This is a genomic window from Streptomyces sp. NBC_00358 (assembly GCF_036099295.1).
GTDB lineage: Bacteria > Actinomycetota > Actinomycetes > Streptomycetales > Streptomycetaceae > Streptomyces.
Genome location: NZ_CP107976.1, coordinates 8,562,381 through 8,791,391 on the forward strand (window position 1 = coordinate 8,562,381; position 229,011 = coordinate 8,791,391).

The window sequence follows — 229,011 nt, forward strand, 5'->3', positions numbered from 1 at the left end:
GACGAATCGGGTCGCCTGCGGGCCGGTGGCCGGGGGTGGATGACCGTCCGTACCCTCGCCGGCGATGTCGTCATCTCGAACCTGCGGGCCGGGGGCAAGCGCATCACGGCGGTGGTGCCTCTCGCGCCCGACACGCGCAACTGAGCGCGCGGGGCCGGGACTTCAGGCCGTCAGGGCATCCCGGGCGAGGATTTCCCGGTTCAGGGCGGCCCGGGTCAGGGAAACCCGCGGCGCGCTCGCGGCCGGTGCGGCGGCCCGTGCCGCGGCCTGGACCGGATACGTGGTCTTCGCGGGGTCGACCAGCGGGTCGCCGAGCACGATCCGGCCCGCCGCGTGCAGCGCGTCGCACTCGCCGGTGGACAGCGCCACATAGCAGCCTCCGCGTCCGGTCGCGGGGTCCAGCGGAAGCCAGTAGCCGTACCTGCGGCGGCCGCTCGCGTGCACCGTGAGGCGGACGGGGAACCGCCGCTGCGTGATCAGACGCAGGACCTCGGCACCTTCGGCACCGAGCGGGGCCTGTGTGCGGGGAAGCGGCCGCAGCATCGTCACCGGCCTCCCTTCGGGGCTCGTGGCACGGCGGTGCGAGGTCGACGTCATGTGTGTGGGGCCTTTCGACGGACGGGACGGATCACGCACAGCCGGGGCGGTGCCGTTGGGGCTGATCAGCATTGTTGCGCAGGGCACTGACAATGCGGGCAGGTTCGCGCTCAGCAGCGTGGCGCCGGTGCTCGGGCCGGGCCCGGTGAGCGGTGGGACCGGGCGGCGAGCCGGCCCTGGGCGAAGGGGTCCGCCGCGGGGTCGTATTCCCCGGCGTGGTCGGCCAGGGTGTCGGTGATCCGCTCCCACTCCTCCAGCTCCGCCTGTACGTAGGCGGGCGGACCGGTGGGTGAAGCGTCCTCGGCGGCCTTCCGCGCGTGTTCGAGGGCCGCCCTCGCCTCGTGGTGGTTCATGCCGGTGGCGGCGCGGCCGACCCGCTCCCACGCGGCATGCTCGCGCTCGGACGGTTCGTGTTCGGGACTCAATGCTCCACCTCGATCGTGCGACGGGACCGTTTGTCCGATCGGACCCGGGTGCCCACCGCGGGCGGAACGACACCTGTGCGTTCGGCACCCGTGCGTCCGACACCCGCCTCTCCGGAACCGGGGCGGGCGGTCACCAGGGCAGGAAGGCGTGGATGTCCTTGCCGTCGGGCCGCACGATCACACTCACCTGGTCGCAGAGCGCGTGGATGAGATGCCAGCCGATGCCGCCCCCGCCCTGGGAGGGGCGGAAGCGGCGTGGTGCGGGCCGGGTGGTGCTGCTGTCGCGAAGTGTCACGTGCACCCCGTCGAAGGTGGGACGCAACCGCAGCTCGAAGGGTCCGGGAGCGTACTGGACGGTGTTCGCCGCCAGTTCGGTGACCACCAGCAGGATGTCGTCCCAGTGCTCGGGCGCCGAGGGCGGTGACGTGCGCGCGAGGGCGCGCAGATAGCCGTCGGCGGCCAGCCGCGCGTCCGTCACGTCATGGAGTCGGCCGCCGAACGCGCTGGTGAGGGCCCCGACGTCCTCGTGCGAGGGCTTCTTGTTCCGACTCGGATCGATTTCCATCGCGCCCTTCGTTCGGATCTCGTCAGCGGAGTGGTTCCCGCCGTGCCGCGACCCGGTCACCTGGTCCGGACCCGGCCCCCCGGCGAGGGCCCGGTGCTGCCGGCCGTCCGGCCTAGGCCGGGGTGTCCTGGGAGCGCCGACGGGAGCGGCGGCGCGCCAGCGCACGCCGTTCGGCCTCGCCGGTCCCGCCCCAGACGCCGATGCTCTGGCCCGTGTCCAGGGCCCAGCCCAGGCACGCGTCGCGGACCGGGCAGCCCGCGCAGACGGCCTTCGCCTCCTGGATCTGCAGCAGGGCGGGGCCGGTGTTGCCGATCGGGAAGAACAGATCGGGGTCGACACTGCGGCACGCAGCGGATTCACGCCAGTCGTCCATACGATTCTCCTGTGATCGAAAGCGGATACGTTCTACGGTTCGGCTCCCCCTCGGGTCACCCTTGATCGACCGGATGAAACGGGCAAGGCATGCAAAGATCCCGTGGATTCCGGCTCGGCCGCACGGCACGCGCACGCCGGGTGGCGGGAAACACCTCCGGCCGCCGGACCGCTGCCGCCCGGTCGGCTCGGGCGGAGCACCGGAGTGGCAAGATGGAATCCCAGGTGAAGGCTGGTCGCGTTTCGAGGAATGAACGGGTGGCGCATGACGCAGGAGTCCGGCGAAGTCTGGGAGAAGTTCGCGGTCGCCTTGGCGGACATGGCACGGGACCTGCTGGCGCAGGACTCGGTGCAGGCCACGTTGGACCGGATCGTGGAGCACGCGACCGTACTGATCAACGGGTGCGACGAGGGCGGCATCCTCACGGTCCGCCGCGGTGAGGTCAGCGCCCTGGCGGCGACCAGCGACATCGTGCGGATGGCGGACCGGATCCAGCAGGATCTGCGGGAAGGACCGTGCTTCGACGCGGTGACCGAACGGCACCAGCTCTACGCCATCGAGGACCTGCGCCGGCCGCACGAGAAGTGGTCCCGCTTCGCCCCCGAACTGAGGAAACTCGGCATGGGCAGCATGATGGGCTTCCTGCTGTTCACCGACGACGACGAACTCGGCGCCCTCAACCTGTACTCGCGCCGCCCGAACATGTTCGACGAGTCGGCTCAGCGCGCCGGCTGGATCCTCGCCTCGCATGCCGCGGTCGCCCTCTCCTCGGCCCGTACCCACCAGCAGCTCGGCCTCGCCCTGGAGACCCGCCACGAGATCGGTGAGGCGATGGGCATCCTCATGGAGCGCCACGGCCTCAGCGAGGAGAACGCCTTCAACGTGCTGAAGAAGGCCTCCCAGGACCACAACATCAAACTGCGGGAGATCGCCCGCAAGGTCTGCGAGACCGGCGAGCGCCCCACCTGACCCGGCGGTGACGGGGGTGGTGGCCTCATCCGGAACCCGCCCGGAACCGGGGCCACCACCCCTCCCGCTCGACCGCTTCGGTCCCCGGGGTCGCCCGGCCCCTTCGTCCGTCGCGGGAGCGCCGCCGCGAGGACGTCCGAAGGCGTTCGCGACGCGGATTCTCGTGCCCCCGATCCGCCGCCGCAGTCCCCCGCGACACCGGCGATCCCCGCGATGGGCGCGGACTCGTCCTGCCGACGGGGCTCCTGTGACCGAGGTGTGAAGGTGACCGGCCCCCTGACATGGGCTCCGGCGGCTCGGGAACAAGGGGGACAACCTGCCCGACACTCCCGGTGGACACGGAGTGGCGCCGCCGCGCGGCGTACGAGCGGGAAGCGCGCCAAGGGAGGCAAGGGATGACCACCGTCGAACCGCACTGCGACTTCGGCCCCGTTCCCGGTGCGAGGCTGGAGAGGGATCCACAGGCGGCCGTGCGTGCCCGGGGGATGGTCCGGGCGTTTCTGGGCGGCCTGCCCCGCCCGGTGCCGCGTGAGGCCGCCGAGGCCGTCACCCTCGTGGTCTCGGAGCTGGTGACCAACGTGGTGCGCCACGCGCACGGCCGGCTCTGCAGCCTGGACCTGCGGGACATGGGCCACGGGGTGGGCATCGCCGTCTCCGACGACGATCCCGAGCCGCCCCGTCCCCGTCGGCTGGACCTGACCGGACAGGGTGGCTTCGGCTGGCCGCTGGTGCGCCGGCTGACCTCCGAACTGACCGTCCTGTCCCGCCCGGACGGCAAGACCGTTCGGGCCGTCGTCAGCTTCTGACGACTCCGCCGGGGAACGAGCGTCGTGCCCGCGCAGGCCGGCACCGCGGAGCTCGGCCGAGTCAGCCGTCCCCGGCGTGCGGCCCGCCGACGTGGCAGAGCAGCAGGCAGACGTCGTCGTCCCGCTGCGAGTCGCGGAGCATCGGATCCAGGATCCGGTCGGCGGCGCCCTCCAGATCGTGGTCCAGCTCGGCCGCGCGCTCACTCCGGAGCGCCTCGGCCAGCCGCCGGATGCCCGGGTCGATGCCCTGGGCGCGCCGCTCCACCAGTCCGTCCGTGTACAGCGCGAGCGTGGATCCCGCAGGAAGCCGCGCCGTGTGGTCGTGGATCTCCTGGTGCAGCGGGATGCCCAGCATGGCGCCGGGTCTGGCGTCCAGGACGCGCACGGCGCCGTCCGGAGTGCGCAGCACCGGTGGTGGGTGCCCGGCGGCGGCCCAGGTGACGGTGGTCTCGTCCGGATGGAAACGGGCGATGACCGCGGTGGCGTACAGATCGGGCTGGAGATGGTGCAGGAACCCGTGCAGGCGGGTCAGGAGCCGGCCCGGGGTGCCGCCGTCCACGGCGTACGCCCGCAGGGCGGTGCGCAGTTGGCTCATCATGACGGCCGCGTGCAGACCGTGGCCGGTGACGTCCCCCATGACGACGACCAGACCCCCGTCGGGCTGCCGGAACGCGTCGTACCAGTCACCGCCGATGTTCAGGCCGTGCGTGGCGGGCAGGTAGCGCGCGGCCAGGCTGAGCCCCGGTGTCGTGGGGAGGTCCGTGAGCAGGGCGCGTTGCAGGGTCTCGGCGATGTCGCGGTTGTGCTCGAAGCGCTGGGCGTGGTCGATCGCGATGCCGGACCTGCGGGCGAGTTCGACGAGCAGCACGGCGTCGTCCGCGCTCCACCCCTCGTCCGGCGGTGTCAGCGTGAGCACGCCGAGGGGTGTGTGCCGGCTCGGCAGCGGGATGCACAGCAGCGGCTCCTCCGGGTGCAGAGCGGAGGGAGGCTGGTCGTCGACGCCGGGCAGACCGCCCGCGTGGCGGGCGGAGTACTGCGGGCGTCCGGTGCGGGCGGCGGCGACGGCGGCCGCCGGACGGGCGGCGTGCCCGCGGGCCTTGGCGTCGTCGGCGAACAGCCATACGTCGGCGCTCCGGGCCCAGTCCGGCACGAGCAGCCGCGGCAGCCGGCTCAGGATCTCCTCGTGGTTGAGCGAGGCGGTCAGGGCCGCGCTGGCATCGGCGAGGAAGGTGAGTCTGCGCCTGGCGCTCTCGGCCTCGGTACGGGCCTTGCGCTCGGCGCCGTACAGTTCGCGCTGGACCCGCCCGGCCGCGTCGAGTTCCGCGTGCAGTGCGAGCACGCCCTGGTTGGTCTGGTGCAGTTCCTCCCGGTGGAAGGCGACCAGCCGCTCCTGCTCGGTGAGTTGGTCGAGCACCCGGGAGGTGTCCTCGTCGGCGCTGAGCAGGGCGTCCGCGAGGGCCGTACGGTCGCGCGGCATCCGGGCCGCGCCGCCGCCGTCCCCGTGGCCCGGTTCCGGAACGCCGACGCTCGCCTGCCAACTCGGTCCGTCTGCCGCCCGGTTGGATGCGGCGTCGCTGGACCCCGCTCCGTTCGTCCCCGCCCTGTCGGCTCGTGTCCCGTCGGTTCCCGCCCCGTTCACCCCCGTCCCGTCGGCCTTGGCTTCGAGGGTGACCGTGAGCCGGCCGGGGCACCCCGTTCTCGCGGGCGCGGCCGTCCGCAGGGTCAGCAGCCAGCCGCCCCCCTTGACCAGGCACTGGCGCAGTTGCGCGCTCAGCGCGGTGACCAGCCGGGTGCGCTCCACCGTGGCGACGCCGTGCGCCGCGGCGAGCCGGGCGGCCGCGATACGGGCACGGGCGGCGTCGTCGACCGTGGTGATCTGCCAGGTATGGGTCATGAGCGGTGATCCTGCGGGGTGGGGGTCAGTACGGCCACGGTGGTGTCGTCCCGCACCGGGCGGGCGGCGCTGCTGGAGTCCCGGACGATCACGGCGGCGGTGACCGCGGGGTCCCAGGAGGACGCGAGGTCGACGGGTGGGGGAGTCCAGCGGCTGGGCAGGCCGTCGCTGTGGAGCACGAGCAGGCTGTCGGGGGTCCAGGGCAGCCTGCACTGCGGCAGGCGTGCCGGACGGTGGGCGCCGACGATCCCGGGGCGGGACAGCAGCGGGCGCCAGCCCTCGGCCGACCGCAGCCGGGCCCCGATGTTGCCGATCCCGGCGAAGTCGAGGTGCTCGGTGGCGAGGTCGAGCCGGGCCACCGCGACAGCGGCTCCCCGGGTGTCGCGCAACGCCGTGTGCAGTGCTCCGAGCAGTTCCGGCGGCGGCAGATGCGCGAGCTGCCGCAGTTGCTCCACGGCCGCTCCGGACGCCATGGAGGCGGCCGGACCGTGGCCGAGGCCGTCGGCCAGCAGCAGTGTGATCCGGTCCCCGGAACGGACACAGGCCCAGGCGTCGCCCGAGTAGGCGGCGGCCGCGAGCGGGATGTTGATGCCTCCCGCACGCACCGGTGCGTGCGCCTCGGGCAGGCGGTGTCCGGCCCGGTCCCGGCGAGCCGCGTGGACCCGGGCCAGCGCGACGGTGCCCCGGCCCGGCACGGTGTGCACCTCGAAGTGGTCGGCGATACGGCGGCAGGTGCCGAGCCCCGCGCCGAGCGAGGACGACGTCGAGAACCCGTCGCGCAACGCGGTCGGGAGGTCGGCGATGCCGGGGCCGTGGTCGAGCGCCGCCATCTGGACGGCCGGGCCGCGTCCGGCGCCGGGCTCCGCGAGGTCCGCGTCCACGGTGTCGATCAGTATCTGCCCGCCGCCGCCGTGCTTGAGCAGGTTGGTGGCCAGCTCGGTGGCGACGAGCGCGGCGACGGCCGTACGGTCGCGGCCGAGTCCGATGTGGCCGGCGGCGTCCTCGGCCGCCACCCGGACGTCCCGGACACGGGTGGAGTCGTGGACGGGAACGTCCCAGACGCGCGTCATCGGCTCTCCTCGCGGGGTCGCGGAGCGCCGCCGGTCCAGCAGATCACGGTCACGGCCGTCCCCTCACCGGGACGGCTGTCGATCGAGAACTCGTGCACCAGACGCCGTGCTCCGCCCAGCCCGAGGCCCAGACCGCCGCCGGAGGTGTAACCGTCGCCGAGCGCCCGTTCGATGTCGGGGATGCCGGGGCCCTGGTCGGAGAAGGTCAGGCGCAGTCCGCGCGCCGCCCCCGCCTCCAGGACGGTCGACTCGACCTGCCCCCCTCCGCCGTGGACCAGGGTGTTGCGCGCGAGTTCACTGGCCGCGGTCACCAGCTTGGTCTGATCCACGAGTCCGAAACCGAGCTGGGCGGCCGCCTGGCGCACATGCTGGCGCACCCACGCGAGATCCATGTCGGTGCGGATCGGCAGGCAGGCGGTGACACGGCCGGAAGTGTCCGTCACGGGCTCTCCTGGCGTACGGGGCTGTGGTGAAGGGGCGTCGACGCCGGGGTGAGCAGGCGCATGGCCTCCTCGGCATTGAGCGCGGTGCGCAACCCGGGCAGGGTGAGGCCCAGTTCGACCAGGGTGATGGCGACGGCGGGGCGCATGCCCGCGACCACGGTCTGCGCGGCGAGCAGTTTCGCGTGCGCCGCGACCTCGGCGAACACGCGTCCCAGGAACGAGTCGACGATCTCCACCCCGGAGATGTCGATGACCACCCCGGTGACGGAACTGGCGGCGATGGCCTCACCGATGTCCCGCTGCAGCCGTTCGGCCGCATCGTCGTGCAGGTCGCCCTGCAGCGTGACCAGGAGGACGGTGCCGAGCTTGAGCACGGGCACCTGGGCGCCCGAGGGGCCGGCGATCGGGGCGCTCACCGCGCGCTCGGGCCGGAGTGGTCCTGGTCGACGATGGCGATGCCCTGCCGGTGCAGGGCGTACGCGAGGGCGTCGGCGAGGCTGGCCCGCGTGACCACCGATCCGAGGTCGATGCCGAGGTGGACGATGGTCTGCGCGATGGCGGGACGGATGCCCGAGACGACGCACTCCGCCCCCATCAGGCGCGCCGCGGCCACGGTCTTCATCAGGTGCTGGGCCACCAGGGAGTCGACGGTGGGCACCCCGGTGATGTCCAGGATGGCGAACCGGGCCTGCTGGGCGACGACGGCGTCGAGCAGGCTCTCCATCACCACCTGGCTGCGCGCGCTGTCGAGGGTGCCGATCAGCGGGACGGCGACCACACCGGTCCACAGTTTGATCACGGGGGTGGCCACTTCGAGCAGTTGGAGGCGCTGTCGGTCGATGAGTTCCTGTCCGGCGCTGAGCGCCGTCTCCAGGACGACGAGCCGGAGCGTTCCGAGCAGCGCGGTGAGCGTGACCGCGCACGCCTCGGCGTTCTCGCGGGGAGCGTCGGCCAGATCGGCGCGCAGCAGCTCGGAGGCAGCCGGGCGCAGTGCCGCCACCTCGTCGGCGATCCGGGCCGAGGTGGCACCGGTCCGTGCGCGGGAGGCGGCCATGCGCCCCAACTGATCGCGTACGGTGGCGAATCCTGCGGCTCCGAGGTCCTCGACCCGGCCGGTGGCCGCGACCGCAGCGAGCGCCTCCACGACCGCCCGGCCGGCCTCCACCGCCTCGTCCCGGGAGACGGTGAAGACGGTGCGGAACAGCGCCTCGTCGGCCCATCGCTGGGCGATCTGCTCACGGCGCCGACGCAGGAAGTCACCGACCTCCTGGGCCGACGACTCCTGCTGTACCGCTGCCTGGTGGTCCGCCACGTGTTCTTCTCCTTGGTCCGTGCGCCGTGCCGACATTCGCGATCCGCCGTCCGGCATGATCTCTTGTCGTACGACAACTGTAATCATGGTCCGAGCCCGCACGACCCCCGCTCAGGGGAACGGGGCCGCGGCCCGGCGCCCGCCCGGCCCGCCGGGGTCCGCGCGGAGCCCGGGGCCGGTGGGCGGGCTAGTGGGAGGCCGCCGGGGGCCCGTGCCAGTCGAGACACACCACGAGGGCGTCGTCCTCCGGCCCGGGACCGTCGCGGTGGCCGGACAACTCCCTGAGGACGGCGCGCGGCACCTCCGTCGCGGGCAGCAGCCGGGTCGAGGAGACCGCCTTGGCCAGCGCCCTCTCTCCGTACGGCTGCCCGCCGGGCCCGGCACCGCCGTGCACGCCGTCGCTGACGAAGAGCATCCGGTCGCCGGGCTGCGCCTGGATCTCCTGCACGAGGTAGTCGGTCTCCTCGAACATGCCGAGGGGCAACTGCGCCTCGAATCCGACGTGTTCGACGGTCCGGCCGCGCAGCCGCAGCATCCGGGGCGACCCGGCGTCGATCACCCGCATCCGCCCGGTGGACAGTTCGAGTTCGACCATGAGCACGGACAGGTGCGAGTCGCCGCGGTAGTGGGCGTGGATCGCCTGGTCGGCGAGGGCCGCCTGGTCCTGGAGCGAGATGCCGGCGCGGCGCGCGTTGCGCAGGGCGTTGATGCCCAGATGGGTCAGCAGTGAGGCCTCGATGCCCTCGCCCATCCCGTTGGTGATGTAGAGGGACAGCCGGTCGGCTCCGGCCGACCAGTCGAAGTTGTCGCCGAAGATCGCGTAGGCGGGCTCCAGTTGGGCGCCGAGTTCGTACTCGCGCCGGGAGCAGGAGCGGCCGGGCAGCAGTTGCCACTGCATCTCGGCGGCCAGCGTCAGCCGGTCCTTGCGGCGCGCCCGGAGATACAGGTCGGTGTCGCGTTCGGCCACGAGCACCTCGTGGCCGAGGACCTCCGCGATGTCGGCGAGCTCGGCGAGCGTCTCCTTGTCGCACGCCGCCGCCGGCAGGGCGACGGACAGTACGCCCAGCCGGTCGCCGCGTACCGTCACCGGCAGATGCGCTCGTACGTCCTCGCCCCCGCGTTCCTCGACGAAGGGCTCCTGCGCCCCGAACGCCCGGCCCTCCGGGCTGCTGTGCACCCGAACGGGCTGCGGGGTGTCCGGGAGCGCCGACACGGGCTGGAGCACGGTCAGCCCGTAGTCGGCCATCAGGAGTTCGACGGACCCGGCCGCGTAGTGATCGCACAGCACGTCACGCAGCGCGTCCGGCAACTGGTGGGGCGCCGCGGTGCGCAAGGTCCGCTCCGCGGCGAGGAATCTGTTCACGATGTCGGATACGCCATTCTTCGACTAGTACGATGCCGGGTCCGGGCTCCGGGGGAGCCGGCGCGGGACGCGAGGGCGCCGGTGCGCGTCGCTTCGCTCCTGTCGGTGCCCCGGCAGGCTGACAGTGCCCTGGAAGACTGGGAGAGTAAGACGGTGACTTCGTCCGGCCCGCGTCCGCAGCCCGGTGAGGTGGCTCGCGTGACCGCCGAGGCGGCCGAGCTGCTGGAGATCCTCTGGGGGCGCGCCTCGACGGCTCCCGTGTCCACGTCCCAGCTACGGGTGCTGTTCATCCTGGAGCACGACGAGGGCATCAACCTCAGGACGCTGGCCGAGGCACTCGGCTCGACGCCTCCCTCGACCAGCAGGCTGTGCGACCGGTTGCAGGCCGTGGGGTTCATCGAGCGGGCACCGAGCGCCACCAGCCGCCGGGAGCTGCGGCTGTTCCTGAGTGCCCGGGGCCGGACCTTCCTCACGGAGCTGCGCGCGCGACGCGAGAACGCCGTCGAAGCGGTCCTCGCGCAGATGCCCGCCGGTGACCGGACGGCGCTCGTGGACGGGCTGGCGGCCTTCTGCGCCGCCGCGGCGGCGCAGCTTCGCGAGGGCGCCGCGCTGGACGCCCGCTCGGCCTGACCGGCGTTCCGGCCCCGGTCGGTGACCGGCCGCCCCCGGTCCGCGAGGCGTGGTCGCTCCGCGGGGGCGGTCCCCCTCGCTCGCCGCGCCATGTCAGGCTCCCTCGCCGATGTGGGCGAGTGCGGCGTCGACGCCGTCCAGCGACGCGATCGTGAGGCTGACCCCCGTGAGATCCAGAATCCGCCGGACGACCGGCGCCGGGGACACCAGGCACACGCTCCCGCCGGCGCGTCCCGTCGCCTCACGCGCCTTGAGGAGGGCGTTGATGCCGGAGGAGTCCATGAAGGGGACCGCGGACAGGTCGAGGAGCAGGTGCCGACGGCCGCCGCGTATCTGGTCGGCGAGCCGGTCGCGCAGTTCGGGGGCCGTCTCGACGTCCAGTTCCCCGGCGACGGTGACCAGGGCGATGCCCTCGCCGCACAGGGTCACGTCGATGGACACAGGAGCTGGTTCGGCCGGCACGGTTACCTCCAAGGGGGTCCTGACCCGTCGGGTTCCATCCGGCGCTGGGCGCGCCGGCGGGCAGATCACCGGTTACCCGCCGAATCGAGACGCACACCTTGGGCTTCCGTCAGTGCTCGCTCGGCCCCGCCCGCGGGCGCGGTCCCGCGCACTGCTTGCGACCCCTTGACCCTCCCTTTTCCGTATTACCTCTGACACAGAGATATCTTGGATGTGTGGAGTCGGAACCGGAGAGCTTTCCCGAGGCGCTGGCGGACGCCCTTGCCGGTCTGCAGCGGCTGATCAGACGGCGGCTGCGCGGCGGCACGTCCGGACCGCGGCTGCGCGGTGCCGAGGTCGAGCTGCTGCGGCTCGTCGTCGAACGGCCCGGCATCGGTGTGTCGGAGGCCGCCAAGGAGCTCTATCTGGCGGGCAATTCGGTTTCGACCCTGGTCAACCGGCTGGCCCGGGACGGCTATCTGATCCGCGAGACGGACCCGGCCGACCGGCGTGCCGCACGGCTGCTGTCCACCCCCGCGGCCGACGCCCGGCTGCGGGACTGGCGGCACCGGCGCGCGGTGCTGGTACGCGGGCAGGTGGCCCGCCTCGACGGGGCCGACCGTGCCGCCCTGGCGGCCGCCCTGCCCGCGCTGCGCAAACTGGCGGCGAATCTGCACGAGGAGGCCGAGGACACATGACGCGGCACGAGAGCGAGAGGACGGGTCCCGCGCGGCGGGGGAGCCCGGCAGCCGACGACGGAGGCGGGACGACCGCCGGCGGCGACGCGGGGGAGGGGGAGGTGTCCGGGACGCAGGTCCCGGCCGCCAGGAGGAGCGCCGGCAGCACGGGCGGCCCGCTCCCGGCTCCGGGTGGCACCCCCGGCCCCGACACCATCGCGGCCCCGGCACTCCCGGAGCCCGAAGCCCCGCCGACCGATCGCGCCGCCCCGGACGTCGGTGATCCGTCGGGCCGGCGTGCCGCCCCGGGCGGCGACTGCCCGTCGGTCACAACTGCCGCCCCGGACCGCGGCGTTCCGTCGGTCGGACCTGCCGCCCCGGACGGCGGCGATCCGTCGGGCCGGCGTGCCGCCCCGGGCGGCGACTGCCCGTCGGTCACAACTGCCGCCCCGGACCGCGGCGTTCCGTCGGTCGGACCTGCCGCCCCGGACGCCGGCGTTCCGTCGCGCGCGTCCGGCGCCGTGGACGCCGTGTCGTGTGCCGGGCTCGTCTACGCCTTCGGTGACACCGTCGCCGTCGACGGTCTCGAACTCGGCGTCCGGGACGGCGAGGTGTTCGGACTGCTCGGGCCCAACGGCGCGGGCAAGACCACGGCGCTCCGGTGCATCACCACCCTGCTGCCGGTCCCGGCCGGGAAGGTCCGGGTGTTCGGGCACGACGCCACCCGTGAACGCATGGCCGTACGGCGCCTGTTGGGCTACGTGCCACAGCAACTGTCCGCCGACTCCGGACTCACCGGCCGGGAGAACGTGGCCCTGTTCGCCCGCGTCTTCGACGTGCCCCGGCGCGAGCGGGCGGCCCGTGTCGCGCAGGCGCTCGCCGCGGTCGACCTCACCGACGCGGCCGACCGGCTCGCCAAGACGTACTCCGGAGGCATGGTCCGCCGCCTGGAACTCGCCCAGGCGCTGGTCAGCGCGCCCCGGCTGCTGATCCTGGACGAGCCGACGATCGGCCTCGACCCGATCGCCCGTACCAGCGTGTGGGAACACATCAACGCCGTACGGGCCGCCACCGGCATGACCGTCCTGGTGACGACCCACTACATGGACGAGGCCGACCAGTACTGCGACCGGGTCGCGCTGATGCACCGCGGACGCGTCCGCGCGCTCGGCACACCGCTCAGTCTCAGGACGGCCCTCGGGGAGCGCCGCGGAACCACGGGCGACGGTGAACCGCCCACGCTGGAGGACGTCTTCCGGGACGTCGCCGGCAGTGGACTCGACGATCATTCAGGAGACTTCAGCGATGTCCGAAGCACCCGCCGTACCGCTTCCCGGGTCGGCTGAGCGCGTCCTGCCCGGGACCCTCGACCTGCTCGTGATCCCTCCGAGGGCCCGGACGGGCTGGCGTGTGCTGCCCGCCCGGGTCGCCGCGATGTGCGCGGTCGAGCTCCAGAAACTCCGCCACGACCGCACCGAGCTCTACACGCGGGCGGTCCAGCCGGCCCTGTGGCTGCTGATCTTCGGCGAGACGTTCACGCGGATCCACGCGATCCCCACCGGCGGCATCCCCTACCTCGACTATCTGGCGCCCGGCATCATCGCCCAGTCCGCGATGTTCATCGCCATCTTCTACGGCATCATGATCATCTGGGAGCGGGACGCCGGAATCCTCACCAAGCTCCTCGTCACCCCCACGCCCCGCTCCGCGCTCATCACCGGCAAGGCCTTCGCCGCCGGGGTGAAGGCACTGATCCAGGCCGTGGTGGTCGTCGTGATCGCCGCGTTGCTCGGGGTGGCGATGACCTGGAACCCGCTTCGGCTCCTCGGAGTGGCCGTGGCCGTCGTCCTCGGTTCGGCGTTCTTCTCCTGCCTGTCGATGACGATCGCGGGCATCGTGCTCACCCGGGACCGGCTGATGGGCATCGGCCAGGCCATCACCATGCCGCTGTTCTTCGGCTCCAACGCGCTCTACCCGGTGGCCATCATGCCGGGCTGGCTCCAGGCCGTCAGCCTGGTCAACCCACTCAGCTACCAAGTCGACGCCCTGCGGGGCCTGTTGCTCGGAACGCCGGCGCACCTGCCGCTCGACTACGGCGTCCTGCTGGTGGCCGCGGCCCTCGGCATCCTGTCCGCGTCCTCGCTGCTGGGCCGGCTGGCCAGGTGAGACGGCGACGGCGACCCGGCCCGGGACAGGGCGCGCTGCATGAGGCCGTCAGTAAACGTTCGTCCGTCTGCGGGTCCTGTCCCGGGCACGGTCGGCAGGGCCGCCAGTCCGTGAACTGACCGGCTCAAGCCCTGCGATCGGCACCTCGCGATCCGGGAGTTCGGTTGCCGCTCGACGATGCGGGCCAGTCGATCGAGTTCGTCTCGGGGTTCCTGCGTTCCTGGCCGCACGGGATGTGCTCATGGTTCGGCCGTGAGCGTTCCGGTGGCGGGGCTCGGATGTCCGGGAGCGTCTCGGGGCCGAAGGGTCGGGTGAATTCGTGCTCGTCGAGCACGGTGCGGCCCAGGTGCCCGGTTACTTCGTTGTACCGGCCGCCGATCTCGATTTCGGCGGAGTGGCTGATGCCGCCGATGTACCGGGGAAGCCATCCGGTGCGGTCCAGCAGCGGTCGCACCCGGTGCGTTGTTGCCGCGGAGTCGGCGAGGCAGGGCAGCACTGCGGCAGGCTTCTGGTCGGCGGCGGCGCTGAGTGCCGCGGTCGCGAGGCTCGTGAACCACCGCTCGCGCCGCGCCCGTCCGTACACGAGCACACGGACACAACCTGTCGGCTCCGCCGTCCGGCAGGGGATCGTCACGGTCGAGACCTGACATCCCTGGACCGCGGCAGCCCCCGGTGCCGGCACCGCCGCGCGCCGCCGCCCCGGGGATCGAGACCCCGGCTTGCGGGCGCCGGTGGGGGCGGTTCTCATGGTGTGGGGCGCGTTCCCAGCCCCGGGGAGCCGCGTCGGCGTGCGCCTCCCGCGGAACCTGGGAAGCGTGAGTTCTGGGCCATCAACTGTGCCACCGACTGCTGGAGGCGGAGATGGGCAGCGTGGAAGCGAGGTCTGCCGGGAGCACCGGAACGCCTCCGGTGCAGCCCGGTGAGATGCGACTCGAAGTCGTGATGCTGCCGGTCTCCGATGTCGACCGGGCCATGCGGTTCTACGGATCGCTTGGCTGGCGGCTGGATGCCGACCTGGCTGTCGAAGAGGGCTACCGGGTGGTGCAGTTCACCCCGCCGGGTTCCCTGTGTTCGATCATTTTCGGTGAGGGCATGACCTCGGCCCCGGCCGGCTCCGCACAAGGTCTGCAGCTCTCCGTTTACGACATCGACGCGGCCCGGGCGGATCTTGTCGAGCGCGGAGTGGATGTGAGCGAGGTGTTCCACGACATCACGGGCGTCTTCCACCACGCCGGGACCCAGGGACGCGTGGACGGGCCGGCTCCTGAGCACGCGGACTACGGTTCCTTCGTGTCGTTCAGTGACCCGGACGGCAACGGCTGGTTCCTCCAGGAAATCAAGACCCGCCTGGCCGGCCGCTGACAAGGACAGGCCGATGCCCACGGCGCGAGGCCGCGTGGACGATCTTCGTACGCCGCGCGCAGGGCGTCCGAAACCCACGGCGACATGACGGACGCATGGTGCAGGTCCTGGACCGGCCTGCGTGGCGCGCTCTTGGTCCGGGAGGGGTCGAAAAGGCTCCCGGTACGAGCGGCCACCCGACGGCGGGATGTAGTGGAGGAGTCGGCAGTGACAATCCCAGCGCGCACGCCCGAACTGCTCGGCCAGACCGTCGTTGTCATCGGCGGTAGCGCCGGCATCGGACTGGAGACGGCCAAGCGTGCCCGGACCGAAGGCGCCGAGCTCGTCCTTGTCGGCCGCGATCCCGGCCGGCTGAAGCGCGCGGCCGAAGAGCTCGGCGCGCAGCGCACCGAGGCGTTCGACGCAACCGATCCCGCGGCCTTGGCGACGTTCTTCCAGGACCTGCAGGGCCCGATCGACCACGTGATGGTGACGGCCGGCGGCCCGAGCTACGGGCCGCTGCTCGAAATGAGCGCCACAGAGGTACGGGACGCGATCAGCGATCACGCGGTGCTGGAGCTCGAGGTCGCGCGCAACGCCGTCGGCCGGGTGAGACCCGGAGGCAGCCTGGTGTTCATGGGCGGCACCGGAGCACGGCGCGTCAGCCGAGGTCTCGGGGCAGCCTCCGCCGCCACCAACGCATTGCCTTCGTTCACCGCATCCCTCGCACTCGAACTTGCACCGGTACGCGTCAACCTCATCGCGGCCGGCTTCGTCGACACCCCGCTCTCGGCCTCGCTGCTGGGCGACCGGATCGAGGAACGCCGCGCCGAGCTGCGCGCGACACTGCCGATCGGCCGCGTCGTCGGAGCCGCGGACGTTGCGGCGCTGGCCATCCATCTCATGGTCAACACGGCCTTGACCGGCGCGACATACGACATCGACGGGGGGCAGCAGTTCGTCTCATGACGGACACACCAAGACCGACGGAGTCGACATGACCGCAGAGCAGTTTCACGTCGTCGAAGTCTCCCCCTCCTATTGGCGGGTGACGTTCGACAACGGCCCGGTCAACCTGCTGGACCCTGACACGCTTGACCAACTCGGCGCGCTCATCGAGCGCATCGAGACCAGCCCGCACCTCACCGTGGTCGTGTTCCGCAGCGACACCCCTGGGTACTTCATGGCCCACTGGGACTTCAAGGCCGACAATGCCCGGGTGGCGGGGATGCGTCCCGGGCCGACCGGCCTGCACCCGTATCTGGACAACTTCGTACGGCTCAGCAAGCTTCCAGTGGCGACGATCTGCGAGATCCGCGGCCGTACCCGCGGCGCGGGCAGCGAGTTCGTGCTCGCCACCGACATCCGCTTCGCTTCCGAAAGGGCGGTCCTCGGCCAGTTCGAGGTCGGTGTCGGTACCGTCCCCGGCGGCGGACCCATGGCACGACTCGGACGGCTGGTCGGCCGGGGCCGCGCCCTGGAGATCCTGCTCGGCGGCGACGACATTCCCGCCGAGCTGGCCGCCCGGTACGGCTACGTCAACCGCCTCATTCCGGATGCCGGGATCGAGGACGTCACCGACGCGTTCGCGCGCCGCATCGCAGCCTTCGACAAGGTGGCCATCACCGGAATCAAGAAACTGGTCGATGTGGCCACGCTGCCCGAGGACAGCGAATTCGGGCCCGGGCTCCAGGCGTACTTCGCCACCGCCGGCCGCCCAGAACACCGGCCGTTCGTCCAGCGCCTGCTGGAGAACGGCCTGCAGCAGCCCGACGGCATCGAGACCGACCTCGGCACCGCGATCGGGCGTCTGCGGCAGCAGTGAAACCGCCCACCGGGGCGTGGCTGCCCCTACGCGCTGACACGGCGTGGCAGGCGCATATCGCGTTCGCGGCCCCTCGCAGGCCGGCTGGTGCGCGCTTGAGGAGCATCGGCCGCTTCGGTGGCCGGACGTCCGTCGACAGCGCGTACCTCTTGAACCGGCATCGGTCAGGCCATCACCATGCACTTGTTCTTCGGCTCCAACGCGCTCTACCCGGTGGCCGTCATGCCCGGCTGACTCCAGGCCGTCAGCCTGCTCAACCCGCTCAGCTACCAAGTCGACGCCCTGCGGGGTCTGTTGCTCGGAACGCCGGCGCACCTGCCGCTCGACTACGGCGTCCTGGCCGTGGCCGCGGCCACGGCGCCCTGGCACCCGATCGCATCTGGGCGCTCCAGTATTTCTCCCAACTGGTGCCGCCGGTGAACTTGAGGGTCGGTGTGGGTGCGTGGGCCGCCCGATCGCGTCGGCGCGGCAGCGATCCAAGCCGGCCGGCGAGTGGCGAGGCGCGCTCAGGCGGAGCGTGTGCGGCGGGAGTTGGCCCACAGGAGAAGTGCGGCGGCGAGGAGTACGCCGCCCGCGGCCCAGGCCACCGTGCCGGTACGGGATGTCCCGGCCGAGTGCTTTGCGGCTTGCTGAGAAGCACAGGCTTTTCCGGGTGCGGCGGGGGCGATACGCAGACGGGCCCATGGTTTGTCGGGGCCGGTCCGGTCGACGTCGTGCCGGTGGACGACGTAGATGCCGGGTGCGGAGTCGCAGGTCAGGGTGGTGGTGGCGGTCAGGACGGCTTTGGCGCCGCGCAGGACGGGGCGGTCGGTGAAGGCGCGGGAGGTGAGGGTGATGTCTCCGTCCGATCCCTCGTCGTCGTTGTCCGTGATCGTGATGCGGCTGCCGGCCCGGAAGGTCCGTACGTCCCATTCCGACTGGGGCCACGTCCTGTCCGGAGCCCAGCGCTCCTCCAGCCTGGGCGGAGGCAGTTTCCTGGCCCTGCTCCGGCAGGCGCGGCGTGCCGCCTCGTCGGCGGGTTCCACGCGCACCTGTGCCCATCTGAACGGATGCTCCTCCGGGCCCACGTCTCCGGCGCCGCGTTGCGTCACCGGGTAGGTGCCGGGCCGGGCGTCGCAGGCGATGGTGACGGTGGTGGTCAGCACCGGATCCATCATGCGCAGCTTCCCTGCCCCAACGAACGCGGGGGAGTTGATCGTTGCGAGGTAAGTGGCATCGCTGGCCGCGGTGTTGACCGTCAGTGTGTCGCCGGGATGCACCGAGCGGACACTTCCGAACGGGAGCGAGGGTCCGGGCGGCGAGGCCGAGGCCGGCCCGGCTGCCAGGAAGGGGAGCAGGAGAGGGAGTGCCGCCCACGCGGTCTTGCGGAGTCGGTCCATCGCTGCACCCTGTCCTCTTATTTGATGCCATGTCGGTTATCGCTCGCTAGTACACTACCGCCATCCCATTGAACATATGTGCGAGTTATGGGTAGTTCGGGCCCGCTCACTGTTCGGCCCTCTTCAAGACGGAAAGGCATCTTCTTGCGTTCCAGATGCAGATGGATTCAAGCCCTTGCGCTCGGACTGGGCGCAGGAGTTCTCGGCGCCGGGACGGCATGGGCCGGGACAGGTGATCCGTCATCACTGGTCTTCGTCCCACCGACGGCCTCCGCACCGCCGCATACTCCCGGCACCGGGCCGCAGGTCCTGCCGACGCTGTCCCCGCCGTCGTCGACGGTCGCGGGGGCCGTCGACCCGACCGACTCCGCCACCCCCTCGGACGCCTCGACGCAGCCCGCCGAGCCGTCCCCTTCGCAGTCTGCCGAGCCGACCATCTTTCCCTCTCCCTCGGACGGGCCGAGTCCGAGAGAGGAGGAGAGGTACTGGACGGCGGAGCGCATGGCCGACGCGGTCCCGGTCGACGGCCCGCCGGACCCCGCTCAGGCCGCCTCGAAGCACGGCATCGCGGCCGGCGCCGCGCACCGGCCGCCGCCGTCGGGCACCCCCACCCCGGAGCACTTCCCCGGCCATCCGATGGTGGGCACGTTCTTCTTCGACGGCAAGCCGCTCGGCGGCCCGAAGACGTACTGCACGGGCAGCGTCGTGCACACGGCCGCCAAGGACATCGTCCTGACCGCCGGACACTGCGGGCTCGGCCTGAAGTCAGCCACCCACCGCATCTTCGTGCCGCGCTACCGCGTCGGCCGGCCCGCCGCCGAGCAACCGGACGGCGTGTTCACGGTGTCCCAGCTCTACATAGACCCGCGCTACGAGAGGAACAGCAAGAAGGCGGTCTCCGACCTCGACCTGGCTTTCGCTCAGGTCGGCCCCAACGGCCGGGGCAAGGTGGAGGATGTCACGGGAGCCCTGACCTTCACGCCGACCAGCAGCTACCACCACAAGGTCACGGTCATCGGCTATCCCGACGACGCCGGTGTCAACCCCGGCCACGCGCCGGTCCGCTGCCCCGTCAGCACCTCCCAACTGCCAGGCTTCCGGCAGATGCGCATGACCTGCACCGGCTTCTACGGTGGTGTTTCCGGCGGCCCGTGGATCGAGGCTTACAACAGCACCAACGGCACCGGCAAGGTGATCGGCAACACCGGCGGGTACAACGGCGGTGGCAACGACGCCAACGACGACTGGGTGACCTACGCGCCGATCTACGGCAAGGACGCCCAGGACCTGTTCGCCGACGCCGCCGCGCATCGGAAAGTGGATGGCGACAAGCCGCCGTACCAGCCGTCCGGAGACCCCTGGCTGCCCGGCGCGGCGACCACCTGGCAGAAGGCCAACCTGATGGCCTCGGGCGACTTCCGCCGGACCGGCCACAGCGACATGATCGTGGTCTGGTCCGACGGCGAGGTCACGCTCTACCCCGGCAACGGACACGGCGGCTACGACCCCGAGCGGCGGCTGCTGCCCAAGAACTCCACGTGGAAGAACGCCAAGACCATCACGGCGGGCGACTTCACCGGGTCCAACCGGTTCGACCTGCTGGTCCGCTGGGTCGACGGCGAGGTGACACTGTACGGCGACGTCGGCTCCAAAGGACTGAACTGGGCCGGCACCCAGATGATCAAACCCAACGACCTCTGGAAGAACGCGACTCAGATCACCGCGGGCCGCTTCGCCGCCTCGACGCACGTCAGCGACCTCGTCGTGCGCTGGGTCGACGGCGAGCTGACCCTCTACACGAACGTCAGCGCCGGCACCTTCGGGCAGGAGCACCAGCTGAAGCCGAAGAACGACACCTGGCGGGACGCCACACTCCTGACGGCGGGTGAGTTCTCCGGCAACCAGAAATGGGACCTCATGGTGCGCTGGACCGACGGCGAGCTCGACGACTACGTCGGTACGACGACCTCGGGCCTCGGCGGCGAGCATCGCATCCTGGACCCCAACGGGCGCTGGAAGCACGACGCGGCCATGACGACCGGCGACTTCACCGGCAACGGCCGTACCGACGACCTCGTCATCCGCTGGTCCGACGGCGAGACCACGATGTACACCGTTACCCTCGCCGACCGGCTGGGAACCGAACGCACGCTCGTCGCCCCGACCTCGTGAGCCCGTCAGCGCGGAGGTCGTCCCGCGGCCGGCTGCCTGGTTCGGGTGGCACGGCGAAGCCCCGGGCCCACGGACCCGGGGCTTCGTGCGGCCGCCGGTCCTGGCGGCACCGCGCAGGCTCTTGCCGTCAACTGAGAGTCGTGTCTGCTCCACGTTCCATGCCCGCGTCAGGACAACCGCTCAACCCGTGACCATGCCGAAGCCCTGACAGGTTCAGATCGCGTTCGTGGTCCTCCTGGACAGGCGACGGCGACCCCGCCCGTTGATCGATTGGTGAGGCCGGGCGGTCAGGCTTAACGTCGATGGAGTGAACATCCACGTTCACCGCGACCCGAGATGCAGGGCCATCCCCCATGACGGCCGATCACGCGACATCCTCCGAGTCTGCCGAATCCCCGCACCGGGGACGGGGCAGCGGTATAGCGCTCCTCGTCATCGCCTCGTGTCAGCTGATGGTGGTCCTGGACATCACCATCGTGAACATCGCGCTGCCGCACATCCAGACCGCGCTCGGCTTCTCCACCGAGAACCTCTCCTGGGTGATCAACGCCTACACGCTGACCTTCGGCGGTCTGCTGCTGCTCGGCGGACGATCCGGGGACATCCTCGGCAGACGCCGGGTCTTCATGTTCGGCGTGCTGCTCTTCGCGTTCGCGTCACTGCTCGGCGGACTCTCCCAGGAATCCTGGCAGTTGCTCGCCGCACGCTCGCTGCAGGGCGTCGGCGGAGCCATCGCCTCGCCCACCGCGCTGGCCCTGATCACCACCACCTTCCGTGAAGGGCCGGAGCGCAACAGGGCGTTCGGCGTGTTCGCGGCCGTCTCCGCGGGCGGCAGCGCGATCGGGCTGCTGGCCGGCGGCATCCTCGTCGAATGGCTGGACTGGCGCTGGGTCTTCTTCGTCAACATCCCCATCGGCCTGCTGATCGTGCTCGCCACCCCCCGCTACATCAAGGAGTCCAAGCGCCACGCGGGCCACTTCGACTTCCTGGGCGCCCTCACCTCGACGCTCGGCATGGTGCTGCTCGTCTACGGCTTCATCCGGGCCTCGGAGAAGGGCTGGAGCAACCCCGTCACCCTCGCGGCCTTCGGGGCGGCGGTGGTGTTCCTGATCGCCTTCATCGCCGTCGAACGCCGGTCGAGACAGCCCATCACACCGCTGTGGATGTTCCGCGACCGCAACCGCTCGGGCGTCTACGCGATGATGCTGAGCCTGTCCGCCGCGATCTTCGGGATGTTCTTCTTCCTGACCCTGTTCGTGCAGAACATCCTGGGCTTCAGCCCGCTCAAGGCCGGCTTCGCCTTCCTGCCGATCAGCGCGATCATCGCGGTCGGCGCGGGATTCGCCTCGAACCTGCTGCCCAGGTGGGGGCCGAAACCCTTCATGGCCGTGGGCGCGGTCCTGTGCGCCCTCGGCCTCGGCTGGCTGACGCTGACCGACGTCGACAGCACGTATCTCGGCAGCATCCTCGGACCCACCCTGGTCTTCGGCTTCGGCATGGGGCTGCAGTTCGTGTCGCTGACGCTGATGGCCGTGTCCGGAGTCCAGCCCAAGGAGACGGGTGCCGCCTCCGGCATCCTCAACGCCACCCAGCAGGTCGGCGGTTCCCTCGGCCTCTCCGTGCTGGTGACGGTCTTCGGCACGGCGAGCCGCAACGAGGCCACGAGCCAGGTCGCGAACTTCATGTCGACGGCGACCCCGGCGCAACGGCTGCAGTTCCGCAGGACGGGACAGCTTCCGGCGCCCTGGAGCGAGCAGGTGCTGACGTCCGGCGTCTCGGGGGCGTTCGTCGCGGCCGCCGTCTTCGCCGTCTTCGCCGCGCTGGTCGCCCTGTTCGTCATCCAGGTGCGCCCCTCCGACCTGGAGCGGCTCCAGGGAGGCGCCGCCTCCCTCACCCCCGCCGACGGAAGCGGCGACGCGGCGGGCGCGTCGCCCCGCGGCCCCGACGGCGGAGCCTGACGTCCGCGCTGCCGTCGGCCCGGCCGTCCTGACGAGCGGCCGGCTCAGGGCAGCGGCTGCTCCGCCCAGATGACCTTGCCCTCGGGTGTGTAGCGGGTGCCCCACCGGTCGGTGAGCTGGGCGACCAGGAACAGGCCGCGCCCGCCCTCGTCCGTCGTCGCCGCGTACCGCAGATGCGGTGAGGTGCTGCTGCCGTCGAAGACCTCGCAGATCAGCGTGCGGTCCAGCAGCACGCGGACCCCGATGGGCCCGTTGCCGTAGCGGATCGCGTTGGTCACCAGCTCACTGAGGATCAGCTCCGTGGTGAACGCCATCTCCTCCAGCCCCCACCGCGCGAGCTGACGGCTGACCGAGGCACGCACCTCGCCGACGGCGGCCGGTTCGGACGGCACCTCCCACGTGGCGATCCGGTCGGCGCCGAGGGCGTGCGTACGGGCCACGATCAGGGCGATGTCGTCGCTCGGCCGGGCCGGCAGCAGGGCGTCCAGGACGGCCCGGCAGGTGTCCTCCGGTGAACGGTCGGCCCCGGCCAGCGCCGTGCGCAGCAGTTCGAGCCCCACGTCGATGTCCCGCCCCCGGTCCTCGACCAGGCCGTCCGTGTAGAGCACCAGCCGGCTGCCCTCCTCCAGTTCCAGTTCGGCCGTCTCGAACGGCAGACCGCCCAGTCCGAGCGGCGGACCGGCCGGCACGTCGGGGAAGTCGACACTGCCGTCGGGACGGATCACCGCGGGCGGCGGATGCCCGGCGCGGGCGACGGTGCAGCGCCGGGTCGTCGGATCGTAGACGGCGTAGACGCAGGTCGCGCCGGTGACGGCGGCTCCGCTGTCCTCCGGCATCTCGTCCTGGTCGATCCGGCCGACGAGCTCGTCCAGGAGGCCGAGCAGTTCGTCGGGCGGCAGATCGAGAGCCGAGAAGTTGTGGACGGCCGTACGCAGTCGCCCCATCGTCGCGGCGGCCAGCAGCCCATGGCCGACGACATCGCCCACCACGACCGCGACCCGGGCACCGGGCAGCGGCAGTACGTCGAACCAGTCGCCGCCGACCCCGGCCTGGGCCGGCAGATAGCGGTAGGCGAGGTCGAGGGCGCTCTGGTCGGGCAGGGTGCGCGGCAGCAGGCTGCGCTGGAGCGTCACGGCCATCGTGTGCTCACGGGTGTAGCGGCGCGCGTTGTCGATGGAGACCGCAGCGCGGGCGACAAGTTCCTCGGCGAGGGCCAGATCCTCCACGTCGAAGGGGTCCGGCTTCTCGGAGCGCCAGAAGTTGACCACTCCCATCACCAGGGGGCCGACCCGCAGCGGGACGGTGATCAGGGAGTGGATTCCGTAGTCCACGACCTGAGCCGTGCGTTGCAGGTCCTGGGCGAGCCAGCCCGGAGCGCCGCCGAGGTCGGGTTCGACGACGGCCTCGCCGGTGCGCAGGCTGTGGGCCTGCGGCGTGGAGGGCACGAACCCGATGTGCTCGCCGACCGGATAGAGCGGCGCGTCCTTGCGGATGCCGCCGGAGGCGGTGCGGCGCAGACCGGCACTCGCGTCCGGCTCCTGCCCGTTGAGTACGGCGTCGGCCAGGTCCACGGTGACGAAGTCCGCGAACCGGGGGACGGCGACCTCCGCCAGTTCCTCGGCCGTCCGCGTGACGTCCAGGCTCGTACCGATGCCCACACCGGCGTCGTACAGCAGTTTGAGCCGTTCGCGGGCGATCTCGGCCCGGCCGGAGAGCGCGCGCAGTTCGGTCGAGTCACGGAGCGTGGCGACGCTGCCGGCCGGTCCGCCCCGCAGGTCGGTGGGCCGCTGGTTGACGGCCAGGAGCTGGTCCCCGACCAGGTGCACCTCGTCGGTGGCGACACGCCCGGAGGTCAGCAGCTCCGCGGTGGCCGCGTCGAGGCCGAGCTCCTGGACGAGACGCCCCTCGGCGTCCGCGGGCAGGTCGAGCAGGCGGTTCGCCTCGTCGTTGGCCAGGAGCAGCCGCCCCTCCGCGCCGACGATGATCACTCCCTCCCGGACCGAGTGCAGTACGGCGTCGTGGTGTTCGTACATCCGGGTCATCTCGTACGGGCCCAGGCCGTGCGTCTGGTGCAGCAGGCGCCGGCTCACCAGTGCCGTGCTCGCGGTCGCGAGGGCGAGCGCGGCGGCGGCGGCGCCCAGCAGGAGCGGCAACTGGCGGTCGGCGGCGCCGCCCACGTTCGCCGTGGTGATCCCGGCCGACACCATGCCGACGACCTTGCCGTCGGGTGCCTTGATGGGGACCGTGGCCTGCACGAGCGGTCCGAGCGTGCCGTTGATCTGCTCGGTGATGGAGTGCCCGGCCAGCACCGGCGCGGTGGTCCCGACGAACTTCTTCCCGATCCGGTCGGGCTTGGGGTGGGTGTAGCGGATCGCGTCGGTGTTCAGCACGACGATGAAGTCCACGTCCGACGCCTTGCGGGCGGCTTCGGCGCTGGGCTGCAGCAGGGCCGTGGGGTGGGGGGCGCTGAGCGCCGCGCGCGTGCCGGGCGCGTTGGCGAAGGTCTCGGCGACGGCGAGCGAGCGGTTGCGGGCCTCCTGGGTGCTGTCGTGCCGCACCTGGAGAACCAGTGCGACCACCGCGGCGACGACCAGGAGCAGCACGATCACCACTTGCAGGACGAACACCTGTCCGGCGACAGTGCGCCCGCCGAGAGCGGAACGGAGCCCGTTGGACGGGCCTTGCCTGTGCTTGCCTTCGTGTGACCCACGCTGATGGTGCGCTTTGCTGGGGCGGCGGGTCGACTGAGCCCGGGTTCGACCCAATAGTCCGACCATGTGCTATGTCTACACTGCCCGGCGCCAGGTGGCGAGGGGCATCACGCACAGTGACCGGGCTTCCTCCCGTTCGGGAGCCCGTGCGCGGGCCGCCCCGGCGTGGGCGACGCTGCTCCCGCGGGCGTCCGGCCGCATGATGGAGACGTATCTCTTTCACCCCCATGTGTCGCTTCGGCGCGGGAGGCACTGATGAAGACCGTGGACCGCTACCGGCTGACCTTCACCCATCCCGGACCGGACGCGCGCATGGTGACGGACGAGGTGGTCGTCGAACGGACGAGCACCAACGGGCCGGGCGGGCATCCGGTGTACAGCGATCCCACCGGCATTCTCCGCGCCGAGATCAGCGCGGCGGGCGAGGTCCGCATGCTGGCCAGCGGCGCCTACCAGTCCCCGATCAACCCGTCCGCCGAACCGATCGCCTGAACGGCGGCGCGCGCCGCCGGGAGCGCCGCGTCCGCGGCCGTGAGGTCCCGTTCCAGGCGGAGGCCCGGACGGCCCCTCAGTTCGATGTCGCCGGTGACGCGGAATCCCGTGCGAGCCAGCACGGTCCGGGACGCCGCGTTGTCCGCGGTCGTCCTGGCCCGGAGGGTCCTGAGGCCGTACGCGGTCGCGGCCAGGGCGCAGATCTCCCGGACCGCTGCGGTGGCGAGCCCCCGTCCGGTGGCCCGCTCCGCGACGCGGTACCCGAGTTCCGCCGAACCGTGCGCCACGTCGACCAGGTTGAAGCGTCCCAGCACGGCGCCGGCGTCGTCCACCACGAGATGGAAGAGCTCCAGTCCCGTGGCCTGGCAGGCCACCAGTTCACGAAGGCGGGTGTCGAATTCGGCGAAGTAGGCGTCCCCGCGATCGGGGATCGTCGCGGCGAAATAGCCGCGGTTCTCCCGTTCGAACGCGAGCAGCGCGGCCGAGTGGTCGAGGCGGAGGCGTTCGAGTCGGGCCATCCGGCCATGCTAGGAACTCGGGCGGTCCCGGGCACCCGGGTTTTCCTCGGCCGCGGTGGAGGTGTCACCCGGTGGCCGGGGGGCCGGCGGGATCCGGGAGGACCGGGTCCTGCTCGCCCTCGGGGTCGATGTGCGGGAGGATCCGGTCCAGCCAGCGCGGTGTCCACCAGGCGTGTGGCCCGAGGAGGGTCATCACGGCCGGCACGAGCAGGAGCCGTACGACCGTCGCGTCGATCAGGACACTCACGGCGAGTCCGAGTCCGAGCATCTTGACCACGATGTTGTCGCTCAGGATGAACGCGGCGAACACGCTCACCATGATCAGGGCGGCGCAGGTGATCACCCGGGCGGTGATCTCCAGGGCGTGCGCGACACTCCCCTTGGCGTCCCCGGTGCGCAGCCAGAACTCGTGGACCCGCGACAACAGGAAGATCTCGTAGTCCATGCTGAGCCCGAAGATGATCGCGAACATCATCATCGGCACATAGCTCTCGATGGGCACCTTGCCCGACACCCCGAGCGCCGGTCCGCCCCAGCCCCATTGGAAGACGGCGACGACGACACCGTACGAAGCGGCGATGGACAGCACGTTCAGGACCGCGGCCTTCAACGCGACCAGCAGCCCGCGGAACACCATCAGGATGATGATGAAGGCGAGCGCGACCACCACGAGGATGATGAGGGGCAGTCGGCTCGCGACGATGTTGCGGAAGTCGACCTGGGCGGCCGTCGTGCCGGTGACATAACCCTTGGCCTTGGTGCCGGACACCGCCTGCGGCAGTGTGGTGTCGACCAGGCGGTTCGTCAGGTCGGTGGTGTACCGGTTCTGCGGGGACACCTTGGAGAAGACGGTGCCCACCAGTACGTCCCCGTCCTTGGTGGTCGTCAGCGGTGTGACCGCGGCGGCGCCCGACACACCGTTGATCGTCTTCTGCGCCTGCGAGGCGAGCGCGGACCGCTGGTCGGACGGAACGTCGGTCTGGTCGATGACCACGGTCAGCGGACCGTTGGAGCCGGGCCCGAAGGCGTCCGACATGATGTCGAACGCCCGCCGGTCCGTGAACGAGGTGGGATCGGCGCCGTCGCCGATGTGGCCGAGCTGGATGGTGAACAGCGGGATGGCCAGCACCAGCACGGTGAACAGGCCTCCGGTCAGGAACCGCCAGGGATGCCGCTGCACACGCAGGGCGTAGTTGTGCCAGGTGCCGTGAGCGGGCGTCCCGGGTTCGGCGTCCGTCTCCGCGACCGGCTTGCGTACGTGAAAGCGGTCGACGTTGTTGCCGACGAGCCCGAGCAGGGCGGGTACGAGGGTCAGCGCGCCGAGGACGGCCGAGACGACGGTCACGGCCGCCGCGAGGCCGAGTTTGCTGATGAAGGAGACACCGGAGACGGACAGCCCGGCCAGGGCGATGATCACGGTGCAGCCGGAGACGAGGACGGCGCGCCCGCTGGTGGTGGTGGCGCGGCCCGCCGCCCGAACCGGATCGACGCCGTCGAAGAGGTTCTGCCGGTGACGGGTGATCAGGAACAGGGCGTAGTCGATGCCGACGCCCAGGCCGATCATGGTCGCGAGCGTCGGTGACACGGTCGCGAAGGTGAACGCGGCGGCCAGCAGGCCCAGGCAGGCCAGACCGCCGATCACGCTGATCAGGGCGGTCACCAGCGGCAGACCGGCCGCGATGACACTGCCGAATCCGACGAGCAGGACGACGATCGCCACCGCGAAGCCGATGGCCTCGCTGATCCGGTCGTTCGCGGCGGGCCTGGCCAGTTCGCCCAGCGGGCCGCCGTACTCGACGTCGACGCCTGCCGAGCGCAGCGGCTTCACCGCACTGTCCACACCGTGGAGATAGTCGTCGCCGAGGGTCGAGGGCTGCACATCGAAGCGCACGGTGATGTAGGCGGTCTTCCCGTCGTCCGACAGGGGTCCGACGTTCGGCTGCTGGGACTGCCCCGAGGACGGCTGCGAGCCCGGCGGCGGCAGCGGATTCTGCACCGACAGGACGTGCGGCAGCTTCTGCAGATCGCCGACGGTCTGGTTCATCTGGGAACTCAGCGACGTCAGGGGCTTCTGCGTGTCGCGCAGCACGACCTGGCTGCTGTAGCCGCCGGCCGCCGGGTCGTGCTCCTTGAGAACGTCCAGCCCCTCCGTGGACTGCACTCCGGGGAGCGTGAAATTGTCCGAGTAGTCTCCGCCGAACGAGCGATTGAGCCCTTGCAGCACGGCGAGCGCGACCAGCCAGGCCACGATGACGATCACGAAATGGCGGGCACACCACTCACCCAGCCGCTGCAGTCTCCCGGGCCTGTTCTTTCCGCCCCGTGGACTGGCCTGCGTCGCCGACATGGGCTGCTCCTGCTGGAAGACGACACCTCCGACTCCGTCATTTAACGACGCGACGATCATCGCGGCCCGTCGAGAATCAGGAGCGGACGAGCCGCGCGACGCCCTCGGGTGACCGGCTCGCCGGTGGGGGACCGGTCGATCCGGCCGGTCCCCGTTCGTCCGGTAGGTGGGACACCGGCGCCGTGCCGGTGAGGAACGGAGGCTGTGATGAGAATGTACGAGGTAAGGACGCTGCTGGACGGACGCGGGCTGGTCGAGTCGCCGCGCTGGTACGGGGACCGGCTGTACTTCTCCGACTGGACCGCGGGCGAGGTCCTCGCCCTCGATCCGGCGGCCGGCCGCGGCGAGGTGGTCGCCCGGGTGGCGTCGCTGCCCCTGTGCACCGACCGGCTTCCCGACGGCCGCATGCTCATCGTCTCCTCCCCGGACGGTCTGCTGCTCCGCCGGGAACCCGACGGCTCCCTGGGCACGTACGCGGACCTGGGCAGGCCGGGCTGGAACGACATCGTGGTCGACGGCCGCGGGAACACCTACGTCAACCGGGCGGACTTCGACCCGATGACCGGCGAGGCGGCCAGACCGGGATCGGTCTCGCTGGTCACCCCGGACGGTTCGGTGCGCGAGGTGGCGGACGACATCGCGTTCCCGAACGGGATGGCCGTGACGCCCGACGGTTCCACCCTGATCGTCGCCGACTCCTACCGGCACGGCCTGGTCGCCTTCGACATCGGCGCGGACGGCACTCTGTCGGGCCGCCGTGTCTGGGCCGACCTGGGGGAGGGCACCCCGGACGGCATCTGCGTCGACGCGCACAACGCCGTCTGGTACGCCGATGTGCCGGGCCGGTGCTGTGTGCGCGTCGCCGAGGGCGGTGCCGTACTCGACCGGATCGACCTCGACCGAGGCGGCTTCGCCTGCGTCCTGGGCGGCCATGACCGCAGGACGCTGTTCATCGTGGCCGCGGTCTGGCGCGGAATGACGGAGTCCGCGATGGTGGCACCCGGCTCCGGTCAGGTGCTCGCCGCCCGGGTCGGGGTGCCGGGAGCGGGCCGGCCCTGAATCGGTTGCCCGGCTGGGTCCAACAGGAGGGCGGCTGAAGGCAGTTCGGGTCCGGTGAGACGGGGAGAGTCGCGCGAGGCAGGGTGTTTCGGCGCCCGGGCGTAGGGATAACCCTCGATTGGCGCCACACGGATGTCATGCCTAGGTCAAGAGTGCAATCCTTCCCCCATCTGTAGGGCAGGTTGAGCGTGACCTGTCCATGGTCGCGTTCCCGCACGCCCCTGCTCAGCTCTTCCCGGACAGAACATCCCGTCTGTCCGGTCTGTCACCGGCCGCCGACCGCGGCCGAAGCAGTAGGAGTACGAGTGAGACGTATCCCCCGTCAGGCGACCGCGGCCGGAGCCCTGGTGGCCACCGCCGCTTTCCTGGCCGTCGGCATACAGACGGTCCCGGCAGTCGCCAAGCCCGCCCCCCACACAAGCCCCCTGCGCACCGGGGGACTTGAGGCAAAGCTCACCCCGGCCCAGCATGTGGCGCTGCTGACGAAGGCGTCGAAGCAGACCACCGCGACCGCCGGCACCCTCGGCCTCGGTCCGAAGGAGAAGCTGGTCGTCAAGGACGTCGTCAAGGACAACGACGGCACCCTGCACACCCGTTACGAGCGCACCTACGCCGGCCTCCCGGTGCTCGGCGGCGACATCGTGGTCCACACCCCGCCGGCCTCGCAGGCCACCGGCACGGTGAGTACGACCTTCAACAACAAGCACGCCATCAAGGTAGCCTCCACCACCGCGACGTTCACCAAGACCGCCGCCGCGGCCAAGGCGCTCGGTGTGGCCAAGTCGCTCAAGGCGGAGAAGCCCGCCGCCGACAGTGCCCGCAAGGTCATCTGGGCCGGCACCGGCACCCCCAGGCTCGCCTGGGAGACCGTGGTCAGCGGATTCCAGGACGACGGCACGCCGAGCAAGCTGCACGTCGTCACGGACGCCACCACCGGCAAGGAACTGACCCGGTACGAGGGCATCGAGACCGGCACCGGCAACACCCAGTACAGCGGATCGGTCACGCTGAACACCACGCTGTCCGGCTCGACGTACCAGCTGACCGACTCCACCCGGGGCGGCCACAAGACGTACTCGCTGAACAACGGCACCTCCGGCACCGGCACCCTGATGACCGACTCCGACGACGTCTGGGGTACGGGCGCGGGCTCCAACACCCAGACCGCCGGCGCGGACGCCGCGTACGGCGCCCAGATGACCTGGGACTTCTACAAGAACACCTTCGGCCGCAGCGGCATCAAGAACGACGGCGTCGCCGCGTACTCGCGCGTCCACTACAGCTCGGCGTACGTCAACGCCTTCTGGGACGACAGCTGCTTCTGCATGACCTACGGCGACGGCACCAGCAGCACCCACGCGCTGACCTCGCTCGACGTCGCGGGCCACGAGATGAGCCACGGCGTCACCTCGAACACCGCGGGCCTGAACTACACCGGTGAGTCCGGCGGTCTGAACGAGGCGACCTCCGACATCTTCGGCACCGGCGTGGAGTTCTACGCCAACAACTCGACCGACGTGGGCGACTACCTCATCGGCGAGAAGATCGACATCAACGGCGACGGCTCGCCGCTGCGTTACATGGACAAGCCGAGCAAGGACGGCAGCTCCGCGGACAGTTGGTACTCCGGCGTCGGCAACCTCGACGTCCACTACTCCTCGGGCCCCGCGAACCACATGTTCTACCTGCTCTCCGAGGGCAGCGGCACCAAGGTCATCAACGGCACCACGTACACCAGCTCGACCTCGGACGGTGTGGCCGTCGCCGGTATCGGCCGGGCCGCGGCCCTGCAGATCTGGTACAAGGCGCTCACGACGTACATGACGTCGAGCACCAACTACGCGAGTGCGCGTACCGCGGCGCTCAATGCGGCGACGGCGCTGTACGGCGCCGGCTCCGCCCAGTACGCGGGCGTGGCGAACGCCTTCGCCGGCATCGCCGTCGGCAGCCACGTCACCCCGCCGACGAGCGGTGTGACCGTCACCAACCCGGGCAGCCAGTCCTCCACCGTCGGCACCGCGGTGAGCCTGCAGGTCTCGGCCAGCAGCACCAACAGCGGCTCCCTGACCTACGCGGCGTCCGGTCTGCCGACCGGTCTGTCGATCAGCAGCTCGACGGGCGCCATCACCGGCACGCCGACCACCGCGGGGACGTACAGCACGACCGTCACCGTCACGGACAGCACCGGCGCGACGGGCACGGCGTCCTTCACCTGGACGGTCAGCACCTCGGGCGGTGGCGGCACCTGCACCTCGGCCCAACTGCTCGGCAACCCCGGCTTCGAGTCGGGCAGCACCACCTGGACCGCGTCCAGCGGGGTCATCACCACGGACACCGGCGAAGCGGCCCACGGCGGCTCCTACAAGGCGTGGCTGGACGGCTACGGCTCGACCCACACCGACACGCTGTCCCAGTCGGTGGCCGTCCCCAGCGGCTGCAAGGCCACGCTGACGTTCTACCTGCACATCGACACCGCCGAGACGACCACCAGCTCCGCGTACGACAAGCTGACGGTCACGGCCGGATCGACCACGCTGGCGACCTACTCCAACCTCAACAAGGCCACCGGCTACACGCAGAAGACGTTCGACCTGTCCTCCTTCGCCGGATCGACCGTCGCGCTCAAGTTCAGCGGCGTCGAGGACTCCTCGCTCCAGACCAGCTTCGTCGTGGACGACACCGCCCTGACGACCAGCTGATCCGCGGCACCTGACACCCCCCACAACGGCCGCGGCGTGGGTCCTCCTCGCGGAGGACCCACGCCGCACGCCGCTGAGGCCCTACTCGAACCGGGACGGGTCACCCGCGCCGAGACGTACGAGCTCGGGTTCGGCGCCGGAGAAGTCGATGACGGTCGTCGGCTCGGTGCCGCAGTCGCCGGAGTCGATGACCGCGTCCACCACGTGGTCGAGGCGGTCCTTGATCTCCCAGCCCTGGGTCAGCGGTTTCTCCTCCTCCGGCAGGAGCAGGGTGCTCGACAGGAGCGGCTCGCCGAGTTCGGCGAGGATCGCCTGGGCGACGACATGGTCCGGGATCCGCACCCCGACGGTCTTCTTCTTCGGGTGCAGCAGCCTGCGCGGAGCCTCCTTCGTCGCCGGGAGGATGAAGGTGTAGCTGCCAGGAGTGGCCGCCTTCACCGTGCGGAAAACCGCGTTGTCGATCCGTACGAAGTGCCCCAGCTGCGCGAAGTCCTCGCACATCAGCGTGAAGTGGTGCCGTTCGTCGAGTTGGCGGATCGAGCGGATGCGGTCGATCCCGTCCCGGTTGCCGAGCGCGCAGCCGAGTGCGAAGCAGGAGTCCGTCGGGTAGACGATCAGCCCGCCGCTGCGGACGATCTCCACCACCTGGCTGATGATGCGCCGCTGCGGGTTCTCCGGGTGGACGTCGAAGTACTTGGCCATGCTGCGAGCTTAGGGGGTCGTCCATCATTTCCCCGGTCGCGGCTATAGGAACCTTGAGGCCGTCTCGCTACCCTCCGCCGCATGATTTCCACGGTGGTCTGGGGTACCGGCAATGTCGGCCGCGCGGCCATCCGCGCCGTCGAGGCCCATCCGAAGCTGAAACTCGCGGCCGTGCTCGTCCACGACCCCGGCAAGGTCGGCCGCGACGCGGGCGAGCTCGCCGGGCTCGACCACGGCCTCGGCGTCGCGGCGAGCGACGACATCGACGCGGTCCTGGCCGCGGGCCCCGGGGCCGTGGTCTACGCGGCCACCGGGGACATCCGCCCCGACGAGGCCCTCGCCGACATCGGCAGGGCGATCCGGGCCGGTGCGGTGGTCGTCACCCCCGCCCTGTACCCGCTCTACGACCAGCGCAGCGCCCCGCCGGAGTTCCGGGAACCCGTGCTCGCCGCCATCGCGGACGGCGGCGGCTCCCTGTTCGTCTCCGGAGTCGATCCCGGCTGGGGCAACGACGTCCTGCCCCTGCTGATCAGCGGGCTCGGCACCACCGTCGACGCCATCCGCTGCCAGGAGATCTTCGACTACTCCACGTACGAACAGGAGGAGTCCGTCCGGTACCTGGTCGGCATGGGGCAGCCGATGGACTACGAGCCGCTGATGCTCGCCCCGTCGATCCCGACCATGGTGTGGGGCGGCCAGATACGGCTCATGGCGCGGGCACTCGGTGTCGAACTCGACGACATCCGCGAGACGATGGAACGACGCGCGCTGACGGACACCGTGAGCACCCGCACCATGGGAGAGTTCGCGGCCGGTACCCAGGGCGCCGTGCGGTTCGAGGTGCAGGGAATCGTCGGGGGAGAGCCCCGGATCGTCATCGAGCACGTCACCCGCATCCACGCCTCCTGCGCGCCGGACTGGCCGACGCCGCCCGACGGGGACGGCGCCCACCGCGTGGTCATCGAGGGCCGTCCGCGCATCGAGGTCACCGTCACGGCCACCGACGAGGGCGACAACCGCTCCGCCGGCGGGAACGCCACCGCGGTCGGCCGTCTGGTCGGTGCCGTCGACTGGCTGGTGGACGCGGAACCAGGGCTCTACGACGCACTCGACGTCCCGCTGCGCCCCGCAGTCGGCCGACTCGGAAGGAAGTGACCCATGACCCTGCACATCGACATTCCCGAGGGACAGGAACCGATCGGATACGTGTGGGGCGAGATGGTGCCCGGCATCGGCATGGCCGCCGCGAACTTCTCCCTGTCGGTGTACGAGCACACGACCCTGGGGCTGCGCGAGTTCGAGGCCGCCCGGCTGCGCGTCGCGCAGATCAACGGGTGCCTGTTCTGCCTCGACTGGCGTACGGAGCGGGAGGGCCGCAAGGTCGAGGAGGAGTTCGCGGAGGCGGTGGCCCAGTGGCGTACCACCGACGCCTTCGACGACCGGACACGGCTGGCCGCGGAGTACGCCGAGCGCTACGCCCTGGATCACCATGGTCTGGACGAGGAGTTCTGGACCCGGATGACCGCGCTGTACAGCCAGCGGGAGATCGTGGAGCTGACCATGAGCATCGGCTCCTGGCTGGCGTTCGGCCGGCTCAACCATGTCCTCGGCCTGGACACCGTGTGCGTGCTGCCGACCCATTGAGCGGATCCGGGCCGCACGGCGCACGCGGCCCACTGAGCGGATCCGGGCCGCACGGGCGGCCCGGACTCGCTAGAGGTCGACGGCGATGATGTTCTCGATGTTCCGCTCGGCGAGGGCCGTGATCGTGACGAACGGGTTGACGCTGGTGTTGCCGGGAATAAGCGCGCCGTCGATGACGTACAGGCCCGAATAGCCCTTCAGGCGGCCGTAGTTGTCGGTCGCCTTGTTGAGCACGGCGCCGCCGAGCGGGTGGTAGGTGAGGTGGTCGCCCCAGATCTTGTACACGCCGAAGAGGTCGGTCCGGTAGATCGTGCCCTCCTTCGCGTTGATCTTGTCGAAGATCGACTTGGCCATGTCGATGGCGGGCTGCTTCCAGGCGGTCTGCCAGTTGAGGTCGACGGAGCCGGTGGCGGCGTTCCAGGTGAACTGGGCGCGGTTCGGGTTCTTGGTGATGGACAGATAGAACGAGGCCCAGGTCTCGATCCCGGTGGGCAGTGGTGCCACCTCGGCGAAGGCGCCGCCCGCCGTCCAGTTGTCGATGCCGCCGCAGGGGATGCTGGCCTGGAGCGAGCCGGTCGGATCCCAGATCTGGTTCGCCCGGCCGCACATGACGTTGCCGTTGTCTCCCCAGCCCTGGCCGATCTCGCCGTTGAGGCCGGGCAGTGCGCCGGTCGCCTTGAGCTTGACCAGGAGCTTGCTCGTTCCGACGCTTCCGGCCGCGAAGAACACCCGGTCCGCGGTCACCGTCTTGGAGGCCGTGGCGTCGCCGTTGGTGTTGAGCTGGTCGATCAGGACGGTGTAGCCGCCGCCGGCCGCGGGGGAGACCGAAGTGACCTTGTGCAGCGGTGAGATGGTGACCCTGCCGGTGGCCGTGGCCTGGGCGAGATAGGTCTTCTGGAGCGACTTCTTGCCGTAGTTGTTGCCGTAGAGGATCTCCCCGGCGAGCGCCGACTTGGTGGCGGTGCCCGCGGCCTCCTGCTTCATGTAGTCCCAGTCGTAGACGTCGGGCACGAAGACGAAGGGGAAACCGGAACGCTGGGCCTGCTTGCGGCCGACCCGCGCGTACTGGTAGCAGTCGGTGGTGTCGAACCAGGCCGGGTCGATGAGACCGGTGCCGAGCCCGGCGTTGGCGCGCGGATAGTAGGTCGCGTACATCTCGTCGGCGTTCACCGACGGGAGGATGGCGCCGAAGTTCTCCCGCTTGGGGGTGACCGCCATGCCTCCGTTGACGAGCGATCCGCCACCGACGCCGCGGCCCTGGTACACGATGATCTGGCCCATCTCCTCGGCGTCCAGGATCCCGGTGTAGCGGGGGATGTCCTTGTCGATGGGGAAGCCGAGGAAGTTGCTGAGAGGCTGCTTGGTCTTGGTCCGCAGCCAGTACGAACGCTGGTCCGGGCTGGTCGTGTTGGCGAAGATCTTGCCGTCGGAGCCCGGGGTGTCCCAGGCCATGCCCATCTCGACCATCTGCACGTCGACGCCCGCCTGGGCGAGGCGCAGGGCGGCGACGGAGCCGCCGTACCCGGTGCCGATCACCAGGACCGGGACATGTGCTCCGGAAGGGATCGACGAGGCCGCCGTGGCGATCCGAGCCGGGGCCGCGACGGCGCGGCCGGCGAGGCTCACCGCTCCAAGAATAGAACCTGTTCCAGCAATGAATCGTCGCCGCGAGACACCTCTGGAATCCGTGTTGTGCTGGTTGATGTCACCCATGTGGCACTCCTCACTCTCGATGAGTGGGAACAGGTTCTACTGTTACTGGCTTGTTAAGTCACTACATACCGGTTGGTAACTTCTGTCCGATCTTGGGGTGATCGGCGAGGTCTGATCCGCTTGCCCTTGACTTCACAAGACCCTCGCGCGACATTTCCTGACGCTGCATCAGAACCGGTACGGCGGGGGCCTGTCGGCTCCCGGAGCACGGAACGCCTCCCATTCCCTCGCCCTGCTGGAGCGCCCTGCCATGTCCCCGAACGCGGACCCCGCCAGACGTACCGACTCCTTCTCGGCCCCCGGCCCCTCACGCCGGCGGGTGCTCGGCGCGGCGACGGGCGCCTCGCTCGCGCTCGCCGCCGGCGTCGCCGGAGCGGGAGCCGGCGCCGCGGCCGACCTGCCCCTGCTCGGCACGTACGACGTCGTCGTGGTCGGCTCGGGAGCCGCCGGCATGACCGCGGCGCTGACCGCCGCGAAACAGGGCCTGAGCTGCGTGGTCCTGGAGAAGGCGGCCACCTTCGGAGGCTCGGCGGCACGCTCGGGCGCGGGGATCTGGATCCCCAACAACCCGGTGATCCTCGCCGCCGGAGTCCCCGACACCCCGGCGAAGGCCGCCGCCTACCTCGCGGCCGTGGTCGGCCCGGACGTCCCGGCCGAGCGGCGCCAGGCCTTCCTCGGCAACGGACCGGCCATGATCTCCTTCGTCATGGCCAACAGCCCGCTGCGCTTCCGCTGGATGGAGGGCTACAGCGACTACTACCCGGAGCTCCCCGGCGGCCTCCCGGGCGGCCGCTCCATGGAGCCCGACCAGCTCGACGGCAACATCCTCGGAGCCGAACTCGCCCACCTCAACCCGGCGTACCTGGCGGTCCCGGCCGGGATGGTCGTCTTCAGCGCCGACTACAAATGGCTCACCCTCGCCGCCGTGAGCGCGAAGGGCGCGGCCGTCGCCACCGAGTGCCTGGCCCGGGGCACCAGCGCGGCACTGCTCGGCCAGAAGCCGCTGACGATGGGCCAGTCGCTCGCGGCCGGGCTGCGCGCGGGCCTGCTCACCGCCCAGGTCCCGGTCCGGCTGAACACCCCGCTGTCCGACCTGTACATCGAGAACGGCGCCGTCACCGGCGCGGTGGTCACCCGCAACGGCGCGTCCGGCCTGGTCAGGGCCCGGCGCGGGGTCATCGTCGGCTCCGGCGGCTTCGAGCACAACGCCGCCATGCGCGCCGAGTTCCAGCGGCAGCCGATCGGGACCGCCTGGACGGTGGGCGCCAAGGAGAACACCGGCGACGGCATCCAGGCGGGCCGGCGGGCCGGAGCGGCGCTCGACCTGATGGACGACGCCTGGTGGGGCCCGGCCGTCCCGCTGCCCGACCAGCCCTACTTCTGCCTCGCCGAACGCACCCTGCCCGGCGGCCTGCTGGTCAACGCGGCCGGGGCGCGCTTCGTCAACGAGGCCGGGCCCTACAGCGACGTCGTGCACACGATGTACGACCGTAACCCGGGCGCTCCGGACATCCCGGCGTGGCTGGTGGTGGACCAGAACTACCGCAACCGCTACCTGTTCAAGGACGTCGCGCCGACCTTCACGTTCCCCGACTCCTGGTACACCTCGGGCGCCGTGTACAAGGCGTGGACCCTGGACGACCTCGCCGGCCGGATCGGCGTCCCCGCGGCCGCCCTGCGCACCACCGTCAGCCGCTTCAACAGCCTGGCGCTGAGCGGTACCGACTCGGACTTCCACCGCGGCGACAGCGTCTACGACCACTACTACACGGACCCCGCGGTCCTCCCCAATTCCTGTCTGGCCCCGCTCTGGCTCCCGCCGTTCTACGCCTTCAGGATCGTCCCGGGCGATCTGGGCACCAAGGGCGGCCTGCGTACGGACGGCCGGGCACGCGTACTGCGCCCGGACGGCACGGCCATCCCCGGCCTGTACGCGGCGGGCAACGCCAGCGCGGCCGTCATGGGCCACAGCTACGCGGGAGCGGGCTCGACGATCGGTCCCGCGATGACCTTCGGGTACATCGCGGCCCTCGACATCGCGGCGACCTGATGAGAGCTGCCCTCGACATCGCGGCGACCTGATGAGAGCTGCCCTCGGCATCACGGCGACCTGACGGAAAGGGAGTGCGAAGCCGTCAGCCGACGGCGGTCAGCCGTCGTCGTCGCCTCCCGCCCCGCCGACCCGCGGCGTCAGAACCAGGATGGACACGTCGTCCCGGATCGAGGGGCAGAACTGGACGAGGTCGTGCCACACACAGTCGATGAGCGCGTCCGGCGGCTCCTCGGCGAACGCGGCCAGCCGATCCGGCAGCGGGTAGAAGGCACCGGCCGGATCACGGCTTTCGCTCACGCCGTCCGACGCCAGGAAGAGCCGGTCGCCGGGCTCCAGATCGACGGTGCGCCCTTTCGGCGGGGACAGTTCGAAGAACCCCAGCCCCACCGGGGCTCCCGGCTCGGTGTCGAGCTCCAGGGCCTTCGTGCCGCGCAGCAGCAGCGGGTACGGGTGCCCGCACGACACCAGTCGCACCGTGGCCGCGTCGGGCGGGAACTCCAGGAGAAGCACGGTGGCGAACAGCTCGGCGTGATCGACCGCCGCGGAGTCCACCACCAGCCGGCGGTCGAGCCGGGCCGCGGCCTCCTCCAGATCGCGCTGGTCCAGCACCGTCTCCCGGAACGCCCCGAGCAGCGAGGCGACGGTTCCCACGGCGGACAGTCCGTGCCCCTGTACGTCACCCATCACGGCCCGGACTCCGAACGGTCCGCCGCGTACGTCGAAGAAGTCGCCCCCGACCAGCGTCTCGCGCTGCGCGGGCCGGTACAGCCCCGCGCAGCGGACCGGCCCGACGCGGTCGGGCAGCGGGGGCAGAACGGCGAGTTGAGCGGCCTCGGCCACCGACCGCACGGTGACCAGATGCGCGTCCCTGCGGCTGCGGACCAGGGACACGAACACGCTGAGCACGGCGATGAAGGTGATGGTGAGCAGGTCCGCGTTGCCCGGATGGTTGAGCTGCAGGGCGGGAACGTGCAGCAGGAGTACGACGACCGCGCCGAAGGCGGCCGTCGCGAGGGGCCCGTAGGAGAGGACGGCCAGGGAGGGGATGGCGCCCAGCAGAAAACCGATGTCCAGCGCGTGGCTGCTCGCGAGCTCACCGACGCAGACCCCCAGCAGCAGGATCGGCGGCAGGAGCCGTACCCACCGAGGAGGGGGCGAGCCGCGCAGCCATCCCCGGCGGTCGTCCCGCTGACCGGGCGCGGCCTTCGTGGCCATGGCACTCCTCCTTCCGCCCCCACGCTCCTCCATTCCGCGCCGCCGCGCATTCCGGTCCGCCCCGCACGGAGCCCCGCCACCACGGGGATGAGGTGACGGGGCTCCACAGGGCGGGTGCCCCGCCGACGGTGCTTCATCCCACCGGCGCCCCGCACCGGGGCGAGACGTCATCGGATCGGGTGAGGGACCAATCCGCCGGACGACCGGGATCGGATTCCGACCGTGAAGACAGGACAGAACGATGTGCACGCGCCGGCGCCCTGGGCAAGGATCGCGCTCGGCGCCCTGAGCGGGACGCTCGCCGGGTTCGCAGCCCTCGCCGTGGCCGAGGCGGTGTCGGCGTTCGTACGACCCGAGGCCGGCCCGGTCGTCGCGGTCGGGGGAGCCGCGATCGACCGCACACCGCCCGCCCTGAAGGACTGGGCGATCCGTCACTTCGGCACGCACGACAAGCTCGTCCTCCAGCTCGGGATCCTCGTCGTCCTCGCGCTGTTCGCCTGCGTGCTCGGCGCGCTCGCGGTACGCCGTCGGCGCACGGGAGCGCTGGGCGTGCTCCTGTTCGGAGTGATCGGCGGCGCCGCGGCGATCGACCGTCCCGACTCCACGAGCTGGACCGACGCCCTGCCGTCGGTGGCCGGAGCCCTGTGCGGCGCACTGGTCCTGTACGTCCTGGCGGGCCGGCTCTCCACCGCCCGCCCCGTACCCACGGCACCGGATTCCGAACCGGACCGCACACCGGATGCCGGTCTCGATCCCGCGCCGGACACGGCCTCGCGGCCAGGGCCGGATTCCGGACGGTACGCCGAGCCGCCCGGGAGCGGGGCGGGTACGGCCGACGGTGCCGCCGTACCCGCCACCCCGTCGAGCCAGGCCGGCTGGGACCGGCGCGGATTCATCGTCGTGGCCGCCGCGGCCGCCGCGGCCTCCGCCGGGGCCGGGGCACTGGGCAGGTCGCTGAACGGCTCCCGCGGCCGGAGCGCGGTCGCCTCGCGCGAGGGCCTCGTGCTGCCCGCCGCAGCCTCCCCGGCGGCGCCGATTCCCCAGGGGGCGCGGCTTCGCGTGCCCGGGGTCAGCCCGTTCGTGACGGCGAACGGCGACTTCTACCGCGTGGACACGGCTCTGGTGGTCCCCCGGGTGGACGCCACGGGCTGGCGGCTGAGGATCCACGGAAAGGGCGTGACCCGCCCGAGGACCCTGACCTTCGACGAGCTGCTGCGGCGCGAGCTGATCGAGCGGGACATCACGCTCACCTGTGTGTCCAACGAGGTCGGCGGCCCCTACGTGGGCAACGCCCGCTGGATCGGAGTGCGCCTGGCCGACCTGCTCGCCGAGTGCGGTGTGCGACCGCCGTCCCAGGGCGGTCCGGCCGATCAGCTCGTCGCCCGCTCGGTCGACGGGATGACGATCGGCAGTCCCGTGGACGACGTGATGGACGGCCGGGACGCACTGCTGGCCGTGGGGATGAACGGCCGGCCGCTCCCGTTCGAGCACGGCTTCCCGGTGCGGATGCTCGTACCGGGTCTGTACGGCTATGTGTCCGCGTGCAAGTGGATCAAGGACATCGAGCTGACCACCTTCGACGCCTACGACCCGTACTGGGTGAAGCGGAAGTGGGCGCGCAGGGCTCCGGTCAAGACCCAGTCCCGCATCGACACACCGAAGCCCTTCGCACGGCCCAGGGCGGGCACCGTCATGGTCGCGGGGGTCGCGTGGGCCCAGCACCGGGGGATCGACAAGGTCGAGGTGCGGGTCGACGACGGGCGCTGGCAGGAGGCCGAGCTGGCGGCCGAGGACACCGTCGACACCTGGCGGCAGTGGTCCTTCCCCTGGCGGGCCACCAGCGGCGGCCACACCCTCACGGTCCGGGCCACCGACCGTACGGGACAGGTGCAGACCGGGAGACGCACCCGGACCATTCCCGACGGTGCCTCCGGCCGGCACTCCGTGGTCGTCACCGTCGGCTGAACCGGGCCCGGACCCCGGTGCGACGCGTTCCGGGCGGCCGGAGACGGACTTCGGGTGCTCAGCGCTCCTCGGTCGCCGCCGTGTGCAGATGCGCCAGCGCGTCGAGTACGACGGTGTGCCGGTGCCAGGAGAGCCAGCGGCCCACCATGAGACCGGTGGCCTCCAGGGCGTGGAGCTGGGCGCGGGTGAACCCGGGCAGCGGCCGCTCGTGGTGGGAGGAGACCATGCCGACCGGTACACCGGCCCGGTTGACCAGGGGCACGCTGTGGCAGGCCCGGCTGCCCGCGCGCAGGATGACGTGCCGGGAGCCCTCGTCGAAGACCTCGGCGGTCGCCACGTCGCGGACGGTGACCTGGCGGCGGTCCTCGGCGGCCTGCGCGCACGCTCCGCAAGAGCTCCTGCCCGGATCCAGCCGGTATCAGGTTGAGGTCCTGCCGACGGGATCGACGACAGACGCGACCGCAGGCCCGACGCCGGACCGGCCCCGTGCGCGTCGTCCGGTCGGCGGGCCAGCGGAGGCCCGGTCCGCCGTCCCGGGGCATGGTGGAGGGGTGACCGGACTGGCCGTGCTGTTCGCGCTGCTCGGGGCCGCCAGCAACGCGATGGGCACGGCGTTCCAGCGCAAGGCGGCCGCCCGCGTCCCGGAGGGCGGCGGACTGCGGCTCATCCTCCGGCTCGCCCGGCAGCCCCCGTGGCTGATCGGCATCGGCGGAGTGATCGGGGCGGCGCTCCTCCAGGCACTCGCGCTGGCCAACGGGCCGCTGTCCCTGGTGCAGCCCCTGTTCATCCTGGAACTGCCCTTCGCCCTGATGATCGCCATCCCGTTGCTGCACCGCCGCCTGCCGGGCGCGGGCTGGTGGGCCGTCGCCGGTGTGGTGGCCGGCCTCGGTCTCGTCCTGCTGTCGGCCGCGCCCTCGGGGGCACGTTCCTCCGCCTCCATGGAGCGCTGGATCCCGGTACTGATCCTGTGTCTGGGAACCGTGGCGGTCGCGGTCGCCGTAGCCCGTCCGGGCCGGCCGCCGCTGTTCCGCGCGGCCGTCCTCGGGTCGGCGTCGGCCATCAGCAACGCGCTGACCGCCGCCCTCCTCAAATCGGCCGTGGGCACGCTCGACGACGACGGGTTCACCGCGTTCCTCAGTGTCTGGCAGACCTACGGTTTCGCCGTGACCGGGGTCGCCGCCGTACTGCTGCTGGAGAACGCCCTCCAGGCGGGCCCCCTGGTCGCCTCGCAGCCCGCGCTGACGATCGGGGACGCGACACTCAGCCTCTTCCTCGGTGTCACCCTCTTCGGCGAGACGATCCGCACCGGCTGGTGGCTGCTTCCCGAGCTGATCGGGGCCGGGCTGGTGCTGTGGGGCGTCCTCCGGTTGACCCGGGTGGTCCCGCATCTCGCGGCCATGGCCCACTGACAGGCCGTCGACGGGCCGAGTGGCCGACACTCGCTCGGTTGGTGACTGCCGTGACTGGACAGACCAAGGTGGTGACGAGTCGGATCGAGAACGTTCGGGAACTGGTCGCGCGGACACGGTATGTCGTCTTCGGCTTCGACGGCCCGATCTGTCAGCTCTTCTCCGGGGCCGAGGCGGCGGCTGTCGCACGGGCCGGGTCTGACTGGCTGACGGAACGGGGCCCGCGCACGGTGCTCACCGAGGAGGAGCGAGGCGGTCCGGACCCGTACGACGTGTGGACGGCGGTGGCCCGACGGCACCCCGGCAGCGACCCGGCCGCCGGACTCGAAGAGCGCCTCACCCGGTTCGAGCTGGAGGCGGTACGCACCGCGCTGCCGACCGCCTACGCGGATCCGCTGATCCACACATGGGTGGCGGTCGGGGCGAAACTGGCCGTGGCGACCGGCAACTCGGCCATGAGCGTCACCTCGTACCTGAACGCGCGGGGGCTCATGCCCTGCTTCGACCCGCACATATACGGCCGTACGCCGGACCTGGACCCGCTCACGCCCCATCCGCGGTTCCTGGAACGAGCGCTGAGCGCGATGGGAGCGGCGCCGGAGGCCTCGCTGATGATCGGCGGCACTCCCGCGGACCACACGGCGGCACTCCGGGCCGGTGTCCCCTTCCTCGGCTACGCCCGCCGCCCCGCCCGAGCGAGGGCCCTGCACGAGGCGGGGGTCCCCGCACATTGCGTCACGGACTCGCTGGAGCCGCTGCTGCGGGCCCTGCGGGAGCGTTCCTGAGCCGGTCACTCGGCCATACGGGGGGAATCCCGGCCGGAAACCTGTGTGCATGCATCTCCGGAACCGGGGCAGCAGCATCCTGAGACAGTTCGGGAAAGCTACCCCCCCTGGCGAACCCGAGCTGTACGGCCCCGCAGGCAGTCACTCCCCCCGGCTGCCCGCGGGGCCGCATCCGTTCGCCCCTACCGCACCTGGATGCCGACGATGCAGGTGTCGTCGTCGGTGTCGGACCTGCTGTACGTCAGGAGCCGGTCGAGCTGATGGTCCAGTGTCCTGGACGTCGTACGGGCCGCGTGGAGCAGTTGGCGCAGCGATACCTCCACCGAACGGTCCCGACGTTCGATCAGCCCGTCCGTGTACATCAACAGCGTGTCGTGGACGGCCAGTTGGACCTCGTCCTCCTCGAACGTCGCCTCGGGGACGGCGCCGAGCAGGATGCCCTTGAGCAGCGGAAGCGGGTCGGCGTCCGCGTCCCGGACCAGCACGGGCGGCAGATGCCCGGCCCTGGCCCAGCGCAGAACGCGGCGCCCGGGGTCGTAGATCCCGCAGACGGCGGTGGCGGTGACCCCGCCCGTCAGATGGTGCGCCACGATGTTGAGCCACGACAGGAGCTGGCCCGGCCCCGCGCCCGTCACGGCGAGTCCGCGCAGCGCGTTGCGCAGCACCACCATGCTGGTCGCCGCCTCGATCCCGTGACCGGCCACGTCACCGACACACAGCAGGACCAGGCCGGACGGCAGGACGACGGCGTCGTACCAGTCGCCTCCGACGAGGTGCTCGGTCTCCGCGGGACGGTAGCGCACCGCCACATCGAGCCCCGGCGCCCGCATCGGCGCGTGCGTCGGCGGCATGATCGCGTGCTGCAACTGGAGGGTCAGCCGGTTGCGCTCGTGCGCCTGCTGTTCGGTGTGCGCCAGTTGGTCACGCGTGACGGCCAGCGCGACCTCGGTCCAGTGCTGGGCCGAGATGTCCTGGTAGGCCCCGCGGACCACGAACAGCCGGTCGTCGGCGTCGAGCACCGGCTCGGCCACCACGCGGATGTGCCGGGTCACCCCGTCGGGACGCTGCAGCCGGAACGCGGCCGTGGCGGGCCGTCGATGGTGCAGGACGGTCCGCAGGAACCGGCCGATGGTGACGGCGTCGTCCGGATGGGCGTGCTCGGGCAGCTCCTCCAGCGGCACGCAGGCGCCCGAGGGGGAGCGTCCGTACAGGTCGAAGAGCGTCTCGTTCCAGATGATCTCGCCGGTCAGCAGGTTCTCCTCGAAACCGCCGACCCGGCCGAGCCGCTGGGCGTGCTGGAGCAGACTCGCCAGCCGCGCCGTCTCGTCCTCTATGCGCCAGATGAGCAGCACGGTACCGCCGTGCCGGCTGACGTTGATGTCGGCCACGGCGGACAGTGGCACCTGGTCGACCAGGGCCGTGAGATCCATGCGCCGGGCCCGGAACGGCTCCCCGGTGGCGTAGACCCGCTCGATGCACTGGAACAGGTCGCTGTCCCCGGCGGCCATCGGATAGGCCTCCAGCAGCAGCGCCCCGTGGACGGTGCCCCGGGGCCTGCCCGCCGGATCGAGGAAACGTCCGTTGACATGGCGGATGCGGAAGTCCGCGAGCCGTCCCTGCGCGTCGAGCTGGGGCACCAGGACGAGCGCGGGATCGTGCAACCCGTCCACCAGGTCGATCAGTTCGGAGACATCGGTCGTTCCCCGCACGTCGTTGCCGTCGTGCGGCAGGGTGTGGGTCTCCAGCGTGTGCGAGCACAGCTCGGCCAGCGCCTCGATCTGACGGACGACCTGCGGCGGCTGGGGTTCCAGGACGGACGGCCAGACGATCTCCAGGACGCCGTGGATACGGCCCCCGGAGCCGGCCGGCACCGCGACCCGTCCGCCGTCCGGATGGACCGCGTGCCCGATGGACGGCAGCCCGGTGCCCGCCAGCGAGCCCGCCCACTGCGTCGTACGGTCGGACAGCGCACGGCGCGCCATCGTCGCCACGCCCGGGGGAACATAACGCCAGCGCCTGGCCTCGGCCGCCGAGAATCCGGCGCTGCCCGCCAGTGAGAGCGAACCGTCGGCGCCCGCGGCCCAGATGGCCACGGCGACCGCCCCGAGCGGGGTGAGCGCGTGCTGGAGCAGCGAATCGGCCACCGCCTGCGTGTCGTCGGCGGCCAGCGCGCCGCTCTCGGCCGCGCGCAGCCGCACCGCGGGGGCTTCGTCCTCGGCCGCCCGCTCCGCCGTGGTGGCGAGGAAGGTCCGGGTCACCTCCGAAAGCCGGTCGTGCGCCGCCTGGTTGATGATCTCGACCGCGAGCTGGAGCTGCGGCACCTTGGACTGTTCGGCCAACTCGGCGAGCTGACGGGCCGCCTGCGAGGGTCCGCAGCCCAGCCGCTCGACCAGGATTCCCTTCGCCAGCTCGATCAGGGCCCGCCCTTCGGCCTCGGCCTGGGCGGCCCGCACCTCGCGGCGCAGCCGTTCGACCGTGGCCGCCAGCCGGCCCACCGGAGAGGTCCGGGCCGTGCCCGACAGCTCACCGGCCTCATCGCCGTCCGCGACGGGGTCCCCGGAACCGGCGACGTTCGCGTCGGTCGTCTCAGGAATGTTCACGGTGCGGCCGCTCCTCGGCGGGGACCCTGGGGAGGGTGGGGGAGGGGCGGCAGCGGCGGGTGTGCCGCGGGCCGGCCGGAGCGGTGGGTGCGGGGCGCCATGTCATTCACCCAGCCAGCGCCGGACGCAGGCGATGAGGTCGTCGGTGTCGACCGGCTTGGTGACATGGTCGCTGGCACCCGACAGCAGGCTCTTCTCCCGGTCGCCGGGCATGGCCTTCGCCGTCACCGCGATGATCGGCAGGTCGGCGTACCGGGGCATCTTGCGGATCTCGGCGGTCGCCGTGTACCCGTCCATCTCGGGCATCATCACGTCCATCAGGATCAGCGCGACCTCGGGGCGGCTCAGCAGCGTCTCGATGCCCTTCCTGCCGTTCTCCGCGTGCAGCACCTGGAATCCGTGCAGCTCCAGAATCCCGCTGAGCGCGAAGAGGTTGCGGGCGTCGTCGTCGACGACGAGCACGGTACGGCCCTGGAAGGCGCTGTCGATCAGCGGTGCGGGCCGGCGTGCCGCCTCCTCGGCGCGGACCAGCGGGACCACGTCGCCCGGCTGCTCCGCGGACAGGTGCAGCGCGATGCGCTCGCGCAACTCGTCCAGGCTGGACAAGAATTCAAGGGACCGGGCGCCGGAGCGGGACTGCAGCGCCTGTTCCTGCGCGAGGTCGACGCGGCTGCCGTTGTGGACCAGGACGGGAACGGTCGCCAGGGCCGAGTCGCCCTCCACCGCTTCGAGGAACCTGGCCGTCTCCCCTTCCGGCATGCCGAGTTCGAGGACGACGCAGTGCCACGGTTCCGCCGCCAGCGCGCTCGCCGCCTCCTGCGCCCCGACGACCGTGATGACGTCGACGCTCTCGCGCGCGTCGCCCTCGTCACGGCTGCGCGCGACGTCGCCGACCGCGCTCTCGGCCACGAGCGTCAGCAGGCCCCGCGGCCGTTCCTCGACGACCAGCAGCCGTCGTCGTCGCTGGCGGGGCAGGCTGATGGAGCCGGGAGCGGCGCGCCGCGGCTCGGTGCGGGCCGCGGCGCCCGCGTCCCCCTCGGACGCGAGGCCCCCGGCCAGCAGTTCTTCGAAGTCGGTCCGGGCGACCGGCAGGAAGAGCGTGAACGTACTGCCCTGCCCGGGAGTGCTGTCGACGGTGACCGCTCCGCCCAGCAGGTGGGCGATCTCCCGGGTGATCGACAGTCCCAGACCGGTGCCGCCGTACTTGCGGCTCGTGGTGCCGTCGGCCTGCTGGAAGGCGCCGAAGATCGTCTCCAACTGCTGCTCGGGGATGCCGATACCGGTGTCCTTGACCCGGAAGGCGGCGACCGTGCCGCCACGGCGCACGCCCGCGGGGATCTCCTGGTCGGCCGCCGGTTCGATCCGCAGTTCGACGCGTCCCCGCTCGGTGAACTTCACCGCGTTCGACAGCAGGTTGCGCAGCACCTGGCGCAGCCGGGAGTCGTCGGTGAGCAGGTCGACGGGGGCCCCGGGAGCGGTGCTGACCGTGAACTCCAGGCTCTTCTGCGAGGTCATCGGGCGGAAGGTGGCCTCGACGTACTCCAGGAGCTGGCGGAGCGGGACCCGCTCGGGGGTGACGTCCATCTTGCCGGCCTCGACCTTCGACAGGTCGAGGATGTCGTTGATGAGCTGGAGCAGGTCCGAGCCCGCGGAGTGGATGATGCCGGCGTACTCGACCTGCTTCGGCGTGAGATTGCGCGAGGGGTTCTGCGCCAGCAACTGGGCCAGGATGAGCAGGCTGTTGAGCGGGGTCCGCAGCTCGTGGCTCATGTTGGCGAGGAACTCGGACTTGTACTTGGACGCCAGCGACAACTGCTGGGCCCGTGCCTCCAGTTCCTGCCGGGCCTGTTCGATCTGGAGGTTCTTCGCCTCGATGTCGCGGTTCTGGGTCGCGAGCAGCGAGGCCTTGTCCTCCAGTTCGGCGTTGGAGCGCTGGAGTTCGTCCTGCTGGACCTGCAACTCCTCGGAACGCGCCTGGAGTTCGGCGGTCAGCCGCTGCGACTCGCCCAGCAGCTCATCGGTGCGCGCGTTGGCCACGATGGTGCTGACATTGACGCCGATGGTCTCCATCAGCTGTTCCAGGAAGGTCCGGTGGCCCTGCTTGAAGCGGGTGACCGAGGCGAGCTCGATGACGCCGAGCACCTGTTCCTCGACGACGATGGGCAGGACCACCAGCGCCGTCGGCGCCGTCTGCCCGAGTCCCGAGGAGATGGTGACGTAACCCGGCGGCACCTCGTCCACCGTGATGGCCCGCCTGCTGCGCGCGGCCTGCCCGACGAGCGAGCGGCCCAGCGGAATACGGGTGGGCCGTCCGTCCTCGTCGGGATAGCCGTACGACCCGACCAGCCTGAGCTCCGTGCCCTTCGCGGTCTCCTCGGCGAGGTAGAAGGCGCCGTACTGCGCGGTGACCAGCGGGGTGAGTTCGTCCATGATGAGGTCGGCCACCACGTCCAGGTCGCGGTAGCCCTGCATCAGCCCGGAGATACGGGCCAGGTTCGTCTTGAGCCAGTCCTGCTCCTGGTTGGCGCGTGTGGTCTCCCGCAGCGACTCCACCATGGAGTTGATGTTGTCCTTCAGGTCGGCGACCTCGCCCGAGGCCTCCACGGTGATGGACCGGGTCAGGTCGCCCTCGGCCACGGCGCTGGTGACCTCGGCGATGGCGCGGACCTGGCGCGTGAGGTTGCCGGCGAGTTCGTTCACGTTCTCGGTGAGGCGCTTCCAGGTGCCGGAGACGCCCTCCACCTCGGCCTGGCCGCCGAGCCTGCCCTCGCTGCCGACCTCGCGGGCCACGCGGGTGACCTCCGCGGCGAAGGCGGAGAGCTGGTCGACCATGGTGTTGATGGTCGTCTTGAGTTCGAGGATCTCGCCCCGGGCGTCCACGTCGATCTTCTTGGACAGGTCGCCCTTGGCCACGGCCGTCGTCACCAGGGCGATGTTGCGCACCTGCCCGGTGAGGTTGTTGGCCATCGAGTTGACGTTGTCGGTGAGGTCCTTCCAGGTGCCCGCCACGTTGGGCACGTGCGCCTGGCCGCCGAGGCGTCCCTCGGTGCCGACCTCGCGGGCGACTCGGGTGACCTCGTCGGCGAACGCGGACAGCGTGTCGACCATCGTGTTGATGACGTCGGCCAGGGCGGCGACCTCACCCTTCGCCTCGACGGTGATCTTCTGCGACAGGTCGCCGCGCGCGACGGCGGTGGCGACCTGAGCGATGGAGCGGACCTGGCCGGTCAGGTTCGACGCCATCACGTTGACGTTGTCGGTGAGGTCCTTCCACGTGCCGGAGACACCCCGTACCGTCGCCTGTCCGCCCAGGTTGCCCGCCGTGCCGACCTCGCGGGCCACCCGGGTCACCTCGTCGGCGAACGCCGAGAGCTGTTCGACCATCGTGTTGATGGTCTCCTTGAGCTCCAGGATCTCGCCGCGGGCGTCCACGGTGATCTTCTGCGACAGGTCGCCCTTGGCCACCGCGGTGGCCACCTGGGCGATCGAGCGGACCTGGGCGGTGAGGTTGCCCGCCATGAAGTTCACCGAGTCGGTGAGATCGCGCCAGGTGCCCTTGACGCCCTTGACGTCCGCCTGGCCGCCGAGGCGTCCGTCGGTGCCGACCTCGCGGGCGACGCGGGTGACCTCGTCGGCGAAGGCGGAGAGCTGGTCGACCATGGTGTTGATGGTGTTCTTGAGTTCGAGGATCTCGCCCCGGGCGTCCACCGTGATCTTCTGGGAGAGATCTCCCTGGGCCACCGCCGTCGTGACCTGGGCCACGTTGCGGACCTGGGCTGTGAGGTTGCCCGCCATGAAGTTCACCGAGTCGGTGAGATCGCGCCAGACCCCGCCCACGCCGGGGACCTGGGCCTGGCCGCCGAGGCGTCCGTCGGTGCCGACCTCGCGGGCGACGCGGGTCACCTCGTCGGCGAACGCGGAGAGCTGGTCGACCATCGTGTTGACGGTCTCCTTCAGCTGCAGGATCTCGCCGCGGGCGGGCACGTCGATCTTCTGCGAGAGGTCGCCCTTCGCGACGGCCGTGGCCACCTGCGCGATGTCACGGACCTGCGTGGTGAGGTTGCCCGCCATGGCGTTGACGGAGTCCGTGAGGTCGGCCCAGGTGCCCGAGACTCCCGGCACCTCCGCCTGGCCGCCCAGGGTCCCCTCCGTGCCCACCTCGCGCGCCACCCGGGTCACCTCGGAGGTGAACACCGACAACTGGTCGACCATGCCGTTGAACACGGTGGCGATGTCACCCAGCAGGCCCCCGGTCTCGTCGGGGAGCCGGGTGCCGAAGTCACCGTCGCGCACGGCGGTGAGGCCGGCCAGCAGTTGGCGCAACTCCTGCTCGCCCGGTGTCCGCACGGACGTCCCGCTCGCTGCCCTGGTCATGGCCACCCTCGTTCCGCTCCCCTGGAGTCCCGTGTGCCACGGAACTCGGAACCACGCCGGGTCCACGGACGGCCCCCGCCCGCCCGTGGAATTCCCGCAGATCACGGGTCGTCCCGCTAAGAAAATACGCCGCAGGCTAACCCAGAAGGCAGGGGCTGAACAAAGCGTGCGTGGAAACTCTCCAGCGGTTCAAAAATATTGCCGGTGACAGGAATAACCACGAGTGAAGGGGATACACAGAACTCTTTTGGTCCGAGGCCGTCCGGACCGCGCACACGAAGTCCCGCCGACCCGCTGCGGACGGGAGTCCGGGGCGGGGCGACGGGACCGTCGTACGGGCCGTGCCGTGCGGCTGGGTCAGGCGACCGAGGGGTCGAGCAGCCCTGTCCGCAGACGCTTGATGATGCGGGTGATCAGCCGGGAGACGTGCATCTGTGAGATACCGAGCTCCTCGCCGATCTGCGCCTGGGTGCGCTCCTCGACGAAGCGCAGGTGGATGATCCGGCGCTGGCGGTCGTCGAGTTCGGCGATCAGCGGGGCCAGCGAGTTGAAGTCCTCGACCAGTTCCAGCGAGGCGTCCTCCTCGCCGATGAAGTCCGCGAGGACGGCCTCGCCGTCCGCGCCGCCGTCGGCCGTGAGCGCGGCGTCGAGGGACGAGGAGTTGTAGCCGTTCGACGCCTTGCGGGCCTCGATGACCTCTTCCTCGGACAGGCACATCAGCTCGGACAGTTCACGGGTCGTGGGCGTACGGCCGAGGCGGGTGCGCAGTTCCTCCGTCGCCTTGGCGAGCTCGACACGGGCCTCCTGCAGCCTGCGCGGCACGTGGACGGCCCAGCTCGTGTCCCGGAAGAAGCGCTTGATCTCACCGACGATGTACGGAACGGCGAAGGAGGTGAACTCGACCTCGCGGCTCAGCTCGAAACGGTCGATGGCCTTGATCAGCCCGATCGTGCCGACCTGGACGATGTCCTCCATCTCACCCTGGCTGCGGCTGCGGAAGCGCGCCGCCGCGTACCGGACGAGGGAGAGATTCATCTCGATGAGGGTGTTGCGCGCGTACTGGTACTCGTGCGTGCCCTCCTCCAGAACCGAGAGGCGGTCGAAGAACTGACGCGACAGCTCGCGTGCGTCCTTCGGGCTGATCTTCAGCGGCTCGTCGATCTGCGGAAGGGAGCCCTCCCAGGTCGTAGCCGCCCGATGCGCCGTGTCCGTTGCCTTCGCTGCCGTCACGGCTGCCATGCCGTCCACCCCAAATCGTCCGAAGGAATTGATGACAGGGCCCGTCTGCCCTGCTTCACACCGCTCATGCCACCCATCGCCGAAATTCTGCGGAACGCGTACGTGCCGCCCGTCCCGGCGCCGGGTCAGGGGTACTTCCGCCCGGGGGCACCGTTCGGATGCGGGGCGGCGGCACCGATTTCCCGAGCGAACCGCCCATGGTTCACAGGGGGAACCCGGGGCAGGTGAGGATGGAGTGGGGCCGACGCGGCGGCGCCGCCGGGCCAGGGGGCCTGCCCCGGGAGCGCGGCGGCCGAGTAAAATGGTTTCGGGGTGAGTCCGTGGGCATCGAGCAGCGAGTGGACGGAGCGCAGACGCTCTTCCCGTCGGTGTGCCCCGACGCGGGACCGCCGGCGGGACGCGGGCCCCTGAGCGCGGTGATCGCGGCATGACGACGGCGACAGTCCCCGGTGAACCCTTCGTCCACCCCGCTCTCATCTATCACGGCGACCATGAGTACGTGGAAGCGACGACGCGCTTCGTGTCGGACGGCGTAGCCGCCGCCGAGCCGGTGGCGGTGGCCGTGCCCCCCGCGCGGCTGGAGCTCATCCGAGGCGCTCTGGGACCGCGGGCCGCCGACGTCCACTGGGTCGACATGACCGTCGCCGGCCGGAACCCGGGCCGGATCATCCCCTCCGTCCTGCGGGCGTTCGCCGACACCCATCAGGACGTGCGGGTCCGGATCATCGGCGAGCCGATCTGGGACGGCCGTACGGCGGTGGAGTACCCCGCCTGCGTCCAGCACGAAGCCCTGATCAACGCGGCCTTCGGCGGACGCGAGGTGACGATCCTCTGTCCCTACGACGCGCGAGCCCTCGACCACGAGGTGATCGCCGACGCCCACGCCACGCACCCCGTCGTGATCAGCGGCGGCCGGGAGAGCGTGAGCCCGGTCTACGACCCGGACGGTGTCCTGGCGCGCTGCAACCAGGCGCTGCGCCACCCACCGGGCGCGGGGTCGGTCCGCTTCGACGCGGAACTCCTGCCCGCCGCCCGTGACTTCGCGATGAGCGAGGCCCGGGAACGCGGGATGAGCCGGGCCCGTCTGCAGGACCTGAGTCTCGTCGTCGCGGAGCTGACGACCAACAGCGTGGTGCACGGCGGCGGTTCGGGAACCTTGAGGATCTGGGCGGAGAGCGATCAGATCGTGTGCGAGGTGCGGGACGACGGGCGGCTGAGCGACCCGCTGGCCGGCCGGCATCCCGTACGCCCCGATCAGATCGGCGGACGGGGCCTGTTCCTCGTGCACTTCGTCTCGGACCTCGTGCGTGTGCACACCGAGGACTCCGGCACGACGGTGCGCAGCTACATCGCCCGCGTCTGACGGTCCGGCAGCGTGGTGCCTCGTCAGGCCCTGTGCGCCGGTGGACGTGGAGGTGGGTGTGGGGCTCGAACCTGTACTGCCGGTTCGGGCCCCACACCCACCTGTACCGCCGTCTTCTCCCGCCGCTACGGCGCGGTGTCCGGCCCGGCCGATCGCGCCGCCTCGCGTTCCGTGCGGGCGCCGGCCTGTGACAGGGAACCGCCCGAACTCTCCAGGTGCGCCCGGACGAACCACTGGAACTGTTCGAGCGAGCGGAGCTGTTCGATGAGAAGGTCCTCGGTCACCGGGTCGATCTTGCCGACCTCGGCCACGGCCGCGCGGTGGTCCTCGACGATCCCCGTGCAGACGAGGTCGAGAGCGCCGAGGTGCGCAATCGCGTCGGCACGGCCGACGCTGTAGTCGTCCCAGGTCCGTTCGGCGACGAGGGCGCCCGGCGTGCCGTGCGGAACCCCGCCGAGGGCGGAGATCCGCTCGGCGGTGTCGTCGGCCATGTCCCGTACGCGGTCCACCTGGGGATCGAGCATTTCGTGCACGGCGATGAAGTGCGGGCCCACGACGTTCCAGTGAATGTGTTTCAGCGTGAGCGAAAGGTCGTTGAGAGCGTGCAGCCGGGTGCCCAGCACGTCGATGATCCGGCCGCCGTCATGCGTACTGACGCCGGGGACCGTGTAGTGGGGTGTCGTGGAATTCGCCATGTCCTTTTCCTTCGTACACAGATTGTCCTGCGGATGTCATCGGTCGCGGAATGTCCGTGGGTGGGACTACCAGCGGTACCAGCGGCCGCGACTGCCGCTGGACGCGCCCGGACGGGCCACGAATCCGACCAGCCAGACGACCAGCACGATGACCGCTATCCACCACAGCGCCTTGACGGCGAAGCCCGCACCGAAAAGGAGCAGGGCGAGCAGAAGAACGAGAAGCAGGGGAACCATCGGTATCGACCTCCAGTGCCTCCAAGTGCCCCTGCCCCTTTCCTTCACACCTCGGGTGCCGGCGTCGATCCGCGCCGGGCGCGGGGAAATACGTGAAGGGAAAGGCGGCCGGATTCGGCCGGGCGGTGGACGTTGGGCCAAATAGGTTGTCTGGGGCGGCTGTTGCGAATGAACCGTGGTGAACCGGGGCACACGGACGGAAACTCGAGAGAGGAGCCCTCGCCGTGCTCGTACCCGACCCGAAGGTTGTCCGGAGGCTGCTGACGCGTTACGCGGCCCTGAAGATCGCGTACGCCGAGAAGGAGACGCTGGAGACGGCCCGCGGGCTGGAGGACGTCACCTACACGCTCTGTGTCATGACCGGAACCACCACCGTGCACGACGCCGTCGTCGCCGCCGACGCCATGCTCGTCGCCGGAGGGAACCGGCAGGACCCGCAGCGAGGCGGTCTGCTGGGGAGGGGGATGTCATCGACGGTCGCTGTCTCGCCGAACGTGCTGCCCGCGGTCGTCGCACCGCCGGCGCAGCCGCACACCGAGGTGCGGGCTCTGAACTGCCGGGGTGTCGGCACTCCCGGCCCCCTCTTCTGACCGCCGGGCTCTTTCGCGCGGGGGCACCGCCCGGCCGGGTGGTGCCCCCGCTTGTTTCCTCCTGCCGACTTCTTCCCCTACTCGCCGCGATGTCGCCAGTACCAGACCAGAGCCGCGACGAAGGCACACAGGAAGACGAGGGGCAGGATCAGTCCTGGGATCCGGGCCGCTGTCACGACAGGGCTCCGACAGGAGAACAAGCCCATGGGGAACGGGTGTTGGCCATTGCTATCCGCTTTCGACGAGCTGCCGGCCACCGGGGCGCGCGGCGACGGGACCCGTCCCGGCAGCGCCCGCGCCCAGATGGCGAGGGCTCAATGATGGCCGGAAGATCGGGAAACCGTCCCCGGCAGGGAGCGGTTGGATGTGTGTGCGAGGTGACGGGGTGCCGCCGGGGAGGCCACCCTCGGAGGGTGCCCTCGGGCGGCGGCGGACGGAGGGGCATGACCCGGGTCGCCGGTCGTGTTCCTATCCATCGAACGGCTGAACTACCTAGTCGGCTCCCGCTCGTTCTCCTGCTGTGAGCATCGTCGAGGCGGAGATGAGGAATCGATGAGCCGACACAGCAAGGGCCGAAGGCACCGCAAGGTGAACATGACGCCGCGTCCGGTCGGACCGAGGAGATCACCGCGCGCAGTGCGGGAGCGGACGAGCGCGGGTGAGACGCCGCCGGCCAGGCCCATGTCCCCGATTCCCGGGCAGATCACGAACGGGGAAGGGGGCGGCGTCGTGTCCAGGAAGGTGAGCGAGAGCGGTCTGAGCCGCCATGCCGTGCGCACCTGGGAGCGGCTGGCGGAGGCCGGTTCGGACGGGGCCGAGGTCGCCGAACTCAGCGAGGCCGTGGGCTTCCGGCGCACCACCGTGCTCGGCCATCTGAAGGGCCTGGCCGAACTCGGGCTGGCCGAGGACCGCCAGAGCGTGTGGCGGGCGACCGGCCCGGTGGAGGGTGCGACGGCGTGTGAGGGCGTACGGGCTTCGGCCGGGACGGTTTCCTAGGACGTCGGCCTGACAGGGGGGCGCTTGCCGGGACGGACACCCCGGCGAGCGCCCCTCGCTCGTCCCTTCGTCCACGTGGCTGTTCGCCTGATTTCGGCATCCGGCGGGAGACCCCGTCTCGGACGCCCTCGAATTCCCGCGCCGGAACTGGGGAGCGGATGCCGTGGATTCATCAGGTGCCGCGGTGTCGGGCGGCTTTCTCGGGGCATCCGGACCCCATCGCTTCGGCCATCGTCATTTCACAAGGGAGTTCCCATGCTCGGCATCGCTGCCGCCGTACTGCTGTTCATCGCGTTCCTGATCAACGCCGGTGACGTCTCGACCAATCACGTGTTCACCTCGACCAATGTCATGCTCATAGGGCTCGCGTTGCTCGCTCTTCACCTCTCGGGTGTCGGCGGGGGCTGGACGACGCGCAGTCGCCGCCGCTGACGTACGGGCGGATCTCTCCGGCGGCGGACGCGGCGGCACCCGCCGGCCGGGACGGCCCCTTTCGTGTGATGCAGCGGGGTGACTTGCCGTGACGCACTCCGCCGCGAGATGGTTGTCGGACGGAAACAATCTGTCGTCCGGAAAGGTGGTGGGCCCGCGGACGCGGGTCCTTGCTCGTGGACACTTCCCAGCAGCCTCCCGCCGGCCCGCGCGGCGCCGTTCCGGGCGCCATGTGGGGCTTCGCCCCCTATCCCGTGGTGGTCGCCGACCCGTCCGGCGGGGTGGTCGGGACGAACCCCGCCGCCGCCGCCCTCTTCCCGGGCGCGATCACCGGTACATGGCTGCACGACGTGGTCCCCGCGTGGATCGCCGACGCGCACACGCGCCTGCGGGTCCACGTGCCCGGACCCCGGAGCCCGGGACCCGGCACGCCGGCGCACGGCCGGGTCGGCGACCGGACCTTCGAAGCGCATCCCACTCGCACGGACGACGGCGACGTCATGTGGTGGCTGGTCGACGACACCGACCGGCGGCTGGCGGAGGAAGCGCTCAGGACCGAGCGGGAACGCACCGCCTTCCTGGCCGACGCGTCGAGCGCCCTGCTGTCGTCACTGAACGTCGAACGGTGCATGGAGGTGACGGCCGCCCTGGCCGCCGAGCACCTCGCGGACGCCGCCGTGATCGTCGCCCCTCCGCACGGGCACAGGGTTCCGCTGACGTACTGCGGCCCCGACGGCGCCGTGGCGCACCGAACGGTGCACGACGACGTGGAGCAGTTGCCGGGTCTCAGCGACGCCCTGCGCGGATTCCCGCCCGTACCGTCCCGCTGGATCGACCCGGCGACCCTGCCCGGCTGGGTCCTGCCCGACGGATTCACGGAGCCGGTCGGCTCGGCGGTGGTGACCCCGCTGCCCGGCCACGGCGTACCGGCCGGCGCGTTGATCCTGCTCCGGTCGAGCCGTCGCGCCGCCTTCACGGAGAGCGAGGAGATCTTCGCCCGTCTCTTCGCCTCACGCGCCGGAGCGGCCCTGTCCGCGGCCCGCATGTACGCCGAACAGGCGGCCATCACCACGACGTTGATGCGCGAGCTGCTGCCGCCCCAACTGCACACCGTGCACGGGGTCGAGTTCGCCGGGAAGTACCGCCCGGCAGGCCGGACCGAACGCGTCGGCGGGGACTTCTACGACGTCCACCCCGGTACGGACGAAGGCCAGGAGTCCCTCGTCGTCCTCGGGGACGTCTGCGGCAAGGGACTCGAAGCCGCCGTGCTGACCGGCAAGATCCGCAACACCGTACAGGCGCTGCTGCCGCTCGTCGAGGACCACCAGCGGCTTCTGGGACTGCTCAACGGCGCCTTGATGAACTCCCATCACACCCGCTTCGCCACCCTCGCCATGGCCTCCGTCGTACGCCGCGCGGGCATCGTCCATCTGCGCGTCACCAGCGCGGGACACCCCCCTCCACTGATCGTGCGGGCCGACGGCGCCGTCGAGGAGGCCAGGACACGCGGGACGCTGATCGGCGCCTTCTGGGACATCAGCTCGACCACGGCCCTCGTCGAACTGGCGCCGGGAGAGACCTGCCTCTTCTTCACGGACGGCATCACCGAGGCCAGGGGAGGACCGCTGGGCGACGAACCCTTCGGCGTCGAACGCCTGGAGACCGCGCTCACCCAGTGCGCCGGCATGCCCGCCGAGGCCGTGGTGGAGCATGTCCAGATGCTCGCCGCGCAATGGGTCGGACGCGGCGGTCACGACGACATGGCGACCGTCGCGGTCACCGCGCCCCACCACGCGCACCTGAGCGCGGTGAACGGCCGCACCCGGGGCAGGTACACCGGATGAGCCGTACCTTCAGCCGGCACACCGACGCCCTGACGCTCGGCCCCGCCCGCGAACGTCTGTGGTCGGCGGTGCACCGGGGCGACGAGCACCGCGCCGCGGCCGTCGTCCTCGACGCACTGGAGTCGGCGGGCGATGCCGAGACCGTCCTGCTGGACCTGATCGCCCCGGTGCAGGCGAGAGTCGGCACGGAGTGGGCGGCGAACCGGCTCACCGTCGCGCAGGAACACACCGCGACCGCCATCCACGACCGGGTCATCGCCCTCCTGGCCCACCGCTCCGGGAACCGGAGCCAGACCCCGCGCGCTCCTCGTGTCACGGTGGCCTGCGTCGACGGCGAGTGGCACGCGCTGCCGGCCAGGCTCCTCGCGGAGGTACTGCGACTGCGGGGATGGCGGGTGGACTTCCTCGGCGCGCACGTGCCCACCCCCCCCATCTCATCGCGCATCTGCACCAGACGGGATCGCGGACGGTGGCGCTCTCCTCAAGTACCCGGCCACAGCCCTCTACGTGGCCGACGAGGAACCGTTCACGAGGTTCATCCTCTGGACCGCCGACATCCTCACCGCTCGCCGTGTCCCCGCGCACAGCCTCGACCCCGCTCTCGACCTGCTGGCCCAGCACCTCAAGGACTTCCCCCGCGCCTGCCGCACACTGGCCCACGCGCGGGAGGCGCTCGGAACCCGAACGCCACTGCCCGAGATCCCCGGCCCCGGAAAGCCCGCATGACCACTTCGCATCCCCCCACCTTCACGCTGACCGTCGAGGTCGAGCCCACGGCCCTCGTGATCCACGTCCACGGCGATCTCGACCACGAGACCTGCGACGAGCTGATGAGGGCCGTCGACCAGAACTTCGCCGACGGGCGCACACCCGAGGGACGTGTGCTCGAACTACGCGTGGACTTCGCCGGTCTCGGCAGCATCGACTCCATGGGACTGTCCGTCCTGTTGATGATCCGGCGTCGTACCGACGCGGCAGGCGTGGACCTCCGCCTCGACGAGCGACCCCCCGGCCTGGACCGCCTGTTGGAGATCACGGGCACGCTGGACCATCTCACCGCGCCCTGTGACGCGAACTCGCGGGAGCGGCGACCCGGTACCGGCTGACGGGCCGTACGACCTGTTCACCTCCACCGGTGCACGGCGCCAGGACCGGGGACGCGCGGGGCGATTCCCTCGCGTGCGGAGCGGATAGCGGGGTATCTGCAGCCCTGTGAGGCGACACGCGGGCGGATCACCGTCTGCGGGTCATCCCCCCGTCGCGTGCCCGCCCCGGGTGAGCCGTCGGCGGGGCGAACCGACGAACTGACGGAGGAACCATGACGGTCGACAGAATCTGGTCGTACGCACCGGAGTTCGACCACCCCGAAGTGCACGAACTGGCCGGCTACAGCGTCGAGGCGAGCGACGGGACCATAGGGCACGTCGACCGGCAGTCGGACGACTCGGGGATGCGGCACCTGGTCGTCGACACGGGCGTCTGGGTGTTCGGCAAGAGCGTGCTGGTCCCGGTGGGCGTCGTGGCCGGGATCGACACGGTGTCTCAGAAGGTCACCGTGACGTGCACCCGCGAGGAGATCAAATCGGCGCCCGTGTTCAAGACCGACCGCGAGACCCTCGACCCCGTGTACCTGTCCAGCGTGGGCAGTTACTACCGGAGCCTGCCGCCGAGGCAGCCGGCATGAGCCGTCGTGAGGGGACGTACGACGGTGTGCGAGCGGCAGCCGGCGCCCGTGTGTCCGCGACCGGATCCCCGCGCGGCGCAGGGGGGACACACGGTGTCCCCCCTGCCGGGCCGGCGGGGGGCTCCGGCCCGAGCGGACGGGGCGTGACAGAGACCGGGGGCCGCTTCGTCCCCGCCGACCGTGTCCGCACGGCGCTGGGAGTCCCGGGCCCGGCGACCGGACGATGAACCCGGCCGACCGCGCTCCCGCGGCGACGCGTCACGCGGTCACGAGCGCCGCGACCGCACGCCGTCATGTCGGGGCGTTGCTGCGCGAGCACGGCCGGGAGGGCGACACGAGCCCGGACGCGGTCATCGATCTGCTGCTGGTGGTCTCGGAACTGGTCACCAACGCGATCCGGCACGGCGGCGGGCTCGCCGGCTTCGACGCGACGGTGACCGACGCGGGCGTACGGCTCGCCGTGCGCGACAACAGCGACGTCGCCCCCGTACACGCCTACGGCACCGGAGAGATCCCGCGGACGCACCGGCTGAACGGATACGGCTGGCCCCTGATCATCCGTCTCTCCCGCGGTCTGACCATCGAGCGGTGTCCCGAGGGCGGCAAGACGATCCGGGTGTTCGTCCCCCTGATCTGAGCCGCGCCCCGCCTCGGGTGGCGTGTTCTCCGAAGCTGCGCGCTCCCCGGATTGGTCCCGGCCGGGATTTCCCACGAAACGGTGAATGCCCGTAGGCCGACCAATCCAGGACGGCTCCAGGACCGGATTCCCCCTGTGAGCCGAGATCCGAAGAGTCCGACGCGTTCCACCGAGCGCGCCACCGGCGCCTCGCGGAAGTCCGTCCTTTCGTTCTCCACGGTATTTCCGCTCGAAAACCACGGCATTTGCTGGTCCGCGCATCGAATGCCGCTTCGTTCCGACAGGAGAACCTCATGAACATGCGTATCCGTCGTGTCGCGATGGCCGTCGCCACCGCCGCTGTGCTGCCGATCGCGCTGACGGCCTGTTCCCAGGACAGCAAGGACACGGGCGCCTCGAATTCCGCGAAGGCGGCGGCCTCGGCCCCGGTCTCTGACGGGGAGTCGACCGGTTCGTCGGGGATGGCGGGGAGTTCCGGCGAACCGTTCGGTCCGGGCTGCGCGTCGGTGCCGAAGAACGGGGCGGGGTCCTTCGACGGCATGGCGAAGGACCCGGTGGCGACGGCGGCGTCCAACAACCCCGCGTTGTCCACCTTGGTGACGGCGGTGAAGAAGGCGGGTCTGGTGGACACACTGAACAACGCCGAGAACATCACCGTGTTCGCACCGACGAACGACGCGTTCGCGAAGATCCCGAAGGTGACGCTGGACAAGGTCCTGGCGGACAAGGCGCAGTTGACGAAGATCCTGACCTATCACGTCGTGGGCCAGAAGCTGACGCCGAAGCAGTTGGAGAACGGTTCGTTCGACACGCTGGAGAAGAGCAAGCTGACGACCAGCGGGTCGGGGGAGTCGTACACGGTGAACGACTCCGCCAAGGTCGTGTGCGGCAATGTGAAGACCGCCAACGCGAATGTGTACATCGTCGACACCGTCCTGATGCCCAAGAGCTGACGGCGCGACGCTCCGGCCCCGCGGCCGACAGCCGTGGGGCCGCCGTGGAGGACGGGGCCGCCGGGCAGGGACGACGTCCTCCGCGTCCGACCGAACCCCGGACGGCGACCGTGAACAGGCGTAGGGGGACCCGCGCGTGGAAGGAGAGCCCCGACCGACTCCGCCAGGAATGGAGCCGGGAACGCCGGCCGGACCGGCGCCGAGAGGTGAGGGATGAACAGACAGATCGCCGGAATGTTCCCGGAGGCGCGGGACGTCGCCGCCCCACGCCGGGACCCCGCCCATGACGTCGCCCGGGTTCCCGCCCGGTTCCCCGCCAGGGACCTCACCCGGGCACGGACCGCCGGCCACCCCCACCGGACCGCGCATGTCCGCTGAATCCCGGCCGAACGGCGCCATCGGCGCGGCCCGTCCGGCACGGCTGCGCCGGTACGGGCCACGGCTGCCCGCCCTCTGGTGGCCCGCGCTGCGCCGCACCCCTGTCTCGATGTGGAACGACGACGTCTCCGACTGGGCGGCCGCCCTGACGTACTACGCGATCCTGGCGGTGCTGCCGGCCATGCTCGTCACGGTCATCGCCTTCGGTCTGATCAGTCCGGACACCGCCGAGCAGTTCATCGCGCACGTCAGCGCCTACGCACCGGCGCAGTCGGGGGCTGAACTGCACCAGGCGCTCGGCGAGATGCTGCGGCAGCGATCCGCCGCCTGGACGCTGCTGGTCGCCGGTGCGGCGAGCGCGCTCTGGTCGGCGTCGAGCTACCTCGCGGTGTTCCGCCGAGCCCTGCACCGCATGCACGACGTGGCGGACCGCCGCTCGGTATGGCGCACGGCGCACCGCCTGGTGCTGACCGCGCTGGCACTGCTCGGGCTGCTCGTCGTGAGCGCGCTCGTGCTGCTGCTGACCGGCCCCGTGGCCGAGGCGGCCGGCCGTGTCTTCGGGCTGGACGGCACGGTGGCCGTGGCCTGGAACCTGCTCCGCTGGCCCCTGTTGATGTGCCTGGTGGCCCTGCTCGTACTCGTCGTGTTCCATACGGGTCCGCCCGCCGCCCGCCGTCGCCGGTACAGCCTGCCCGGGGGCATCCTGGCGGCCTTCCTCTGGATGGCCGTCTCAGCCGGATTCGCCCTGTACGCCTCCGGCTTCGGTGCCTACAGCAGGCTCTACGGCTCTCTCGCGGGCCCCGTCGTCTTCCTCGTGTGGCTGTGGCTCTCCAACCTCGCGCTGCTGGCCGGAGCGCAGTTCGCGGCCGAACTGAACGGGGCCGCGGCGGCACGGCATCGGGCAACTGTCTGAGGTTCACAGGTTTGTTCTGGCCCGGACGGCGCACACGGACTGAGGAAGTCACATCTTGTACGGACGGACGGTGGAGGAACTGTGGGCATCATCGCTTGGATTCTGATCGGGTTGCTTGCCGGTGCCATCGCCAAGCTGCTCCTGCCGGGCAAGGACCCGGGCGGGATCATCATCACCATGCTGATCGGCGTCGCGGGAGGCCTGCTGGGAGGCTGGCTGGGCAAGGTCGTCTTCGGCGTCGACTCGATCGACGGGTTCTTCGACGGGTCGACCTGGATCGCCGCCATCGCCGGATCGCTGATCCTGCTGATTCTGTACCGGGTGCTGACGGGCAACCGCCGGTCGCACCGCCACGCTTGAGGGGCCCAAGGCCCGCTCGACGCGTCATGACCCACGGCCTGGGGCCGGCACCGGAGCTTCCGGATGCCGGCCCCAGGCCGTACGTCGTCCACCGGAGGTCCGTCCGAGTGAACCCGGCGCGCATTTCGGAGTGCGCCCCCGGGCGAGGGGTACCGGTGGGCCAAGCCGCGGGTTGGGAGCAGCAGTCTCGCGGGCCAGCACTCCTGGGGCGTCCCGGGACACCTGGGAGTGCGCCCAGGACTCCGTGACGCCTTCCCACCGCTGCGGGCGTCCTGCCATGATCACCGCAGAACGTGTGCGTCCGCCCGATCACGGGCTCCCGCCCGCCGGAACCCGCTCCGGGCCGGCCGGCGCGGGCCGCGACGCCGCCCGTGAGGAGCCCGAGTGACGTACGACGTCGGCGCACTGCGCGCCGAGATCCCCGCCCTGCTGTCCGGAGTCGCGCACTTCGACGGTCCGGGCGGCACGCAGACTCCGGCCCGGGTCGCCGGGGCGATCGCGGACGTACTCACCGGCCCGTTGTCCATCCGGGGGAGCCTGACCCCGGGAGAGGTGAACGCGGAGGGCCTCGTCCAGGGTTTCCGGCAGGCCGTGGCCGACCTGGTGGGCGGTCATCCCTCCGGGGTCGTCTTCGGCCGCAGCGCCACCCAGCTCACGTACGACGTCTCCCGTACGCTCGCGAAGGACTGGGCCCCCGGTGACGAGGTCGTCGTCAGCCGCCTCGACCACGACGCGAACATCCGGCCCTGGATCCAGGCGGCGGAACGGGCCGGCGCCCAGGTGCGCTGGGCGGACTTCGACCCGGAGACGGGCGAACTCCCGCCCTCGGCGGTGGGCGACCTGCTGTCCGAGCGCACCCGGCTGGTCGCGGTCACGGCCGCCTCGAACCTGATCGGGACCGTGCCCGACGTCGCCGCGATCTCAGGCCTGGTCCACCGGTACCCGCGGGCACTGCTCCATGTGGACGGGGTGCACTACGCGGCGCACGCCTTCGTGGATCTCGGCCGGCTCGGTGCGGACTTCTTCGTGTGCTCGCCCTACAAGTTCCTCGGCCCGCACCACGGTGTTCTGACCGCCTCGCCGGAACTGCTGGAGCGGCTGCGGCCGGACAAACTGCTGCCGTCCACCGACGCGGTTCCCGAACGATTCGAACTGGGCACCCTGCCCTACGAGTTGCTCGCCGGCACCACCGCCGCGATCGACTTCCTCGCCGGACTCGGCGGTGACGGGACGGGCGGGCGCAGGGAGCGGCTGCGGTCGGCCTTCGCGGCGATCGAGCGGCACGAGGGCGCGCTGCGCGAGCGACTGGAGGAGGGCCTGGCCGCGTTGCCCGGTGTCACGGTCCGCTCGCGGGCGGCCGATCGCACGCCCACCCTGCTGCTGACGTTCGACGACCGTGACGCGGCCGCCGCCTGTGCGTTCCTGGCGGCCCGGGGCGTGCACGCTCCCGCCGGATCGTTCTACGCGCTGGAGGCGTCCCGGCATCTCGGCCTCGGTGACACCGGTGGTCTTCGCGTCGGCCTCTCGCCGTACAACGACGAGGGCGACGTGGAACGACTGCTGGAGGGCCTGGCGTCCTTCGTGCGCTCGTAGGCGTCGCGAGCCGGCGACGGCGAATCCAGGCCGTGTTCGTCCCGCCACCGGCCTGGAGTTCGCCGGTGCCGAACCGACAGGCGTGGCGTCAGTTGGACGCGCTGCCCGATACCCACTCGCTCCACGGCATGTTCCAGTCGCCGAGGCCGTTGTCCGGGGCCACCTTGGCCTTGTCCGTGGAGTTCTTGACGATCACGACGTCACCGACCAGCGAGTGGTCGAAGAACCACGCGGCGGGCTGCGTGCCGTCGCCGGCGTTCCTGACGTCCTTCAGACCCACGCAGCCGTGGCTGGTGTTGACCTTGCCGAAGACCGAGTTGCCGCCCCAGTAGTTGCCGTGGATGAACGTGCCCGAGTCGGTCAGGCGCATGGCGTGCGGTACGGCCTTGATGTCGTACGAGGGCTTGCCGTCCTTCTCCGTGAGGCCGACGGTCGACGCGTTCATGTGGACGTGCCTGAACTTCTCGGAGATGACCATCCGGCCGTTGTACGTCGGGTGCTCGGCGCTGCCCGACGAGATCGGGATGGTCTTGATCGTCTTGCCGTCCCGTACGACGGTCATCTGCTTCGTGCTCGCGTCGACGGTGCTGATCTGGCTCCGGCCGATCTTGAACGTGGCCGTCTTCCGGACACCGTCGAGGTCCATCTTGACGGTGACGGTGGAGCCGGGCTTCCAGTAGTGCTCGGGGCGGAAGTCCAGACGGCTGTTGTTGAGCCAGTGGCCGACCACCTGCTCGCCGCTGCTGGAGCTGACCTGGATCTTCGACGCCACCCCGGCCTTGTCGCCGATCGCCTTGTCGAAGGTGAAGCTCACCGGCATGCCCACACCGACGGTCGAGCCGTTCTCGGGGGAGAGGTGCCCGAGGAAGTCGTTGGCCGGGGAGACCGTGGAGATCGCGGCGTTCGTGGTGGCGGAGCGGCCCTGTGCGTCCTCGGCCTCCGCGGCGACCAGATATCGGGTGGCCTGCTTCAGCGGGGCGTTCGGTTTCCAGGACGTGCCGTCCGCCGACAGGGTGCCCGGAACCTCGGTACCGGTCGCGGTGGCGGTCATGGTCACCTTGGTGAGCACGCCGTTGCTGACGGTGACACGCACGGGGGCGTCGATCCCGACGCCGTGGACTCCTTGCCCGGTCGTGATCCTGATTCGGGCGTCCGAAGCGTCCTGGGCGGCCGTCTTAGGCGCCTGCGTCTGTGTCTGTGTCTGCGTCTGCGTTTCCGGGTGGGCCCCGGTGTCGTTGGTGGCGGCGTAACTGGTACCGCCCAGCGCCGTGAGTGCGAGTGCGCCGGCCGTAGCTATCAGCCCGGTGTGTCGCTTGCGTACGGTGATCAAACGCTTCTCCCATGCCGCTGGTTGCTGGATACCTGGAGCCCGTCACCGAAGGGGCGATCGGCTCCAAAGAAGCATTTTTACTCTTTAGTCCGTTTTGGGGGAGGGGTTTGTGGCGGGTTTCACGCGTATTGGCCTTGTCTGTCGGTGATCCCGTAGGGCCGTGTCGAGCCCTCCGGACCGGGCGCTTCGGGGCCGGGCGCCGGGCCCGGCATCGCGGGTCCCGGCGGCCGGGGTGACCGATCTCGTCGTCGGCGCCCATCGCGCGGGCTCTCCCGCCGCTGCTCCTCCTCCAGGGTGCCCCGCGTCCGCGTGTGTTTCCGTGACGTCAAACGTGATGTTGAATACGGAAACAATTTTGACATGAACACTTCCGTCAAGTGGTTGCCGGTTGTACTAAATGAGGGCCAGCTTTCCCGCTCAGGGAGGTCCTGTGAGACGCGTCAAATTGCGATCCACCCTTGTCGCCCTCGGTCTCGCGATGATGTTCGGCCTGGTGCTGACCGGCCCGGCGCACGCCGCCGGGCCGGCCTATGCCGCGCTGGGGGATTCGTACTCGGCCGGCAACGGCGCAGGGAACTACGACAGTTCGAGCGGAGACTGCCACCGCAGCCTCAGCGCCTATCCCTACCTGTGGAAGAACGCCCACGCACCGTCCTCGTTCGCCGACACTTCCTGCTCCGGCGCGGTCACCACGGATGTGACGAACAACCAGCTCGCCCCGCTGAACTCCTCCACCGGCCTCGTCTCCCTCACCATCGGCGGCAACGACGCCGGCTTCTCGGACGTCATGACCACCTGCGTGACCGGCTCGGACACCGACTGTGTCAATCGCGTGACCACGGCCGAGAACTACGCCCGGAACACACTCCCCGCTCGCCTGGACGCCACCTACGACGCCATCCGCGCCAAGGCGCCCAATGCCAAGGTGGTCGTTCTGGGCTACCCGCACATGTATACGCTCAACGTCTTCTGCGTCGGCCTCAGCGCCACCAAGCACAGCAAGATCGACGAGGCCTCGGACGTCATCGACAGCGTGATCGCCGGCCGTGCCGCCGCCCACGGCTTCGTCTTCGGAGACGTCCGCACCGCGTTCGGCGGTCATGAGCTGTGCTCCAGCGACGGCTGGCTGCACTCCCTGGTGGTCTCGCCGAGCTGGGAGTCCTACCACCCCACCGCCACCGGCCACGCCAGTGGCTACTACCCCGTCCTCAACGCCAACAGCTGACCTCCCCCGGGGGGTGAGCCGACCAGGCCGGCCCCCGGACCTCCCTCGTCAAACGCCGGGCCCGCCCCTGTCGGCCGCTTCGGCGGCCGGCCTCCGCGGAAAAGGCACTCGTCGTCACGCGGACGAGTACAGGCGGGGCGCGATCGAGATCGTGCGGTGGTCAGGCGAGCGCGGCCACCTGGTCCTGACCTGACGACCTCGTTCACGGCTCACCGTGCACGAGGTCGTCAGTCGTCCCGCGCGGTGAGCAGACGGAGTGCTTCGGCCAGGTTCCGCGGCTGGAGCAGCCCGGGACCCGGCGGGCCGCTCCAGCCGGGTCCGCCGAGAAGGACCCGGCTCCGGGTGCGTGCTCCCCGCACTCCCCAGCGCGTCTCGGCGATGTGCCGGGCGAGCGGAAGGTTCGCCGTCGACCGCGACTGCGACCACAGGACGACCGCCGGAGGGCCGAGGCGCCGCACCGCCGACATGAGCGCCTCGGACGGGACGGCTCCGCCGAGCGTCAGAGCGGGTACCCGCAGCTCGGCCAGCGCGGAGTTGAGCGCCTCCAGCGGCATGGTGTGCTGCTCGTCCGGAGCGCAGGCCAGCAGTACGGGCGAGGCGATGGCGTGCGGTCCGTTCTCCGCGGCGGCCGCGTAGACATGCCGCAGGGTGGCGGAGACGTGCCAGGACAGGAGGTGCTCGACCTCGACGTAACGGTCCCCCGAGGACTCCCATTTGCGGCCCACCGCCCGCAGAGCGGGCACCATCACGTCCTCCCAGGCCCTGGTGAGGCCGAGGGTCCGGACCGCGGCCGCCAGTTGTTCCTGCACGGCGAGGGCGTCCAGCCGGACGGCGGCCCGCGCGAGCCCCCGGCACTCCGGGCCCACGTCACCCAACGGCAGCCCGGTGCCCGACCGTGAACCCGGCGATCTCGGACCCGGAGCCGGAGCCGGAGCCGGAGCCGGAGCCGTCGGCGGCTCGGCGATCCGGACGTCGGCCGGAGTCCGGCCGACGAGGAGGGGCGACACCGCGACACTGCCGCGCGCCGCCTCCTTTGCGGCCCGGGCGGCCTCCGCGGGAGGCAGGCCGGCGGCGGTCAGCCGGCACATCTCCCCGACCATGGCCACGTCGTCGGGAGACCATCTGCGGTGGCGGCCGTCCGCCCGCACCGCGGGCCCCAGCCCGTACCGGCGGTCCCAGGAGCGCAGCGTCGTGGGCGACACCCCGAGCCTCCGTGCCAGGAAACCCGTGGTCACTCCCGCGTCGGCGGCCGGTGCGGTCTCGCGGGCGCTCACTTCCACGGGGCGGCCGGATCGCGAAGAGCGGGCGCTGTTCCGGCGGAAGGGGCCCGCCACCCGCGGGGGGACGGGTCAGGCGTACGGCTGCAGCGGTTCATGACGGGCCTCGCCTCGATTCCGGAGCCGTCAGGGACCGACCGGTCCGCCGGGCTCACCCCTGCTTCGGCGCGGGGCGGCACTCCGGATGCAAGAACCGCCCGTCCTGGCGACGGGACAGCCCGGCATCCCCTTGGGCGGCACCGCGCCGGGCCCGCCGAGGACTCACCTTCCGGGCGCTCCTGGTCGGGTCGAGCCGAACCCCGTCGAGCCGAAGCCGGGTCGAACCGAGCCGAAGCGGGTCGAGCCGAACCGGGTCGAGCTGGGTCGTTTCGAACCGAGGCCGGTCGGATCGGGGCCGGTCGGATCGGGGCGCCGAGGCCGGGGAGGCCGTCGCGCCATGGGCCGAGACCCTGTGCGGTCGGCCGCGTCCGTCACGCGACCGGCGTGACGCTTCGCGCGCGCTGAGGCGCCATCGCCCAGCGCACGGCCGATGTGAAGGCGGTGCCCAGCGGGCGTACGCACACGCTGTCCACCAACTGCATTCGGGGCAGCCGTAGTTCGGCGGCGGCCCAAGTGGGCAGCAGGGACACCGCGTTCGCGGCGAGCACGCCGTACGGGAGGCGGGCCACGAGCGGCACGGGCGGGTTCAGCAGCAGGAACCGCGCCGCGTCGCGAGCTTCCGGGGTCGCCCGGATCTCGCCGCGGTACGCGGACAGCCGATCGGCGAGCTCGGCACGGTTCGTCGGCGCGTCCAGGACACCCAGCGCGGCGGCGACGCGGGCCGTGTCCGCCACGTACGCGTCGCAGTCGGCACCGGACAGCGGACGGGCGCCGTACCGCTGATGCGCGCGCAGGAAGCTGTCGATCTCCGCGACGTGGACCCAGCCGAGGAGGTGCGGATCCGCCGCGTGATACGCCGTGCCCCGCGAGGTGACGCCACGCACCCGCTCATGGACCGCCCGAACCCGGTCGCAGGCCTCCTGGGCGCTCTCGGCCGTTCCGTACGTCGTCACCGCGAGGAAGGTGCTGGTGCGCTGGAGTCTTCCCCAGGGGTCCCCGCGGAAGCCCGAGTGCGCGGACACGGCGGCCATGGCGAGCGGGTGGAGCGACTGGAGCAACAGCGCGGAGAGCCCGCCGATGAACATCGACGCGTCTCCGTGCACCGTGCGGATGGGGCGGTCGGGGCCGAACCAGCGAGGTCCGGGCGTGCCGTGGATACGCGCGCGGTTCTTCGGTCCGTCCGGGCCCGCGACCCTGGTGAACAGGGCGCTGCCCAGCCGTTCCCGCACTCCGCCGCCGTCCGCTCCGGTCAGTCTCATCAAGACGATGGTCTCCCTTCGCGTCGAGTTCCCGCGGCCGCGCGACCTGTCGGGGACCGCCGGTCGATCGGCCGGCCGGCGCCACCCGGTGGACCGTCCCCGGCCGAGTCGGCGCGCCGGGTCCCGCGGATGCGGTCCGCGACCTCGGGTTCCGGGGCCGCGCACCGACGGAAGCACCTCCCAGCATGCCCGAACCCGGGGAGGAAGGTCCACGGGTACCCGGGGGCCACTGGACGACGCGCCCGACGAGGACGCTTGGCCGCGTACCGGTGGTGTCCTGTGGCCATCGCATCGGCACCGGGCATGTCGGGACACGGCTCACAGGGTGATGCGGGTGCCCCATTCCTCCGCTCGGGCGACCTCGTGGGCGACGTGCGCGGCGGCGACGTCGAGCGCCGCGTGCCCCGTCGACTTGAACAGGGTGAGTTCGCCGTCGTCGGCCCGGCCGGGGTGTTCGCCGCCCAGGACCGAACCGAGAAGGATCACCGACCGCTCGGGCGGGAGGTCCTGCAGCTCATGGGCGCCGGAGGGAGGCCGGGTCGTGGCGGCGCCGTGCCATTCGGCGAAGAGGGAGGAGTCCCGGACGGTGTCGGCGTCCAGTTCGGGCCCGTGGGAGCCGCCCACCGAGCTGATGTGCGTGCCGGGAGCCAGCCATGCGCGGCGGATCACCGGTCGCACGGCGCCGGTGCAGCAGAACACCGTGTCGGCCTCGCGCACCGCCGCCTCGATGCTGTCCGTGACCCGGCCTGCCGGGTGGAGCGCGGCGACGCTCCCGGCGCGCTCGGGATCGCGTCCCGCGACGGAGACGGGCGTCGCGGGATCGAGCGCCGCGAGCAGCGCGACCTGGGCACGGGCCTGGGCACCGGTTCCGACGACGGCGATCTGGGTGGCGTCCGGACGGGCCAGCGCCCTCGCGCTCAACGTGGCGGTCGCCGCGGTGCGGACCTCGGTGAGTGACTCGGCGTCCATCAGGGCCAACGGGCGGCCGTCCACCTCGTCGAACAGCGCGACGATGCCCCGGTGCGTGCTGCGTCCCGGCCGTGCCGGGTCGGCGAACACGGAGACGAGCTTGGCCGCGAGCCCGAGACCGGGCACATGGCCGGGCATGGCACCGAGCAGTCCGCCCGGGGCGTGGGCGGCGATCCGCGGCGGCACCGAGACCTCGTCACGGCCGACGGCGACGAGGGCCGTGGCCACGGCGTCCAGCACGCGCCGCGGGTCGAGTGCGGCGCGCGTCTGCGCCCCGCCGAGGAAGAGGAGCTCGCTCATACCGGACCTTCGGTGGAGATGGAGGTGGAGCTGGACGCGGGCGTGGACGGCGACGTGACCGTGGACGGGGACGAAGGCGCAGGGCCGGAGAGGATCCGCGTCAGCTCGTCCGTCGCGTTCCGCAGGTGCGCCCGCAGGTGCGGAAGCCGCTCCTCGTCGAACTCCGCGCCCAGTCCGACCAGGGTGAGGGCGCATACGGGCACTCCCGGACGGGTGAGCACGGCACGGGCCAGCGAGGCGACCGGCTGTTCGTTGCGCCCGTACTCGACGGCGAATCCCGTCCGTTCGGCGCGCTCGATGTCGGCGAGCAGTCCGTCGGGTCCGGCCAGCGGGTACCCGCCCTGCTCCGCCGCACGCAGATAGGGGACCCGGTCGGCCGACGGGAGGGACGCGACGAGGGCGAGCGGACCGGCGAACCGGTGAACGGGCAGGGCCTCGCCGGTCAGGCTGCTGATCATCGCCAGACGGTCGGGGCGTACGACATCGATCACGCGCGAGCGGTCGGCCTCCGGCACCTGGAGGTTGACCATCATGCCGGTGCGCTCGGACAGCGCGGTGAGAACCGGCCGGGCGAGCGCTCCGAGTGAGTTCCTGGCCGCCGAGGACGACAGTTGCAGGACCGCCGTGCCGGGCAGATAGCGGTCACCGGCGCGCAGCACCCAGCCACGCCGGACCAGGTCGACGAGAACGCGGTAGGCGGTCGCGCGATGCAGCCCGACCTCCTCGGCCAGGTCGGTCAGACGCGGGGGTTGGGACGCACGGGCCACGGCCTCGACCAGGTCCAGGGCCTTGTCCACGGCGGTACGGGGTGCTTCGGGCAATTCCGACCACTCCTTGTGGCGTCGTGAGATGCGAGCGTACGGTAGCGCATGTTGCAGGAGACGATACGTCTGTTACGTAGAGCGTAACAATGGCTCGACAGGGCCGATCCTGATCCGGACAGAGCGACTACTGAGGTGAAGATGACGGACGAGGCTTCGGGCGCACCGGCCCCCCACGCGCCCGCGGTGACAGGGGCTGTCGCGGTGTACCGCGGCGCGACGCTGTTCGACGGAACCGGGCGGCCGGCCAGGGGTTCGACGTCGATCGTGATCGACGGCCCCGTCATCCGCGCCGTCGGGGACGACGCGGAGATCGCCGGGAGCCTGCCCGCCGACGCCCAGGTCTTCGACCTCGACGGCCGCTTCGTCGTCCCCGGTCTGATCGACGCGCACCAGCACATCGCGACGCCGCCCGACCGGCCGGCCGCCGAGGTGGTGCTGCGACGGCTCGTCCACAGCGGGGTCACGGCGATCCGCGACATGGCCGACGACCTGCGCCAGGTGGGGGACCTGGCGAGGGCGACGCTCGTCGGCGAGATCCCCGGCCCCGACATCCGGTACGCCGCGCTGATGGCGGGTCCCGGCTTCTTCGTCGACCCGCGCACCCACCAGGTGTCCCAGGGCGAGACGCCCGGCGCGGTGCCGTGGATGCAGGCGATCACGAAGGACACCGATCTGCGGCTGGCCGTCGCGCTGGCGCGCGGAACGCACGCCTCCGCCATCAAGGTGTACGCGGACCTCGACCACACCACCGTCGCCGCGATCACCGCTGAGGCGCACCGCCAGGGCGTCCCCGTCTGGGCGCACGCCACCGTCTTCCCCGCCACGCCCGGCCAGATCGTCGCGGCCGGCGCGGACAGCGTCTCGCATGTCACCCTGCTCGCGTTCGAGGGCACGGACGGACCTCTGATCAGCTACAAGAACAAGCCGCCGGTCGAGTACGGGCGGTTCGCCGCCGGCGACGACCCCCGTATCGAGGAGCTCTTCGCCCTGATGCGGCGGAAGGGCACCGTCCTGGACGCCACCGCGGGCATGTGGGCGAGCGAGGCACTCGCGGGCGAGGGGTCCGAGGACGCCGCGCGGGCCGCGGCCAACACCGAACTCGCCGCGGTGCTCACCGCCCAGGCCCACCGCGCCGGTGTGGACATCGCCACCGGCACGGACTACGAGACCGATCCCGTTGACCCCTTCCCCGCCCTGTACGACGAGTTGGCGTTCCTCGTGAACCGCTGCGGGATGTCGCCCGCGCAGGTGCTGCGCTCGGCCACGCTGATCGGCGCCCGGAGCGCCGGTGCCGAGGACATCATGGGAAGCGTCGAGGCGGGCAAGCTCGCCAACTTCGTCGTCCTGGACGACGATCCGCTGCGGGACATCGAGCATCTGCGCAGCGTCACGCTGACCGTCAAGCGAGGGCGGCGCTTCGAGCGGCGCGACTTCGAGCGCGCCACCGGCGCCGGTCCGTCCGACCGCGTCCGGACCCCCGGGGCCGAGGAGCCCGCAGCGACCCACCCCGTCGAGGAGACCCGATGACCGCCCTGCCCATGATCATCAACGCGCTCGGGCAGCTCGACAACCCGAACGCGCCCCGGTCGGCCGAGGCCGCCGCCGAGCTCAACCCCTCCAGCGAGCAACTGACCATCGACGCACGGACGTTGGCCGACGCCAGCGCCTCCGGCCTCACCGCCGTCAACATCACGCTCGGCTACACGATGGGCGATCTGCCCCCGTACGAGCACACGTTGCACGAGATCGCGGTCTGGGACCGGATCATCCGGGACAACGCGGCCGACCTCCTCAAGGTCCGTACGGTCGCCGACCTCCACCGGGCCAGGGCGGAGGGCCGGACCGGTGTCATCTACGGCTTCCAGAACGCCGTCGCGATCGGCGAGGACACCGGGCGCGTCGCCACCTTCGCGGACCTCGGGGTGCGGGTCGTCCAGCTCACGTACAACCAGGCCAACCACATCGGCGACGGCTCGATGGCACCCGCGAACCGGGGGCTGAGCGACTTCGGCCGGAGCGTCGTCGAGGCCCTGGACGAGCACCGCCTCATGGTCGACCTCTCCCACAGCGGGGAGCGCACCTGTCTGGACGCCGCCAAGATGGCACGACGCCCGGTGTCGATCAACCACACCGGTTGCCGTGCGCTCGCCGACCTCCCCCGCAACAAGACGGACGAGGAACTGCGCCTGGTGGCCTCGCGCGGTGGCTTCGTGGGCATCTACTTCATGCCCTTCTTGAACGTGTCCGGTCACGCGACGGCCGCGGACGTGGTGGAGCACATCGTCCACGCGGTCGATGTGTGCGGCGAGGACCACGTCGGCATCGGCACCGACGGGCCCGTCACGTCCATCGACGACCTCGACACCTACCGCGCCCATCTCGCCGAGCACGTGGCCCTGCGCCGCGAGGCCGGCGTCGGCGCGGCGGGGGAGCGGGACGACACGCTCCCCTTCGTGCTCGACCTGCGCGGAGTGGACCAGTTCCGGGACCTCGTGCGCCTCCTGGAGCAGCGTGGCTTCGGATCGGAGCGCATCGAGAAGATCCTCGGCAGGAACTTCCTGGACTACGCCGACCGGGTGTGGGCCCCGGAGGTCTCCGGCTAGGTGATCGTGGCACCGGGGCGGCCGGGCCGGTGGCCGGGCCCGCGGACCGGGCGCGCGAGACCGACCCCGTTGCCGGTCACCCGAAAGCCGGCAGCCCGGTGACCCGTACACGGGCGAACGGGTTTCCCGCCGAGGCCGTCTCGGCGGTCGCCGGGCCGCTGGGGTCGGGCGACGGTGACGCCGTGGCCTCTCCGGGGGTGCCGCTCGGGGAGGCGGTCGGGGAGCCGGACGCCCCGGCGGCCGGGGTCGCGGGAGCGACGCCCGGAGGTGTCGCACTGGCCGTAGCGCTCGGCGGGACGGCCGAGGGGGAGGGTGCCGCGCTCGCGCCCGGCTGGGAGGGCCGAACCGCGGACCCGACCGCGCCGGCCCGCTGGGTGCCGGCCGGGCTGCCCGTCGGCGCGGGCACGCCGCCCCCGGACACCTCGCGCGGACTCGCGGACGCGTCCCCGGGTCCCACGGGTGACGGGGACGGGCTGCCCGTGGGCCCCTCCTGGACGCGCGACGCGTCGCCCTCGGCCGAGACGTCCTTGTGCTTGCGCACCCCGTGCGGCAGGGGCAGCCAGGGCGCGGCCGAGTCGCCCCCGCTCACCAGGGCGACCAGAGCCGTGCCGAAGCAGACGCAGGACACCGCGACGACCCAGCCCGCACTGCGGAGCCAGGAGCGCCGCCGCCCGCTCGCGTCGACGAAAACGGCTCCCTCGCCGGACGTGACGACTTCCGTCCGGCTCGGTCCGGCGCATGCCGACTCCCCCGTGATCCCTGCCATGCTCCGCTCCTTGACGATGCCTGTCGCCGGCCGCACGTGGGCGACTGCGCGCTGATGTTCGGATGGCGACTCCGCTCTGATCCAGGGATACGAAAGAGATCGCTGGTTGACTCATTCCGACCGGTTGTGATGGATCTGAGGCGGGTTCGGTTCGATAGGACGGCTGCCGAATCGTGCGTCAGGACAGTCGAATCGATTGTTTGTGCAGCAGAATCATTCGTCGGACCTTGCTTCGACGGCGTATGCGTTCGTACTCTTGCTGAATCCGCTCGTCGACCGGGTCCGCCTTCAGCGCTCACCCACAGAGGAGTCCCTCGATGGACCGCACTCGCCTGCAGCAGCTCCTGGCTCGTGAGAGCGCCGAGGCCGAACACCGCAATCCGCGGTCGAGGGCCGCGTACGAGCGAGCCGACCATCTCTTCGGCAGGGTGCCGATGACCTGGATGAACAAGACCGCGGGAGCCTTCCCGCGGTACCTGGACACCGCGCGCGGCGCCCGGATCACCGACATCGACGGCCACGAGTACATCGACTTCTGCCTCGGGGACACGGGTGCCATGGCCGGTCACTCCCCGGAGGTGGTGGCCGAAGCGGTACGGACCCGGTTCGCCGAGAGCGGCGGCGTGACCGCGATGCTGCCCACCGAGGACGCGGAATGGGTGGGAGCCGAACTGACCCGCCGCTTCGGGCTCGCGCGCTGGAGCTTCTCGCTCACCGCGACCGACGCCAACCGCTGGTCCATCCGGCTGGCACGCGCGGTCACCGGCCGCCCCAAGATCCTGGTGAACAGCTACAGCTACCACGGCAGCGTCGACGAGTCGCTGATCGTGGTCGGCCCGGACGGGCACGGCGCGGCCCGCCCCGGAAACGTCGGCGCCCCCTGCGACGTCACCCTCACCAGCCGCGTCGCCGAGTTCAACGACCTGGAGCAACTGGAGCGCGAACTCGCCCACGGCGACGTCGCCGCCGTGCTCATGGAACCCGCGCTCACCAACATCGGCATCGTGCTGCCCGAGCCGGGTTACCTGGAGGGCGTCCGCGCCCTCACACGCCGGTACGGGACCCTCCTCATCAACGACGAGACGCACACCTTCTCCGCCGGCCCCGGTGGCTGCACCGCCGCCTGGAACCTGGAGCCGGACATGCTCACGATCGGCAAGGCGATCGGCGGAGGGATCCCGGCCGGCGCCTACGGGCTCTCGGCCGAACTCGCGGACAAGCTGCTGGGCCGCGCCGACCTCGACCTGGTCGACATGGGCGGGGTGGGCGGCACCCTCGCCGGGAACGCCCTCTCCACCGCGGCGACGCGCGCGACCCTGGAACACGTCCTCACCGACGCCGCGTTCGACACGATGACCAAGCTCTCCGAACGCTTCGAGGCGGGTGTGCGGGCGGGAATCGACACCTGGGGCCTGCCGTGGTCGGTGAGCCGGCTCGGCGCCCGTACCGAATACCGGTTCGCCGACCCCGCGCCGCGCACCGGAACGGAATCCGCCGCGGCGGCCGACACCGAGCTGGAGGACTTCCTCCACCTGTACCTCGCCAACCGGGGCATCCTGCTGACCCCGTTCCACAACATGGCGCTCATGTGCCCTTCGACCACCGAGGAGGACGTGGACCGCCACACCGACGTCTTCGCCGCCGCCCTGGCCGAACTGGTGGGCTGAACGGCGCCGTTAACCTTGGACCGGGTCAGCCGGAGAGGAACAGCGTGGACGAGATCGACCGGGCCATCCTGCGCGAACTGCAGATCGACGGCCGTATCGCCTATGCCGAACTCGGCCCCAAGGTCGGGCTGTCGGCGTCGGCGGCCCGTCAGCGCCTGCAACGCCTGCTCGACTCGCAGGCCGTCCAGGTCGTCGGGGTCACCGACCCGATGGGCATGGGCGGTCAGGCGATGGCCCTGCTCGGCATCGCCGTCGACGGCGACCCCCGAGCGGTCGCCGACGCGCTGGCCGAACGGGCCGAGGTCGTCTACTCGGTGCTGACCTCGGGCGGCTTCGACCTGTTCGCCGAGGTCGTCTGCCCGGGACCGCGTGATCTGCTGGACTTCGTCAACGACGTCGTACGGCAGATCGAAGGCGTCCGGCAGGTGCAGTCGTTCCCCTACTTCGGGATCCACACCCACCGGTTCCTGTGGAACGTGGGCTGAGCGCTTCCCCCGCCACGGCTACCGTGCCACGCTCCGCGACACCTTCTTGCCGGGCTTGTCGGGCTTGTCGGGTGTGGAGATCGGCACCCCCAGCGGGCGGGCCAGCCCGATCACCCCTTCGTCCAGGCGCTGGAGATGCCGCAGGACCCGGCCCGTGACGCGGTCGTGGCGGGGCGCGTCCGGGGTCTGCGGCTCCAGCATGGCGGCGAGGCTCGCACCGGTCTCCGCGACTCCGTCACCCGCGTCGTCCTTGACCCGCGCGACGAGGACCTCGATGTTGTGGCCGATCCGACGGCCCGCCAGCTTGAGCCGGGGATCCGCGCCGACGGTCCTGCTGTAGGGGACGAGTTCGGCCGTGGCCGCCAGCGACCGCGCGTGATAGGCGCACGTCTCCAGCAGGGCGACGATGTAGCGGGCGGTCTGACGGCGATTCCGCCACGGAGTGATCGGATGGGTCAGCGGTTTGGTGGAGGCCCGCAGATCATCCAGCGCCGAGTCCAGGTCTCGGGCCTTGTCCAGCAGATCGAGCGCGATCCCGCCGCTGAGCTGCTCCACCGCCGCGCCACTGGCGTCACCGAGCCGGGTGAGCACGGTCGCGAGGAGTTCGTCCGTACGGCGGTCGGTCGGTACGGGGAGGACCAGTGCGGCCGCGATCACCCCGCAGACCGCGCCGAGCGCCGTCTCCTCGATCCGCAGGACGAGTACCGCGGGACTGTACGTGTTGAGCACCGTGTACAGCAGTCCCAGCATCGCCGTGACGAAGAAGGACTGCAGGGCGTACGACAGTGGGCCGGTGAAGTACATGGCGAAGATGAACAGCAGCACCAGCGCGAACGCGGTCCAGGTGTGGTCGCCCACCACACCCGCCATGCCCACACCCGCGATGACGCCGAGGACCGTGCCCAGCAGCCGGCGATAGCCCTTGACCAGGATCTCCCCGGTCGACGAGGTGTTCAGGAAGACGACCCAACAGGTCAGCACCGCCCAGTACCACCGCTGCGGGAAGAGCAGCTCACCGCCGATGATGGCGAGCGCCGAACCGACCGAGACCTGCACCGCCGCCCGGGTCGTGGGCCGGTCCAGCCCCGCGGGGCGCGGCTCGTCCCGCTCCTCCTCGGCGACGATGGCGACGTCCTCGGCGTCCAGCTCCTCACGGGAACGTGTCGTCTCGGGGGAGTCGTCGGACTCGTCCTCGGGTCCGTCGAGCGCCAGGCGCAGCCCCAGGGCGGCGCGCGCCGTCTCTCCGATACCGCGGAAGACATCCTGCACGACCGCCGGGACCCGGGGAAGATTCTCCTCCTCCCGGTATCCGAGCAGCCGGTTGCGCACCTGCGCCATCCCGGCGCCGTCCCCGGCGGAGGACGGACGGGTGACCAGCAGCCGCAGTGCGTCGAGATCACGGTGCAGGATCGCGGTCGTCTCGTCCTGCGCCCGGAGCCGGTCACCGGGTGCGGGCAGGGGCGCGTTCGGCAGGTGCAGGGCGAGCGTGTCGGCGCTCTCGGCGCTGCGCGCCGTGAGGATGAGCAGACCGAGCCGCTCGGCGGCGATCTCGGCATCGGCGATCCGCCGCTGGAGCAGCGAGGCGGTCGTGCTGTCGCTGGTTCCCTCCTCCAGACGGTTCTGGATCATCATGGCGCTCTCGTGCAGCCGCGCGGTGTGCACTCGTACGTCGTCCAGGGCATCCTCGACGTCGTCGGGATCGGCGTCGAGCAGCTCGGTCTGGGCGGACACCAACTGGCCCACGCGGGCCCGGAACGCCTTGCGTAGCCGTTGGAGGACGCGCTCGGGCGTCTCGACGACGAGGACGAAGCGGGCCAGCGCGCTGCAGGCGAAGGCGAGGGCGAGGGTGGCGTACAGCCCGGGAAGCTCGGTGCGGCCGGCTCCGAGGAACAGGGAGATGAAGTAGATCTGGAAGCCGATCAGCCCGAGAGCCGTACCGCGGTCACCGTACCGGCGGCAGTACACCGCCACGAAGATGAGCGCGATGAAACACACGTCGCCCGCGACCACATGGCTGCTCAGCAGCGCGCCCAGCGACATCGCGACGACCGCCACGGGCAGGCCGAGCGCCAGCGTGCGGGCCTGCTCCCGGCGCTGTTTCTCCTTGATGGCGAACGTCGCGACCATGGCGGTCGTGGCGCCGGGCACCATCTGGCCGACATCGGCTCCGAGCAGACCGAGAACGGCGAGCGCGAGGGCGACGGCACCGACGGTCCGCAGTCCGGCCATGAGCCGCAGCAGACCCGGATCGGATGCCGAGAACCGGTTCCAGATGCCCGCCCGACTCGGCCGTGCCACTGTCCTCACGCCGCCACTTGTCCCCGCTTCCGCGCCATGATCCGGAACTCCAGCATGGCACCGTGCGGCGCCGTGTGCCGAGTGTGCCCGCCCGGGAACGGCGGCGCACTCCTCAGGGGGCCGCACGGTGACGGGTCCGTCCGCGCGGAGGGCCACGGTGCACCCTCGGTCGGCCCACGCCCGCTCGCGGCGGCGCGCGGGGAACTCCGGGGGCCTCGGCGCATCCGGTGGCGATCGTCGTGCGGCAGTCGGGTCCGGCATCTTGTGGGAGCGCTCCCAAGGCGTCAGGATGCCGCACATGAACCCTTTGCCGATCATTCGCGCCTACCGGCCCGCCGACCGTGCCGCGGTCGCCGACGTATGTGTGAGCACCGCGGACGAGGGAGGGGACTCGCGGGCCCGGTTTCCCGACGAGGAGCTGATGCCCGCGATCTTCGCCGAGCCCTACTGCCGTCTGGAGCCCGAGCTGGCCTTCGTCCTGGACGACGGGAGGGGCCGGGCGGTCGGGTACGTGGTCGGGACCGGGGACACCGCGGAGTTCGTCGCGCGGTTCCGCGACACCTGGATCCCGCGGATCGCGCACCGCTATCCCGCCCCCACGACACCGCCCCGCACGCCGGCCGAGGAGATGGTCGGGCTGCTGCACACCCCCGAGCGCATGATCCTGCCCGAGCTCGCCGGCCATCCGGCGCACCTGCACATCGACCTGCTGCCGGACTTCCAGCGGCGCGGCCACGGACGAGCGCTGATGAACACCTTCCTCACCGCACTGCACGACCGCGGTGTGCCCGCCGTCCACCTGGGCATGGTCACCGCCAACACGCCCGCCCGCGCGTTCTACGACCGTCTCGGCTTCTACGAGATCCCCGTCGACGACCCCGGCCCGCTCACCTATCTGGGCAGGTCGACGGTGGTGGAGGCGGTTGCGCGCGTCGAAGGGGCGCGGGCCGTTCCCGTGGCGGGAGACGCCGGGCGCCCGTAGCCGCACGGCCGCCCGCCGTGGGACGCGTTCGTGCGGGGCGCCCCGTCGCGGCGCCGCGACGGGGTGGTGCCCGCCATCGCGGCCGGCGTGACGGGAGCCCGGCGCTACCGGCACGGGCCGCGCCGCCCCGGTTTCGGCGTCGGCGTCGGCCGGGCGTACTGGTGCGTCGGGTCCGTGCGAGGGGCAGGGCCGCCGGGTCCCGCGGGGGCGGGAGTGCCGGTTCCTGCGCGGGCGGGCGTGCCGCTTCCGGTGCGGGACGGGTGTGCGGGCCCTTCCCCTGGGTGTGCGCCGGTGCCGTCACATGGCAGCGCCGGTGTACCGGTTCCGGCGGTCGACGGGTCGCAGGGTCGCCGGAACCGGTACGGGGAGTACGCGAACCTCAGTGTGCGGCCGCGGCCGTTTCCGGGGTGGCGGCGGGGCCGGCCTTGTCGCCACCGACGGCGGCACGGGCTGCCGGGATCACGGCGGCGATGGCGGCGGCCACCAGGGCGACGCAGCCACCGACGATGAGGCCGGTGCGGAAACCGCCCTCGGAGGTGAAGGTGTAGCCGGCCGCGCTGGTCGTCATCTGGGCGAGGATGACGCCGACGACCGCCGCGCCGACCGAGGTCCCCAGGGAGCGCATCAGCGAGTTGAAGCCGTTGGCGGCGGCGGTCTCGGAGAGCGGGACCGAGCTCATGATCAGGGCCGGCATCGCACCGTAGGCGAGGCCCACGCCGCTGTTGATGACCATGCCGGTCAGCATCAGACCCCAGGCCGTACCCATGAGGGCCAGCGCCAGTCCGTAGCCGAGGGCGATGACGAGGACGCCGCAGATCAGCGTGAACTTGGGGCCGCGCGCGTCCGTCAGCTTCCCGCCGAACGGGGAGACGATCATCATCATGATGCCGCCGGGTGCCATCCACAGGCCTGCCGCGAGCATCGACTGGCCCAGGCCGTAGCCGGTGGCGTCGGGGAACTGGAGCAGCTGCGGGATGATCAGCATGCTGGCGTACATGCCGAATCCGACGAAGATCGAGGCGACGTTGGTGAGCAGGACCCGGGGGCGGGCCGTGGTGCGCAGGTCGACCAGCGGGTCCTTGGTGCGCAGCTCCCAGGCGCCCCAGGCGGCCAGGACCACCACGGCGGAGACGAACAGGCCGAGCGTCGTCGTGGAGCCCCAGCCCCAGTCGGCGCCCTTGGAGACGCCGAGGAGCAGGCAGACCAGGCCGACGCCGAGCCCGAGCGCGCCGAGGACGTCGAAGCGCTGACCCTTGGCGCTGGCCGGCACGTCCGGGATGAGGAACCAGATCAGCGCTCCGATCGCGACGGCGAGCACGGCGGAGCCCCAGAACAGCACGCGCCAGCTCGTGTACTGGGCGACCGCCGCGGAGATGGGCAGGCCGAGACCGCCGCCGATGCCCATGGAGGCGCTGACCAGCGCGATGGAGGAACTCAGCTTCTCGGCCGGCACCACGTCACGCAGCAGGGCTATGCCCAGCGGGATCATGCCCATGCCCATTCCCTGCAGACCCCGCCCGACGATCATCGGGACGACGGACGAGGAGAGCGCGCACACGACGGAGCCGACCACGAGCGGGACGGAGCAGGCGAGCAGCATCCGCCGCTTGCCCAGCAGGTCGCCCAGACGGCCGGAGACCGGGACGCAGACGGACGCGACCAGCAGGGTGACGGTGATCACCCAGGCGGAGTTCGCGGGCGTGGTGTGCAGAATCTGGGGCAGCTCGGCGATGAGCGGAGTGACCAGCGTCTGCATGATCGCCGCCACGGTGCCGGCGAAGGCGAGCGTGGCGACCACGCCGCTTGCTCGGGCGTTGGGCTGGGGGGCGTCCATGAGGGACTCCTCGGGTCTGTCTGCGGGCAACGGATGTGCATCGTACATGCCGTATGTATCGCGCATGTGGTGTGACTCATGCATGCGATGTGGCTCGTGCACGCGGGTGTGGGACCATGGAGCCGGGCCGTACCGACAGGCGCGGGACGCGCGGCTCAGGTGACAGCGGGAGGCGGCAGGCGGATGGTCAGGCCCACACACGAGGTCGAGTACGAGCAGATGCTGCTCAGCCGCCATGGACTGATGAACCACAAAGGCGGCCGGACCAAGGACGGTGTCCTGGAGCGCAGTGCCTACATCCTGCTCAGCCGGATCCGGGTCCAGGGGCCGATGTCGATCGGTGAACTGAGCGACGCCTTCGGGCTCGACGCCTCCACCCTCAACCGGCAGACGGCCGCGGCGAAGCGCGCCGGGCTCGTCGAGCGCATCCCCGACCCCGACGGCGGCATGGCCCGCAAGTTCCGCATCACGGACGAGGGGGTGCGGCTCCTCGACGAGGAACGGCAGGGGCTCATCGGTTCCCTGGACCGTGTCATGGCGGACTGGCCGGAGACGGACATCGCCGCCTTCGCCTCCTATCTGCGGCGCTTCAACACCGACATCGAGCGCATCGGCGGCCGTCCGTGGCCGCGTCCGTGAGCCGGCGGTCCGACTGCCGTCCGACCTCGGCCCCGTAGCGGAAAACCCGGTGCCCCGGCCGCGCGCCGCCACCTACGCTGGTCCGCGTGAACAGGGCCGGGGGACTGCTGAACGTCGTCGATGTCGAGGCGACCTGCTGGGAAGGCGCGCCGCCGCCCGGAGCCGTCAGCGAGATCATCGAGATCGGCCTGACGGTCGTCGATCTGGACAAGGGCGTACGAGTGGAGAAGCACCGCCTTCTCGTGCGGCCCGCGCGGTCCGAGGTCAGCGCGTTCTGCACCGAGTTGACCGGGCTGACTCCGGGCGAGGTCGCGGAGGGGCTCGAATTCGCCGGCGCCTGCCGCGAGTTGGCGTCGCGTCACCGTACGGGGGAGCGGCCGTGGGCGAGTTGGGGCGACTACGACCGGCATCAGTTCACCCGCCAGTGCGCCGCCACGGCGACCCCGTACCCCTTCGGGCACCGGCACACCAACGCCAAGGCGGTCTTCACCGCCGCGCACGGACTGCGGAAGCGGCCCGGTATGGCGCAGGCCCTGCGCATCGCGGACCTCCCCCTGGAAGGCAGACATCACCGCGGCGAGGACGACGCGTGGAACATCGCCGCCCTGATTCTCGGCCTCGCGGCGCACGGGACTTGGCCGCCCGAGGCTTCCGCGCCGCGGACCTGAGCGCCCGCACATCCTCCCGTACGTCTTCTCGCACGTGTTCGCGTCGCGCGTCTTCCCACCGCGCGTCTTCGTGCCGCCGCTCGCACCGGCCGGGAGACGCCAAGACCGGCACGTCATCGTTCCGTCGGGCCCGGCACCGGTCCCGAGGTGGCGGAATTCCCTTCCAGCGTGAACCAGGGCCCGCGGTCCAGGCGGTCCTGGACGACCTCGCGCGCGTCGCGATCGGCGATCCGATCGGTGAGGTACTGGGCGCGGGCCTTGAGTTCCCCGGCGTCCGGGGCGCCGCCGGCCGCGGCCGTCCGGGCCCGGATCTCGGCGGCGAAGGCGATGTCCCAGTCGGCGAATTCGCCGGGATGCGCCGCGATCAGTTCCGCGTAGCGCGGGGCGTGCCGGGCGGCGGTCTCGGGGCGGCCGATGGCCAGGGCGGTCTGTGCGATGGTGTATTCGGCGCGGCCGTGGTTGGCGGGGGTGCCCGCCTCCAGCCAGTGGTAGCACGCCGCGTAGGCCTGATAGAGAGCGCGGTCCTGCTCGGCGCGCGGGGTGCCGGGCGTGAGGTCGAAGAGCAGGTCCCCCAGCGCGTTGTTCAGCTCCACGGCGAACCAGCGGTGCAGGTCGCGTTCGCGTGGCCGGCGGCTGCCGAACGCGGAGACCACGTCCTGCCAGCGGGCGAAGCCGTGTTCGAGCGCGATGACCCGCTGCGCGTCGCCTATGGAGAACCGGCCGATGTCCACCGGTCCGGTCCTGGCCGCGCGCTCGGCGGCGCCGGGCTTGCCGAGCCGGACGGCCAGGCGCAGGTCCTTCGCCTGGGTGCGCAACTGCCCCAGGTCGGCCTGGGCCGGAAGGTTGGGGGTGGTGCTGGTCATGGTGGCGGTCCTTCAGGTCGGGTGGGTGTGGGGTTCTCGGACGGGTTCACCAGAAGCGCGGCTGGGCGGGGATGCCCTCCAGGTCGGTGAGGACCAGTTCGCGGTCGTCGTCCTCGGCGATGTTCTCGGCGGCGGCCAGGGCCTGCTCGGTCCAGGCACGGGCCTGCTCCTTGTCGCCGGCCACCGCGTGGGCGCGGGCCAGGGACTCGTAGGCGTAGGCCAGGTCCCAGTCGCCGATGCCGTGGGCCAGGCAGATCTCCAGGCCCCGCCGGGCGTGATGGAGGGCGGGCTCGGCCCGGCCCAGCACCGCGTAGACCCGTGAGCACTGCCATTCACCCCGGCTGAGGTTCACCGGGGTGCCCACCTGGCCCCAGTGGTGGCGCGAGGCGTGTGCCATGTGCAGCATCCGGTCGTCGTCCTCGACGCTGCGGTCCTCCTGCTCCAGCAGCCGCCAGACCCCGTTGAACAGGTCGACGGCCAGCCGCCGTTCGTCGCCCGCGGCACCCGTGTCCTGCGTGTCCTGGTCGGTCATCGCGGCGGTGACTCCGTCCTCGATCAGATGGTCGGTTCGGTGCAGGTCGGCCCGGACCCGGTCCAGGCGTGCCTGGAGCCGGCGCCGGTGCTGGACCAGGATCTGCCGGATGGCGGTCTCGTCGTCCGGCCGGGCCAGGCAGGCACGTACTTGGTCCAGCGGTACGTCGACCGAGCGCAGCAGCCGAACCAGCCGCGCGAGCGCGACCTGGTCGGTGCCGTAGAGCCGGTACCCCGAGTCGGAGTCGACGACGGCGGGCGCCAGCAGCCCCACCCGGTCGTAGTGCCGCAGCGCCTTGGCGGTCAGGCCGACACGGCGCGCCAGTTGGCCGATCGTGATCAGCTCAGGTCCATCCACCATGCCCCGAACCTAGAACCTTGCCCCGCGGGAACCTCAAACCCTGTACCGGGCCCGTGACCGTGCCCGACGGCCGACCCGCTCGATCTCACGTGCTGCCCCAGCAGATCCACCCGGCGTCAGGTGTCCCGGTCGGCCTCCCGGGCCGCGCGTTCCAGGCGGTCGCGGTAGTCCTCCCACCATGCCGAGTCGCCCGGCGCCATGCTGTCGTTGCCCCTGGTCATACCGACGGTCCCGTCCAGGAGTTCCCGGAGGATGTCGGCGTGTCCGGCGTGCCGTTGCGTATCGGAGATCACGCGCACGACGGCGTGATGCAACGTCACCTCGTCCTTCCCGGCGGGCCACCACGGCACCCTGCCCGTCGTCTCCAGCGCCAGGTCGTCGATCGTCGCGTCCGCGTGTGCCCAGGCACGGCGGTAGAGCGCCACGATGTGCTCGCGTGACTCGTCGGGGGTGACCCACATGTCCGCGTTCGGCTCGGCGCCCTCCTCGACCCAGGGCAGTGGCTCACCGGACGGCCGTCCGAAGGTGTCGCCGAGGTAGCCGAGTTCTACGGTCGCCACGTGTTTGACCAGGCCGAGAAGATTGGTGCCGGTCGGCGTGAGCGGGCGTCGGATGTCGTACTCCGAGAGACTTTCGAGCTTCCACAGCAGGGCGTCGCGAGCCGACTGGAGGTAGTGGTGGAGGTCGGCCTTGGGGTCCGGTGAGGTCATGGCAGCAGTCTGCCGCTCACGTGATCCGCGTCCACCGCGTTTCGGTGACTGGCGGCGAACCGGCCTGCCGGGACGGGGGGTTGGACATGACCGTACGACCTCAGGCCGGTCCGGGTCTCCGCGCCGGCCCGTACCTCTGCGCATGTTGTCGTGGCCGAGGTGATCCAGTAGGGTCCCTCGACGTGAACACCGGACCGGCGCTACGCCACACACGGATCGGCCATCCGGTGGAGGGCTGATCGCACAGCGGGTGCGCGGAAGGCACCCGCTCTGTTCGGCACGCGGACCTCCCGGTGCTTGTGCACCGAGAGTCCACTTTCCGTGTCGAACCCCATTGAGGTCAGCCGCATGACCGTCACGTTCAACCACACCATCATCGCTGCCAAGGACCGCCACGAGTCCGCGCGCTTCCTCCGGGAGCTGCTGGAACTGCCGGAGGCGCCCTCCTGGGGCCTGTTCGTCAACATCCAGCTCTCCGATGGCGTGCTGCTGCAGTTCGCCGAGCCGCCGGTGGAGATCCAGATGCAGCACTACGCGTTCCTCGTCGACGACGAGCTGTTCGATCGGGCGTACCGGCGGCTCTGCGACCACGGCGTCGAGCACTGGGCCGATCCCCAAATGCGACGCGCGGGCGAGATCAACAACGAGCACGGCGGACGAGGCGTGTACTTCAAGGACCCGTCCGGCCACGCCATCGAGTTGATCACCCGCCCGTACCTGTAAGGAGCGCGGACCCCGGTCGGGCACCCGGGACAGGGTGCCCGACCGGGCGATCAGCCGAGCCGAAACCACCAGGTGGACCGGAGTCGCGCCGACTTGCCGCCCCTGGGACGCGGAGGCCCGCCGGATCTGCCGGAGCTGCGCTGGACGGCGTACGGCTCAGCTCCGGCTCCGCTGCCGCAGGCGGGTCCGGGCCTGGTGGCGGATCCGCTTGGTGCGACCGCCGTCGGCGAGGATCTCCAGGGCCGTGCCGTTCGACTCCTCGGACATCTTGAGCTGGAGCCAGTTCGACGATTCGAGCAACTCGTCCGTCTGCCACGGCTGTTCCAGCGTGACGGCCCGGACGAGGGACCACTCGCGCAGGCGCTGGATCAGGAACGGATTCCCGAGGAGGCCCGCGCCATCACGCGGGCCTCCTCGATGACCGATACCGATGACCGATACCGAAGACCGATAGCGATGATCCGTGAAGGTACGCCCTTCACGCACTCTCCCGAAGCCGGTCGGCGGAGCCCGCGTACCCGCCGCCCGGTGCACAAGGGTCGGTACACAGGCGTGCGGTACGCCCGGATGCGGCCGTTTCACCCCGAAGGGTTGTTTTGTGGCGGGTCGTGGTGAACGGGGTGTGGGCGCGGGTGGCTCGGGGAGAACCTGTGCCGTACGCGAAACGCCGTCATCGAGGAGTGCCGCGTGTCCGATCTCGTCTTCACAGCGGATTTCGCCTCGGCCGGGCAATGGGTCGCGGGCCACTCCTGGGCCTATCCCGACGGCGGCCCGGTCAATCCGGGCGACGGCAAACTCGACCATCTGGTGACCGATCCCGCCTACAGCCGGACGGGTCGCTTCCGGGCCACCCGACGACCGGACGGCGGATGGGACGCGGGCCTTCTGACCACCGAGGGCAGCGCGGACGGTTTCATGGTCCGCGCGGGCGACGTGCTGGAGACCCGGGTCAGGCTGCCCACGGTGACCGGCGCCTGGCCGGCCATCTGGACCTGGCGGGACGGCGGTCAGGAGATCGACGTCTTCGAGTACCACCCGGACAACCCCGACCTGCTGGAACTCTCCAACCATGTACGGCGTACCCAGCACTACTACCGGGACCCGGCCATTCGTCCGGGCGCCTGGGTCGACCTCGTGGTCGAGTTCGGCGCCCAGCGTGTCGTGTGGTGGGTCAACGGAGTCCGTGCCTTCGACGACCGGCGCGGAGTGGGCAGAACCTGGCATGCCTGTCTCATCGTCAATCTGTCCGTGTGCGCCGGGCGTTACCACCCGCCGCCGCCCCCCACCGCCACCGAGATGGACTTCGAGGTGGCCCATCTGACCGTCCGCAGGCCCAGGTCCGACGGCCCGTTCCCCGCGGTGGCGGAGCAGGAGCTCGACCTCCTCGACTGATGCATTGCGGCGCTCGTCCTGCCTGCCGCCTCGACCGCCGCGGACAGGTCGCGCACCGCGAGCGGGAACAGGTCCTCCGCGGGTGCATCCGCCGGGGTCCCCGGCACGGAAGTACGGCATCAGAAGCGACGATGCGCTCGTGCACGTCGCGCCGACGGGTGCCGAGGACCATGACGAATCCGCAACCGGGGCAGGACGCCCCCGAGGCCGCGTACGTCAGCCACGTCGGCAACTGCCGTACGTGCCAACGGGAGTCGGGACGCTGCCCGCGGGCCGCCAGCCTGTGGCGTCTCTACCAGGAGTGGCGCAACGGCTACCGCGCCCGGCCCGAGGACCCGGCGTGAGCGCGGGACGACCGCCCGGGTGAGCGGCGGCGGACGAGTGCCCCGGTCTCGGGCGGACGAGTGGCCCTCCCCGGGCCCGGTCCTCCGCCTCGGTCACGCGCGCCGCGGTACGTGCGAGGTGTCACCAATCCGGGATCTCCTCGGTTACGGATAACCATTGCTCGGTGAGACGATCCCTCCTCCCGGTCGAGTGCGAGGCGTGGAGAAGCGCCCTGAAGGTGGAGAGGTGCCATGCGAGGCTCTGCTCGGATGTCGGCGGACGATGTGTCCGGGCCCGGAGTGGTTGACGCGCCCGCGGCACTGGTGCCGTTTCGCGTCGCCCGTCCGGGCTCGGGTCCGACGCGTGCCGCCGTACTGGTCCTGCACGGTGGCACCGCGGACAGTAGGGCGCCGGTACGGCCGTGGAACGTCGCCCGGTTGCGGATGCGGCCCTTCCTGCGCGCCGTGACGCGTGCTCTGCCGGACGAGGGCACGTTCGTCGGTGAGGTGCGCTACCGGCACAGGGGGTGGAACGGCGCGGACGCCGACCCGCTCGTCGATGTCCTGCGGGCGCTGGCCGAACTCGCCGACCTGGTGGGGGAGGTGCCGGTCGTGCTCGTGGGACATTCGATGGGCGGCCGTGCCGCACTGCGTGCCGCGACCGCGCCGCAGGTCAGGGCCGTGGTGGCGCTCGCGCCGTGGTGCCCGGAGGGTGAGCCGGTCGCCCACCTCCAAAACACGCGGGTGATCGTGCTGCACGGCGACCGGGACCGGGTCACCGATCCCAAGGAGTCGTTCGCTCTCGTCCGCCGGGCCGCGGAGGCGGGCTCCTCCGCGAGTGCCGTGCGGGTCGAGGGCGGTGACCACGCGATGCTCCGGCGCGCCCGGACCTGGCATCGGGCCACGGGTTCGGCGGTCGCCGACCTGGTGACCCGGGCCGTCGACGGGTCGGGAACCCTCCCCGTCGACGAGCCGGGCCGCGAACCCGGCGTTCTCTAGCGGCCGGGTCCGGCCGGCCGGTCGTCGAGGTCCGGACCGGGGGAGAAGGCGCGGCGGCTGCCGGACGCGAGTCGTGCGGCGGACGCGGGAAGCGGGACGCCCGTGGAGGGATCCCAGCTCAGGATCCACTCGAAGTCGCGTTGCAGCCGACGGGCTTCGCTCCGGACGAGCGTGGGTATGTCGCCGCGTTCGGAGATCAGTTGGGCATAGATCGGCGCATCGTGCACGTGGGGATCCTCGGCTCGCTCTCGTGGTCTTCCGTGCCTCGAAGGTAGGGCCGGGACGTGGCCGTAGCGGTCATCCGGCCAGCTCGGCCAGAACCGGTCAAGGTGTGACCATCGGGCGCCGTCGATGTTGAACGGGATGTCAGTGAACGTCAGTTGCGCGCACACTTCCGACAGGCGTGCGACCGCGGCGCGTTTGCGCCCCCGGTCGGGACAGGCTGGACCGGGTCGGCCCGACCGGGTTCGGGCCGGGGTCTGGAGTGGAGTCCGGACGGGACCGGGGTGCCGATCGCCTCAACGGACGTGGTCGGACGTCGTTTCGAGTACGCCGTGTGTCCTCGCCGTTGCGCTGCGAGGTGATGCGATGAAGGTCACGAAAATGTATCGGACATCTGGGACGTGGATCTTCACATCGGGTGCACATCATGGCTAAGTTGGCCAGCAGGCCGTCCGACTCCCTCCGGCGAAGTTCGCCGGGCGGTGCGGCCTCCGCCGAGTCCGGCCTGTTCTCGTGACAGCTGGAGCCGGGGACCCACCGAACTTGGGGTGAATCGACCCAACTGCCTTACGGGGCAGGGGTCGTAGGGCATACCTTCCGGAATCGTCCGCCCGAACCCGACAGCTAACCCGGTAGGCGGATGACGGAAGGAGCACCACTCCATGGCGCCGGAACACACCCCGCCCAGTGGCGAAGAAGTCCGCCGACGGCTTTCGTCCCTCTACGACCAGGCGGAGAGCGCCACCGGCAACTTCAACGCCACCCGCGCCTCGGCGAACCGCACCCGCAGGCCCAACCGGCGAGTCGTCGGCCAGGGACGGGCGGAGGTCGACCCCGCCCAGGAAGCTCTGATGCAGCAGTGGTTCGACGGGGCTCGTTCCCGGTACGGACCCTCGGCCCCGGCCATCCTGCCCGCCGACAGGCAACCGGACCGCGGCACGGGAGGCGCCCGTCCGACGGAGGGTGCGAGACGGCCGAAGGAGCTCCCGGCGGAGCTCCCGACGGTGTATCAACTGGAGCAGATCGGCCGACCCGTAGCCGAGTTGGCGGCGGCACCGGTGCGAGAGCTGACCGCGGGTCCGAGTCCGGAACCGGCCGCTCGCCCTGTCCTGGAACTGACGGCGGGCTCGGGTGCCGAGATGACGCCCGGGCGGGTCCCGGCTGTGCCGGGAGCCGAGGCGGCGGTCCTCGCGGCGCTCCCGGCGGCGTCCGCTCCGGCCGCCGCGCCGCAGAAGTCCTCGCTGCACATGAAGAAGGACAGCGCTCGGCGCAAACTGGCCGCCGCGCAGGAGCTGTTGTCGCGGCACGCGGCGCGCCAGAGCGGGCCGGTCGTCCAGGCCCAGGCGGTCGAGTACCGGCCGGTGGCGGAGCCCCAACTCCCTTCGTTCCAGCCGACACCCCAGGCTCCGGCGTTCCAGTCGACAGCTCAGGCTCCGGCGTTCCAGCAGGTGCCCCAGCCCGCAGCCTTCCAGTCGACACCCCAGGCTCCGGCGTTTCAGCCGACAGCTCAGGCTCCGACGTTCCAGCAAGCGCCCCAGCCTCCGGCCTTCCAGCAGGCGCCGCAGCCCGCGCCGTTCCAACCGGCGCCGCAGTCGGTGGCGTTCGAGCCGGCCCCCGTGCCCGCTGCCTACGCGTCGGCCCCCGCGGCCCCCGCGTTTCCTTCGGCCCCTCAGCCTCCTGAGTCCCGGTCGGTGCTGCTGCCTCTCGCGTACGAGGCGGCGGCCCAGCCCACTTCGTTCGAGGCGGCGCCGCAGCCACCCGAGTACCGGTCCGTGCTCTTGCCTCTCGCCTACGAGTCGGCGCCGCAGCCCGCCTCGTACGAGGCGCCCCAGCCTGCCGAGTCCCGGTCGGTGCTCCTGCCCCTCTCGTACGAGTCGGCGCCCACGCCCCCCTCATACGCACCGGCGCCGGCGCCCGCCTCGTACGAGTCGGCACCCACGCCCCCCTCGTACGCACCGGCGTCGGCGCCCGCCTCGTACCAGTCGGCCCCCATGCCTCCCGCGTACGAGGCGGCGGCCCGGCCCCCCTCGTACGATCCGGCGCCCCGGCCCGCCGACGAGGCCTGGCGGGAGCCGTTGCGGACCGCCAGGGAGCAGGTGTGGCCCGCCGCCCCCGGACCCGCCGACACGAGTTCCGGGTTCAGCATCGACAGCCTCGTCGCCGGCGCCGCCCCCCCCGTCGTCGGACATGACAGCAGGGCGGCGGAGGCGGTCGCCTTCGCCCGTGCGCAGATCGGCAGACCGTGCGTGTGGGGAGCGTCGGGACCCGGTTCGTACGACCCGTCCGGACTCACCCAGGCGGCCTGGAAGAGTGCCGGGGTCATGCTGCCCCGGGCGACGCACGACCAGGCGCAGGTCGGCCCGGCGATCGCCCTTCCCGGCATCCAGCCGGGTGACCTGGTCTTCTTCCACGCCAACCTGAGTCACGTCGGCCTGTACGTCGGCGACGGCATGATGGTCCACGCCCCGAGCCCCGGAGCGCGCATCGCCGAGGAGTCGATCGAGTACGCCGGACAGGCCGCGATCCACAGCGTCGTACGGCCGGTCTGAGATCCCGTCGTACGGCCGGTCCGGGACGTGGTGTACCGGTCCGGGGCGTGGTGTACGGCCGGTCCGAGGTCCGGCCCGGACGTCGCGCGGGCCTGGTCGTCCGTGAGGCCGGTCGGCCGCCGCGTCGTCAGAATTCCCGGTCGATCCCGGTGACGGCCGCGGGTCCCAGCGGAGCGTCGTCCTCGGACAGGCCGCTGTCACGGAGCGCGTCGGCGACCAGCCGCACGGCTTCGGCTTCGGCGCTCCTCTGGTTCGCCGCCTCGACTTCGAGCCGGACGGAGAACGTGTTGTTCTCGTCCACGGTCAGCAGGCTCAGCTCCTCGCTCTCGCCCAGGTCCGTGTTCTGCGGATCCTGAGGGCGAAGCCTGCGTTCCACGTCGGCACGGGAGCCGTCCGAGAGGCCGTGGACGAACGTTCCGGGAACGGTGATGACGTAGGTGGTCACAGGAACTCCTTGTGCGGGTGCCCGTCGGGCCTGACGTGCGGTCGGCTGTGTGATCGCCCGTCTACCCCGCATTGTGCCGGGCACCCGGAGCTTCTTCGCGTCGGGCGCCGGCCGCCGGGCGATCGTGCCGGGGCAACCGTGCGGGCGGTGCCCGCCACCCGGTGATCGCGTGGCGATACCGTCGCCCCATGGCTGACGCTCGGTTGACCACCGCCTCGTATCTCGTCCTCGGCATCATCGACAAGCTGGGCGAGGCCAGCGCCTACGACGTCAAGGTGGAGGCGGCGCGTACGGTCGCGCCCTTCTGGTCGGTTCCGCACGCGCAGGTGTACGCGCAGTGCGACCGTCTCCTCGACGCCGGGCTCCTGTCGCAGGTGCGACAGGAGAGCGGCCGCAACCGCCGGGTGCTCACGCTGACGGACCAGGGCAGGGCGGCTCTGCGGGGCTGGCTGGAGGACCCTGCCTTCGTCCCGGTCGAGGCGCGGGAACGCGGCATCCTCAAGCTGTGGTTCGGCGGCCGGCCCGAACTGCTCGGCCCCGTACAGCTCGACGAGCACCACCGGACCCTGGGTGACTACGAGGAACTCGCGGAGAGCGTCGGGGAGTTGCTGACGCGCGGGCAGCGGGACGCGCTGGAGTTCGGAATCCGGTACGAGCGGATGATGATCGATTTCTGGCGATGGGTCCAGCGCCGGGACGAGCACACGGAGGACAGGACGGAGGACGGCACGGAAGCGGAGGCGGACGAGGACACGACAGACCGTTGACCCGGACGGTGGACGGCCCTACCGTCTCGATAGTCCAAACGAGACTATCGATGGTCGGGCCGCGACCACGGGCAAGGAGTTGTCGTGCGTCGTTCAACCGGGAACACCTGGCGTCGCGTCGCCCTGACAGCCGTATCGGTCGTGTGCGTGGGCTACGCGCCGATCGCGATGACCGAGCTGTGGCCGTACGCGCGTCCCGGCGCGCCGGCGTTCGGCGAGTGGATCCTGGCGCACGCGGTCTCGCCGCGCTACGTGGCCGACGCGCTGGCCACCCGGATCGGGCCGTACCGCCACAGCCTCGTGCCGATGATCGTGCACTCCGTGCTCGGCGGGGTGCTGATGCTGCTCGGCCCCGCGCAGGTGCTCACCGCCGTAAGGCGACGTACGCGGCTGCACCGGGTTCTCGGAGTGGTCTTCGCGGTCACGGTGTACGCCTCGATGGCCGGCGCCGCGCTGTACCTGGCGCGCACGGCTCCCGGGGACGCCTTCAGCGGCGCCGCGTTCTGGATCGTGCTCGCGACCATACTGGTGGGCACCGTGATGAGCGTGACGTTCGGTGTGCTCGCCGCCGTCGGCGGGTTCCCCGACCTGCATCAGCGCTGGATGCTGCTCTGCTACGGCTTCCTGCTGACCGCTCCGCTGCTCCGGTTCGAGTGGGGTGGCCTGCCGCTGATCCTGCCCGGCCTGTCCATGGCCCAGATCAACCAGGTGGCCACCATGCATCTGGGTTCGGTCGTCGCGTTCGGGGCGCTGATCGCCTCGCGCTCCCTCGACCGGCGGCGGACGGTCGCCGGGGTGTCCGGCTCCTGGGCGCCTGTTCCCGTCCTGGCCGTCGCGCACCTGGCGGGAGCCGCCGCGTTGACCTGGATCGTGCGCGCCTCCCTGGACTTCGGCACACAGGGGCGCCGGCTCCTGCTCGCCTATCTCCTTCCGTACGCCGTCTCGTACGCGGTGATGGCGTTCCGCGCCCTGCGCGCCGGCCGGGAAGGCCGCCTCTGGGCGCGGGAGGAGTGGCGGCTGCACTGGGTGGCGCTGTGTCTGGCGCCGGTGCTGTCGGCCGGGGCCGCTCCGGTCCTCGAACGATCGCTGGGGCTCGACGGGCTCACGGCGCTGGCCGCCGGGGCGGCGATCGGCTGTGGGGTGCTGGCGTTCGCCGCGACCTTGATGGTGAGCCTGCGTGTCATGTACGCACGAGAGGTCCTCAAGCGGGCCGTACCCGCCCGCGACGCGGCCTCCCGCCTCACGACGCCGGTCTCCTGACCCCTCGTCCGTCCCGTCCTCGCCCCACCCATGCGCCTCTCGCGCTCTCACCCCGCACCCCTCCCGGCTCGTCCCCCGCGAGCGAGCCCTCGTGATCCCCGTCCGGAAACGGAATGCCCATGCCGAACGCGAACGCGTCAGACCTGCCCCGGCACGACGACCGCACGGGGCCCCCGCAGCCTCCACGCGAGGTTCGAGAGATTCGCGAGTCACCGGAGGCACCTGAGTCATCTGTGTCGCCTGAGCTGCATGAGGCCTGTGAGTCGCGCGATGTGCCGGTGGGCGCGGTGGGGCATGCTGCCGGGCGCCTCGCCGCAGGCGGACGGCCGCTGACGCCAGGGGTGGCGATGCTGGCCACCGCGGTCGCCGTGGTCAGCGTTCTCGTCGGCGGACTGCTGGCGGCCGTGGCCCTCACGGGGCACGTCTTCGGTGCTTGGCGCTCTCCCGAGTCGCTGACTCCGGGGCTGATCGGCGCGGCGATGCTCGGTACGGCTCCCGGCCTGTTCACGGTCGGCCGGGCCCGCGCCTGGCACGAGGTCCGCACCCTCGTCCTCCCGCTGGCCGTGGTGCTGTTGGGTCTGTTCTCGGTGAGCGTGCTCAACGCCGGGCACCTGTACGTCGCGCGGGGCGGCTCCGTCGTCCCGGTGCTGTTCAGTCTCGGCTGGCTGTTCACGCTCGGTGTGCTGTGCGTGTGCGCCCTGGTCGCGCTGGCCTGGCAGTACCTCACCCCCGCCGAGCCGCTGCGTCCGCGTGTCGCGCCTCTTCCCGGCTGGTCGAAACCGGCGTTGGCCGTGCTCGGCTCGGCGTGGCTCGGTATCGGTACGGGACTGCTGGCCCGGCCCGGATTCTGGGCCGATTTCGTGCCGTGGAGCGTCGGCCGCCCCGACGCGCAGGCGCTCGGGGTGTGGGCGCTGGCCCTCGGTGTCGGCGTGCTCGGCGCGCTCGCCGAGGACGACCTCGGCCGCACCGGCCCGGCCCTGATCGCCCTGCCGGGCACCGCCGTCACCGTGGCGGTCGTGCTGGCCTGTCGCGCCTCTGCCGTCGACTGGACCTCCGGCCCGGGGCTCTGCCTCGTCTCCATGGTCGCCGGGCTGCTGCTGGCCGGTGCCGCCGGACGGGCCCTGCTGGCGAAGGCCTCGGCACCGCGACCCCGGCCCTGAGGGCGGTCAAGATCGATCAGCCCAACTCTGCTTTGAATCAATGTATTTGACGCACAGTCACCTCGATGTGAAGGTGGCGACCGACTCTCGCGGAGTACGGACGGGAGGCTTCGCTGCCGACTCCCGGAAGCGTTGTCCCCTTCATTGTTTCCGGGCCGGGGCAGGGCCCTAGTCCACCCGCTGACGGCAGGATGCGAGGCGCTGGACGACGAGGAACGACGCTGGGGGTGGGACCCGTATGAGCCGCTGGCGGCGCCTTCCGGCCGAGCCGGAGCCGCAGCTGACAGCGCACCTGCGGAGCACGGTGTGGGGGCCCGCCGAGTTCGTCGGGCTGCCGCCCCGCCGGCTGGTGGGGGAGGGGATCCTCGCCGGGGTTCTCGGGGCAGGGTCGATCGTCGGTGCCGGAGTCGCCGGAGACCGGACCGGGGTGCCCGTACTGGCCAGCGGTGAGGCGGGGCTCGTGTGCGCCGGAGTCCTCGCCCTGCACCTCGTTCTCCTGCGCGCGGGGCGTGCCCTGGTCGGCATCGTCGCGGTGCTCGGCGTGTGTCTCGCCCTCCAGGCCCCGCAGGCCGCGGCGGACGTGGTGCAGGCGGACGGGGAGCGGGTGGCGCCCATGGTGGTCATGTCCGTCGACGACGCCGGACAGGCGGGCGCGGGCCGCACCCGCTACCTGTGCTCGGTGGTCGCCCGGGACGGCGCACCGCTCAAGGTCCGCGTCTGGCGGGGCTGCGGGCGGACCACGCGGCCGGGGGACGTGCTCGCCGTCGTCTACGACCCCGAGGGGCGGCTGCCGCCGCGCGCCCTGACCGGCGGACCGGTGACGACCGGGCCGTTGCGCGGTCTGGCGTCCCTGGCCGCCGCGCTCCTCGCGGGATGCGTGCTCGCGGTCGTCCGCTCCCGCCGCCTCACCCTCACCCCCGCGGTCTCCACCAGGTGAGTCCCCTCGGCGGCCGCCTCGGCAGCCCCCGTCGCCGGCTGCCACCGGTCGCCGCGCGGCTGTCCGGCGCCCGCCCGTTCACAGCGGGAGGATCACCAGCGCGGTGTCGTCGGTGATGCCGCCGGGCGGGAGCAGTTCGGACAGGAGGGCGTCGGCGAGGGCTTCGCGCTCGGCCCCACGGTGGCGGGTCAGGGCGGCGGCGAGACGTCCGAGACCGACGTCGATGTCCTCGACACGGCGCTCGATCAGACCGTCGGTGTACAGGACCAGCGTGTCGCCCGCGGCGAAGTCCGTGGTGGCCTCGGGGCGCGCCACATGTGAGGGCCGGGCACCGAGCGGCGGGTCGGTGGCCCGGTCCAGGAACTCCACCCTCCCGTCGCCGCGCAGGAGGGCGGGCGGCAGATGTCCGGCACTGCTGTAGGTGATGGTGTGATCCTCCCAGTCGATGCATGCCGTCACCGCCGTGGTGGACTCGGCGCCGTCGACGGAACGCGCGTACAGCCCGAGCACCTCAAGTGCCCGGGCTGGGCCGCTGGAGGCACGGGACGCGGCACTGAGGGCACTGCGCAACTGGCCCATGACACAGGCGGCGGACAGCCCGTGGCCCACGACGTCCCCCACCGCGACCGCCATACGGTCGCCGGTCAGCGCCACGAGGTCGTACCAGTCCCCGCACACGTTCAGTGAACTCGTGGCCGGCCGGTAGCGCACGGCGGCATGGTGCGGCCCCACCTGGTGCGGTGAGGGCAGCAGCGCGTCCTGGAGGGCGACGGCGACCTCCCGTTCGCGGGCATGGGCCCGCCGCAGGCGCTCGTTGACCTCCTGTAGCTCCCTGGCCCGCGTGTACAGCTCGGCCTGGAGCATGGGTGCCCGGTCGCCGTGCGTCAGCCCGCCGCGGGCGCGGATGAGTTCGGTGACCTCCTCCACCCGGTGGACCAGCAGCGCCACATTGCCGTCCTTGTCGAGCACGGGGGCGTTGACCGGGCTCCAGTACCGCTCCTCCCAGACACCCGGCCGGTCCAAGGACTCCACGTCGTACCGCTGCAGCGCCATGGCGTCGCGCTCCCCGGTCTCCACCACCCGGCGCAGGGACGCCGCCAGATTCCGCATCCCGTTGGAAGCGGGATCGTCAGGCCGGTCGGGGAACACGTCGAACAGATACCGGCCGACAAGCTGCTCGCGGGAGCGGCCGGAGTTGCTCAGGTAGTCCTCGTTCGCGTCCACGAAGACCATTTGCGGGGTGAGCAGCGCGACCATGCCGGGCATGGCGTGGAAGACACCCCTGAAGTCGATCTCCGCTCCCGCCACCTGTTCACCCGCCTCACGCCGCTGCCCTGGTCGTGCCCACGGTGGAAGCGGCGGAGCACCTTGGCCCTGCCCCACCTGCCCGGGTCACGGCCGGGGCCCGCATCCAGGACGCACGTGTGGTGCAGTGTTCCCATCAGGCCACCGCTCGGTTCCCCGTGCAACCCCGGAGGTGCCGGGGCAGCCCCGGGCCCGTGCCCGGTACGCCCGGTACGAGCCGGTTTCCCGGTGCTCGCCGAAGTGCCCTCGGGCCGTTGCTCCGTACGGGGTTGCTGTGAATTCGAGAGACGTTTGAACACAATGAAACCCGCGCGCGTATGGAGGCAGGGGGATTTCCATGCCGAGCCGACCACGAAGCGTAGGAGCACCACCTTGGGACGCAACACGCGAAGACGCCCCACGGGCGCACGCCGCGCGACCTCTGCCGCTATCGCACTGATATTGGGCGGAGGCGGACTGCTGGCAGTCAACGTCTACGCATCGGCGACCGAGACCGGGGCGGGTGGCGACCCGACGGGCGTCCACGTCCTGTCCGCGGGTTCCGCCACCATCGACTGCCCCGACGTCGGGGAGCAGTTGAAGACGGTCCCGGACGCCGCCAAGGCGGATGTCGACAAGGAACTCGCCGGCCTGGACCAGCAGATCGCCGAGGCCTACCGGCAACTCCAGGCGAGCGCCGACCAGATGCAGCAGAGCGGCGACAGCGGCGCCGACGCGGTGATGAATCCGCTGAAGGAGAAGCGGGCCGAGTCGATCGGCCGCATCGTGGCCGCCATCGACGCCGCGGGCGACCCGCCGAGCGGGCTCGACACTCTCGCCCCCTGCATCCTGCGCCCCTCCGGCAATCTGCCCGGCACCGGCGCGGACACCAGCCAGAGTGCCGCGCCGCCGAACCAGGGGAGCGCGTCCCCGAGTCCGAGCGGTACGGCCCAGAACCAGGGCGGCACGCCGCCGTCGGCTCCCGTCGCCGGCGACTACGCCGACATCAAGTCCGTCCAGCCCAACGCGCAGAACGCGCAGCCCCAGGCCGACGCCTCCCGGGGCGAGTTCGTCACCAGCTGCGGTGTCAACGCCAACGGACTGTTCAACTCGGACAACGTGATCGTGGCTCCCGGTGTCAGCAACGGCGCCCACCACTTCCACGACTACGTCGGCAACCAGTCCAACACCGCCTTCGCCAGCGACGAAGACCTGGCCAAGGCCGACACCTCCTGCCAGGACAAGGGCGACAAGTCCACGTACTACTGGCCCGTGGTGCGCCTCCAGAACGGCAAGCAGGAACGCGACGCGGGCGCGCCCGGAGGCGGGACCGAGGGCAACGCCGGGCAGATCGTCACGCCCAAGCAGGTCACACTGACCTTCGTCGGCAACCCGCGCAGCAAGGTCACGGCGATGCCCCGCCTGCTGCGCATCATCACCGGTGATGCCAAGGCGTTCGTCAACGGCACCGCCAACGCCAACGCCTCCTGGAGCTGCACCGGCTTCGAGGACCGGCAGTTGAAGGACAAGTACCCGCTCTGCCCGCAGGGCAGCGACGTGGTGCGCACCTTCAAGTTCCAGAGCTGCTGGGACGGCGCGAACATCGACAGCGCCAACCACCGCACCCATGTGGCCTTCGCGGACGCGCAGGGCAACTGCCCCGGCGGTTTCAAGGCCATTCCGCAACTGGTACAGCGCATCGTCTACGCCATCAACGCACCGAGCCTCCAGGACGGCGGCCGTACGTCACCGCTGTTCGCGGTGGACTCCTTCCCCGAGCAGCTCCACAAGCCGGTCACGGACCACGGCGACTTCATCAACGTCTTCGACGAGAGCCTGATGAATCACATGGTCGACTGCATCAACACCGGCCGGAAGTGCGGCGCGGGCACCGGCAACGGTGGCGGCAACGGCAACGGCAACGGCAACGGCAACGGCAACGGTGGCGGACAGCAGGAGACGCCTCCGGCCACCGAAAAGCCGTCCCAGAGTGCCGAGCCGAACCCCTCGGAGGCGGACCCGAACCCTTCGGAAGCGGACCCGAACCCGTCCGAGGCGGACCCGAACCCCTCCGAGAACCCCTCCGAGGAGCCGGCGCCCACCACGGACGCCCCGTCCGACGGCAAGGGCGGCAAGGGCGGCACGGGCTCCGGTCACCACGGCGGCGGCCAGAGCACCGAGCCGGCGGGCGACGAAGCGACTCCCGCCACGGTCGAGCCCAAGTCCGACGTGACGTCGTCGGCCGATGACGGCTCGTCCGCCGCGCAGGAGACCCCGGGTGACGACCAGGGCGGCGAGGTGGGGACGCCCGCGCAGACGGAGCCGGCTGCCGGGGCCTACCCGTCGGCCACGTCGGGGATCGAGCCGCAGGCGGTCGGGACCGGCGGGCTCGCCGAGACCGGGGCGAACCTGTGGCCGGGCGTGTTCGGCGGGATCTTCGTCCTGTCCGGCATCTTCGTCCTCTACCGCATCCGACGCACCTACGGGTGACCCGGACCGGACCCGGACGGACGAGTCCGGCGGACGGATCCTGACGGACGAGTTTGAAGGGGGCTCGTGGCCTGTGCGAACAGGGCACGAGCCCCCTTCGCCGCTTTCCGGGCGGCCGTCTCGACCGGCGGTGTACGCCGATTCACAGCATGCTGGTGGGAGACGCGATCATGTCGTCCACATTGGGGAAGGCGAAGCTCCATGGACGCATCAGAGCAGGCACCGGATGACCGGCCCCTCGACCTGTACCTCGAAATGCTCCGCCTGCGTATGGCTCCGGCGGACTACGCGCTCTTGCTGCGCATGGTCGAGCCCGTACTCGAAGCGATCAAGGAGGAGAGGGTCGGAGCGATCGAACTGTGTTTGGACGGCGAGGAACCTGACAGCGTGCCCCAGGAGGTCCGTGACGAGGCCTCCCTCGTGGTCGCCGTCGCCGTCACGGGACGCCTGGACAACCGGATCGTCGAGCTGGAGACCGAGGAGATCGGTGTCGTCCGGGTCGTCACGGATTCGGGCACCGCGGACGATCCCGAGCGGTGCAAGGAGATCGCCGACTTCATCGGAGAGCGGCACCGCCAGGACGAGGAATTGCGCGGCATCGCCGAGGTGAGCGGTCTGCCCACCGACGTCTGATCCCTCGCAGCGCCCCGGCCTGTACCCCACCTCCGGAGACCGGCCGGTCGGAGCGCTGCCGACGCCAGCAGCCTCGGCCCGCACCGGGACGGCCCGGCCCGGCCCAGCCCGGCCCCGCGCCTTCGCGCGCGGGGCGAACCGGTGCTGCCGGGAATCCTGGCCGGACGGTCTGCCGGACGTCGAGGACGCCCTTCGGTACCCCCGCGCCGGCGATCATGGTCTTCAGGCGGGAAAAGATGACGTAGAGTTGAGTTCAACGACGCGGGGTGGAGCAGCTCGGTAGCTCGCTGGGCTCATAACCCAGAGGTCGCAGGTTCAAATCCTGTCCCCGCTACTCGAAGACCGAGGGGCCGACATTTCGATGTCGGCCCCTCGGTCGTGTTGTACGGCCGAAGGGCCGGACCCGGTGATCCGTCTACCGGGTTACCAGCCGGCCGGAGAAGTTCTCCGGGACGGGGGCGAAGCGGAAGGCCATCGTCACCGAGTCCGCGTCGGGCACCGTCAGCCGGTAGCGGCCGCACAGCAGATAGCACAGGGCCATGAGCTGGACGGTGCCGATGCCCGCGCCCACGCATTTCTTCGGGGCCCAGCCGAACGGCACGTAACAACCGCGGTCGGCCGGTCCGTGCGGCGCCCCGGGCAGGAACCGGTCCGGATCGAAGCTGTCGGGCTCCTTCCAGACGCGGGGGTCGCGATGGATCATGTGCGGGCTCAGCAGATACCACTGACCCTTCTCCAGCCGCGTCCCGCCCAGGTCGAACGGGAACAGCGACCTCCGTACGAGCAGGAGCGGGGGACTCCACAGCCGCAGCACCTCCTTGACGAACCGGTGGGTCACCGGTGCCGCCCCGGTCGGTGCGGCACAGAAGTCCGCCCGGCTCAACTCCCGCAGTTCGGCGGTGATCCGTTCCTCCCACTCGGGATGGCGGGCGAACTCGTAGAGCAGGCTCGCGGCGGCGACGCCGGGCGGACCGCCGATGGCCGTGAGGACGGTGGTCACCACGTCGAGGGCCCGGTCCATGCCGAGTTCGGGGAGCAGGTCGACGATCGGATCGGCCAGATCCTGTCGGCGGGGCCGCTTCCCGGAGGCGCGGTCGCGCAGCACCCGTCGTACGACGAGACCCGAACGCACCTGCACCGCGACGAACTTGAGGTGGTGCCAGGCCCCGCCCTCGTCACGGGAGACGAGCCGGAGCAGCTTCTGGTCGAGATCGCGGCCGACCAGTGCGGCTTCGGCGTCCGTGATCCCCGACAGCGCGACCGGCAGCATGGAGCGCAGCGCGACCTCCTGGGTGAGCATGACCAGGTCCACGTCGTCACCGAGCCGGGCGTCGATGATCCGCTCCATACGGGTCAGCAGACGGTCGTTGTGCTCGGCCGTGGCGAGGCCGTGGAGTTGGGCGAGCCACGCGGCACGTATCCGTGCCCACGGCACCGGCGTGCTGGTGCGCCGCCGGACCATGTCGATCAGGCGGTCGTGCATGACGTAGTGCTTCCAGTTGACGGCACTGACGCGGCGTGCCGCCTCCGGTTCGAAGATCGCGAGACGCTCGTCGTCGATCCAGAAGATCCCGTCCTCGGCCGCGCTGCGCAGCCGCAGATCGTGCAGGAAGTCGTCGGCATGCTGCGGAGTGGTCATCGTCGGCGTTCCCCTTCGTGGTGAGCGGGGAGCCGCTGTCGGGCGGCTCCCCGCGCCGGGCCGGATCAGATGTGGTGGTACAGGTACCAGAACGTGCCGTAGATGCCGCGGATGTTGAGGGCGGACTTGACCTGCCGGTACAGAGAAGTCACTGGGTTCACCCCCTTTCGGGGCAGCCGTCGGGATGGTCGAGCGTCGCCGTGAAGCGGGGCGGCGCCAGCGCGGGACCCACATGGGGTCCGTCGCCGTATGAGGTGACCGACAGGCGCCAGTCACGGGTGATGACCCGCATCAGGTCCTCCAGCAGCCGCATGGTCACCGTGGCGCCGGCGCAGCTGTGCGGGCCGTGTCCGAACGGGAGGAAGGCCGGATCGGGTACGGGCTCGGCCCAGCGCCGCGGCAGGAACTCGTCCGGCCGTTCCCAGTGCCGCGGGTTCCGGTGGACGAGGTAGGCGCAGACGGCCACCTGGTCGCGCGGGGTGACGGTCAGACCGGACAACTGGTGCTCGCGGCTCGGGGTCCGGCCGAACAGCCAGGCGACCGGCCACAGCCGCATGGCCTCGCGGACCAGCCAACTCGGCTCAGCCGTACGGGAGTCCGGGTGCAGGCCGGTGAGATAGACCGACCAGCCCAGGGCGAATCCGATCGACCCGACCGTGGCGAAGAGGAACGACAGGTACACCTCGGCGAGGTCCCGGACGTCCGCCGTGCGGCCACCGCCGAGAACGGTCACGTCGAGGAGGTCGCGCGGCTCCTCGGAGTCCCTCGCGCGCCGGGCGTGGATCTCGTCCAGCAGGAGGCCCAGCGCGCGGCGCCGGAAGAGCAGCCGCGACAGCGGCGAGTACTGCTCGCGGGCGCCCGCCAGCACCGCACGGCCGACGATCTCCTCGACGGCCGCGCGGAGCCGGCCGGGCGTGTCCGGGCACAGCAGCGCGTCGCGCAGATGCCGGTGGACCAGCAGATTGCCCGCGTCGGGCCAGTCGCTGCGCGGCGCGAGCCGTTCCGCGACCAGGCCCGGCAGTTCGGACCGCCGCTCCCGCAGATGCCGGCGCAGCAGCGTCCTCGCGTTCCGCCCGATCTCGATCTGCGCGCCACGGGGTCCGAACACCCCGTGGCGGGTGCGGTAGAAGTCCGAGGTCTCCACGACCGTGGCACGGCGGTTGCCCAGCACGTCACGGGCGGCGGCCGGGTCCGCGACGCAGACCGCCCCCGACGCCGTACGCCAGACGTCGCGGACACCGTCGAACTCCTCGGACAGCTGGGTGAGCGGGTCGTCCCGGCGGTGGGAGCGAGCGCGCCCGCGCCCGCGATCGTTCCCGGCGCCGGTGCCGTGTGGGGCGGACGGTTCCATGGGGTTCCTCCTTCGGGGCGCGGTGGCGGCGGCGCGCCATGGACCGGGTCCGGTCACGATCGCGGCAGTCGTACGGTGGTGCCGTCGAAGCGGATCAGCGGCGCGGCCTCGCGCACGCCGCCGTACCGGCCCGGACGGCCCAGGACCAGCGTGTGGTCGGCCACGGTGAAGGTGTGCTCGACCTGGCAGACCGCGGTCGCCAGTGCCCCTTCCAGGAGGGGCACTCCTTCGGTGAGGTGATGGGCGACCCCGGCGAACCGGTCGCCGGGCGCCGTGGCGAAGTGCTCGGCGAGCTGGGCGTGTTCGGCCGGGAGCACGTTCACGCCGAAGGAGCCGTACTCCTCCAGCGCGGCCAGGGTGCGGCTTCCCCGGGCCAGCGAGACCAGCAGCAGCGGCGGTCGCAGCGACACCGAGGTGAACGCCGTCACCGTGCAGCCCACCGACCGCCGGTCCCGTCGGCTCGTGACCACGGCGATCCCGGTGGCCCAGGCCCGCATGAACGCGTGGAAGCCGTCGCGGCGCGGCAAGGGCGCCGGGACCACATCCGACGGCAGCGGAAGCGCGGTCACGCCGCACCGGCCGTCAGTGCGGGGCCCGAAGCGGCTCGGGCGGCGTCCAGATCGGCGCGCTCGGCCGATCGGTCACCCAACGCACGGTGGCACAGGGCGCGTTGGCTCAGCAGCTCACCCACGTCGGCGCCGGGGAGGGCGAGCCCCCGCGTGTAGTCGGCCACGGCCGCCTGCCACCGCTCCGCCGCCTGGTACACGTAACCCCGGTTGTACAGCAGGTCGGGGTTGCCGGGTTCGGTGTCGACGGCACGCGTCAGGTGGTCGAGTGCCGTGTCCCGATCGCCGGACTCGAAGGCGAGGGTGGCACGGCTCGCCAGCGCCGGAACGCAGTCGGGGTCGGCCTCCAGCGCGAGATCGAAGTCCCGGAGGGCCAGGTCGGTTTGTCCGGACTCCCAGGCGAGTTGGCCCCGCACCTGGAGCAGGCGCGCCTCGGCCGGATCGAGCCGCAGTCCCTCGTCGAGCAGCGGAACGACGGCCTCGGAGTCGCCGTTCTCCAGGAGCAGGCCGACGAGGTTGACGCGGGCGTCGGCCTGATCGGGTTCGAGTTCCACGACACGTGCCAGGTCGGCGATCGCGCCTTCGGTGTCCCCCAGTTGGGCCCGCAGGTCCGCCCGGTTGAAGTGGACCTCCCAGAACGGCGGGCTGAGCGAGACGGCCTTGTCGTAGTCCGCAAGCGCGGCGGCCCGGTCGCCCAGTTTCCGGTGGAGGTCGGCCCGGTCGAAGTAGTAGTCGGGATAGTTCGGGTCGAGCGCGATGACGGCCGTGTGGTCCGCCAGGGCCTCGGCGAGCCGGCCCAGGCCCGCGTGGACCCGGCCGCGGTTGTGGACCAGGACCGAGCGGTGCAACCGGTGCCGTTCGGCCGGAAGTTCCCGGTCCAGACGCTCCAGTCCCTCGGACACGAGGGCGTACGCCACGTCGAGATGGCCCAAGTGCATCTCCACCAGGGCGAGTCCGTTGCGCTGGAACACGGAGTGGAAGATCCGCTCCTCCGGTTCGGGGAGCAGCGACGCGAGAGTGATCGTGTTGCTGAGATAGGTCTTCGCCAGGTGATGGTCCCTCAACTCCCGCGGGTGCAGCCGGGTGTAGAGCATCGCCATGGCGTATCCGGTGAACATCTGCGCCATCGGCAGCGCGTAACGTGCCCGCACCTCCAGGTAGAGCGACTCCGCCTCCCGGGTACGTCCGAGCAGCGCCAGGGACGAGGCCATCTTTCCGCTGAAGTCCCAGTACCTCTCGGCGTCCTCGGGATCGGTGAGGGCCCTGGCGCGCGGGGCGAAGCCGAGGATCGCGTGCCAGAACCCGAGCCCGGCGCAGTAGTAGATGGCCTCGTGGAGAGCGTCGCCGCCCGCCTTGGCGGGGTCGCGGCCGTGTTCGAGGTGGTAGGGGACCGCGCCCAGGCGCAGACTCCAGTCGCCGTCGCGCACCAGTCGCGCCGCGCGTTCGTCGTGGAGCCGCGCCCGCAACTCCGGTTCCGCCGCCTCGTAGGCGGCCAGTGCGGCCGGATCGTCGGAGGTGCCGTCCGAGTCGATGTAGGCGCGCAGGAGTTCGCCCACCGTTGTGCCGGTGCCGGTGCCGGTGCCGGTGCGGGTGTCCGGCCGGGCAGGGACCGCAGCCGCGGGACGTGCGTACCGGGTGAGTGCGGAGGCCAGCTCGTCGGTCACGTCCTTGCCGCGGGTGCCCACGGTGACGGTGATCGCCGTCCCCTGGGTGCGCCGCAGAAGGATCGCGAGGAACTCCTGGTCGGTGTGGTCGGCCTCGTCGACGTCGGTGAACTCCAGCACCAGTGGCCCGGACGCACGCCGGGTCACATACGAGGCGAGGAGTTCCGTCAGTCCGTGCGCCAGCCGGCGGGTGCGGACGGCCGCGTAGATCCGGGTGCGTTCCTCGGGCACCGCGAGCGAGGTGAGCGTCTCGGGCGCGGCGCCGATGCGGTCCTTCAACTCCGGTGCCACCGAAAGGATTTCGATGGCGTGCTGGCGTACGAGCTCCGGGCTGCCTTCGTGGATCACGGGCACCAGCGCCCGCATCAGCGTGCCCGCTCCGGTGTACGGACCGCGTAACCGGCGATGGCAGCTGACCGCGGCATCGGCCGGAGCGGACCCCGGCCGGGCGGGACCGGAGTGCCACACGTGGGTGTTCATGGTGACTCCCTTCAGGACGTTCGGGTGCGGGCACGGGCCGCCTCGCGGCGCGAGACCAGGATCAGGAGGACGGCTTCGACGGTGAACAGACCCAGGGAGGTGACCGAGTCCCAGAACCGGGCGCCGCCCGCCGTGCCGTGGGCCAGCCGCGGACCCATCCGGGTCACGAAGCCCACCATCAGCGGAATCACGGCCAGCACGGCGGTCGTCAGCAGGAAGGCGACGCCCCCGAGGGTCAGGGCCGCGAACCAGGGAGCCATCAGCCGGTCGCGCGGCGACCAGGCCGACTCGTCGACGGGCGGGGGAGGCCGGACACCCGGGAGCCGGCTCAGTCTCTCGCGCAGACGGGCGGAGGCCGCACCGTGCAGGTCGGTGCAGCCGAGCAGCGTCGTGAAGACGTAGTACAGGTCGGTGCGCAGGAAGATGTAGAACTGCCAGGCCAGCCGGAGCAGCACGGTGTACGCGACGGCCAGAGCGGGCCCGGCCGCCCAGGACGGCCCCGCCAGGCCCACCAGAGTCAGCGCGCTGTACAGCAGCACGTCGCCGACCATCCCGGCGAGAAAGGGCACATAGCGCCGGCTTCGCGGAACGCCGTACAGACCGTCGAGCCGCGCCTCCACCACCACGAAGAAGAGCCGTCGGCTCACCGACAGCCGGGTAGGCAGTCCGAGCCTGCGGCCGGCCAGCACATGGAAGAACTCGTGCCAGCTCACGGCGGGCAACTGGGCGAACGCCAGCGAGAGTTGGACGGCCACGAGGGAAGGGCTGAAGAACACGATGTCGGGGCGCGGCCTGATCCCGGGATGCGTCACCAGCGCCAGGCCGCACACCGCCGTGAGTGCCGCGTAGGCAGCCCAGGCCACGGGCGAGAACGCCCACGCGCCCAGTCGCCGCAGCCGCACGGGCGCCGGTGCGGACGGTTCGTCGGCGCCGTCCCTGACGAACCCCAACTCGCGCAGGGTGGAAAGGAAGTCGCCCATGTCGACCGACTCACCGAACTCGGCGGAGTACCAGCGGGCGGCCTCGTCCAACGGCATGCCGTCGGTGAGCCGGCGCAGCAGCGCCGCACCGTCGTCGGGGAGCACGGCGTACGACTGGATGTCGAAGCGGCCGACCACGACGCCGTCGCGTTCGTCGACGAACGTCAGCGGGTGGAATTCGATGGCTGACATGGCGTGACGGTCCTCCTTCGCCTTCGCCTGCCGGGTCGTCGCCCGGCACGATCGGTGACCGGGTGGTACGGCCCGTGCCCCTGCCGCCCTGGCCCAGTGGACAGGGTCACGGACCGATGTCGTCAGCAGCCGACGAACGTGTAGACCTGTGCGGACGACGTGAGCTTGATGGAGCCCGTCTTGCGAACCGTGATCTTCTTCATGGGATTCACCTCCCTGAGCGGATCGGGTCATTCGCGGAGAGGACCGCCGAATCGGCGGTTCGGTGGACGACACTGTCATCGCCGCCGCCGTACGGCATGGGGGAAAATCCCCCGCATTCACCGGGCGGTCGGCGACCGCGCATGGGGGTGCCGCCCCCATGCGGCGCGACGCCGGCGGTCGGCAGGGTGGGGGCATGCGAGACGACACCCTGTCCGTCATCGCCTGCGGATCCAGCGCGGCGAGTCAACTCCCGGTCTATCTGACGTGGTTGCGTCAGGAGATCGACCTGGACCTGCGGGTGCTGCTGACCGGCAGTGCCGCACGGTTCGTCCAGCCGCAGGTCGCCGAGTGGTACGCCGACGAGGCCTACACCAGCGACGATCCGGCCCTCAATCCCACCGAGTTCGCCAAGCGGTCCGCGGCGGTCGTCGTGCTGCCCGCCAGCGCGAACACGCTGGCCGCCGCGGCGCTCGGCCTCGCCGCGACCCCGGCCCAGACGGTCCTGCTGGCCACGGAACGGCCGGTCCTCTTCTTCCCGAACATGAACCGCGCCATGTGGGCCAAGGCGCCCACCCGACGCCATGTGGCCACCCTGCGCGCCGACGGCCACACCGTGGTCGATCCGCAGGAGCAGGTCGTCTTCGAGCTGTGGCGGCGCGAGAACGCGCCGGGGATCACCATGCCGCCGCCCGACGAGGTGGCGCGGACGGTCGTCACCTGGCTGGAGAAGATCCTTCCGTCGGACGGCTGACCGCCGACGGCCGGCCGCGTGACCGGCCGATCGGGCGGCACCCCTAGGGAGGCGTGAACGCCCCTTGGGTGAACGGCGTTCCGGGCGTGGTGGGCGGCCCCCAGACATAAGGGGGCCGCCCGAGGTCCCTACCGCTCGCCCCGGTTCAGCCGGGCCGCGTACGCGTTGAGCGCCGCCCGGTTGGGCTGCTCGGTCTTGAGGATGAGGCTGGCGACGTGCTTCTCGACCGTCCGGGGGGAGATGAACAGCCGGGCGGCCAGACTGCGGTTGTCGGGCCGGTCCGTCATGAGGAGGAGGACCTCGTACTCCCGTTCCGTCACGCCGAGCACCCGCAGTCGCTCCGGCACCCGCCCCGCGGCCACCCGATGGGGGACCACCACACCGACACGGCGCAGCAGCGTCCGGCACGAGCGGGCGACGGCCGGGACTCCCGCCTGGTGGAAGTACTCCTGGGCGCGGCGCAGCCACGGCACCGGATCACCCCACCGGTCGGCGCAGGCCGCCTCCCCGACCAACCGCAGACCCAGATGTACGGCCATGGCGTACGGCTCCCCGAGCCGTGTGGCCTCCGTCCTCGCCGCGGCGGCCTCCGTACCCCGCCCCTGACGGCCCAGCAGGACGGCCTGCGCGAGCAGCAGGAAGTGCCGGTTCCACCGCAGCCGGCCCGCCTCCGCCGCGGCCACCACGGCATGGTCCGCCGCGTCGGCGTCTCCCGCGAGCACGTCGAGGAGCAGACCCAGTCCGAACCGTCCCGCCAGCGGATACGGCGCCGGTGCCACGGCCTCCCGTGCCGCGGCCTCGGCCAGGTCCAGGCGCGCCCGCTCCCGGTCCTCGGCCAGCAGCGCGCCCACGGCGCCACCCAGCCCCCGGACCAGCGGCGACCACGGTGACGCTTCGGAATCCGGGAACCGCTCCATGTCGGGACGGAGCCCCTGGTGGGCCGTACGGATGCCTCGCACGGCCGCCAGGAAAAGGGCGTCGCCGCCGGACAGTCCCGGGCCTCGCGCCTGCTCCTCGCAGGCCTCGGTGAGGGCCTCCGCCGCCGTGTACTCGCCCCGCAGCACATGATCCAGACTCAGCAGCAGGTCGGCGCCGGTCGTCACGGCCGTCGCGCCCAGGTGCCGGGCGTGCCGCCTCGCCCGTACGAGTGACGCCCGGTCCCCGTCGGTCAGCCACCGCTCACTCGCCTGGTCGGCCATCGCGCGCAGCCGCCACAGCGGCAGTTCGTGTACGTCGGCCAGGTCCCGCATCCGGTCGAAGCAGAGCACCGCGGTGTGCGAACCCCGCTGCTGCGCGAGTAGGCCCCGTACCCGCCAGGCCTCGCAGGCGGCCAGCGGCAGGCCGGCCCGTTCCGCCTGGTCGGCGGCGCGTTCGGCGAGCCGTTCGGCCTCCCGCGGTGAACTCGGCAGGAGGCTCGCCCCCACCGCGTTCACGGGAGCCGTGTGCCGGTCTCCCGCGTCCGGTCCCAGCACCGTGCGCGCGGCGTCCACGTGCGCGAGCCCCTCGGCCGGCCTTCCGTCGGCCCGGCAGAGCCGGGCCAGCCCGGTGTGCAGCATCGCCACGCGTTCGGCGTCCACTCCCGGACCGCCCAACTCGTCCAGGGCGCAGGCGAGTCCGAGACCACGGGCGGTCTCGCCGCGCGCCTCCAGCGCCGACAGCAGCGCCGCGAGGACATCGGCGCGCAACCGCAGGTCGTCGCAGCCGTCGAGGAGTTCCCACGCGACGGTCAGCAGATCGGTCGCCGCCTCCGCCCGTCCCGCCGTGAGGGCCCGGCCGCCCGCCTCGGCGAAGCGGCGTGCGGCTGCCGGACCGTCGTCGGCCGAGCGCAGGAGTTCCGCGCTGTAGCGGCACCAGTCACCCGGCAGCCCGGGGTGCAGTTCGCCGACCGTCGCGGCGCCCCGCCCGGCCAGCGCGGCCCGATCCGCCGGCGTGAGCCGGCTGAGCAGGGCGGCCGCCGTCATCGGAGCGCGAAAGGCGTACCAGTCCGAGGTCGGACCGTCGGCCGTCAGCAGCCCCGAGGAGACGGCCGACCGCAGATACGCGAACAGTTGCGGCTCCGGGACGCCGAGGGTCCGGCCGAGCACCGAGACGGGGAACCGTTCGCCGAACACCGCGGCGGCCGACAGCAGCCGGCATCCCTCGGGTCCGAGCCGCTGGGCACGCTGGACGATGCTGTGCTCGACGGCCGGCGGCACCGCGGGGACTCCCGTGCCCTGCGGACGTCCGGGGTGGTGGTTCGCGATGACACCGTCGGCCGGCGCCATGCTCAGCAACTCCTCGGCGACGAACGGGTTGCCGCCGCTGTCCCGGTACAGCCGGTCGATGCTCTCCTCCGGCAGCGGGGCGCCGCCGGTGCCCGCCGAGGCGGCCAGCCGGACCACCTCCGCGCGGTTCAGCCGATGCAGGTGGAGCAGGGTGCCGCTGCGCCGCCGGGCCAGGGCGCGGGCGAGATCCCAGGGCGCGCCGGGCCCGGAACGGAAGGTGACCAGCAGGACGATGCCCTGCCGGTCGATGTTGTCGGCCAGGTATTCCACCACCGCCAGCGTGTCCGCGTCGGCGTCGTGGAGGTCTTCGAGCACGAGCAGCGCGCCCCGGCCCTCCCCGGCCGCCGCGACCAGTCGCAGCACCGACTCGGCCAGCAGCACCGGTGAGACGTCGGGGACCGCGGCGCCGCCGGGGCCCTCGGGTGCCGCCGGGCCGTGCTCGACCGCGGGCTCGGAGTCGTACCCGTACTCGGGGACCAGGCGGCCCAGGACGGAACGGTAGGAACCGAGAGCCCGGCCGTCCGGTCCCTGCCCGTCACGGAACAGCCGGGCCAGGGCCTCGGCCAGCGGGCGCAGCGGCACGGCCGGTCCGACCGGGCTGGCCCGGCCCTCCAGGACCCGCATACCGTGCTCGCCTGCCGACCGGGCCGCCTCCAGAGCCAGCCGCGTCTTCCCGATGCCGTCCTCGCCGGTGACCAGGACCGTCCGGCCGTGCCCGTGGCGGGCCCCGTCCAACGCCTGTTCCAGTACGCCGAGTTCCGGTTCACGGCCCACGATCACCGATAAGCCTGAAACATCCGATGTCGACATGCACACCCCCGTATGCAGACAAGTCGTGTTCGTTCGGATCTTGATGAGCGCGGCGGACGGCGAAGGGGTCGGCTCCGCGCGGCGGCGTGCACCGGGCCCAAGGCTCCTCGCGCCCATCGACCGCCCCCGCGATGCGGGACTGCCGGAAGGCAGCGTGGTGTCCGGCACGGGTCGTGTCACCGCCGGTTCCGTTGAGCGGACCGGGTGACGGCGAAATCCGGACTCAGGCCAGGGCCGAGCCCGGCCGGTGGGGAGAGCGGACGGTACCGGGGCGGGACCGTCCGGCCGTGGCCCGGATGTGGGGGAGGCGGAGCCGGGGGAGCAGCCCGGTACGCAGCGGATCCGTGTCGGCGAGGCCGAGCCGGTCGGCGATGGCCAGCGCCCGCGTCCAGGCGCCGTGGGCGGCGCGCGGGGCGGAGCAGGCGTGGTGGATGTCGCCGAGGCAGACGAGGCTCACGGCCTCGCTGTGGAACTCGCCGGTCCGGTGGAACAGAGTGACGGCCTGCCGGTAGCAGTCGACGGCCTGGGCGTACTGGGCGAGATGGTGGTGGATGTAGCCGAGGCTGTCCCAGGTGTGCGCCTGACCGTTCAGGTCACCCGTCTCCTCGGCCAGCGTCAGCGCCTGCCGGCAGTGGACAAGTGCCTGCTCCTGGTAGCCGAGTTGGGCGTGCAGCCACCCGATGTGGTTGAGGGCGGCGGACTGGCCGGCCCGGTCGTCGGCCGCCCGGTAGTGCGTGAGGCTGTGGTGGGCGTGCGCGAGGGCCTCCTGGTGGAGTTGTTGCGCCGCGCTCATCCGGGCGAGGTGCTGGTGGGTGCGGGCCTGTCCGGCGCTGTGGCCGAGCGCGCCGAACAACTGGAGGGCGAGCAGGTAGTGGGTGCGTGCCTCGTCGCGCCGGGTCAGCCGGTCGTGCGCGAGTCCGAGACCGCGGTGCGCGTCCGCCTGGCCCGCCGTGTCGCCCTGCCGCCGGGCGGCGTCCAGGGCGGCGGTCTGTACGGCGGCCAGCGCCCGCCAGTGTCCGTGCCGGTCCAGGAAGGTGGTGAGGGCCGAGGCCAGGCGCCAGGTGTGTGCGTCGAAGCCCTCGGCCGCGGCCCGGTCCGCGACGGCGAGGAGCACGGGAAGCTCGCTCCCGTACCAATCCTGAGCCTGCTGATGATCCATCAGTTCCATTGGTTCGGCGCCTGGTTGATGGGGCGGGAGCGGTACCGGACGGGGCTGGGGGGTCAGCAGCACGTCCGCCCGGTGCGACGTGTGGGTGTAGTGGTCCAGCATCCGGAGCGTGGCGTCGCGCCGGACGGTCGCGCTGTCGTGCGTGGCGACCAGCTCGGCGGCGTAGGCGCGCAGCAGGTCGTGGAAGGAGTAGCGGCGCGAGGCGCTCTCCGTCAGCAGGTGCCCACGCACCAGTTCCGCGAGCAGCGGGCGTATCTCCGCCGGTCGCGCACCGGCCAGCGCGGCGGCCGCCGGGAGTCCCGTGTCGGGTCCGGGATGCAGTCCGAGGAGCCGGAACACCCGGGCGGCCTCGGGGCGCAGCGCGTGATACGACCAGGAGAACACCGCCCGGATCTGGCTGGCCGGCTCCCCGCCGTCGAGGGCGTCGAGCCGGCTGTCGGCCAGCCGCAGCTCCTGGGCGAGCCGGGCGAGCGGCAGCCGGGGTCCGGCGGCGCCCCGCGCGGCCACGACGGCGAGCGCGAGGGGCAGCCCTGCGCACCGGTCGACGATCTCCCGCACGGGCGACGGCTCCGCCTCGGTCCGTTCGGTGCCCAGCCGGGCGGTCAGCAGGTCCAAGGCCTCGTCGGGGGTGAGCAGTCCCAGGGCGAGGAGGTGGGCGCCCTCGGCGGCGGCCAGGCCGGTGAGCAGGTTGCGGCTGGTCACGAGTGCCATGCAGCCGGGCGAGCCGGGGAGCAGGGGGCGGACCTGCTCTGCGTCGCGGGCGTTGTCGAGCACCACGAGGACGCGCCGCCCGGTGAGCAGACTGCGGTAGAGACCCGCCTGCGCGTCGAGACCCACCGGGATGCGGCTCGGCGGCACGCCGAACGCATCGAGGAAGCCCCGCACGGCCTCCGCCGGGCCCATGACCGTCCCGCCCGGCGCGAATCCGCGCAGGTTCACGTACAACTGCCCGTCAGGGAAAGCGCCTTGTGCGCCGCGCGCCCAGTGCACGGCCAGGGCGGTCTTCCCGACGCCCGCGGTACCGGACACGGCGCAGATCACTACGGCCCGCGGTCCGTCGTCCGTCGCCGCGAGCAGCCCGTCGAGCCGGGCGAGTTCGTCCTGGCGACCCGTGAAGCCCCTTACACCCAGGGGAAGTTGGGTCGGCAACTCGTCCGACCGCGATGGTGCGGCGGGCGGCGGAGGAGATGGCGGAGGCGGCGATGTCGGCGCGGTCGGTGGAGCGTGGGGCGTCGGGACGAGGGACAGGGCGAGGGTGGCGTCATCGGCTGTGCCACTGGGGGTCGGCCACGCCGCAGGCCGGGACAGCCGGCCGCGCAGGATGGCCTGGTGGACCTCCCGGAGGGCGGGCGAGGGGTCGGAACCGAGGTCCTCGGTCAGCCGCCGGCGCAGAGCCGCGTAGCAGTCGAGGGCTTCCGCGCCGCGGCCCGAGGCGTGCAGCGCGCGCATGAGGGCCTCGCTGAGCGGCTCCACCAGCGGATACTCGCCGAGCAGATCGCCGAGCGGGCCGATCACGGCGACCGGGTCTCCGGCCCGCAGGGTCAGTCGGGCCCATCCGACGGCGGCGTCGATGTGCTGCCGCCGCCATGCCTCGCGCACCCGCGCCGCCCACTGGCCGCTCAGGCCGGCGAGCGGTTCGCCGCGCCAGAGCCCGAGGGCCTCCCGCAGCAGGGATGTCCGGGCGTCGTCGGACCGCCCAGTCTCCCGGGCCCGCCCGACGAGGTTCCGGAAACGCAGGATGTCCACCTGGTCCGGGCGCGCTTCCAGGACGTATCCGCCGGACCGGCGCACCAGCCGGAACGGCACCCCGTCGATCCCGTCGAGCCGCTCGCACAGCCGGCGGATCCGCGCGATGTGCGCGTGCAGGGCCCGCCGCGCGCCGTCCGGGGGCTCCGTGCCCCAGACCCGGGTGATCAGGACGTCCGTCGCGACCGGCAGAGCGGTGTCGACGGCCAGCGCCGCCAGCACGGCCCTCCGTTGCGGGGGACCCACTTCTCGCGCGTGTCCGTGCTCCGCGAATTCCACCGGGCCCAACAGCCGTAATTCCAGCACGATGTCCGCACCCCCGTGCAGATCGCCCTTCACCGTCGCGCATCCGCCAGTGCTGGGCGACAAGTTATCGACAACGTTGCGACCAACGCTCGGAGGCCACGCTGAAGGCGCGGCGGAATCGCATATGCCCGCGACCGCCGTGGTGGGGAAGGGACGCGATACGGACCCGCTCCGGGCACGACCGGCCGGGGGTGACCACGTGCTCGCGTGGCGCGCGCGGCCGGCCGTCGGTCCGTCGTGGAGCGCAGGGGAAGTGACGGGGGAGTGTGACGAGACGATGGACACGCATGAGAGGCAGCGCACGGAGACAGCCGTCGCGAGGGGGTCGGACCGATACCCGGCGCGGCACGCTGACCGGCAGGTGCAGTCGGTGCAGTCGGTGCGGCCGGTGCGGCCGGTGGCCGTGCCGGCCGCGGACGCCGGTGGACGGAGCGTACTGGAGGGCGCCTTCGGGCTGCTGGGAGCGCTGGAGCGGGCCCAGGTCGCGGGTCTGACCCGGCTCGCGGCGGACTGCGGTCTGCCCAAGACCACCGCTCACCGGCTCCTGGAACAACTGGTGGACCTGGGCGCGGTGGAGCGGTGCGCCGGCGGGTACCGCATGGGGCCGAGGCTGTTCCGGCTCGGCCAGCGGTGGCAGCCGCACCCCGGACTCAGAGCGGCGACCTGGGAGTCGGCCCGACGTCTGGCGCAGCTGACGGGTGCGATGGTCGGCGTGAACGTACTGCGGGAGGGGCAGACGCTGGTCCTGGACTGGACCGCCGGCGAGCCCGACACCGTACGCGATCGGCTGCGCCACGATGTCGTGTGGCCGTGGTTCACCGCGGCGGGCAAGGTGCTGGTCGCGGGCGCGCACCCGCGGCTGCCGGTGGGTCCGCAGCCCGCGGCCTGGGAACGGGAGGCGGCCGTCGTCCGGGAGGAGGGCGTCGCCTTCGACCGTGAGGAATTGGTGACGGGCGTGTGCTGTGTGGCCGTGCCGCTGAAGGGTCCCGGCGGTGTCACGGTGGCGGCGCTGTCCGTCGTCACCGACTCCGGGCACCGGCTGGACCGTCTCGCGGACGTCGTCCAGCGCGCGGGAAGGGCGATCAGCGCGGGCCTGCGGAGCCGCTGACGGCGAGCGCCCGGACTTCCGGCCGCGCAGACAGGCCTCGCGGCCGCACAAAAAAGTACCGCCTCCGGGATGACCGGAGGCGGTACTTGTCGAGCGCCGGGCAGGCCTTGCACCTGCATCTCCCCGCAGGAAGCGGGACGTCTTTCCTTGGACCACCAACGCCGGGCTCGTCACCGAGTGTTCGGCGCGGGCTCAAGATCGATCATATCAGCTCCCCGGAGGGGCCCGAGTCCTCCCCGCCGGGCCGAAACGCGCGGGGTGAAGTGGAGTGATTGATTACTGTTTGCACGGACGTGGCGCGCATTGTCGGCCAATAACCGAGCTTGATCGTGCCGTTCGCCGTGTGGCACCGGCGCGTTCCCCGTGGCCGGAAGTGGACGGCGGCGGCGCCGGTTCCGCGCGGCCGGGCGGGGTGGCGGTTGCCCGGTGCAATCGACATCGGGTGATCGGCGCGCCGGACGCCGCGGACCCGTGGTGCGGGTGTGCGCGCAGGTGACGTACGTCGGCGGGGGTGCGCCGAGTGTAATCCGCTCCTGCCGGTCGCTGCGCGGCGGCGAACGAACACGGGGACGGTTCCCCCTCACGGGCAACCAGCGGGGCGTCGGCCGGGCCCCGCGCGGCCGGGGTGGGCGCGGCCCGTCGTCCTCCGGCCAATGCGCCCGGCACCGGCCCGGGTTCCCGTTCCGTAGGGCCCTTGTCGCTGTCGGTGGCCGGTGATTAGGCTCCGGCTCACTTTCGCACTTCGTACACATTTTCTGCACTCGCGGACGAGCCGGACATGGCTGGTCCGTCGGTTCCTGGCGCGTTGCGCGACCTTCCGGCCCGGGAGTGTCGTGGGTCGGCACGGGGAGCACGGGGGAGGTGGGGATGGCTGACGAAGGTGCGGCGGCGCAGCCGTCCAGGGGCTCTCGCGGCCGGCGCGGGCGGCGCTCCGCCGCCGCGGCCCGGCTGACCTCCGACCGGGGCCGACGCGATCTACGGCTGCTGTGGCTGACCAACGCGGTCGACGGCCTCGGAACCCAGACCTCCGGAGTCGTGTTCCCCCTGCTGCTCCTGCACCTGGGTCACGGCCCCGCCGTGGCCGGTGCGTTCGCCAGCGCCGCCGCTCTCACGGGCGTGGCCGTCGGCCCCCTGGTCGCCGTGCCCGCCGACCGTGGCCACCGGAGACGGATCATGATCGCCTCGGCACTGCTGGCCGCCGCGGCCATGGCGGGCCTCGCGGTCGCCGTGGCGCAGGGGCGTACCGCGTTGTGGATTCTCGTGTCGCTCGCCCTCGCCGAACGGCTGTGCGCGGTGGCCTACGAGGCGGCCGGGCGCGGCGCACTCGTCCATCTCGCCGCCGATCCGGACGAGTTGCCGCGGATCGCGGCCGGGATACAGACGGGCGACCAGGCCGCCCTGGTTGCCGGCCCCGCCCTCGGCGGTGTGCTGTTCCAACTGGCCAGGCCCCTGCCCTTCCTGGCCGACACCGTCTCCTACGCGGTCACGGCGCTCGGCGTCCGAGCGATCCGCACCCCCGTCGACGCACCGCGCGAGCGGCGGGGCCCGTACCCCGGCGTCCTGCGGAGGATGCGCGCGCTGCCGGGCGAGGCCGGAGCCGGGCTCGCCCTCGTCGCCCGCTCCGCCGTACTGAGGCTCGTGGTGACCTGGACGTCGGTGGCGAGCGGTGTGGTGACCCTGCTGTCCTTCACCGTCCTGTTCGTGCTCGGCGCGCACGGCGGTACGGCCTCGACGGGACTGGTTCTGGCGGTCGCGGGAGCGGCGGGGCTGCTCGGCTCGCTGCTGTCGGTGCGGGTCGTGCGACGGTTCGGACCGCGCCGCGCCCTGGTGACGACGACCTGGCTGCTGATCGTTCCGCCGGCCGCGCTCGGCGCGGCCCACGGTCCCTGGGCCTTCGGGGCGGCCTTCGCGGGGCTGTGTGTTCTCGTGCCGGTGATCACGGTCGTACTGTCCAGTGCCGCGATCGCCGCCACGCCCCGCGAGGCGCAGTCGCGGGCCGGCGCCGTCATCGGGTCGGCGGCGGCGCTCGCCGCCGCCGGAGCGCCGGCCGCCGCCGCGGCCCTGGTGACCGAAGTGGGCCCCCGGGCACCGGCGTTGCTGTGTGCCGTGGCCGTGACCGTGCTCGCCGGATACACCCACATCACCGCCCGCGGGGCGCTCACCCCGGCCCCGGCCGACGCGGCCCGCCGACCCGATGACGCGCCCGAGCCGTCGTCCGGGACTTCGCCCGAGTCTTCGACGGGGACCTCGGCCGCCCCCTCGACCGGGCGCTCGGCGGGACCCTTCGCCGGACGTTCCTCCGGGCCTTCGGCCGAACCCTCGACCGGGAAGGAGCGACGGCCATGACCGATCCGTACCGGGTGTTCCGCGGGGCTCTGCCGGACGTCTGCTCCGACGACCCGGCCCGCATGGTCTTCGTCGGCGACGCCGAGGGGCGCTGCGAGGTGTTCACCTGGGACGCGGACGCCCGCACGGTCCGCCAGGTCACCGACCGCCCCGGCGGGACGGCGCACTGCGCGATCGACGCCGACGCCCACGTGTGGTGGTTCGAGGACGACGCGGAGGGGAACGGCCGTTGGTGGTTCCGGGCGTTCGAGGGCGGACCGCGGCTGCCCGCCCTGCCCGGAGCGCCCGCCGGGCAGCCGCGCGGTCTGGCCATGGCACCGGACGGGACGGTCGCGGCGGCCGTCGCCGACGCCGACACCACGACCCTCCTGGTCGGACGACGCGGCCGCGCCCCGCGCGTCGTGCTCCGCACGCCTGCCCCGTTCCGGCTCGCCGGCATCAGCGCGGACGGTGATCTGCTCGCCCTCGCGGCGGCGCCCGGGGACGACCCGGCGGTCACCGTCCTGACCGCACGGGGCGAGCCGGTGGCCGTGCTCTCGGGGAGTGGAGAACCTGGACCATCAAGGGGCGGAGCCCTCTCTGCGGACGCCGGGGCTTGGGCTGGGCCTGGGGCCGAGGCCGAGGTCGGGGTCCGGGCAGAGGCAGAGGCAGAGTTCGGGGCCGGGGGCGAGGCAGAGGTCAGGTTCCGGGCTGAGGTCGAGGCCGGGGACGGGGCCGAGGATCGGGCTGAGGTCGAGACTGCGGCCAGGGCCAGGGCCAGGGCCGGGTCTGAGGCCGAGTTCGGGCCTGAGGCCGACGTCAGGCTCCGGGCTGAGGCCGAGGCCAGGGCCGGGGCCGAGGACCGGGCTGAGGTCGAAGTCGAAGTCGAAGTCGAAGTCGAAGTCGAAGTCGAGGTCGAGGTCGAAGTCGCGGGCTGGGCCAGGGGCGACGCTGGAGGTGTGGCGGACGGTTCCGCGGCCGCCGGCGTGGGCGCCTCCGCCGGCGCGACGGACGAGCCCGCGACTCCCGGACCCGAGGACGCGACCGGCCGCCCCGGTGGGCCCGGGGCGCCGGCGCGGCTGTGGTGCCTGGGCTTCTCCCCGCGGCCTGGAGACCGCGACCTGCTGCTCGTGCGGGAGAACGGGCACCGCTATGTCCTGGCCACCTGGACGCCCGCGGCCGGAATGACCGCTCTCCCATGGTGCTCCTTCGACACCGAGATCACCGCCCGCTGGTACCCCGACGGCCGCGCGGTCCTGGTCCGTCAGGAACGGCACGGCCGCTCCCTGCTGCACCGCGTCGAGCCGCGCACCCGTCGCCGTACCCCCGTCCCCACGCCCGCGGGCAGCCTCCTGGACGCGGCGCCGCGCCCCGGCGATGCCCTGCACTACGTATGGACCGACACGGCGCATTCGCCCGTGGCGCACGCCACCGACGAGACCCCGCTGCCACCGGCCGGCCCCGCGACCGTCGTGCCCGGCCACCACACCGACTGGTGGACACCCGGTCCGGACGGCCGGGTGCACAGCCTGCTCAGCCTGCCGGAGCGGCGCCTCGCCGTACCGCCACCGGCCGTCTTCCTCGTCCACGGCGGACCGGCCGACCACGACCGGGACGCGTACGACGCCACCGTGCACTCGCTCGTCGCCTCCGGTTACGCCGTGGTCCGCGTCAACTACCGCGGCTCCACCGGATACGGGCCCGACTGGCGACGGGCGTTCACGGACGGCGTCGGGCACACCCAGGTGCGCGATCTCGTCGCCGTCCGGGCCGAGCTCGTACGGCGCCGGATGATCGCCGGGGACGCGACCGCGCTGTGGGGCGTGTCATGGGGCGCCTATCTCGTCCTGCTCGCCCTCGGTACCCGCCCCGGCCTCTGGCGGGCCGGCGTCGCCGTCAAGCCGGTCGCGGACTGGGCCGCCGCCCACCGCTCGACCACGCCTGCGCTCCGCGCCCTGGACGTACGGCTGTTCGGCGGGACCCCTGACGACATGCCCGAGAGCTACGCGCGGAGCTCCCCGATCACCTACGCGGCCGACGTGGCCGCGCCGCTGCTCGTGGTGGGCGCGACGAAGGACGCCAAGTGCCCTCCCGGACAGATCCGCAGCTATCTCGGAGCCCTGGAGCGGGCGGGAGTACCGCATGAGGCGATGTGGCTGGACACCGGCCACGACGGCTACGACGGCGCCGCCCACGTCTCCGTACTGCGCCGGTCCCTGCGCTTCCTGCACACCCACCTGCCCGCCGCGCACCGGCCGGCCGGTCCACAGCGTCCCCCGGCGCGAGTCGGGGGATCCCGGTCCCACTGAAGCACCAGTGGGACCGGGCCATGCACAGCACCACCCACCGAAGGAGGAACCACCGTGCAGAAGGACATCATCCACAACGACCCGCTCGCGGGCGACGAGGAGAACCGCAGGCCGGGCATCGGCATCACGATCACCATCCCGTTCCGCAACGCCGACGAGGGCGGCGACGACGAAGAGTGACCCACCGCCCGGCCGGCCCGTGGTCCACCACGGGCCGGCCGGGCACCCCTCCCGTTCCCGCGCCCTCACAAGGAGTCGTCCGTGCGCGTCCTTCTGGTCAACATGCCCTGGTCGCCCATCGACCTTCCCTCCCTGGCCCTCGGCATCCTCAAACGCAGCGTCGACGAGCGGGTACCCGGCGCCACCTGCGAAGTGCTGCACGCCAACCTGGAGTTCACCGACTGGATCACCAGCCGCACCGAGTTCTCCGCAGAGGACTACGAGTACTACGCGCTCTCCTCCTACTTCCTCGGCTGCGGCGACTGGGTCTTCTCCTCGGCGCTGTACGACGACCCCGGCTGGCGGGACGCGGAGTTCACCCGCGTCATGCAGGGCAAGCTGCGCAAGTCCCGGATGCGGATGACCCGTCAACTGCACGCACAGGTACCGGAGTTCATCGACGAGATCGCCCGCCGTATCGTCGCGGCCGAGCCCGACGTGGTCGGCTTCACCTCCACGTTCCAGCAGAACACCGCGGCGCTGGCGGCCGCCCGCCAGGTCAAGAAGCTCGCCCCGCACATCGTCACGGCCATGGGCGGGGCCAACTGCGACGCGGAACAAGGAGCTTCGGTCCACCGTAACTTCCCCTTCGTCGACTACGTCGTGCGCGGCGAGGGCGAGCAGGCGTTCCCCGAGCTGCTGACGGCGCTTCAGGGCGAGAAGCCCGAACCGGCCGCGGTCGCGGGCCTGTGCCACCGGTCGGCCGACGGCACCTCCGTCGCCAACCCGATGCCGAGCGGCCCGCTGCCGCCCGCCGCGATCCTTCCCCCGGACTACAGCGGCTACTTCGAACGCCTCGCCGCCTCCGTGGCACGCAACTGGGTCGAGCCCAAACTCGTCGTCGAGGGCGCGCGCGGCTGCTGGTGGGGAGAGAAGCACCACTGCACGTTCTGCGGACTCAACGGCTCCTTCATGCAGTTCCGCAGCAAGAGCCCGGACGTCTTCTACGAGGAGATCATGGACCTCGCGCGCCGGCACCGCGTCCTGGACATGTACGTCGTCGACAACATCCTCGACATGGGCTACCTGAAGACCGTCCTGCCCCGCATCATCGACAGCGGCCACGACCTGCGCATGCACATCGAGATCAAGGCCAACATGCGCCGCCCGCAGCTCCAGGTCCTCGCCGACGCCGGGCTCATCTACGTCCAGCCGGGCATCGAGAGCCTCAACAGCCGTGTGCTGGACCTGATGGACAAGGGCGTCAGCGGCTGCCAGAACGTCCGGATGCTCCGCGACGCGGCCGAGACGGGGCTCTCCGTCTCATGGAACTACCTGCACGGATTCCCCGGCGAGACCGCGCAGGACTACGAGCCCGTCATACGCCAGCTTCCGGCCCTGGAACACCTCAACCCGCCCGTCGACCTGTCGGCCCGCATCGCCATCGAACGCTTCAGCCCCTACTTCAAGCAGCCCGAACTCGGCTTCACCGGCCTGCGCCCCGAGGAGCACTACCGCTTCACCTACGACCTTCCCGAGGCCGAACTGTACGACCTGGCCTATGTCTTCGAGGCGCCCGAACGCGGGATCACCGCGGAGACCGTCGACGAGCTCAACGCCGGGATCGCGCAGTGGAAGAAGCGCCATGTGGACGCGCGCCTGACCCATACCGATCTCGGCGACCGGATCGTGCTGGTCAGCCGGCGTGAGGCCTTCGACTGGCGGACCCTGTGCCTGTCCGATCCGTTCGAGATCGCCGCCTTCCGGCTGCTGGACCAGCCCCACACCGCGTCGGCCCTCCTGCGCAAGCTGAACGACGACCCCGTCGGCTTCGAGGACGTCGTCCAGGAGGACGTCCAGCGGCTGCTGGACCTGTGGGCCGAGCGGGGCCTGCTGTTCACGGACGCCGGGCAGTACGTCCACCTCGCGCCGGCCTCCGTCAACCAGGATCTGCTCCGCCTCGACTACATGGCCCACGCACACCGGCCTCCGCGTTCCGAGCCGTCCGGCACCGCCACCTCGGATCAGCAGGACCCGACGGCACAGACGCCGGCCCCCGCACTTTCCTGAAGGACCGGCCGACGGACCGGACAGTGACAGCCACCGCCGACCGGAACACGACGACCCGACGGAGACCGCACACGATGACAACGCAGACCGCACCGAACCCGGCCGTGCGGGCGTGGCGCGACCACGACGCCGAGGCCCGCCTGCTCCCCGGCATGTCGCTGGGGCGCATCCCGGTCGTGGGCGGCGCCGCCGACGCGGACCGCCTCTGGGAGATGGGCGTACGGCTCGTCGAACTGGAGGAGCCGGTCGACCTCGCGGCCGAGGGCGCCGCCGCGCACCGGCGGGCCGTGGACCTGCTCCGCCTGATCCGCGACCTGACCGCGCGGGCCGTCCAGGTCGACTGGGACCTGCGGCTCCCGCCGGACGGCGACGCCGAGCGGTGGAAACTGCTCTCCCATCTGCACCCGCCCCGCGGGATCACCGGTCTCACCGACGCCGACGAGGCCCTGCACGCCTGGCGGACCCGCCACTACCTCTGCAAGCTGGTGTGGCGTCAGGGCCCCGGTTTCGTGCAGATCCGGGACCGCCGCTGGGGCGACCTGCGCCGCTTCACCGCCGACGAGCCGCACTACCGGGACGCCATCGCCGTGCTGGACCGTGGCGCCGCCCGGACCGACGTGCCCGCGGACGTCCTCGCCGACTTCACCGCCGAACACCTCGTCCTGCACGTGGGAGACCTGGCGTGGTGGCTCCCGTACCGGGTGTCCCGCTGGCTGCAGGAGGCCATGGCCGTCTGAGGGGGCCCGGGCTCAGGAGAGGCCGCGGCTCGGCGGGGTGGTGCTTGCGGTGGTGGCGGGCGGCGCGGCAGGGTGCGGGTGTGCCTACTCTGCTGATCGTGCATCACACACCCTCGCCCAACTGCCAGGCCCTGTTCGAAGCCGTGGTCTCCGGCGCGACCGCGCCCGAGATCGAGGGCGTCCGGGTGGTGCGGCGGGCGGCGCTGGAAGCGACCGCCTCGGACGTGCTCGCCGCCGACGGCTATGTGCTGGGCACCCCGGCGAACCTCGGCTACATGTCGGGCGCGCTGAAGCATTTCTTCGACCTGGTCTACTACCCGTGCCTGGACACGACGGCCGGGCGCCCCTTCGGCTATTACGTGCACGGCGGCAACGACGTCACCGGCGCCGTGCGCGGCATCGAGTCGATCACGACGGGTCTCGGCTGGCGCCGCGCGGCCGAGGCCGCGAAGGTGACCGGCGAGCCCGCCAAAGCCGACATCGAGGCATGCTGGGAGCTCGGCGCGACCCTCGCGGCCCGATTGATGGACTGATCCTGGTGAGTCGAGGCCGCCGCCGGACGGTCGGGACAGCGCCGCTACGTCCCGGGGCTCGGGGCGAAGGTAAGGGCCAGGTGGGCCGTGAGCCGCGTCGCCGTCGGTGGGGAGAAGCGGGCGCCGATGTACCCGTCGGGGCGGATCAGGAAGGCGGTCGGCCGGTCGTCGACCGCGTAGAGGCGGGCGAACTCGCCGAGTGCGTCGACGTACACCGGCGGACCGGAGGTGTCCGTGGAGGCGCCGGCCGGCCGGATCACACAGGTGGCGACGCGTCCTTGGGAGAACTCCCTTGCCGCGTCGGCGAGTTGTCCGCTCCGCTCGCCGTCCCCGTACAGCAGCAGCAGATGCCCGCGGTCGCGCAGGAGGTCGTACAGGCGCAGGGGATGGACGGCGATGTGTGCCGCGAGCCCGGTGCAGTCCGGTGCCCGGTCGCCCGACTGGGGTCCGGGTCCCTCGGACACCGGGTCGACGAGCGGGCTGCCGCGGTAGCCGACGAGGAGCTGGGCCTCGCGCAGCATCATGGTCCGCGGGTCGAGCGGGTCCGCCTGGACGCCCTGGGTGGCGTGCCGGACCGTCCGCGCGACGACCTCCTCACCGACCGGCCGCCGCTCGGCGTCGTAACTCGCCGCCAGACCGGGGTGTGTCCCGCCCCTGACGGCGAGGGCGAGCTTCCAGGCCAGGTTCCAGGCGTCCTGGATACCGGTGTTCATGCCCTGGGCGCCGGTCGGCGGGTGGATGTGCGCCGCGTCCCCGGCGACGAAGACCCGGCCCTCGCCGTAGCGGTCGACGATCCGGTGGCTGATGCGGAACACGGAGGACCAGCGCAGGGACGAGGCGGTCGTCGGCTGCGGGGACAGCCGGTCCAGCACCGCCTGGATGTCGGAGAGCGCGGGGGCGTGTCCGCCCTCCAGACCGTGGACGACACCGTCGGCCGGCCCGGCCGGCCCGTCCCGCCTTCCGGCCGCGGAGAGTTCGGGCGGGACCATCATCGACATCCGGTACCGTCCCCGGCCGGGCAGCGGGATGCACACCAGCAGGTCGTCCACCTCGCCGTCGGCGTCCCGGTGCATGGCGCGCACCCCGTACCCCGACGGCAGGTCCCAGTCCACCTCCACGTCACCGAGCATGTACTCCTCCGGGAACGCGCTGCCCTCGAAGGCGAGACCCAACTCCTTGCGCACCAGGCTGTGCGCGCCGTCGCAGCCGATCAGGTAGCGGGCCCTGACCTCCTCCTCGGCCCCGGACGCCGACCGCAGCGCGACGGTCACGCCGTCGTCGTCCTGGCTGAACGAGACCAGTTCCGTGCCCCGTTCGATCCCGGTCCCGAGGCGCGCGAGGAATCCGTCGAGGATGCGCTCGGTCTCGTACTGCGGCAACGCGGCGAAGCCGTACGGCACTTCGGGTGGCAGTACGAGGTCGATCCGGGCCTGTTCGACGCCGTTGACGTACGCCAGCTGCCCGTACATCGGCACCGCCGCCTCCAGGGCGGTGCGGGCGAGCCCCATGTGGTCCCAGATCTCCAGCGTCCGCGGCTGGATGCCCACCGCCTTCGCGTACGGCAGCCGTTCCGGAAGCCGGTCGACGATCCGGCAGCGCACCCCACGTCTGCGCAGCTCCGCGGCGGCGGTCAGACCCACCGGGCCCGCACCCGCCACCACGACGTCGGTTCCGAAGGTGTGCGCCACGGGAGCCTCCCTGCGTACGCCCCCTGCGTCGGGTCGATCTCCCTCCATCGTGGCCCGGGGGCGTCCGGCCTCGCTACTCGGACACCGGCGCGGGACGCCCCCGCGCCTTCGGCGGCACCGGTGTCTCGGATGCGAACGGAGCAGGTGGGAGCCACGATGGTCGGGAGTGGAGGGGCGCCGGGCCCCACCCCGTACCGCCCCCACGGGAGACGCGCAGTGGCAGGTACCGAACCGGGCGGACGAACGGGCAACATCTTCTTCGCGTTCGCGCCGTGGATCATCTTCGATGTCGTGGCCGGCCCCAGTACCTGGAAGTACGCGGCGCTGGCCGCCCTGCTGGCAGCGGTCGTGCTGAACGTCGGTGACATCCGCCGCGGCCGGCCGAAGATCCTGGAGGTCACGGGCATCGTCTTCTTCGCGGTGCTCAGTGTGCTCGCGCTCGCCGTGGACCGGCACGATCTGATCTGGCTGGAGACCTACGCACAGGTCGTGGCCAACGGGGTGATCGCCGTCGTGGCCCTCGTGTCCCTCGCGTTCGATCCGTTCACGGCCCAGTACGCCCGTGAGTCGACGCCGCGCGAGTACTGGGACTCGCCCGCGTTCCGGCACATCAACCGCGTCCTCACGGCCGTCTGGAGCGGAGTGTTCCTGGTCATCGCGCTGCTCGGCCTCGTCGCCATCCACACCGACGGCTCGTCGGACTGGCTCAACTGGGTCGTCCCGGTCGCCCTCCTGGTCCTCGCCGTCCGGTTCACCGAGCGCTATCCGGACGAGTACGCCGCACGGCACGCCCGCTCGCGGGCCACGGTCTGACCCCCGCCGGGCTGGAGCGGACCCGTCCGGTCCGCTGGGCGCGCGGCCGCTCCGTCGTGTGCCGCTTCAGCGCTGCGCCGGAGGCGGGGACCCGTCGGCGTGGAGCCGGTGGTGGCCGTCCGGCGGACGGTGGGGGAGGTGGAGGTGGTGGGAGGCCGTCCGTTCGAGGATCAGGAACGCGGCGTCGTCGCCGGGCTGGTCGCCGACGTGCCGGACGAGGTCGTCGTGGATCCGGCGCAGCAGGACGTCCGGGTTGGAGGCGGGAAACGAGGCGACCCGCTCGGCCAGCGGGTAGAAGGCCCCCTCCGGGGAGCGGGCCTCGATCACGCCGTCGGTGTACAGCAGCAGGAGGTCGCCCGGGTCGAAGGCGAACGGGTCGGTGCGGTGGCCGGCGGCGGGCAGCTCGCACATGCCCAGCGGGGGCACGGGGTGCCGCGCCTGTAGGACGGTGACCTGCTGATCCCGCAGCAGCAGGGGCGGTGGATGGCCGCAGTTGATCATCTGGGCCTGGGCGCCGTCGTCGGGGATGTCGAGAACGAGTGCCGTGATGAAGTGCTCACCCGGGTCGTGCTCGGTGTCGGCCACCTCGTCCAGATCCCGGCACACGCTCACCTCCAGGGCCGCCGTCAGTTCCGGCAGGGTGTCGTACCGGTGGGCGCCCTCGCGGAAGGCGCCCAGCACCACCGAAGCCTCCCCGATGGCCGCCAGCCCCTTGCCCCGGACGTCGCCGATGATGACGCGGGTGGACGGTCCGGCGGCGCGGGTCACCGCGAACAGGTCGCCGCCGATCTGGGTGTCGTCCTCGGCGGCCAGATACAGCCAGGCCACCCGCAGCGGGCCGATCCGGCGCGGCGGTGGCCGCAGCAGGACCCGCTGCGCGGTCTCGGCGACCGAGCGTGCCCGCACCAGCTCCCGGGCGCGCCGCTCCCGCACATGGCACACGAACACCACCAGCGCCGAGAGCACCACCAGGGCGATGAGCTGGGCGATGTGGTTGGTGGTGCCGATTCCGCCGTGCAGTACGGCGACGACCACCTGGGCGGTCACGGCCAGGACGCCGACCAGAGCCGTCAGCAGGGGGCCCGCGAGCGAGGCGGTGAGGGTCGGTGCGATGACCAGCAAGGGGCCCAGGTGGACGTCGGTGGGGGAGCGGATGTCCACCACCGTGATCACGACGATCAAGGCGAGCGGGATCGCCACCAGACCGCGACCCGACGGCTGCTCCACGAGACGGTCCATTGACATGCGCCGGTTACCCACATGCCCCATTTTGTACCTGTTTCTGTGGCGGTGGGTCACCGTGCGGGTCCCGCCGTCGGCGAGTCCGGGGCGAGTGCCCGGGTCTCGGGCACCCGCCGGCGGTTGCGGGCCGGGTCCGTCAGGTCGCGGCACGCCCTCCCTCAGGCTGCCGCGCGGTTCCGCGAGGTACGCCCGTCAGTTCCACAGCGGGTAGCTGACCGTGTGCGCGTATCCCTCCGGCCGGTCGTGGGTGTAGACCAGCGTCATCTGCGAGTAGTGCTGCAGAGCGGGCTTCTTCTTCCATGCCTGCGGGTGATCCAGCAGGACGACGACCGGGTACGAGTGGAACTTGCCCGCCGCGCAGTACGGCTTGCAGTCGTTCACCATGTTGACGCCCTCGGCCACCGCGGAGTTCTGGTTCCAGTGCGACCAGTGCAGCGAGACGAGGCGGCTGTTGCCGTCCCCGCAGGCCAGGATGAAGTTGGTGGGGCGCACGTCCGGGTGCCAGAGGCAGTCCACCAGTACGGGGGTCTGCTGCCGCTGCTTCGCGGTGTGCGAGACCCCTGGGGCGGCGGAGGCGGTCCCCATGACGGCCGCGAGCGACGCGGCCGCGCAGACGGTGATCGCGGTCCGGATTGAGTTTCTGCGCATATCAGCTCCGTGCGGGACGCTCTGTCATGTGGTCGTCAGCGTTTCGGCTCTGCCTCGACGCTACGGCTTTGAGGTGTGATCTACCACTCATACGGATTAACGACACCATTTCGTGAGAAGTGCCCGTGCGCCGGAGCGTGCGGATTCTCGCGGGGGCGCGGCGAGAGTCGGCACGCTCCGGGGTCCGGCGCTCCCGCGGGTCCGGCTTCCGGCGGTCCGGCGCATTGGCGGTCCGCACCCGCCAGGGCCGCGCACCCAAGTCGCGTCCTCTGTGCCGCCCGGGTATGCGGCCGCGTCCCGCCCGGTGTCCGGTGCGCCTCGGCGCCCTAGAATTCGTCCGTGATGAATAAATCCGGGTCGCAGCGTGGGCGCAGGCCGGGAAACCAGGACACCCGGGCCGCGATCCTGGACGTCGCCCGGCGCCGCTTCCTCGAAGACGGCTACCACGCGGTGACACTGCGGTCCGTCGCCGGTGAGGCCGAGGTCGATCTCGCCCTGATCAGCTACTACTTCGGCTCCAAGAAGGGGCTGTTCGGTGCCGCGCTGGCACTGGGCGCGAACCCTGCCGAAGTCCTCGCGCGGGTCGTGGAGGAAGGGGACCTCGCGACGTTCCCCGAGCGGGTCCTGCGCCAGGTCATAGCCGTCTGGGACGATCCCGTCACCGGCCCGCCCCTGCTCGCCATGCTGAAGAGCGCGATCGACGAGGACCCGTTCGGTGAACTGGTCAAGGAGGCCGTGGAGCGCGAGATCGTGGACCGGATCGCGAGCCTCGTGCCCGGACGGAACGCCCGGCAACGCGCCGCCTCGTTCACCACCGTGATCGCCGGACTGATCGCCACCCGCTATCTGCTGCGCCTGGAACCGATCGTCTCCATGACGACCGACGAGGTGGTCCGGTTCCTGAGCCCGCAACTGCGCCAGGCGCTGCGCGGCCCCGGACGTCCGGCGTCGGCCGACCGGCCGACGGGGCGCCCGGTACCGCGCCCCTGACCGCGGGGGCGACCACCGTCGTACCCCTGACCGGCACGGGAACGGACACCGGACACTCCCCGATCGGCCGGCCGGGTTCCGCCGAACGCCTCGCGACTCCCGACACGCCGAAGGCCGGAACCCCGCGGAGTGCGAGGTTCCGGCCCGGAACTGTCAGAGGTACGAGGGCTGTTGCTCCGCCTCGACGCCCCGCGGCACCTCGTGCTCGTCGGCGGACTCCTCCGGAAGCGGAGCGGACCGCAGCAGCAGGGCGACGGCGACGGCGGCGAGCGCCGCGGCAGCGGCGGCACCCAGGAGCGCGAGGTGCATACCGTCGACGAAGGCGGTCGTCGCCCGGCCGGAGACCGGGCCGCCGACGGCGTGGGCGGCGGCCAGCGAGGAGCGCGCCGCCTCAGCCACCCGGTCCGGCAGACCGGGCAGGCTCAGGTGGTCGCGGTAGGTGGCGCTGAGCAGGCTGCCGAGGACGGCGATCCCCAGGGCGCCGCCGAGCTCACGGGCCAGGTCGTTCATGGCGGAACCGACGTTCTGCAGCGAGCGCGGCAGAGCGTCCGTGATGGACGTCGTGGCCGGCGTCATGGCCAGGCCCATCCCCGCGCCCAGCGGCACCAGACCGGCGGCGACGAGCCAGTACGGGCTGGAGGCGTCGAGCCGAGAGAGGACCCCCATGCCCGCCGCGACACCGGCCAGGCCGGCGACCCAGGGCCTCCGGAAGCCGAACCGGCCGACCAGCAGGGGGGCGGCACGGGAGACCGGCACCATGGTCGCGGCCATGGGCAGCATGGAGGTGGCCGCCATCAGGGCGCTGTCGCCCCGTACCAGTTGCAGGTACTGCATCATCACGAAGATGAACCCGAAGAACACGAAGAACTGGAGCATGATCGACAGGGAGCCCGCGGCGAAGTGCCGGTTGCGGAACAGCCGGGGGTCAAGGAGCGGGTTCTCGCGGCGCAGTTCGAAGAGGACGAATGCGGTCAGTACCGCCAGGCCCAGCCCGATTCCCCCGAGCGTGACCGGGTCGGCCCAGCCGCGGGTCGGCGCCTCGATGACCGAGTAGACCAGCGCGACCAGGCCCACCACGGCGAGCAGAGCGCCGCCGACGTCGAGTCGGGGCTGCTGGGGCTCCGCGGACTCGGGCACGAACAGCAGCGTCCCGACCAGGGCGACCAGGGCCAGGGCGACGTTCAGCAGGAACACCGAGCGCCACGACCAGCCCTCCAGGAGGGCGCCGGTGGCGAACAGACCCACCAGGGCGCTGGCTCCGGCGACCGCGGCCCAGACACTGACAGCCCGTGCCCGCTGAGCACGCGGGAAGGTGCTCGTGATCGTCGACAGGGTGGCCGGCATGACCAGCGCCGCGCCGACACCGAGGACGCCCCGCAGGGCGATGAGCGTCGAGGGCTCGGTCGTCAGCGCGGCGGCCGCCGACCCCGCACCGAAGATGGCCAGACCCGCCAGCAGGGCCCGCCTGCGGCCGAAACGGTCCCCCAGGGCGCCGGCCGGCAGCAGCAGCGCCGCGAAGACGAGGCTGTAGGAGTCGATGATCCAGGACAGCTGCGTCTGCGTCGCGTGCGTGTCGCGGGCGAGATCGGGCAGCGCCACATTGAGCGACGCCATGGCCGCGACCACCGTGCCGAGGGCGACGCAGGTGACCGCCAGGATCAGATTGTGCCGTGCGGCCGGTGCGGAACCGGCGTCAGGGGCGCGCGTGGAGGGCATGTGCTCTGTCCTTCGTCCGAGCGGTCCGGGTGGATCCCGGTGCCTGGTCCCAGAGTCGGGAGTCCGGTGAGTCATTTCCACGTTGATGAATTAGGGGAGGGGCCGGTGGTCCCGTACGCAGGGGCCGCGTCCGTACGCCGCCCTTCGGCGCGGGACCGGGCAGAAGGGCCGGTCGGCGGAGCGGAGCGCGGGCCACGGCCGCCCACCGCGGACGACCGCACCCACGCCTCCGCCCCCGAATCGGTACAACAGGCCGGCCTCTGTTGAATTCTCGTCGCCCGGTGCGAAGAGCGTCGGGGAGCGCGGCCGGGGCCTCGCCGTCCCGGCGCCGGCAGGTCCGGGCGACGGTCCCTCAACCGCCCGTGGCACGCGCCGGACGATCCGTCAGCCGCCCGTGGGGCGCGCCAGGAGGTCCGTCACCTGTCGGCCGACGAGCTCCCAGGCCGCGGCCGGAAGCCGGGCGAACGAACCGCCGCGCAGCGTCCGCAGATCGTCTTCGGTATCGGCGTGGCGCACGGTGCTCCCGCTGAAGACCTCGTCGTCGTCGCGCACGGCGACGCGAAGGCGGGTCCGTCCGTCGTCGGCCGCGTGCAGCGCGGCGGCGACGACGAGGGGCGGCGGTCCGCCCGCCTCCCCCGCGGCCTTGTGGTAGTTGCTGGCGATCGGCGCGTGCCAGCGCAGACTCAGCAGCAGGTGGCGCTTGGCCAGTACCTCGGCCAGGTCGGTCTCGTAGACGCCGTCCGGCTCCAGGATCACCGCGCGGGCGTCCAGTACGAGAGCCGCGGGAAGCAGACAGCGCAGCGTGCTGCCGACCAGGTTGCCGCCGACCGTCGCGGTCCGGCGCACGGCTCCGGTTCCCACGGTGGCCGCCGCCCGGCGCAGCACCTCCGGCGCCCGGTCGTCGATCCGGTTCAGCACCACGGCGGCGCCCAGTACCTCGCGCCCGACCGCGTTGGCCTCCGGGAGGTCGCGCAGCGACATGGCGAGGTCGGGGAAGCCGTCCCGTTGCCAGGTGGCCCACACCAGCGTGGCGCCGCCTATCGGCACCGCACCCTCGGTCATGCACTCCTGCGCTTCGGACACGGATGTGGGCAGACGCAACAGCACGGCAGCCGACCTGCTTTCCTGGGGACTTGGCGGCGGAGTACTCGGTGTCTGGGCCAAAAGACCGTCGACAGGCGCATTTTCGCCGTGCGGACGGGGGCGCGTACAGGGCACACTCCTTCAACCGGTGCGCCCCGCCCACGAATGCGTACCCGAGGGGGCCCTGTGCCGAGGCCGCGGCCGCGGGTCGTGCCGGTCCGCGGGGCAGCCGCGCCGCACCACCCGCACATGCGCTGCGCCTTGCCGCGGACTGCCGTCAACTCCCGTTGTGGCGGCCGGAGTAGGCCGCCCATCGCCCCTCGTGCCGGACCACCGTGATACGGCGCCCGAAGCAACTGGTCATCCAGGCATCCGTCAGCGTCTCGTCGACCGGCCCGCGCGCGAGGACGCGCCCCTCGCGCAGGAGCAGGGTGTGACCGACCGCCGGGGACAGCTCCTCCAGGTGGTGGGTGACCGTCACGGTGGCCAGATCCGGGCGGCTCCCGGCCAGCCGTTGCATCGCCTCGACGAGGTCCTCGCGCGAGGGCAGGTCCAGGGCGTTGAACGGTTCGTCGAGCAGCAGCAGGGCCGGCTCGGCCATCAGCGCCCGCGCGATCAGGACCCGGGCCCGCTGCCCGCCCGAGCAGACTCCGTACGGGCGGTCGGCCAGCTCCTTGATGTCCAGTTCGGCGAGCAGTTCGTGGCCGCGCCGGCGCACCTCGGCGTCGTACTTCCGCCACAGCGGTTGCACCGTGCCCGTATGACCCGTCAGGACGACGGTGTGCGCGTCCATGTCCAGCGGGACGCGCTGGGCCGTACTGACATGGCCGATGCGTGCGCGCAGATCGCGCACGTCGACCCGGCCGAGCAGGGAACCGAGTACTTCGACGCTTCCGGTCGTGGGGTGCATGGTCGCCCCGAGCAGCCGCAGCAGGGTCGTCTTGCCCGCGCCGTTGGCTCCGAGCAGGGCCCAGTGCTCACCGGCCCTCACCGTCCAGTCGATCTCCGAGAGGATCACCTGGCCGCTCGTGTGGCGGTGGACGGCCACATCGCGGAGCGCGACCACCGTCCGCCGGTCACCGGCGTCCCGCTCCGCAGGCACCTCGGCCATGTCCTGGCTCCCCTCGCTCGGCATCGTCACCACACCCCCGCACATTAGGTGTGGTGGGCATCTTGTTTCTCCCGCGTCCGCTTCGTGGACTGCGGCGCGGGCTCGCGTGCGGAGGGCGGTACGGCCGGTCGCCGGTCCCGGTGGCCGACGGTCACTGCAGGATGTTGACGGCGCGGGCCACCACCAGCACGACGGTCACCAGCGACACCGTGGACTGGAGCATCATCAGCATCTTGGCCCAGCGGGACAGCGGCATCACGTCGGTCGGGCTGAACGCGGTGGAGTTGGTGAAGGAGAGGTACAGATAGTCCAGGAAGGCCGGCTCCCAGTCGGGCGCCGCGGACTCGGGACTCTGCATCTGTACGAAGAGGAAGTCGGCGTACTGGTGATGGCCCATCATCCGGTCCGCCGGTCCGCCCCGGTCCCACTCCCAGTACCACAGGGCGAACACGATGACGTTCGTCAGCCAGATGTTGCCGCCGGTCAGCAGCAGCGAGGTGGCGTCCGATCCCTCGGTGCCGTGCACCAGCCTCGTCACCAACTGGGCCGCCGCCCAGCCGTTGGCCAGACTGATCACGCAGATCAGGGTCAGGCCCAGCCACCGCAACCGCTGGTTCCGGGGCTCCACCCGCCGGGGGTTCGCGGCGACGAGACCTATCAGCAGCACCAGCTCCAGGACCGGCAGCGCCCAGGACGGCAGCAAGGTCAGCCGTTCCGGCAGCTTCAGCTGGAGGGCGACCGCCACCAGGATCGCGGCGGTCACCGCCCAGCGAGGCTCACCGCGCGTCACCCTCCGCCAGGCGGGCGCCACTTCGCGCCCGCCGGACTCCAGGAGCCGCTCGATCCTGACGAGCCGGCCCTCCGTGTCGTTCGATCTGTCGTTCATGCGGGTGATTGTCGCGCGGCCACATGTTGATCAAGGAACCGGTCGGCGCGGTGACCTGTCGCGATGCGTAGCCGACGGCCGCTGACCTGCGTGAATGGCCTTTCGGCTGTTTCATGCTCGGGTACGCGACGTTCAGCTTCCCGTCGGCGAACCACTTCGCGAACGGCGGGTTGGACCAGTCCAGTGTCTCGGTCGGCTCGGTGGCCCAGGTCAGCCGGCGGGCCTGCTCGGCCCAGAAGGCCGGACGGTCCTGCCGCGCCTCGGCGTACACGTCGGCTGTCACGTTGGCCGCCTCGGCCAGTTCGACCGGAGGGGCGAAGCGCCGCTCCTCGTGCGGCCGGCCGCTTGGCGAAGCGTCCTCACGGTGCCGTGATGCAGACATGTCTCTTTCCTTCCTTCGCAATTGTCTGTTCGGGCGTTCTCGCGAGGCACGCGAACCGGACGCCCTTGGCCGACAGGCCGTGGTGGGAGCCCCCGGTCGACGGGTCACCCTTGCGGGGCGTCCTCCGAGGGCAGAGCGATGGACCGGACGAAGCCCCGGGCGAAGGTCTCGGTCGTCTCGTCCCCGCTGGTCACGCCGACCGGCGGGAACCTGGCTGGTGACGCCGACGAAGACCTGGCTGGTGACGCGGCGGGACGGGAAGCGGGGGACGACCGGGCCGCGGCCATCCCCCGGATCGCCGCAGGTCCGACCGGAACGAGCGCCGGTCGGACCTGCGGTCCTGTCCGTCCGAAAGCCTCGACCGGTGGTGTGCGTCGCCCGTTCCTCAGGCCTGGGCCGCCGCGGCGGCGACGATCCAGTTCCGGAACTCGACGGCGTAGTGCCGGAGGTGGTGTTCCAGGACGTCGTCCGGGCAGGTGACGGGGAAGTAGACCGTCAGGTTCGATGTGAAGCCGTCAGCGGTGTCACCGAACTGGATCAGCGCCCGCCCGACGACGGTGCCGTCCGCCAGGAAGAGGTTCGAGGACATCTTGCGCGGGAACTCGGACTCCGGGAGGAGTTCGGCCGCGTCCGCGGCCCAGGCCATCGCGGCCGTTCCCCAGCCGCCCATGTAGAAGTCGCAGACGTGGGGGCCGATGTTCTCCACCACGCGCGGCGATCCGCCGTCCTCGGCGCCCATCGCATAGTGCTCGGGGTGCGCCGCGAGGAGCACGCTCTCGTCGTCGCCCGCGAACGCCTCGTCCATCCAGGCCAGGAACGCGGCCGAGCTGAGGCCCTGGGTCGCGAGCACTGTCGTGCCCGACTTGAAGCTGCCGTCGGCGGCGAGAGCGGTCTCGCGCAGGAAGGCGTTGCCTTCTTCGATGTCCGCGGCCAGGAGGTCGAGCAGCCCCTGGCGTCCCAGTCGGGTCCTGATGCGCTCCAGGGCGCGGCGAGCGTAGAAGAGCTCGAAGTCGTCGATGCTCCCGTCACCGGGGGGACCCGATACGAGTGCGACGGTCACGGGCGCGGACTTCTGGGCGTCGGTCATTCTCGAACCTCCAGTACGATGCGAATATGAATTCACATTCACGACAGTACGAAGGAGTGCAGCACTTGTCAAAGACTTCGCCCGAGGCCGCCCCCGATACGATGCGGACCATGACGGAAGAGCCACAGCGGACAGCGCCCTACCGGGAGCCCCGGCAGGCGCGCAGCGCCGCGACGTTGGCTCGTGTGCTGCGGGCGGCCGAGGAAATCGCCTCCACGGCCGGCCTGGACGAGATGACGATCACGGGCGTCGCGGAACGGGCGGGCGTCTCGGTCGGCACGATCTACCGCCGCTTCGAGGACAAGGAACAGCTGATCACCGCCCTGACCGAGCGGATGCTGGAACGGCGCGAGGAGTACGTGGCCGAGCAACTGCGTGAGGCCGAGCCGTCGCTGTCCGGAGTCATGGACGCCTATGCGCACGCCCTGCTGCAGTCCTTCGCCGACAGCAGCAGTCTCTTCCCCCAGCTCCTGCGCGTTCGGGGATCCAGTGCCGTGGACCGCGGAGCCCGAACCATCACCGCGATCCACCGCCACCTCATCGAGGCCGCGACCCCCTACGCCCACCAGATCCGGCGTTCCGACCCGGACAAGGCACTGGACACCGCGGCCCGCGCCGTCCTCGGCGCCTGCTTCCACAACTCCGTACGCCCCGACCCCGCCACCGGCGAGGCGGCCCATCGGTATGCGGACGAACTCAGCGACATGGCGATCGCCTATCTGCTCACGCCCGACCGGCGCCACAACGCCCGAGCCTGAGCCGCCGCGACCGGCCTGTGGTTTTCCGGCGCCGCCCGGTTGTGGGTCGGACCCTGTCCGCACGGTGCCTCGTGAACGGCGGCGTCACCGTGGACGAGAGCTGCGTCAGCCCATTTCGGGAGCTGACGGGGAAGCGGAGGTCAACTCGGTCATCCACGGACTCGACGCCCCGTCGGCCACCTGCGTAGTCGAGAGCCGACTCGACCTGACACGCGAGCAGCTCCTGCCAGCGCCGGCCGCCGACGCCCCCGGGTTGTCGTCCACGGCCTGGCTTTTTGCGACGGCAGGCCGACGGGCTCGCGTTCCGGCCCTCCTTCTGCCGCACCAACTTCCCGAGAAGGCCGCCGCGTGGCTGCACGAGCGGTCGGGAAGATGAGTACGACAGCTCATGCCCCAGCGGTGACCGCCATCGATGATGGAGATCATCATCGCCGAGGCCGGGAGCCTGCACATGCTCAGCCGCACCGCCAGCACCCTGGTATCCGCCGTCGGACGGCTGTCCGTGACGTGCGACCCCGGCGCAGAGATCGCGCCGGGCGGCATCATCGCCGCGAACCACACCTCCCTGGCCGACCCTGCCATCGTGATCGCCGCGCTGTACCGCCTTGGCGTCTCGCCGGTCGTCATGGCCACTTCAGGGTTGTGGCGCATCCCGCTGCTCGGTCGAGCTCTCACCCGCGAAGGGCATATCCCCGTCCACCGGCGTGACCTGCGAGCCGCCGACGCGCTCGAACTGGCGGCACAGGCCCTGCGGCAGGGGCGGTCGGTCCTCATCTACGCCGAAGGCGGCCTGCCGCGCCGCAAGGACGCCACGGAGGCAGCCCCCGGTGGCTTCCGCACCGGCCTGGCCCGCCTCGCCGAACGCACCGGTGCCCCCGTCGTGCCCGTCGGTCAGGCCGGTGCCCGCCGTGTCACCTCGGGCAGCACGATCAAGCAGATCGCAGGCCTCGCCACAGCGCCGCTACGCCGACCCGACCTGCACGTCCACGTCGGTGCCCCGATCGTTCTGACCGGCGACGCAAGCGTACGTACGGCGCGGGCCCACGCTGCGGTGACGACCGCATGGAGGACGGCGGCCGCGCACCTCGGTGAGCCTGCCGCACTCGCGGCATAGCGCTTGCGTGCCTGAGCCCACGCATCCGCTCCGTGGCCTTGGAGACCGAGCTCGCGTCGCATCCGGATGCGAGCACCAGACAACCTCGCCTGGAAGAACGCTCTTTGAGTACGGCGCGGCGCAACTCATCTTCCTGGGGGATCGGAGCGCTCGCTCTCAAAACGGCTCCCTCATCGAGATTCATCGCTGACCCGCAGTCGGAATGCGGAATTATCAAGGCGCCATCGAATTCGGTGACGTTTCCTCAGGAATTCGGGTGCCCAGGATTCTTGGAACCACACTCGGGCTGCGGGAAGAGGGGACGGCCGGAGGTGCCGTGTTGGAGGCCATGGTTCCTGGCGTCGCGGTCACCTCCGGCCATGACTCCAGGTACCCCGAATCGGCAGATTCACCACTTTCGTCCCTGCGATATCAGGGAGACAGGAAACGGGTGGGCCCCGACGCCAAGGCGTCGGGGCCCACCCGTTCTGGTGTGTTGCCAGGGCCTGCTTACCAGCGGTACCAGCGGCCACGCTTGCCGCCGCCGGCTGCGGGGCGGATCACGAAACCGAGGACCCACACGATCAGCACGATCACGGCGATCCACCACAGGGCCTTGAGTGCGAAACCGGCGCCGAAGAGGATCAGGGCGAGCAGAAGAACAAGCAGAACAGGAACCATTGTTATCAACCTCCGAGCCCTCGTGTGCCCTGCCGGGCGATCTCCACTCCTGCGGAGCCTATTCGGCTTTCCGCTAACCCCTGGCTACGAGAGGCTCTGCGCAACCATTCCGGTTTAAGGGCGGAATCCGGGGTGACACAGTGGGCGAACCGATTTCCAGTGAGACAGGGTGTGAGTGGTTGTGGCTGCGGACGAGAAGGCTCAGGCCAAGGGCGAGCAGGCCAAGGGCAAGGTCAAGAAGGTCGTCGGCGGTGCGGTCGGCAACGAGTCGCTGAAGGCCGAGGGGCGCGCCGAGGAGTCCAAGGGCGACCTGCGCGCGGCCAAGGAGAAGGCCAAGGACGCGATCAAGCCCAAGTAGACGCGCCACACGGGATCCCGGCAGCCCGTTGGCTGCCGGGATCTGTGCTGTCCGGTGCCGGGATCTGTGCTGTCCGGCGCCGCGCCCACGAGCGAATGAACAGACGCGCGAGGCAGCCGGTTCAGCTTCGCGTCGTCATCCGGGGGTCGTGCCGATGTCGTCACCGGTCAGCCGTCGGAGTGCGCGCATTCGGGGTCTCGTCCGCGACTGCTGGTTGCCTGCCGTGTTCGGCGTCGTGCTGGGCAAGGAGGGCGAGAAGATCTTCCACCGTAGGGCCGGAGTCTGCAGGGTGCCGCAGGATGGTCCCCTCCTCGATCCGGTACTCGTTGGAGCGCCCTTGGCGGGTGTGGGTGAGATACCCGCCCTCCTCCAAGTCGGAAATGATCTTCTGGACGGCCCGCTCGGTGAGCTGGCATCGCGCGGCGATGTCGCGGATGCGGGTGGTGCGGTCCTCCGCGATCGCGGCCAGCACGCGGGCGTGATTTGTCAGAAACGTCCAGCCTGTATGTGACTCGGGTACTCCATGCATCGCCTCAGGATAGTTGCAGTGTTCGCGCATAGGGAAGCATGAAAAGTTTTTCCGGTATCTCTTGACGTATGAGCGGTGGGGCGTGGACGCTTGCGGGGTCAGACTCGGACGGATGCCTTGGGAGCGGTGGCCATGTCACAGCGTGCGCCTTCTGCGCGGACCGAGAGGGGTGAGAGGCCCCCGCTCGCGTCGGTCACGGGCCACCTCCCCCCGAGGGAGGACGGCGCGGCCGGCGAGGCGGCACAGAATCCGCGTGCTGAGCTCGATCGCGTGGACGATCCGGTGGACACGGTCACCGGAGACCCGCTGACTCAACCGCTGGAGCAGCAACTGACGGCCGTCATCGGCTTCGAGTCGCCAGCGATCGAGCCCTGTGGAGCGAAGGGATGACCACGATGGAGCCTTCAAGGCTGTCGGTCACCCGCTCCACCACCGCCGACGGCGTCACCGTGCTGTCTCTGTCCGGTGAAGTCGACGCCACCACCGGCACGGAGATCCAGCGTGCCCTTCTGGACTCCGTGGGGGAGGCGAACCGGCATACCGTGCTGGACCTGAGCCAGGTGACCTTCATGGATTCCACAGGCATCAACGCCCTCATCGGGGCTCACTTGGCCGCTGCCGACATCCAGGGCTGGGTACGCGTGGCCGGTCCGACCCCATCCGTCCTGCGCATCTTTCAGATCGTCGGCCTCGACACTGTGATCACTTGCTATCCCACGCTTCAACAGGCCCTGAGCAGCTAGGGCCTCGTTCCGCCACTCGGCGCGAGGCCACCGGTCCCTCGCCCGCGTTCACCATGCGGAGCGTCCCGTCGAGGTCACTTCCGCAGCTCGCCCTGGCCGGGGTCCGCCCGCAGCACCGCCGACGACACCCCGGCTCCCACCGGGTGGCTCGGCCTGCGCCGGCTGGAGTGGTTCCACGACCGCAGGCGCATCGAGGACCTCTTCTTCGCTGAAACCCTCGCCCCCGGGGAGGCGGCGTCCGCCCGGGTGCCGAGGGCGCACCCGGCCACGGCCTGACCCTTCGCGCCGACCAGGCGCAGAAGTACCGGACGGGGTGGACCGGGACAGGAAAGGAGCCACTGCGGCCGTCGGTGAACCGCCGCTGCTTCGCCTGGTCAGGAGCGGGTGAGCAAGGGGGCGACGGCGTCGCCGCCGAGTTGTTCGCGCCGCTGGGGATCGCTGACTCCAAGACCGGTGGTGGGTGCCAACGCGAGGACGCCGACCTTCCCCGCGTGGCGGTTGCGCTGGACCAGCCGTGCCGCCTCCGCGGTCTCCGTCAGCGGATACGTTACGGAGAGGGCCGACCGTAGCTTTCCGAGCGTCAACAGCCGGTTGACCTCGGCCTGTTCCTCCAGGTTGGCGCCGTGGCTGCCGATGATCCGCTTGAGGCGCATCCACAGGTATCGGTTGTCGAACTCGTGCACATAGCCCGTGCTCGACCCGCAGGTGACCACCGTTCCGCCGCGTCTGACCACGAACACCGACACCCCGAACGTGGCACGTCCCACGTGTTCGAAGACGATGTGGGGGTCCTCGCCGACAGCGCTCCTGATGAGTCGGCCCAGGCGTTTGCCCACCGTGGTGGGGTCCGCCGGCTCGTTGCCGGTCAGGCCGATCTCCTCGCGGTTGATGACGACGTGACACCCCAGGGCGCGGGCCCGCTCCGCCTTCTCCTCGCTGCTGACCACGCCGACCGCGATGCCGCCGCCTCCCCGCACCAACTGCGAGGCGTACGCGCCCAGGCCACCGGCGGCGCCCCAGATGAGCACGACATCGCCCTGTTTCATGCGGGCGCCGCGGTCGCTGACCAGCATGCGGTACGCCGTGCCCGCGCACAGCGGGTTGGCGGCGGCCTCCTCCCAGGTCAGATGCGCCGGCTTGGGCAGCACCTGACTCGCACGGGCGACACAGTAGTGCCCGAGGCCGCCGAAGTTCGTCTCGAAACCCCAGGCCAGCTGCCCCGCGCCGAGCATGCCGTCGGCGTGAGTCGCCGGGTCCTCGTCGTCCACGTACGCCGTGGTGATCACGACCTCGTCGCCGGCCTTCCACCGGCGCACCCCGGACCCCGCGCGGACGACGACCCCGGCCGCGTCCGAGCCGAGGACGTGGAACGGCTGGTCGTGCCGCGCCGCCCAGCGGTCGCTCGTCGCGTAGTGCTTGAGGAACGTGAATGTCGGGATCGGCTCGAACATGGCGGACCACACCGTGTTGTAGTTGATGCCGCTGGCCAGCACTGCCACCAGAACCTCGTTCGGCGCCAGTTCGGGCATCGGGACGCTGCCGACGTGGATCGACTTGCGGACGTCCTTGTCGGCGACGCCGTTGAAGCCCGCGATCTCCTCGATCCGCAGGTGCGCCGCGGTGTATTCCGCGGGCACGGGTAACCGCTCCAGCTCCTGGGGGGTGGCACCTGCCACGACTGCCTGGGCGAGCGGGTCCATGAGTTGCTCCCTTGTCTCTGGCTTCTTCGGTGTCTCCGTGCGGGCACGGCCGCGGATCGCGAGGGCGTGGCCGGCGGATCACGCCTCTGGGGGCGCAGGGGGTGAGAGGGGGTCTAAGGGTGCGGCGCAATTCCTGCCGCCTACAAGGGAATTGCGTGCTATTCCGGTGAGCGGGCGGAGGCCGGTCCGCTGAGCGCGTGGACCGGCTTCACGTCGCCCCCTCGGCCCTCCGGCCGGCGGCGTCAGCCGGGCAGCCCCAGCCCTGCCGCCAGCGTCGGCCAGGAGGCGGTGAACTCCTGTTGCCAGGACGACCATGCGTGCGAGCCGCCGGTGTAGAAGTGGACCTGCGCCGGGATGCCGAGGTCGGCGAGGTGGTCGGTGAACCGGTGGGCCTGGTTCCACAAGGTGCCCTCCAGGATCGCGCCCTGCAGATTGCCGAAGTCGGTGCTCGGCACCCCGGAGCCCTGGGAGATGTACAGACGGGTTCCTGCCAGCCCCGCCGCCTGCGCGTAGGGGTTGTGTTCGTTCCAGATGTTCCGGTTGAACAGGTAGCTGCCCCACAGGGCGAGCGGTAGTTCCAGTTCCCGGGCGACGATCGCGTTCACCACCGTCGGCATCCCGATCGACGTCGTGTCGAGCACGCCGCTGTACGAGGCGGCGGCCCCGAACGTGCCGGGGTGGCGGGCGGCGAACGCCAGCGCTCCGTAGCCGCCGGTCGAGACGCCCGCGACGGCCCGGGTGGAACCGGCCCGGTAGTTCGCCTGGAGGAGCTGCATGACCTCCTCCACCTGGAACGTCTCGTAGTCCCTGGTGGAACCGATGCCGTAGTTCCACCAGTTGGTCGGGATGCCCGTGGGTCCCGACGACGGCATCACGGTGATGACGTCCTTGTCGGCGAGGAATCCCTCGACGTCGGTCTCCCTGGTCCAGGACGTGTAGTCGTCGTGCGCTCCCTGGAGCAGGTACAGGACGGGCCAGGTCCGGGTGGGTTGTGAGGCGAAGGCGGCAGGGAGGATGACGCGCACGGGGAGTTGGGCGCCGACCGCCGGTGAGTCCACGGTGAGGTCGACCGTCCGCGCGTCGATCCACTGCTCCGCGATGATCCTTGCGCCGTCGGCGGCAGCGTCGGACGCGCTCGCGGCGGGCGTGGCGCCCAGCGCGGCGTGTGCGCCGACCAAGCCGCTCGTGGTGAGGAGAGCGGCGGTGGCGAGCACGGCGAGGCCCGCCCGCGAAGTTCTGGAGAGACGCTCCGAGGCGTTGGGACGCGCGGCGGGCTGTGTCGGTCGGGGCATGGGATGGCTCCTCGTCTCGTGGTGTCGTGCGATGGCGCGAGGGGTTGTGCCGTACGGCTCCAGCCGTGAGGTGCCGGAGGGGCCGGGAACGCCCTGCGCGGGGCGCCCCGTACGCCGTGACGTCCCGGGCGTCATGTGTCGCGCAGGTCCCGGGTGAGCAGGTCCGCAAGCGTGTCGACCACGGGCGGGTCGAGCACGGCCAGGTGATGACCCGGCAGCGGAGAGACGGTGAGATCGGCGCAGTGGGCGTTCCAGCCCAGCGACTCGTCGGTGCGCTCGTAGCGGGGATCGCGCACCGTGTGCGGGGCCGGCTCGCTCGCCCGGTACAGGAGGGTCCGGCCGCCGTACGCACCCGGCACATGGCGCTCGCCGCTGCACAGGTCGAGGTACGACGCGCGCTGGTGTTCCAGGACGGCGGGCGGCAGGGCCACGGTCTGCTGCAGAACCTTGAGGACGAGATCGACCTGGCCGGTGTCGTCCAGTCCGGCGAGTTCCGCGTAGGGGAGCGGCAGGGCCGACCCGTAGGTGCGCCGCACGTGGGTGGCGAAGCCCGAGAACCGGCGTCGGGCCGCCTCGGGCGGGGCGAGACCGCGGGGCAGGGGCAGCGGCAGCACCGAGTCGACGAGGACGAGCGCGGACACGGGGCCCCGCTCCGACAGCAGCCGTGCCGTCTCCTGGGCGACCACACCGCCGTACGACCAGCCGCCCACCAACCACGGTCCTTCGGGGGCCACTTCGGTGATCCGGCGCGCGAACTCCCGCGCACGGGCGGTCACGTCGGGGAGTTCCGCCAGTCGGTCGAGACCATGGACGCGTCGCTGCCCCGCCAGCCGCCCGGCGAGCCGCCCGTACACCTCCGACGATCCGCCCGCCGCATGCGCGAAGAAGAGCGGTGCGCCGGGACCCTCACCGTCGAAGACGCGGAGCCTTCCCGGGACGCCCCTGTCACCGTCCCGCCGCGGCGGCCCCAGCGGGGTGGTGCCGGGCGACGCGTTCGGCGTGTCCGGAAGCAGGGCGGCGACGTCCCGCAATGTGCCCTGCCGCAGGAACGCGCCCGGTTCGACCACGGTGGCGAACTCCTGCTCAAGGGCTGTCCTGATCCGTACCGCGGTCAGTGAGTCGAGGCCCAGGTCGGTCAGGGGCGTGTCCGGGTCCATGCGCTCCGGGCTGTAGCCCATCACGCCGGCCACGCAGGCACGCAGCCGGTCCAGCACGCCGGTGGCGGAACGCTGGACGGCCGCCGCGGGCCCGGATGGCGTCGACTCCTCTCCGGCCCAGAACCGCCGGTGGCGCCAGCGCGGAGACGGGACGTCGACGACGCGGCCGCCCGGTGGCTGCCCGCCGGCCGCCCGCACCCCGTGGACGAGGAGCGACGCCCGGGAGGTGTGGAAGGTGAGAGCGTCGTCCGTGTCGCGGCGCAGCGTCTCCAGCACGAGCGCGTCACCCGCCCCCGCGTGCCGCAGCGTCTCCAGGAGCGGATGCAACTGGGTGGGATGCGGGGCGACTTCGACGAAGACGCGGTGACCGTCCTCCGCGGCCGCCGTCACCGCTTGGGCGAACCGCACGGGCCTGCGGAGATTGGCCGCCCAGTAGGCGGTGTCGTGCTCAGTCGCCGCGCGTGGGTCCTCCAGCACCGTGGTGTAGTGAGTACAGCGGGGCGGGGCGTGCTCCACGGCCCCCAACTCGTCCGCGAACCGGGCGAGCAGCGGATCGACGGCTGGTGAGTGCCCGGCGGCCGTGACCCGCATTGACCGCGCGAAACCGCCTTCCTCGCGGACGCGGGCGATCAGCCCCTCCACGTCGCGCGTGCTGCCGGTCACTACGCTCTGGGCGGGCGAGGAGTGCACCGCGACCTGGAGGCTGGGGAATTCCCCGCCCAACTCGGCCATGGCCTCGCCCGAGCGGTCCACCACGGCCATCGCGCCGCCCGCGAGCGAGGCCAGCAGCCGCGAGCGGACCGCGACGATGCGGGCGCCGTCCGCCGCGTCCAGGACCCCCGACACGACCGCGGCGGCGATCTCGCCCAGGGAGTGCCCGATCACCGCGGCCGGCTCGAAACCGTACGAGCGCCAGAGGGCCGCGAGCGCCACCTGGAGCCCGTACAGGACGGGCATGACGACCACCGGGGACGAGAGGTCCGCGCCGGGCTCCAGACTCGCCCGGAGCGAGATGTGCGCCTGGTCCAGGATGAGCGGCTCCATCCTGTCGACGGCGGCGGCGAACTCCGGTTCGGCGTCCAGGAGCGCGCGGCCCATGCCGGGCCACTGCGATCCGTAGCCGGAGAACACCCACACCGGCCCGGGCCCGCCGAGGTCCCGGTCGGCGGTGATCAGCCGCGGATGCGGATCCCCGGCGGCGAACCGGGCGAGCGTCGTGGCCATGTCCTGCGAGGAGCCGTCGACCACGGCGGCTCTGCGCCGGCCGCGGCCCGTACGTCCCGCGAGGGTGCGGGCCACGTCGGCGGGACGGGCAGGGACGCCCGGTCCCGTCAGCCACCGCGCCAGCTCGCTCCCGTACGCCCGCAGCCGATCGTCCGTGTGCGCGTCCCACAGGACGACGGACGGTGTTCGCCCGATCCGCTCGGCGCGTCGGCTCCGCGCCTTCGTCCGGTGCTCGGTCAGGGCGACGTGGGCGTTGGTCCCGCCGAACCCGAACGCCGAGACACCGGCGGTCGCGGTGCCCGAGTAACGCGGCCACGGCTGGGGCTCTGTCACCACGCGCAGGCCGAGCCCTTCGAGGTCGGCGTGCGGCCCCGGCCCGGTGAAGTGCAGCTGCGCCGGAATCTCACCGTGATGCAGCGCGAGTACGGTCTTGATGAAACCGGCGATGCCCGCCGCGGCCTCCAGATGCCCGAGGTTCGTCTTGGCCGAGCCGATGAGCAGGGGCCGGTCGGCCGGGCGGCCCTGGCCCGAACCGAGCGCCGCGCCCAGTGCGGCCGCCTCGACGGGATCGCCCAGCGCGGTGCCCGTGCCGTGCGCCTCGACGTAGTCGACCGTGGACGGATCGGCGTGTGCCTGGGCCAGTACGGCGCGCTGCGCCTGAGAGTTGGGCGCGGTCAGGCCGTTGGAACGGCCGTCGGAGTTCACCGCCGACGCCGTGACGACAGCGAGGATCCGGTCGCCGTCGCGCTCGGCATCGGCGAGCCGCTTCAGCAGGACGACGCCGCAGCCCTCACCCCGTACGATCCCGTCGGCCGATCGGTCGAAGGCCTTGCACCGGCCGTCCGGGGCGAGCGCCCCGGCCTGCTGGAACCCGTAGGTGATGGACGGCGACAGCAGCAGGTTGACGCCCGCGGCCAGGACGGCGTCGCTCTCACCCGTGGCGAGACTGCGAACCCCGTGGTGCACCGCGACCAGCGACGAGGAACAGGCCGTGTCGAGCGCCATGCTGGGACCGCGCAGATCCATGACGTAGGAGAGGCGGCCCGCTGCGACGCTCAGTGCCGCCCCCGGTGGAGTCCAGGCGTCGACGGACCGCGGGTCGGCGGTCGTGAGATGGGCGTACTCGTTGCCGCTGATGCCGACGAACACCCCGGTGCGGGTCCCAGCGAGCGCGGCGGCGGGGATCGCCGCGTGGTCCAGGGCCTCCCGCGCCACTTCGAGGAGCAGCCGCTGCTGCGGGTCCATGGCCGTGGCCTCGTGGGCCCCGATACCGAAGAACTCGGCGTCGAACCCGGCCACGTCGTCCAGGAACGCGCCGTGCCGGCTGATGTCCTCGGGCAGGTCGGCCTCGGCCGCGAAGTCGGCCCACCGATCCCCCGGCACCGTGCCCACGGCGTCACGCCCCTCGCCGAGGAGCCGCCAGTAGTCGGCCGCCGATGTCACCCCGCCCGGCAGTCGGCAGCCGATCCCGACGACCGCGACCGGTACGGGACTCGCCTGCGGTACGGCCGTCGGCGGTGGCGGCGGCGGTGTCTCCTCCTCGCGCAGCACACGTTCTACGAGAGCGCCGATGGTGGGTGTCTCCCAGAGCAGGGTGGCGGGCAGCTGTCTGTCCACCAGGTCTCCGAGGACAGCGGTGAGTGCGACGGCGTCGCGGGAGGTCAGGCCGAGTTCGGCGAGTGGCCGGTCTTCGCGCACATCGTCTTCGGCCAGCCCGTACCAGGACCGCAGTCGCTCGACGACGGCCGTCCGCACCTCCTGTGCGCCGGGGCTCACCGGTGGTCCGTCGGTTCGAAGCCGCCTTCGGTGAAGTGCCGGTGGCTCGCGGTGCGGGAGACCTTGCCGCTGGAGGTGCGTGGCAGCGCGCCCGGTGCCACGAGCACGAGTCGGGACAGGCGCAGACCGTGGCGCGCGAAGACGGCGGCCTGCGCCGCGCGCACCGCGTCGACGCCGGCGGCGGGGTCGTCGTCGACGGCCTCGGAGCCGCGGCGGAGCTCCGCGACCACCACGAGCTCGTCCTCGCCGGAGCCGTCCGTTCGCTGTACGCAAAATGCGGCCAGCCGGTCGCGCCGCAGCGCGTCGACGGCGCACTGCACGGTCTCTTCGACGTCCTGTGGGTAGTGGTTCCGGCCGTCCACGATGATCAGGTCCTTGAGGCGGCCGGTGACGATCAGCCGCCCCTCGTGCAGCGTGCCGAGATCGCCGGTGCGCAGCCAGCCTGTCTCCTCGGCCGGGGCCCCGGGGGCGCGCACGTTGAAGACCTCGGCGGACAGGTCCTCTCGCTTCCAGTAGCCGAGGCCGATGTTGGGCCCGCGCACTTGAATCTCGCCGACCTCGCCCGCGGGAAGCGTCCGGCCGGTGGTACGGTCCGCGATGCGCAGCTCCTGGCCGACGGGTCCGCCACAGGTGCTGAGGCGGACCGCCGCCGGATCGTCGGGGTGGCACGGCGTCACGCGGCCCGTGCTGAGCGCGCCCGCGCTGCAGGACACGGTGGCCGGGACCGAGGTGTGCGCGTCGTTGGTCACGAAGACGGTGGCCTCGGCCAGCCCGTACGACGGGCAGTGCGCGACCGGCGCCAGCCCGGCTCTCCCGAAGGTCTCGTGGAAACGGTCCACGGTCGCCGGGCGCACCGGCTCACTGCCGTTGATCAGTACCTTGACGCGGTCCAGGCGCAGTTCGTCGATCGCGTCGTCGTCGGCGCGCGAAGCACAGTAGTCGTACGCGAAGTTGGGCGCGGCGCTGATCGTCCCCGGGTACGAGCCGAGCAGCCGGAGCCAGCGCAGCGGGTCCACCAGGAAGGCGACGGGGTCCATCAGCACGGACGGGAATCCGCCCACGACAGGCGCCGCGACGCTGAGGACGAGCCCCATGTCGTGGAAGAGCGGCAGCCAGCCGACGGTGGTGCTGGCGGCCGTCCGCGCCCCGAAGGCGTCGATGGCCTGATGGGCGTTGGCGACCACGTTGGCGTGACTGATCATCACCCCGGCCGGGCTGCGGGTGGAGCCCGAGGTGTACTGAAGGTAGGCGACGTCCTGCGGGTCGGGGCGCGGCACGACAGGGGCCGGGGCGGACGGCGTCCCCGCCGGTGCGTCGACCACGATGACCGGCACGACGGGGAGGCCGTGCCGGGCGCTGAACGCCCGGACGTCGGGAGCGGTCGCCGTGTCGGTGAGCAGACACGCGGGTTCGCAGTCGTCGAGCACCCCCGCGAGCCGGCCCTCGTGGCCGGGCAGTTGCGGTCCGAACAGCGGCACGGCGATCACCCCGGCGTACAGGCAGCCGAGGAACGCCGCCGCGTAGTCGAGCCCCTGCGGCAGGAGCAGGGCGGCGCGATCGCCCGCGTTCGCCGCTCCCGCCAGGCGTGCGGCGACGGCCAGGGCACGTTGGTCGAGCCCGCGCCAGCCGAGTGTGAGATGCAGCCCGGGCGAGTCGGCCTCGGGGAAGTCCACGTACGTGAAGGCGCGTTGCTGCGGGCGTTCGGCGGCCCAGTGCCGCAGGTGGTCGGTCAGCAACAGACCTTCGGATGGCTGAGCGGAAGTCATGGGAACTCCAGCTGGTCAGGCCCCGGGGTCGGGGATGCGCGCCGGGGCGTGGGAAGAGGGACTGCCGACGCGCTATCAGGTTCCGTTGCGATGTGACTCACGAGTAAGACGGGGCGCTGACAGTTCGAACCGTGCGAGTTGTCACTTGAGTGACAAGCGGGGCGCCGGTATTCGGCGCTCAGACAGCAGCGCCGGCCACCCGGCAGCCCGGAGAATCGGATCCCCCGTCGGGACAGCCCTTGGGGGAGGAGGCCGGGCCGGTGAGTCGCGGAAGGCTGCTGGCGCTACTGGCGCTGCTCGCCCTGGCGGGCTTCATCACGACCCTCGACAACACTGTCGTCAATGTTGCCCTGCCGACGGTTCAGCGCGAACTGGGCCTGGATGTAGCTGACTTGGAGTGGGTTGCCAGCAGCTACGTGCTGACGTTCGGGGCGTTCCTGTTGCCGGGCGGCCGGCTCACGGACCTGGTGGGCCGCCGTCCCGTCCTCGCGGGGGGACTCTTCGTATTCGTCCTCGCCTCCGCTGCCGCCGCCCTCGCCGACAGCGGGGCCACGCTGATCGCCGCACGCGCGGTGCAGGGTGTGGGGGCCGCCCTGGTGATCCCCGCCTCCCTCGCTGTCGTCGCGGCTGATCTCCCGGCCCGCAGGCAGGCGATGGCCGTCGGCCTGTGGACGGCTGCGCTGGCTGTCGCGCTCGCGCTCGGCCCCGTGGTCGGCGGGTTCGTCACCCAACACTGGAGCTGGAACTGGGTGTTCCTGCTCAACGTCCCCTTCGGTCTGCTCGCCCTGCTGTTCGTGCCCGCCGTCCCCGGAGTGCCGGGACGCACGCGGCGGCCGCCGGTGGTCCTGCTCGACGTCCCCGGCATCCTGCTGTCGGCTCTCGCGCTCTTCCTGCTCACCTACGGCCTGGTGCGAGGCGGTGAACACGGCTTCAGCGCGGCGCCCGTTCCCCTCTGTCTGGGGCTGGCCGCCGCCGCCGGGGTCGCCTTCCTCGTCGTCGAGACCCGGTCCCGGCTGCCGCTGCTGGAGTTGAGGCTGCTGCGCGACAGGTCGCTGAGCGGCGGCACGGTGGCCCAGGTCCTGTGGGGCATCGGCGTCAACGGAGTCTTCTTCTTCACCGCGCTCTACCTCCAGCGCGTCATCGGCTTCTCGCCCACGAAGGCGGGCCTGGCCTTCCTGCCGCTCGCCGGTGTGCTCCTGGCGGTCACGCCGTTCGCCGAGCGCGCCGGGCGGGCCGTGGGCGTCCACCGCTCGATCGCGGCGGGCCTCGTCCTGGTGGCGGGAGGCCTCCTGTGCGTGTCGGGGGTGGGCCTGCGTGCCGGGTACTGGGACATCCAGCCCGGTCTGCTCCTGATCGGCGCCGGCTCCGCGCTGACCACCCCGCTGACGGTGCGCTCCCTCGCCGGCGTGCCGCCCGGGCGCACCGGGATGGCCTCCGGCCTCGTCAGCGCGGCCCGCGAGGTGTCCGGGGTGTTCGGCGTCGTCCTTGTCGGCGTGGTCCTCACCCGCACCGAACGTGCCGCATTGCGGGACGGGGTCGTGCCGCCCCGCGCCTTCCTGGACGGTTACGACAGCGGGTTGCGCCTGGCTGCCGCATGTGTGCTGGCCGGCGCGGTGGTCACCTGGGCGGCGCTTCGGAGCCCGGGCCGTCGCCGCGGGCCAGGGCGTCATCGGCGGTCCGCCGACGGTGGGCGACAGCCGCGCGGAACGGCCGCCGAGCGGATCGGATCGGTTCCGCCGCGGAGCTGAACTCCGCTGCGTCGAAAGCCTCGTGGGTCATACACCCGTTCGCGGGCGACTCCTTGTGCCGTACGCGCAGTTCGTGACAGGACGCCTGTGGGGCCGCTGACTATCGAGCTTCTGTTACCGCTGCGTAACTTCAGGGCTACCCGCGACAGTCCACCGATCTCAGGGGGCACAGGATGCGCAGACCAGGAGTCGGAGTCGGAGTCGGCAGAGCAGGAGTGAGCCGACCGGAAGCGCGCGGCGCAGGAGCCATACGGGGCGGGAGGGCGGCCGGTGCGCTTCTCGCCGTGGTGGTGGCAGGCGGCGCGCTGGGCGTGCCCGCCACAACGGCCGGCGCGGCGTCCCGTGCCGCGGCCTGCGTCGCGGACATCTACCGGCCGCCCGCCTCGGTGGCCGGGGCACCGGGCAGCGTCGTCGCCTGTCGGGAGACCGACCTGCCACTATGCGCTGACCGGGACCGACGGCAAGACATGGGGGCAGGTCATCGACGAGCGGAAGCTCGGGACCGGGGTCGGCAGGAAGGGGTCGGGTGCCCGCTACGAGGTCGGATTTCCCGTCCTGCAGTACCGCGGTCTTCTCGAAGAGGTGATCCCCACCTCGACCGAGGACGCCACCCGCGGGGTGTACTGCGATGCCCGGATCACCACACGGTGGACGCTCTACCCGGGCGACCACCTGCTGACCGACCAGCAGGCCAAGGACGACGTGGTGAAGTGGCTCGGTGACCGCTTCGCCGGACGGCCCGAGCCGGGCAACTGCCCGCTGTCCTGAGAGATCGTGCCCGGCGGGGAAGGGCCGTCGCGGCTCGGCCCGTCGTCCGCAGGAGCCGTTCGTTGTCACACAAGTGACAACGAACGGCTCCTGCGCTGTCCGCCTGCGATGGGCCCCTCACGCGACGTGGCGGTATCGTCACCAAGCCCCTGTCCCCCCAGCGCAGAGGGAAACCCCATGGTGATCGGATTACAGCCGCCGACCGGTGACTTGTCGGTCAACGGGTCAGCCGAGGCGACCTACGCCGCTTTCAAGGCGTTGCCCTCCGAACTGTCCACCCATTTCGAGCCGTTCGTCGCCGACGTGATCGAGGAAGTGGTGCGGGCCATCCGTACCTCGATCGCCGAGTACGCCCGGCCCATGGACGACACGTACATGCACGTCGTGCACCGCGGCGTGAAGCAGGCGCTCGTAGGCTTCCTGGACCGGATGGCCAGGCCCGACGCCGACTGGGAGCCCGTGAAGTCGACCTTCCAGAGCATCGGCAGGGGCGAGGCCGCCGAAGGCCGCAGCCTCGACTCGTTCCAGTCGGCTCTGCGTCTGGGCGCCCGGGTGACGTGGCACCGTGTCAGCGAACTCGTCGAGACGGGACAGCTGCCGAACAAGATCCTGGCGACCTTCGGCGAGGCGATGCTGCTGCACCTCGACGAGATGGCCGCGGCGACGACCGCCGGGTACGCCAAGGCCCGGCTGCACGCGGCGGGCGAACTCAAGCAATGCAGGGACCGGTTGATCGACCTGCTCACCGCCAGCCCCCCGGTCTCAGCCGAGGCCATCAGCGACCTCGCCCACATCGCGGAGTGGCCCGTGCCGAGAGAGCTCGCCGTCGCGGTCACCGATCACGCCGGCGAGCCCGGCGCCGGTCGTCCGATCGTGCCGCCGGAGTTCCTGGCCCGCTTCGACGTGCATCCCGGCATCGTTGTCATCCCGGACCCCGGGGGGCCCGGTCGCGCCCGCACGGTCGCCGCCGTGCTCCACGGGCTGCGGACGGCCGTCGGGCCGACCGTGACCCTGGACAGCGGCGCACGGTCCCTGCGCTGGGCGACCGACACGCTGGAGCTGTCACGGCGCGGAATCGTGCCGGGGACGGGGCTCATCCGCTGTACGGACCACCTGGCGACCCTGCTCCTCTTCCGGGACGAGTCGCTGGTCGACGCGATCGGGGAACGGCACCTGCTGCCGCTGGAGGAGATACGTTCCCCGCAGCGGGAACGGCTGGCCGAGACCCTGCTCTGCTGGCTGCGCTGTGGCCACAACGCCAGTGAGGTCGCCAACCGCCTGGCCGTCCACCCGCAGACGGTCCGCTACCGCCTGCGTCAGCTCGACGAGGTCTTCGGGGACCAACTGCACGACCCGCCGACCCAGTTCGAAATGCAACTCGCCCTGCATGCAAGAGAGTTGCGACGTGCCGCAGTCGGGGGAACCTGATCCCGCCCTCTCGGCCGTCGTCGCCGTACAGGGCGCCCCGCCGACGGCCGAGCAGTTCCACGGCCCCTGCCGCCGAGACGCGGTCCTCATCGATGCCCCGCTACGAGAGGTCGGGGTCCGAGCCGGACATCCACCGCGGTCCCGTCGCATCCGGCCGGGGGACGACCGTACGGATCACGCCGGTTCGGCGGTCCACGGCCAGGCGGCCTCGCGGCCTGCCTCGATGAGGGCGACCATCCGGAACGCGGCGTCCGTGAGGCCGCCGAAGGTGTGCCGGTGGGGACCCGTCGGTCCGTGCGCGGGCCGGTATCCCGCGAGGTTCCAGGTGTAGACCGGGATGTCGAGCGGGACCGGCTGGGCCGGGCCTCCGGGGCAGCGGCAGGGGGCGGGGGCGGCCTGCTCGTCGGTGACGATCAGGACCCGGTCGTGCCCCCGGTAACGGGTCCGCACCGCCTCCGCGGTGTTGGTGCCGCCCAGATCGTGGAACCGTCTCAGTACGTCGAGCACCGGCTCGCCCGCCTCGAACGGCACCTGCGCGCTGCTCGATCCGAACTCCACCAGATCCGCCCGCTCGGAGCGCATGGCCAGCGCGGTGCCGAACACGGCTGCCGCGTCCGCATGGGTCAGTTTGGACCGTTCGGAGACGTTGCCGTAGAACATCGAGCCGGACCTGTCCACCAGAATCAGGGTCCGGCCGGGCAGCGGCGGTACGTTGGCCAGGGAGTGGGCCAGTGCCTGTTCCAGCGCGGCCCCCCAGCGCTGCGACGGCGCGTGCTGGTGGGCGGCCAGGTAGCGGAAGGGGAACTGCCGGGACCGGGCCACCTCGGAGGCGTCCGAGATCCGGGCGGCGACCTTGGCCGCGACGTCGTCCGAGACTCCCGCCTCGTCGAAGTTCCGCAGGTTCCGCAGGAGCGCCATCGGCGCCATCGTGGGGATCATGGCTTCCCAGGCAGCGGCGTCCATCGGTCCATGGAGCCAGCCCGCCAGCGCCTCCCACGTCATGCCTGCCGCGGCCAGCCGCTCGGAGCCGCCCGGCCCGGTCACCAAGGCGCGCCGCTCGTCCGCAGGCGCTTCCATCAGGGACCTGTGGGCGGTCAGCAGACGGTCGGAGGACGGCGGAACCGCTTGCTCCGGGTGGTGGCGGCGGTCCAGGGCGTACCGGAAGAGCGCACCCTGCCAGGGCTTGTCCGGGTCGGGGGAGGCGTGCACCAGGTTGAGCACGTCGCCGAAACGCAGACCCTTGGACGCGGTGTCGTACTTGAGCAGGGACCGGGACGTGTACAGACGGCGTACGCCGTCGGCGATGCCCCGCTTCACCGGCTGCGGAACGTTCCGCCCGTATGCCGAGATCCAGTGGGCGAGCAGTTCGCCGGGCTCGTCGGCGCGCTGGAGCACCGAGTCGATCACGGACCGGTTGGACGGGCCCCCGGATTCACCGGCCTTGAGCCGGGTCCGCACGTAGGCGGCGGCGCCCACCAGGGACGCCGTGCGCAGGTTGCCCTCGCCGCGAAGCCAGCGCAGCAGGCCGGCCGTCCATTCGGGGTCCTGGACGGCGAGTTCACCGACGAGGCGGGCGTACCGGTCGTCCCGCTCCGCGCCGCTCTCGTAAAAGGTGCGCTGGGAGACGAAGTTGCCGACCGCGAGCAGGAAGAGTTCCTCGCGGGGCTCCCGGACGAACGCCTGGCCGCCCTCGTAGGTGCGGAAGTCGGGTGTGCACTCGTGACCGAGGCGTGGTGGGGACAGGGTGCGTGCGGCGGCCGAGATGTGCGGGGCCACGAGCATCGCGGACCAGATCTTGGAGACGCGTGGGGTGTGACGAGGCAGCGAATCCCCCCGGATTCAAAGGACTTGACGGCCCCGGTCAACAGGTCGACGGGGCGAAGACGCCCCGACGGGGCGAACGCGCCCGCGCCTGCCGAGATCAAAGGTGGCGGCGGCGTTACTTGGTTTCGGAAGGAAGTAGCCGCAGCCGAGCGCATCGGAGGCGCGGTCGCGATCCCAACATACAAGCGCCGTCGCATCGCCCACCAGCGATTTAATCCGCCGGCTGCGTTCCGCCATTCCTGCTGGTCAGGGGCAGGGTCAGAGTCTGGGTCTGATTCCGGGTGCGGGGGTTCCCGTCCTCGTCGGTTCCGGAGGGGGTGTCCGTCCTGTCGGGCTGCCCGCCGGGGCCGGGGCGCACCTGGCGCCCCGGCCGTTGGTGGGTACGGTCAGGAGGCGGGCAGTTCGCCGCGTACCGCGTGGGCTGCGGCGACCAGGTTCTCCAGGGAGGCCCGGGTCTCGGGCCAACCACGGGTCTTCAGGCCGCAGTCGGGGTTCACCCACAGCCGCTCGGCGGGGATGGCCTTCAGTCCTGCTCGCAGCAGTTCGGAGGCCTCCGCCGTGCTCGGGACGCGCGGGGAATGGATGTCGTACACGCCGGGGCCCGCCTCGCGCGGGTAGCCGTGCGAGGCGAGTTCGCGGGCGACCTGCATGTGGGAGCGGGCGGCCTCCAGGCTGATGACATCGGCGTCGAGGTCGTCGATGGCCTGGACGATGTCCCCGAACTCTGCGTAGCACATGTGGGTGTGGATCTGCGTGTCCGGACGTACCCCGCTCGTGCTCAGCCGGAAGGCCTCGGTGGCCCACGCCAGGTAGGCCGGTCGGTCGGTGGTGCGCAGCGGGAGTGTCTCGCGCAACGCGGGCTCGTCGACCTGGATCACCGAACTCCCGGCCGCCTCAAGGTCGTTCACCTCGTCCCGCAGGGCGAGGGCGACCTGGCGGGCGGTGTCGCCGAGGGGCTGGTCGTCGCGGACGAAGGACCAGGCGAGCATGGTGACCGGCCCGGTGAGCATGCCCTTGACCGGGCGGTCGGTCAGGGACTGGGCGTACGTCGTCCAGCGCACCGTCATCGGCTCGGGCCGCGTGATGTCGCCGGCCAGGATCGGCGGGCGCACGCAGCGGGTGCCGTACGACTGGACCCAGCCGTGCTGTGTGGCCAGGTAGCCGGTGAGCTGTTCGGCGAAGTACTGCACCATGTCGTTGCGTTCGGGCTCGCCGTGCACCAGGACGTCAAGGCCGGTCTTCTCCTGGAAGGAGATGACCTCCTGGATCTCGGCCTTGATGCGCTCCTCGTAACCGGCCGTGTCGATGCGGCCGGTGCGCAGGTCGGCGCGGGCGGTGCGCAGGTCGGCGGTCTGCGGGAAGGAGCCGATGGTGGTGGTCGGCAGCAGGGGCAGGCCGAGGTGGGCACGCTGGGCCGCGGCCCGTTCGGGATAGGGCTGGGAGCGGCGGGCGTCGGCGTCCGTGACGGCGGTGGCGCGGGCCCGGACTGCGGGGTCGTGCGTGATCGGCGAGTTCGCGCGGGAGGCCAGGTCGGCCCGGTTGGAGGCGAGTTCGCCCGCGATCGTGCCGGTGCCCTGGGTGAGGCCCTTGGCGAGGGTGACGATCTCCGCCGTCTTCTGGCAGGCGAAGGCGAGCCAGCGCAGGATCTGCGGTTCGATGTCCCGCTCCAGGGCCGCGTCGATCGGGACGTGGAGCAGGGAGCTGGAGGCCGACACGTCGACCCGGTCGGCCAGTCCGAGCAGGGTGCCGAGGGTGGCCAGGGACCTGGCCAGGTCGTTCACCCAGATGTTGCGGCCGTTGACGACACCGGCGACCAGGCGCTTGCCGGGCAGTCCGCCGACTGCGGCGAGATCGTCGAGGTTGGCGGCGGCGGCTCCGGTGAAGTCGAGGGCGAGACCTTCGACCGGGGCCTCGGCGAGCACCGGCAGGGCGTCGCCGAGCCGGTCGAAGTAGGAGGCGACCAGCTTACGACGCATCCCGCCTGGCGGACGGGGCGAACCAGCTGCACCAGCCACCCTACGGGGGTGACGTGCCGAAGAGGGCGCGAAATGCCCGACGGGCAGCGCTACTTGTGGACCGCGCGGGCGATCACCCGGCACCGCGGCGGCTGGGGCGAACCCGGCAAGACCTTCGCCATCGGCCACGGCTGCGAGATCCGGCACGCCCACCGGCTCGTCCACTTCGGCGGCATCGACCTCTCCAGCACCTCCGCCGCCACCCCCAACGGCATGGGCTGCCGCGTATGTGAACGCCTGGTCTGTCCCCAGCGCGCGGCACCGTCCCTGGGGCGGGCGCTGCGGATCGACGAGAACGCGAGCACGTTCGTCCCGTATCCCGTGACCGACCGACCGACCGACCGACCGACCGCACGACCGACCGCACGACATGACAATGCGGCGATATTGATAGCCTCTTGGGGCCAGTCGAGCCACATCCGAGGCCAGGGAATCCGGTGCGAATCCGGAACTGACGCGCAGCGGTGAGGGGGACGGGCGGGGCACTGCACGCCACTGGGAGACCGGGAAGGCGCTCCGTCCGGACGAACCCGAGTCCGAAGACCTGCTGGCACCTCCGCGCCCTGTGCGTGGAGGGACGTCCGTAGGCCAGGCTCCGCGAACGAGCCCCGACTCCCCGAGGCATGCCCGTGCTCCGTACCGTCCTTCGTCCCGTTGCCCTCCTGCTCACCGCCCGCGGCGGCTCCGGGAGCAGCACCGAGGACAAAGAGCCGCCCGCCGACGCGGGCTACCCGCGCACCGTCGACGACCGCAGCCAATCGGCACCCTGAAGTCGGCCCCGAGACACGCCGTTTCCCTCGACCAGGGCACCGAGATCCGGCTCTTCCTCGGCCTCGGCGACCGCATCGCCGACACCGCCACCTGGACCGACCCGGTCATAAGGCCGGCCTGACCGGCCGGGCCGGCCAGGCCGGGTACACCCTCTCTGGCGGCGAACGCCGACGCACCCGGATCGCCCACGCCCTCGCCGAGCACCCCCGCGAACTCCGCCTCGACGAACCCGCCAACCAAATCGACATCCACCACCGACTCGACCTGCCGGATCTCGTCGCGATCCTGCCGGTCACCACCGTGCGCCCACCCCGCGATTCGATCCTCCGTCCCGCATCCCGGGACGGATCTCTCCACAAGGAGGAGCACGAGCGATGCCTCGACAGCGACCTGAAGCAGCGCGTACGCAGCACCCCGGGGCCGAACCGGCACCCAGCCGCATCGTGGTCTGCCGGGACTGCTGCTGCGGAAGCCCGAAAGTCACCGGGGTCGATCACACCCGGCAGGTCGAGCGCTTGGCCGAGAGCGTCCCTCTACGTGTCTCGGCCTGCCTCGACGTGTGCGAACACGCCAACGTGATCGTCGTCCAGCCCTCCGCCGCCGCACGCGCCGAGGGGGCCCGGCCGGTCTGGCTCGGCCTCGTCAACGACGCTGACGCCACCGAGGACATCGCCGCCTGGGTACAGGCCGGCGGCCCTGGTGTCGCTCCCTGCCCCGACATACTTGATCTGTACGTGTTCACCCCGCCCCGCAGGGCGCGATGAGCGTGAGAGCCGGCCCGGTTCATCCTGGTTGTTTCGGCAGGGCTGTCAGTCATGGACGCCAGAATCGGCGGCACGACGTTGTGCGACGAATTCTCCGCTGCCCGCTGCCCGCTGCCCGCTGCCCGCAGCCTCCCGCGGAGTCCGGGCCCGTAGCACGGTCCGCTCGCCCTCGTCGGTCACATCACTCGTTGACCGGCGGGGACAGACCCGAAAACACCGTCTGTGCAAGCTTGTTCACCTCCTTCACGTGCGCATCACCGACCCACGTGACTGCTCGTCACCACCGAATGCGAGGCAGGGCCCGATCAGCGCTGTCACGGGCGGGCGGATACGCCTGGACGACGGTCCGGTGGACGGCCGTTCGCCCGTGACCGTGGTGGGCCGCGTATGTCTTCGTCTCATGGGCTCACTCGCGGGTCGGCGGGTCACGCGCTGACGAGTTCGTTCCAGTGGTCGGCGAGGGCGGGAATGGGCTGGGGGACAGGTCCCAGGAGTCCGCTGTGGGGCGCTTCGAGTTCGTCGACGGCGCATTTGGCGGCATCTTCGGAGACTGCGGGGCCCGAGAGGGGAAGGGTGTAGCGGACGCTGAGCCCGGGGGAGGGGTTGGCGCTGGTGTCGGCGTGGTGGGGCACTGGGGTGTAGCAGCTCCAGTCCAGGCGGTTGAGGCGGTGGATCTGGCCGGCCCAGTGCTGGGCGTCGCGCATGTCGCCGTGCCGCACGTGGTGCAGGTACAGGCTCAGCGCGGCGGTGGTGCTGCCGGCGCCCGCGGCGTAGTGCCACCAGAACCGGGCTCCTTCTTCCTGGTCGGCGAGGTAGAGCAGACAGGCGAAGGTGAGGGCTCCGTCGGGGTCGCGGGCGGTGTCGAAGGCGGTGATGTGGCGGGCGGCGCCGTGGTGGTGGACGGCGCCGCGGCACAGGGTGCGCAGATCGTGGGCGGCCTGTTCGTGCAGGGCGCCGGGGAGTTGGTGGGCTCGGGCGCCGGGTGTGGAAACGCTGAGGAACTGCACCCAGCGCAGCTCGCGCAGGTGGCTGGCGAGGGTGTGGCGGGCGCTCTCCAGGTCGGCGGCGGTGTATTCGCCCTGGAAGACGCGGGCACGGCGTAGGGCCTCGTCGATGCTGCGCGGGGTGCGGGTCATGGGCGAGTCACTCCTTGTCGGTGTCGTCCGCGGGGTCGGTGTCGGGGATGTCGGTGGTGTCGTCGAGGGGGAAGCCCATGGCGGCGGCCAGGCGGTGCTTGGCCGTGCGGCGGGTGGAGCGGACGGTCGCTTCCTGGATCCCCATGATCAGAGCGGTCTCCTTGGTGCCGAAGCCGAGGGCGTCCCGCAGGATGAGGACGTCGAACTGCCGCTCGCTCAGTTTCGTCATCTGCCGGTACAGGCCCATGCCTTCCTCGAGTTCGGCAATCTCCGGGCCGTGTTCGGCATGGAAGGCGGCGCGGAAGGAGCGGAGGAGGGGCTCGGAGGCGGCCCGTAGGGCGCGGGCGAAGGCGAGGGTCTCCGTGGTGGCCGGGCTGCGGCCCTGTGCCTCGAGTTCGCCGTGGACGCGCTGTTTGAACAGGGCCCAGGCGTGGGCGCCGGGGTTGGGCATCGCCTCCAGGCGGAACCAGATGGTCGCAAGGTAGAGGAAGGTGCTGTCGACCAGGCGGCGGGCCGAGGTCGCGCTGCCGAGGTGGATGCGGCTGTACTCCAGGCAGGCGCGGTCGTAGCGGGCCTGGAATTCCCAGAACTCGGGCGGCATGAAAGCGGCGAGGTTGTGGGTGGTGTGCCCTGCCGGGTCCGGCGACTGGCCGGTCATCGGCGGCTGCCGTCGTCGTTCAGGGACGCCGGGGCGGACGGGGCGGCAGGGGAGTGAGGCTGTTGTTCGATCAGGGTGGAAACCCCGATGCGGACTCCGGCGCCGAGGAGGCGCCGCACTAAGAACCACACGTCGGGCGCGTACGACCGCGCCACGGCGGCGAAGGCCAGCACATGGCTGACTACGTCGTAGTTCACAGTGGCTGTCTTCCTTCGTTTCAGGCGGCGGCATGACCGCTCCGTCCCCCGTTCGGGCGGGCAGGCACCTAGAGCGTCGTTGCTCCGGGGAACAGATAAGCCCACTGGTGCGAGCAAACGTGCAGGCCACCGAACACATCTTTCTAACGGAAGGTAACTTTCCGCTTACGAGGTGGGTGTTGATGCCTTTGCTGCAGCGCACCGCCACATTCCGCCACCCCGCGCCCCGCCCTCGCCATCCCCGCCCAACAGGCCGTACGCGCGAAACGAAAGAGCCCGAACCCTGTTTGCGCGAATCTGCAATTGCACGGTCAATTTCGCGATGTGCTCCAGATCACGTTTGACCACCTGCGGTGTGTGCTTCACTGCGCCCCCTCGGCGCGGGGAACACCGTGGCGTGCCGCCTTGACCAGAGCCCGGGCCATCACCGCAGACCACGGCACCGCCGCCCCGGCAGCGTGGAGTGGCCGCCGCGTGGGCGCGAAGCGAGCATGCGGATCAGACGGCGGCAGGGGGCGTGATGGAGATTGCGGCGTTGGCGGTGTCGTCGGTGGCGCTCGGCGTGTCCGGTGCGGTGTCGTGGCGGCAGCTACGGCTTTCGCGGCACGCCAACGCACTGCCCGTGGCAGTCGACCTGTTCCGCGAACACCGCACCGCAAGACGGGCCCGGGCGCGGACGTTCGTACAAGTGTGATCGTTCCGGTCGGCTGCCCTGCTCAGGGAGCCTGATCAGGGGCTTCTGTACCGTGCTTCAGTCCGAGCCGATGACGAACAGCCACAGGCCGTTTCGTTTGAATACGGTGAAGGGTTCCGTCTGTTCGGTGCGGCGGTAGTGGATGTATCCGCCGCGGACGTCGTGAGGGTCCTCGGCGGTGAATTCGATGGAGACCGCGCCCGCGGCGCCCTTGCCGTAGGTACGGATGGCCTGGTGCGCGCCGGCCGCCTCGTCGCTGCGAGCGAACCATTGTCTGTGCCAGGACAGGTCCGAGAGTCCGTCCGCGTCTCCGGCACGCATGCGTTGCACGTACAGCGTCATGTAGAGCCTGAGCGTGTCGGGGGTGGTCTTGTCCCCTGTGTACGTCACCGCCCGCAATCCGGCCCGGTTCGCTCGGCGGTAGTCCCACTGGTCGCGCGGAGCGCCCCAGGCGACGGTTCCCCCGGCCAGCAGGACGGTCAGCGTCAGCGCAACCCATGGAATGGCGCGTTTTGTGTTCATGTTGGTGCCAATCCGGATTTGTGTGAGCGATGTGGATTCTGACGCCCGCCCTGTGCTTGATGATCGCCGCAAAATGACCAAGCGCCAGATGTGTGGCCGAACTGGCTTTGGCCTGTTGTGGAAGTGAGTCCTGCCGACCTCCTGACCGGCCCGTCACGAGCTCTGCCGGAGTCGCTCCGCAGCCTGAGCTGGAGTGTCGTAGTAGCCGGGCCGTGCCAGCAGGACCGAGTTGAAGTAGTAGCCCTGCTCTTCCTCCGGCTCGTCGTCGGCTGCGAACGGACGCCAGAAGCTCAGAAGCAAGTCCGGGGCGATGAATGAAGCAGCGTCGTCGGGATCCTCCTCGATGGAGGTGAACTCACCGACGCGCCCCACGACCTCGCGGGCCGGAAGCGCGAACACGTCCACACCCTGGAACAGCACTCGGTCTGTCTGGGGCGACGGCCTCCCCAGCTCGATGGCTTCAAGCATGTCGCGCACGCAGTGGATGCTGATCATCAGTCCGCTGGGACGGAAGACGTGCTGCCCCGGCCGGTCGGACTCCGAGATCGCAGAGAGATCCCGGAGCGAGTCCAGCGCCGTGTTGGCCGCGGCCCGAGTCATACCGATGCGCAACGGGCCGACGCCACTCGGTGGGATGAGGTCGAAGTCCATGCGGGCATGATCCCAAACAGGTCTGTCGACCAAGGGCTGTCCCGTACTCCCCGGTGGATCGGCGCGCGGCGTCGGATGCGGTGCATCGCAAGGCGGAGGGTCGTCCACGGAGCACTGGCTGCGGCGCGACGGGTTCGCGCCGCGTCGGTTCTGGACCCGAGGGGACACGTAGCCGGGACTTTGCGGCTGGCTGCGGGCGGGCAGCCGTGCCGCTCAGCAGGGGTCCGGGGCTGGGTCAATCGGCCGGATCGCGTCGCCCTCGTTCGAGTTAGCGTCCCGCCCGAAGCCGCGTGAACGGGGAAGGCTGTGCGCTCAGCGACAGCCAAGGGAGACAGGCATGTACCCCACTGATTACAAGTACAGCAAGGACCACGAATGGCTCCGGGTCGACGGCAGAACGGCCTCCATCGGTCTGACGGACTTCGCGCAGAAGCAACTCGGCGACATCGTCTTCGTGGATGTGATGTACAAGGCGGGCGACCTGCTCCAGGCCGAGGACACCTTCGGCACCGTGGAATCGGTCAAGGCGGTATCCGAGTTGTTCCTGCCGGTCACCGGCAAGTTCGTCGAGTTCAACGCCCTGCTCCACGAAGAACCGGAAGCTCTCAACACCGAGCCCCACGACACCTGGATCATCAGGATTGAGATGTCCGACGTCAAGGAGCTGGACGGGCTGCTCAACGCCGCCCGGTACGAGAAGTACCTCGCGGACGACGCCAGCGCCGGGTAACCCGCTCCCGCCGCGGAAGTAGAGGCGCCGCCGTACCCCTTCCTGGCTCGCTACCCTGCAGGTCGGAAGGGGTGCGGCGGCATTCATTCACCCGTCACATGTTGATCATGTGGCCGGCCAGCCCGTGAACGGCCTCCTTGACCGCCTCGCCGAGGGTCGGGTGCCCGTGCACGTTGCGGGCGACCTCGTGGACCGTCAGGTCCCACTGCTGGGCGAGCGTCAACTCCGGTAGCAGTTCGGTCACTTCGGGGCCGATCAGATGGGCGCCGAGCAGTTCGCCGTGGCGCGCGTCGCTGAGGAGCTTGACGAATCCCGCGGTCTCGCCGAGGCCGTGCGCCTTGCCGTTGGCGGTGAAGGGGAACTTCGCCACCTGGACGTCGAAGCCCCTCTCCCGGGCCTGTGCCTCGGTCCAGCCGAAACTGGCGATCTGCGGCTGGCAGTAGGTCGCCCGCGGGATCATGACGTAGTCGAGTTCCATGGTCTCCGCGTCGGCGATCGTCTCGGCCGCCACGATGCCCATCGACTCCGCCGCGTGGGCCAGCATCAGCTTCGCCGTCACATCACCGATGGCGTAGATGTGCGGCACGCTCGTACGGCAGCGGCCGTCGATGTCGATCGCTCCGCGGTCGGTGAGCTTCACCCCGGTGTTCTCCAGGCCGTAGCCCTGCACCCGCGGCTGGAAACCGATCGCCTGAAGCACCTTGCCGGCCTCCAGCGTCTGCCGCTGGCCTCCCGTGGTCACCATCACCTTGACCGCGTCCCCGGAGTCGTCGATCGCCTCGACACGGGTCGACGTCAGCACGTTGATACCGAGCCGCTTGTAACGGCGGGTCAGTTCGGCGGAGACCTCCTCGTCCTCCAACGGGACGATCCGGTCGAGGAATTCGACGAGGGTGACCTCGACGCCGTAGTTGTGGAGCACGTACGCGAACTCGACGCCGATGGCACCGGCGCCCGCGATGATGATGCTGTCCGGGAGCGTGTCCGAAAGGATCTGCTCCTCGTACGTCACCACACGCTCGCTCAGTGAGGTTCCGGGGAGCAGCTTCGTGGTGGCCCCGGCGGCGATGATGCAGTGGTCGAAGGTGACCGTCTCGGCGCCGCCGTCGGACAGGGCGATCCGCAGGGTGTTGTCGTCGCTGAAGGTGCCCCGGCCGGTGTACTGCGTGATCTTGTTCTTCTTCATCAGGTAGTGGACGCCCTTGACACGTCCGTCCGCCACCTTGCGACTGCGGGTGAATGCGGCGCCGTAGTCGAAGCTCACCTCACCGTTCACCTGGATGCCGAAGGTCTTGGCCTCCTGGGTGAAGATGTGCGCGAGCTCCGCGTTGCGCAGCAGCGCCTTCGACGGAATGCACCCCACGTTCAGGCACACGCCGCCCCAGTACTTCTCCTCGACGATCGCGGTGCTGAGTCCGAGCTGGGCGGCCCGGATCGCCGCGACATATCCTCCCGGGCCTGCGCCCAGGACCACCACGTCAAAGTGTGTACTCATGGAGGCCAGCCTAGAGCGGGTGGGCGCCGCGAGGCCGGAGTGCCGGTCGCGCCGCTCGGTCCCCGTCCCGCCCGTAAGGCGGGCTCAGGCCCGGAGGCGCTGAGGCCTGGGGGCGCCGGGCATGGAGGGGCCGGGCTTCTGGGGACGCCGGGTGGCCCGGCGACGCTGTGGGCCCCGGGTACCGCCGAAGCCCCGCGCGCCGGAGTTCTTGCGCGCCGAAGACGTCCGGGCCGGCCCCGGAGCAGGGGCCGGCCCGGACACCGGGTGTCAGACGAGGTCGAACCGGTCGAGGTTCATGACCTTGTCCCAGGCGGCGACGAAGTCCTTCACGAACTTCGCCCGCGCGTCGTCGCTCGCGTAGACCTCAGCGAGCGCGCGCAGTTCGGAGTTCGAGCCGAAGACGAGGTCGGCGCGCGTGCCGGTCCACTTGACCTCGCCGGTGGCGTCGTCGCGGCCCTCGAAGGTGGTCGCGTCCTCGGACATCGGCGTCCACGTCGTGCCCAGGTCGAGCAGGTTGACGAAGAAGTCGTTCGTCAGCGTGCCGGGGGTCCCGGTGAGGACACCGTGCGAGGAACCCTGGTGGGTCGCGCCCAGGGCGCGCAGACCGCCGACGAGGACGGTGAGCTCCGGCGCGCTCAGGGTGAGCAGGTTCGCCCGGTCGAGCAGCAGGTACTCGGCCGGCAGCCGGTTGCCCTTGCCGAGGTAGTTGCGGAAGCCGTCCGCGCGCGGCTCCAGCGCGGCGAAGGACTCCGCGTCGGTGTGCTCGTCCGTCGCGTCGACGCGGCCCGGGGTGAAGGGCACCTGGACGTCGTGACCGGCGTCCTTGGCGGCCTTCTCCACCGCGGCGACGCCGCCGAGAACGATCAGGTCGGCCAGCGAGACCTTCTTGGCGCCGGCGTTGAAGTCGCGCTGGATGCCCTCCAGTACGCGCAGCACCGTCGCGAGCTGGTCGGGGTCGTTGGCCTCCCAGCCGCGCTGCGGCTCCAGACGGACGCGCGCGCCGTTGGCACCGCCGCGCTTGTCGCTGCCGCGGAACGTCGAGGCCGACGCCCACGCGGTGAAGACCAGCTGCGAGACGGTCACGTCCGAGGCGAGGATCTTCGCCTTGAGGGCGGTGATGTCCTCGGCGCCGATGACCTCGCCCGCCGCCTCCGGCAGCGGGTCCTGCCAAAGCAGGGTCTCCTCGGGCACCTCGGCGCCGAGGTAGAGGGACTTCGGGCCCATGTCGCGGTGGGTCAGCTTGTACCAGGCCCGCGCGAAGGCGTCCGCGAACTCGGCCGGGTTCTCGTGGAAACGGCGGGAGATCGGCTCGTAGATCGGGTCGAAGCGCAGCGACAGGTCCGTCGTGAGCATCGAGGGGGCGATCTTCTTCGACGGGTCGTGGGCGGCCGGGACCGTGCCCTCGCCCGCGCCGTCCTTCGGCTTCCACTGGTTGGCGCCGGCGGGGCTCTGGGTCAGCTCCCACTCGTAGCCGAAGAGGTTGTCGAAGAAGCCGTTGCTCCACTGGGTGGGCGTGGTGGTCCAGGTGACCTCCAGGCCGGAGGTGATGGCGTCCGCGCCCTTGCCCGTGCCGTACGTGCTCTTCCAGCCCAGGCCCTGCGCCTCGATCGGGGCGGCCTCGGGGTCGTCGCCGACGCTCTCCGCCGGGCCCGCGCCGTGGGTCTTGCCGAACGTGTGACCGCCCGCGATCAGGGCGACCGTCTCCTCGTCGTTCATCGCCATCCGGCGGAAGGTCTCACGGATGTCGCGGGCCGCGGCGAGCGGGTCCGGGTTGCCGTTCGGGCCCTCCGGGTTGACGTAGATGAGGCCCATCTGGACGGCGCCGAGCGGGTTCTCCAGCTCGCGGTCACCGGTGTAGCGCTGGTCGTCGAGCCAGGTGGTCTCGGGACCCCAGTACACGTCCTCCTCGGACTCCCACACGTCCGCGCGGCCACCGGCGAAGCCGAAGGTGTCGAAGCCCATCTGCTCCAGGGCGACGTTGCCGGTGAGGATCATGAGGTCGGCCCAGGAGAGACTCTGGCCGTACTTCTTCTTGACGGGCCACAGCAGACGGCGGGCCTTGTCCAGGTTGCCGTTGTCCGGCCAGCTGTTGAGCGGGGCGAAGCGCTGCTGTCCGGCACCGGCGCCGCCGCGGCCGTCGCTGATGCGGTACGTGCCCGCGCTGTGCCAGGCCATACGGATCATGAACGGGCCGTAGTTGCCGAAGTCCGCGGGCCACCAGTCCTGCGAGGTGGTGAGCACCTCGGCGATGTCCTGCTTCACGGCCGCGAGGTCGAGGGACTCGAAGGCCGCGGAGTAGTCGAAGTCCTCGCCCAGGGGATTGGCGACGGCGGGGTTCTTGGCAAGGATCTTCAGGTTGAGCCGCTCCGGCCACCACTGACGGTTTCCACCGCCCTGGGTCGGGTGCGGGGCGCGGTCGTGCGCGACCGGGCAGCCGCCTCCGGTCTCGGCTTTCGCGTCGGTGACGATCGCATCGTGGTTCTCAGACATGGGAATCCTTCCGGACGGGGCGGATCTCGGTGCTCAGAGACTGCGGGTGGGGGAACAGCCGGGGCGGGGGCCCCGGCGGCCGGCCCCCGGGCCGCCGGCGGAGCCGACGGGGAGGCCGTGGTCGTCGGACGGGAACGGGCGAGGGGCTCCGTCCGCCGCGCGGCCGAGGGCCGGGACGCGGTACACCGCTCGTATCGGACCGGCTGGACCGGTCCGATACGGGGTACGCATCCCGCCACGGTGAGCGGACGGAGGGCCGTATGCGACGTGCGGGCAGATGCGGCGCGGGGTCGGCACATTCCGGCAGCGATCGCGTCGTCGCCGAGATGGCCCAGCGCGCCGGGAGGGTCCCGGGCAGCGTGTCATGGGCGGCCGTCACACGCAGGCCGACGCCGCGTGGTTCCACGGCGGTGGTCCCGACATCTCTGCATCTCCTGCCCGTACTGGGGTCTTCCTGTCCCTTGGCCAGTGCCAAAACCGATCCTACAATGGACAGAGTCCAAGTCAAGAAGGACGCCAACCCCATATCCGATCGGACCCAGGATGCACACCGATAAACTGCGGGTTCCCACTGATCCTGAAAAGGTGAACCGATATGAGTGACCTGCTGGAGCGACTGCGCGGGCGTGGCTGGCGGATGACCTCCCAGCGGCGTGTCGTTGCGGAGGTCCTCGACGGCGACCATGTGCATCTCACGGCCGACGAGGTGCACGCCCGCGCCGCGGAGCGGCTGCCCGAGATCTCCCGGGCGACGGTCTACAACGCCCTGGGGGAGCTGGTCTCGCTCGGCGAGGTGATCGAGGTCTCCACCGACGGCCGTGCCAAGCGCTACGACCCCAACGCCCACCACCCGCACCAGCATCTGGTGTGCTCCCGCTGCGGCACCGTCCGCGACGTGCACCCGACCGGCAACCCGCTGGCCGACCTTCCGGCGACGGAGCGGTTCGGGTTCACGGTCGCGGCCGTCGAGGTCACCTACCGGGGGCTGTGCCCTTCGTGCGCCTAGGAACTGTCGTGCCCCCGGGACCTGTCCGGGGCCCGCCGGGCGGCCGACGTACGCGGTCCTGAACCGTCGGACGGCGCCCGCCCCCGGGGCGGCGCGGCCCGCGGTGCCTAGACTTCCGCCGTGAAGGACATCGCAGGAGTCACCCCGCAGGGCGTACGGATCAGACCGGGCCGTCCGGCCGACGCGCAGGCCATTCTGGACATGCTGGACGCCGCGGTGGTCTGGATGAACGATCGCGGCAACACCGAGCAGTGGGGCACGACCCCGTACTCACGGACGTCAAGCGGGGCGGAGCGGGTCCACCGGTACACGACCGAGTGCGCCCCCTACATCGCGGAGTCGGACGGAACGCCCGTCGGAGCCGTGGTGCTCGACTCCGGTCCCAGCCCCCAGATGCCGATCGAGCCCGCCGGGGAACCCGAGCGGTACGTCCGGCTGCTGGTGACCGACCGTCGGTACGCGGGGCGGGGCATCGGCGCGGCGCTGCTCGCCCACGCCGCCGAGGAGACCCGGCGAGCAGGCGTCGATCTGCTGCGGGTCGACTGCTGGGCGGGCGGCGGGGGTGAACTGGTCGCGTACTACGAGCGCCAGGGATTCACCCCCACCGACCCCTTCCTGTCCGGGACCTGGCCGGGCCAGGTGCTGGCCCGGCGGGTGGGCCGACCGCGTGGACAGGGCGATCAGGCGAGATAGTCGGCGACGAGCGCGGCGAACTCCTCCGGTGCGGCGAGTCTGATCCCGAGGGTCTCGGCCTTGGCGCGCTTGGATCCGGCGCCCTCCCCGGCGACGACCAGAGTGGTCTTCTTCGACACGCTGGAGGAGGAACGACCGCCCGCGCGCTCGATGAGTTCGTTCATCTGATTGCGGCTGAGCTGTTCCAGAGCCCCGGTCATCGCACCGGTGACCACCACCGTCATCCCGGCCAGCGGTCCGCCCGCGGCGTCGGCGCCCTCCGTGTCCGGGCCGTCCTCGCCGGCCGGAGCGGGCGGGGTGGCGCCGGGCTCGGTCATGTTGACCCCGGCGGCGACGAGCTTGTCGATGAGCGGGGCGAGTTCGGCCAGCTCGGCGACGATCGACGGGGCCTTCTCGGTGCCGATGCCCTCGACCCGCTGCATCGTTTCCGCATCCGCCGCGCGCACCAGCTCCATGGTCGCGAAGTACCGCGCGATACGCCGGGACATGGAACGGCCGGTGCCGCGGACACCCAGCGCGCACAGCACCCGCGACAGCGGCTGGCCCTTGGCGGCCTCGATCGCCGCGAGCAGGTTGTCGGTGCTGGTCTCGCCCATCCGCTCCAGGCCGAGGAGCTGGTCGCGGGTCAGGCCGAACAGATCCGCGAGATCGGCGGCCAGACCGGCCTCGACGAGCTGCACGACGCGCGTGTGGCCGAGGCCCTCGATGTCGAGCTGGTCGCGGCCTGCGGCGTACGAGAGCGCGGCGACCAGGTGGCAGTTGCGGCCCTGCTCGCAGCGCCAGCGCTGCTCGCTGGTGTCGATGGCCGATCCGCAGTTCGGGCACGCCTCGGGGAAGACGATGGGCTGCTCCTCGCCGGTCCGCAGATGGGCCACGGGCGCCTCGATGCGCGGGATGACGTCTCCGGCACGGTGGACCATCACGTGGTCGCCCAGCCGCAGATCGCGGCGCGTGATGTCCCCCGGGTTGTGGAGGGTGGCGTACGTGATCGTGGAGCCGTCGATCTCGACGGGCTCCAGCACCGCGCGCGGGGCGATGATGCCCGTACGGCCGACGTTCCACTCCACCGCGAGCAGCCGGGTGATCTTCTCGACGGCCGGGAGCTTGTAGGCGATCGCCCAGCGCGGGGCGCGGGTACCGGAACCCGCGGCCCGCTGGTCGGCGGCCAGGTCGGCCTTGACGACGATCCCGTCGATCCCGAACGGCAGCTCGGCGCGCAGCGCAGCGATCTCCTGGACGCGGGCCAGGACCTGCTCGGCCGACGCCGCCGTGATGCCGGGGACAGCCGTGCCGGCGGTGGTGTTCACGCCCAACTCGGCCGCCCGCGCCATGAGTTCGCTGTGCGCGAGTTCGCCCAGCCGGGCGGCCTCGTCGGCCTCGGTGCCGGACACCGGCAGCAGGCCGTAGCCGAAGAACGTCATCGGAACGGTGTAGGCGCGGTCCTTGGCGCGCAGGGTGCCGGCCGCGGCGTTGCGAGGGTTCGCGAACGGTTGCCCGCCGTGCGCGGTGCGTACCTCGTTGGCGTGCTCGAACTGCGCCGTCGTCATGAGGACTTCGCCGCGGACCTCCAGGGTGAGGGGCTCGGCGAGCTCGCCCGGGAGGCCCTCGACGGTGCCGATCGCGTGCGAGACGTCCTCACCGGCCGTCCCGTCCCCGCGCGTCACCAGTTGCATGAGCCGGCCCTGGCGGTAACGGGCGGCGATGGCCAGGCCGTCGAGCTTCGGCTCGACACTGAAGTGCTCCACCTCGTGGCCGGTCCGCCGGGCCAGCGAGACCGTCCAGGCGGTGAACTCCTCGGGCGAGAACACGTTGTCCAGACTCAGCATCGCCACCGTGTGCGGGACGTCCCCCTCGGCGACGCCGCCCCCGACCTTCCCGGTCGGCGAGTCGGGCAGCACCTGATCGGGATGTTCGGCCTCCCACGCGGCGATGCCGCGCACGAGCCGGTCGTACGCGTCGTCGTCCAGCACCGAGGTTCCGCCGTCGTAATAGGCGGCCGATGCCTTCAACGCGTCCTCGACCGCCTGCGCGTAGGCGACGGCATCCACGATCACTGCAACTGGTGTTGTCATACCCCTCATCCTGCCTGCCACCACTGACAATGCCCTCCCGCCGACCCCCTCGCCCCGCGGCGGCCGGAGCTGGCACATGTGGGACGTGGCGCTTTGGTGCCAGCCGCCGGACGTTCCCCCCGTCCGGCGCGGCCCGGTAGGAACTGGCCATGATCTCCCTCATACCGCGCCGCCCACGAGGCAGGCGGGCCCTCGCGGCAGCGGCGGCCGGCGCCGCCGTTCTCACCCTGCTCACCGGCCGGGCGGGCGCCGCGGACAACGTGCCCACGGCTCCCGCCGCCCCCTCGCGCGCCGGCACCGACCACACCGTCACCCTGATCACGGGAGACGTGGTCAAGGTGATGGACCTCGGAGCCGGCAAGCACTCCGTCGACGTGCGACGGCCGAGCGGCGCCACCGGCGGCGTCCGCACCGAGACGGTCGGCAAGGACCTCTACGTCTACCCGGACGAGGCGTTGCCCTATCTCGCCGCGAACCGTCTCGACCGGCGCCTCTTCGACGTCACCGCCCTCATCGAGCAGGGCTACGACGACCAGCACAGCTCCGGCCTCCCGCTGATCCTCGGCTACCGGGGCAAGGTGGCCGCCGCGCCCACCGGCACCAACCGGGTGCGGTCCCTGAAGAGCGTCAACGGCACCTCCGTCCGGGCGTCCAGGAAGCAGGCCAGGAAGCTCTGGAGAGCGGTCGCCACGGACACCCCGGCGCGGCGGCCCTCGCTGAAGGAAGGTCTGTCCAAGATCTGGCTGGACGGCCGTGTCCAGGCCCGGCTCCAGGACAGCACAGCGCAGATCGGCGCGCCGGCCGCCTGGAAGGCCGGACTCGACGGCAAGGGCGTCAAGGTCGCCGTGCTCGACACCGGTGCCGACAGCCACCACCCGGACCTGGCCGGCCGGATCAGCGGCGCGGCCAGCTTCGTACCCGGCGAGTCCACCGAGGACGGTCACGGACACGGGACCCACACCGCCTCCACGGTGGGCGGCAGCGGCGCCGCCTCCGACGGAGCCGAGAAGGGCGTGGCACCCGGCGCCGACCTGCTGATCGGCAAGGTCCTCTCGAACGAGGGGTCCGGGGACGACTCCTGGGTGATCGCCGGCATGGAATGGGCGGTCGACCAGGGTGCCAAGGTGGTGAGCATGAGCCTCGGCGGCTCAGAGCCCACGGACGGCACCGACCCGATGAGCGAGGCCCTGGACCGGCTCAGCGAGAAGAGCGGCGCCCTGTTCGTCGTCGCCGCGGGCAACACGGGCATGGAGGCGTCCATGAGCGCCCCGGGCGCCGCCGACGACGCGCTGACCGTGGCCGCGGTGGACTCCGAGGACGGGCTCGCGGACTTCTCGACACGGGGCCCGCGCTACGGCGACTACGCCCTCAAGCCGGACATCGCCGCACCCGGCGTGGACATCCTCGCCGCGAAGGCCGGGGGCAGCGCCGAGACCGGCTGGTACCAGACCATGAGCGGCACCTCGATGGCCACCCCGCACGTGGCGGGCGCCGCGGCGATCCTCGCCGAGGAGCACCCGGACTGGACCGCGCCCCAGCTCAAGGACGCGCTGATGAGCACTTCCAAGGAGCTCCCCGGCCTGAACGCCTATCAGGTCGGTGCGGGCCGGGCCGATGTGGCGGCCTCGGTGGACGCGACCGTGACCGCCACCGGTTCGGCGTACTTCGGCTTCGACGCCTGGCCGCACAGCGGTCCCCAGACCGTCGACCGCACGCTCACCTACCGCAACACCGGTGACACCGCCCTCACCCTGAAGCTCGCCGTCACCGCCTCCGTGGCCGGCGGCCCCTACGACGTCGACCCGGGCGCGGACGCCGGGGACCCCGCCCCCGCCGGGATGTTCTCGCTCTCCGCCGACTCCGTGACCGTCCCCGCGCACGGCACCGCCGCCGTCACCGCCACCGCGCGGCCCGGCCTCGGGGCGAACGGCCGCCGTTACCTCGGCCAGGTGTCCGCGAGCGACTCCTCGGGCGCTGTGCGCGCCCGTACCCAGGTCGGGCTCTACCGGGAGGAGGAGCGCTACTCGCTGGACGTCACGCTCAAGGACCGCTCCGGCGAACCCGCCTCCGGATACGTCCAGTTGCAGCGGTTCGGCACCGACGCCGAACCGCAGTTCGTGGCCGTCGGGGACAGCGGCACCGCGACCGTGCGGCTGCAGGCCGGCACCTACAGCGCGCTGAGCTATGTCGACGTCGCCGGCAGCCACGGCCACGACTCGCTCGGCATGGCCCTGCTCGGCGACCCGGAGATCGTCCTCGACCAGGACCGGAAGGTGGTCCTCGACGGGAGCAGGACCCGCGAGGTCACCGCGAAGGTGCCGCGCAGGACCGAGGACCGGATGCTCTACATGAACTGGTACCGCTCGGACGGCGGCGTCAGCACCGTGGACTCCGAGTACCTGCTGCCGCCCACCTACGACAGCATGTTCGTGCTGCCCACCCGCAAGGTCACCCAGGGCACCTTCGAGTACGAGACACGGTGGCGCAAGGCGTATCCGCTGCTCTCGCTCAGCCACGACGGCAAGGCCGTCACCGTCCTCGGCCAGTCCGGATCCGCCTTCTACGACGGCCGCAGGCGCATGGACGCGGTGTACGCGGGAGCCGGCGCCCCCGCCGATTACGCGGGGCTGAGGGCCAAGGGCAAGGCGGTCCTGGTCACCCGGTCCGACGCGGTCACCGGCACGCAGCGGGCACAGGCGGCGGCCGACGCCGGGGCCGGTCTGCTCCTCGTCGTCGACGACGAGCCAGGCAAGCTCCTTGAATGGGTCGGCACCGACGAAGGCGGGTACAGCACCGTCCCGGTCGCCTCGCTGACCGCCCGTGAAGGCGCCCCGCTCGTCAAGGCGGCCCGGCACGGCACCCTGCGCCTGAACGTCGAGGGCACGCCCAACTCGCCGTACGTGTACGACCTCGTCGACCCCCACCCCGGACGGATCCCCGACAGCGGGCTGACCTACCGCCCGCGCGCCTCCGAACTGGCGGTCGTGGACATGCGCTTCCACGGCACCACCAAGTACCCCAGCGGCGAGTACCGTTGGGACTACCGCCCCTATCGCACCTATGCCGTGGGCTTCCCGCTGCGCACCGACATGCCCGCCACGCGCACGGACTACCTCTCGGCGCAGCCCGGCACCTCCTGGGCCGAGGACTCCATCACCGGGCCGAACCTGGCCCTGGAGTCACGCGGTGGAATGATCACCTACAAGGCCGGAAAGCGGGTCACCAGCGACTGGTTCGCCCCGATCGCGCATCCGCGCAACGGCAGCGGATTCTGGTGGTCGGAGCGGCAGCAGGGCTTCATCTCGTTCAACATCCAGCCCTGGACGGACAGCGGTACCGACCACGGCGGCTACATGCAGGACGGCAACGACAGCCTGGACTTCAAGGTCTACCAGGACGGTGAGCTGGTGAAGACCTCGGCCTGGGCGTCGGCGACGCTCTATCCCGTACCGGCCGTGCCCAGCACCTACACCCTGGACCTGCGCGCCGAACGCGACCCGGGCGCCTACCGGTTGTCGCCCCGCACGCACTCCGTGTGGAAGGTGCGATCGGCTCCGGTGACCGATCCGATGAAGATCGACCGGATGGCGCTGATGCAACTGGACTACGCCGTCGCCACCGACCTCGCGGGCGACGCGCGCGGCGGCCGGCAGTCCCTCGGCCTGACCGGGTCGCACCTGCCGGACGCGGCGGGCGCGGGACGGGTCGTGGGAGCGACGCTCGCCGTCTCCTACGACGACGGCCGCCACTGGCGTCCCGTCCGCCTGGACCGCACGGCGGCCGGCCACTGGACCGCCCGGTTCGACGCCCCGCACCACGGATTCGTGTCTCTTAAGGCCCGTACTTGGGACGATGCGGGCAACAGCGTCACGCAGGAGGTGACACGGGCCTACGGCTTGAAGTAGACCTTGGCGGAACCGTGAGATCGGGCGGGCCCCGGGCTTTCGCAGCCCGGGGCCCGCCCGGCGTCACCGCGCCGACTTCAAGGAGTGCCCCATGCTCGCCGCGCTCGGACTCGGTCCGGCCGAGGAGGAGATCTACCGCCTCCTGGTGGCCCGTGGACGGGCCGTCGTCCACGAACTGGCCGCGGACGCCGGCCGTCCCGAGCCCGAGGTACGGGAGATCCTCACCGCGCTGGCGGGGCGCGGCCTTGTCGTCCTCCAGGCCATCGATGGTGCCGCCACCCTCTTCGTGGCGGCACCCCCCGCGGTTGCTCTTGGTGGTGAACTACGGCGGCGCCGCGACGAGTTGAGTGCGGCGGAGCACGCCGTGCTCGCCCTCGCGGAGCAGCACCGCACGGGTGCCGAGGGTGGCGCGGTGGAGGTGATCAGTGACATCGACGCGGTACGGCACCGGTTCAGGCAGCTCCAGGAGTCCGCCCGGCACGAGGTGCGGTCGATGATGGTGCCCGAACTCTCCGTCGTCCCCCTCAGTGCCAACGCCGCGGAGCGGGCCGGAGTCCGTCGTGGCGTGCAGTACCGGACGATCGTGCAACGGGAGGCGCTGAGCGAGCCCGGAATGGTGGCCCAGGCCCTCGCCGACCTGGCGGCCGGGCAGCGGATCGGGGTCGCCGACACCGTTCCGGTCAAACTCATCATCGCGGACCGTGAGCTGGCGATGCTTCCCCTCTACCGGGGCCGCAACACCGCGGCGGCCTCGGTGCTGGTGCACGCGGGAGGGCTGCTGGAGGCGCTGGTCGCCTATTTCGAACTGGCCTGGGAACACGCGTATCCGCTGTCGCCGCACACGACGGGTGACGGCCTCACCGAGCAACGCCCGGACGCGATAGACGAGTTCGACGCCCGGATGCTCGCCCTGGTCCTCGCGGGACTCACGGATCAGGCGGTCGGCGCCCGTCTCGGTGTCTCCCGCCGGACCGTGCAGCGGCGCATCGGCGAACTCATGGCCAGGGCGGGCGCGGAGAGCCGTATCCAGCTCGGCTGGCACGCCGCGCGCAAGGGCTGGGCCTGACGGCCCGCGCCCGGTCGTCGTTCTGGGGTCAGTGTCCGCGGACGGCCGGTGAACGGACGGCTGGTGCAGGGACGGCCGACGAGGGGTGCGCGGGCCGGGTGGTGACGAGATCCGGTTCGTGCGGACCGTGGGGCAGGCCGGTGTCGACGTCCGCCTGCCGCAGCTCGGCGAGCAACTCGGTCTGTCCGGCGAGCAGTTCGGTGAGGATGCGGCGGGCGGCGCGGAGCAGTTCGGCGACGTCGCCGCCCGCCAGTGCGTAACTGACGGTGGAGCCCTCGCGGATGGACACCACGATGCCCGAGCGGCGCAGCACGGCCAACTGCTGCGAGAGGTTGGACGGTTCGATCTCGATCTCGCTCAGCAGGTCGCGCACCGAGACGGGGCCGCTCTGCAGCAGTTCCAGGACCCGGATGCGCACAGGGTGTCCGAGCATGCGGAAAAACTCGGCCTTGGCCTGGTAGAGGGGGACCTGCCTGGTCAAAATCGTTCGCTCCCTGCCGCCTGGGACGGGCTGATGCTCCGGCTGGTGCGGTGGCTGTCCGTGCGCCCGCCGCGAGCGGTGCCGTAAGGACCGATCCTTGCGGCTCCACCTCCGCACGCCCACGGGATTGACTTGATCTGGATGTACCTAAATGAAGAAGTCTTCAAGTCGTGGGCATGCGGAGGCGCGGGGAACGTGGCTTTCTACACCTCGAGTTCGGCTTCGATGCGTCCCAGCTGATGGCGGGCCATGGCCAGGTTGGACGTCGCCTTGTTGAGCACGAGGTAGAGGAACAATCCGTTGCCGTCGCGGCTCTTGAGCGGCCGGATGAGGTGGTACTGGGTTTCCAGCGTGATCAGTACGTCCTCGATCTTGCTCTTGAGCCCGAGGTGCTCCATGGTGCGCACCTTGGCCCGGATCACATCGGTGTTGCCGGCCGCCGCGACGTTCAGGTCGAGGTCCTTGCCACCCCCCAGCGTGCCCAGTGCCATGCCGCTCGTGTAGTCGACGAGGGCCGCGCCGAGCGCGCCCTCGATGGACGTCATCGTCTCCTTGAGGGAGATCTCCACATTCGCCATACCGATGTCTCCTCCTGGTCACCGCGCGGGCGGAGGAGTTCCCGCCCGGCCGGTGTCCCGGACCCTACGGACCATCGGCGGCGGAGAGCCGAGTTGTTTCGGGACTGGCGGAACAAGCATCGAAATGCACGTCGGCACAGGCTCAATTGATCACTGTTGCGCTGACCTTGACCATGGAGGCCCGACCTGATGGGAAGGCCCGGTGGCCCCGATCCGGCGCGCGAGGCTCACCCCGCGGCCGAGGTCCGTGCCGCCGCCGAACGCGCCGCGAAGTCCGCGAACCACGTCAGCATTTCGGGATGGGTGATGGATCCCTCGCTGCTGACGTCCGAGCCGCGCGCTCCCTGGAGGATCCGCTTGACCGGGACTTCGAGCTTCTTGCCGGTGAGGGTGCGCGGCACGGCCGGCACCGGCACGATCACGTCGGGCACATGGCGAGGGGAGAGCCGGCCACGGATGGCCGCGGCGATCCTCCGGCGCAGGCCCTCGTCCAGCGCGGTGCCCTCGGCGGGCACGACGAACAGCGGCATGAAGTAGTCGCCGTCGGGCTGTTCCACACCGATGACGAGACTGTCGGCGATCTCCGGGAGCTGGTCGACCACGGCGTAGATGTCCGCGGAGCCCATCCGCACGCCCGAGCGGTTCAGGGTCGAGTCGGAGCGGCCCGCGACGACGACCGACAGGTCGGGGTCGATGGTGACCCAGTCCCCGTGCCGCCAGACGCCGGGGTAGGTGTCGAAGTAGCTGGCCCGGTAGCGGGAGCCGTCGGGGTCGCCGACGAAGTTCAGCGGCATCGACGGCAGCGGCGCGGTCACCACCAACTCGCCCTGTTCACCGGTCAGGGCATGCCCGTCGGCGTCCCAGGAGGCCAGGGCGACGCCGAGCGCGGGAGCCTGGATACGGCCCACGCGTACGGGCAGCAGCGGAGTGCTCCCCGCCAGGACCGAGCAGACGTCCGTACCCCCGCAGATCGACTGGAGCCGCACACCGGGCGTCAGCCGGTCGTGGGCCCAGCGCCAGGTGCTGGGCGGCAGGGTCGACCCGGTCTGCAGGACCGAGCGCAGCCTGTCGAGTCCGAACATGTCCGAGGGGCGCGAGTCCGCCTTCTCCCCGGCCGTGAGATACGCGGCGCCCAGGCCGACCACGGTCGCGCCGGTCCACTCGGCGATCCGCCACGCGCCGTCGACGTCGGGGAAGGTCGGGCTGCCGTCGTACAGGATGACGGTGCTGCCGTGCAGCAGCCCGCCGACCAGGAAGTTCCACACCATCCAGCTCGTGGAGGTGAGGAAGAGGTAGCGGTCGTCGGCGCGCAGATCGACGCCCAGGCCCAGAGCCTTGAGCAGTTCGACCACGATGCCGCCGTGGCCCTGGACGATCCCCTTCGGTATCCCCGTGGTCCCCGACGACCACAGGATCCACAACGGGTGGTCGAAGGGCACGTCGGCGAACTCCAGCGGCTCATCGGCCGCCGGCAGCCCGGACCAGGCGTGCTGCTCGACGTCGGCCCGTTTCGACCACGGCTCGGCCGGGACGGCGAAGAGGCTGTCGACGGCGAGGACGTGGCGCAGGGTGGGCAGACCGTCCGCGAGTTCGGCGACCTCCGGGCGCCTGTCGTAGTCCTTGCCGCCGTGGCGGTATCCGTCCGCGGCCACGAGGACCGTCGGCCGTGCCTGCCGGAGCCGGGCGAGCACGCTGGGTGTGCCGAAGTCCGGTGAGCAGGCCGTCCATACGGCGCCGACGGCGGCCGAGGCGAGCAGCGCGACGACGGTCTGGCGGAGGTTGGGGAGATAGCCGGCCACGCAGTCGCCGGGCCGCACGCCCATGCCGCGCAGCGCCGCCGCGACGTCCGCGACCTGTCGGCGCAGCTCGTCCCAGGAGACGTCCTCGGGCGTGCCGCCCTCGGTCAGGCAGACGAGCGCCGGGCGGGCGTCCGTGGCCTGGGCGAGGCAGCGTTCGGCGAAGTTCAGCCGGGCGCCGGGAAACCAGACGGCGCCCGGCATCGACGCCTCGCCCAGCACCTCGTCGTAGCCGGTGACCGCGTCCAGCCCGTAGAACTCCCACACCGCCGACCAGAAGTCCGCGAGGTCGGTGGAGCTCCACCGCCACAGCTCGGCGTAGTCGGAGAAGTGGAGCCCCCGCACTTCGCTCACCCAGTCCATGAAGTTCGCGACGTTGGAGTCCTCCAACTCGCGGCGACCGGGGGACCACAGCAGGTCGGTGTCGGTGTTCATCGGGTGCCTTCCTGGGCTGGACGCGGCGTTCAGCCGGTTTTCTCTACTTCGCGGAGCAGGTCTTCCGCGCGCGGCCACGGGCCGTAGCCGGACGCGGGGTTGAGATGGCCGACCTCACCGAGGTCCACCAGGGCGCCACCCCAGTCGCGGGCCAGTGCGGCGATCCGCTCGACCGTGCCGAGGGGGTCGTTCGTGCTGGCCGCGACGAGGCTGGCGAAGGGCAGCGGCGTCCGGGGCACCGGTGTCCAGCCCTTCTCCGCGAGCGCCTCGGGGGTCGGATACCCCTCGGGCAACGGCGTGTCGAAGTCCGGCGGTGTCACGAGCAGCGCTCCGCGCACCTGGGCCGTGCTTCCCTGGGCCCAGTGGACCGTGGTGATCACACCGGCGCTGTGCGCGACGAGGACGACGGGGCCCTCGATCTCCGAGACCACCTTGTCGAGCGCCGCCACGCGGGCCTTGCGGCTCAGCGCGTCCTCGGTGAGCGGCGGGACCGTGCGCACGGTGCGTCCGGCCTCGGCCAGCCGGTCCGCCAGCAGGGTCTGCCAGTGGTCCGCGACATGATCGCGCAGTCCAGGGACGATCACGACGACCGGTTCGGCGGTGGCGTTCACGCGGACACCACCGCGTCCTCCGGTTCCGCCGCCGGGACGAGCTCGGTCGTCAGACGGCTCAGATCACGCTCGTAGAAGTGGCGGCCGATCAGGAAGGCGACGGTGGCGGCGAGCGCCGTGAGCGGTATGACCCGCAGGGCGCCGAGCAGCCCCATGCCGTCGGCGAGGGCGCCCGTCACGGCGGGCCCGGGAGCCAGCCCGAGCAGGCTGTTGGCGAGCGTCAGGGTGGCGAAGGCCGTGGCGGAGATGGATACGGGGGTCAGGTTGGCCACCATGGCGCTGGCGGGACCGGCCGTTCCGGCCGCGAGCAGGGCTCCGGCCGCCAGCGCGGCGAGCTGGAGCGGTCCGGTCGGCAGCCGGAACGCGGTCATGAGCAGGACGAGGGAGCCGAGGCTGCACGCGATGGCGACCGCCCACTTGCGGATGGGGAAGGCCCGGCTGACGCGGTCCGAGACGATGCCGCCGGCGATCATGCCGATGCCGATGACGAGGATGAAGATCCCGGCGGTCGCGCCCGCCTTGGCGGTGGGCAGGTGGTAGTAGCGGTTGAAGAAGCTGGGCAGCCAGGCCATGAGGGAGGCAGCGATGAAGAGCTGGAGACCGCTGCCGACGTAGGCGCTGATCACCGAGACCGAGGAGAAGAGGCGGGGCAGCAGCAGGCGCAGTCTGCCGCGTGGTCCGGGATCGGGCTCGGCGTCGGTGGAACCGGCGTCCGGCGTCAGCTTCTTCTCGGTGACGACGAAGCCGTAGACCGCGGCCAGGACCAGGCCGAAGATCCCCATGACGCCGAACGCCCAGCGCCAGCCCAGGTGTTGGGCCACGGCGCCGCCGATCGACACACCCAGGACCGAACCGAAGGCACCGCCGGCGATGAAGGCACCGGACAGCGTGGCGCGCAGGGCGATGGGGAAGATGCTCAGCACGACGGCGATGCCGACGCTTCCGTACGCCGCCTCACCGATGCCGACGAAGAGCCGGCCGACGAACAACTGGCCGTAGTTCGCCGAGACCGCGCAGCCCAGGGTCGCGATGCTCCACATCCCCGCGGCGAGCAGCAGGCTCTTGACCCGGCCCCAGCGGTCGGCGATCAGCGACATGGGGAAGGTGAACAGACCGACCATGAGGGCGACGACACCGCTGAGTGTGCCGAGCTTCGCGTCCGTGAGCAGCCACTCGCTCTTGAGGTCGGGGAAGACGGCGTTGAGAACCTGCCGGGACATGTAGTCGGACAGCAGCAGGCCGAAACTGAGGGCGAAGACCACCCAGGCGTAGCGTCGGGTCACGGGCCATCCGGACGAGGCGGTCGTGTCCGTCTCGGGAATGGATCCAGCAGTGGTGTGCAACTCCATTGTCATCACCTCACGCGCTTGGAGGAAGGGGGCTAGAACGGTCTGTCGCCGACGATCCCGGCGCGCTCCATCCGGCGGACGGCGGGCCAGTAGTCCTGGACGGCGTAGTGCTGGGTGGAGCGGTTGTCCCAGATGGCGACACTGTTCGGGGTCCAGCGCCAGCGCACCTGGTACTCCGGGATCGCGGCCTGGCTGATCAGGTAGTTGAGCAGCAGGCTGGCGCCGGGGGCGAAGTCCTGCCCGAACCGCACGTTCGCGGGCGTGTGGTAGTTGACGAAGTGCGTGGTGAACGCGTTGACGAAGAGGATCTCCTCGCCGGTCTCCGGGTGGACGCGCACCACCGGGTGCTCCGCGTCCGGGAACCGCGCCTTGAGGGCGTGCCGCTGCTCCTGCGGCATGGCGGCACCGAACGTGGCCTCGATGCTGTGCCGGGCCCGCAGCCCCCGGACCGTGGTGCGGATGTTCTCCGGCAGCCGGCGGTAGGCCTCGGCCATGTTGACCCAGATCGTGTCCCCGCCGACGGGGGGCCCTTCGATGCAGCGCAGGACGGCGCCCATGGGCGGGCACTCGCGCCACGTGGCATCGGTGTGCAGGGCTCCCTCGTACTGCTCCGCCGGTCCGGCCGGATCCTTGTAGATCCGCACCAGGCCGGGGTGCTCGGGGTCGCTGCCGGCCACCGGGTGGTCCTCCAGGGCGCCGAATCGCTCGGCGAACGCGACGTGTTCGCCGCGCGTGATGTCCTGGTCGCGCAGGAACAGCACCTTGTACTGGAGCAACAGAGACCTGATCTCGTCGAAGAGGTCGTCGTCGCGTGCGGCGTCGCCGAGGTTCACTCCGGACAGTTCCGCGCCGATGGTACAGGTCAGGGGTTCGACATGGATCGAGCCGCGGTTGTGGGCGCGGACCGGGGCGCCCTCGGGGGGAGCGAGCGTGTGTTCCATGGTGCTTCCTCCTGGAGAGAGTGGAGTTGACCGAGGGGGAGCGGTGGGCTCAGAGCACGAAGACGGACGATCCGGTGGTCCGCCCCGCCTCCAGGTCGCGGTGTGCCTGGGCGGCGTCCTGGAGCTCGTACCTCTGGTTGACCTCGATGGTGATGCGGCCGGAGGTGACGTGCTCGAAGAGTTCACCCGCGAGCTCCGCCCGCTCCGCGGGGTCCGCGATGTAGTCGGCGAGCGCGGGCCGGGTGACGAACAGGGAGCCCTGGACGGCGAGTTGCATGGCGTCGATGGGCGGGACGGGGCCGGAGGCGGTGCCGAAGCAGACGAGCAGGCCGCGGCGGCGCAGTGACGCGAGCGAGGAGGCGTACGTGCTCTTGCCGACGCTGTCGAAGGCCACCGGGACCCCGGCGCCGTCGGTGAGTTCGCGTACCCGCTCGGCCACGTCCTCGTGCTTGTAGCGGATGACGTGGTCGCAGCCGTGCGCGCGGGCCAGTTCGGCCTTCTCCTCGGTGGAGACCGTGCCGATGACGTTCAGGCCGAGCAGCTTGGCCCACTGGCAGACGATGAGGCCGACTCCGCCCGCCGCCGCGGTCAGCAGGATCGTGTCACCCGCCTTGAGGGGGTGGATCCTGCGGAGCAGGTACGAGGAGGTCAGGCCCCGCATGGTCATCGCGGCGGCGGTCTCGAAGCCGATGCCGTCCGGCAGCTTGATCAACGAGGCGGTGGGCATGACCCGTTCGGTGCTGTAGGCGCCCAGCGGGCTTCCGGTGTACGTCACCCGGTCGCCCTCGGTGAAATCGGTGACGCCCTCGCCGACCGCCTCGACCACGCCCGCCGCCTCGACGCCCAGCCCGGCGGGCAGCGGCGCGGGGTAGAGCCCGGTGCGGAAGTAGGTGTCGGCGAAGTTGAGTCCGACGGCGTGGTGGCGGATCCGGACCTCGCCGGGGCCGGGGTCGCCGACGACGACCTCCTCCCAGCGCAGGACCTCGGGACCGCCGGTCTCCTTGAATCGAATGGCGTGGGCCACGGGAATGCTCCGTTGTCGGGTGTCGGGTGTCGGGTGTCGGGTGAAAGGGACGGAAGGGATGGGGAGGGGAGGGGCCGCCGGAACCGGGGGGTCTGGCCCCGGCGGCCACGTGGCGCGACGGGTCGAGCGGTGCCGCGGTGGCCCATTCCGGCCGCCCGCGCCCCGGCCGGGGCGCGGGCCCCTCCCGCGGTGCCCCGCGCCGGGCCGCGCGGACCGGCGCGGGGCCGGCGGCACGGCTGAGCGACCGGCGCGGGGCGTGAAGGTCCGCCCGGGGGTCAGGCGTCGCGCAGCATGAAGCCGCGCTGACCGGGACGGCGGTTCGGCACCATGCCGAGGCGGGCCAGCGTCTCGTCGGCGCCCGAGTAGGTCTCGCCGAGCTTGTAGATCTTCCTGGCCTCCGCGCCGGTCGCGATGTCACGGCCGAGCGCCTCGGAGATCTGCACCATCTGCTCGACCTGCTGGACGCTGGACATGCGCTCGCCCTTGCGCCGCCACAGGTTGTCCTCGTTGCCCACCCGGACGTGCACGCCGAGCGCGATCCCGATCGCGTTCATCGGCGCCACGGCGCGCATCGAGCTCTCGATGGTGAGGACGGCGCCGTCCGGGGCACGACGGACGAACTCGATGAGGTCGGCCGGGTGACGACCCGCGAAACCACCGCCGATGGCCACGTAGTTGAGGATGAGCGGGCCCGTGTGGACACCGGCCCGGATGAGCCGCTCCACGGTCTCGAGCTGGGCCAGCGTGGCCAGTTGGAAGTGCGGCTGGATACCGCTCGCGGCCAGCCGCTTGAGGTGTTCCAGGTAGAAGTCGGGGCCCGCCTCGACGACCATGTCGCGGTACGCCTTGTAGTAGTCCGGCTTGGCGATCGACGTGCCCTCCAGATCGTCGTCGTTCATGATCTCGACGATGTTCATCTGGCTGGTGTTGATCGCGATCGTCACCTGGTCCGGCGCGGGGTCCAGGTCGGCCAGCATGTGGCGGGTGTCGTAGCTCAGCCACTTCGCCTCACCGCCCTCGCCCTCGGGGGCGAAGGAGATCGAGCCGCCGACCTGCAGCACCATGTCCGGCACGGCCTCACGCAGCCGGCCCATGAGCTCGTTGAACTTGGACATCCGCTTGGAGCCCTTGCCGTCGAGCTCACGTACGTGGATGTGGAGCACGGTGGCGCCGGCGTTGTAGCAGTCGACGGCTGCCTGAACGTGCTCGTCCATCGTCAGGGGAAGGTCGTCGGCGTCTCCGGGCAGCCATTCGGGCCCGTAGGGAGCGGCCTGGATGACGAGCTTTTCCTGGTTCTCGGGGAACAGTGAGTCGTCGTGGAAGTGCACGGTCCGTCTCCTTCGTCGGATCGGTGATCACCCGCCGGGAGCATCGCCGCGTACTGCGCGGCCCTGGGATGTCCGGCGGGGATCGATGCGGGTCACCGGGTGACTGCGGGCGCGAACCGGCCCGCTGCGATCGGCCGTTCCGGAGGGAGTGCCGGGGGAGTGGCACGGCTCCCTCCGGCGGCCGACCGCGTCTTCTGTGCGGTGGTGCAAAGGTAGGGCCGGGCCCAGAGCCGTGCTTACCGTCAGGGGACAGATGATTTGTCATTTGGGGACATCGGCCGGGTGGGGTGCCGCGAGGGGCGGTGCATGGACCTGACGCCCGTCTTCCCAGTCCCTGAAGGGGAGTTGGAGCACGGGGAGCGGCAGCGCCTACGGCGCGTTGTTGCCGCGCCACGCTCTCGGGCTGCACCCGAACTGCTCACGGAACCAGCGTGAGAACCCGCTCAGTGAGGAGAACCCCAGCAGGTCGGAGATCTCCGTCAGCGAGCGCCGTGGATTCGCGACGAACTGCTCCGCGAGATGGCGGCGGGTGACATTGAGGAGCGAGGAGAACGTCTCGCCCGACGAGGCCAGATGGCGGTGGACGGTGCGCCGGTCGACGCCGAGGCTCCGCGCGACCTGCTCGATCGAGCAGCGCCCGGTCGGCAGCAGGACCTCGATCAGCTCGCGCACCCGGTCCGCGGCGGTGGTGTCCTTGGGGACGGCGATCGCGTCGAAGTACTGGCGGGCGTACTCGCGCAGCAGGGGGTCGGCCATGGCGTTGGGCGCGTCGAGGTCGTCGGCGTAGAAGACGATGCCGTCGAGCTCGCGGCCGAACTCCACGATGGGGCCGAAGGCGCTCAGGTGCGCCGCGGTGTCCGCCGGCGCGGGATGCCGGAACCATACGGACAGCGGCTGCCAGCGGGTGTGCAGGAAGTCGTTCAGGATGCGGTGGAAGGCGGCGACGGCCAGCTCCGTGGCCTGCCGGGACTCCATCACCTCGCCGAGCCGCAGATCCACTTTGAGTGTGGCCAGTCCGTCGCCCTCGGACAGCCGGGTGTGCAGCACCTCGTTGTACATGTACTGATGACGGATGAGCAGTTCCAGCGCGCTGCGCACGTCGGGTTCCTCGCGCACGACCAGGCTGATGGGGCCGAGATTGGAGAAGCGCCGGAACTCCGCGAGAAGGACGCCGAAGTCCTCGTGGCCGGAGGCGGCCGCCGACAGTTCCAGCACCTGGACGGCCGCCGTGCCGGAGATCCACCGGTCCTGGACGGTGAGCGCGGCGGTGTCCAGGCCCACCTGTTTCAGCAGCGCCTGCGGATCGATGCCGAGGGAGCGGCACAGCTCGACGTAGCCGCTCAGGGCGGCGGTGCGGACCAGCGGTCTCATGGGCACGCTCCAGGAATGTCCCGAAAAGCCAAGTCTCCTGTCCCGTCATGACAAGCATGGCGGTGGTCGAGGAACCTAGCATGACGCCGTTCACCGGCCGGGCCCGCTCAGGGGGACCGCTCGCGGGCAGGTGAACACGCGACGGATCGGAGGCGAACATGACAGGTACGACGGACGCGGACCAGGCACCGCCCACGCCCACGCCCACGCCCCGCTCGGGCCCCGCCGTATGGAAGGGCCGGGACCTGACACACCCCGAGGAGTGGCGGCTGGACCTGTCCGGGCCCCGGCTCGCAGAGATCGACTCCGCCCTGCACGCGGCACGCAGACGCGATCTCACCCTGCTGAAGCTCACGGCCGCCGACTTCCCTCTCCCGGCCCTCGCCGCGGACCTGGCGCGCCTCGCCGGGGACCTCGAACACGGACGGGGGTTCGCGGTCGTCCGGGGCATCCCCGTCGAGCGGCTCGGTGAGAGCGCCGCGAGCACCGTCTTCTGGGGCCTCGGCAGACATCTGGGGCACCCCGTCCCGCAGAACGCCGACGGACTCGTCCTCGGCCACGTCCGGGACACCGGCCACAGCCCGAGCGACCCGGCGGTGCGCGGCCACCAGACCCGGGAGGCACTGCCGTTCCACACCGGCGGTGGCGATCTCCTCGCCCTGCTGCCGCTGCGCGCGGCGCGTACCGGCGGACGCCTCTCGCTGGTCAGCTCGGCCGCGGTGCGCGACGCGGTGCTGGAACTGCGCCCCGATCTCGCCGGGCGCCTGTACCGCCCGTACCACTTCGACCGCCATGGCGAGCACGGTCCCGGCGAGCCGTCCTGCACGACCGCTCCGCTGGTCTCCCGCGACGGCGGCCCCCGCGGCGCGCCGAGCATGCGGTACGACCGGTGCTGCCTCGAATCCGCCCAGCGTTTTCCCGAGGTGCCCCGCCTGGAGCCGGCGGACCGGGAACTCTTCGATCTCATCGACTCCGTGGCAGGCTCCCCGGAGTACCGGCTCGACCTCGACCTCCGGGTCGGTGACCTGCTCCTGGTCAACACGCACAAGGTGATGCACGCCCGCTCGGCGTTCGAGGACCATGAAGCGCCGGAACACAAACGCCACTCGCTGCGCCTGTGGCTGGCCTTCCCGCAGGGAGCCGGTAGCCAGGACACCCGGCCCTGGGTCACTCTTCGCGATGTGATCCGACCGCGCAGCACCGCCGCGCCCGGCGGGACGAATTCAAGGAGATCTCCGGCATGACCAACCTCGTCACCCTCCTGGCCGCCTCCGTCGCGGCCCACGGCGACCGCGTCGCCGTCCGCCATGACGACAGCACGCTCACCTACGCCGAACTGGACGACGCCAGCGCCCGGGTGGCGGCGCTGCTGCGGGACCGCGGTCTCCTGCCGGGCGACCGAGTCGCGCTGACCATGCCCAACGTCCCGCTGTTCCCGGTCCTCTACTACGGCATCCTGCGGGCCGGCGGTGTCGTCGTCCCGATGAATCCGCTGCTCAAGGCCCGCGAGGTCGCTTTCGCCCTGCGCGACTGCGGCGCCCGGATCGCGGTGGTCTTCCCGCTGTTCGCCGACGAGGTCACGAAGGCCGCCGCCGAGACCGCGACGGCGTGCCTGGTGACCGAACCCGAGACCTTCGACGCCCTGCTCCGCGGCCACGAGCCGCTCCGCGACCCCCTCGACCGGACCGAGGACGATCCCGCCCTGATCCTCTACACCTCGGGCACCACCGGAACACCGAAGGGAGCCGAGCTCTCCCACCGGAATCTCGCCACCAACACCCTCACCACGTCCGAGACGCTCCTTCAGGTCGGTCCGGACGACGTGCTCTTCGGCGGCCTGCCGCTCTTCCACGCCTTCGGCCAGACCTGCGCGCTCAACACGGCCGTCGCGGCGGGTGCCACGCTCACCCTGCTGCCCAGGTTCGACCCGCAGCGCGCCCTGGAGATCATCGCCCGGGACAAGGTCACCGTGTTCCTGGGCGTGCCGACGATGTACGCGGCGCTGCTCCACGCCGAACTCCCCGAGGGCTTCGACACCGGCGGGCTGCGGCTGGCCGTCTCGGGCGGATCGGCGCTCCCGGTCGAGGTGCTGCACGGCTTCGAGCGGCGCTTCGGCGCCGGTGTCCTGGAGGGGTACGGGCTGTCCGAGACCTCTCCGGTCGCCGCCTTCAACCATCCGGACCGTCCGCGCAAGCCGGGGTCGATCGGAGTGCCCATCCGCGGAGTGGAGATGCGGCTCGTCGCGGAGGACGGCGGTGTGGCCGCGCCGGGGGAGATCGGCGAGATCGCCATCCGCGGCGAGAACATCATGACCGGCTACTGGAACCGTCCGGAGGCCACCGCGGACGCGATCCGCGACGGATGGTTCCACAGCGGTGACCTGGCCCGGGTCGACGAGGACGGCTTCTACTTCATCGTCGACCGCAAGAAGGACCTGATCATCCGCGGCGGCTACAACGTCTATCCCCGGGAGATCGAGGAGGTGCTGTACGAGCACCCCGCCGTCGCGGAGGCCGCCGTCGTCGGTGTGCCGCACCCCCTGCACGGTGAGGAGGTCGCGGCGGTGGTCACGCTCCGGCCCGGTGCCGAGGCCACTGCCGAGGAGATCCGCGCCCACGCCAAGGACCGGGTCGCGGCCTACAAGTACCCGCGCATCGTCACGATCGCGGCCGAGCTGCCCAAGGGCCCCACGGGCAAGATCCTCAAGCGCGAGATCGTGGTCAGCGGCCCGTGATCCGGTGAGGGCGGACCGTTTCCCGGCGGTGGCAGAGACCCTGCCACCGTCACCGCTCCCTCGGTCGCGGCCCCGCGAGGATCAGGCTCTCGACACCCTCGTACCGTCCCCGTTCCCGGTCCGCCGCGCGGCGTCCGGAGAGCAGGCTGCCGAGCCAGCCGAAGGCGAAACCCAGCGGAATGGACACCAGCCCCGTGGTGGTGAACGGGAACCAGTTGAAGTCGGCGCCGGGAAACGCGGATGTCGGGGAGCCGGAGACCAGTCTGGTGCCCGGCATCAGGACGAGGACGGCGAGAGTGCCGCCGATGAGCGTGCTCAGCAGGCCGGCGCGTGTGTAGCGGCGCCAGAAGAGGCTGTAGACCAGGGCGGGGGCGATCGCCGAGGCACCCAGGCAGAAGGACAGGGTGGCCAGCGGTTGCAGACTGTGGTGCTGCACGACGACCGCGAGGGCGATCACGGGCGCGCCCACGAACACGGCGGAGCCGCGGGCGAGGGCCGTCTCGCGCTGCGGCGACATGTCGGGGTTGCGGCCCGCGAAGACGTCGTGGGCCAGCGAGTTGGCGCAGGCGAGGGTCATCCCGGCGACCGACGCGAGCAGGGTGAGGAAGATCGCCGTGGTGACCGTGGTGAGCACGAGCGCCTCCGTCCGGGACACCGCAGGGCCGAACACGGCACGCGCGCCCAGCAGATAGGCCGTGTGCCCGTGAGGGTCGGCGGAGGCGACGCCGGCCCGGCCGATCATCGCCGTCGCGCCGATGGCGACAACTCCCGCCACCAGCATGAACAACGCCACCGAGGACACCGCCCAGGACATCGAACGCCGTACCTGGCGGGCGCTGTTCGCGGTGGCCATCCGCATGGTCACATGCGGCAGGCAGGCACCCCCCAGCACGATCGCGAACTGCGTACTGATCATGTCGAGCCGGGGATGCTTGCCACCGGAGAACTGGAGCCCGCCGTGCAGGTACGCGGCCGGTGAGCCGCTGCGCGCGGCCGCCGCGGTGAACAGCGTTCCGGGGTTCCAGTCGAACCGCCTCAGGATCAGCAGGGCGACGACGATGCCGGAGCCGAGGAGCACCACCATCTTGAGGATCTGGATCAACGCGGTGCCGCGCATACCGCCGATGGCCGCGTAGATGATCATCAGGGCGCCGACGCCCACGATGCAGCCGGTCTTCACGGAGTTGTCGGAGAAGCCGAGGATGAAGGCCAACAGCTGCCCGGTACTGGCGAGTTGGACGAGCATCATCGGTACGAGCGCGGTGATCGTGACGCCGCACGCGGTGATCCGTACGGCGCGTCCGGGCATCCGGCGGGCCAGCACGTCGCCCATGGTGAACTTGCCCGTGTTGCGCAGGGGTTCGGCCAGCAGGAACATCAGCACCAGCAGGGAGAGCAGCGTGCTGAGGGCCAGCACGACACCGTCGAAACCGCACAGCGCGATCACACCGCCGATGGTCAGCACGGTCGCGGCCGAGATGTAGTCGCCGGCGACGGCGAGTCCGTTGCGCAGCGGGGAGAGCGATCGGTAGCCGGTGTAGAACTCGGCGAGGTCGTCACTGTCGGGGCCGGTCAGCACGCACAGCAGCAGCGTCACCGTGACGGCGACGGAGAAGGCGACCAGGGACCAGGACTGGGTGGAGCCGCCGAAGACGCTCACAGCTCCTGCTCCTGATCGGCGCTCGCCCAGGGAGTGCTCCGGTTCACCCGGCGTGCCAGGGGATCGACGTAGCGGCGGGCCGTGCTCTCGTAGACGAGGACGGCGAGCCAGGTGGCGGGGATCTGGGAAAGGGCGAGCACCAGTCCGGTCGAGAGGCCTCCGGCGACGGGACGGTCCATGAGGCCGGGACAGCCGGCGGTGAGGCCGAGGAAGAGGGTGAAGCAGCCGAGCACCGCGAACGTGGTCACGCGCCGCTGCCGCCGATAGGCGCGGCGCAGGATGCGCAGATCTCGATGGTGCCCGGTCCAGGTGCGGGGTGATGCCCCGCCGCCTAAGGGTTCCCCGGCCGGGGCCGGGACGTGGTGGGCGGGGGAGTCCTGCTCTCCCCGCGGCGGTCGCGCGGGACGAGGGACGGAGCTGTCGTACGACATGCCGTTCTCCTGGTGGGGGTGCGGGCCCGGCGTGCATGGACCGCGGGACGGTGGGGACGGCTCGGGTCCTCGCACGCTATTCGGCCCTTCGGCCCATGCGAAGGGCTTTCCTTCAAGTACCTGGTCGGACTGTGTCCATGCCGCTGACCTCGCCTGTTGTCGGTGAAACCGCTGTTGCGCCCGCGCTCGGAGTGAGCGGTGGGGTGCGGACGTCGGGGCCGTTCGCCGCGCGGCCGTATGTCGCCCGCCGCGTCTCCAGGGGCGCCGAGGCCTCGGACGAGGGCCGGCGCGGGTGGTCGGTGAGCGGGTTCGGCACCGTGCGCCGGCAGCGGCCCGGGGAGATCCGCGGTCAGGCCTGTGCCGGGTCAGGGGAAGTCCCTCAGTTCGTCGAGAGGTGTCCCGTGCGCCCAGCGTCCGAGGCACGAACCGTCGATCAGCCGGACACCGCCCTGCCGCCGCGCCCACTGGACGTCACGCCGGCTGAACGCCCCGCGGTGCACCACGAGACGGAGCGTGGGGGCGGACCGGCCCCGACGCCCCGCGCGCGAGGGCGCGTCCTCGTCGGGCAACGGCTCGGCCACCGGCCGGAAGGCCACCTCCAGGCGCTGCCCGCGACCGTCCCGTGCCCGTACGCGGACACGGTCCGCTCCTTTCGGCGCAGGGAGCACGCGCCAGCCGTCCCGGCGCAGCATCCGGGACACGGCCAGGGCCAGCCCCTGGGTGTCCAGCTCCGCGATTTCCTCGGGGGTGTAGAACCCGAGGCGCCGACGGGCCAGCGGACGGTGCCGGCGGACCGCGGCCGACGCGGCGACGGCGAGAACGGCCAGCGCGCCGAGGGGTGCGGCGATCCCGGCCACCCGGTAGCCGACGGCCAGGCCGGCGACGACCGCGCACAACATGACGACGACCGCGGCGAGAGCCGGCAGCACCTCGCGCAGCAAGGGTCCATAAGCACCTTCCGCGCGCAGTCGGCGGACGGCCCGCTGCCGCTGCGCGCGCCCTGACAGGTGATTCCCCGGTGTCCGCCCCCTCCAAGTCACTCGGGCCAGCTCCCCCCAACCCTCGCGCGCTTCGGCGTGTGCGGGTAGGGGCTACCCCTCGCGGACCGGCCGGTCCCCTGTGTACGGGATCCGGCCACGAATCCGGCTGAACTCTTTCGTGGGCCCGCGACGCGTGGGGCGCGAGCGGTTTCGGTGGCTGCGGAGTCGCGCGGCGGACCGGCGGTGAGCCCGGAACGGCTTCGGCGTGACGGGCGGGAGGCGGCGGCATCAGTGCCGGCCGGTGATGAATCCGGTGCCGTCGGAGCAGGGGAACGCGCGGGCGACGGCGATGTGTTGGGGGTACCCGCCCGGCGTACAGGGGTCTTGGCGGCGATGGTGCGGGCTACGAAGAAGTCCCCCGCCTTCTCGGCCTCGCGGGCCGTACAGGCGTCAGGGCTGTCGCCCGGCCGGGGCCGGGCATCGCCCGACGGGGGCGGCGGGTGGTGCGCCGCCGCCCCCGTCGGCACGTGTGCGTGGGGCGCGGCCCCAGGCTGCCGGACCGCTCAGACGGTGCCGCTGTCGGAGATGACGATCTTCTTGGAGGTGGTGCCGGAGCGGCTGCCGAGCGCCTCGATCGCCTTTACGACGTCCATGCCCTCGACGACCTCGCCGAAGACGACGTGCTTGTTGTCCAGCCAGTCGGTGACGATGGTGGTGATGAAGAACTGCGAGCCGTTGGTGTTCTGGCCCGCGTTGGCCATGGACAGCAGACCCGGCTTGGTGTGCTTGAGCGTGAAGTTCTCGTCGGCGAACTTCTCGCCGTAGATGCTCTTGCCGCCCGTGCCGTTCTGCCGCGTGAAGTCGCCGCCCTGGAGCATGAAGTCCGGGATGACCCGATGGAACGGCGAGCCCTTGTAACCGTAACCGTGTTCGCCGGTGGCGAGCTCACGGAAGTTCCGCGCGGTCTTCGGGACGACGTCGTCGTAGAGCTTGAACTCGATGCGGCCCAGCGGCTTGCCGTCGGCGGTGACCTCGAAGAAGACGTTGTCGCTCATTGCTCTGCTCCTCATGGATGCGAATGTTCGCCCCCGAGCATAGAGAAGCTGAGGCGGTGGGCGTGTGACCGGGGGTGATCATTCGCGTGTGGTCGGCGATCAGCCAGTGACGGGCCGTGGGTGGAGCGCGCCCGGGAAATCACCCGGGGCACCGGGGTCCGAAGCGGGACAGAACCGGTCCGCGACCGGTCGGGAGAGCCCGGACGTACGTTCAGCTCCTGACGCGGTACGAGCCAGGAGCTGAACGGATCGTCCTTCGGTCACCCACGTGATCGACGGGTCGGGCTATTCCACTTTCGCCCAGTCGAGCGTGCGCTCCACCGCACGCTTCCAGTCCGCGTACCCCTGCTGGCGCCGGTCCTCGGACCACTGGGGCTCCCAGCGCTTGGACTCCTGCCAGTGGGTGCGCAGTTCGTCGGTGTCCTTCCAGAAGCCGGTGGCCAGGCCCGCCGCGTACGAGGCGCCCAGAGCGGTGGTCTCGGCGACGACGGGACGGCTGACCGGTACGCCGAGGACGTCGGCCTGGATCTGCATGCACAGGTCGTTGGCGGTCACACCGCCGTCGACCTTGAGCACGTCGAGATGGACTCCGGAGTCCTGTTCCATCGCCTCCACGACATCGCGGCTCTGGTAGCAGATGGCCTCCAGGGTCGCTCTGGCCAGGTGGGCGTTGCTGTTGTACCGGGCGAGTCCGACGATCGCGCCGCGGGCGTCGGAGCGCCAGTACGGGGCGAACAGGCCCGAGAACGCCGGGACGAAGTACATCCCGCCGTTGTCCTCCACGCTGCGGGCCAGCGTCTCGCTCTCGGCCGCGTTGGTGATGATCTTCATCTGGTCTCGGAGCCACTGCACGGCGGATCCGGTGACCGCGATGGAGCCTTCCAGCGCGTAGACGGCGGGACTGTCGCCGAACCGGTACGCCATGGTGGTCAGCAGGCCGTGCTCCGAACGGACCAGTTCCGTACCGGTGTTGAGGACCAGGAAGTTGCCCGTGCCGTAGGTGTTCTTGGCCTCGCCGGGCGCGTAGCAGACCTGCCCGACGGTGGCCGCCTGCTGGTCGCCGAGCACCCCGGTGATGGGGATGGGGGCGCGCAGCGGCCGGGAGGTGCGCGTCGTACCGAAGGCCTCGCGGTCGGACGAGGAGTTGATGGTGGGCAGCATGGCGCGCGGCACACCGAAGAAGCCCAGCAGCTCGTCGTCCCAATCGAGGGTTTCGAGGTTCATCAGCATGGTGCGGCTGGCGTTGGTCACGTCGGTGGCGTGGATACCGCCGTCGGGGCCCCCGGTCAGGTTCCACAGGACCCAGGCGTCCGTGTTGCCGAACAGGGCGTGGCCCTGTTCCGCCGCCGTGCGGACGCCGTCGACGTTCTCCAGGATCCACTGGATCTTGCCGCCGGAGAAGTAGGTCGCCGGCGGCAGCCCCGCCTTGCGGCGGATGACGTCGCCCTGGCCGGAGCGTTCCAGGGCCGCCGCGATGGAGTCGGTCCGGGTGTCCTGCCAGACGATGGCGTTGTAGTAGGGACGGCCGTTGCGGGGGTCCCATACGACGGTGGTCTCCCGCTGGTTGGTGATGCCGATCGCCGCGAGGTCCTCAGCGGTCAGGTTTCCGTGCCGCAGGGCGTTCTGGATCACCGAGTTGGTGCGTTCCCAGATCTCCACCGGGTCGTGTTCGACCCATCCGGAGCGCGGAAGGATCTGGGCGTGTTCCATCTGGTGCTTCGCCACTTCGTTGCCGGCGTGGTCGAAGATCATGAACCGGGTGCTGGTGGTCCCTTGGTCCACCGCGCCCACGAAGTCAGCCATGGGTTGCCGCCTCTGCTGTGGGTGTTGCGGGAGTCAGGACTGGGACGGCGGGACGCGACCCGCCGGTTCGGCCTCGGCCGTCGGCAGGAAGCGGCCGACGAAGAGCTTGTACACGCCCGCGCCGAGCACGCCACCGATGAACGGACCGAGGATCGGCACCCAGAAGTAGAAGTTCCCGTACTGATCTCTCCATGCTCCTCCGTATCCCGTGAGGAAGCTGGCCAGCCGGGGACCGAAGTCACGGGCCGGGTTGATCGCGTATCCCGCGAGGGTGCCCCAGGCCATTCCGATGCCCACGACGAGCAGGCCGACGATGAACGGGCCGAGGTTCGCCCCGGGAGGCGTGTTGAGCAGGTCCGTGACGGCCATGATCACCAGCAGCAGGATCGCGGTGCCGATGATCTGGTCACGGAACGCGCCCCACTCGTGGACCGGCAGGTTCGGGTTGCCGTTGGCCGGCAGGGTGGAGAACACGCCCTGGGTCTTGATGGTGTGACCGGGGTCGGCCTTCGCCAGCGCGTCCGTGTAGTTCCAGCGAACGATCAGCGCCGCCACGAAGGCGCCGAGCGTCTGCGCCACCACATAGGGCGCGACCTTGCGCCAGGGGAATCCCCTGAACGTGGCCAGGGCGAGCGTCACCGCGGGGTTGAGGTGACCACCGCTCAGCCGTGCCGCGACATAGACGCCCATGGTGACGCCGATGCCCCAGGCCCACGCGATGCTGTCGTGGTTTCCCAGGCCGCCCGGTGGTGTCGTGAGGGCGCCGCCGGCGACCACCTGGGCCACCACGCCGCACCCGAAGAGGATGAGAATCATCGTGCCGAGGAATTCGGCGGACATCTCGCCGATCAGCCCCGACTTCTTGAACCGCTCAGTCATGGAAGCCCGCTTCCCGCCGGTCCAGGACCGGCCGTTGACCGCCGCCCGAGCCCTCCCTCACATCAGCATAGGATGATCAAGGGGGAAGCGCATCAAAAGCATAAATATCCTGTTTTGATACTTCATGCAGTGGATGGAGTCGATGGACTCGGTACGAGCGGGGAGCCGGGGCGGAGGGTGGGCGGTTCCCTCCGGTGTGGGGGTGCGGACGCGGAGCGCGTCAGGCCGGCACCGCGACGATGCCGAGCGGCTCGCTCGTCGGCTGCCGCGATCCGCCGGCCGGTTCGGCCGTGATTCCTACGGCGCTGACGTCGTCCAGGGATCCGTGGAGCAGTTGCGCGTGTCCGCCGCCGGAGCCGGGGAGCAGGCCCGCCGGGCGCAGGTCGCCGGTCTTCGCGGCGTACCAGAGTTCGTACACCTGGTCATGGCCGAGGTGCGGCAGGTCCGAGGCGATGAAGGCCGCCCGGCCCTGCGTGCGGGAGGCGACCACGCTGATGGCGGCCCCGTTGCCCAGCTTCCGCGTGCTGATCGTGGCGTCCCGGGCGGTGAGGACAGCGGTGAGGGTGTCGGACTGCGCCTTCCTGGCGGCGGCCTCGGCACGTGCCTGGTCGGCCTGGGTGTGCTGCCAGGTGGCGAGGCCGCCGAGCGCCGCCGCGAGGGCCAGACACGCAGCCAGGGCCAGACGCAGCGCCCGCTGACGGACCGGAAGTCCGCGCGGCAGGCGCTCCTGGCGCGTGTGGGCGATCCGGTCGAGGACCTGCCGCCGGAGCTCGGGCGAGGGGGCCGCGTCCTCGGCCGAGGCGAGCCGCAGCGTGACCTCGGACAGCTCCGCCACTTCGTCCCGGCACGCGGCGCAGCCGGCCAGATGGTTCTCGAAGGAGGCTTCCTCGGCCGCAGGCAGGGCGTGCAGTACATACGCTCCGACCGGCTCGTGCGGGTCCTCGGCGGCCGTCATCACCTCGCCTCCAGACATCTGCGGAGCAGGCGCAGCCCGGAGCGCATCCTGGACTTCACGGTGCCCGCCGGAGTGGCCAGGCAGGCGGCCACTTCCAGATAGGTCATGCCCTGGTAGTAGGCGAGCGTCAGCGGTACACGCTGACGGCGCTCAAGGGCGGCGAGGCAGTGCCGCACGCGACGGTGGTCCTCGTGCCGCTCCACGGTCTCGGCCACCTCGTCGAAGGGCCGGTCCTCCGCGAGCAGCGCGCTGCGCCGTTCACGCGCCGTGCCGGCCTGGACGTACCGGACCCGGTCGACGGCCCGCCGGTGCGCGAGCGTGAGGACCCAGCCCCGGGCGGTGCCGAGCTCGGGGCGATAGCGGTCGGCGGTCCGCCAGATCTCCACCATCACGTCCTGCGTCACCTCCTCCGCCTGCGCCTCGTCCCGCAGTACGCGGCAGATCAGGCCCTTGACCGGTCGCGCGAGGGTGTCGTAGACGTCGGCGAACGCGTCATGGTCGCCTTCCGCCGCGCGCTTGAGCCGGGCGTCCAGCCACACCTCCGCCGCGGGGCGCCCTCGCGAACCGTGTCCGCCCTGACCGGTCTTGGACATCGCTCACAGAATCCGTCCGTCGCTTCCTTCTCACCTGGCCCGTCCGCTCGACTCTCCGCCCCGGCGGCCTCCTCCGCAGCGCGACGGGCCCGTTCGCCGACAGGGCGCACGTGGACCATGGCGTGGCCCACCGCGTCTGCCGGGCCGTGCGGGCCGGCCCCGTCGACGTCCTGGAACGCGCGGGGATCGGGCCCCGACGCCGTACGGGAGACCGGCACCGTGTATTCGGAGCCGTCCGGCCCCGCGGATGAGCGGAGGGCCAGGTGATCTCCCCGAGGGGCGCGGTCATGTCCCCGCGCCCATGTCCCCGCGCCCGGGCGCGGGGCCCGGCGTCCGCGGTAGCGGCCATGTCCGAGTTCTCCCGAAAACTCGTAAAGAAAACTTAAGGAGGTCTATCCTCATACATACCTTTCATCACTCCGAATACCTTATGTCCAGCACGGCGCGGGCCTTGGAACGTACCGACAGCTTCGGCGCGAACTCCCGTGACACCGGCTCCCGTTGTGCACGTCGATCACAATTCGAGGGAGGTGAGTCCGATGACCACACGCATCAGCGTCCGGCGCCTGCTGGCCGGCGCGGCCGCGACGGGCCTGCTGGCCGGTGGGGCCGCGCTCGGCACGTCCGGTGTCGCAGCCGCATCCACGACGCCGACGCCCGCGCCTTCGGGGACGACCGCTGACCACCACGGTCACCACGACCGCTGCGAGTGGAAGAAGGGCCACTGGGAGAAGAACTGGGTGCCCGGACACTGGGTCAAGAAGTGGGTCCACCAGGACAACTGGCAGCACGGTCACCACCACCACGGCTGGGTGAACAAGTGGGTCTACGTTCCCGGCCACTGGGACCATGTCTGGGTCAAGGGCCACTGGGACTGCCGGCCGCACCATCACTGAGCGCTCCGGACGCGGAGTGAGGACCGGGCGCGGTCACCTCGCGCCCGGTCCGTCCTCGCCCGTTCCGTCGTCGGGCGCGGGCGGTGATCACCGACAACGCGGTGGAACCTCACCGATTTCGTTGGTTAGGCTCGCCCGATGACCACACGCACGTTCCGTATCACCGTTCGCGGTGTCTTCGACGGACTCAGCGCCGAGCAGCGCGCCGACCTCCTGGCCCACGCGCCGGACCACGATGTCCTGCGGGCGGCCTTCACCCCCGAGGGGCACCTCACCTACGACGTGGCCGCCCGCCCCGCCTTCACCTTCCGCTTCCTGGACTCGGGAGAGGCGGAGGAGGACATCCTGGAGGCCCTCGAACGGGCCGAAACCGCCGCGACAGCCTGGCTGACCGAGCGCGGCTACGGCTTCAAGAGACTCAAGTCCCAGGGTGAGGACCTCTCCCAGGCCCCCCTCGGCAAACGGCAGCGGCGGGCCATCGTCCAGAACACCCCCTGACCCTCGTACCCCGAGGGGCACGTATGCTCCGAATATGCTTGAGTAGTCAAGGAGGTATCAATGAGTATGGGGCTGGACGCGACACTGCGCCTGGTGAGGGCGCAGGCCACCCTGGTGAAGCGGTTCGACGCGAGCCTCGGCGGACTGCACGGGGTGAGCCTGGCCGACTTCACGCTGCTGCTGCGACTGTCCCAGGCCCCCGGCGACCGCATGCGCCGGGTGGATCTGGCCGAGTCGCTGGGGCTGACCGCATCCGGCGTCACCAGGGGTCTCGTACCCCTGGAGCGGATCGGACTGGTCAGGCGGGACGCGGAGGCCCGTGACGCGCGGGTCGCCTATGCGGCGCTCACGGAGACCGGCCGGGAACGGCTGGCGGAGATGCTCGTCACCGCCGAACAGGTCGCCGGGGAGATCTTCGCCGAGCCGGCGTGGAGCAAGGAGGAGGCGGCTCGGCTCGCCGCCCTCCTGGGTCGCCTCGGCGGCACCGGGTTCACGGGGCGCGGGCCCGGCGGTTCCTGAACGTCGAAAACACGGGGTTCGGGGTTCGCCCGGTGACGGCCGGGCGGTTCCCGAACCGCGGCGGAACCGGGTTCGGGGTTCGTCCGGTGCGGGCTCGGGGTTTTGCGAACCTCGGCGCCGCCGGTTCCGGGCGGGGTGCCCCGCGGGTTTCGAGGCGTGGGCGGGGTGGCCCGGTTGTCGGCCGCGAGCTGCCCTGCTCGCCGTCCATGACGAAGCCGGGCTGCCGGTCACGCCGTCCTCGGCGCCGTGGAAGCAGCAGCCGTGGAGACAGCGCGTGCCGCCCGTTTCAGGCGGGGTGTCCCGCGGGGCGGTCGCCCGGAACCGGCGTCCCGTGAATCGGTGCCGTCGCGAGCGGAACCGGTGTCGTCGCGAGCGCGGAACCGGTGCCGTCGTGAGAGCCCCGGTGGCCGGGAGTGAGCGGCCGCTCCGCATCCGTCACCAGATGACGGGGCCTCCGGGGCGCCGCCTCCCGTGACGCCTTGCCTGTCTCCTGACCTCGGCGCACGCTGGTGGCATGGGAGCTCGCGACGGGCCGACGCTCATCACCTCCGTTCAGCGGGCCTTCCGCCTGCTGGAGGCGGTGAGCGCGCACGAGAACGGCGCGCCCGCCAAACAACTGGCACGCGAGACGGAGCTGCCGCTGGCCACCGCGTACCACCTCCTGCGGACCCTCGTCCACGACGGATACATACGCAAACTTGACGACGGCGGGTTCATCCTGGGCGACAAGATGCAGACGCTGCGGACCCAGGGCCGCGGACAGACGCTCCTCAGCCGGGTCCGTCCCACGCTCGCCGCCCTGCGTGACGAACTCGCGAGCGCCGCGTACCTCACCTTCTACGAGGAGGGAGAGATCCGGGTCGCCGAGATCGTCGACGGTCCCCGGGCGCCGCGGGTCGACCTCTGGGTCGGATTCGAGGACGCGGGGCACGCCACCGCGCTGGGGAAGTCCGTCCTGCGGGCACTCGACGAGGAGTCCCGCAACGACTACCTCGCCCGGCACGCCCTCGCCGACCTCACGCCGAGGACCATCACCAGCCGCCCGGAACTGCTGCGGCGCCTGGCCTCGTCGCCCGTGGCCCCGGCCGTCACGGACCTGGAGGAGTACGCCCTCGGCACGGTCTGCGTCGCCGTACCCGTCTACAGCGGTGACACGCTCGGCTCGCTCGGTGTCTCGCTCCCCGCCGAACGGCTGCCCCGGCTGGAGGAAGTCCTGGCCCGGTTGATTCCGACCGCGAACCGGGTGACCAGGAGCCTGTCGCTCACTATCTGAAATCCCCGTGCTTGTGGCGGACGCTTCGAACGTCTTTCCTGTATTAATCGGACATTTCAGTGATGAACCCAGGTGAGGACTGCGGACGAACATGAGTCAGGCCCGAGAGCACGGTAGCGAGCGCTGGCCGAAACGGACGCTCAAGAACGGAGGCGAAGGTTCCGGGGTGGCGGCGGTCCGCAAGCGTGTCGCCCACCTCGCCTTCGGCACGCCGGTACTCCCTTTACTGGTCGTCGGCGCCATCGTGCTCGTCGATCTGGCGGGCGGCGCGGGAGTGATCTGGCTGCCGCTGCTCGCCGCCGGACCCGCGCTGGCGGCCACCACCAGCCGGCCGTTCGGGGTCTTCTGCGTCGGGTTCCTGGCCGCGGCGCTGAGCGCGATGCTCGGCACGCGGGACGGTGTCCCGGGCGGTGAGCTCGCGGCCGTCCTGTCCGCCCTGGCGGCCGTCACCCTGGCGAGCGCCCTGGCCAGCGCGCTGCGCTGGCGCCGGGAGCGGGTCCTCGCGGCCGTCCGCTCGGTCGCGGAGGCCGCCCAGCACGCCCTCCTCGCACCCATACCGTCGAGCGTCGGTCCGTTCCAGGTGGCCGTCCGCTACAGCGCCGCCGCGGCGGAGGCCCGGATCGGCGGGGATCTCTACGCGCTCGTGCCCACGCCGTACGGAGTCCGGATGATCATCGGTGACGTCCGCGGCAAGGGGTTGCCGGCGGTCGGCACGGCCGCGCTCGTGCTCGGTGTCTTCCGTGAGGCCGCGTACGACGAGCCCGACCTCCTGGCCGTCGTGGGCCGGATCGAACGGAGTCTGGCGCGCAACCTGGGATACGACGACTTCGTGACCGCCGTGGTCGCCGGATACCCGGAGCCGGGCCGACTGGAGGTCGTCAACTGCGGCCACGCGCCTCCGCTGCATGTTCGGGCCTCCGGCAGCGTCGCGTCGGTCGACCCGGTCAATCCCGCTCCGCCGCTCGGGCTGCGGGCCCTGACCGGGGAGAGCCCGAGCCTTCAGGTGCTGCCCCTCGCCGACGGCGATCAGCTCCTGCTGTACACCGACGGGGTCACCGAGGCCCGCGACCACGGCCGCGAGTTCTACGCCCTCGCCGAAGGGCTGGCACGGCATGTGTCCGACGAGCCGGCGTCCACCCTCGCCGCGCTCGACGCCGAGCTCCAGGCCCATGTGGGCGGCCGCCTGCACGACGACGCGGCGCTGCTCCTGCTTCGCAAGCCGACCGCGCCCGAACCGGTGTCCGCGGTCGTCGCGGGCGGTGGCTCCGTCACCGTTCCCTCCCCGCCCCGGCCCCCTGCGGCGGGCGCGGGCGTGGGCTGCTGCAGCGGCGCGGAGTAGCTCCTGGGGAGGGGGCCGCCCTCCCATCCGTCCTCGTCCGCATCCGCCCGGCCGCCGCGCCCGGCGGGGCAGGCCCTTGGGAGCGGGTCAGTGCCGGGCGAACTGGAGTCCGGTCCGTTGCACGGTGTCGGGTCGCAGCGCGATTCCGCCGGCGGTCAGGTGTTCACCGTAGATGTCGGTGATCCTGATCGCGCCGCCGCATCCTCCGCCGTCGTCGGCGAGGAAGTAGTTGTAGTCGGTACGGGGCAACGGCCGCCATCCGTCGGCGGTTCGAAGTTCGAGTCGCGCCACCGGATTCCGGTGGCCGATCACCTGGAGCGCGCACCACCAGCGGCTGGACCCGGTCTTGTACCGGACCGCGACCGTGCCGGAGACGGCGGGACTCAGCAGCTTCCAGGTGATCGGGATCCGGCCCGCCGAAAGGCTCGCGAGCCGGGCGAAAGCCTGTGTGCTGAGGTCGAGCTGCCCGGCGGCGCAGCCCGCCGGGCATTCGTTGGTGATCCGGACGGTGACGGTGGCGCCGTTCGCCGCGCGGACCAGGACGTACGCTCCGCACGCCTTGGACGTCTCGTAGTCCGTGTGGTTCATCGCCGCGGTCATGAGGTCGTCGGTCGGGCCGAAGGAGCAGGCGCCGTCGCCGTTCCCGGCGTCGTAGCTGGTGGCCACGCCCCGATAGCCCACCCCGGGGCGGATCCGTCCCGCCAGTGATGCCGTCGTGGCGGCGGTCCTGGAGGCGGGTGATGCCGACGGCCGCGCCGGCGCGGTGGTCGTAGCGGCCGTCGTGGCCGGGGAAGCCGTCGAACCCGGCGACCGTGTCTCCGCCGGTGACAACGATCCGGCCGGATCACCGGGGCCGTGAGTCGTGGCCCCCGGCGAACCGGCGGCCGTCGAAGCTGAGGCCGCGGCCCGCTCCGAACCGGTCTGGTGACCGGGGCGGAACGCCACGACCAGACTGACGAGTGCACCCGCAGCGATCAGTGCCACCGGGGTGCCGATCAACAGCCTGAGCCGGTGCCTGCGGCGCCGGGCCGTCTGCCTCGTTTCCTTCATGCGCATCCGTTCGGAGGATCGAGCCGATGGTGTGACCCTCAGTGGTCGCGGGAGGCGAAAAGGTTGCCGCCCGATTCCGGGCCCGCGCCGGACCCGGGAGGATTCACTCGAGGCGCGCCGCCGTGGGCATCGGGCTGACGGCGGGCCAGGATCTTCCGGGTGTCTTCCCAGGCGCGGTCGCTCAGGAGCGGCCGCAGCCGGGTGAGCAGCCGGAGCAGACCGTCTCCCGATTTTGCCCGGAAGGCCGGGCTGATGCCGGCGAGGTCCAGTTCGTTCGCTGCGGTGAGTTCGGCGAAGTCCCGTCGCTGACGCGGGTCGGGAGAGAAGGTGTGCCCGGTGAACCTGTCCCGGAACACCCCGCTGTCGCTCGTGAGGCCGCGGTAGGAGGCCGTCCTGTCGCAGCCGGCGTAGAGGTACACGAGCTCCTCCGCGCCTGCTCCGATGCGCCGGACCAGCTCGGCTCGGGACTCCAGCGGCAGCAACGGCGTCGCGAATCCGTCGGTTCCGTAGAAGGCGTGGCACAACCCGGCGAGTTGGAGATCATGCCGAGCGCCCCATCCCTTCAGCAGCAGGCCGACCCGTTGGACATGCTCCAGCAGGGTTCCTCCGGGATGCTCGATCTCCGCCGCGCCCAGCGTGCGCATGAACGCGACGGCATCGCCCGCGGCGCCGTCCGGCGCCCGACCGTGTTCGGTATGCGCTGATGCTGTGTCCTCCACCGAAAGCTCCCTTCGGGATGACCGGTCGACACCCGTCCGGCGACCGGGCGACGGTCCGGACCGTCGCCCGCTCGCCGGACGGGTTGCCACCTTGGTACGGAAAGAGATCGTGGTCCGCGACAAGACCCCGGTCAATCCTCCGATTTGCTTGCAATGACCCAAGCGATACCTGTCGTCTGAACCGTGGGCGGTGCTGGGCGTGCGCCGGTTTCGGGAATGCGACAGAGTGTGGTCATGGGGCGCCTGTGGATGACGTGGTCGATCGAAGGAGTCGGATCGGCCGGCCAGAACGTCGCCGACGTGGAAGCGGCCTGCCGCGCTCTGGTCGGCTCCGTCGAGCGGTCCCGGCGCGCCTTCGACGTGCCCGAACCGTGGGAGCGGCTCCGTGAGGCGGCGCAGATGCTCCAGGACCAGATCCTGGGCTCGGGGCGCGAGATCCTCGATCAGGGCCGGGAGTGGACCTCGACCCTGAAGGGCGTGAGCATCCTCCTGATCCCGCGCGACTGAACGGCCCGGACGCCGGGTCCGGCGTCCGGTTCTCCGTTCGGTCCGCCGCGGGGCGTCAGGCGCCGGCCGCCAGGGGGACGGCCTCGTTCCCGGCCGGGAAGGCGGGGTGGTCGCCGAGGCGGCGTAGGTAGTCGCGGAGCCGGGGATGCGGGCCGAGGGCGTCGGACGGCTCCAGGCCGGTGAGCGCCACCCATACGTCCACGTCCGCCGCCGTCAGGCTGCCGCCCAACACGTAGGGCCGCGAGGCGAGTTGGCAGTCCAGCAACTCCAGGGCCGCCGAGCGGTCCGAGGGCGGGGCGGTCGGGGTGACATCGCGGTCCAACAGGTCGCGCAGGGCCTCGATGTCCGCGGTGAGGGCCGGCGGACACAGTGGGGAAGGGTGGCCCGTGGTGTGGCCCGAGAGCAGACCGGCGAGATCGCGCAGGATGTCGGGTGTGTGGTTGCTGACGATGCGTCCGCTCCAGCGGTCGCACAGTGCGGGCGCCGTCAGAGGTCCGTCGTAGTGGTGCTCGGTGGCCTCGTAGGCGCGCCGAAGCGAGGCGAAGGAGCCGGATGTCCCGGAGGAGTGCGACAGGATCGTGGTGGCGACGGAGTCCTTCAGGCCGAGCAGGTCGAGGGTGATCTCGATGCGCAGCGAGAGGGGACAACTCTCCGACAGATACAGCTCGTAGCGATGCGGTGCCGGGTAGAAGCCGCCGGCCAGACCTACGCCGATACGGCTGTGGACGCGATGGGGGAGCGCGGACGGGGTCGGCGCCACCTTCAGGCGGCGGTCCGGGGGGAACGAGATCTGGTCACAGGGGCGCGAGTTGGCTGTACCGGAAGTCCGCGAAGCTGTCTCGGGCATGACTCTCCCTTGGGGAACGAGGAAGCCACCGCCGCCTTGTGGGCATCAGCGGCCGATTGCGGATTGACTGCGCTGGTCGCACCGGTCCGGATCAACGGACCGGCTACGGATCAGTAGGCGCTGGAGACACGCAGCAGATCGATGTGCAGGCGCCTCGTCAAGCCGCTCTTGGGCATTCCCACCGGTCCCGACTCCAGGGCTCGCGAGACGCGAGACCACGCTTGTCCCGCCGCACCGGCGGGACCCGGTCGTCACCCGGGGCACCCCGTCGCGGTGGAAGGGTTGCCTGTCAGCGAGCCGGGGCCGATGACCACAGGAGCGGGCGAACCCGCGCCGTGGGCGCTGACAATCGTGACCGTCCAGACCAGTCTCGGTGCGCGCTGAGGCGTCGTCAAGAAGGCCGGACGCGCGGTCTCACCTGGTGGTCACCCGCATTGACATTCTTTTCGGGGCAGGCCTAACGTGCGGCCCACAACGAGATGCCTCAGGGCCGGAGAAACGATGGTGACGGCGATGTACGCAGCTGACGGGACGGCCGCATGGCGGCGCCTCGGCCGCGACGTGCTGTGCGCCGACCGCTCCGTCGACCTGCTGCGTGTCAGCAGCGCACTGTGTACGGGCACCTGTCGCCCCCTCTGCCAGGGCTGACGGTTCTTCTTCCGAATCTCTGACGGCCACCGCCGCCGCGGTGCGTCCCCTCTCCGTCCAGCCCCCGTTCCACGTGCACCCGTGCGTCGATTCGCGCCGAGCCGTTCCGGCTCCGCGTCCCGCTGCCGTCCGCCGTGGTCCGGGGTGTCCGCATCCGCTGGAGCTCTCCATGAGTCAATCTCCCGGCACCGCTGTGTCCTCCGGATCAGCGCCGCCCGCCGAGGCGATCCCCCGTCCCGACGTCCCCGCCACGCCGAAGCCCCTGTCGGCCCAGCGGGTCCTTCCGCTCCGGCGCCCCGGCCGCTGGGTCATCACGGCCGTCGTGCTCGTGCTGGTCGCCCAGATCACCCACGGCCTGGTGACCAACCCCTTCTACCAGTGGGACCGCTTCCAGTACTGGTTCCTGCGCCCGACGATCCTCGACGGGCTGCTCATCACTCTTGAAGTCGCCCTGTACAGCGCCCTGTTGGGACTGCTGGGCGGCATCCTGCTGGCGCTGGCCCGGCTCTCCCAGAGCCCCGTGCTCCGTGCGGTGAGCTGGCTCTACACCTGGTTGTTCCGGTCCGTCCCGCTCATCGTGGTCCTGCTGTTCCTCTACAACTTCAGCGCCCTGTACCGGACGTTGAGCGTGGGCGTTCCGTTCGGGCCGGCCTTCTTCACCTTCGACGAGTCCCACCTCGCCACCGACATGGCCGTCGCCGTCATCGGACTCAGCCTCAACGAAGCGGCGTACGCCTCGGAAGTGGTGCGCGGCGGCATCCTCTCGGTCGACCAGGGCCAGCACGAGGCGGCCTCCGCCCTCGGCCTGCCGAAGCGGTACCAGTTCGCGAAGATCGTCTTCCCGCAGGCGCTGCGCTCCATCACCCCCAACTACGTGAACCAGTTGATCGGCCTCATCAAGGGCACCTCACTGGTCTTCTACGTCTCGCTGCTGGACCTGTTCGGCACCGTGCAGAGCATGGGCAGCACCTATCCCGGCGACATCGTGCCGCTGCTCCTCGTCGCCACCGCCTGGTATCTGATCCTCACGAGCGTCGTGTCCGTCATCCAGTTCTACGTCGAGCGGTACTACTCGCGGGGCGCGCTGCGCACCCTGCCGCCGACCCCGTTGCAGAAGGTACGGAACGGTCTGCGCGATGTGCGGGCCCGGGTCCGGAGGGAGACGGCGATATGACCGGCGAAGCACGTCAGACGACGGTGAAGACCAGGACGCATCCGCAGGAGCAGGAGCAGGAGCAGGAGCAGAGGCAGTCGCAGTCGCATGAGCGGACGGGGCAGGGGACTGCTCCGGCGGCCGAGGCCGTCGGAGCGCTCGGGATCGAGCCGGCCGCGGTCGAGGTGCACGACGTGCACAAGTGGTACGGCGCCCACCAGGTCCTGGACGGCGTGGAGTTGACCGTCCGGCCCGGGGAGGTGACGGTCATCCTCGGACCTTCCGGGTCCGGCAAGTCCACTCTCCTGCGGGTGATCAACCACCTGGAGAAGCCCGAGGCCGGCCATGTCAGCCTGAACGGCGAGCTCATCGGCGTACGCAGGCACGGCGAGCGCCTGAAGGAACTGAGCGAGCGCGTCATCCTGGGCCAGCGCAGCCGCATCGGGTTCGTCTTCCAGAACTTCAACCTCTTCCCGCACCTGACCGTGCTGGACAACGTGGCCGCGGCTCCGGTGGCGACCGGCAAACTGTCCAGGCCCGAGGCCCGGCAACTGGCGCGCGATCTGCTCGCCCGTGTGGGGCTGGCGGACAAGTCCGGTGCCTATCCGCGTCAGTTGTCGGGCGGACAGCAGCAGCGGGTGGCCATCGCCCGCGCCCTCGCCCTGCGGCCGGGGGTCATCCTCTTCGACGAGCCGACCTCCGCGCTCGACCCCGAACTCGTGGGCGAGGTGCTCGCCGTCATCAAGGATCTGGCCAGGAGCGGCACCACCCTCGTCATCGTCACCCACGAGATCGGCTTCGCCCGCGAGATCGCCGACCGGGTCGTCTTCATGGACGCCGGCCGCATCGTCGAACAGGGTCCGCCCGCACAGGTCTTGGACCATCCACAGCAGGACCGGACCAGGGACTTCCTGAGCAAGGTCCTCTGACCCGCGCGCCGACGGCGAACAGCGAGGCCTCGCCCGCCACCGATCTCAGCCCCGGATCTCAGCCCCCGATCCCGACCACCGACCTCGGCCCGCGGCCGACGTACGCGTTCGGCGACCCGAAGCGCAGCGAAGACCGGAGACCCGAGAGCCGAGAGCGGAGCCGGGAATCCGCCATCCGCCGTACGCCGACGCGCACATCCACCGATTTCGCGGCCCGCCGGGACCGCGCCCCCACACCACCGCACACATCCGACAAGGACAGCCATGCGCACGCTCCCCCTGAACAGCAGAATTCTTCGCGGCGTCACCGCCACCGCGGCGGTCGCCTCCCTCGCCGCCGGGCTCGCCGCGTGCGGCGGCGACAGCGACGCCGCCACCCGGAGCGAGGGTGTCTCGGCCGGATCGGTCACCGTCGGCGCGCTCTCCAACGGCGCTGCCAAGGAGACCGAGTTGAAGGTGTCCGAGGTGAAGTCGATCAGCGCCGAGCTGCCCGCGTCCGTCGCCAAGAGCGGCACGTTGCGGATCGGCGTCGGCGCCCTTCCCGCCGGATTCGCGCCCCTGGCGTATGTGGGCGGCGACCAGAAGACGCTCACCGGCGCCGAACCCGACCTGGGCCGGCTGGTGGCCGCGGTGCTCGGACTGAAGCCGGAGGTGAAGAACTCGACCTGGGAGAACCTGTTCGTCGGCATCGACAGCGGCAAGGTCGACGTCGCCTTCTCCAACGTCACCGACACCGAGGAGCGCAAGAAGAAGTACGAGTTCGCCTCCTACCGGCAGGACAACCTCGGCTTCGAGGTGCGCAAGAACAGCACCTGGAACTTCGACGACGACTACCGGAACCTGGCCGGCAAGACCGTCGCGGTGAGCGCCGGCACCAACCAGGAGAAGATCCTCCTGGAGTGGAAGGCGAAGCTCGCCAAGGAGGGCAAGAAGCTCAACCTCAAGTACTACCAGGACAGCAACGCCACAGCCCTGGCGCTGTCCAGCGGGAAGATCGACGTCTCCTTCGGCCCCAACCCCGGCATCGCGTACCACATCACCCAGACCGCCAGGACGCCCAACCCCACGCGCAACGCGGGCAAGTTCTCCGGCGCGGGCGCGACGCTCCAGGGTCTGATCGCGGCCACCGCGAAGAAGGACAGCGGGCTCGCCAAGCCGCTCGCCGACGCGATCAACCACCTCATCAAGGACGGCCAGTACGCCAAGTGGCTGGCCGCCTGGAACCTTTCCAACGAAGCCGTCGACACCTCCCGGGTCAACCCGCCCGGCCTGCCGCTCGACAACTCCTGAACCTGCGCCCGCCTCAAGGGAGTCCGCCGCACGGTGGCGGACTCCCGGGGGCGCGTCCGGCCGCGTTCCAGATACGGAGAACCCGCACCGCCATGGCCACCAGCGTCCACCCCGCCATCGTCCCGAATCCTGTCGCACCGCACATCCTCGACAACGCGGCGTGGTCCGCGCTGACCGGACCGCACGCCCACCTCGCCGAGCGCGTCGGCCGGGCCGCCCGCTATCCCACGGACGTGTCCCCGTTCGCCGCCCTCGACGACCCCGCAGACCCCCGCTCGTGGGACGACCTGGCCGCACTCGTCGGTCCGGGCGCGATCACCCCGGTCACCGCGGTCCAGGCCGTTCCCGAGGGCTGGACGATCGAACAGAGCGGCGACGGCGTCCAGTTGGTCGCCACCGCACTGCACTCCGAGCCCGCCCCCGAAGCCGTACGACTCGGCCCCGCCGACGTGCCCGAGATCCTCGACCTGATCGCCCTCACCCGGCCGGGCCCCTTCCTGCCCCGTACCGTCGAACTCGGCACGTACCTGGGCATCCGGGAGGGCGGTCGTCTGATCGCCCTGGCCGGCGAACGCCTGCGCCCACCGGGCTGGACCGAGATCAGCGCGGTGTGCACCCATCCCGGCCACCGCGGCCGAGGGCTCGCCACACGCCTGGTCCGCGCGGTCGCGGCGGGTATCAGGCAACGTGGCGACACCCCGTTCCTGCACGCCGCCGCCGACAACACGAACGCGATCCGGCTCTACGAGTCGATCGGGTTCACCCTGCGCCGACGGACGCGGTTCGTGCTGGTCCGCACGCCAGGCGGCGAGCAGGCCCCGCACGACGGGCAAGAAGTAGCCGGGCAACCGGAAGAAAGGGCATAGCCGTGCGGTTGTGCCTGTCGACGACCGTGGGGTGCCCCGCCGGGTCCCCGCGAGGGCCGGGCGGACCGGGAACCCCGGAGCACCGGGCCGAAGGGACGGAGGTGGGGTACATGCGCCGCGTGTCCCACCGGAGCGTTCCGAGGCCCATCGCGCCCCGCCGCCTGCACCTGCACGGTCGGCCGCACATCGATCTGCTGCGGGTCGCCGGCGCGCTCTGTCGCCCCTGACCCGTTCCCACGCAGCCGCGCCCCGTTCGCCGTGGGCGGGCTTCCCCGTACGGTCGATCAGGAAGGCACCTCCGTGTCCTCGTCACCCACACCCCTGCACCTCGCCGTCGCACTGGACGGCGCGGGCTGGCACCCGGCCGCCTGGCGCGAGCCCGCGGCCCGCCCCGGCGACCTGCTGACCGCCGCCTACTGGGCCGGCCTGGTCACCGAGGCCGAGCGCGGTCTTCTCGACTTCGTGACCATCGAGGACGGCCTCGGCCTCCAGTCCTCCTCGCTGTACGGACCGGACGGCCGCACCGACCAGGTCCGCGGCCGCCTGGACGCGGTCCTCATCGCCTCACGGATCGCGCCGCTGACCCACCACATAGGCGTCGTCCCGACCGTAGTGGCCACACACACCGAGCCGTTCCATGTATCCAAGGCGATCGCCACTCTCGACTATGTGAGTTCCGGCCGTGCGGGCCTGCGTGTGCAGGTCAGCGCACGCCAGAGCGAGGCCGCTCACTTCGGACGCCGTACGATCCCGCCCTTCCGGTTCGAGGACTACGACACCCCCGCCGTGCGGGAGCTGGTGACCGACCTCTTCGACGAGGCGGCCGACCACGTCGAGGCCGTGCGCAGGCTCTGGGACAGCTGGGAGGACGACGCCGAGATCCGCGACGTCAGCACCGGCCGCTTCATCGACCGCGACAAGCTGCACTACATCGATTTCGAGGGCAGCCACTTCAGCGTCAAGGGCCCCTCCATCACTCCTCGTCCGCCGCAGGGTCAGCCGGTCGTCACGGCGCTGGCCCACGCGACGATCCCGTACCGGCTGGTGGCCAGGTCCGCCGACGTCGGCTACGTCACGCCGCACGACGCCGACCAGGCCCGCGCCATCGTCCGGGAGATCCGCGCCGAGCAGGACGCCGCCGGCCGGGCCGGGGACACCGTGCACGTCTTCGGCGACCTGGTGGTCTTCCTGGACGACGACCCGGGCGCCGCGGAGGCCCGCCGGGAGCGGCTGGACGAGCGGGCGGGCGAGCCGTACACCAGCGACGCGCGCGTCTTCGCCGGGACACCGGCCCAGCTCGCCGACCTGCTCCAGGAACTGTCCGCCGCGGGGCTCTCGGGCTTCCGGCTGCGGCCCGCCGTCGTGGGACACGACCTTCCCGCCATCACCCGCGGTCTCGTGCCCGAACTCCAGCGCCGCAACGTCTTCCGGAACGCCTACGAGGCCGACACCCTGCGCGGGCTGCTCGGGCTCGGCCGCCCCGCGAACCGCTACGCCCCCGAGCTCTCCGAGCAGGGGGCTCCCACAGCCGCCACGACCGCCTGAGCCGGAAGGACCCCCGACCATGAGCAAGCCGCTCAAGCAGATCCACCTCGCGGCGCACTTCCCCGGCGTCAACAACACCACCGTGTGGAGCGACCCCGACGCCGGCAGCCACATCGAGTTCAGCTCGTTCGCGCACTTCGCGCGGACCGCCGAGCGCGCCAAGTTCGACTTCCTGTTCCTCGCCGAAGGTCTGCGCCTGCGTGAACAGGGCGGCAAGATCTATGACTTGGACGTCGTGGGACGCCCCGACACGTTCGCCGTCCTGGCCGCGCTCGCCGCCGTCACCGAACACCTCGGCCTGACCGGCACCATCAACTCCACCTTCAACGAGCCCTACGAGGTGGCCCGTCAGTTCGCCAGCCTCGACCACCTCTCCGACGGCCGGGCGGCCTGGAACGTCGTCACCTCCTGGGACGCCTTCACCGGCGAGAACTTCCGCCGCGGCGGCTTCCTGCCCCAGGAGGAGCGCTACTCCCGGGCCAAGGAGTTCCTGACCACGGCGAACGAACTCTTCGACTCCTGGCACGGCGACGAGATCGTCGCCGACCAGGAGACCGGCACCTTCCTCAGCGACGCCAAGGCCGGAGCCTTCGTCCACCAGGGACAGCACTTCGACATCGAAGGCCAGTTCAACGTCCCGCGCTCGCCGCAGGGCCGTCCGGTGATCTTCCAGGCAGGAGACTCCGAGGAGGGCCGGGAGTTCGCCGCGTCGAGCGCCGATGCGATCTTCAGCCGCTACTCCACCCTCAACGAGGGCCAGGCCTTCTACACGGACGTCAAGGGACGCCTCGCCCGGTACGGCCGACGCCCCGACCAGCTCCTGATCCTGCCCGCCGCGACCTTCGTGCTCGGCGACACCGATGCCGAGGCCGAGGAGCACGCCCGCGAAGTGCGGCGCGCCCAGGTCAGCGGCGCCACCGCCATCAAGCACCTGGAGTTCGTCTGGAACCGTGACCTTTCCTCGTACGACCCGGACGGCCCCCTGCCCGACATCGACCCGGACCTCGGCGAACACACCATCGCCCGCGGCCGCGCCCAGGTCCGGATGTACCGCGACCCGCTGGCCACCGCCCGCGAGTGGCGCGAGCGGGCGGCCGCCAACAGCTGGTCCATCCGCGACCTCGTCATCGAGACCGGGAGCCGGCAGGCCTTCGTCGGCAGTCCGGCCACGGTCGCCGACACCATCAACGACTTCGTCCAGGCGGACGCCTCCGACGGATTCATCCTCGTCCCGCACATCACGCCGGGCGGTCTGGACTCCTTCGCGGACACCGTCGTCCCCCTCCTCCAGGAGCGTGGCGTCTACCGCACCGAGTACGAGGGCAGCACCCTGCGCGATCACCTCGGCCTGGCCCACCCGGACTCCGAGGCGCCGGCCGACCGGGCCGCGTCATGAAGTTCCTGGCGATCACCCTGATCGTGCACGCCCCCCATCCGGTCACCGGGATCCAGAAGCCGACGAACGACCGCTTCCGCGAAGTGATCGACAACGCTCTGCTCGCCGAGGAGTTGGGATTCGACGGTTTCGGGGTGGGGGAGCGGCACGAGCGTCCGTTCATCTCGTCCTCGCCGCCGGTGGTCCTCAGCCACATCGCCGCGCTCACCTCAAGGATCCGGCTGTTCACCGCGGTCACCACGCTCAGCCTCCTCGACCCGGTGCGCGCCTACGAGGACTACGCGACGCTGGACCATCTGTCCGGCGGGCGCCTGGAGTTGATCGTCGGGAAGGGCAACGGCTCCGCGCAGCGCGAGCTGTTCCAGGTCACCAGCGAGGACCAGTGGGACCGCAACGCCGAGAGCTACGAGGTGTTCCGCCGGATATGGCGGCAGGACAAGGTGACCGCGACGACCCGCTTCCGCCCGGAACTCAAGGACGCCGAGGTGTGGCCCCGACCACTCCAGCAGCCTGTCCGGGTCTGGCACGGCAGCGCCACCAGCAAGGAGTCGGTCGACCTGGCCGCCCGCTACGGCGACCCGCTGTTCTCCGCCAACGTCACCAACCCCATAGAGCCGTACGCCGAGTTGATCCGCCACTACCGCGAACGCTGGGAGCACTACGGCCATGATCCCGCCGGTATCGCGGTCGGCGCCGGGACGGCGGGCTTCTACGCGGCGCGGACCTCGCAGGAGGCACTCGCCGTCTACCGGCCCGTGTTCGAGGGAAACCTCGCGTTCCAGAAGCGCCTGGGCCTGGAGCCGGTGTTCCCGACCCTGGAGGACTACGTCGAGCGCAGCTCGGCACTGATCGGCAGCCCCCAGCAGATCATCGACAAGGTGCACCGCTACCACGAGCAGTTCGGGCACAGCGTGCTGCATCTGCACGCCGACGCCGGAGGACTGACGGACAGTCAGCATCGGGACTCGCTGGAGCTGTTCCAGTCCGCCGTGGCCCCCGTGCTGCGCCGCGAGATCCCCGACCCGCCGTTCCCCTGGACACCGGTTCTCTCACCGCCCGTGCCCGAACCCGTGCCCGCCGACCACTGAGGAGCCCTGACCCGCATGTCCGACATCCCCCTCGGCGTCCTCGACCTGGTCCCGATCTCGTCCGGCTCCACGGCCACGCAGGCGCTGCACAACTCCATCGACCTGGCCCGCAGGGCCGAGGAACTCGGTTACGCCCGCTACTGGTTCGCCGAACACCACCTCAATCCGGGCGTCGCCGGCACCTCGCCCGCGGTCGTCCTCGCCCTGACGGCGTCCGCGACCTCGACGATCCGGCTCGGTTCCGGCGCCGTACAACTGGGCCACCGAACCGCCCTGTCCACGGTCGAGGAGTTCGGCCTGATCGACGCTCTGCATCCCGGCCGCCTCGACCTCGGCCTCGGCCGTTCCGGCGGCCGGCCTCCGGGCGGCCCCGTCACGCCACTGCCGACCGCGACGCCCGTCGTCGACGGTCGCACGCCGGGCGGCCTGCGCATTCCGGCCCGTTTCTCGTTCGAGCATCTGCTCGGCTCACCGCGAGTCGCCCTTCAGCGCACCCTCCTTCAGCAGCCGAACGCCCAGTCGCAGGACTACGGCGAGCAGATCGACGACGTCCTCGCGCTGCTCGGCGGCACCTACCGGTCGGCGGACGGGGTCGAGGCGCACGCGGTGCCCGGCGAGGGCGCGGACGTGGAGGTCTGGATCCTGGGCAGCAGCGGCGGTCAGAGCGCCGAGGTCGCGGGCCGCAACGGGCTCCGGTTCGCGGCGAACTACCACGTCAGCCCTGCCACCGTGCTGGAGGCGGCGGAGGGCTACCGGGCCGCGTTCCAGCCGTCCGACGTCCTCGACAAGCCGTACGTCAGCGTGTCCGCGGACGTCGTGGTGGCCGAGGACGACGACACCGCCCGCGAACTCGCCACCGGATACGGCCTCTGGGTCCGCAGCATCCGCAACGCCGAGGGAGCCATCCAGTTCCCCACCCCGGACGAGGCGCGTGCCCACGTCTGGACCGACGCGGACCGCGCGCTGGTCCAGGACCGCCTCGACACCCAGTTCGTCGGCTCCCCGGGCCGGGTGGCCGACGAACTGGCGCGGCTCCAGGAGGCCACGGGCGCCGACGAGTTGCTGATCACCACGATCACCCACGACCACGCCGACCGGGTGCGGTCGTACGAACTGCTCGCCGAGGAGTGGCGGGAGCGGTGAGCGGCCACGGGACGGCCGCCCCGAGGACACCGGTTCGGCGCCACCCGGGACGCCGGACTGCCGGGGCGGCGGCCCGGCGGCCCTAACGGAGCAACTCACCGACCAGAGTCGCGACTTGGTTCGTCTCGATGAGGAAGCCGTCGTGTCCGTAAGGGGACTCGACCACCCGGAGACGGTCCGCGGTGGGGATGCCCGCGGCCAACTCGGCCTGCTGGGAGAGCGGATAGAGGCGGTCGGAGTCGACACCGGCGACGAGCGTCCGCGCCGTCACCCTGCCCAGGGCCGAGCGCGTGCCGCCCCGGCCGCGGCCGACGTCATGACTGTTCATGGCCTGCGACAGCGTCACATAGCTGCCGGCGTCGAAACGCCGCACCAGCTTGGCCGCGTGGTGGTCGAGGTAGGACTCCACCTGATGGCGGCCGCCGTCCCACGGGTCCTCCGTGCCCTGGGGAGAGCGGCCGAAGCGGACCGCCAGCTCGGGCTCGCTGCGATACGTGACGTGGGCAAGGCGGCGGGCCAGCCCCAGTCCCTCGTGCGGTCCGTGACCGGGGGCCGCGTCGTGGTAGTCGCCGCCCCGCCAGTTCGGGTCGCTCCGGATCGCCCGGGTCTGGATGGAGGCCCAGGCGATCTGCTCCGCGCTCGCCGCCGCCGCGGTGGCCAGCAGCAGGAGCGCCCGCGTGCGATCCGGATACGACACGGCCCACTCCAGAGCGCGCATGCCCCCCATGGAACCGCCGATCACCAGGGCCCATCGCCCGATGCCCAGCGCGTCGGCCAGACCGGCCTCCGCCGCGACCTGATCGCGCTGGGTCAGGAACGGGAAGGCGCTGCCCCAGGGCCGTCCGTCCGGGCGGCCTGAGGACGGGCCGGTGCTGCCCTGGCAGCCGCCGAGCACGTTCGGCGCCACGACGAACCATCGGTCCGGGTCCAGGGCGAGGCCGGGCCCGACCAGACCGTCCCACCAGCCGGGCGTCGGGTGACCGGGCCCGGCCGCACCGGCGACATGGCTGTCACCGGTGAGCGCGTGCAGCACCAGCACGGCGTTGGAGCCGTCCGGTGACAGCCGCCCCCAGGTCTCGAACGCCAGCCGCGCACCGGGCAGTTCACCGCCCGCCTCCAGAGGGAGTGCCTTGTCCTGGAGATGCCACTGTCGGCGTCCCCGCGGGTCCCCTTCCCGCCAACCCCCGGAGGCAGGCGGGAAGGGGACCGCCGACGGTGTGAGCACCGTGTTCAGGACGCGCCCTTCGCCGCGCGGAAACCGGCCTCCAGGTCCGCCTTCAGATCGGCGAGGTTCTCGATGCCCACCGACAGCCGCACCAGACCGGGCGAGGTACCGGTGGCAGTCAACTGCGCCTCGTCGAGCTGGCTGTGGGTCGTCGACGCCGGGTGGATGATCAGGCTGCGTACGTCCCCGATGTTGGCGAGATGGCTGAACAGTTCGACCGCGTCCACGAACCGTTTTCCGGCCTCGACGCCGTCCCTCAGCTCGAATGCCAGGACCGCTCCGGCACCGCGCGGAAGATAGCGCTGCCCCGCCGCGTACCACCGGTTGGACCTGAGGCCCGGGTAGTGGACCGCCGCGACCTCGTCCCGCTGTTCCAGCCACTCGGCCAGGGCCTGGGCGTTGGCGGAGTGCCGCTCGATGCGCAGACTGAGCGTCTCCACCCCCTGGAGAAGCAGGAAGGCGGAGTGCGGCGACAGGGCGGGGCCGAGGTCCCGCAGCAACTGCACCCGCAGTTTGACCGCGAAGGCCCCCGGGCCGAGCGCCGGCCAGTACCGGAGGCCGTGGTAACTCGGGTCCGGCTCGGTGAAGCCGGGGAAACGTTCGGCGTGCGCGCCGAAGTCGAAGCTGCCGCCGTCGACCACGACACCGGCGATGGTGGTGCCGTGACCGCCCAGGAACTTGGTCGCCGAGTGGACGACGATGTCGGCGCCGTGCTCGATGGGCCGCAGCAGATACGGGGTCGGCACGGTGTTGTCGACGATCAGTGGCACGCCCGAAGCGTGCGCGACGTCGGCGACCGCCCTTACGTCGAGCACGTTGCCGCGCGGATTGCCGAGCGTCTCCGCGAACAGGGCCTTGGTGTTCGGCCGGATCGCCGCACGCCAGGATTCGACGTCGTCCGGGTCGTCGACGAACGACACCTCGATGCCGAACCGGGGAAGCGTGTGGCGGAAGAGGTTGTACGTGCCGCCGTACAGGGACGTGCTGGAGACGATGTGGTCCCCGGCGGACGCCAGCGTCAGGATGGCGAGCGTCTCCGCGGCCTGACCGGAGGCGAGCGCCACCGCGGCGACTCCGCCCTCCAGCGCCGCGATGCGCTGCTCGAACACGTCCTGGGTGGGGTTGTGGATGCGGGTGTAGATGTTGCCCGGCTCGGCCAGCGAGAACAGGTCCGCCGCGTGCTGGGTGTCGCGGAAGACGAACGAGGTGGTCTGGTAGATCGGTACCGCCCGCGCCCCGGTCGTCGGGTCGGGCACGGCGCCGGCGTGGATCTGCTTGGTCTCGAACGACCAGGCCGAGGTGTCGGGGCCGATGGGCTCGTCCTCGGGGGTGTGCCCCGCGGTGACGGAGTCGATGGGCTGGCTCATGGTTCTCCCTTGTGCGGTGTGCGGTCTGTGGAGACACACGGGATCCGTGCTGCGCGCTGGTTCCGGGATCGGCGAGCACACCGCGGGGCCGCGAACCGCGCCCGGACGCGGGCAGCGGTCGGCGCGAAGCGCGGTGGAGAGGAGAAGAAGGAGGAGACAGATGTCCGATGCCGGAGCGCGGGGGTCAGCTCACGGTGCGACAACCCGTGGTCGTGACACGCACGTAGTCGACGTGGCGGCGGGTCACGAGCACGGTCATGGAGCCAGGTAACCACAGATGGTCACGGCGCACCAGCATGAACGCCGCGCCCCGGGGTTGACGCACAGCTCGGCCCCCGGACGGCCCCCTTGGGCACAGCGCGATCGCCCGACTCGTCCCGGACCGAGCCCTGTTGGTGACCGGCACACCGTCCTGCGCGGACACGCGACGGGCCGTGCTTCAGCCGGTGGAGGCGAGGGCGGTCGTACGGCCTCCCAGCGCGGCCGAGAAGTGGTCCGTGACCTGCTCCAGGGCCTGGGCGGCGGCGGGCGCGATCACCGGGGTCCCGTCCTCGCCCGCGGTGACGTCCTTGTCGAGAGTGAACCAGCCGGGCACGATGTGCGACGCGCCCATGGAACTCAGCACGGGACGCAACGCGTAGTCGATGGCGAGCACATGCGCGTTGCTGCCGCCCGTGGCCAGCGGCAGTACTGTCTTGCCGGCCAGCGCGTACTGCGGGAGCAGGTCGAGGAGCGACTTCAGCAGGCCGGAGTAGGCCGCCTTGTACACGGGGGTGCCGATCACGACCCCGTCCGCCCGCTCGAACAGGGCCGTGGCCTCGACGATCGCCGGATGCCGGAAGTCGGCGCCGAGCAGTGCGTGGGCGGGAAGGGTGCGTACCTCCAGCGGGATCACCTCATGGCCCTGGAGGCGGAGCCGCTCGTCCAGGTGACGCAGGAGACGGGTGGTGCGGGAGGTGGGGGAGGGGCTTCCGGAGACGGACACGATCGTGGCCATGGCGGACCTTCCGGGTCGGGATGTGGTGTGTCTGACGGGGGTGCGCGGCGAGGTGCCGCGCGAAGTGGGTGCGCGGGGCGCGGTGGTGCCGGCTCGTCGGCCGCTCACCTGGCTGTGGTGGCGGCACGGGGGCTCTTGGCACACGGGACGCTCGGGGGCGGGTTGCAGACGCGGGCTCGGTGCGCGGGCCGTACGGACGGTGGTTCGCGGTCGGCCGGACGGAGTCGGCCGTCCGGCCGGGGCTCGTCCGACGGGCCGTCACCAGTCGCTCGAACGGACCGTGATCAGCGGGCGCAGTCCGTCGCGCAGCGTTTCGAGGAAGGTGACGACCTCGGCCGCCACGGATCGGTGCTGGAGGTCGTTGAGGACGTCGTGGTGGGCGCCGCGCACGACCGAAAGGCGAGCCAGAGGAAGTGACTTGGCCAGCCGGGCGAGCGCCTCGTGGTCGGCGAGCGGATCCGCGTCGCCGGCGAGCAGCAGGGTGGGCAGGGGTGTCTCACCGTCGTGGGCCGCCCCGAGCACGGAGTCCGGTACGGCGTCGTTCAGCGACCCGCGTCGTACCCGGGGGTCCTCGGTGAGGTTGCCCCGGTGGGCCGGGCAGGAGGTGCGGACGTCGAGCTCCTCGTCCCAGGTGCCGACGGCGCCGGTCCCGGCGGACGGGCCGGGGAGGCCGGCGAGGACGAGGGCGTCCGGCTGCCCGGCGGCCGGAGACTCCGCCCGGCCGAGGAGCGCGGCGAGCGCGGCCGCCCCCGCATCGGCCCCGACGAGGACGAGCGGGCGCACCACACCGTCCTCGGACGCGGTGCCCTCGGCCGCCTTCGCGAGCCGGTCGGCCAGATCGGCCAGGGACACGTCCGGGTCCCCGGCGTCGAGGGCCGGCGCGTCGAGCACCCGGACGCGGTAGGCGTCGGCGGCGAGCCGGGCGCCGAAGCGCGCGTAGGTCGCCCGGGTCTCGCCCCGGCCGGGGACCACGAGGATCGTGCCGCGGACACGGAGGCCCGAGGGCCCGTGATGGTCGGTGTACTGGGTCATCTCATACTCCTGCGGATGCGGGCTCGGCCGTGTGCGCGGGCTTCCAGCCCAGCGCGGGTGCCACCTCGGTCGCGATGAGTTCGAGGGCACGGACGGCGGCGTCGTGGTCGGGGACGGCGGGGTTGAACTGGGCGATCAGGTCGGTCGCGACGGGCAGGACCTTCTCCTGCCGCAAGGCTTCGACGATCTCGTCGGGATGGCCGTAGAACGAGTGGAAGCGGCGCAGCGCCTCCTCCGGGCCGAGGCCCTTGGGGAACGCGCCGCTCTCCGCCATGCGCAGCGCCGCCCGGTGCACGTCGTCGCCGATCGCGCGCAGCGCCGTGCGCCTGTCCTTGGCCGGGAAGATGAAGCGGGACAGGCCGATGCGCGGGCGGTGCGGCTGGTCCCAGGCGGCGAGGAAGGCGTCGGCCCAGGGGCGCTGCACCTCGTCGGTGGGGGCGTCGAATCCGTAGGCGGCCCGGTTGAGCAGCAGGTTCGAGCCGCGGCTCGCGGCGTACTCGGCTCCCCGCGCGCTGAACACGCCCTGCCAGACGCGGCGGCCGAAGTCGCCGGGGCGGGGCTGGATACGGAAGTCGGGTGTGCCCACGTCGTCATGGGCCAGGGCACGGCGCAGGACGTCGAGGTTCTCGCTGGTCAACTCACGCTTGCGGTCGGCGTCCTTGCCGAACGCGGCGTACTCCACGCCGCTCGATCCGCTGCCCACGCCGATCTCGACGCGGCCGCCGCTGAGGGTGTCGACGGTGGCGATGTCCTCGGCGAGGCGGACCGGGTCCTCCAGGGGGAGGACCGTGACGGCGGTGCCCAGCCGGATCCGGGTGGTCCGCGCCGCCGCGTGGGCGAGGAAGGTCCAGGGCGAGGACAGCCCGCCGCCCCCGAGGGACACGTGGTGCTGGGCGACCCAGCCGACGTCGAAGCCGAGCTCGTCGGCCACGGCGAACAGTTCCTGTGCGTTGCGGTAGGTGCGGGCGATGTCCTGGTCGCGTCCCTGGACATGGGTGAGGAAGCCGAGCCGGAAGCGTGGTCGCTCGCTGGTCATGGGGTGCCGGCCTTTCGGTATCGGGCCGCCGCGCCGGCCGGTCCGGGGAGTGAGCCGGCCGGTGCGCGGAGCCGCGGGGCGAGGATGTGCCCGACCGGGTCGGCCGGGACGAGGACCTCAGTCGTCGACGAGCTGGGGCTCGCGGGCGTTGCGGTTGGCCGGGACGGGCAGGCCGAGGTTGCCGCGCAGGGTGTCGGCCGCGTACTCGGTGCGGAACAGGCCGCGCTTCTGGAGGATCGGGACGACACCGTCGACGAAGAAGTTCAGTTCGTCCTCGGTACGGAAGGCCAGGTTGATGCCGTCGAAGGTGCCGGCGTCGAACCACTTCTCGATGGTGTCGGCCACGGTCCCCGGCGCTCCGACGAAGGGCGAGTTGCGGAACTGGTTTACGGAATCGGCGACTTGACGGAGCGTCAGTCCCTCCGTGCGGGCCCGTTCGATCAGGGCCGCGGCGCCGGTGCGCCCGCCCTTCTCGGCGAGGTGCGCCACGTCGGGGAACGGCGCGTCCAGGTCGTGGACGCTGAAGTCGTAGGCGCCGAAGGAGCGGCCGAGCAGGGCGAGGTTGCGGTCGAAGTCGTTGTCCTCCTCGAAGATCTCCCGCTCGCGGCGCCGGGCCGCCTCGTCGGTGGCGGCGACGACCGGACCGCCGTGGATGAAGATCTTGATGTGCTCGGGGTCGCGGCCGTAGGAGGCGGTGCGCTTCTTGATGTCCGTGTAGTACTCCTGCGCCTGTTGCAGGGTCCCGCCCGGCGCGTAGATGCCCTCGGCGACCTGGGCGGCCAGGTCGCGGCCCTCCTCGGACACCCCGGCCTGGAAGATCACGGGCTGGCCCTGCGGGGAGCGGGAGAGGTTCAGCGGTCCCGCCACCTTGAAGTGCTCGCCGTCGTGGTCGAGCGCGTGCAGCCTGGCCGGGTCGAGGAAGACGCCCCGGTCCACGTCGGCCGGGAAGGCGTCGTCCTCGTAGGAGTCCCACAGGCCCCGGGCGACCTGGACGAACTCCAGGGCGCGGCCGTACCGGGCGGTGTAGTCGAGGTGCTCGTCGAGGCCGAAGTTCCGGGAGGTGCCGGTGTCGAAGCTGGTGACGACGTTCCAGCCGGCCCGCCCGCCGCTGATGTGGTCCAGGGAGGCGAACCGGCGGGCCAGGTTGAACGGCGAGTTGTACGTCGAACTCGCCGTGCCGACCAGGCCGATGTGCTTGGTGTGGGTGGCGACCGCGGACAACAGGGTCAGCGGTTCGAGGCGGTTGAGGTAGTGCGCCGGGTAGGTGGCGTTGATGAACTGGCTGTCGACGATGAACAGCGCGTCGAAGAGGGCGTGTTCGGCCGCCTTCGCCAGCCGGATGTAGTAGTCGATGTCGATGCTCGCGTTCTTGGCCACACGCGGGTCCTTCCACAGACCGTGCTGGCCGGGACCGCCGACGCCGTAGGGGTGCAGGGCGAGATGGATCGTGCGGGACATGGCTTTTCTTCCTTCTCTCGGATGGATCAGACGTTCAGGAGGGCGCGCAGTGCGGCGCGTTCGGCCCGGTCGGCCGGGGCGGAGCGCAGCGTGGGCGCGGAGCGGACGAGCAGGCGCGTGTAGGGGTGCCGGGGCCGGGTGATGACCTCGCGGGCGGCGCCGGCCTCGACCAGCTCGCCCTGGTACAGCACGGCGATGCGGTCGGCGATCCCGGCGACGGAACCGAGGTCGTGGGAGATGAAGACGAGGGCCACACCGTCGTCGCGCAGTTCCTTGAGGATCTGCAGGATCTGGACGCGGTTGGCGGAGTCCAGGGCGCTGACCGGTTCGTCGAGGATGACCAGCCGGGGTTCGGTGACCAACGCCCTTGCCACCGCGACGCGTTGGCGCTGCCCTCCGGAGAGCTCACCGGGCAGCCGGTCGAGCAGGTCCTCGGAGAGGTGGACGCGGGCGAGGAACGCGCGGACCCGGCGTGCCGCCTCCTCGCGGGAGTCTCCCCGCACGAGCAGCGGTTCGGCCAGGGAGGCCTCCACGGTGAGGTCGGGGTCGAGGCTGCGCAGGGGGTCCTGGAAGACGTACTGGATCACCCCGCGGCGCCGCAGAGCGCGCCACTGGCGAGCGCCGTACCCGCTGACCTCCTCGCCGTCCACGACGACGGACCCCGCCGAGGGGCGCACCAGGCCGAGCGCGGCCCGCGCCAGGGTCGACTTGCCCGACCCCGTCTCGCCGATGATGCCGACGGTTTCGCCCGGGGTGACGCTGAGCGAGACGCCGCGCAGCGCGTGCCGGCGTCGCCTGCGCGGTCCGTAGCGCACTTCGAGGTCGGTGACCTCCAGGACGGGTGCGGCGGCCTTTCCGGGAAGGGCGGCCCCCGGGGCGGGAGCGGTGGTCACGGCGTCCGTGCTCATGCGTCCTCCTCGGGCGCGAGGAACTTCTCCAGGCCGTACTGCTCGTGTTCGGCGATCAGCAGCCGGGTGTACTCGTGCCGCGGACGCTGGAGCACGTCCCGGGTCGGACCTTGTTCGACCACCTCTCCCTGGCGCATGACGAGGACCTCGTCGCACAACTGGGCGACGACGGCCAGGTCGTGGGAGACCACGACGAGCGCCAGTCCGGTGCGCTCGCGCAGGTCGGCCAGCAGGTCGAGGATCTCGGCCTGCACGGTGACGTCGAGCGCGGTGGTGGCCTCGTCGGCGATGAGGATGCGCGGGCCCGCGGCGATGGCCACGGCGATGAGGACCCGCTGGAGCATGCCGCCGGACAGCTCGTGGGGGTACTGGCCGTGGACCAGTTCCGGGTCCCGCAGATGGACGGCCTTCAGCAGTTCGACCGCCCGGCGGTGTGCCGCGCGCCGCTTCAGCCCCTTCTTGACCCGGAGGACCTCGGCGATCTGGGCCCCCACCCGGATCGAGGGGTTGAGATAGGACGCCGGGTCCTGGAAGACCGCGCTGATCGTGGCGCCCCGCAGGTCCGTCCAGCGCGCGGGGGACAGGCCGGCGATGTCGTCGCCGTCGATCTCGACCGAGCCGCCGCTGATCTCGAAGTGGGCGGGCAGGATGCCCAGCGCGGCACGGCAGGTGAGGGTCTTTCCGCTGCCGGACTCGCCGACGATGCCGACGGCGCTGCCGGGCGTGAGCGTGAAACTCACGCCGTGGACGATCTCCCGGTCGCCGGCCCGGTCGGCGATGCGCACATCGCGTACGGCCAGTACCGGGGACGGCGGTCGGGCGGGCCGCCCGGGACCCGGCTCGGTGATCTCCTCGGTCTTCTCGACCTCGGTGGGGCGCTTCTCGGACAGGGTGGTCATCGCACACCTCCGGCGGGGGCGGGGCCGGCCTCGCGGCGGCGGTTGGCACGGGCCTTGCGGCTGTTGACCAGGGCGCGGCCCGCCTCGCCCGAGACGTCGCGGATGGCGTCGGCGAGGAGGTTGCAGGCCCAGACCGTGACCATGATCAGCAGGGCCGGGGCGAGCGGTGCCCATGGCTGGTGGCTGAGGTAGCCGAGGTCCGAGGCGAGCAGACCGCCCCAGGTGGGCGCGGGAGGCTGGACGCCGATGCCGAGGAAGGTCAGGCTCGACACGATGACGAAGCCGACCCCGATGGTCTGGGCGAGCGCCACCGCGATCGGCGGGAGCACCTTGGCCCAGACATGGCGCCGTACGACCCAGCCGATCGACGCGCCCGAGATCAGCGCGGCCTCCACGTACGGTGAGCGGGTCACGGCCAGTGTGGCCGCGCGGGCCACGCGGTAGAACAGCGGGGACACCAACGCGCCCGTGACCAGCATCGCCTGGGAGAGGCCGTTGCCGAGCAGTGCGATGACGGCGACGGCGAACAGCAGGAACGGCAGGGCGACCAGGGTGTCGGCGAGCCGGAGCGTGACCCATTCGAAGACCCGGCCGAGCTGGACCGACAGGATGCCGGGGACCGCTCCGATGGCCAGGGCCGTGAACGCGACCTCCAGTGAGCCGAGGACGCTGACGCGGGAGCCGTCGAGGAGCCGGCTCAGCACGTCACGGCCGAGATAGTCGGTCCCCAGCCAGTGGGCGCCGGAGGCGGCGGCGAGCGGGTGGTCGCTGGTGGCCAGGGGGTTCTGCGGAGCGAGCAGCGGCCCGAACAGGGCGAGTACGGCGATCACGGCGAGGACGGCGAGGGCGATCCGTCCGGAGGTGAGGGAGAGGACGCGGCGGACCATGCTCACACCCCCCGCTGCGAGGCCGGCGTGACGCGCGCCAGCACCAGGCTGACGAGCAGGTTGAAGGCGACGACCAGGACGATCGACACCACGAGGACGCCCTGCACGGCCGGTACGTCACCGGCCTGCGCGGAGTCGTTGGCGAACCGTCCGAAGCCCTGGAGGCCGAAGATCCATTCCGTGACGACGGAGGCACCGACCAGCGCGGGGAACTTGAGGCCGAGGGTGGCGAGCGCGGGCCCGAGGCCGTTGCGCAGCACATGGCCGAAGAAGATCCTGCGCGGGCTCAGGCCGCGGACGACCGCTCCGGTCACGTAGTTCTCGCGGTAGGCCCCGATCAGGCTGCCGCGCAGTTGCCGCGCGACATCGGCGACGACGTCGAAGCTCAGGGCGACGGCGGGGAGGGTGATGTGGGCGAGCCACGGCCCGAACCCCTGATCCGCCGGGATGTATCCGGCGGACGGGAACAGGTGCAGTCCCACCGCGAAGACCGCGACCAGCACGATGCCGACGACGAAGGCCGGCATCACCGAGATCACCGTGACGAAGCCCGTGATCGCCCGGTCGACCCAGGTGGTGCGGCGCAGCGCCGCGACCGTGCCGAGGGCGAAGCCCGCGACCACGCCGATGAGGAGCGCGAAGGTCGCCACCGACAGACTCACACCCAGGCCGAGGCCGATGAGGGTGGAGATGTCGGCGCCGTTGGTCCAGCTCGCGCCGAGCTGTCCGTGCAGGACGCCGCCGAACCAGTCCGCGTACTGCACGAGGAACGGCCGGTTCAGGCCCCAGTGGGCCTCGACGCGGGCGACCGCCTCGGGAGTCGCCTCCTCGCCCAGTTGGATGCGCGCCGGGCTGAGCCCGCTCAGTGACCGCAGCGCGAACGTCACGAACGTCGCGACCAGGAAGACGGGCACGAAGATCGCGACCGACCGGGCGAGGGTGGCCAGGACGCGGCCCAGGGTGTGCCGTGTCCGGGCCGCGGTGGCCGGGAGACGGATGTCGGGTGGGGCCGGTGCCTCCGTCGTCGTCATGGGTTGCCCCCCTCTCTCTGTGATGGACGGAGTGTCAGTTGGAGCCGGCGATGGTCACGCCGGTCCAGTCGATGTGGGCCGGGTTCTTCGGCAGGGCGGAGATGGACTTGCTCTTGGCGATGAGGTTGGGCGAGGAGTACGTGAACACCAGGGCCTTGCTCTTCAGGCCGGCCCGGGTCGCCGCCTGGAGGACCTTCGGGTAGTCCGGCGAGTCCAGCGGGGTCTGGCGGACCTTGGCGATGGCGGCCTCGAAACCGGACGGCTCATAGGGCGAGCTGAGGTTGAGCGGGCCGTTCGGGCCGAAGTGCGCGGTCAGGGTCTGCGCCGCGGAGTCGCGCCCTGTGGTGCCGTACAGCGAGAACGTCAGGTTCTTGGCGAAGAACGGCGTGGCCCAGTTCTTGTCGATCTTGATGGTGACGGTGATGCCGACCTTCGCCAACTGCGCCTGGACGATCTCGGCCTGGGGATCCTCGGCCGGGATCACCAGGTTCAGCTTGAGGCCGCCCGCCTTGTAACCGGCCTCGCTCAGCAGCTTCTTCGCCTTCGCGGGGTCGTAGGCGTAGGCGTCGGCCGACTGCGGGTCGAAGGCGACATAGCCCTTGGGGAAGGGCTGGTTGGTCACCGAGCCGTAGCCGAACGTCAGCTTGTCGACGAACTCCTGACGGTTGATCGCGTAGCGGACCGCGTCGACGACCTTGTCGTTGTCGAACGGCGCCTTGTTGGTGTTGAGGCTGAGGTTGGAGGCGTTGAAGCCCGGCTGCACGAAGACGTCGAGGCCCGCCTTCTTGGCGGCGTCGGCCTGACTCGGCGCTATGTCCGCGAAGTTGTAGACGCCGGTCTGAAGGCCGGAGACGACGGTGGAGGCGTCGGGGGCGGAACTCAGCTCGACGGTGTTGATGTGGATGTTCTTGGCGTCCCAGTAGTCCGGGTTCTTCTTCAGTACGGCCTTGGTGCCCGGGACGAGCTGGGTGACGGTGAAGGGACCGGCGCCGACCGGACTCTGGTCCAGCTTCTCGGGAGACGCGGCCGCCTTGGGGCTGGCGATCTGCAGGACGCGCTCGCCCAGCAGTTGGGGGATCTGGTAGTCGACCTGGCTCAGATGGATCACCGCGTCCAGGCCCTGGGCGTCCACCGACTTGATGGAGGTCAGGTCGCCGAACAGGGCCGAGTTCTTCTGCTTCTGGGCCCGTTCGATGGCGGCCTTCACCGCGGCGGCGTCGACCGGAGCGCCGTCACTGAACTTCAGGTGGGGGCGCAGGTGGAAGGTGATCACGTCACCCTTGGCGTTGTACTTCCAGCTCTTGGCCAGGTCCGGCACGGCCTTCCCGTTCTCGTCCGTGCGTGTCAACGAGGCGTACACCAGGGCGAGTTCACGGAACTGGGCGCCGCTGCCACCGACCACCGGGTCCCAGTGGGCGGGGAAGTAGGAGGAGGTCCACTTCAGCGCGGCGCCGCCGGCGGCCGACGCCGTCTCGCCGCCGCAGGCGCTCAGCGCGGGGACCAGCACGGTGGCGAGGGCGGTCCCCAGGGCGGCGGCGCGCAGCCGGCCGGGGCGCCGGGCGGAACGGAGGGTGCCTGCGGGGGTGCGGAGCGTGAGACGTCCGGGCATCGGTTTTTCTTTCTGCGAAGGCGCCCGCCCGCGCCGGGGCGGCGGGCGGGGAGCGAGGGCGGCACACCCCGCCGACGGACGCCGCGCAGACCGGGAACGGGCATGCCTGTGTGGGCTTCGATGCGCACATGGGCATGCCGTGCTCAGGGCAGGAGGCGTCGGCGGACCGCGGGGTGAGCCGGGAGATGAGGAGAGCGGAGGCGACGAAACGCTGAGAGGGCGGCGCGCGATGACGGGGGCCGGGCGGCGGAACGGCGTGTGGCCGGTGCCGGCGGAACGGGCGTCAGGCGCCTGGGGGCCGCGGTGGGCGGGCGGTCAGCGACAGAGAGCGCTGCAGGTGCGCCGCAGGTCCACGTAGCGGCACTCCACGCCGGGGTGCGTCGTGAGCATGGTGCACATCCTGGGGCCGGTTCTCGGCGGCTGTCAATGGACACCAATTGGTGTCTCATTGGGCGGGACGGACCTGACCGCTGGTCAGGGGACCGTCGGGCGAAGGCGGGGAGCGACGCGGCGACCGGTCATGCCCGCCCGGCTGCATGTTTCACGGCCTCGGCGGGGCGGGAACGGAGCGGCCACCGCCCGAATCGTGACTGCACGTCAGAAACCGTTCAGGGCGCGGCGGGAGAGCCGCCGTCACCGGCAGGGTGCACCGCCGCCTCGTCCGGGTGCAGCCACACGGGACCGTTGCCGGTCCCGACGCGCACGGCACCCGCCGGAGGCCAGGGACCGTCGGTCAGCAGCGTGCGCTCCGGATCGGTCAGACTCCGGTACCGGGCCAGCGCCGCCCCGGGAGCCGGCCTCGCCGTTTCCGTGAGCAGCCCGGGGCTCAACTCCTCGAACGCCGACGCGTACTCCTCGTACGGCCGCCATCCGGGGACGGCCCGACATCCCGAGGGAGCGCGGACCAGCAGGGTCGGCAGCGCGTAGCGGTACCCGCCGTCGGCGGTCTCCTTCGCGGTGCCGGGATGGGGCGATCTGCCCGAGGGCACCTCGCTCCCCGTCGGCAGCACCTCGCGGACCGGGCGGCGCGCCTCGGCCCGGTCGGCACGCACCGCCTCCAGGACGGCCGCCGACGCCGCGTCGGCGGCCAGCCGCTCGCGGTCCAGACCGGGCACACCCCGCACCGCGGACTCCGCCAGCGCCGGGGTGTCCGCCGGCTCCCCGAGCACGAAGACACTCTCCCGCAGTCGCCGCAGTACCCGCCCGGCCACCTCGTCGCCCTGCCGCTCCGCGGCCTTCGCGACCAGCGAGGACGGCCACGAACTCACCGCCACCCGGCTCAGCCGGCGCGCCCGCGGTGCCCCGGTGTGCGCGCTGACGTCCTCGACGTAGCGCGCGTACCACGCGGTCTCCGCCGCCGGATCGGGCGGCGGGTCGTCGTCGTGGTCGAAGAGGACGCAGTACGCGCGGCGCCAGCGGACACGGTCCCCCAGTCCGGCGCGCAGGCGGCGGAACACCGGCTCCGATCCCCAGGCCCACGGACACAGTGGGTCGGTGTACTCCACCACCTCCACCGCGGGCCGCCGCGGCGGGCCGGTCACGCGGCTCCCTTCCGCAGCGACCGCTCGGCCGCCCCGGCGGGCACCAGAGCGGCCAGGGTCGTGGCGCCCAGCACGGCCGCCGCGTCCGCCTCGATACGTCGCCACACCGCGGG

199 protein-coding genes, 1 tRNA gene, 6 pseudogenes and 3 riboswitches (1 of these 209 cut by a window edge) are annotated in these 229,011 nt (G+C 71.4%); of the genes and pseudogenes, 100 read left to right on the forward strand and 106 right to left on the reverse strand.

Annotated elements, in window-relative coordinates; genetic code table 11:
• Positions 1-162: 162 nt before the first annotated feature.
• The 4 genes from OHT01_RS36640 to OHT01_RS36655 form a co-directional block, all read right to left on the reverse strand.
• Entirely contained in the window at positions 163-543 is a 381-nt protein-coding gene (locus OHT01_RS36640; protein WP_328558390.1) for a hypothetical protein, read from the reverse strand.
• A 164-nt stretch (positions 544-707) separates the two neighbouring features.
• Positions 708-1,022 (reverse strand): hypothetical protein, encoded by a 315-nt coding sequence (locus OHT01_RS36645; protein WP_328557417.1) that lies wholly within the window; start codon positions 1,020-1,022, stop codon positions 708-710.
• A gap of 130 nt (positions 1,023-1,152) precedes the next feature.
• On the reverse strand, positions 1,153-1,587 hold the full coding sequence (locus OHT01_RS36650; protein WP_328557418.1) for an ATP-binding protein: 435 nt from the start codon (positions 1,585-1,587) through the stop codon (positions 1,153-1,155).
• Positions 1,588-1,699: 112 nt separating this feature from the next.
• Positions 1,700-1,960, reverse strand: coding sequence for a WhiB family transcriptional regulator (locus tag OHT01_RS36655; protein WP_328557419.1), 261 nt, complete (start codon positions 1,958-1,960; stop codon positions 1,700-1,702).
• 264 nt (positions 1,961-2,224) lie between these two features.
• Between OHT01_RS36655 and OHT01_RS36660 the strand changes: the two genes are divergently transcribed.
• Both OHT01_RS36660 and OHT01_RS36665 read left to right on the forward strand, forming a co-directional pair.
• Complete coding sequence (locus tag OHT01_RS36660) at positions 2,225-2,929, forward strand: GAF and ANTAR domain-containing protein (protein WP_328557420.1); 705 nt, start codon at positions 2,225-2,227, stop codon at positions 2,927-2,929.
• Between the two features lie 395 nt (positions 2,930-3,324).
• Positions 3,325-3,735 carry an ATP-binding protein gene (locus OHT01_RS36665; protein ID WP_328557421.1) on the forward strand — a complete coding sequence of 137 codons (411 nt, stop codon included), beginning with the start codon at positions 3,325-3,327 and terminating at the stop codon, positions 3,733-3,735.
• A gap of 61 nt (positions 3,736-3,796) precedes the next feature.
• Here the strand turns inward: OHT01_RS36665 and OHT01_RS36670 are convergent, their stop codons facing one another.
• From OHT01_RS36670 to OHT01_RS36695, 6 genes are all read right to left on the reverse strand, one after another.
• Positions 3,797-5,629: a PP2C family protein-serine/threonine phosphatase gene (locus OHT01_RS36670; protein ID WP_328557422.1), complete on the reverse strand. Its 1,833-nt coding sequence runs from the start codon at positions 5,627-5,629 to the stop codon at positions 3,797-3,799.
• Complete coding sequence (locus OHT01_RS36675) at positions 5,626-6,699, reverse strand: ATP-binding SpoIIE family protein phosphatase (protein ID WP_328557423.1); 1,074 nt, start codon at positions 6,697-6,699, stop codon at positions 5,626-5,628. The genes OHT01_RS36670 and OHT01_RS36675 overlap by 4 nt, the downstream gene beginning before the upstream one ends.
• A complete protein-coding gene (locus tag OHT01_RS36680) occupies positions 6,696-7,091 on the reverse strand; it encodes an anti-sigma regulatory factor (protein ID WP_328558391.1) in 396 nt (131 codons plus the stop codon). Before OHT01_RS36680 ends, OHT01_RS36675 begins: the two co-directional genes overlap by 4 nt.
• A gap of 47 nt (positions 7,092-7,138) precedes the next feature.
• Positions 7,139-7,558, reverse strand: coding sequence for an STAS domain-containing protein (locus OHT01_RS36685; protein ID WP_328557424.1), 420 nt, complete (start codon positions 7,556-7,558; stop codon positions 7,139-7,141).
• Positions 7,555-8,454 (reverse strand): STAS domain-containing protein, encoded by a 900-nt coding sequence (locus OHT01_RS36690; protein WP_328557425.1) that lies wholly within the window; start codon positions 8,452-8,454, stop codon positions 7,555-7,557. Before OHT01_RS36690 ends, OHT01_RS36685 begins: the two co-directional genes overlap by 4 nt.
• A 187-nt stretch (positions 8,455-8,641) precedes the next feature.
• Entirely contained in the window at positions 8,642-9,817 is a 1,176-nt protein-coding gene (locus OHT01_RS36695; RefSeq protein ID WP_328557426.1) for a PP2C family protein-serine/threonine phosphatase, read from the reverse strand.
• A gap of 198 nt (positions 9,818-10,015) precedes the next feature.
• Between OHT01_RS36695 and OHT01_RS36700 the strand changes: the two genes are divergently transcribed.
• The gene (locus OHT01_RS36700) at positions 10,016-10,447 is read left to right on the forward strand and encodes a MarR family winged helix-turn-helix transcriptional regulator (protein WP_328557427.1); all 432 of its coding nucleotides are present in this window, start codon (positions 10,016-10,018) and stop codon (positions 10,445-10,447) included.
• 93 nt (positions 10,448-10,540) lie between these two features.
• Here OHT01_RS36700 and OHT01_RS36705 read toward each other — a convergent pair whose 3' ends face one another.
• Positions 10,541-10,888 carry an STAS domain-containing protein gene (locus OHT01_RS36705; RefSeq protein WP_328557428.1) on the reverse strand — a complete coding sequence of 116 codons (348 nt, stop codon included), beginning with the start codon at positions 10,886-10,888 and terminating at the stop codon, positions 10,541-10,543.
• Between the two features lie 236 nt (positions 10,889-11,124).
• Between OHT01_RS36705 and OHT01_RS36710 the strand changes: the two genes are divergently transcribed.
• From OHT01_RS36710 to OHT01_RS36720, 3 genes are all read left to right on the forward strand, one after another.
• Positions 11,125-11,586, forward strand: coding sequence for a MarR family winged helix-turn-helix transcriptional regulator (locus OHT01_RS36710; protein WP_328557429.1), 462 nt, complete (start codon positions 11,125-11,127; stop codon positions 11,584-11,586).
• A 500-nt stretch (positions 11,587-12,086) separates the two neighbouring features.
• Positions 12,087-12,911 (forward strand): ATP-binding cassette domain-containing protein, encoded by an 825-nt coding sequence (locus OHT01_RS36715; RefSeq protein ID WP_328557430.1) that lies wholly within the window; start codon positions 12,087-12,089, stop codon positions 12,909-12,911.
• Entirely contained in the window at positions 12,871-13,731 is an 861-nt protein-coding gene (locus OHT01_RS36720; protein WP_328557431.1) for an ABC transporter permease, read from the forward strand. Before OHT01_RS36715 ends, OHT01_RS36720 begins: the two co-directional genes overlap by 41 nt.
• A gap of 124 nt (positions 13,732-13,855) precedes the next feature.
• Here the strand turns inward: OHT01_RS36720 and OHT01_RS36725 are convergent, their stop codons facing one another.
• Positions 13,856-14,320, reverse strand: coding sequence for a hypothetical protein (locus OHT01_RS36725; RefSeq protein ID WP_328557432.1), 465 nt, complete (start codon positions 14,318-14,320; stop codon positions 13,856-13,858).
• Positions 14,321-14,673: 353 nt separating this feature from the next.
• Between OHT01_RS36725 and OHT01_RS36730 the strand changes: the two genes are divergently transcribed.
• The 4 genes and pseudogenes from OHT01_RS36730 to OHT01_RS36745 all read left to right on the forward strand — a co-directional run.
• Positions 14,674-15,093, forward strand: coding sequence for a VOC family protein (locus OHT01_RS36730; RefSeq protein WP_328558392.1), 420 nt, complete (start codon positions 14,674-14,676; stop codon positions 15,091-15,093).
• A 192-nt stretch (positions 15,094-15,285) separates the two neighbouring features.
• On the forward strand, positions 15,286-16,041 hold the full coding sequence (locus OHT01_RS36735) for an SDR family oxidoreductase (RefSeq protein ID WP_328557433.1): 756 nt from the start codon (positions 15,286-15,288) through the stop codon (positions 16,039-16,041).
• A gap of 28 nt (positions 16,042-16,069) precedes the next feature.
• Positions 16,070-16,897: an enoyl-CoA hydratase/isomerase family protein gene (locus OHT01_RS36740; protein WP_328557434.1), complete on the forward strand. Its 828-nt coding sequence runs from the start codon at positions 16,070-16,072 to the stop codon at positions 16,895-16,897.
• 156 nt (positions 16,898-17,053) lie between these two features.
• Positions 17,054-17,317: pseudogene (locus OHT01_RS36745) on the forward strand (ABC transporter permease); the annotation flags it as partial.
• Between the two features lie 86 nt (positions 17,318-17,403).
• Here OHT01_RS36745 and OHT01_RS36750 read toward each other — a convergent pair.
• Positions 17,404-18,276 (reverse strand): hypothetical protein, encoded by an 873-nt coding sequence (locus tag OHT01_RS36750; RefSeq protein WP_328557435.1) that lies wholly within the window; start codon positions 18,274-18,276, stop codon positions 17,404-17,406.
• A 501-nt stretch (positions 18,277-18,777) separates the two neighbouring features.
• On the opposite strand from OHT01_RS36750, the gene OHT01_RS36755 reads away from it, so the two are divergent.
• Positions 18,778-20,448, forward strand: coding sequence for a trypsin-like serine peptidase (locus OHT01_RS36755; RefSeq protein ID WP_328557436.1), 1,671 nt, complete (start codon positions 18,778-18,780; stop codon positions 20,446-20,448).
• Between the two features lie 353 nt (positions 20,449-20,801).
• A complete protein-coding gene (locus OHT01_RS36760; protein ID WP_328557437.1) occupies positions 20,802-22,406 on the forward strand; it encodes an MFS transporter in 1,605 nt (534 codons plus the stop codon).
• Between the two features lie 44 nt (positions 22,407-22,450).
• Here the strand turns inward: OHT01_RS36760 and OHT01_RS36765 are convergent, their stop codons facing one another.
• Complete coding sequence (locus OHT01_RS36765; protein ID WP_328557438.1) at positions 22,451-25,183, reverse strand: SpoIIE family protein phosphatase; 2,733 nt, start codon at positions 25,181-25,183, stop codon at positions 22,451-22,453.
• Positions 25,184-25,372: 189 nt separating this feature from the next.
• Here OHT01_RS36765 and OHT01_RS36770 point away from each other — a divergent pair, with 189 nt between their 5' ends.
• Positions 25,373-25,609, forward strand: coding sequence for a DUF6296 family protein (locus OHT01_RS36770; protein WP_328557439.1), 237 nt, complete (start codon positions 25,373-25,375; stop codon positions 25,607-25,609).
• Here the strand turns inward: OHT01_RS36770 and OHT01_RS36775 are convergent.
• Positions 25,567-26,127: a GNAT family N-acetyltransferase gene (locus tag OHT01_RS36775; RefSeq protein WP_328557440.1), complete on the reverse strand. Its 561-nt coding sequence runs from the start codon at positions 26,125-26,127 to the stop codon at positions 25,567-25,569. The genes OHT01_RS36770 and OHT01_RS36775 overlap by 43 nt on opposite strands.
• Positions 26,128-26,191: 64 nt before the next feature.
• The gene (locus OHT01_RS36780) at positions 26,192-28,474 is read right to left on the reverse strand and encodes an MMPL family transporter (protein ID WP_328557441.1); all 2,283 of its coding nucleotides are present in this window, start codon (positions 28,472-28,474) and stop codon (positions 26,192-26,194) included.
• 207 nt (positions 28,475-28,681) lie between these two features.
• Here OHT01_RS36780 and OHT01_RS36785 point away from each other — a divergent pair, with 207 nt between their 5' ends.
• Positions 28,682-29,533, forward strand: a complete 852-nt coding sequence (locus OHT01_RS36785; protein ID WP_328557442.1) for an SMP-30/gluconolactonase/LRE family protein — start codon at positions 28,682-28,684, stop codon at positions 29,531-29,533.
• 305 nt (positions 29,534-29,838) lie between these two features.
• A complete protein-coding gene (locus OHT01_RS36790) occupies positions 29,839-32,232 on the forward strand; it encodes a M4 family metallopeptidase (protein ID WP_328557443.1) in 2,394 nt (797 codons plus the stop codon).
• Between the two features lie 81 nt (positions 32,233-32,313).
• Here the strand turns inward: OHT01_RS36790 and OHT01_RS36795 are convergent, their stop codons facing one another.
• Positions 32,314-32,934 carry an L-threonylcarbamoyladenylate synthase gene (locus tag OHT01_RS36795; RefSeq protein ID WP_328557444.1) on the reverse strand — a complete coding sequence of 207 codons (621 nt, stop codon included), beginning with the start codon at positions 32,932-32,934 and terminating at the stop codon, positions 32,314-32,316.
• Between the two features lie 81 nt (positions 32,935-33,015).
• Between OHT01_RS36795 and OHT01_RS36800 the strand changes: the two genes are divergently transcribed.
• Positions 33,016-34,089, forward strand: coding sequence for an NAD(P)H-dependent amine dehydrogenase family protein (locus OHT01_RS36800; RefSeq protein WP_328557445.1), 1,074 nt, complete (start codon positions 33,016-33,018; stop codon positions 34,087-34,089).
• A 9-nt stretch (positions 34,090-34,098) separates the two neighbouring features.
• Positions 34,099-34,578, forward strand: coding sequence for a carboxymuconolactone decarboxylase family protein (locus OHT01_RS36805; protein WP_328558393.1), 480 nt, complete (start codon positions 34,099-34,101; stop codon positions 34,576-34,578).
• 69 nt (positions 34,579-34,647) lie between these two features.
• Here the strand turns inward: OHT01_RS36805 and OHT01_RS36810 are convergent, their stop codons facing one another.
• Positions 34,648-36,291 carry a GMC oxidoreductase gene (locus OHT01_RS36810; RefSeq protein WP_328557446.1) on the reverse strand — a complete coding sequence of 548 codons (1,644 nt, stop codon included), beginning with the start codon at positions 36,289-36,291 and terminating at the stop codon, positions 34,648-34,650.
• 250 nt (positions 36,292-36,541) lie between these two features.
• On the opposite strand from OHT01_RS36810, the gene kstD reads away from it, so the two are divergent.
• The gene (gene kstD / locus OHT01_RS36815; RefSeq protein ID WP_328557447.1) at positions 36,542-38,341 is read left to right on the forward strand and encodes a 3-oxosteroid 1-dehydrogenase; all 1,800 of its coding nucleotides are present in this window, start codon (positions 36,542-36,544) and stop codon (positions 38,339-38,341) included.
• Between the two features lie 99 nt (positions 38,342-38,440).
• On the opposite strand, the gene OHT01_RS36820 is transcribed toward kstD, so the two are convergent.
• Positions 38,441-39,559, reverse strand: a complete 1,119-nt coding sequence (locus OHT01_RS36820) for a PP2C family protein-serine/threonine phosphatase (RefSeq protein WP_328557448.1) — start codon at positions 39,557-39,559, stop codon at positions 38,441-38,443.
• A gap of 222 nt (positions 39,560-39,781) precedes the next feature.
• Between OHT01_RS36820 and OHT01_RS36825 the strand changes: the two genes are divergently transcribed.
• A complete protein-coding gene (locus OHT01_RS36825) occupies positions 39,782-41,524 on the forward strand; it encodes a molybdopterin-dependent oxidoreductase (RefSeq protein ID WP_328557449.1) in 1,743 nt (580 codons plus the stop codon).
• A gap of 58 nt (positions 41,525-41,582) precedes the next feature.
• Here OHT01_RS36825 and OHT01_RS36830 read toward each other — a convergent pair whose 3' ends face one another.
• Positions 41,583-41,936, reverse strand: coding sequence for a GAF domain-containing protein (locus tag OHT01_RS36830; RefSeq protein WP_328558394.1), 354 nt, complete (start codon positions 41,934-41,936; stop codon positions 41,583-41,585).
• A 139-nt stretch (positions 41,937-42,075) separates the two neighbouring features.
• Between OHT01_RS36830 and OHT01_RS36835 the strand changes: the two genes are divergently transcribed.
• Together OHT01_RS36835 and OHT01_RS36840 are read left to right on the forward strand one after the other, a co-directional pair.
• The gene (locus tag OHT01_RS36835; protein WP_328557450.1) at positions 42,076-42,933 is read left to right on the forward strand and encodes a DMT family transporter; all 858 of its coding nucleotides are present in this window, start codon (positions 42,076-42,078) and stop codon (positions 42,931-42,933) included.
• 41 nt (positions 42,934-42,974) lie between these two features.
• Positions 42,975-43,718 (forward strand): HAD family hydrolase, encoded by a 744-nt coding sequence (locus tag OHT01_RS36840; RefSeq protein ID WP_405918019.1) that lies wholly within the window; start codon positions 42,975-42,977, stop codon positions 43,716-43,718.
• A 182-nt stretch (positions 43,719-43,900) separates the two neighbouring features.
• Here the strand turns inward: OHT01_RS36840 and OHT01_RS36845 are convergent, their stop codons facing one another.
• The 3 genes from OHT01_RS36845 to OHT01_RS36855 all read right to left on the reverse strand — a co-directional run bounded on the left by OHT01_RS36845 (position 43,901) and on the right by OHT01_RS36855 (position 51,931).
• A complete protein-coding gene (locus OHT01_RS36845; protein WP_328558395.1) occupies positions 43,901-46,240 on the reverse strand; it encodes a SpoIIE family protein phosphatase in 2,340 nt (779 codons plus the stop codon).
• 180 nt (positions 46,241-46,420) lie between these two features.
• The gene (locus OHT01_RS36850) at positions 46,421-50,692 is read right to left on the reverse strand and encodes a HAMP domain-containing protein (RefSeq protein ID WP_328557452.1); all 4,272 of its coding nucleotides are present in this window, start codon (positions 50,690-50,692) and stop codon (positions 46,421-46,423) included.
• Between the two features lie 357 nt (positions 50,693-51,049).
• Positions 51,050-51,931 (reverse strand): RNA polymerase sigma factor SigF, encoded by an 882-nt coding sequence (locus OHT01_RS36855; RefSeq protein WP_328557453.1) that lies wholly within the window; start codon positions 51,929-51,931, stop codon positions 51,050-51,052.
• 427 nt (positions 51,932-52,358) lie between these two features.
• On the opposite strand from OHT01_RS36855, the gene OHT01_RS36860 reads away from it, so the two are divergent.
• Positions 52,359-53,294, forward strand: a complete 936-nt coding sequence (locus OHT01_RS36860) for a sensor histidine kinase (protein WP_328557454.1) — start codon at positions 52,359-52,361, stop codon at positions 53,292-53,294.
• Between the two features lie 125 nt (positions 53,295-53,419).
• Here OHT01_RS36860 and OHT01_RS36865 read toward each other — a convergent pair whose 3' ends face one another.
• Entirely contained in the window at positions 53,420-53,989 is a 570-nt protein-coding gene (locus OHT01_RS36865; protein ID WP_328557455.1) for a Dps family protein, read from the reverse strand.
• A 66-nt stretch (positions 53,990-54,055) separates the two neighbouring features.
• Positions 54,056-54,226, reverse strand: coding sequence for a hydrophobic protein (locus OHT01_RS36870; RefSeq protein WP_328557456.1), 171 nt, complete (start codon positions 54,224-54,226; stop codon positions 54,056-54,058).
• 224 nt (positions 54,227-54,450) lie between these two features.
• Here OHT01_RS36870 and OHT01_RS36875 point away from each other — a divergent pair, with 224 nt between their 5' ends.
• From OHT01_RS36875 to OHT01_RS36935, 13 genes and pseudogenes are all read left to right on the forward strand, one after another.
• Positions 54,451-54,816, forward strand: a complete 366-nt coding sequence (locus tag OHT01_RS36875; RefSeq protein WP_328557457.1) for a DUF5133 domain-containing protein — start codon at positions 54,451-54,453, stop codon at positions 54,814-54,816.
• 729 nt (positions 54,817-55,545) lie between these two features.
• A complete protein-coding gene (locus tag OHT01_RS36880; protein WP_328557458.1) occupies positions 55,546-55,812 on the forward strand; it encodes a hypothetical protein in 267 nt (88 codons plus the stop codon).
• A gap of 255 nt (positions 55,813-56,067) precedes the next feature.
• Complete coding sequence (locus OHT01_RS36885; RefSeq protein ID WP_192582574.1) at positions 56,068-56,244, forward strand: hypothetical protein; 177 nt, start codon at positions 56,068-56,070, stop codon at positions 56,242-56,244.
• A gap of 230 nt (positions 56,245-56,474) precedes the next feature.
• Positions 56,475-58,088, forward strand: a complete 1,614-nt coding sequence (locus OHT01_RS36890) for a GAF domain-containing SpoIIE family protein phosphatase (RefSeq protein ID WP_328558396.1) — start codon at positions 56,475-56,477, stop codon at positions 58,086-58,088.
• Positions 58,085-58,814: pseudogene (locus OHT01_RS36895) on the forward strand (cobalamin B12-binding domain-containing protein). Before OHT01_RS36890 ends, OHT01_RS36895 begins: the two are co-directional and overlap by 4 nt.
• Positions 58,811-59,194 carry an STAS domain-containing protein gene (locus OHT01_RS36900; protein WP_328557459.1) on the forward strand — a complete coding sequence of 128 codons (384 nt, stop codon included), beginning with the start codon at positions 58,811-58,813 and terminating at the stop codon, positions 59,192-59,194. The pseudogene OHT01_RS36895 and the gene OHT01_RS36900 overlap by 4 nt, the downstream one beginning before the upstream one ends.
• A gap of 212 nt (positions 59,195-59,406) precedes the next feature.
• Positions 59,407-59,772: a PRC-barrel domain containing protein gene (locus OHT01_RS36905; protein WP_328557460.1), complete on the forward strand. Its 366-nt coding sequence runs from the start codon at positions 59,407-59,409 to the stop codon at positions 59,770-59,772.
• Between the two features lie 223 nt (positions 59,773-59,995).
• Positions 59,996-60,409, forward strand: coding sequence for an ATP-binding protein (locus OHT01_RS36910; protein ID WP_328557461.1), 414 nt, complete (start codon positions 59,996-59,998; stop codon positions 60,407-60,409).
• Positions 60,410-60,702: 293 nt separating this feature from the next.
• The gene (locus OHT01_RS36915) at positions 60,703-61,362 is read left to right on the forward strand and encodes a fasciclin domain-containing protein (protein WP_328557462.1); all 660 of its coding nucleotides are present in this window, start codon (positions 60,703-60,705) and stop codon (positions 61,360-61,362) included.
• Positions 61,363-61,575: 213 nt separating this feature from the next.
• Positions 61,576-61,740: a hypothetical protein gene (locus OHT01_RS36920; protein WP_328557463.1), complete on the forward strand. Its 165-nt coding sequence runs from the start codon at positions 61,576-61,578 to the stop codon at positions 61,738-61,740.
• Positions 61,730-62,653 (forward strand): YihY/virulence factor BrkB family protein, encoded by a 924-nt coding sequence (locus tag OHT01_RS36925; RefSeq protein ID WP_328557464.1) that lies wholly within the window; start codon positions 61,730-61,732, stop codon positions 62,651-62,653. Before OHT01_RS36920 ends, OHT01_RS36925 begins: the two co-directional genes overlap by 11 nt.
• Before the next feature lie 81 nt (positions 62,654-62,734).
• On the forward strand, positions 62,735-63,013 hold the full coding sequence (locus tag OHT01_RS36930; RefSeq protein ID WP_328557465.1) for a GlsB/YeaQ/YmgE family stress response membrane protein: 279 nt from the start codon (positions 62,735-62,737) through the stop codon (positions 63,011-63,013).
• A 384-nt stretch (positions 63,014-63,397) separates the two neighbouring features.
• Positions 63,398-64,606: a cysteine desulfurase-like protein gene (locus tag OHT01_RS36935; RefSeq protein WP_328557466.1), complete on the forward strand. Its 1,209-nt coding sequence runs from the start codon at positions 63,398-63,400 to the stop codon at positions 64,604-64,606.
• A gap of 88 nt (positions 64,607-64,694) precedes the next feature.
• On the opposite strand, the gene OHT01_RS36940 is transcribed toward OHT01_RS36935, so the two are convergent.
• Positions 64,695-65,936, reverse strand: coding sequence for a L,D-transpeptidase (locus OHT01_RS36940; protein WP_328557467.1), 1,242 nt, complete (start codon positions 65,934-65,936; stop codon positions 64,695-64,697).
• A gap of 478 nt (positions 65,937-66,414) precedes the next feature.
• Here OHT01_RS36940 and OHT01_RS36945 point away from each other — a divergent pair, with 478 nt between their 5' ends.
• Complete coding sequence (locus OHT01_RS36945; protein ID WP_328558397.1) at positions 66,415-67,161, forward strand: SGNH/GDSL hydrolase family protein; 747 nt, start codon at positions 66,415-66,417, stop codon at positions 67,159-67,161.
• 227 nt (positions 67,162-67,388) lie between these two features.
• Here OHT01_RS36945 and OHT01_RS36950 read toward each other — a convergent pair whose 3' ends face one another.
• From OHT01_RS36950 to OHT01_RS36965, 4 genes are all read right to left on the reverse strand, one after another.
• Positions 67,389-68,435 (reverse strand): MerR family transcriptional regulator, encoded by a 1,047-nt coding sequence (locus tag OHT01_RS36950; protein ID WP_443043565.1) that lies wholly within the window; start codon positions 68,433-68,435, stop codon positions 67,389-67,391.
• Positions 68,436-68,908: 473 nt separating this feature from the next.
• Positions 68,909-69,796 (reverse strand): oxygenase MpaB family protein, encoded by an 888-nt coding sequence (locus tag OHT01_RS36955; protein ID WP_328557469.1) that lies wholly within the window; start codon positions 69,794-69,796, stop codon positions 68,909-68,911.
• Between the two features lie 318 nt (positions 69,797-70,114).
• Positions 70,115-71,065, reverse strand: a complete 951-nt coding sequence (locus OHT01_RS36960) for an ornithine cyclodeaminase family protein (protein ID WP_328557470.1) — start codon at positions 71,063-71,065, stop codon at positions 70,115-70,117.
• Positions 71,062-71,886: an IclR family transcriptional regulator gene (locus OHT01_RS36965; protein WP_328557471.1), complete on the reverse strand. Its 825-nt coding sequence runs from the start codon at positions 71,884-71,886 to the stop codon at positions 71,062-71,064. The genes OHT01_RS36960 and OHT01_RS36965 overlap by 4 nt, the downstream gene beginning before the upstream one ends.
• 141 nt (positions 71,887-72,027) lie before the next feature.
• Between OHT01_RS36965 and OHT01_RS36970 the strand changes: the two genes are divergently transcribed.
• Positions 72,028-73,416, forward strand: coding sequence for an amidohydrolase family protein (locus OHT01_RS36970; RefSeq protein WP_328557472.1), 1,389 nt, complete (start codon positions 72,028-72,030; stop codon positions 73,414-73,416).
• Positions 73,413-74,492 (forward strand): dipeptidase, encoded by a 1,080-nt coding sequence (locus OHT01_RS36975; protein ID WP_328557473.1) that lies wholly within the window; start codon positions 73,413-73,415, stop codon positions 74,490-74,492. Before OHT01_RS36970 ends, OHT01_RS36975 begins: the two co-directional genes overlap by 4 nt.
• 76 nt (positions 74,493-74,568) lie before the next feature.
• Here the strand turns inward: OHT01_RS36975 and OHT01_RS36980 are convergent, their stop codons facing one another.
• Positions 74,569-75,258, reverse strand: a complete 690-nt coding sequence (locus tag OHT01_RS36980; protein WP_328557474.1) for a hypothetical protein — start codon at positions 75,256-75,258, stop codon at positions 74,569-74,571.
• A gap of 317 nt (positions 75,259-75,575) precedes the next feature.
• On the opposite strand from OHT01_RS36980, the gene OHT01_RS36985 reads away from it, so the two are divergent.
• Positions 75,576-76,925 (forward strand): transaminase, encoded by a 1,350-nt coding sequence (locus OHT01_RS36985; RefSeq protein ID WP_328557475.1) that lies wholly within the window; start codon positions 75,576-75,578, stop codon positions 76,923-76,925.
• A gap of 44 nt (positions 76,926-76,969) precedes the next feature.
• Positions 76,970-77,410, forward strand: a complete 441-nt coding sequence (locus tag OHT01_RS36990) for an Lrp/AsnC family transcriptional regulator (RefSeq protein WP_328557476.1) — start codon at positions 76,970-76,972, stop codon at positions 77,408-77,410.
• A gap of 18 nt (positions 77,411-77,428) precedes the next feature.
• Here the strand turns inward: OHT01_RS36990 and OHT01_RS36995 are convergent, their stop codons facing one another.
• Positions 77,429-79,639 (reverse strand): FUSC family protein, encoded by a 2,211-nt coding sequence (locus OHT01_RS36995; RefSeq protein ID WP_328557477.1) that lies wholly within the window; start codon positions 79,637-79,639, stop codon positions 77,429-77,431.
• 367 nt (positions 79,640-80,006) lie between these two features.
• Here OHT01_RS36995 and OHT01_RS37000 point away from each other — a divergent pair, with 367 nt between their 5' ends.
• On the forward strand, positions 80,007-80,690 hold the full coding sequence (locus OHT01_RS37000) for a GNAT family N-acetyltransferase (protein WP_328557478.1): 684 nt from the start codon (positions 80,007-80,009) through the stop codon (positions 80,688-80,690).
• 379 nt (positions 80,691-81,069) lie between these two features.
• Here the strand turns inward: OHT01_RS37000 and OHT01_RS37005 are convergent, their stop codons facing one another.
• A complete protein-coding gene (locus OHT01_RS37005) occupies positions 81,070-82,524 on the reverse strand; it encodes an MFS transporter (RefSeq protein ID WP_328557479.1) in 1,455 nt (484 codons plus the stop codon).
• A gap of 183 nt (positions 82,525-82,707) precedes the next feature.
• On the opposite strand from OHT01_RS37005, the gene OHT01_RS37010 reads away from it, so the two are divergent.
• Entirely contained in the window at positions 82,708-83,163 is a 456-nt protein-coding gene (locus OHT01_RS37010; RefSeq protein ID WP_328557480.1) for a MarR family winged helix-turn-helix transcriptional regulator, read from the forward strand.
• An 86-nt stretch (positions 83,164-83,249) separates the two neighbouring features.
• Entirely contained in the window at positions 83,250-83,831 is a 582-nt protein-coding gene (locus OHT01_RS37015; RefSeq protein WP_328557481.1) for a 3'-5' exonuclease, read from the forward strand.
• A 113-nt stretch (positions 83,832-83,944) separates the two neighbouring features.
• Here the strand turns inward: OHT01_RS37015 and OHT01_RS37020 are convergent, their stop codons facing one another.
• The 3 genes from OHT01_RS37020 to OHT01_RS37030 form a co-directional block, all read right to left on the reverse strand.
• On the reverse strand, positions 83,945-84,694 hold the full coding sequence (locus OHT01_RS37020; RefSeq protein ID WP_328557482.1) for a hypothetical protein: 750 nt from the start codon (positions 84,692-84,694) through the stop codon (positions 83,945-83,947).
• Between the two features lie 46 nt (positions 84,695-84,740).
• Positions 84,741-85,586 carry a MerR family transcriptional regulator gene (locus OHT01_RS37025; protein WP_328557483.1) on the reverse strand — a complete coding sequence of 282 codons (846 nt, stop codon included), beginning with the start codon at positions 85,584-85,586 and terminating at the stop codon, positions 84,741-84,743.
• Positions 85,587-85,702: 116 nt separating this feature from the next.
• Positions 85,703-86,296, reverse strand: a complete 594-nt coding sequence (locus OHT01_RS37030) for a DinB family protein (RefSeq protein WP_328557484.1) — start codon at positions 86,294-86,296, stop codon at positions 85,703-85,705.
• Between the two features lie 348 nt (positions 86,297-86,644).
• Here OHT01_RS37030 and OHT01_RS37035 point away from each other — a divergent pair, with 348 nt between their 5' ends.
• Positions 86,645-87,019: a VOC family protein gene (locus tag OHT01_RS37035; protein ID WP_328557485.1), complete on the forward strand. Its 375-nt coding sequence runs from the start codon at positions 86,645-86,647 to the stop codon at positions 87,017-87,019.
• 156 nt (positions 87,020-87,175) lie between these two features.
• Here the strand turns inward: OHT01_RS37035 and OHT01_RS37040 are convergent, their stop codons facing one another.
• Complete coding sequence (locus tag OHT01_RS37040) at positions 87,176-87,505, reverse strand: hypothetical protein (RefSeq protein ID WP_328557486.1); 330 nt, start codon at positions 87,503-87,505, stop codon at positions 87,176-87,178.
• A gap of 201 nt (positions 87,506-87,706) precedes the next feature.
• Between OHT01_RS37040 and OHT01_RS37045 the strand changes: the two genes are divergently transcribed.
• The 3 genes from OHT01_RS37045 (at position 87,707) to OHT01_RS37055 (ending at position 89,733) form a co-directional block, all read left to right on the forward strand.
• Entirely contained in the window at positions 87,707-88,411 is a 705-nt protein-coding gene (locus OHT01_RS37045) for a beta-glucanase (RefSeq protein WP_328557487.1), read from the forward strand.
• A 170-nt stretch (positions 88,412-88,581) separates the two neighbouring features.
• On the forward strand, positions 88,582-88,755 hold the full coding sequence (locus OHT01_RS37050; protein WP_328557488.1) for a hypothetical protein: 174 nt from the start codon (positions 88,582-88,584) through the stop codon (positions 88,753-88,755).
• A 231-nt stretch (positions 88,756-88,986) separates the two neighbouring features.
• Entirely contained in the window at positions 88,987-89,733 is a 747-nt protein-coding gene (locus tag OHT01_RS37055) for an alpha/beta hydrolase (RefSeq protein WP_328557489.1), read from the forward strand.
• On the opposite strand, the gene OHT01_RS37060 is transcribed toward OHT01_RS37055, so the two are convergent.
• Positions 89,730-89,960 (reverse strand): hypothetical protein, encoded by a 231-nt coding sequence (locus tag OHT01_RS37060; protein WP_328557490.1) that lies wholly within the window; start codon positions 89,958-89,960, stop codon positions 89,730-89,732. The genes OHT01_RS37055 and OHT01_RS37060 overlap by 4 nt on opposite strands.
• Positions 89,961-90,437: 477 nt before the next feature.
• Positions 90,438-90,610, forward strand: a riboswitch (cyclic di-AMP (ydaO/yuaA leader).
• A 7-nt stretch (positions 90,611-90,617) separates the two neighbouring features.
• Here OHT01_RS37060 and OHT01_RS37065 point away from each other — a divergent pair.
• Entirely contained in the window at positions 90,618-92,504 is a 1,887-nt protein-coding gene (locus OHT01_RS37065; RefSeq protein WP_328557491.1) for a C40 family peptidase, read from the forward strand.
• 127 nt (positions 92,505-92,631) lie between these two features.
• Here OHT01_RS37065 and OHT01_RS37070 read toward each other — a convergent pair whose 3' ends face one another.
• Positions 92,632-92,949 carry a hypothetical protein gene (locus tag OHT01_RS37070; RefSeq protein ID WP_328557492.1) on the reverse strand — a complete coding sequence of 106 codons (318 nt, stop codon included), beginning with the start codon at positions 92,947-92,949 and terminating at the stop codon, positions 92,632-92,634.
• Between the two features lie 188 nt (positions 92,950-93,137).
• Here OHT01_RS37070 and OHT01_RS37075 point away from each other — a divergent pair, with 188 nt between their 5' ends.
• The 4 genes from OHT01_RS37075 to OHT01_RS37090 all read left to right on the forward strand — a co-directional run bounded on the left by OHT01_RS37075 (position 93,138) and on the right by OHT01_RS37090 (position 97,073).
• Positions 93,138-93,716, forward strand: a complete 579-nt coding sequence (locus OHT01_RS37075) for a PadR family transcriptional regulator (protein ID WP_328557493.1) — start codon at positions 93,138-93,140, stop codon at positions 93,714-93,716.
• Positions 93,717-93,800: 84 nt separating this feature from the next.
• The gene (locus OHT01_RS37080) at positions 93,801-94,976 is read left to right on the forward strand and encodes a DUF2306 domain-containing protein (protein ID WP_328557494.1); all 1,176 of its coding nucleotides are present in this window, start codon (positions 93,801-93,803) and stop codon (positions 94,974-94,976) included.
• Positions 94,977-95,323: 347 nt separating this feature from the next.
• Positions 95,324-96,136: a hypothetical protein gene (locus OHT01_RS37085; protein ID WP_328557495.1), complete on the forward strand. Its 813-nt coding sequence runs from the start codon at positions 95,324-95,326 to the stop codon at positions 96,134-96,136.
• A 238-nt stretch (positions 96,137-96,374) separates the two neighbouring features.
• Positions 96,375-97,073 (forward strand): hypothetical protein, encoded by a 699-nt coding sequence (locus tag OHT01_RS37090; protein ID WP_328557496.1) that lies wholly within the window; start codon positions 96,375-96,377, stop codon positions 97,071-97,073.
• 78 nt (positions 97,074-97,151) lie between these two features.
• Here the strand turns inward: OHT01_RS37090 and OHT01_RS37095 are convergent, their stop codons facing one another.
• The gene (locus tag OHT01_RS37095; protein ID WP_405918586.1) at positions 97,152-98,339 is read right to left on the reverse strand and encodes a PP2C family protein-serine/threonine phosphatase; all 1,188 of its coding nucleotides are present in this window, start codon (positions 98,337-98,339) and stop codon (positions 97,152-97,154) included.
• A 411-nt stretch (positions 98,340-98,750) separates the two neighbouring features.
• On the opposite strand from OHT01_RS37095, the gene OHT01_RS37100 reads away from it, so the two are divergent.
• The 3 genes from OHT01_RS37100 (at position 98,751) to OHT01_RS37110 (ending at position 101,814) form a co-directional block, all read left to right on the forward strand.
• Complete coding sequence (locus OHT01_RS37100; protein WP_328557498.1) at positions 98,751-100,847, forward strand: DUF1996 domain-containing protein; 2,097 nt, start codon at positions 98,751-98,753, stop codon at positions 100,845-100,847.
• Between the two features lie 201 nt (positions 100,848-101,048).
• Entirely contained in the window at positions 101,049-101,480 is a 432-nt protein-coding gene (locus OHT01_RS37105) for a hypothetical protein (protein ID WP_328557499.1), read from the forward strand.
• 260 nt (positions 101,481-101,740) lie between these two features.
• A tRNA-Met gene (locus tag OHT01_RS37110) sits at positions 101,741-101,814 on the forward strand.
• 81 nt (positions 101,815-101,895) lie between these two features.
• On the opposite strand, the gene OHT01_RS37115 is transcribed toward OHT01_RS37110, so the two are convergent.
• From OHT01_RS37115 to OHT01_RS37135, 5 genes are all read right to left on the reverse strand, one after another.
• Complete coding sequence (locus OHT01_RS37115; protein WP_328557500.1) at positions 101,896-103,119, reverse strand: cytochrome P450; 1,224 nt, start codon at positions 103,117-103,119, stop codon at positions 101,896-101,898.
• A 157-nt stretch (positions 103,120-103,276) separates the two neighbouring features.
• Positions 103,277-104,470, reverse strand: coding sequence for a cytochrome P450 (locus OHT01_RS37120; protein WP_328557501.1), 1,194 nt, complete (start codon positions 104,468-104,470; stop codon positions 103,277-103,279).
• Positions 104,471-104,523: 53 nt separating this feature from the next.
• The gene (locus OHT01_RS37125; RefSeq protein ID WP_328557502.1) at positions 104,524-105,039 is read right to left on the reverse strand and encodes a flavin reductase family protein; all 516 of its coding nucleotides are present in this window, start codon (positions 105,037-105,039) and stop codon (positions 104,524-104,526) included.
• On the reverse strand, positions 105,036-107,180 hold the full coding sequence (locus tag OHT01_RS37130) for a tetratricopeptide repeat protein (RefSeq protein ID WP_328557503.1): 2,145 nt from the start codon (positions 107,178-107,180) through the stop codon (positions 105,036-105,038). The genes OHT01_RS37125 and OHT01_RS37130 overlap by 4 nt, the downstream gene beginning before the upstream one ends.
• A gap of 11 nt (positions 107,181-107,191) precedes the next feature.
• Entirely contained in the window at positions 107,192-108,352 is a 1,161-nt protein-coding gene (locus OHT01_RS37135) for a hypothetical protein (protein WP_328557504.1), read from the reverse strand.
• Between the two features lie 397 nt (positions 108,353-108,749).
• Here OHT01_RS37135 and OHT01_RS37140 point away from each other — a divergent pair, with 397 nt between their 5' ends.
• The gene (locus OHT01_RS37140; protein WP_328557505.1) at positions 108,750-109,307 is read left to right on the forward strand and encodes a flavoprotein; all 558 of its coding nucleotides are present in this window, start codon (positions 108,750-108,752) and stop codon (positions 109,305-109,307) included.
• A gap of 128 nt (positions 109,308-109,435) precedes the next feature.
• Here the strand turns inward: OHT01_RS37140 and OHT01_RS37145 are convergent, their stop codons facing one another.
• Complete coding sequence (locus tag OHT01_RS37145) at positions 109,436-112,381, reverse strand: ATP-binding protein (protein ID WP_328557506.1); 2,946 nt, start codon at positions 112,379-112,381, stop codon at positions 109,436-109,438.
• A 223-nt stretch (positions 112,382-112,604) separates the two neighbouring features.
• The gene (locus tag OHT01_RS37150; protein ID WP_328557507.1) at positions 112,605-115,664 is read right to left on the reverse strand and encodes an AfsR/SARP family transcriptional regulator; all 3,060 of its coding nucleotides are present in this window, start codon (positions 115,662-115,664) and stop codon (positions 112,605-112,607) included.
• A 307-nt stretch (positions 115,665-115,971) separates the two neighbouring features.
• Here OHT01_RS37150 and OHT01_RS37155 point away from each other — a divergent pair, with 307 nt between their 5' ends.
• The 7 genes from OHT01_RS37155 to OHT01_RS37185 all read left to right on the forward strand — a co-directional run bounded on the left by OHT01_RS37155 (position 115,972) and on the right by OHT01_RS37185 (position 124,842).
• On the forward strand, positions 115,972-116,709 hold the full coding sequence (locus OHT01_RS37155; protein WP_328557508.1) for an IclR family transcriptional regulator: 738 nt from the start codon (positions 115,972-115,974) through the stop codon (positions 116,707-116,709).
• 867 nt (positions 116,710-117,576) lie between these two features.
• A complete protein-coding gene (locus OHT01_RS37160; RefSeq protein WP_328557509.1) occupies positions 117,577-119,055 on the forward strand; it encodes an MFS transporter in 1,479 nt (492 codons plus the stop codon).
• Positions 119,052-121,343 carry a S9 family peptidase gene (locus tag OHT01_RS37165; RefSeq protein ID WP_328557510.1) on the forward strand — a complete coding sequence of 764 codons (2,292 nt, stop codon included), beginning with the start codon at positions 119,052-119,054 and terminating at the stop codon, positions 121,341-121,343. Before OHT01_RS37160 ends, OHT01_RS37165 begins: the two co-directional genes overlap by 4 nt.
• Before the next feature lie 54 nt (positions 121,344-121,397).
• On the forward strand, positions 121,398-121,523 hold the full coding sequence (locus tag OHT01_RS37170; RefSeq protein ID WP_328557511.1) for a hypothetical protein: 126 nt from the start codon (positions 121,398-121,400) through the stop codon (positions 121,521-121,523).
• 81 nt (positions 121,524-121,604) lie between these two features.
• Positions 121,605-123,572 carry a RiPP maturation radical SAM C-methyltransferase gene (locus OHT01_RS37175; RefSeq protein ID WP_328557512.1) on the forward strand — a complete coding sequence of 656 codons (1,968 nt, stop codon included), beginning with the start codon at positions 121,605-121,607 and terminating at the stop codon, positions 123,570-123,572.
• 74 nt (positions 123,573-123,646) lie between these two features.
• Positions 123,647-124,309, forward strand: coding sequence for a DUF5825 family protein (locus OHT01_RS37180; RefSeq protein ID WP_328557513.1), 663 nt, complete (start codon positions 123,647-123,649; stop codon positions 124,307-124,309).
• A gap of 80 nt (positions 124,310-124,389) precedes the next feature.
• Complete coding sequence (locus OHT01_RS37185) at positions 124,390-124,842, forward strand: flavodoxin family protein (protein WP_328557514.1); 453 nt, start codon at positions 124,390-124,392, stop codon at positions 124,840-124,842.
• 44 nt (positions 124,843-124,886) lie between these two features.
• Here OHT01_RS37185 and OHT01_RS37190 read toward each other — a convergent pair whose 3' ends face one another.
• Positions 124,887-126,530: an FAD-dependent monooxygenase gene (locus OHT01_RS37190; protein ID WP_328557515.1), complete on the reverse strand. Its 1,644-nt coding sequence runs from the start codon at positions 126,528-126,530 to the stop codon at positions 124,887-124,889.
• Between the two features lie 216 nt (positions 126,531-126,746).
• On the opposite strand from OHT01_RS37190, the gene OHT01_RS37195 reads away from it, so the two are divergent.
• The gene (locus tag OHT01_RS37195; RefSeq protein WP_328557516.1) at positions 126,747-127,343 is read left to right on the forward strand and encodes a hypothetical protein; all 597 of its coding nucleotides are present in this window, start codon (positions 126,747-126,749) and stop codon (positions 127,341-127,343) included.
• A 66-nt stretch (positions 127,344-127,409) separates the two neighbouring features.
• Here the strand turns inward: OHT01_RS37195 and OHT01_RS37200 are convergent, their stop codons facing one another.
• A complete protein-coding gene (locus tag OHT01_RS37200; protein WP_405918587.1) occupies positions 127,410-128,582 on the reverse strand; it encodes a PP2C family protein-serine/threonine phosphatase in 1,173 nt (390 codons plus the stop codon).
• Between the two features lie 195 nt (positions 128,583-128,777).
• The gene (locus tag OHT01_RS37205) at positions 128,778-129,233 is read right to left on the reverse strand and encodes a hypothetical protein (protein WP_328557518.1); all 456 of its coding nucleotides are present in this window, start codon (positions 129,231-129,233) and stop codon (positions 128,778-128,780) included.
• Positions 129,234-129,575: 342 nt separating this feature from the next.
• Between OHT01_RS37205 and OHT01_RS37210 the strand changes: the two genes are divergently transcribed.
• The gene (locus tag OHT01_RS37210) at positions 129,576-130,223 is read left to right on the forward strand and encodes a TetR/AcrR family transcriptional regulator (RefSeq protein WP_328558398.1); all 648 of its coding nucleotides are present in this window, start codon (positions 129,576-129,578) and stop codon (positions 130,221-130,223) included.
• A 153-nt stretch (positions 130,224-130,376) separates the two neighbouring features.
• Here OHT01_RS37210 and OHT01_RS37215 read toward each other — a convergent pair whose 3' ends face one another.
• The 6 genes and pseudogenes from OHT01_RS37215 to OHT01_RS37240 form a co-directional block, all read right to left on the reverse strand.
• Positions 130,377-131,939: an MFS transporter gene (locus OHT01_RS37215; RefSeq protein ID WP_328557519.1), complete on the reverse strand. Its 1,563-nt coding sequence runs from the start codon at positions 131,937-131,939 to the stop codon at positions 130,377-130,379.
• A 384-nt stretch (positions 131,940-132,323) separates the two neighbouring features.
• Positions 132,324-133,046: an FAD binding domain-containing protein gene (locus tag OHT01_RS37220; protein ID WP_328557520.1), complete on the reverse strand. Its 723-nt coding sequence runs from the start codon at positions 133,044-133,046 to the stop codon at positions 132,324-132,326.
• Between the two features lie 253 nt (positions 133,047-133,299).
• Entirely contained in the window at positions 133,300-134,133 is an 834-nt protein-coding gene (locus OHT01_RS37225) for an ABC transporter ATP-binding protein (RefSeq protein ID WP_328557521.1), read from the reverse strand.
• 151 nt (positions 134,134-134,284) lie between these two features.
• On the reverse strand, positions 134,285-135,019 hold the full coding sequence (locus tag OHT01_RS37230; RefSeq protein WP_328557522.1) for a hypothetical protein: 735 nt from the start codon (positions 135,017-135,019) through the stop codon (positions 134,285-134,287).
• Positions 135,020-135,140: 121 nt separating this feature from the next.
• Positions 135,141-135,401, reverse strand: a pseudogene (locus OHT01_RS37235) (acetyl-coenzyme A synthetase N-terminal domain-containing protein); the annotation flags it as partial.
• A gap of 385 nt (positions 135,402-135,786) precedes the next feature.
• Positions 135,787-136,488: a hypothetical protein gene (locus OHT01_RS37240; RefSeq protein ID WP_328557523.1), complete on the reverse strand. Its 702-nt coding sequence runs from the start codon at positions 136,486-136,488 to the stop codon at positions 135,787-135,789.
• A gap of 110 nt (positions 136,489-136,598) precedes the next feature.
• On the opposite strand from OHT01_RS37240, the gene OHT01_RS37245 reads away from it, so the two are divergent.
• Positions 136,599-137,246, forward strand: coding sequence for a TetR/AcrR family transcriptional regulator (locus OHT01_RS37245; protein WP_328557524.1), 648 nt, complete (start codon positions 136,599-136,601; stop codon positions 137,244-137,246).
• Positions 137,247-137,697: 451 nt separating this feature from the next.
• Positions 137,698-138,360 carry a lysophospholipid acyltransferase family protein gene (locus OHT01_RS37250; RefSeq protein ID WP_328558399.1) on the forward strand — a complete coding sequence of 221 codons (663 nt, stop codon included), beginning with the start codon at positions 137,698-137,700 and terminating at the stop codon, positions 138,358-138,360.
• 489 nt (positions 138,361-138,849) lie between these two features.
• Here OHT01_RS37250 and OHT01_RS37255 read toward each other — a convergent pair whose 3' ends face one another.
• Positions 138,850-139,020 carry a hydrophobic protein gene (locus OHT01_RS37255; RefSeq protein ID WP_328557525.1) on the reverse strand — a complete coding sequence of 57 codons (171 nt, stop codon included), beginning with the start codon at positions 139,018-139,020 and terminating at the stop codon, positions 138,850-138,852.
• A gap of 181 nt (positions 139,021-139,201) precedes the next feature.
• On the opposite strand from OHT01_RS37255, the gene OHT01_RS37260 reads away from it, so the two are divergent.
• Positions 139,202-139,378: a CsbD family protein gene (locus OHT01_RS37260; protein WP_328557526.1), complete on the forward strand. Its 177-nt coding sequence runs from the start codon at positions 139,202-139,204 to the stop codon at positions 139,376-139,378.
• Positions 139,379-139,538: 160 nt separating this feature from the next.
• On the opposite strand, the gene OHT01_RS37265 is transcribed toward OHT01_RS37260, so the two are convergent.
• Complete coding sequence (locus OHT01_RS37265) at positions 139,539-139,907, reverse strand: helix-turn-helix transcriptional regulator (protein ID WP_328557527.1); 369 nt, start codon at positions 139,905-139,907, stop codon at positions 139,539-139,541.
• Positions 139,908-140,293: 386 nt separating this feature from the next.
• On the opposite strand from OHT01_RS37265, the gene OHT01_RS37270 reads away from it, so the two are divergent.
• Positions 140,294-140,650 carry an STAS domain-containing protein gene (locus OHT01_RS37270; protein ID WP_328557528.1) on the forward strand — a complete coding sequence of 119 codons (357 nt, stop codon included), beginning with the start codon at positions 140,294-140,296 and terminating at the stop codon, positions 140,648-140,650.
• A 374-nt stretch (positions 140,651-141,024) separates the two neighbouring features.
• On the opposite strand, the gene ccrA is transcribed toward OHT01_RS37270, so the two are convergent.
• The 4 genes from ccrA to OHT01_RS37290 all read right to left on the reverse strand — a co-directional run bounded on the left by ccrA (position 141,025) and on the right by OHT01_RS37290 (position 149,565).
• Positions 141,025-142,350 carry a crotonyl-CoA carboxylase/reductase gene (gene ccrA / locus OHT01_RS37275; RefSeq protein WP_328557529.1) on the reverse strand — a complete coding sequence of 442 codons (1,326 nt, stop codon included), beginning with the start codon at positions 142,348-142,350 and terminating at the stop codon, positions 141,025-141,027.
• Positions 142,351-142,592: 242 nt separating this feature from the next.
• Positions 142,593-143,642: an alpha/beta hydrolase gene (locus tag OHT01_RS37280; RefSeq protein WP_328557530.1), complete on the reverse strand. Its 1,050-nt coding sequence runs from the start codon at positions 143,640-143,642 to the stop codon at positions 142,593-142,595.
• A 131-nt stretch (positions 143,643-143,773) separates the two neighbouring features.
• A complete protein-coding gene (locus OHT01_RS37285; RefSeq protein WP_328557531.1) occupies positions 143,774-147,799 on the reverse strand; it encodes a beta-ketoacyl synthase N-terminal-like domain-containing protein in 4,026 nt (1,341 codons plus the stop codon).
• A complete protein-coding gene (locus OHT01_RS37290; protein ID WP_328557532.1) occupies positions 147,796-149,565 on the reverse strand; it encodes a fatty acyl-AMP ligase in 1,770 nt (589 codons plus the stop codon). The genes OHT01_RS37285 and OHT01_RS37290 overlap by 4 nt, the downstream gene beginning before the upstream one ends.
• A 260-nt stretch (positions 149,566-149,825) precedes the next feature.
• Between OHT01_RS37290 and OHT01_RS37295 the strand changes: the two genes are divergently transcribed.
• From OHT01_RS37295 to OHT01_RS37305, 3 genes are all read left to right on the forward strand, one after another.
• Complete coding sequence (locus OHT01_RS37295) at positions 149,826-151,313, forward strand: MFS transporter (RefSeq protein ID WP_328557533.1); 1,488 nt, start codon at positions 149,826-149,828, stop codon at positions 151,311-151,313.
• A 582-nt stretch (positions 151,314-151,895) separates the two neighbouring features.
• A complete protein-coding gene (locus OHT01_RS37300) occupies positions 151,896-152,081 on the forward strand; it encodes a hypothetical protein (protein WP_328557534.1) in 186 nt (61 codons plus the stop codon).
• A 177-nt stretch (positions 152,082-152,258) separates the two neighbouring features.
• Entirely contained in the window at positions 152,259-153,509 is a 1,251-nt protein-coding gene (locus tag OHT01_RS37305) for a helix-turn-helix domain-containing protein (RefSeq protein WP_328557535.1), read from the forward strand.
• Between the two features lie 174 nt (positions 153,510-153,683).
• Here the strand turns inward: OHT01_RS37305 and OHT01_RS37310 are convergent, their stop codons facing one another.
• Both OHT01_RS37310 and metE read right to left on the reverse strand, forming a co-directional pair.
• A complete protein-coding gene (locus OHT01_RS37310) occupies positions 153,684-155,291 on the reverse strand; it encodes a TROVE domain-containing protein (RefSeq protein WP_328557536.1) in 1,608 nt (535 codons plus the stop codon).
• Positions 155,292-155,719: 428 nt separating this feature from the next.
• A pseudogene (metE, locus tag OHT01_RS37315) lies at positions 155,720-157,297 on the reverse strand (5-methyltetrahydropteroyltriglutamate--homocysteine S-methyltransferase); the annotation flags it as partial.
• An 81-nt stretch (positions 157,298-157,378) separates the two neighbouring features.
• Here metE and OHT01_RS37320 point away from each other — a divergent pair.
• The 4 genes and pseudogenes from OHT01_RS37320 to OHT01_RS37335 all read left to right on the forward strand — a co-directional run.
• Positions 157,379-157,684 (forward strand): annotated as a pseudogene (locus OHT01_RS37320) (short-chain fatty acyl-CoA regulator family protein); the annotation flags it as partial.
• Positions 157,685-157,736: 52 nt separating this feature from the next.
• Positions 157,737-157,914: riboswitch (cobalamin riboswitch) on the forward strand.
• A 57-nt stretch (positions 157,915-157,971) separates the two neighbouring features.
• Positions 157,972-158,118 (forward strand): hypothetical protein, encoded by a 147-nt coding sequence (locus OHT01_RS37325; RefSeq protein ID WP_328557537.1) that lies wholly within the window; start codon positions 157,972-157,974, stop codon positions 158,116-158,118.
• 118 nt (positions 158,119-158,236) lie between these two features.
• Positions 158,237-158,344 (forward strand): annotated as a pseudogene (locus OHT01_RS40280) (ABC transporter ATP-binding protein); the annotation flags it as partial.
• Positions 158,345-158,493: 149 nt separating this feature from the next.
• Positions 158,494-158,883 (forward strand): (2Fe-2S) ferredoxin domain-containing protein, encoded by a 390-nt coding sequence (locus OHT01_RS37335; RefSeq protein WP_328557538.1) that lies wholly within the window; start codon positions 158,494-158,496, stop codon positions 158,881-158,883.
• Positions 158,884-159,308: 425 nt separating this feature from the next.
• Here OHT01_RS37335 and OHT01_RS37340 read toward each other — a convergent pair whose 3' ends face one another.
• The 5 genes from OHT01_RS37340 to OHT01_RS37360 all read right to left on the reverse strand — a co-directional run bounded on the left by OHT01_RS37340 (position 159,309) and on the right by OHT01_RS37360 (position 162,741).
• Positions 159,309-160,019 carry a hypothetical protein gene (locus OHT01_RS37340; protein ID WP_328557539.1) on the reverse strand — a complete coding sequence of 237 codons (711 nt, stop codon included), beginning with the start codon at positions 160,017-160,019 and terminating at the stop codon, positions 159,309-159,311.
• A gap of 7 nt (positions 160,020-160,026) precedes the next feature.
• Positions 160,027-160,677: a sigma factor-like helix-turn-helix DNA-binding protein gene (locus OHT01_RS37345; protein WP_328557540.1), complete on the reverse strand. Its 651-nt coding sequence runs from the start codon at positions 160,675-160,677 to the stop codon at positions 160,027-160,029.
• Entirely contained in the window at positions 160,674-160,874 is a 201-nt protein-coding gene (locus tag OHT01_RS37350) for a hypothetical protein (protein WP_328557541.1), read from the reverse strand. The genes OHT01_RS37345 and OHT01_RS37350 overlap by 4 nt, the downstream gene beginning before the upstream one ends.
• 751 nt (positions 160,875-161,625) lie before the next feature.
• Positions 161,626-162,090, reverse strand: coding sequence for a hypothetical protein (locus tag OHT01_RS37355; protein ID WP_328557542.1), 465 nt, complete (start codon positions 162,088-162,090; stop codon positions 161,626-161,628).
• A 153-nt stretch (positions 162,091-162,243) separates the two neighbouring features.
• Complete coding sequence (locus OHT01_RS37360) at positions 162,244-162,741, reverse strand: hypothetical protein (RefSeq protein ID WP_328557543.1); 498 nt, start codon at positions 162,739-162,741, stop codon at positions 162,244-162,246.
• A 337-nt stretch (positions 162,742-163,078) separates the two neighbouring features.
• Between OHT01_RS37360 and gcvH the strand changes: the two genes are divergently transcribed.
• Entirely contained in the window at positions 163,079-163,471 is a 393-nt protein-coding gene (gene gcvH, locus OHT01_RS37365; RefSeq protein WP_328557544.1) for a glycine cleavage system protein GcvH, read from the forward strand.
• Between the two features lie 94 nt (positions 163,472-163,565).
• Here the strand turns inward: gcvH and lpdA are convergent, their stop codons facing one another.
• The gene (gene lpdA / locus OHT01_RS37370) at positions 163,566-164,966 is read right to left on the reverse strand and encodes a dihydrolipoyl dehydrogenase (RefSeq protein ID WP_328557545.1); all 1,401 of its coding nucleotides are present in this window, start codon (positions 164,964-164,966) and stop codon (positions 163,566-163,568) included.
• A gap of 267 nt (positions 164,967-165,233) precedes the next feature.
• Positions 165,234-167,456: a catalase/peroxidase HPI gene (katG, locus tag OHT01_RS37375; RefSeq protein WP_328557546.1), complete on the reverse strand. Its 2,223-nt coding sequence runs from the start codon at positions 167,454-167,456 to the stop codon at positions 165,234-165,236.
• 595 nt (positions 167,457-168,051) lie between these two features.
• On the opposite strand from katG, the gene OHT01_RS37380 reads away from it, so the two are divergent.
• Positions 168,052-168,462 (forward strand): Fur family transcriptional regulator, encoded by a 411-nt coding sequence (locus tag OHT01_RS37380; protein WP_266754880.1) that lies wholly within the window; start codon positions 168,052-168,054, stop codon positions 168,460-168,462.
• A gap of 201 nt (positions 168,463-168,663) precedes the next feature.
• Positions 168,664-169,155, forward strand: a complete 492-nt coding sequence (locus OHT01_RS37385; protein WP_328558400.1) for a GNAT family N-acetyltransferase — start codon at positions 168,664-168,666, stop codon at positions 169,153-169,155.
• Here the strand turns inward: OHT01_RS37385 and ligA are convergent.
• On the reverse strand, positions 169,143-171,236 hold the full coding sequence (ligA, locus tag OHT01_RS37390) for an NAD-dependent DNA ligase LigA (RefSeq protein WP_328557547.1): 2,094 nt from the start codon (positions 171,234-171,236) through the stop codon (positions 169,143-169,145). The two genes, OHT01_RS37385 and ligA, sit on opposite strands and share 13 nt — an antisense overlap.
• 140 nt (positions 171,237-171,376) lie before the next feature.
• Between ligA and OHT01_RS37395 the strand changes: the two genes are divergently transcribed.
• Positions 171,377-175,132: a S8 family peptidase gene (locus OHT01_RS37395; RefSeq protein WP_328557548.1), complete on the forward strand. Its 3,756-nt coding sequence runs from the start codon at positions 171,377-171,379 to the stop codon at positions 175,130-175,132.
• Between the two features lie 91 nt (positions 175,133-175,223).
• Positions 175,224-176,198, forward strand: a complete 975-nt coding sequence (locus OHT01_RS37400) for a helix-turn-helix domain-containing protein (RefSeq protein WP_328557549.1) — start codon at positions 175,224-175,226, stop codon at positions 176,196-176,198.
• A 28-nt stretch (positions 176,199-176,226) separates the two neighbouring features.
• Here the strand turns inward: OHT01_RS37400 and OHT01_RS37405 are convergent, their stop codons facing one another.
• The 9 genes from OHT01_RS37405 to OHT01_RS37445 all read right to left on the reverse strand — a co-directional run bounded on the left by OHT01_RS37405 (position 176,227) and on the right by OHT01_RS37445 (position 186,112).
• On the reverse strand, positions 176,227-176,679 hold the full coding sequence (locus OHT01_RS37405) for an ArsR/SmtB family transcription factor (protein ID WP_443043492.1): 453 nt from the start codon (positions 176,677-176,679) through the stop codon (positions 176,227-176,229).
• Between the two features lie 203 nt (positions 176,680-176,882).
• Positions 176,883-177,257 carry a hypothetical protein gene (locus tag OHT01_RS37410; protein ID WP_328557550.1) on the reverse strand — a complete coding sequence of 125 codons (375 nt, stop codon included), beginning with the start codon at positions 177,255-177,257 and terminating at the stop codon, positions 176,883-176,885.
• Positions 177,258-177,484: 227 nt separating this feature from the next.
• Positions 177,485-179,488, reverse strand: a complete 2,004-nt coding sequence (locus OHT01_RS37415) for an acetoacetate--CoA ligase (RefSeq protein ID WP_328557551.1) — start codon at positions 179,486-179,488, stop codon at positions 177,485-177,487.
• 29 nt (positions 179,489-179,517) lie between these two features.
• Positions 179,518-180,099 carry an RBBP9/YdeN family alpha/beta hydrolase gene (locus OHT01_RS37420; RefSeq protein WP_328557552.1) on the reverse strand — a complete coding sequence of 194 codons (582 nt, stop codon included), beginning with the start codon at positions 180,097-180,099 and terminating at the stop codon, positions 179,518-179,520.
• Positions 180,096-181,382: an MFS transporter gene (locus OHT01_RS37425; RefSeq protein ID WP_328557553.1), complete on the reverse strand. Its 1,287-nt coding sequence runs from the start codon at positions 181,380-181,382 to the stop codon at positions 180,096-180,098. The genes OHT01_RS37420 and OHT01_RS37425 overlap by 4 nt, the downstream gene beginning before the upstream one ends.
• Before the next feature lie 98 nt (positions 181,383-181,480).
• Positions 181,481-182,389 carry a TauD/TfdA dioxygenase family protein gene (locus OHT01_RS37430; protein ID WP_328557554.1) on the reverse strand — a complete coding sequence of 303 codons (909 nt, stop codon included), beginning with the start codon at positions 182,387-182,389 and terminating at the stop codon, positions 181,481-181,483.
• A 49-nt stretch (positions 182,390-182,438) separates the two neighbouring features.
• Positions 182,439-183,413 (reverse strand): quinone oxidoreductase family protein, encoded by a 975-nt coding sequence (locus tag OHT01_RS37435; protein ID WP_328557555.1) that lies wholly within the window; start codon positions 183,411-183,413, stop codon positions 182,439-182,441.
• A 275-nt stretch (positions 183,414-183,688) separates the two neighbouring features.
• Positions 183,689-184,741, reverse strand: a complete 1,053-nt coding sequence (locus OHT01_RS37440; protein WP_328557556.1) for a 3-keto-5-aminohexanoate cleavage protein — start codon at positions 184,739-184,741, stop codon at positions 183,689-183,691.
• Between the two features lie 369 nt (positions 184,742-185,110).
• Positions 185,111-186,112, reverse strand: a complete 1,002-nt coding sequence (locus tag OHT01_RS37445; protein WP_328557557.1) for an AraC family transcriptional regulator — start codon at positions 186,110-186,112, stop codon at positions 185,111-185,113.
• A gap of 158 nt (positions 186,113-186,270) precedes the next feature.
• On the opposite strand from OHT01_RS37445, the gene OHT01_RS37450 reads away from it, so the two are divergent.
• Both OHT01_RS37450 and OHT01_RS37455 read left to right on the forward strand, forming a co-directional pair.
• Entirely contained in the window at positions 186,271-187,356 is a 1,086-nt protein-coding gene (locus OHT01_RS37450; protein WP_328557558.1) for a TauD/TfdA family dioxygenase, read from the forward strand.
• The gene (locus OHT01_RS37455) at positions 187,353-188,846 is read left to right on the forward strand and encodes a long-chain-fatty-acid--CoA ligase (RefSeq protein WP_328557559.1); all 1,494 of its coding nucleotides are present in this window, start codon (positions 187,353-187,355) and stop codon (positions 188,844-188,846) included. Before OHT01_RS37450 ends, OHT01_RS37455 begins: the two co-directional genes overlap by 4 nt.
• Positions 188,847-188,895: 49 nt before the next feature.
• On the opposite strand, the gene OHT01_RS37460 is transcribed toward OHT01_RS37455, so the two are convergent.
• The 8 genes from OHT01_RS37460 to sigK form a co-directional block, all read right to left on the reverse strand.
• Positions 188,896-190,506 (reverse strand): sodium/solute symporter, encoded by a 1,611-nt coding sequence (locus tag OHT01_RS37460; protein ID WP_328557560.1) that lies wholly within the window; start codon positions 190,504-190,506, stop codon positions 188,896-188,898.
• Positions 190,503-190,937 (reverse strand): DUF485 domain-containing protein, encoded by a 435-nt coding sequence (locus tag OHT01_RS37465; RefSeq protein ID WP_328557561.1) that lies wholly within the window; start codon positions 190,935-190,937, stop codon positions 190,503-190,505. The genes OHT01_RS37460 and OHT01_RS37465 overlap by 4 nt, the downstream gene beginning before the upstream one ends.
• 365 nt (positions 190,938-191,302) lie before the next feature.
• The gene (locus OHT01_RS37470) at positions 191,303-191,878 is read right to left on the reverse strand and encodes a hypothetical protein (protein WP_328557562.1); all 576 of its coding nucleotides are present in this window, start codon (positions 191,876-191,878) and stop codon (positions 191,303-191,305) included.
• A gap of 602 nt (positions 191,879-192,480) precedes the next feature.
• Positions 192,481-192,972 (reverse strand): peptidylprolyl isomerase, encoded by a 492-nt coding sequence (locus tag OHT01_RS37475; protein ID WP_328557563.1) that lies wholly within the window; start codon positions 192,970-192,972, stop codon positions 192,481-192,483.
• A 285-nt stretch (positions 192,973-193,257) separates the two neighbouring features.
• Entirely contained in the window at positions 193,258-194,775 is a 1,518-nt protein-coding gene (gene glpK / locus OHT01_RS37480; protein ID WP_328557564.1) for a glycerol kinase GlpK, read from the reverse strand.
• Positions 194,776-194,808: 33 nt separating this feature from the next.
• Positions 194,809-195,654, reverse strand: a complete 846-nt coding sequence (locus tag OHT01_RS37485) for an MIP/aquaporin family protein (RefSeq protein WP_328557565.1) — start codon at positions 195,652-195,654, stop codon at positions 194,809-194,811.
• 220 nt (positions 195,655-195,874) lie between these two features.
• Positions 195,875-196,627, reverse strand: a complete 753-nt coding sequence (locus OHT01_RS37490) for an anti-sigma factor (RefSeq protein ID WP_328557566.1) — start codon at positions 196,625-196,627, stop codon at positions 195,875-195,877.
• Positions 196,609-197,202, reverse strand: a complete 594-nt coding sequence (gene sigK / locus OHT01_RS37495; RefSeq protein WP_328557567.1) for an ECF RNA polymerase sigma factor SigK — start codon at positions 197,200-197,202, stop codon at positions 196,609-196,611. Before sigK ends, OHT01_RS37490 begins: the two co-directional genes overlap by 19 nt.
• 539 nt (positions 197,203-197,741) lie before the next feature.
• Here sigK and OHT01_RS37500 point away from each other — a divergent pair.
• The 5 genes from OHT01_RS37500 (at position 197,742) to OHT01_RS37520 (ending at position 201,727) form a co-directional block, all read left to right on the forward strand.
• Positions 197,742-198,098 carry a hypothetical protein gene (locus OHT01_RS37500; RefSeq protein ID WP_328557568.1) on the forward strand — a complete coding sequence of 119 codons (357 nt, stop codon included), beginning with the start codon at positions 197,742-197,744 and terminating at the stop codon, positions 198,096-198,098.
• A gap of 138 nt (positions 198,099-198,236) precedes the next feature.
• Positions 198,237-198,596, forward strand: a complete 360-nt coding sequence (locus tag OHT01_RS37505; protein ID WP_328557569.1) for a DUF6204 family protein — start codon at positions 198,237-198,239, stop codon at positions 198,594-198,596.
• 60 nt (positions 198,597-198,656) lie between these two features.
• Entirely contained in the window at positions 198,657-199,115 is a 459-nt protein-coding gene (locus tag OHT01_RS37510) for a MarR family winged helix-turn-helix transcriptional regulator (RefSeq protein WP_328557570.1), read from the forward strand.
• 514 nt (positions 199,116-199,629) lie between these two features.
• Positions 199,630-200,388 (forward strand): IclR family transcriptional regulator, encoded by a 759-nt coding sequence (locus tag OHT01_RS37515; protein WP_328557571.1) that lies wholly within the window; start codon positions 199,630-199,632, stop codon positions 200,386-200,388.
• Between the two features lie 91 nt (positions 200,389-200,479).
• Entirely contained in the window at positions 200,480-201,727 is a 1,248-nt protein-coding gene (locus tag OHT01_RS37520; protein WP_328557572.1) for a PP2C family protein-serine/threonine phosphatase, read from the forward strand.
• 87 nt (positions 201,728-201,814) lie between these two features.
• On the opposite strand, the gene OHT01_RS37525 is transcribed toward OHT01_RS37520, so the two are convergent.
• Complete coding sequence (locus OHT01_RS37525; RefSeq protein ID WP_328557573.1) at positions 201,815-202,393, reverse strand: expansin EXLX1 family cellulose-binding protein; 579 nt, start codon at positions 202,391-202,393, stop codon at positions 201,815-201,817.
• A 49-nt stretch (positions 202,394-202,442) separates the two neighbouring features.
• Between OHT01_RS37525 and OHT01_RS37530 the strand changes: the two genes are divergently transcribed.
• Positions 202,443-202,586 (forward strand): hypothetical protein, encoded by a 144-nt coding sequence (locus OHT01_RS37530; protein WP_328557574.1) that lies wholly within the window; start codon positions 202,443-202,445, stop codon positions 202,584-202,586.
• Between the two features lie 229 nt (positions 202,587-202,815).
• Here the strand turns inward: OHT01_RS37530 and OHT01_RS37535 are convergent, their stop codons facing one another.
• Entirely contained in the window at positions 202,816-203,421 is a 606-nt protein-coding gene (locus tag OHT01_RS37535) for a DUF6817 domain-containing protein (RefSeq protein WP_328557575.1), read from the reverse strand.
• Between the two features lie 309 nt (positions 203,422-203,730).
• Here OHT01_RS37535 and OHT01_RS37540 point away from each other — a divergent pair, with 309 nt between their 5' ends.
• Positions 203,731-204,003 carry a hypothetical protein gene (locus OHT01_RS37540; RefSeq protein ID WP_328557576.1) on the forward strand — a complete coding sequence of 91 codons (273 nt, stop codon included), beginning with the start codon at positions 203,731-203,733 and terminating at the stop codon, positions 204,001-204,003.
• Between the two features lie 55 nt (positions 204,004-204,058).
• On the opposite strand, the gene OHT01_RS37545 is transcribed toward OHT01_RS37540, so the two are convergent.
• Together OHT01_RS37545 and OHT01_RS40285 are read right to left on the reverse strand one after the other, a co-directional pair.
• Entirely contained in the window at positions 204,059-204,850 is a 792-nt protein-coding gene (locus tag OHT01_RS37545) for a glutathione S-transferase C-terminal domain-containing protein (protein WP_328557577.1), read from the reverse strand.
• A 110-nt stretch (positions 204,851-204,960) separates the two neighbouring features.
• Positions 204,961-205,026 carry a putative leader peptide gene (locus OHT01_RS40285; protein WP_355773383.1) on the reverse strand — a complete coding sequence of 22 codons (66 nt, stop codon included), beginning with the start codon at positions 205,024-205,026 and terminating at the stop codon, positions 204,961-204,963.
• 36 nt (positions 205,027-205,062) lie between these two features.
• Positions 205,063-205,207, reverse strand: a riboswitch (SAM riboswitch).
• A 156-nt stretch (positions 205,208-205,363) separates the two neighbouring features.
• Between OHT01_RS40285 and OHT01_RS37550 the strand changes: the two genes are divergently transcribed.
• From OHT01_RS37550 to OHT01_RS37590, 10 genes are all read left to right on the forward strand, one after another.
• A complete protein-coding gene (locus OHT01_RS37550) occupies positions 205,364-205,498 on the forward strand; it encodes a hypothetical protein (RefSeq protein ID WP_328557578.1) in 135 nt (44 codons plus the stop codon).
• A gap of 169 nt (positions 205,499-205,667) precedes the next feature.
• Positions 205,668-206,672 carry an amino acid ABC transporter permease gene (locus tag OHT01_RS37555; protein WP_328557579.1) on the forward strand — a complete coding sequence of 335 codons (1,005 nt, stop codon included), beginning with the start codon at positions 205,668-205,670 and terminating at the stop codon, positions 206,670-206,672.
• 143 nt (positions 206,673-206,815) lie between these two features.
• A complete protein-coding gene (locus tag OHT01_RS37560; protein ID WP_328558401.1) occupies positions 206,816-207,580 on the forward strand; it encodes an amino acid ABC transporter ATP-binding protein in 765 nt (254 codons plus the stop codon).
• A gap of 264 nt (positions 207,581-207,844) precedes the next feature.
• Positions 207,845-208,870 carry an ABC transporter substrate-binding protein gene (locus tag OHT01_RS37565; protein WP_328557580.1) on the forward strand — a complete coding sequence of 342 codons (1,026 nt, stop codon included), beginning with the start codon at positions 207,845-207,847 and terminating at the stop codon, positions 208,868-208,870.
• Positions 208,871-208,962: 92 nt separating this feature from the next.
• Positions 208,963-209,736 (forward strand): GNAT family N-acetyltransferase, encoded by a 774-nt coding sequence (locus OHT01_RS37570; RefSeq protein ID WP_328557581.1) that lies wholly within the window; start codon positions 208,963-208,965, stop codon positions 209,734-209,736.
• Between the two features lie 110 nt (positions 209,737-209,846).
• Positions 209,847-209,963 (forward strand): putative leader peptide, encoded by a 117-nt coding sequence (locus OHT01_RS40290; protein WP_405918083.1) that lies wholly within the window; start codon positions 209,847-209,849, stop codon positions 209,961-209,963.
• A gap of 73 nt (positions 209,964-210,036) precedes the next feature.
• Positions 210,037-211,281: an LLM class flavin-dependent oxidoreductase gene (locus tag OHT01_RS37575; protein WP_328557582.1), complete on the forward strand. Its 1,245-nt coding sequence runs from the start codon at positions 210,037-210,039 to the stop codon at positions 211,279-211,281.
• Between the two features lie 19 nt (positions 211,282-211,300).
• On the forward strand, positions 211,301-212,677 hold the full coding sequence (locus OHT01_RS37580) for an NtaA/DmoA family FMN-dependent monooxygenase (protein WP_328557583.1): 1,377 nt from the start codon (positions 211,301-211,303) through the stop codon (positions 212,675-212,677).
• Positions 212,674-213,765 (forward strand): LLM class flavin-dependent oxidoreductase, encoded by a 1,092-nt coding sequence (locus tag OHT01_RS37585; RefSeq protein ID WP_328557584.1) that lies wholly within the window; start codon positions 212,674-212,676, stop codon positions 213,763-213,765. The genes OHT01_RS37580 and OHT01_RS37585 overlap by 4 nt, the downstream gene beginning before the upstream one ends.
• A 15-nt stretch (positions 213,766-213,780) precedes the next feature.
• Positions 213,781-214,908 (forward strand): MsnO8 family LLM class oxidoreductase, encoded by a 1,128-nt coding sequence (locus OHT01_RS37590; RefSeq protein ID WP_328557585.1) that lies wholly within the window; start codon positions 213,781-213,783, stop codon positions 214,906-214,908.
• Positions 214,909-214,990: 82 nt separating this feature from the next.
• On the opposite strand, the gene metX is transcribed toward OHT01_RS37590, so the two are convergent.
• From metX to OHT01_RS37655, 13 genes are all read right to left on the reverse strand, one after another.
• On the reverse strand, positions 214,991-216,133 hold the full coding sequence (gene metX / locus OHT01_RS37595; RefSeq protein WP_328557586.1) for a homoserine O-acetyltransferase MetX: 1,143 nt from the start codon (positions 216,131-216,133) through the stop codon (positions 214,991-214,993).
• 5 nt (positions 216,134-216,138) lie between these two features.
• On the reverse strand, positions 216,139-217,500 hold the full coding sequence (locus OHT01_RS37600) for a bifunctional o-acetylhomoserine/o-acetylserine sulfhydrylase (protein ID WP_328557587.1): 1,362 nt from the start codon (positions 217,498-217,500) through the stop codon (positions 216,139-216,141).
• A gap of 439 nt (positions 217,501-217,939) precedes the next feature.
• Positions 217,940-218,497 carry an NADPH-dependent FMN reductase gene (gene ssuE, locus OHT01_RS37605; protein WP_328557588.1) on the reverse strand — a complete coding sequence of 186 codons (558 nt, stop codon included), beginning with the start codon at positions 218,495-218,497 and terminating at the stop codon, positions 217,940-217,942.
• Between the two features lie 258 nt (positions 218,498-218,755).
• A complete protein-coding gene (locus tag OHT01_RS37610) occupies positions 218,756-219,529 on the reverse strand; it encodes an alpha/beta hydrolase (RefSeq protein WP_328557589.1) in 774 nt (257 codons plus the stop codon).
• A 1-nt stretch (position 219,530) separates the two neighbouring features.
• Positions 219,531-220,565 carry an LLM class flavin-dependent oxidoreductase gene (locus tag OHT01_RS37615; protein ID WP_328557590.1) on the reverse strand — a complete coding sequence of 345 codons (1,035 nt, stop codon included), beginning with the start codon at positions 220,563-220,565 and terminating at the stop codon, positions 219,531-219,533.
• Positions 220,566-220,682: 117 nt separating this feature from the next.
• Positions 220,683-222,023 carry an NtaA/DmoA family FMN-dependent monooxygenase gene (locus tag OHT01_RS37620; protein ID WP_328557591.1) on the reverse strand — a complete coding sequence of 447 codons (1,341 nt, stop codon included), beginning with the start codon at positions 222,021-222,023 and terminating at the stop codon, positions 220,683-220,685.
• A gap of 26 nt (positions 222,024-222,049) precedes the next feature.
• A complete protein-coding gene (locus OHT01_RS37625; protein ID WP_328557592.1) occupies positions 222,050-222,931 on the reverse strand; it encodes an ABC transporter ATP-binding protein in 882 nt (293 codons plus the stop codon).
• On the reverse strand, positions 222,928-223,830 hold the full coding sequence (locus OHT01_RS37630; RefSeq protein ID WP_328557593.1) for an ABC transporter ATP-binding protein: 903 nt from the start codon (positions 223,828-223,830) through the stop codon (positions 222,928-222,930). The genes OHT01_RS37625 and OHT01_RS37630 overlap by 4 nt, the downstream gene beginning before the upstream one ends.
• The gene (locus OHT01_RS37635; protein WP_328557594.1) at positions 223,827-224,717 is read right to left on the reverse strand and encodes an ABC transporter permease; all 891 of its coding nucleotides are present in this window, start codon (positions 224,715-224,717) and stop codon (positions 223,827-223,829) included. Before OHT01_RS37635 ends, OHT01_RS37630 begins: the two co-directional genes overlap by 4 nt.
• A 2-nt stretch (positions 224,718-224,719) precedes the next feature.
• Positions 224,720-225,748, reverse strand: a complete 1,029-nt coding sequence (locus OHT01_RS37640) for an ABC transporter permease (RefSeq protein ID WP_328557595.1) — start codon at positions 225,746-225,748, stop codon at positions 224,720-224,722.
• Positions 225,749-225,782: 34 nt separating this feature from the next.
• A complete protein-coding gene (locus OHT01_RS37645; RefSeq protein ID WP_328557596.1) occupies positions 225,783-227,357 on the reverse strand; it encodes an ABC transporter substrate-binding protein in 1,575 nt (524 codons plus the stop codon).
• 608 nt (positions 227,358-227,965) lie between these two features.
• On the reverse strand, positions 227,966-228,898 hold the full coding sequence (locus tag OHT01_RS37650) for a DsbA family oxidoreductase (protein WP_328557597.1): 933 nt from the start codon (positions 228,896-228,898) through the stop codon (positions 227,966-227,968).
• Positions 228,895-229,011, reverse strand: partial view of an RrF2 family transcriptional regulator gene (locus tag OHT01_RS37655; protein ID WP_328557598.1) — the final stretch only. It continues 318 nt past the right edge of the window; only the last 117 of its 435 coding nucleotides appear in the window; its start codon lies beyond the right edge, outside the window; its stop codon occupies positions 228,895-228,897. Before OHT01_RS37655 ends, OHT01_RS37650 begins: the two co-directional genes overlap by 4 nt.

Excerpts from the sequence above, each read along its gene's own strand:
- OHT01_RS37550 (WP_328557578.1), top strand. The coding sequence starts at position 205,364 with ATGTACGCAGCTGACGGGACGGCCGCATGGCGGCGCCTCGGCCGCGAC.
- OHT01_RS37020 (WP_328557482.1), bottom strand. The coding sequence starts at position 84,694 with ATGACCAGCACCACCCCCAACCTTCCGGCCCAGGCCGACCTGGGGCAG.
- OHT01_RS37640 (WP_328557595.1), bottom strand. The coding sequence starts at position 225,748 with ATGACGACGACGGAGGCACCGGCCCCACCCGACATCCGTCTCCCGGCC.
- OHT01_RS36650 (WP_328557418.1), bottom strand. The coding sequence starts at position 1,587 with ATGGAAATCGATCCGAGTCGGAACAAGAAGCCCTCGCACGAGGACGTC.
- OHT01_RS37325 (WP_328557537.1), top strand. The coding sequence starts at position 157,972 with ATGCCCGTGCTCCGTACCGTCCTTCGTCCCGTTGCCCTCCTGCTCACC.
- ssuE (WP_328557588.1), bottom strand. The coding sequence starts at position 218,497 with ATGGCCACGATCGTGTCCGTCTCCGGAAGCCCCTCCCCCACCTCCCGC.
- OHT01_RS37410 (WP_328557550.1), bottom strand. The coding sequence starts at position 177,257 with ATGGCGAATGTGGAGATCTCCCTCAAGGAGACGATGACGTCCATCGAG.
- OHT01_RS36910 (WP_328557461.1), top strand. The coding sequence starts at position 59,996 with ATGAACCCGGCCGACCGCGCTCCCGCGGCGACGCGTCACGCGGTCACG.
- OHT01_RS37090 (WP_328557496.1), top strand. The coding sequence starts at position 96,375 with ATGAGCCGCTGGCGGCGCCTTCCGGCCGAGCCGGAGCCGCAGCTGACA.
- lpdA (WP_328557545.1), bottom strand. The coding sequence starts at position 164,966 with ATGAGTACACACTTTGACGTGGTGGTCCTGGGCGCAGGCCCGGGAGGA.
- OHT01_RS37385 (WP_328558400.1), top strand. The coding sequence starts at position 168,664 with ATGCTGGACGCCGCGGTGGTCTGGATGAACGATCGCGGCAACACCGAG.
- OHT01_RS37010 (WP_328557480.1), top strand. The coding sequence starts at position 82,708 with ATGGTCAGGCCCACACACGAGGTCGAGTACGAGCAGATGCTGCTCAGC.
- OHT01_RS37360 (WP_328557543.1), bottom strand. The coding sequence starts at position 162,741 with ATGGACTTCGACCTCATCCCACCGAGTGGCGTCGGCCCGTTGCGCATC.
- OHT01_RS37600 (WP_328557587.1), bottom strand. The coding sequence starts at position 217,500 with ATGAGCCAGCCCATCGACTCCGTCACCGCGGGGCACACCCCCGAGGAC.
- OHT01_RS37240 (WP_328557523.1), bottom strand. The coding sequence starts at position 136,488 with ATGACCGACGCCCAGAAGTCCGCGCCCGTGACCGTCGCACTCGTATCG.
- OHT01_RS36980 (WP_328557474.1), bottom strand. The coding sequence starts at position 75,258 with ATGGCAGGGATCACGGGGGAGTCGGCATGCGCCGGACCGAGCCGGACG.
- OHT01_RS37095 (WP_405918586.1), bottom strand. The coding sequence starts at position 98,339 with ATGCCCGGCATGGTCGCGCTGCTCACCCCGCAAATGGTCTTCGTGGAC.
- OHT01_RS37180 (WP_328557513.1), top strand. The coding sequence starts at position 123,647 with ATGACAACGCAGACCGCACCGAACCCGGCCGTGCGGGCGTGGCGCGAC.
- OHT01_RS37035 (WP_328557485.1), top strand. The coding sequence starts at position 86,645 with ATGACCGTCACGTTCAACCACACCATCATCGCTGCCAAGGACCGCCAC.
- OHT01_RS36795 (WP_328557444.1), bottom strand. The coding sequence starts at position 32,934 with ATGGCCAAGTACTTCGACGTCCACCCGGAGAACCCGCAGCGGCGCATC.
- OHT01_RS37200 (WP_405918587.1), bottom strand. The coding sequence starts at position 128,582 with ATGGACCGTCTCGTGGAGCAGCCGTCGGGTCGCGGTCTGGTGGCGATC.
- OHT01_RS37050 (WP_328557488.1), top strand. The coding sequence starts at position 88,582 with ATGACGAATCCGCAACCGGGGCAGGACGCCCCCGAGGCCGCGTACGTC.
- OHT01_RS37230 (WP_328557522.1), bottom strand. The coding sequence starts at position 135,019 with ATGAACGACAGATCGAACGACACGGAGGGCCGGCTCGTCAGGATCGAG.
- OHT01_RS37055 (WP_328557489.1), top strand. The coding sequence starts at position 88,987 with ATGCGAGGCTCTGCTCGGATGTCGGCGGACGATGTGTCCGGGCCCGGA.
- ccrA (WP_328557529.1), bottom strand. The coding sequence starts at position 142,350 with ATGGACCCGCTCGCCCAGGCAGTCGTGGCAGGTGCCACCCCCCAGGAG.
- OHT01_RS37250 (WP_328558399.1), top strand. The coding sequence starts at position 137,698 with ATGCTCAGCCGCACCGCCAGCACCCTGGTATCCGCCGTCGGACGGCTG.
- OHT01_RS37205 (WP_328557518.1), bottom strand. The coding sequence starts at position 129,233 with ATGCGCAGAAACTCAATCCGGACCGCGATCACCGTCTGCGCGGCCGCG.
- OHT01_RS36970 (WP_328557472.1), top strand. The coding sequence starts at position 72,028 with ATGACGGACGAGGCTTCGGGCGCACCGGCCCCCCACGCGCCCGCGGTG.
- OHT01_RS37085 (WP_328557495.1), top strand. The coding sequence starts at position 95,324 with ATGCTGGCCACCGCGGTCGCCGTGGTCAGCGTTCTCGTCGGCGGACTG.
- OHT01_RS37515 (WP_328557571.1), top strand. The coding sequence starts at position 199,630 with ATGGGAGCTCGCGACGGGCCGACGCTCATCACCTCCGTTCAGCGGGCC.
- OHT01_RS37265 (WP_328557527.1), bottom strand. The coding sequence starts at position 139,907 with ATGCATGGAGTACCCGAGTCACATACAGGCTGGACGTTTCTGACAAAT.
- OHT01_RS36860 (WP_328557454.1), top strand. The coding sequence starts at position 52,359 with ATGACGACGGCGACAGTCCCCGGTGAACCCTTCGTCCACCCCGCTCTC.
- OHT01_RS36975 (WP_328557473.1), top strand. The coding sequence starts at position 73,413 with ATGACCGCCCTGCCCATGATCATCAACGCGCTCGGGCAGCTCGACAAC.
- OHT01_RS36770 (WP_328557439.1), top strand. The coding sequence starts at position 25,373 with ATGAAGACCGTGGACCGCTACCGGCTGACCTTCACCCATCCCGGACCG.
- OHT01_RS36865 (WP_328557455.1), bottom strand. The coding sequence starts at position 53,989 with ATGGCGAATTCCACGACACCCCACTACACGGTCCCCGGCGTCAGTACG.
- OHT01_RS37075 (WP_328557493.1), top strand. The coding sequence starts at position 93,138 with ATGGCTGACGCTCGGTTGACCACCGCCTCGTATCTCGTCCTCGGCATC.
- OHT01_RS37620 (WP_328557591.1), bottom strand. The coding sequence starts at position 222,023 with ATGTCCCGCACGATCCATCTCGCCCTGCACCCCTACGGCGTCGGCGGT.
- OHT01_RS36820 (WP_328557448.1), bottom strand. The coding sequence starts at position 39,559 with ATGGCCACGAAGGCCGCGCCCGGTCAGCGGGACGACCGCCGGGGATGG.
- OHT01_RS37520 (WP_328557572.1), top strand. The coding sequence starts at position 200,480 with ATGAGTCAGGCCCGAGAGCACGGTAGCGAGCGCTGGCCGAAACGGACG.
- OHT01_RS36640 (WP_328558390.1), bottom strand. The coding sequence starts at position 543 with ATGCTGCGGCCGCTTCCCCGCACACAGGCCCCGCTCGGTGCCGAAGGT.
- OHT01_RS37500 (WP_328557568.1), top strand. The coding sequence starts at position 197,742 with ATGACCACACGCATCAGCGTCCGGCGCCTGCTGGCCGGCGCGGCCGCG.
- OHT01_RS36670 (WP_328557422.1), bottom strand. The coding sequence starts at position 5,629 with ATGACCCATACCTGGCAGATCACCACGGTCGACGACGCCGCCCGTGCC.
- OHT01_RS37395 (WP_328557548.1), top strand. The coding sequence starts at position 171,377 with ATGATCTCCCTCATACCGCGCCGCCCACGAGGCAGGCGGGCCCTCGCG.
- OHT01_RS36800 (WP_328557445.1), top strand. The coding sequence starts at position 33,016 with ATGATTTCCACGGTGGTCTGGGGTACCGGCAATGTCGGCCGCGCGGCC.
- OHT01_RS37400 (WP_328557549.1), top strand. The coding sequence starts at position 175,224 with ATGCTCGCCGCGCTCGGACTCGGTCCGGCCGAGGAGGAGATCTACCGC.
- OHT01_RS36765 (WP_328557438.1), bottom strand. The coding sequence starts at position 25,183 with ATGGTCGGACTATTGGGTCGAACCCGGGCTCAGTCGACCCGCCGCCCC.
- OHT01_RS37465 (WP_328557561.1), bottom strand. The coding sequence starts at position 190,937 with ATGTCGTACGACAGCTCCGTCCCTCGTCCCGCGCGACCGCCGCGGGGA.
- OHT01_RS36740 (WP_328557434.1), top strand. The coding sequence starts at position 16,070 with ATGACCGCAGAGCAGTTTCACGTCGTCGAAGTCTCCCCCTCCTATTGG.
- OHT01_RS36675 (WP_328557423.1), bottom strand. The coding sequence starts at position 6,699 with ATGACGCGCGTCTGGGACGTTCCCGTCCACGACTCCACCCGTGTCCGG.
- OHT01_RS36995 (WP_328557477.1), bottom strand. The coding sequence starts at position 79,639 with ATGGCCGGACTGCGGACCGTCGGTGCCGTCGCCCTCGCGCTCGCCGTT.
- OHT01_RS37445 (WP_328557557.1), bottom strand. The coding sequence starts at position 186,112 with ATGAGACCGCTGGTCCGCACCGCCGCCCTGAGCGGCTACGTCGAGCTG.
- OHT01_RS37030 (WP_328557484.1), bottom strand. The coding sequence starts at position 86,296 with ATGACCTCACCGGACCCCAAGGCCGACCTCCACCACTACCTCCAGTCG.
- OHT01_RS36680 (WP_328558391.1), bottom strand. The coding sequence starts at position 7,091 with ATGGATCTCGCGTGGGTGCGCCAGCATGTGCGCCAGGCGGCCGCCCAG.
- OHT01_RS36785 (WP_328557442.1), top strand. The coding sequence starts at position 28,682 with ATGAGAATGTACGAGGTAAGGACGCTGCTGGACGGACGCGGGCTGGTC.
- OHT01_RS36810 (WP_328557446.1), bottom strand. The coding sequence starts at position 36,291 with ATGGGTGACATCAACCAGCACAACACGGATTCCAGAGGTGTCTCGCGG.
- OHT01_RS37535 (WP_328557575.1), bottom strand. The coding sequence starts at position 203,421 with ATGCGCACGCTGGGCGCGGCGGAGATCGAGCATCCCGGAGGAACCCTG.
- OHT01_RS37505 (WP_328557569.1), top strand. The coding sequence starts at position 198,237 with ATGACCACACGCACGTTCCGTATCACCGTTCGCGGTGTCTTCGACGGA.
- sigK (WP_328557567.1), bottom strand. The coding sequence starts at position 197,202 with ATGTCCAAGACCGGTCAGGGCGGACACGGTTCGCGAGGGCGCCCCGCG.
- OHT01_RS36915 (WP_328557462.1), top strand. The coding sequence starts at position 60,703 with ATGAACATGCGTATCCGTCGTGTCGCGATGGCCGTCGCCACCGCCGCT.
- OHT01_RS36870 (WP_328557456.1), bottom strand. The coding sequence starts at position 54,226 with ATGGTTCCCCTGCTTCTCGTTCTTCTGCTCGCCCTGCTCCTTTTCGGT.
- OHT01_RS37310 (WP_328557536.1), bottom strand. The coding sequence starts at position 155,291 with ATGCTCGTGGCCCCGCACATCTCGGCCGCCGCACGCACCCTGTCCCCA.
- OHT01_RS37210 (WP_328558398.1), top strand. The coding sequence starts at position 129,576 with ATGAATAAATCCGGGTCGCAGCGTGGGCGCAGGCCGGGAAACCAGGAC.
- OHT01_RS37140 (WP_328557505.1), top strand. The coding sequence starts at position 108,750 with ATGCGAGACGACACCCTGTCCGTCATCGCCTGCGGATCCAGCGCGGCG.
- OHT01_RS37245 (WP_328557524.1), top strand. The coding sequence starts at position 136,599 with ATGACGGAAGAGCCACAGCGGACAGCGCCCTACCGGGAGCCCCGGCAG.
- katG (WP_328557546.1), bottom strand. The coding sequence starts at position 167,456 with ATGTCTGAGAACCACGATGCGATCGTCACCGACGCGAAAGCCGAGACC.
- OHT01_RS37555 (WP_328557579.1), top strand. The coding sequence starts at position 205,668 with ATGAGTCAATCTCCCGGCACCGCTGTGTCCTCCGGATCAGCGCCGCCC.
- OHT01_RS37025 (WP_328557483.1), bottom strand. The coding sequence starts at position 85,586 with ATGGTGGATGGACCTGAGCTGATCACGATCGGCCAACTGGCGCGCCGT.
- OHT01_RS37000 (WP_328557478.1), top strand. The coding sequence starts at position 80,007 with ATGAACCCTTTGCCGATCATTCGCGCCTACCGGCCCGCCGACCGTGCC.
- OHT01_RS37215 (WP_328557519.1), bottom strand. The coding sequence starts at position 131,939 with ATGCCCTCCACGCGCGCCCCTGACGCCGGTTCCGCACCGGCCGCACGG.
- kstD (WP_328557447.1), top strand. The coding sequence starts at position 36,542 with ATGTCCCCGAACGCGGACCCCGCCAGACGTACCGACTCCTTCTCGGCC.
- OHT01_RS37135 (WP_328557504.1), bottom strand. The coding sequence starts at position 108,352 with ATGTCAGCCATCGAATTCCACCCGCTGACGTTCGTCGACGAACGCGAC.
- OHT01_RS36730 (WP_328558392.1), top strand. The coding sequence starts at position 14,674 with ATGCTGCCGGTCTCCGATGTCGACCGGGCCATGCGGTTCTACGGATCG.
- OHT01_RS37570 (WP_328557581.1), top strand. The coding sequence starts at position 208,963 with ATGGCCACCAGCGTCCACCCCGCCATCGTCCCGAATCCTGTCGCACCG.
- OHT01_RS36720 (WP_328557431.1), top strand. The coding sequence starts at position 12,871 with ATGTCCGAAGCACCCGCCGTACCGCTTCCCGGGTCGGCTGAGCGCGTC.
- OHT01_RS37455 (WP_328557559.1), top strand. The coding sequence starts at position 187,353 with ATGACCAACCTCGTCACCCTCCTGGCCGCCTCCGTCGCGGCCCACGGC.
- OHT01_RS36775 (WP_328557440.1), bottom strand. The coding sequence starts at position 26,127 with ATGGCCCGACTCGAACGCCTCCGCCTCGACCACTCGGCCGCGCTGCTC.
- OHT01_RS37475 (WP_328557563.1), bottom strand. The coding sequence starts at position 192,972 with ATGAGCGACAACGTCTTCTTCGAGGTCACCGCCGACGGCAAGCCGCTG.
- OHT01_RS37165 (WP_328557510.1), top strand. The coding sequence starts at position 119,052 with ATGACCGATCCGTACCGGGTGTTCCGCGGGGCTCTGCCGGACGTCTGC.
- OHT01_RS36780 (WP_328557441.1), bottom strand. The coding sequence starts at position 28,474 with ATGTCGGCGACGCAGGCCAGTCCACGGGGCGGAAAGAACAGGCCCGGG.
- OHT01_RS37415 (WP_328557551.1), bottom strand. The coding sequence starts at position 179,488 with ATGAACACCGACACCGACCTGCTGTGGTCCCCCGGTCGCCGCGAGTTG.
- OHT01_RS36655 (WP_328557419.1), bottom strand. The coding sequence starts at position 1,960 with ATGGACGACTGGCGTGAATCCGCTGCGTGCCGCAGTGTCGACCCCGAT.
- OHT01_RS36890 (WP_328558396.1), top strand. The coding sequence starts at position 56,475 with ATGTGGGGCTTCGCCCCCTATCCCGTGGTGGTCGCCGACCCGTCCGGC.
- OHT01_RS36665 (WP_328557421.1), top strand. The coding sequence starts at position 3,325 with ATGACCACCGTCGAACCGCACTGCGACTTCGGCCCCGTTCCCGGTGCG.
- OHT01_RS37565 (WP_328557580.1), top strand. The coding sequence starts at position 207,845 with ATGCGCACGCTCCCCCTGAACAGCAGAATTCTTCGCGGCGTCACCGCC.
- OHT01_RS37590 (WP_328557585.1), top strand. The coding sequence starts at position 213,781 with ATGTCCGACATCCCCCTCGGCGTCCTCGACCTGGTCCCGATCTCGTCC.
- OHT01_RS36960 (WP_328557470.1), bottom strand. The coding sequence starts at position 71,065 with ATGAGCGAGCTCCTCTTCCTCGGCGGGGCGCAGACGCGCGCCGCACTC.
- OHT01_RS37160 (WP_328557509.1), top strand. The coding sequence starts at position 117,577 with ATGGCTGACGAAGGTGCGGCGGCGCAGCCGTCCAGGGGCTCTCGCGGC.
- ligA (WP_328557547.1), bottom strand. The coding sequence starts at position 171,236 with ATGAGGGGTATGACAACACCAGTTGCAGTGATCGTGGATGCCGTCGCC.
- OHT01_RS36885 (WP_192582574.1), top strand. The coding sequence starts at position 56,068 with ATGCTCGGCATCGCTGCCGCCGTACTGCTGTTCATCGCGTTCCTGATC.
- OHT01_RS36760 (WP_328557437.1), top strand. The coding sequence starts at position 20,802 with ATGACGGCCGATCACGCGACATCCTCCGAGTCTGCCGAATCCCCGCAC.
- OHT01_RS37510 (WP_328557570.1), top strand. The coding sequence starts at position 198,657 with ATGAGTATGGGGCTGGACGCGACACTGCGCCTGGTGAGGGCGCAGGCC.
- OHT01_RS37610 (WP_328557589.1), bottom strand. The coding sequence starts at position 219,529 with ATGACCCAGTACACCGACCATCACGGGCCCTCGGGCCTCCGTGTCCGC.
- OHT01_RS37380 (WP_266754880.1), top strand. The coding sequence starts at position 168,052 with ATGAGTGACCTGCTGGAGCGACTGCGCGGGCGTGGCTGGCGGATGACC.
- gcvH (WP_328557544.1), top strand. The coding sequence starts at position 163,079 with ATGTACCCCACTGATTACAAGTACAGCAAGGACCACGAATGGCTCCGG.
- OHT01_RS37615 (WP_328557590.1), bottom strand. The coding sequence starts at position 220,565 with ATGACCAGCGAGCGACCACGCTTCCGGCTCGGCTTCCTCACCCATGTC.
- OHT01_RS37145 (WP_328557506.1), bottom strand. The coding sequence starts at position 112,381 with ATGTCGACATCGGATGTTTCAGGCTTATCGGTGATCGTGGGCCGTGAA.
- OHT01_RS37635 (WP_328557594.1), bottom strand. The coding sequence starts at position 224,717 with ATGGTCCGCCGCGTCCTCTCCCTCACCTCCGGACGGATCGCCCTCGCC.
- OHT01_RS36955 (WP_328557469.1), bottom strand. The coding sequence starts at position 69,796 with ATGAGACTGACCGGAGCGGACGGCGGCGGAGTGCGGGAACGGCTGGGC.
- OHT01_RS37115 (WP_328557500.1), bottom strand. The coding sequence starts at position 103,119 with ATGACCACTCCGCAGCATGCCGACGACTTCCTGCACGATCTGCGGCTG.
- OHT01_RS37335 (WP_328557538.1), top strand. The coding sequence starts at position 158,494 with ATGCCTCGACAGCGACCTGAAGCAGCGCGTACGCAGCACCCCGGGGCC.
- OHT01_RS37625 (WP_328557592.1), bottom strand. The coding sequence starts at position 222,931 with ATGAGCACGGACGCCGTGACCACCGCTCCCGCCCCGGGGGCCGCCCTT.
- OHT01_RS37130 (WP_328557503.1), bottom strand. The coding sequence starts at position 107,180 with ATGAACACCCACGTGTGGCACTCCGGTCCCGCCCGGCCGGGGTCCGCT.
- OHT01_RS36660 (WP_328557420.1), top strand. The coding sequence starts at position 2,225 with ATGACGCAGGAGTCCGGCGAAGTCTGGGAGAAGTTCGCGGTCGCCTTG.
- OHT01_RS40290 (WP_405918083.1), top strand. The coding sequence starts at position 209,847 with ATGCGCCGCGTGTCCCACCGGAGCGTTCCGAGGCCCATCGCGCCCCGC.
- OHT01_RS37630 (WP_328557593.1), bottom strand. The coding sequence starts at position 223,830 with ATGACCACCCTGTCCGAGAAGCGCCCCACCGAGGTCGAGAAGACCGAG.
- OHT01_RS36945 (WP_328558397.1), top strand. The coding sequence starts at position 66,415 with ATGATGTTCGGCCTGGTGCTGACCGGCCCGGCGCACGCCGCCGGGCCG.
- glpK (WP_328557564.1), bottom strand. The coding sequence starts at position 194,775 with ATGGCTGACTTCGTGGGCGCGGTGGACCAAGGGACCACCAGCACCCGG.
- OHT01_RS37490 (WP_328557566.1), bottom strand. The coding sequence starts at position 196,627 with ATGTCTGGAGGCGAGGTGATGACGGCCGCCGAGGACCCGCACGAGCCG.
- OHT01_RS37105 (WP_328557499.1), top strand. The coding sequence starts at position 101,049 with ATGGACGCATCAGAGCAGGCACCGGATGACCGGCCCCTCGACCTGTAC.
- OHT01_RS37280 (WP_328557530.1), bottom strand. The coding sequence starts at position 143,642 with ATGCCCCGACCGACACAGCCCGCCGCGCGTCCCAACGCCTCGGAGCGT.
- OHT01_RS37305 (WP_328557535.1), top strand. The coding sequence starts at position 152,259 with ATGGTGATCGGATTACAGCCGCCGACCGGTGACTTGTCGGTCAACGGG.
- OHT01_RS37355 (WP_328557542.1), bottom strand. The coding sequence starts at position 162,090 with ATGAACACAAAACGCGCCATTCCATGGGTTGCGCTGACGCTGACCGTC.
- OHT01_RS37340 (WP_328557539.1), bottom strand. The coding sequence starts at position 160,019 with ATGACCCGCACCCCGCGCAGCATCGACGAGGCCCTACGCCGTGCCCGC.
- OHT01_RS37545 (WP_328557577.1), bottom strand. The coding sequence starts at position 204,850 with ATGCCCGAGACAGCTTCGCGGACTTCCGGTACAGCCAACTCGCGCCCC.
- OHT01_RS36905 (WP_328557460.1), top strand. The coding sequence starts at position 59,407 with ATGACGGTCGACAGAATCTGGTCGTACGCACCGGAGTTCGACCACCCC.
- OHT01_RS37225 (WP_328557521.1), bottom strand. The coding sequence starts at position 134,133 with ATGGCCGAGGTGCCTGCGGAGCGGGACGCCGGTGACCGGCGGACGGTG.
- OHT01_RS36855 (WP_328557453.1), bottom strand. The coding sequence starts at position 51,931 with ATGGCAGCCGTGACGGCAGCGAAGGCAACGGACACGGCGCATCGGGCG.
- OHT01_RS37585 (WP_328557584.1), top strand. The coding sequence starts at position 212,674 with ATGAAGTTCCTGGCGATCACCCTGATCGTGCACGCCCCCCATCCGGTC.
- OHT01_RS36925 (WP_328557464.1), top strand. The coding sequence starts at position 61,730 with ATGTCCGCTGAATCCCGGCCGAACGGCGCCATCGGCGCGGCCCGTCCG.
- OHT01_RS36985 (WP_328557475.1), top strand. The coding sequence starts at position 75,576 with ATGGACCGCACTCGCCTGCAGCAGCTCCTGGCTCGTGAGAGCGCCGAG.
- OHT01_RS37580 (WP_328557583.1), top strand. The coding sequence starts at position 211,301 with ATGAGCAAGCCGCTCAAGCAGATCCACCTCGCGGCGCACTTCCCCGGC.
- OHT01_RS37485 (WP_328557565.1), bottom strand. The coding sequence starts at position 195,654 with ATGACTGAGCGGTTCAAGAAGTCGGGGCTGATCGGCGAGATGTCCGCC.
- OHT01_RS37120 (WP_328557501.1), bottom strand. The coding sequence starts at position 104,470 with ATGGAACCGTCCGCCCCACACGGCACCGGCGCCGGGAACGATCGCGGG.
- OHT01_RS36920 (WP_328557463.1), top strand. The coding sequence starts at position 61,576 with ATGAACAGACAGATCGCCGGAATGTTCCCGGAGGCGCGGGACGTCGCC.
- OHT01_RS37005 (WP_328557479.1), bottom strand. The coding sequence starts at position 82,524 with ATGGACGCCCCCCAGCCCAACGCCCGAGCAAGCGGCGTGGTCGCCACG.
- OHT01_RS37450 (WP_328557558.1), top strand. The coding sequence starts at position 186,271 with ATGACAGGTACGACGGACGCGGACCAGGCACCGCCCACGCCCACGCCC.
- OHT01_RS36850 (WP_328557452.1), bottom strand. The coding sequence starts at position 50,692 with ATGACCAGGGCAGCGAGCGGGACGTCCGTGCGGACACCGGGCGAGCAG.
- OHT01_RS36755 (WP_328557436.1), top strand. The coding sequence starts at position 18,778 with ATGGCCGACGCGGTCCCGGTCGACGGCCCGCCGGACCCCGCTCAGGCC.
- OHT01_RS37345 (WP_328557540.1), bottom strand. The coding sequence starts at position 160,677 with ATGACCGGCCAGTCGCCGGACCCGGCAGGGCACACCACCCACAACCTC.
- OHT01_RS37255 (WP_328557525.1), bottom strand. The coding sequence starts at position 139,020 with ATGGTTCCTGTTCTGCTTGTTCTTCTGCTCGCCCTGATCCTCTTCGGC.
- OHT01_RS37430 (WP_328557554.1), bottom strand. The coding sequence starts at position 182,389 with ATGGAACACACGCTCGCTCCCCCCGAGGGCGCCCCGGTCCGCGCCCAC.
- OHT01_RS37065 (WP_328557491.1), top strand. The coding sequence starts at position 90,618 with ATGGCGCCGGAACACACCCCGCCCAGTGGCGAAGAAGTCCGCCGACGG.
- OHT01_RS37270 (WP_328557528.1), top strand. The coding sequence starts at position 140,294 with ATGACCACGATGGAGCCTTCAAGGCTGTCGGTCACCCGCTCCACCACC.
- OHT01_RS36900 (WP_328557459.1), top strand. The coding sequence starts at position 58,811 with ATGACCACTTCGCATCCCCCCACCTTCACGCTGACCGTCGAGGTCGAG.
- OHT01_RS36750 (WP_328557435.1), bottom strand. The coding sequence starts at position 18,276 with ATGGACCGACTCCGCAAGACCGCGTGGGCGGCACTCCCTCTCCTGCTC.
- OHT01_RS37645 (WP_328557596.1), bottom strand. The coding sequence starts at position 227,357 with ATGCCCGGACGTCTCACGCTCCGCACCCCCGCAGGCACCCTCCGTTCC.
- OHT01_RS37540 (WP_328557576.1), top strand. The coding sequence starts at position 203,731 with ATGGGGCGCCTGTGGATGACGTGGTCGATCGAAGGAGTCGGATCGGCC.
- OHT01_RS37290 (WP_328557532.1), bottom strand. The coding sequence starts at position 149,565 with ATGACTTCCGCTCAGCCATCCGAAGGTCTGTTGCTGACCGACCACCTG.